Below are 220,323 nucleotides of genomic sequence, written 5' to 3'. Positions count from 1 at the left end.
ACAAGGTGCTGGACGTGGCCGGCGGCACGGGCGACATCGCCTTCCGCATCATCGAGGCCTCCGGCCGGCTGGCGCACGCCACCGTCCTCGACATCAACGGCTCGATGCTCTCCGTCGGCGCCGACCGGGCGGCCAGGAAGGGCCTTTCCGCCAATCTCGATTTCGTCGAGGCCAATGCCGAGGAACTGCCCTTCGAGGCGAACAGCTTCGACGCCTACACGATCGCCTTCGGCATCCGCAACGTGCCGCGCATCGATGTGGCGCTGTCGGAAGCCTACCGGGTCCTGAAGCGCGGCGGGCGCCTCCTCGTGCTGGAATTTTCCGAGGTGGAGATGCCGCTGCTCGACAGGTTCTACGACGCCTGGTCGTTCAAGGCGATCCCGCAGTTCGGCAAGATGATCACGGGCGATGCCGAGCCCTACCAGTATCTCGTGGAATCGATCCGCAAGTTCCCGGGCCAGGAGGACTTCGCCGCGATGATCCGCAAGGCCGGCTTCTCGCGCGTCACCTACACCAACTATACCGGCGGCATCGCAGCGCTGCATTCCGGCTGGAAGCTCTGAATGAGCGTCATCGGCGCCTATTTTCGCCTCGCCCGCGTGGGCTGGGTCCTCGTGCGCGAGGGCGTCGTCTCGGCGCTGCCGGCTGACGGCATGCCGCCGCTCGCCCGCACGGGCAAGGCCGTTGCCGGCCTCTTCGAGCGCCGCAAGGCCGCCCGCGTCGGGCGCGGCGATAACCTTGCCCGCGCCATCGAGCGCCTCGGCCCCTCCTATGTGAAGATGGGCCAGTTCCTGGCGACCCGTCCCGACGTCGTCGGCGCGGAGATCGCCGTCGAGCTTTCGGCGCTGCAGGACCGCATGGCGACCTTCCCGAAGGAGGCCGCGGTGGCGACGGTGGAAGGCTCGCTCGGCCGTCCGCTCGCAGACCTCTACGCCACATTCGGCGATCCGCTCGCCGCCGCCTCCATCGCGCAGGTCCATCCGGCCACCGTGCGCAAGGCCGATGGCGAGCAGCGCGTCGCCGTCAAGGTCATCCGCCCCGGCGTGCGCCAGCGCTTCGGCCACGACCTCGAGGCCATGTATGCGGCCGCGCGCCTGCAGGAGAAGATCCTGCCCAACACCCGCCGGCTGAAGCCGGTGGAGGTGACGCGCACGCTGGAGCAGACGACGAAGGTGGAGATGGACCTGCGGCTGGAGGCCGCCGCCCTTTCCGAGCTCGGCGAGAACACGAAGGACGATCCCGGCTTCCGCGTGCCGACGGTCGACTGGGAGCGCACCGGCCGCGACGTCGTCACCATGGAGTGGATCGACGGCGTCAAGATGTCGGACGTGGACGGCCTTCGCGCCGCCGGCCACGACCTCGACCGGCTCGCCGACACGCTGATCCAGTCGTTCCTGCGCCACACGCTGCGCGACGGCTTCTTCCATGCCGACATGCACCAGGGCAACCTCTTCGTCGATCCCGCGGGCGTCATCGTCGCGGTCGACATGGGCATCGTCGGGCGGCTCGGCAAGAAGGAACGCCGCTTCCTCGCCGAGATCCTCTACGGCTTCATCACGCGTGACTACCAGCGCGTGGCGGACGTGCATTTCGAGGCCGGCTACGTGCCTTCGCACCATGACACGGCGAGCTTCGCCCAGGCGATCCGCGCCATCGGCGAGCCGATCCACGGCCAGCCGGCCGAGACGATCTCCATGGCCAAGCTCCTCACCCTCCTCTTCGAGGTGACGGAGCTCTTCGACATGGAGACGCGCACCGAGCTCGTCATGCTGCAGAAAACCATGGTGGTGGTGGAGGGCGTCGCCCGCACGCTGAACCCGCGCTTCAACATGTGGAAGGCCTCGGAGGGCGTCGTCGGCGACTGGATCCGCGACAATCTCGGCCCCAAGCGCCTCCTCGCCGACCTGCGCGACGGCGCGCATGCCGCCCTCAGGCTGGCGGAAGCCGCCCCGGAGATCGCCGCCAAGGCGGAAAAGTTCTCGCAGGACCTCACCGCTATGGCCGAGAAGGGCCTTCGCTTCGACGCCGAGACGGCGGAAGCGATCGGCCGTTCCGAGGCGCGCCACAGCCGTTCGGGCCGCCTTGCGCTCTGGGTCATCGCGGCGGTGCTGGTCTACATCGCCTGGAAGCTCACCTGAGCTTGACCGGCGCCTTCCCGGCGCTAGTCTCCCCGTCATGACCGACACGCAGCCGAGCGACACCGAACCGCAAACCACCCTCGAACGGCTGCGCCGGCAATTGCGCGGGCTCTATTTCGGCCGCGACCGGCAGGCGATCCGCTTCCAGGTGGCGCTGCTGCTGGTCGATATCGCGATCCTCGCCTTCTTCATCACCGGGCCTTACCTGCGCGCGGGCTCGGCCTATGTGGCGGTCGATCTCGCCATCGCCGCCGTCATCGCCTTCGAGCTTGCCGCACGGGCACTGATCGCGCCGAACCTGCGCTACTGGCTGATGCGGCCGATGACCTGGGTGGACCTCGTCATCCTCGCCACGCTGCTCGTGCCGAGCCACCTGCACAATTTCGCGTTCCTCCGGGTGCTGCGCATCTGGGCGATCAGCCAGAGCAAGCTCGTTACCCTGATGCTCTACCGCACCGGCAACGGCGACAAGGAAGACATCATCGAGGCCTGCGCGAATTTCCTCGTCTTCCTCTTCCTCGTCACCGGCTTCGTCTACAGCAACTTCTTCTACGGCGCGGACGGCTTTGCCGGCTTCGTCGACGCGCTCTATTTCTCCGTCGCCACCGTCACAACCACCGGCTTCGGCGACATCATCCTGCCCGGAACGCTGGGCAAGCTCACCTCCATCGTCACCATGATCATCGGCATCTCGCTCTTCGTGCGCCTCGCGCAGGCGATCGTGCGGCCCTACAAGGTGACCTTCCCCTGCCCGCAATGCGGCCTGTCGCGCCACGAGGCGGACGCGGTGCATTGCAAGGCCTGCGGCCATGTGCTGAACATTCCCGACGAGGGCGCCTGAGCGCTTCTGCCCGAAACGGCTTGGAAAAGCCTTTTCAAAGGGATAGGAGGAAAGACCACCATGCGCCTCACGAGCCCGGGACCCCGCCATGCCGCTTGCAGGAAAACGCATCCTCCTCGTCATCTCCGGCGGCATCGCCGCCTACAAGAGCCTCGACCTCATCCGGCGCCTGCGCGAGCGCGGCGCGGAGGTGCGGCCGGTCATGACCGCCGGGGCGCAGGAATTCGTGACGCCGCTCGCCGTCGGCGCGCTCTCCTCCGGCCATGTCTATACGGACCTCTTTTCCCGCGAGGACGAGCAGGATGTCGGCCATATCCGGCTGGCGCGCGACTGCGACCTCGTCCTCGTCGCACCCGCCACCGCCGACCTGATGGCGAAGATGGCGAACGGCCTTGCCGGCGATCTCGCCTCCGCCGTCCTCATCGCCACCGACCGGCCGGTGCTGCTCGCGCCCGCCATGAACCCGAAGATGTGGGCCAATCCCGCGACCCGCCGCAATGTCGAGACGCTTCGCGCCGACGGCCATGCCTTCATCGGCCCCAATGCCGGCGAGATGGCGGAAGGCGGCGAGGCGGGCACTGGCCGCATGGCCGAGCCGCTGGAGATCGTCGCGGCCGTGGAAGGCCTTCTCGACGGCGGCACAAGGCCGCTTGCCGGGCGCAGGGCCGTCGTCACCTCCGGTCCGACGCACGAGCCGATCGATCCGGTGCGCTATATCGCCAACCGTTCCTCCGGCCGGCAGGGCCATGCCATTGCCGCGGCGCTTGCCCGGCTCGGGGCGGACGTCACGCTCGTTTCCGGTCCCGTCACCCTCCCCGACCCGCCGGGCGTGAGTGTGATCAGGGTAGAGCGGGCCGAGGAGATGCTTCAGACGGTGCTTTCCGCGTTGCCGGCGGACATCGCCGTGATGGTCGCCGCCGTCGCCGACTGGCGCGCGGCGGCGCCGAATGCGGAGAAGATCAAGAAGCAGCCGGGCGAAGGCCCGCCGCCGCTGATGCTGACGGAGAACCCGGACATCCTGAAGACCGTCGGCCACCATGCGGACCGCCCAAAGATCGTCGTCGGCTTTGCCGCCGAGACGCAGGACGTCGAGAAGAACGGCCGAGTGAAACTGAAGAAAAAGGGCGCGGACCTCATCGTCGCCAACGACGTCTCGCCGGAAACCGGCATCATGGGCGGCACACGCAACAGCGTGAAGCTGATCACCGAGGCCGGTATCGAGGCCTGGCCGGACCTTTCCAAGGACGAGGTCGCCGACCGCCTTGCCGGCTGGATCGCCGAGCGGCTTACTTGACGAGGGCGAGTTTCGCTTCCATTCCGCCCGCCGGACGACCGGCGGGCGAGAAGATGCGCACGTCGACGCCGTTTTCCCCGAGCACGACGGCGCTGCCGTCCGGGATCTCCACCCAGGCTTCCACCTCGTCGTTCAACGGCTCGGACACGAGGCAGTAGCCGCCGGTCTCGCCCATCGGCGCGGCATAGAGCGTGGGCGCGGCGAAGTCCGTCGCATAGCGCACGGCATAAAGCTGCCGGCCGTCGGAGAAGGCCGCCGTGAAGCGCACGAGCACGCGGCGCTCCAGATGCGCGGCGAGCCGCTCGACGAAGGCGATCGTCTCGGCCATCGCGCCGAGCGGATCGCGCTCCAGGCCGAATTGCAGGGCGAGCAGGAACAGGAGTTCCGAATCCGTCGAGCCGGTGCGGGAATTGTAGAGGTCGTTGTCGAGCATGGTTTCGAGCGGCCGGCGCAGGTGCTCGAAATCGGCGATCTGGCCGTTGTGCATGAAAGACCAGACGCCGTGGACGAAGGGATGGCAATTGTCGCGCCGCGTGCCGCCGCCGGTCGCAGCCCGCACATGGGCGAGGAAGAGCGGCGAGCGGACCTGCCGGGCGATGCTCCGGAGGTTACAGTCGGACCAGGCCGGCAGGATGTCGCGGTAAAGGCCGGGCTCCGGCCTTTCGCCGTACCAGGCGACACCGAAGCCGTCGCCGTTCGTCGCCGTCTTGGCGCGGGTGGCGCAATGGGATTGCTCGATCAGCGAATGGGCGGGCGAGGACACCAGTTCCTCGAGATAAAGCGGTTCCCCGCGATAGGCTGCCCAACGGCACATGACGCACTTCCCGCTTCAAAGGACCGGCGCGAACCGGCGTTAAACCCGACGCATTAACCATGGCACTGCCCGGATTTTCAACGCAAATGGGTAAAAATGCGTTAACGAATGTAAACGGGGCGAAACCATGCGTGTCATTATGGCGCACGCCGCGCGGCGCGCGGTTTCCCATGGAACAGATGCGGCATTGACGCCGCCGTGCGGATGCCGAAAGATCGCGCCATGGCGAACGGGCATTTCCGGATTCTCAAGACGCGGGTCGACGGCATCGAGGCGGTCTTCGCCGACAGCCGGCTGAGCTTCGCGCGCCATACGCACGAGACCTTCGGTATCGGCTTCATCGAGCGCGGCGCGCAGAAATCGGCAAGCGGGCGCGGCCTCGTCGAGGCGGAGGCCGGCGACGCGATCACCGTCAATCCCGGCGAGGTGCATGACGGCGCGCCGCTCGGCGAGGGGCCGCGCGCCTGGCGCATGCTCTATCTGCGGCCGGATCTCGTCGGGACAGCCGCCGCCGATATTTTCGAGGGACGGCCGCGCGAGGAATTCTACGCGCCGGTGCTGGCGGATGCGCGCATCGCCCGCCTCGTCTCGGCGAGCCTTGCCGCGCTGCTCTCGGGCGATGCCGCGCCCCTTGCCGGCGAGGAACGGCTTCTCCTCCTGCTCGCCGCCGTTCTGAGGGAGCGGGCACCGCCGCAGGAAGCGGCAGCCGCGATCGCCCGCGCCTGCGAGAGGATCGACACGGACCCGGCCGCGGCGGTGACGCTTCATGACCTTGCCGACGCGTGCGGCATCGGCCGTTTCCGCTTGCTGCGCGATTTCGCCCGCCTCACCGGCCTGACGCCGCATGCCTACCAGCTCCAGCGCCGCACCGACCTTGCCCGGCGGATGATCGCCGCCGGCACGCCGCTCGCCGAGGCGGCCATGGCGGCGGGCTTTGCCGACCAGAGCCACATGACGCGCAACTTCACGCGCCGCTACGGCTATACGCCCGGCGCCTATCTTTCCGCCCTCGCCTGATCTTCCCCGCAATTCCGTTCAAGACCGGCGACGGCCCTCCGGTGTTCCCTGCCGCTTTCTCCAGCCACGGGAACTCCCATGACCACCGAATTCCTCATCACCTCGCTCGTCGTCATCCTCCTGCCGGGCACGGGCGTGCTCTATACGCTGGCGCTCGGCATGGGCGGCGGCTTCCGCGCCGGCCTGCTTGCCGCCTTCGGCTGCACGCTCGGCATCGTGCCGCATATCCTTGCCAGCGTCGCCGGCCTTGCCGCGCTGCTCCATGCGAGCGCGCTCGCCTTCGAGACGCTGCGCTATCTCGGCGTCGCCTATCTCCTCTTCATCGCTGGAAGCCTGCTGCGGCAGGACGGGGCGCTGGATGCGGGACCGGCGCAGCCGGCAGGCCGGGCCTTCTCCATCCTGCGCAAGGGCGTCCTCACCAATATCCTCAACCCGAAGCTCTCGCTGTTCTTCCTCGCCTTCCTGCCGCAATTCGTGCCTGCGCAGGCACCCGATGCGACGGTGCGGATGCTCTTCCTCGGCGGCGTCTTCATGGCGCTGACCTTCCTGGTCTTCGCGCTCTATGCCGCGCTTGCCGCGGGGCTGCGCCGGCAGGTGCTGGGCCGGCCGAAGGTCATGCTGTGGACCCAGCGCAGCTTTGCCGCCGCCCTCGGCCTGATGGGCCTGCGGCTGGCGCTCGCCGACCGCTGACGCCTATCGCCAGAGCGCATGGAAATGGTGCAGCGGGCCGTGGCCGGAGCCGACGGAAAGCGCATCCGCCCCGCGCACCGCACCGGCGACGAAGCGCTTCGCCGCCGCCACGGCCTCGGCAAGGGGCCGCCCCTTGCCGAGTTCCGCCGCAAGGGCACTCGACAGCGAGCAGCCGGTGCCGTGCGTGTTGCGCGTCGGCACCCGCACGCCTTCGAGCCAGCGCACGCCCTCCGCCGTCGCCAGCACGTCCGGGCTCTCAGTGCCCGGCAGATGCCCGCCCTTGAGCAGAACCGCCTTCGGGCCGAGCGCAAGCAGGCGCCGCGCCTGATCCTCCATGCCGGCCCGGTCCACGGCTTCCGCCGCCCCGAGAAGCGCGGCGGCTTCCGGCAGGTTGGGCGTCAGTACGCTCGCAAGCGGCAGCAGCCGGCGCGTCAGCACCGAGACGGCCTCCGCCGCCAGCAGCGGGGAGCCGCCCTTGGCGATCATCACCGGATCGAGCACGACGGGAACCGCGCGGTGCGGCGCGAGCGCATCCGCCACGGCTTCGGCGATCTCCGCCGAGGCGATCATGCCGATCTTCACCGCATCGATGCGGATATCGCGGAAGACATCGGCGACCTGCGCCGTAACGAAGGCGGGCGGCACGGGATGGACGGCGGAGACGCCTTGCGTGTTCTGCGCCGTGAGAGCCGTCAGCGCCGCCATGCCGTAGGTGCCGCAGGCCGCGAAGGCCTTGAGGTCGGCCTGGATGCCGGCGCCGCCGGACGGATCGGACCCCGCGATGGAAAGGATGTTGGCAATCGTCTCGGCCATAGCGCCTCCTTCTAGCGGAGGCGGCCTGCGGGCGGCGGGAAACGGCACCCTGCGACTCCCTCCGCCGGCATGATCCGGTTCAGGTTCAAAGGGTGCTTCTCAGCCCGCCTGACGGCGGACGCCCCTGTCCGGGGAGGGTTGTCGCAGATGCGGGCGCGCGTGTCACGGGGAAAGTCGCAGGCGGAAGGTTGCCCCTCACCCTAACCCTCTCCCCGCGAGCGGGGCGAGGGGACGTGCCCCACGAACCGCTATTGCTTTAGGAAAACGGTGCGTCATACCCCTTCGCCCCGCTTGCGGGGAGAAGGTGGCCGGCAGGCCGGATGAGGGGCTAAGCGACGCCCGCCATCTCACGCCTTGCTGACGTGATACTCCTTGATGGCCACCATCTTGATCGCCGGGTAGCGCTCCGCCTCGTAGCGCAACGAGAAGGAATCCTGCGCGAGGAAGACCGGGTCGCCGTCGAGGTCGCGGGCGATGTCGCCGCGGCGCTGGGTGACGAACTTGTCGAGCTCGGCCGCGCTGTCGGACGAGATCCAGCGGCAGACGGAAAAACGCGACATCTCGAAGGAGACCGGCAGGCCGTATTCGGCCGAAAGCCGCTCCTTCAGCACGTCGAGCTGCAGCGCACCGACGACGCCGACGATGGCGGGCGAGCCGTCCTCCGGCGAGAAGAGCTGCACGACGCCCTCCTCAGCCATCTGCTGGAGCGCCTCCTTCAGCTTCTTGGCCTTCATGGCGTCTTCCAGCCGCACACGGCGCAGGATTTCCGGCGCGAAGTTGGGCACGCCCTCGAAGACCAGCGCCTCGCCCTCGGTCAGCGTATCGCCGATGCGGAGCGTCCCGTGGTTGGGAATGCCCACGACGTCGCCGGCATAGGCCGTATCGGCAAGCTGGCGCTGCGAGGCGAAGAAGAACTGCGGCGCCGAAAGGCCGATCGTCTTGCCCGTGCGGGCAAGGCGCACCTTCATGCCGCGCTCCAGCATGCCGGAGCAGACGCGGGCAAAGGCGATGCGGTCGCGGTGGTTCGGGTCCATGTTGGCCTGGATCTTGAAGACGAAGGCCGTCATCCTGTCTTCCGCGGCATGGACCTTGCGCACGTCCGCCATCTGGTCGCGCGGCGGCGGCGCGAAGGCGCCGAGCGCATTGATGAGGTCGCGCACGCCGAAATTCCTGAGCGCCGAGCCGAAGAACACCGGCGTCAGGTGGCCTTCGAGGAAGGCCTCGCGATCGAACGGGCGGCAGGCTTCGCGCGCCAGTTCCATCTCCTCGATGAAGGCCTCGCGCTCGTTTTCCGGCAGGTGCTTCGCGACCTCGGCGGCGTCGTCCATCTTCACCGGCTGGACCTGCGTGTCCGAGCCACGGAAGGTGCGGTCGGCGAGATGATAGGAGCCGCAGAAGGTCTTCGAGCGGCCGACCGGCCAGGTGATGGGGGCCGTGTCGAGCGCCAGCTTCTCCTCCACCTCGTCGAGGATCTCGAACGGGTCGCGGCTCTCGCGGTCCATCTTGTTGACGAAGGTGATGATCGGGATGTCGCGCAGGCGGCAGACCTCGAAGAGCTTCAGCGTGCGTGGCTCGATGCCCTTGGCCGCGTCGATGACCATGACAGCGGCATCCACCGCCGTCAGCGTGCGGTAGGTGTCGTCGGCGAAGTCCTCGTGGCCGGGCGTATCGAGGATGTTGAAGACATTGCCGTCATATTCGAAGGTCATGACGGAAGTGACGACCGAGATGCCGCGCTCGCGTTCGATCTTCATCCAGTCCGAGCGGGTCTGGATGCGGTCCTTCTTCGCCTTGACCTCGCCGGCGAGCTGGATGGCGCCGCCGAAGAGAAGGAGCTTTTCCGTGAGGGTGGTTTTACCGGCGTCCGGGTGCGCGATGATCGCGAAGGTGCGGCGGCGGGAGACCGCCTCGGCAAGGGTTTCGGCCATGTTCAAGCAATATCCTGTGAGTTGCCGCGTCTTTACAGGCTCCGCCCGGAAAGTGCAATTGACGCGCACGCCCGCCCGCCGGCTTATGGGCCGCATGCAGACAAAGCCCGCCCTCCTTCTCATCCGCCTGCCGCACGGCGCGGATATCGCGCTTCCCGCCTACGAGAGCGAAGGCGCGGCCGGCATGGACCTGCGCGCCGCCGTCGAGGCGCCGATGGTGCTGGAACCGGGCAAGCGCGCGCTGGTGCCGACCGGCTTCGTCTTCGAGATCCCGCACGGCTACGAGGGGCAGGTGCGCCCGCGCTCCGGCCTCGCCTTCAAGCACGGCATCACCTGCCTCAACACGCCCGGCACCGTCGACAGCGACTATCGCGGCGAGGTGAAGGTGCTGCTCGTCAATCTCGGCGAGGAGGCGTTCACCGTCGAACGCGGCATGCGCATCGCCCAGATGGTGATCGCCCCCGTGACGCAGGTGGCGGTGAACGAGGCGGCGCAGGCGAGCGAGACGGCGCGCGGGGCCGGCGGCTTCGGCTCCACCGGCGTGCGCTGAGGCCATGCCCGGCCGAAACGGCCTCACCTTCCGGCAGGACTATTTCGGCGACACGGCCGCCTGGCTTGCGCTTGCGGCCCTCCTCGAAGACACATTCGGCATCGACGTGACGATCCTCGACCGGCTCGGCGGACCGGATCCGTCGAGCGTTCCCTTCGCCTTCTTCGATGCGGCCGGCGCCTGCATCGCCAATATCACCGCCTTCTCGCTGCCGCTCGTCGTGGACGGCGTCTTCGTGCGCGCCGCCGGCCTGCAATCGGGCGCGGTGCGGCCGGATTTTCGCGGACGCGGCCTCTACCGCACCGTCGTGCAGGCGGCGCTCGACCATTGCGATGCCGAGGGCTTCGAGGCCGTCGCGCTCCTCACCGACACGCCGGAGCTCTATCGGCGCTACGGCTTTTGCCCGATGGCGCTGCATCGCTTTGTCGGGCCCGTGCCTGCCCAAGGGAAGGCCGGCCCGGTGCGGCGGCTGGATATGGCGAGCGAGGCCGATGTCACGGCGCTCGCCCGCCTGCTGGAGGGCCGGCGGCCCGTCTCGGACCGGTTCGCGCCGCTGCGGCAGAAGGAGATGTTCCTTTTCAATGCGGCGCTCGATACGGACCTGCGGCTCGACCTGATGGAAGAGGCCAACGCCGTCGTCGCCTGGCGGCGTGAGGAAGACGGCAGCTTCGGCCTCGTCGACATCGTCGGTGCGCACATTCCCCGCCTTGCGGATATTCTCGCTAGCCTGCGGGTGACGCCGCCGCATGTCACCGTGCATTTCGCGCCGGATCATCTCGGCTGGGAGGCGCGCGCGGTGCCGCAAACGGGGGAGCTCGCGCTGATGCTGCGCGCGGCGGAAGACCTTCGGCCGGCGCTGCCCTTCGGCCTGCCGCCGACGGCGGAGTTCTGACCCGACCCGCTCATTGCGGCGGGCTTGCAGGCGCGATAAAAGACGATCCGAAGGAGCCTTCCATGACCCTTGCCGTTCTTCTCGCCTATTGCGGCGCGCTGTTCATCGCCGCCGTCATTCCCGGCCCCGGTATCACGGCGATCGTCGCCCGCGCGCTCGGCTCGGGCTTCCGGCCGACCTTCTTCATGGGGCTCGGCCTCATCCTCGGCGACATGCTCTACCTCACCGCGGTCATCCTCGGCCTCGCCTTCATCGCGCAGACCTTCACCACGGCCTTCCTTCTCATCAAGATCGCCGGTGCTCTCTATCTCGGCTATATCGCCTGGAAGCTCTGGACGACCGGCCTGCTGCCCCAGAACATCGAGGCGAAGGGCTCGACGAGCCTTGCCATGTCGTTCCTCTCCGGCCTCTTCGTGACGCTCGGCAATCCCAAGACCATGCTCTTCTACGTGGCGCTGGTGCCGACGCTGGTCGATCTCAATGCGGTCGGGCTCAGGGACTACGGCGTGCTGCTGGCCGCGACCTTCATCGTGCTCCTCGCCGTGCTGGTGCCCTATATCGCGCTTGCCTCGCGGGCGCGGCTCCTCATGCGCCAGCCGAAGGCGCTGCGGCGGCTGAACCGGCTCGCGGCCGGGGTCCTTGCCGGCACGGCCGCCTATATCGCGACGCGCGCGGCATAGGCGGCGCGTCGCCTGCGGCTTTTTGCCGGACGAATCCGGACTCGCCCAAGGCCGCATTCCCTCCTATGGTCTTGCCGGAAGAACCGAGGAGTAATCGATGACCGATACACGAAAGCCCGGCCGCGGCCGCGTCTATGCCTCCATCACCGAGACCGTCGGCAATACGCCGCTCGTCCGGCTCGACAAGTTCGCGAAGGAAAAGGGCGTCGTGGTGACCCTGCTCGCCAAGCTCGAATTCTTCAATCCCATCGCCTCCGTGAAGGACCGCATCGGCGTGGCGATGATCGAGTGGCTGGAAGCCCAGGGCAAGATCACGCCCGGCAAGTCGACCCTCGTCGAGCCGACCTCCGGCAATACCGGCATCGCGCTCGCCTTCGCCGCGGCGGCCAAGGGCTACCGCCTCATCCTCACCATGCCGGAGACCATGTCGGTCGAGCGGCGCAAGATGCTGCTGCTGCTCGGCGCCGAGCTGGTGCTGACCGAGGGGCCGAAGGGCATGAAGGGTGCCATCGCCAAGGCCGAGGAACTGGCCGCCGCCATCCCGGATGCCGTCATCCCCCAGCAGTTCGAGAACCCGGCCAACCCCGACATCCACCGCCGCACGACGGCCGAGGAGATCTGGAACGACACGGAGGGCGCGGCCGACATCCTCGTTTCCGGCATCGGCACCGGCGGCACGATCACCGGCGCCGGCCAGGTGCTGAAGGCCAGGAAGCCCGGCTTCAAGGTCGTCGCCGTCGAGCCGGCGGACAGCCCGATCCTTTCCGGCGGCGCGCCCGGCCCGCACAAGATCCAGGGCCTCGGCGCGGGCTTTGCGCCCGCCGTCCTCGACACGGGCGTCTATGACGAGGTCGTCACCGTCACCAACGACGAAGCCTTCGAGAATGCCCGCCTCGTCGCGCGCCTCGAAGGCGTGCCGGTCGGCATTTCTTCGGGCGCGGCGCTCGCCGCCGCCGCCAAGGTCGGCAGCCGGCCGGAAAATGCCGGCAAGACCATCGTCGTCATCATCCCCTCCTTCGCCGAGCGCTACCTTTCGACCGCGCTCTTCGAGGGCCTCGGGGGCTGAGAGGACGCCCGCCGCGCCATGGGTGCGGCGGGCCTGCCTGTTTCGGCTATGCCGCGGCCAGCCGCTCGCCGGCGATGCGGTAGGAGATCGCCTCGGCCAGATGGATGCGGCCGACGGTCGGTGCCTCGTCGAGATCGGCGAGCGTGCGGGCGACCTTCAGGACCCGGTGATAGCCGCGGGCCGAAAAGCGCATCTTCTCCGCCGCATCGCGCAAAAGCTGGAGGCCGCCCGGATCGGGCTCGGCGACCTTTTCGACGATCGCGGTTGAGGCGCGGGCATTGCTCGTGACCGAGGCCATGCCGAGCCGGGAAAAGCGATCCACCTGCAGCGCCCGGGCGCGCGCGACGCGGCGGGCGACGGCTTCGCTCGCCTCCGCCGTGCCGGGACGCAGGAGATCGGCCGCCGAGACGGCCGGCACGTCGATGCGGATATCGATGCGGTCGAGCAATGGACCGGAGATGCGGGCCTGATAATCGCTGACGCAGCGGGGGCCGCGGGCGCAGGTGCGGCCCGGCTCGCCCGCCATGCCGCAGCGGCAGGGGTTCATCGCCGCGACCAGTTGCACGGCGGCGGGATAGCTGACGCGGTGATTGGCCCTTGCGATGACGCACTCGCCCGTTTCGAGCGGCTGGCGCAGCGCATCGAGCGCCTGCGGCGAGAATTCCGGCAATTCGTCGAGGAAGAGGACGCCGTTATGGGCGAGCGAAGCCTCGCCCGGCCGGGCGCGCGGACCGCCGCCGACGAGCGCGGCCATGGTGGCCGAATGGTGCGGCGTGCGGAACGGCCGCCGGTCGGAAAGCCGCCCGCCGGAAAGCTGGCCGGCGACGGAATGGATCATCGAGACCTCCAGCAACTCGGCCGGCGAGAGCGGCGGCAGGATGGCGGCAAGGCGCGCGGCCAGCATGGATTTCCCCGAACCGGGCGGGCCGACCATCAGGAGATTGTGGTTTCCGGCGGCCGCCACCTCCAGCGCGCGCTTGGCGCTTTCCTGGCCGCGGATATCGGCAAGGTCCGGCATATCGGATGCTGCGGCCCGGATCGCCGGGGTGGGGCGGGAGAGGACCTGGCTTCCCTTGAAATGGTTGACGAGCGCGATCAGGCTGCGCGGGGCAAGGATATCGAGGCCGCCGCCGGCCCAGGCCGCTTCCGCGCCGTTTTCCGCCGGGCAGACGAGGCCCTTGCCGAGCGTATTGGCGGCCATGGCGGCGGGCAGCGCGCCGGCGACGGGCGCGATGGTGCCGTCGAGGTTCAGTTCGCCGATGACGAGATAACCGCCAAGCGCATCGCCCGGCACGGCGCCGAGCGCCGTCATGAGGCCGAGGGCGATGGCAAGGTCGTAGTGGCTGCCTTCCTTGGGAAGATCGGCCGGCGCGAGGTTGACCGTCACCCGCTTGGGCGGAAGCGAAAGGCCGGAGGCATGAAGGGCGGCCTGCACCCGCTCGCGGCTCTCGGCCACCGCCTTGTCCGCAAGGCCGACGATCTGCATGCCCACCTTGCCGGGCGCCACCATGACCTGCACGTCGACGGGCACACCCTCGATGCCCTGGAATGCAATCGTACCGACCCGCGCCACCATGCCTGCCCCCGCCTGCCCCGCAGCGCCGCGCCGTTCATGGCGCATGACGACGCCGCAACACGTTTCTGCCGAAACCCGCGCCCGCAACCGCCTCTGGGTTGCATCTGCAAATCTGGCATGGAACAGGGAATGAAACAAGAACAATTATAGAACCGGCGGGCGATTTTTCCCCGCGCCGGTTGCATGCGGTTGTATTTGCGGAACGAAGGCGGGACGTCCGCGAACGGAACGCCCCGCAGCGCCGTGCGGAAGGCTCAGCGCTTGCGCTCGATGGCGTCCCACAGAAGCGCCGCGATGTCGGCGCCGCCGAAGCGCTTGACTTCGCGAAGGCCGGTCGGGGAGGTCACGTTGATCTCCGTCATGTAGTCGCCGATGACGTCGATGCCGACGAGGAGGAAGCCGCGCTCGCGCAGCGCCGGGCCGATGCGATCGCAGATCTCCTTTTCGCGCGCGGTCAGCTCCGTCGCCTCGGCGCGCCCGCCGACATGCATGTTGGAGCGGCTGTCATGCTCGGCCGGCACGCGGTTGATGGCGCCGACGGGCTCGCCGTCGACGAGCAGGATGCGCTTGTCGCCCTTGCGCACGTCCGGCAGGTATTGCTGGGCGATGAAGGGCTCGCGGAAGAGCTGGCCGAACATTTCGAGCAGCGAGGACAGGTTGCGGTCGTCCCGGGTGGAATGGAAGACGCCGGCCCCGCCGTTGCCGTAGAGGGGCTTCAGGATGATGTCGCCCATCTCCTCGCGGAAGCGGCGGATCTCGCCCGGATCGCGGGTGATGAGGGTTGCCGGCATCAGGTCGGCGAATTCGGTGACGAAGATCTTCTCCGGCGAATTGCGCACCCAGGCCGGATCGTTGACCACCAGCGTCTTCGGGTGGATGCGCTCCAGGAGATGCGTCGAGGTGATGTAGGCCATGTCGAAGGGCGGATCCTGGCGCAGGAGCACCACGTCCATCGTCGCAAGGTCGATGCGCTCGGGCGCGCCGAGCGTGAAGTGGTCGCCCTTGACGTCGCGCAGTTCCATCGGCTGGACGGTCGCATGGACCTTGCCGTCGCGCAGGCTGAGCTGGTCGGGCGTATAGTGGAAGAGCCTGCAGCCGCGGCTTTGCGCCTCGAGGCTCATGGCGAAGGTGGAATCGCCGGCAATGTTGATGGTCGAGACGTGGTCCATCTGAACCGCGACGTTCTTGATCTTGGCCATGAAAAGTCCCCTCAGGAATGCCCGACACATGTAAGGTGCCGCAGGCCCGAAGGCAACGGGCGCTGCAGCTCAGGCGGCAAGCCCCCCGGAGGATCGCCGGATGCCGCGCACGCGGTCGCGCAGCTTCAGCGCCATGTCGATCGGGATGGGGAATTCCTTGCGGCAGAAGGCGACCTTGCGGACATAGCTGTCGATATGCCACGTCGCCCAGCTCTTTGCGGGGAAATAGGCGACGTCGCCGGCCTTCAGCGTGCGCTCGCTGCCGTCCTCGCCGGTCACATGCACCGCGCCGTCGAGGATCACCACCGTCTCGTCCCAGCCGAAATACCAGCGGAAGGTGCCGGCCGTGCAATCCCAGACCGCCGTCCGCGCCAGCCTGTCATAGGCCCGCGAATGCAGCGACACGCGCGCCACGGGGCTGCCCGACAGTATCCAGGCCGGGTCGATGGGCGCCGGCTCCATCTCCATGTCGTCGGGTGCGGCCGCGACCGGCGGGCGCGGCGCCCTGGCTTCCTGCCGGTGCGTGCGGATGGCGGCGGCGGCCATGGTGGCGAGCATGAGTTTCAGGACCATATCATCCCCCTTTGCAATCGGGAGAAGACTAACCTGCACGGGTAACGGCGCGGTTGAGACGATCCGCGGCATTTTAACGATCCGTAACCTTGCTCTTGCGAGCCCTGGCCTTCGATCAGAACGCATCCGGAAAATGTCGTGGAAGCCGCCAGGGCAGAACCGCGACGATATCGTACCGCAACGAGAGGCGATGGGCGTCCGGCTGGCGCGAGAGCCAGATGTCGCCGGCCGCGCGGATGCGCTGCTGTGCGGCCCCGGTGACAGCGAAGACGGCGTCGTCGACGCTCGCGCGCGCCTTCACCTCCACACAGATCACGAGGTCGCCGCGCCGGGCGACGATATCGATCTCGCCGAGCTTGGTGCGGTAGCGGATCGCGCGGATGCGGAAGCCCTTGGCGAGGAGATAGAGCGCGGCAATGTATTCGGAGACATGCCCCCGGCGAAAGGCCTTCTGCCGGCCGGGATCCGCCGTCCTATCCCGCATCGGCGTCCTTCAGGTCGAGGAGGCGCTGGTAGAGCTCCTTGCGCGGCAGGCCCGTCTGGCGGGCCGCCTCGGTCGCCGCCTTGCCGGCCGGCATGTCCCTTGCGAGCGCCGACAGCAGCCGGTCGACATCTGCGGCCTCGGGGGCCGCCGCCGCGCCCGGCGGGCCGACGACGAAGACGATCTCGCCCTTGACGGCATGCCCGCCGCCGTAATGGGCGGCAAGCTCGCCGAGCGTGCCGCGGCGGAACTCCTCGAAGGTCTTGGTGAGCTCCCGGCAGACGCAGGCCGCCCGCCCCTCGCCCAGAACGTCGGCGGCCGCCGTCACCGTCGCGGCGATGCGGTGCGGCGATTCGAAGAAGAGGAGCGTTGCCGGAACGGCGGAAAGCTCGGCGAGCCGGTCGCGGCGCGCCTTGTCCTTGGTGGGCAGGAAGCCGGCGAAGAAGAAGGCATCGTTCGGCAGGCCCGACCCCACGAGCGCGGCGAGCGGCGCGGAGGCGCCCGGAATGGGCACGACGCGGTGGCCGGCGGCGATCGCAAGCAGCGCGAGGCGATAGCCGGGGTCGGAGACGAGCGGCGTGCCGGCATCGGAGACGAGCGCGACGGATTTTCCCGCTTCGAGCGCCGAGATGAGGCGCGGGCCGGCCTCGTCGGCATTGTGCTCGTGATAGGCATAGGGCCGATTGACGATGCCATAGCGGTCGAGCAGCACGCGGGTGACGCGGGTATCCTCGCAGGCGAGCACGTCGGCGCCGGCCAGCGTTTCGAGTGCGCGCAACGTGATGTCGGATAGGTTGCCGATGGGGGTCGCGACGAGGTAGAGCGCCGGCTCCAGCGGCCGGGCCGGGATCACGGCATTGTGGAGACGGAACGTCCTGCCGCCCTCGCCCGTCCCGTTTGCCGCGCCTTCGTCCCGCATCGTCTTTCGCCTTTCCTTTGCCTCCTTATGGGCGAGCGGAGAGCCCCCTGCAAGGTGCGCGGCCTGTGGATCGTGCATCCCGCGCCGTTAGCACTTGCAATCCTCCTTGGACTTCTGCCATTTTGCCCCTCCACATCAGTCCGGCATCCGCCGGAATTCAAGGCAATGCCGCGCCGGTTTCCGGCGTGCCAGCGGTCGAAAGCGGTACAGTTCAATGCGCATTACTCTCGAGCGGTCCAATCTTCTGAAGTCGCTGAATCACGTTCACCGCGTGGTGGAACGGCGCAACACGATCCCGATCCTCTCGAACGTGCTCCTGCGCTCGGACGGCGCGAGCCTCGACATGAAGGCGACCGACCTGGACCTCGAGATCACCGAGGCGACGCCCGCGCAGGTCGAGCAGGCCGGCGCGACGACCGTTCCCGCGCACCTTCTCTACGACATCGTGCGCAAGCTGCCGGACGGCTCGGAAGTGCTGCTCGCCACCAGCGCCGACGGCGCCTCCATGACGGTCGCCTCGGGCCGCTCGAAGTTCTCGCTGCAGTGCCTGCCGCAGTCCGACTTCCCGGACCTGACCGCCGGCAGCTTCTCGCACACGTTCCGCCTCAAGGCGACGGATCTCAAGATGCTGATCGATCGCACCCAGTTCGCGATCTCGACGGAAGAGACCCGCTACTATCTCAACGGCATCTTCATCCACACGATCGAGAGCAAGGGCGACCTGAAGCTGCGCGCCGTCGCCACCGACGGCCATCGCCTCGCCCGCGCCGACGTCGATGCGCCTTCGGGCTCGGAGGGGATGCCCGGCATCATCATCCCGCGCAAGACGGTCGGCGAACTGCAGAAGCTGGTCGACAACCCGGACCTCACCGTCACCGTGGAAGTCTCCGACGCGAAGATCCGCTTCACCATCGGCTCCATCGTGCTGACCTCCAAGCTGATCGACGGCACCTTCCCCGATTACCAGCGCGTGATCCCGACCAACAACGACAAGGAACTGAAGATCGACTGCCAGTCCTTCGCCCAGGCCGTCGATCGCGTCTCCACCATCTCCTCCGAGCGTGGCCGCGCCGTGAAGCTGGCGCTCGCCGAAGGCCAGCTCACGCTGACGGTCAACAATCCGGATTCGGGCAGCGCGACGGAAGAACTCGCCGTCGGCTACGAGAACGATCCGCTCGAAATCGGCTTCAACGCGAAATACCTGCTCGACATCACCGCGCAGCTTTCCGGCACGGAAGCCGTCTTCATGCTGGCCGATCCCGGCTCGCCGACACTGGTGCGCGACCTTGCCGGCGACGACGCGCTCTACGTGCTGATGCCGATGCGCGTATAGCCGCGGCGTGGCACGACAGGAATCGGGGAACCCGCCGGATGCCGGCGGGTTCCTTTTTTAGAGACAAGTGATTGTATGAGACAAAGACGACGCAATCAGACTTGTTTTTGACGCAAACCGCGTCGCATATTCAGCCGTGCCGGCGATTCGCGGGATGAGCCCCGCCGCCGGCCGGAAGAACGCGACCATGGAGGGGACGGCATGACGCTGCGCGTGAAGGTGAAGGAACGGCTCGGCAGGAAATTCGACGAGGAGATCCGCTTCTTCAAGGGCTGGATGAGCAATACGCGGGCGGTCGGAGCGATCATTCCCACCTCATCCATCACCGCGCGCCGCATGGCGGGCGTCGTCAATCCGGCCTCGGGCCTGCCGGTCCTGGAGCTCGGTCCCGGCACCGGCGTCATCACCAAGGCGATCCTGGAAACCGGCCTTCCGCCCGAAAAGCTCTTCGCGGTCGAATTCTCGACGGATTTCTACAATCACCTCGTCGCGCGCTTTTCCGGCGTCAATTTCATCAACGGCGATGCCTTCGACCTCGACAAGACGCTCGGGGAGCTCAGCGATACGACCTTCGACAGCATCGTCTCGGCCGTGCCGCTCCTCAATTTCCCGATGCACAGGCGCGTGGCGCTGATCGAGGACCTCTTGGGCCGCATTCCCGTCGGCCGGCCCGTGGTGCAGATCTCCTACGGCCCGCTCTCGCCCGTCGTCGCCATGCCGGACCGCTACCAGATCAGCCATCTCGACTTCGTCGTGCGCAACATTCCGCCGGCGCAGCTTTGGACCTACCGCCGCACCCACTGAGGCCGCCGGCGGTCTTTTCGCTTTCCCGCTTGCGGACCGCGGCGTGACATGCGACTGGACGGCAATGCAATCTTGGAAGGGGATGTGACCATGTCCGCGCGCGACCGCCTGATCGTTGGCCTCGATGTACCGACCATCGCGGAGGCCGAGAAGGTGGTCAGGACGCTCGGCGAGGCCGCCCTCTTCTACAAGATCGGCTACCAGCTCGTCTTTGCCGGCGGGCTGGAATTCGCCCGCGACCTTGCGAAGGACGGCAAGAAGGTCTTCCTCGACATGAAGTTGCTCGACATCGACAACACGGTGGCCAAGGGCGTCGAGAACATCGTCAAGATGGGCATGTCCATGCTGACGCTGCACGCCTATCCGAAGGCCATGGCCGCCGCCGTCTCCGCGGCGAAGGGCTCGGACCTCTGCCTTCTCGGCGTGACGGTCCTGACCTCGATGGACGCCAAGGACGTGCTCGACGCCGGCTACGAATACGATCCCCACACGCTGGTGCTGCGCCGCGCCGAACAGGCGCGCATCGCCGGCATGGGCGGCGTCGTCTGCTCGGCCGAGGAGGCGAAAGCCGTGCGCAAGATCGTCGGGCCGGACATGGCCATCGTCACGCCCGGCATCCGCCCCGCCGGTGCCGAGCTCGGCGACCAGAAACGCGTGATGACGCCGGCCGATGCGCTGAAGGCCGGCTCCAGCCACCTCGTCGTCGCCCGGCCCATCGTCAAGGCCGACGATCCGCTCGCTGCCGCAAAGGCGATCCTCGCCGAGATGGACGGCGCGCTTGCCGCTTGAAAACAGGGAGAGAACGATGCCCAAGGGCTACTGGATCGCACGGGTCGATGTCCGTGATGCCGAGCGCTACAAGGATTACGTTACGGTCGCCAAGCCGGCCTTCGAGAAATACGGCGCGAACTTCCTTGCCCGCGGCGGCACGTTCGAGCGGCTGGAGGGCGCGGTGCGCGCGCGCAACGTGGTGATCGAGTTTCCCTCGTTCCAGGCGGCCGTCGACTGTTACAACTCGCCGGAATACCAGATCGCCGCCGCCATCCGCCAGGAGGTCGCGGACGCCGAGATGGTGGTCGTCGAGGGCGTCTGACGGCGCCGTCTTGCGCCGGCGCAAGGAAGGCGCGGGAGACGCTTCGCCGCGCTTCACCTTGCCTGCGGTTTGGGCTATGTAGGCCCTAAAGACCGACCATTCTCTTCAGGAGCATCCCATGACCTTGTCCAACCTTCCGCCGCTCGTCACCGTCTTCGGCGGCTCGGGCTTCGTCGGGCGTCATGTGGTGCGCGCGCTGGCACGCCGCGGCTACCGCATCCGCGTCGCCGTGCGCCGGCCGGACCTTGCCGGCTTCCTCCAGCCGATCGGCGGCGTCGGCCAGATCTCCTTCGTGCAGGCGAACCTGCGCTACCGCCAGTCGGTCGACCGCGCCGTCGAAGGCGCCGATCACGTCGTCAATTGCGTCGGCGTTCTCTTCGAGACCGGCCGCAACACCTTCGACGCCGTGCAGGATTTCGGCGCCCGCGCCGTGGCGGAAGCCGCCCGTGCGGCCGGTGCGAAGCTCACCCACATCTCCGCCATCGGCGCGGACGAGAATTCCGGCTCGACCTATGCCCGCACCAAGGCGCGCGGCGAGGCGGCCGTGCGGCGCACGGTTCCCGATGCGGTCATCCTGCGCCCCTCCATCGTCTTCGGCCCCGAGGACGGCTTCTTCAACAAGTTCGCCACCATGGCGCGCTATGCGCCGTTCCTGCCGTTGATCGGCGGCGGCCGCACGAAGCTCCAGCCGGTCTATGTCGGCGACGTCGCCGAAGCCGTCGCCCGCTCGGTGGACGGCGTAATCGAGCGCGGCCGCATCTACGAGCTCGGCGGCCCGGAAGTGCTGACCTTCCGCCAGTGTCTCGAAACCATGCTGCGCATCGTCGACCGCAAGAACCCGCTCGTCTCGCTGCCCTTCGCCGTCGCTTCGCTGATCGGCTCGCTCGCCTCGATGATCCCCTTCGTCAAGCCGCCGCTGACGGCCGACCAGGTGACGCTGCTGCGCGCCGACAACATCGTCTCCGAGGCTGCTCGCGCCGAGGGCCGCACGCTGGAAGCCATCGGCATCGAGCCGGCGCTCGTCGAGGTGATCCTGCCGAGCTATCTCGTGCGCTACCGCACGCAGGGCCAGTTCACCAAGATCGACCGCACGGCCTGATTTTCCCGCATCGAAGCCGGCCGCCACGGACGCGTTCCGCGGCGGCCGCTCCCGTTTTTTCCAAAGCGCTTGGGGTCGGCTGTTGCACTTATGCAGCGGTTAAAAAATGCGTTGCGGCATTTACGCGCGATTCAGCATGTGGCGATATTGATTGTGGCGGGACCTGCGAATAAACACCGCACCCGCCGCGTCATGCAACAGGACAGAAGCGGCGCATTTCAGCACTTGAGAGGCTTCCGGCGCAAATGGGCAAGGCAATTGCAATCTTCTTCGGGTTTTCGGCTCTGATCATCGTGGCCGGATCCTTTGCCGCACCCTCGACGGTCTCCGCCAGCAAGCACGGCTGCTCGCCGGCCTATGGCATCGACCCCTGCACGACCGCCTCGGTCAAGTAAGCCCCGGCCGGCCGGAACGACCGGCCGAAGCCGTTTCCTCATCCCCAGACCAAAAGGCCGACGAGGCCGAGCACGCCCACGACGATGCGCCAGATGGCGAAGAGCGTGAAGCCGCGGCGCGACACATAGTCGAGCAGCGAGCGCACGACGAAGAGGCCGGCGACGAAGGCAGCCGCAAAGCCGACGCCGATGACGAAAAGGTCGTCGGAGGAAAGCGCGTCGCGGTTCTTGTAGAGATCGAGCGCGAAGGCGCCGACCATGGTGGGCATGGCAAGGAAGAACGAGAACTCCGCCGCAGAACGCTTGTCCGTGCCCATCAGCAGCGCGCCGGCAATGGTCGCGCCCGAGCGCGAGGTGCCGGGGATCATGGCGAGGCACTGGCAGAGGCCGATCTTGAAGGCGAGCGACGGCGGATAGGTCATCGCGTCCGTGTAGCGGGGCTTCAGCGGCAGGCGGTCGATCACGTAGAGGATGACGCCGCCGACGATCAGCACCACGCAGATCAGCATGGGCGTCTCGAACAGCACCGACTTGATGAAATCATGCGCGAGCGCGCCGATGACCGCCGCCGGCAGGAAGGCGAGGAGGATGCTGAAGACGAAGCGGCGCGCCTGCGGGCTCGAGGGCAGCGCGAAGGCGATGCGCAGCAGCTTGGCCGCGTAGACGGAGAGGATGGCGAGGATCGCGCCGAGCTGGATCAGCACGGCGAAGGTGTTGCCCGGCGACTTGAAGCCGAGAAAATGGCCGGCAAGCAGGATGTGACCGGTGGAGGAAACCGGGATGAATTCTGTCAGGCCCTCGATGAGACCGAGGATGAGGGCGCTGACGATGGACTGGTCTGCCATGAAAGGTCCTTGAGAGTGGAGGAGGATCGGCACGAATCGAAGCGCATATGCGGCGAAAGGCCCGATTCGCTTGTGTTTGTACCACCAAATTTCTATAGGTTCGTCAAATCAGCCGTGGCCAAATCAGTTCCGCATGAGGCGGCCGGCCCGGCACGCCCCCTTCCGCAATCCGAGTAAAGCAGCGTTCATGCCCACACTCTATCATCACTCCATGTCCTCGGCCTCGCGCTTCGTGCGCCTGATCCTGGCGGAATACGGCTTCCAGACGGAACTGGCCGAGGAACAGCCCTGGGAGAACCGGCGCGACTTCCTCGCCCTCAACCCGGCCGGCACGCTTCCCGTCTATGTCGACGACAGCATGCGCGCGCTCTGCGGCGCATCGATCATCTCCGAATATCTCGACGAGACGCACGGCGTGCTCAAGCGCGACCGGCGGCTTCTGGCCGAGGACCCGTTCCAGCGCGCGGAAATCCGCCGCCTCACCGAATGGTTCCTGCAGAAGATGGAGCAGGACGTCACGCGCCCCCTGGTGCGCGAGCGCATCTTCAAGCTCCAGATGACCTCGGACCAGGGCGGCGGGCCGCCGGACAGCAAGATCCTGCGCAATTCGCGCGCCAATATCCGCCAGCACATGAAATATCTCTCGTGGCTCGCCGGCTCGCGCACCTACCTTGCCGGCGACCGGCTGAGCTACGCCGACCTTGCCGCCGCCGCCTCGCTCTCCGTGCTCGACTATATGGGCGAGATCAACTGGACGGAATCGCCGCAGGCCAAGGACTGGTACCAGCGGCTGAAGTCCCGCCCCTCCTTCCGCCCGCTGCTCGCCGAGCGCGTGCGCGGCGTCACGCCGGTCTCGCATTACGCAGACCTCGATTTCTGAGGACGGGGCCATGCCGGGCGACGACAGGCACCGCCGCCGCCTGACGGATTTCCTCAAGGCCGAGGCCGCCGACAAGGGCTTCGACCTCTGTCGCATCACCGGCCCCGATGCCATTCCGCAGGCGCCCGCGCGGCTCGCCGATTTCCTCGCCGCCGACTATCACGGCACGATGGAGTGGATGGCCGAGACCGAGGCCCGCCGGGCCGATCCGCGCGTCCTGTGGAGCGACGTGCGCTCCGTCGTGCTCTTCGGCATGAACTACGGGCCGGAGCACGATCCCCGCGACGTGCTCGCCATGCCGGACCGCGCAGCGATCTCGGTCTATGCGCAGAACCGCGACTATCACGACCTCATCAAGGGCCGGCTCAAGGAAGTGGCGACGCGCTTTGCCGCGCGCGGCGGGGAGGACGTGAAGGTGTTCGTCGACACCGCGCCCGTCATGGAAAAGCCGCTCGCCGCCGCCGCCGGGCTCGGCTGGCAGGGCAAGCACACCAACCTCGTCAGCCGCACGCACGGTTCCTGGCTCTTCCTCGGCAGCCTCTTCACCACCGCCGATCTCCTGCGCGACGAGCCGGAGCGCGACCATTGCGGCTCCTGCAGGGCCTGCCTCGACGCCTGCCCGACCGACGCCTTTCCCGCGCCCTACAAGCTCGATGCGCGGCGCTGCATCTCCTATCTCACCATCGAGCACAAGGGGCCGATCGAACCGCATTTCCGCGAGAAGATCGGCAACCGCATCTACGGCTGCGACGATTGCCTCGCCGCCTGTCCCTGGAACAAGTTCGCGGCCCTTGCCTCCGAAATGAAGCTCGTCGCGCGCGACGACCTGAAGGCGCCGCGGATCGCCGATCTCCTGACGCTCGACGATCCCACCTTCCGCACGCATTTTTCCGGCTCGCCGGTGAAACGCATCGGCCGCGACCGCTTCGTGCGCAACGTGCTGATCGCCGCCGGCAATTCCGGCGACCGCAGCCTCATCGACCCATGCCTCCGCCTTGCCGACGACACCGCGCCGGTGGTGCGTGGCATGGCCGCCTGGGCGCTCTCCCGCCTGATGGAGGCTTCCGAATTCGAGCGATTTGCGGCAGGAAGGGCGGACGACGCGGACGAGGACGTGCGCGCGGAATATGAGCGAGCGAAGGCGAACGGACAATGAAGCACCTCCTGATCCTCGGCGCCGGCTTTTCCGGCAGGGCCATCGGCGAAACCTTCCGGCAGGCCGGCTTTTCCGTCACCGGCACCACGCGCTCTGCCGAGAAAGCGCAGAGCCTCCGCGCCCTCGGCATCGAGCCTGGCCTTTATGACGGCGGCGCGGTTTCGGATGCGCTTGCCGCGGTGATGGCGCGCGCCACGCACGTCGTCCAGTCGATCGCGCCCGGCAAGGACGGCGATCCCCTGTTCCGCGCCGGCGTGCCTGCCCTTGCCACGCTGATGCCGAAGCTCGAATGGGCCGGCTACCTCTCCACCGTCGGCGTCTACGGCGACCACAAGGGCGGCTGGGTGGACGAGGAAACGAAGCTCAATCCCGTCTCCGTCCGCTCCATCGAGCGCGTCGAGGCGGAGAACCACTGGCTCGCCTTCGGCAAGGCCTCGGGCCTTCCCGTCGCGGTGCTGCGCCTTGCCGGCATCTACGGCCCGGGCCGCAACGCCCTGCGCAACATGGAGGAGGGCACCGCGCGCCGCCTCATAAAGAAGGACCAGGTGTTCAACCGCATCCGCGTCGAGGATATCGGCCGCTCGGCGCTCTTCCTCGCCGAGGGCCATCGCGGCGGCGTCTGGAACATCACCGACGACGAGCCCGGCCCGCCGCAGGACGTGGTGGCGGAGGCGGCCCGGCTGATGGGCCAGCCCGTCCCGCCCGACATTCCTTTCGAGACGGCGGAACTTTCTGCCATGGCACGGTCTTTCTACGCGGAGAACAAGCGCGTCTCGAACGCGAAACTGAAGGCTGCGGGCTTCGAATTCCGCTTCCCGAACTATCGCCTCTCGCTCGGCGAGCTCCATGCTTCCGGACGCTGGCGCGGCTGAGGGAGCGAAGGCCGGAGGCTCGGCTTTTGCGATTTGATGCAACCTATGGGATATTTGCCTCATTTTCGCCGCCGAATTCCTGCGCAGTAATTGCTAATATTGAAAGTTTTTTCCGAAAATTTGCACGAATGCCGGATCGCCATTCCACAAAACAAGTTGATCCAGTTTAACGACTGATTCGGAAGAACTTTTCCGGCCTCGTTAACCAACGTTAAAAATCCATCGCGGGCGATGGACTGTATATCCGCGCGGTCCCGGAACGGGATTGCGGCGGGTTGAGGCACGTTTTCGCCATTTTTGCTTCCTCATAGGGCGACCAACACAGCGGAAGTTCACAACTTGCCCGGAAGGTCATCCGATACATGATGCTCAAGCTCTCCAGCCTCGCTCTTGCCTCCCTCATTGCCGCCTCCTCCTCCTTCGTTACCTTTTCCGATGCACAGGCCGCCGGCTGCGGCCGCGCTTCGTGGTATGCGCTGCACTCGCGCACCGCATCGGGCGAACGGATGAACCCGAACCTGCTGACGGCCGCCCACCGCAGCCTGCGCTTCGGCACGAAGCTGAAGGTCACCAACGCGAACAACGGCAAGAGCGTCGTAGTGCGCATCAACGATCGCGGCCCGTTCGTCCGCGGCCGCGTGCTCGATCTTTCCAAGGCCGCCGCCTCCAACATCGGCATGATCCGCTCCGGCCACGCCAAGATCTGCTACGAAGTCATCGGCTGATCCCGAATCTGCCCGCGCCGGCTTGCTCTTCCCGCATTCCGCCGCTACCACGACGCAAAACGGAGTAGACGGATGCGATTGGGTGGGCGGCTCTCGGGGGCCATCGAGGTTCTGACGGATATCGAGACGCGGCGGCGCCCCGTCGCCGATGCGCTCAAGGACTGGGGCCTCTCCCATCGGTTCGCCGGCTCCGGCGACCGCGCCGCCATCGGCAATATCGTCTACGACGCGCTGCGCATGAAACTGTCGCACGCCTTCCTGATGGACGACGACAGCCCCACGGCTCTCGGCTATGCCGTGCTCCTGCGCCAATGGGGCCTTTCGCCGGAAGCGCTTGCCGGCGAGGTCGACGGCGACCGCTTCGCCCCGCCGCCGCTTTCCGAAGACAGGCTCGCCGCCTTCAACGCCCGCACGCTCGATGCGGCCGCGCCCCATGTGCAGGGCGACATTCCCGAATGGGTGCAGCCTTCCTTCGAAGCCAATTTCGGCGATGACTGGCTTACGGAGGCGAAAGCCCTTGCCGGAAGGCCGACGCTCGACCTTCGCGCCAACACGCTGAAGGCAGGCCGCGACAAGGTGCTGAAGGCGCTGGAGCGCAACGGCGCCGTCGCCTCCGCCATCGCCCGCCAGGGCATCCGCATTCCCGCCGGCGAAGGCCCCTCGCGCCTGCCGAACGTCACGGCGGACCTTGCCTTCCAGAAGGGCTGGTTCGAGGTGCAGGACGAGGGCTCGCAGATCGTCGCCGATCTCGTCGTGCCGCAGGAAGGCGACCAGGTGCTCGACTTCTGCGCGGGCGGCGGCGGCAAGACGCTCGCCATGGCCGCGGCGATGCACAACAAGGGCCAGGTCCATGCCTACGACACGGACCGCAAGCGCCTCGCCCCGATCATCGAGCGGCTGAAGCGCGCCGGCACCCGCAACGTGCAGGTCCACGAGGACCTTTCCAGCCTTTCGCCGCTGGCCGGCCGGTTCGACCGCGTGCTGGTCGATGCGCCCTGCACCGGCACCGGCACCTGGCGGCGCCGGCCGGATACCAAATGGCGCCTCACCGAGAAGAACCTCGAGGAGCGCCTTGCCCAGCAGCAGGAAGCGCTTGCCAATGCCAGCGCCTTCGTGCGGCCCGGCGGCACGCTCTTCTACGTCACCTGTTCCATCCTGCCGCAGGAGAACGAGGAGCAGGTGCACGGCTTCTGCAAGGCCAATCCGGACTTTACCCTCCAGCCCGCCACCGAAACCTGGCGGAAGCTCTTCGGCGACGGCACGCCGCAGCCCCGCTCGCGCGACGGCAGCACCGTGACACTGACGCCCGCCTCGACGGACACGGACGGTTTCTTCTTCTGCGCCATGGCGCGCAAGGCCTGATCCTTGCGCCCGCGGAGCGGGAGACCTTGAAACGGTTCTAAACTATACACTTTGACACCAGTTTTTATTTGGTCCATGACAGGGCGCCTGAATTATCCCGAGCCCGGCGCCTGCCGGGCATCCGGACTGCGGCCTGCCTGACGACGGGTTGCGGCGTCCGGTGTCGGGGGGACACGACAACAGGACACCAGGAGACGTCATGACCACTTCCTTCCTTCGCGCCGCAGTCTTTGCGCTTGCGGCCGCGACATCGAGCCTTGCCGTCGGCTCCGCCCACGCGGCAGCCGATCCGGCGGCCATCGTCAAGCACTATGCCGACATCGCCCATGCCAAGTATTCCGACGCGCTCGACGCCGCCAAGGCGCTGGACGCGGCGGTCGATGCCTTCCTCGCCAAGCCGAACGACGACACGCTGAAGGCGGCGCGCGAGGCGTGGCTGAAGTCGCGCGTTCCCTACCAGCAGACGGAAGCCTACCGCTTCGGCAACCCGATCGTCGACGACTGGGAAGGCAAGGTGAACGCCTGGCCGCTGGACGAAGGCCTGATCGACTATGTCGACCCGAGCTACGGCACGGAAAGCGACGAGAACGCCCTGTTCGTCGGCAATGTCATCGCCAATCCGAAGCTGGAGATCGGCGGCAAGACCATCGACGCCACGACGATCACGCCGGAAGTCCTTCAGGAACTGCATGAGGCGGGCGGCGTGGAGGCGAACGTCGCCACCGGCTACCACGCCATCGAATTCCTGCTGTGGGGCCAGGACCTCAACGGCACCGGCCCGGGCGCCGGCAACCGCCCGGCGAGCGACTACGACACGGCCAATTGCACCAACGGCAATTGCGACCGCCGCGCCGCCTACCTGAAGGCCGCGACCTCGCTGCTCGTCTCCGACCTGCAGGACATGGTGACGACCTGGGCGCCGGACGGGGAAGCCGCCAAGACCGTGACCGCCGATCCGAAGGCCGGCATCACCGCCATGCTGACCGGCATGGGCTCGCTCTCCTACGGCGAGCTGGCCGGCGAGCGCATGAAGCTCGGCCTCCTGCTGCACGATCCGGAAGAAGAGCACGATTGCTTCTCCGACAACACGCACAACTCGCACTACTATGACGTCATGGGCATCCAGACCGTCTATACGGGCGAATATACCCGTCCGGACGGCACCAAGATGACCGGCCCGTCGCTCCACGAACTCGTCGCAGAAAAGAACGCCGCGCTCGACAAGGAGATGACGGAAAAGCTCGACGCCAGCCACGCCGCCTTCAAGGCGCTGGTGGACCGCGCCGAAGGGGGCGAGGCCTACGACCAGATGATCGGCGAAGGCAACGAGGAAGGCAACAAGGTCGTCCAGACCGCCATCGACAGCCTGATCGACCAGACCAAGACCATCGAGCGCGTCATCGCGTCGCTCGACCTCGGCAAGATCGAGCTTGAAGGCTCCGACAGCCTGGATAATCCTAACGCTGTCTTCCAATGATAAAAGGCGGGCCGCTGTCCTTTCCGGACGGCGGCCCGGTTCCTCGATGACCGAACGCCCCGCCCGTCGCCTGCTCGCGGTCTCCGCCGCGCTTGCCGTCGCGGCAGGCGTTCTCGGTCTTAGCGCCGCCCAATCCGCCGGCCGCGGGCGCGACGACCTCTCGCCGAAGGACCTGAAGCGCGTTGCGGCCGTCACGAAGCCGGCGACGGATTTCTCCAAGGCCGAGCAGTACGAGGCGATGTCGGCGGGCGCGGCGACCTCGCTTGCCGAAATCGACGTCAACAGCTTCTCCCACTTTTCCGAAAACATCACCTTCGAGGAGCGCGAGACCTTCAAGCTCGGCAATGCGCTGTTCCAGAAGCTGTGGGTCTCCTCGCCCTCCTCCACGCAGGCCTCCGACGGGCTCGGGCCGCTCTACAATGCGCGCGCCTGCCAGTCCTGCCACGTCCGGGACGGTCGCGGCCATCCGCCGGAGGGCGCGGACGACGCGACCTCGATGTTCCTGCGCCTTGCCCGTGCGGCGAAGACGCCCGCGGAAGAGGCGGCCCTCAAGGACTTCACCGCGATGAGCCTGCCGGACCCGGTCTACGGCCGGCAGCTTCAGGACCAGGCCATTCCCGGCCTCAAGGCCGAGGGGCGCATGGCGATCGAGTACAGCGAGGAGCCGGTGACGCTTGCCGGCGGCGAGGTCGTCACGCTGCGACACCCCACCTATTCCGTCGCCGACCTCGCCTTCGGCGCGCTCGACCCCACGACCACCCTCTCGCCGCGCATCACCCAGCCCATGCACGGTCTCGGCCTGATCGAGGCGATCCATCCGGCCGATATCCTCGCGCTCGCCGACCCGGACGATGCGGACGGCGACGGCATCAGCGGTAAGGCCGCGGTCGCCGTCGACCCGGCGACCGGCCGGCAGGCGCTCGGCCGTTTCGGCTGGAAGGCGCAGGCGGCGAGCGTGCGCCAGCAGAGCGCCGAGGCCTTCGCCTTCGACATCGGCATCTCGACGCCGGACGTGCCCCTGCCGCAGGGCGATTGCACGGCGGCCGAGACGGCCTGCATGGAACGGCCGAACGGCGTGCAGGCCCGCCTCGGCGACGGCGAAGCGCCGCCGCCGGTGATGGACCTCGTCACCTTCTATGCGGAAAATCTCGCCGTGCCGGCGCGGCGCAAGGCGAGCTTTCCCGAAACGCTCGCCGGCAAGCGCATCTTCTACGAGACCGGCTGCATTTCCTGCCACCATCCGAAATTCGTGACGCGGCGCGACGCCGCCAACAAGGCCCAGGCCTTCCAGCTCATCTGGCCCTATTCCGATTTCCTGCTGCACGACATGGGCGAGGGCCTCGCCGACGGGCAGACGGTGGGAGTGGCGAGCGGCCGGGAGTGGCGCACGCCGCCGCTCTGGGGTATCGGCCTTACCAAAACCGTCAACGGCCATACGTTCTTCCTGCACGACGGCCGCGCCCGCAACCTCACCGAAGCCATCCTCTGGCATGGCGGCGAGGGACAGGCGGCGCGCGACCGCTTCGCCGCGCTGGAAAAACACGACCGCGACGCCCTACTCACCTTCCTGGAGAGCCTCTGATGACCCGGCGCCTATCCCTCCTCTGCTTCGTCTCCTCCCTTGCAGCCGGTCTTCGGGACAGTGCTCCCCTGAGGCACCCCCCTCTGCCCTGCCGGGCATCTCCCCCTCAGGGGGGGAGATTGGATGGAGCACTGTCCCACCCCTCTTCGACGTCGCGATTTGAGCAAGGTTCCCGCCGCTTGCCGATCTCCCCCCTTGAGGGGGAGATGCCCGGCAGGGCAGAGGGGGGTAAGCTCCGGGTGCATCGCCTTGCCGCTCTCCTCCTCGCCACCGGCTTCGCCATCCCCGCCTTCGCACAGGAGGCAACCCCGCCGGAGCTGACGGACGCCAATGTCGGCGCCGTGATGGCGCAGGCGGTGGACGACGTCATCCGGCCTGGCTACCGCGCCTTCCACGCCTCCGCCGGGGCGCTCGCCAAGGCGACCGCGGCCTTCTGCAAGGCGCCCTCAAAGGACTCGCGCAAGGTGCTGGACGCGGCCTTCCGGCAGGCTGTCACCGACTGGGGCCGCATCGAGATCGTGCGCATCGGCCCGGTGCTCGACGACAACCGCTTCGAGCGCATCCTCTTCTATCCCGACCGCAAGAGCACGGGCCTCAAGCAGGTGCAGGCGCTGCTGCAGCAACCGGACGAGGCCGATACCGACCCCGCCAACATGGCGGGCAAGAGCGTGGCGATCCAAGGGTTCGGCGCGCTCGAATTCGTGCTCTACGGCACCGGCTCCGAAACGCTGATGTCGGCGCCGGAAAGCTTCCGCTGCCGCTACGGCGCGGCCGTCGCGACCCATATCGAGACGACCGCGGGCCAGCTTGCGGCGGCCTGGGACGCGCCGGACGGCGTGCAGCAGGACTGGAAGCATCCCGGCCCGCAGAACCCCGTCTTCCGCACCGGCAAGGAGGCGATGACGGCCCTGCTCGGCATTCTCGTCCACGGCGCGGAGGCGGTGCGCGACCAGCGCATCGAGACCTTCTACCGCAACGGCGGCACGGCGCGGCCGAAATCGGCCGTCTTCTGGCGCTCCGGCAACACATGGACGTCGATCGACGCCAATTTCGAGGGCCTTCAGACCCTGTTCGACAAATCCGGCATCGCCGAATTCGTCGATCCCGGCCACACCTCTCTCAGCGGCAATGTCGACTTCGTGCTGACGGCGCTGCGCAATGTCGTCCGGACCGCCGATCCCGATATCGAGAAAGCCGTCACGACGCCCGCCGAACAGCAGAAGATCGCCTTCCTGCTCGTCAACACGCGCGACCTGATCGTCAGCCTCAACGGCGATTTCGGCGGCGCCATCGGCCTCGGCGCCGGCTTCTCCTTCGCGGACGGCGACTGATGCGAACGACCGCAACGGCAAGCGCCCTCCTCGACCGCCGCGCGTTCCTGCGCATGGCGGGCGCGGCCTGGCTGGCGACGCTCGGCCCGCGCGCCGCCTTCGCGCTCGCCCGCGCCGATGCGGTCTTCGCCTCGGGCTGCATGGACCATGCGGGTCGGTTCGCCATCGCGGTCCTGTCGGAGGACGGCACGGTGATCGACCGAACGCCGCTGCCGGCCCGCAGCCACGGCATGGCGTATTCGCCCGCGACGAACCATCTCGTCGCCTTCGCGCGGCGGCCGGGCACCTTCGCCCTCGTCATCGACCGCAGCGGCAAGGCCGCGCCCGTCACCATCGCCGCCGCCGAGGACCGGCATTTCTTCGGCCACGGCTGCTTTTCGCCGGACGGGCGGCTGCTCTATGCCAGCGAGAACGATTTCGACGCCAATCGCGGCGTGATCGGCCTTTACGACGCCCGCGACGGCTACCGCCGAATCGGCGAATACTCCACCTACGGCATCGGCACGCACGACCTTTCCGTCAGCGACGACGGCCGGCTGCTGATCGCGGCGAACGGCGGCATCGAGACCCATCCGGATTTCGGCCGCACCAAGCTGAACCTCGACCATATGGAGCCGTCGCTCGCCCTTATCGACGCGGCGACGGGCGGGCTCGTCCAGCGGCACGCGCTGCCGGAAAAGCTGCGCCAGCTCTCCACCCGCCATGTCGACCTCGACGAAAAGGGCCGCGTCTGGTTCGCCTGCCAGTACGAGGGGCCGCGCAACGACCTGCCGCCGCTCGTCGGCCATTTCGCAAAGGGCGAGGACCTGACCTTCCTCTCCCTGCCGGAGGAGACCACCATCGGCCTTGCGAACTACGTCGGGGCCATCGCCGTCAACCGGCGCGAGGGGCTGGTCGGCCTCACCTCGCCGAACGGCGGGCGCTTCGTCGTGCTCGATGCCGAAAGCGGCCGCGTCCTTCGCGAGGAGGACGTGCCGGATGCCGCCGGCATCGCCGCCGCGCCGCACGGTTTTGCCGTCTCGTCCTATGAGGGCCGCTTCGCCGGCCGCCGCGAGGATGTGGCGTGGGACCAGCATATCGCCGGGCTTGCACCGCCGCGCTGAGACCGTCTGGACGATCGCACGCGGCGCCCTACCTCTCCGCCCATGCAGAACAGATCCCTCGTCTATCTCGCCTTCATCATCCTCGTTCTCGGCGGCGGCCTTCTCATCGGCGCCAACAATATCCCCGACGAATGGTACGCATCGCTCGCCAAGCCCGCCTTCAACCCGCCGAACTGGGTGTTCGCGCCGGTCTGGAGCATCCTCTACCTCATCATCGGCGTCGTGGGCGCGCGCACCTGGCTCTCCTTCCGCCGCTCCATGGCGATGCGGCTGTGGTTCGCGCAGCTCGTCTTCAACTTCGCCTGGTCGCCGGCCTTCTTCGGCCTGCACGATCCGGCGGCGGCGCTGATCGTCGTGATCGCTCTCGTCGTCTCGGTCGCCGGCTTCATCGCCGCGTCCTGGCGGCAGGACCGGACGGCCGCGCTGCTGTTCCTGCCCTATCTCGCCTGGACGCTCTTCGCGAGCGCGCTCAACATCGCGATTCTTACCTTGAACTGAGGCAAATCCGTCATCGCTCTTGCAGTGCAACATGGAGCATGCAAACCTCCGCGCATGCAATTGCGGCCCTTCGCCGCGACCATGGAAGCACGATGACGGATTTTCCCCCGCCGGATTTCTCCGGCCGTATCGCCAGGAGCTTCGGCAAGCAGGCGGCCATGCGGCTGATCGGCGCCGAGCTCACCCGCATCGAGCACGGCACGGTGGAGATCGAGCTGCCCTTCGACGAGAAGCTGACGCAGCAGCACGGCTTCCTCCACGCGGGCGTCATCTCCGCCGCGCTCGACACGGCCTGCGGCTATGCGGCCTATTCGGTGATCGACGCGGACGCCTCCATCCTCACCATCGAGTTCAAGGTCAACCTCATGTCGCCGGGGCGCGGCGAGCGCTTCCTCTTCCGCGGCGAGGTCACCAAGCCCGGCAGCAACATCATCGTGGCGGACGGGCGCGGCTATGCCATCTCGGACGGCCCCGCCAAGCTGATCGCCTCCATGACCGGCACGATGATGGTCGTGCGCGGCCGGGAGGATATCGCCGGATGAGCTTCACCCTCAAGACCGTCGCAGACAGGCGCATCCTCTATGTCATGGCGGTGGACGCCGAATACGGCCCGCACCTGAAGGCCCGCATCGCGCCCTTCATGACCGGCGTCGGCCCGGTCGAGGCCGCCGTGCAACTGACGCTCGCCCTCTGCCATCTGGAGGCGGGAGGAAACCTTCCCGATTTCGTCGTCTCGCTCGGCTCCGCCGGCTCCGCCACGCTGGAGCAGACCGGCATCTACCAGGCGATTTCCGTCTCCTACCGCGACATGGACGCCTCGCCCCTCGGCTTCACCCGCGGCGCGACACCCTTCCTCGACCTGCCGGCGGAGGTGCCGCTGCCCTTCACCATACCCGGCATTCCAGCGGCGCGCCTTTCGACGGGCGCCAACATCGTCTCCGGCGCGGCCTATGCGGCGATCGACGCCGACATGGTGGACATGGAGACCTACGGGGCGCTCCGCGCCTGCCAGGCCTTCGGCGTTCCGTTCATCGGCCTGCGCGGCATTTCCGACGGCAAGGCGGAGCTCACCCATATCGGCGGCTGGACGGAATATCTCCACGTCATCGACGAGAAGCTCGCCGCCGCCGTCGACAGGCTGGAGGCGGCCGTCGCGGGCGGCGGCATCGTTTCCAACGGCTGAAAATCCGGCAATCCCCCGTTGCGCGCCGCGCGGATATTCTTTAAAGGCTCGCCATGACCCAGACAGCCCATCCCGACAGCGTTCTCATCATCGATTTCGGCAGCCAGGTGACCCAGCTCATCGGGCGGCGCGTGCGCGAAGCCGGCGTCTATTGCGAGATCATCCCCTTCCAGTCGGCGGAGGAAGCCTTCCACCGCATGAAGCCGAAGGCGGTCATCTTCTCCGGCGGCCCAGCCTCGGTGCTTGATCAGGGCAGCCCCCGCGCGCCGCAAGTCGTCTTCGATTCGGGCCTTCCCATCCTCGGCATCTGCTACGGCCAGCAGACGCTCGCCACCCAGCTCGGCGGCACCGTCGAGGGCGGCCATGCCCGCGAGTTCGGCCGCGCCGACGTCGAGATCCTTAAAAGCAGCCCGCTCTTCGACGGCTTCTGGGAGGTCGGCAAGAAATATCCTGTCTGGATGAGCCACGGCGACCGCGTCACCGTCGCGCCGGAAGGCTTCGAGATCATCGGCGTTTCGGAAAACGCCCCCTTCGCCATCTGCGTCAACGAGGCGAAGCGCTACTACACGACCATGTTCCACCCGGAAGTGGTGCATACGCCGGACGGCGCGAAACTCCTCTCCAACTTCGTGCACAAGATCGCCGGCATCAAGGGCGACTGGTCGATGTCCGCCTATCGCGCGCGCGCCGTGGAAGCCATCCGCGAGCAGGTCGGCGACAAGCGCGTCATCTGCGCCCTTTCGGGCGGGGTCGACAGTTCCGTCGCGGCCCTCCTCATCCATGAGGCGGTAGGCAGCCAGCTCACCTGCATCCTCGTCGACCACGGCCTGATGCGCAAGAACGAGGCGGCCGACGTCGTCGCCATGTTCCGCGAGCACTACAACCTCCACCTCATCCATGTGGACGCCGTCGACCGCTTCGTCGGCGAGCTGGAGGGTGTCTCGGACCCCGAGACCAAGCGCAAGATCATCGGCCGCCTGTTCATCGAGGTCTTCGAGGACGAGGCGAAGAAGCTGGGCGGCGCGGACTTCCTCGCCCAGGGCACGCTCTATCCCGACGTCATCGAGAGCGTCTCCTTCACCGGCGGCCCGTCCGTCACGATCAAGTCGCACCACAATGTCGGTGGCCTTCCCGAGCGCATGAACATGAAGCTCGTCGAGCCGCTGCGCGAGCTCTTCAAGGACGAGGTGCGCGTGCTCGGCCGCGAGCTCGGCCTGCCCGAGAGCTTCATCGGCCGTCATCCCTTCCCGGGGCCGGGCCTTGCCATCCGCTGCCCGGGCGGCATCACCCGCGAAAAGCTGGAGATCCTGCGCGAGGCCGACGCCATCTATCTCGACGAGATCCGCAAGGCCGGCCTCTACGACAAGATCTGGCAGGCCTTCGCCGTGCTGCTGCCCGTCCAGACCGTCGGCGTGATGGGCGACGGGCGCACCTACGAATTCGTCTGCGCGCTGCGCGCCGTCACCTCCGTCGACGGCATGACCGCCGACTTCTACCACTACGACATGAACTTCCTCGGCCGCGCCGCCACCCGCATCATTAACGAGGTGCGCGGCATCAACCGCGTCGTCTACGACGTGACAAGCAAGCCGCCGGGCACGATCGAGTGGGAATGATCCCGCATTCCTGACAGGATGACGGCCGCTATTCCTGATAGCGGCCGTTTCTTTCGATACCGTCGAAAAATTTCCGGTCTCGCGATCCGTTTGCGCCCTGAGGATCGTCCCTGGCATATCCGAAACAGAAGGAAGCATGCCATGTCCGATCCCGTTACCCTCATCAACGTGCTGAAGGTCGAGCCCGCAAGGCAGGAGGCGCTGATCGCGCTCCTGAAGGAGAACACCGAGACGGTGATCCGCACGCTGGCCGGCTGGAAGGCGACCCGGCTGATCGCGGCGCGGGACGGCGCCAGCGTCGTCATCCATTCGGAATGGGAGAGCCCTGCCGCCGTCGCGACGATGCGCGAGGATCCGCGCATGAAGGCCTATTTTCCGAGAATCCGCGAACTCGCCAGCCTGGATTCGGTGATGGGGGCGCCGGTCCTCGACATCCGGCACGAATAATGGAAGGCCGCGGCAGGGAGCGGACATGGACGACTTCGAGGATCGCCTGAAAGCGCTGCGGCCGCGCCTTCACCGTTACTGCGCGCGCATGACGGGCTCGGCCGTCAGCGGCGAGGACGTTCTCCAGGACGCCCTCGTCAAGGCGCTTCATGCGCGAAGCCAGGGGGCGGAAGTAGACAATCTCGACGGCTGGCTGTTCCGCATCGCCCACAATGCGAGCCTCGACTTCCTGCGCGGCAGGGCCCGGGCCACGGTCGTCCCCCTCACCGAGGACATGGAGGCCGCCCCCATGCCCGAGGCGGATATCGTCGCGATCGGCTTCCGGACGTTCCTCCGGCTGCCTGAGCTTCAGCGCTGCGCGGTCATCCTGAAGGATGTCCTCGGCCATTCCGTCGAGGAAATCGCCGGCATTGCGGGATGTTCTCCGGCTGCGGCCAAGTCGGCGCTACAGCGCGGGCGCGCCGGGCTGCGGGAACTGGCCGAGGCGCCCGAGGACACGCGATTGCCGCTGATGTCCGATACGGACCGGCGCAGGATCGCCGCCTATGTCGAGCTCTTCCGCAGCGGCGATTTCGACACGATCCGCGCCATGCTGGCCGACGACGTGAAGCTGGACCTGGTGAACCGGCTCCACCTGCAGGGGCGCGACAGGATCGGCTCCTACTTCACGCGCTATGCGCAGGAAACGAAGTGGCGTTTTTCCCTCGGCGCGGTCGAGGGGCGGCCGGCCATGCTGGTCTTCGATGCCGGCGGCCCGATGGCGGCGCCTGCGCATTTCGTGCTGATCGACTGGTCGCAGGAGCGGATCGCCGCAATCCGCGATTTCCTCTTCGCGCCCTATGTGCTGGAAGCAGCGGACTGGGTGCGGCTCGGCTGACCGGGCACCCCGTCAGGCATTGCCGATGAGGATGCCGGCGGCGAGGACCAGGCTGCCGCCGAGGACGACCTGGAGGACGGCGCGCAGGAACGGCGTTTCCATGTAGCGGTTCTGGATGAAGGCGATGGCCCAGAGCTCCACGAAGACGACCATGACGGCGATGGAGGTCGCCAGCATGAAATTCGGGATGAGGTAGGGCAGCGCGTGGCCGAGGCCGCCGAGCGCCGTCATGATGCCCGAGGCAAGGCCGCGCCTTACCGGCGAGCCGCGGCCGGAGAGCTTGCCGTCGTCGTGGGCGGCTTCCGTGAAGCCCATCGAGATGCCCGCGCCGACCGAGGCCGAGAGGCCGACGAGGAAGGTCTGCCAGGTATCCTGCGTGGCGAAGGCGGCGGCGAAGATCGGCGCGAGCGTGGAGACCGAGCCGTCCATGAGGCCGGCAAGGCCGGGCTGCACGTAGGTCAGCACGAACTGCCGGCGCGCCGTCTCGTCCTCATCCGCCTTCACATCCTGCGGCGTGTGCTTTTCGCCGAGCCGCCGTGCGAGCGATTCATGGGACTTTTCCGCAAGGGCGAGGTCGCCGAGCAGCTTGCGCGTCGCCGCGTCCTGCGTGCGGGCGGCCGCCTCCAGATAGAAGCGGTGGGCGGCCGCCTCCATCGCCTCGGCCTGCGCGCGGATCTTTTCGAGCGGCATGTTGCGGATCAGCCAGTCGGGCTTGCGCTCGGGGAAATCGCGGACATATTCGCGCCGGACGAGCGGGATGCGCTCGCCGAAGCGGGCGACATGCCGGTCGATCAGGAGCTGGCGATGGTGGCTCTCCTCCGCCGCCATCTCCTCGAAGACGCGGGCGGAATGGGGATAGGCCTCCCGCAGCGCATCGGCATAGGCAAGGTAGATGCGCCCGTCGTCCTCCTCCGAGGAAATGGCGAGCGCCAGGATCTCCTGTTCGCTCAGGGATTCGAGGCTGCGTTTGCCGGTGCGGGAGAAACGGAAGAACATCGCGGGCTATCCAGTTTAGAATAATTCTAAATATAGGATGGAGCCGCGCATGGTCAACCTCGACAGCAAGCCTTGCGTGCGGTTAGAGTGGCGGCCGATGGATGCAAGGGACGAGACGTGACCGCAGGACTGAAGCCGCTTTCCGCAAGCCGCGACACGCTGCTCGACCGCCTCGGCCGCCGTCTTGCCGACAAGCTGCAGTCCCAGACCTCCGGCTACGAGCCCTATACGCCCTCCGATCCCGAAACGCTGGCGCGCACGCTCAGGCCCGGCGACGTGCTGCTCATCGAGGGCAACCAGAAGGTCTCGGCGGCGATCAAGTACCTCACGCAGTCGACATGGTCCCATGCCGCGCTCTTCGTGGGCGAAGCCGCGCCGCTGACGCTCGACCAGGCCGCGCTTCCGGCAACCGAGCGCCCGCAGCTCATCGAGGTGAATATCGGCGACGGCTGCATCGCCGTGCCGCTCACCAAGTACCGCACCTACAACACGCGCATCTGCCGGCCCATCGGCCTGACGCCGGAGGACCGCGACGCGCTGCTCTCCTTCATGGTCTCGCGGCTCGGGCTCAAATACGACCTGAAGAACATCACGGACATGCTGCGCTATTTCCTGCCGACGCCGCCCGTTCCGGTGCGCTGGCGCCGCCGCCTGATCGCCTTCGGCTCGGGCGACCCGACGCGGGCAATCTGCTCGACGCTGATCGCCGAGGCCTTCCAGACCATCGGCTATCCCGTCCTGCCGAACATCACCTACGCGCCGGGCCACGCCGCGGCGACCTCGACCTATTCACGCGAGGAGATATTGCATATCCGCCATCATTCGCTCTACACGCCGCGCGACTTCGACCTCTCGCCCTATTTCGAGATCGTCAAGCCGACGCTGAAATACGGGTTCGACTACAAGCGGCTGGAATGGGCCCCCGAGCGCGAGGGCCCGTAGAGGACGGTCAGCCCTGGCGCAGCGGCGAGATGGAGATTTCCACGCGCCGGTTCTGCGCACGGCCCATTTCCGTCGCGTTGGAGGCGATCGGCCGCTCGAGGCCGTAGCCCATGGCGGACATGCGCCGCGGATCGACGCCGCGCGAGGCAAGGTAGTTGGCGACCGAGTTGGCGCGGCGGTTGGACAGGTCCATGTTGTAGCCGGCATTGCCGACGGAATCGGTATGGCCATCGACGTCGATCAGCGTCTTGTCGAACTTGCGCAGCACGATGGCGACGGAATCGAGCGTCGGGTAGAAGGGCGGAATGACCTGGTCCTGGTCCGTCGCGAAGGTGACGTTGGACGGCATGTTGAGGACGATGCGGTCGCCGACGCGCGTGACCGAGACGCCCGTGCCCTGGAGTTGCGCGCGCAGCTCGGCTTCCTGGTTGTCCATGTAGTTGCCGATGGCCCCGCCGGCGAGCGCGCCGACACCGGCGCCGATCAGCGCGGCATTGCGGCGCTGCACGGGGTTGTTGCCGATCAGGAGGCCCGCGACGGCGCCCATGCCGGCGCCGATGGCGGCACCCCCGGCCGTGTTGGAGACCTTCTGCTCACCCGTATAGGGATCGGTCGTCGTGCAGGCGGAAAGATAGGCCGCGGCAACGGCGATAAGCGCGCATTTCTTGTACATGAGTGTCCCCGGATCGTTCGATGATTCTGCTTGAACCTAGCGATTGCGGCAGGAACATGAAAGAGGCCGGCCGCGCCCTAGCTTTCCGCCTGCGTACCGGAGGTGACGCCGGCGCTGGCGGCGACCACCAGCCCCGTGCCGAGCATCTGCAGGGGCGTCATCGGCTGGCCGAGCACGAGGAAGCCGGCAAGCGCGCCGAGCGCCGGCTCGAGGCTCATCAGGATGCCGAAGGCGGACATCGGCATGCGGCGCAGCGCAATCATCTCCAGCGCATAGGGAAAGAGCGGCACGAGCAGGGCAAGGCCCAGCATCATCGAAAGCCCTTCCGGGCTCATCGCCTCGGGCGTGCGCGGCAGGCCGAAGGGCGCGGCGACGACGGCCGCGACGATCAGCGACATGGCGAGGCCCTCCAGCCCCCTGAACGCCTTGCCGGCCTGCTTGACGAGGACGATGTAGGTGCCCCAGCCGACGGCGGCAGCGGCGGCGAAGAGCACGCCGACCGGATCGCCGACCCAGCCCTCGCCGTCATGGGAAAGCAGCAGTACGCCCGCGAAGGCCGCGAACGGCCAGACGAGCCGCCACCCGCCGCCGAGCGAGACGGTCGCCACGGCGAGCGGGCCGAGGAACTCGATGGCCACGGCAAGGCCGAGCGGAATGCGCTCGATGGCCGCGAAGAACGAGAGCGTCATCGCCGCCATGGTGACGCCGAGCGTCAGCGCGCTCTTCCACTGTGCACGGCTATAGGAGCGCACCGGCGGGCGCACGATGAGCGCAAGGATCGCCGCGGCCATGACGAGCCGCAGGAAGGTCGTGGCGAAGGGTCCGTAGAGCGCAATCGCCGTCGCGGAGAAGGCCGAGCCGAACTGTACGCTGGACATGGAGCCGAAGCACAGGAGGATGCCTGTGAGGAACCTCGTGTTTCCCGAGCCCGAAAGCCCGCCGCCGCCCGTCGCCGCCTGTTCGTCCGCCATGGAAAATCCTCCGCCCTGCCGTCCTAGAGGAGGGCCCGCCCGGCGGCAAACGGATAATCGTGACGCCTTGCTTCAGGAAAATTGATGCCCGGCCTCAGCCGGCGATGCCCTTCAGCGTGTTGGCGACGTTGAGGCCGATTTCCTCGACGCCGTAGCCGCCTTCCATGACGGTGAGCACCGGCACGCCGCTCGCCGCGACGGCCTTGCCCATCGTCACATAGTCGGGCGAAGTGAGCTTGAAGAAGGAGATCGGGTCCTTCTCGAAGGTATCGACGCCGAGCGACAGCACGATCGCCTCCGCGCCGAAGGTGGCAATGCGCCTCAGCGCATCGACAAGCGCCGCTTCCCAGACGGAATAGGGCGTGCCGGGCGGCATCGGATAGTTCCGCGTCGTGCCCTCGCCCGCGCCCTTGCCGGTCTCCTCCGCATAGCCGAGGAAATGCGGGAAGGCTTCGGCCGGATCGCCGTGGAGGGAGGCGAAATAGACGTCGCCGCGCTCGTAGAAGATATCCTGCGTGCCGTTGCCGTGGTGGAAGTCGACGTCGAGGATCGCGACCTTCCGTGCACCCCTGTCGAGGAAGCGCTGGGCGGCGACGGCCGCATTGTTGATGAAGCAGTAGCCGCCGAAGCTGTCGATGCCGGCATGGTGGCCCGGCGGGCGGCAGAGCGCGAAGGCGGCCTTCGCTCCGTCCGCGACGATGTCGGCCGCCGTCAGCGCAACCTGCATGGAGGAGACGGCCGCCTCCCATGTGCCGGGCGAGATCGCCGTTTCGGACGCGTTGCAATAATAGCCGAGAAGGCCGTCGATCTGGGTGGGGATGCGCGGCGAGGTGCGGCGGACCGGGAAGGAGGTGGCGATGGCCTCGCCCCTGTAGCCGGCGGCTTCCCACAGGCCCCATGCCTTTTCGAGGAAGGAAAGGTAGCCGGCGTCATGCACCTTCAGCGCGGTCTCGAGGCCGTGGCGCTCGGGCGCCGAGACATCCGTGAAGCCCGCCTCGCGCACGGCCGCGAGAATCCATTCGGCGCGGAACGGCGCCTCGAAAGGCGGGACCAGTTCCCCGCCGAAAAGCTCGCTGCGGGCGTTCCTGAGCTTGTGGTCCTCGGAAAAGATGACGCGCATGAAGGGCTCCCCGTTTTCGCTCCGGCGCGACGGTAGTGCATTTTCCCGGCAAGGGAAATCTTTCCCGCGGGGTAGCGGCGGAGGGTAGTGTCAGCCGTTGATGACCAGCATGCCGCCGACGATGAGGCAGGCGCCCAACGCATAGCGCACAGTCAGGGCCTCCCCGAGAAAGACGCTGGCGAGCAGCGGCACGAAGCAGAAGGTGAGCGCCATGAAGGAATAGCCGATCGTCAGCGGCACCGCCTTCAATACGAAGATCCAGATGATCGTGCCTGTGCCGTAGATGGCGAGCGCGGCCAGCAGCAGCGGATTGAGCATCAGCGCGACAAGGCCCCTGGCACCGAACTCGCCTGTCGTGCCGCTCGTCAGCTTGAAGAGCACCTGGCCCACCGCGATCATCAGCGGCGTACCGATGAGGCCGGCCCAGACACCCGCGCTGTAGTTTCCTAAGGTCACACCTCGGCCTCCGTCCGATCTTCCATGTAGAAGATGTCGCGGCCGATATCGACACAGACATGACGCTCCGGCACCGGATGCACGGCACGCAGGAAGGAATGCGTATAGGGGAAGAAATTGAAGTGCGGATTGAAGCTGTAGCGGTATTCCCGCTCGCGCGGCACGACGATGATGAGCCGCCGGCGGGCGATGCGGCGCAGCTCGGCGATGGCCTGCCGATATTCCAGGACATGCTCGATGACGTGGGTACAGACGACCGTGTCGAACTCACCATCGGCAAAGGGCAGGGATTCGATCATGGCGGCGACATACTCGACGCCGTCGATGCTCGCGGCATCCTCCACGACGAAATCGACCCCCGTCAGGCGCCCGAGGCCCGGATTGCCCGCCTTGACATGGCTGAGCAGCGCGCCCGTGCCGCAGCCGACGTCGCAGACGCTGTCGCCGATGACGGAAGCGACGATACGGTCGATGCAGGCCTGCGAATTGTCCGTGCCGGCATGGACGCGCGGGTGCTCGCGGTAAAGGTCCTCGTATTCGGCGGCGGTGAGGAAGGGTGCGCGCTCGCGGAATTTCGCAAGCTTGGCGATGTGCTTGCCCCAGACAAGGCTCGCGGCCTGCCGGAACAGCGCGGAATCGCGCAGGATCGGCGGCAGCACGTCCTCGATCACGAAGCGGATGCGGTTGGTGGTTTCCCGGTTCATGGCGATCCTGTTCAGGCGGCGAGATGGCGTGTCGTCTTTTCCGGCACCTTGCGGGCGGTACGCATGTGCCGGCCCGCCGGCAGCGTCATGTAGTGGACGCGCAACTGCTCGGCGCGAGCTCGGGCGAGCGAATCGAGGATCATGCCGGCGGAAAAGACGAGGAAGGAGATCATCATCAGCGCCAGCGAGAAGACCCAGGTCGGCATGCGCTCGACGAGGCCGGTGCGGAAATAGGCCGCCAGCACCGGCGCCATGAAGGAAAGGCTCGCCGCCATGAAGGCGCCGCTGATCGCGCCGAAGAAGGCGAAGGGGCGCGTCTCCTTCATCAGCATGGCGAACATCCAGAGAATACGGCCACCGTCGCGGAAGGTGGAGAGCTTGGAATGGGAGCCTTCCGGTCGGCGGCCGTAGTCCAGCTCCAGCTCGGCGACGGGCATGCGCAGCCGCGAGGCGTGCACCGACATCTCCGTCTCGATTTCGAAGCCGCCGGAAACGGCCGGGAAGCTCTTGGCGAAGCGGCGCGAGAACGCGCGGTAGCCGGAGAAGATGTCCGAGAAATCGTTGCCGAACAGCGCGCGGAACAGTGTGTTGAAGATACGGTTGCCGAAGGCGTGGCCCTGGCGGCCGGCATCGGCATGGACGCCGCGGCGGGTGCCCACCACCATGTCGGCGCCCTCGGTGATCAGCGTGCGCACCAGCTCGGGCGCATCGCCCGCCGCATAGGTGCCGTCGCCGTCGGCCATCACGTAGATGTCCGCCTCGATATCGGAGAACATGCGGCGCACGACATTGCCCTTGCCCTGGCGGCGCTCGCGCACCACCGTGGCGCCGGCGAGCGCGGCGCGCAGCGCCGTGGAATCGGTGGAATTGTTGTCGTAGACATAGATGCGCGCGGACGGTAGCGCGGCGCGGAAACCGGCGACGACGTCACCGATCGTCTGCGCCTCGTTGTAGCATGGCAGCAGGACGGCGATGTCGAGGTCTTCCAGCAAGGCTTCCGTCATGGCGGCGCGATCTCCCGTGGGCCAGCCGCTGCGGCCGCCGGTTTTACTATTTCTTGAGAAGGTTAAGGCTAGGTTTCGGCGGACCTGAAACGGCGGACGAAAGGGCAGACCATGTCCAACCCCATGCCCGCGGCGCTGCCGCTTGCCCATCCGCAGACGGCGGAACGCCGGCAGGGCATGACGCCGGGCATCCTCATCCTCTATTCGCTCCTCGCGATCGCCCTCCTGCTTGCGGTCTCGCTGCCCTTTGCGACCGACTATGTCGGCGCCGACAACGACGACACGATGCGGCTCGTCATGGTGCGGGACCTTCTTGCCGGCCAGAGCTGGTTCGACACGACGCAATACCGCCTCGGCCTTGCCGGCGGCACGCTGATGCACTGGTCTCGCTTCGTCGACCTGCCGATTGCCAACCTCATCGACATCTTCTCGCTCTTCACCGGCCGCGAGCGGGCCGAGGCGCTGGCGCTGGCCGTCTGGCCGCTCTCGCTGACTGTGCCGGTGATCTTCGGCATGGGGCTTGCCGGCTTCCGGCTGGGCGGCAAGGGCGCGATGCACGCGACGCTCGTGCTGACCGTGCTGTTCCTCGTCGCGCTCAACCGCTTCCAGCCGGGCGCGATCGATCACCACAACGTCCAGCTCACCCTTGCCGCCTGCATCGCCGCCATGCTGCTCGACCCCTTCATGCGGGCGCGCGACCATGCCATTGCCGGCGCGCTTGCCGGCCTTGCCATCGCCATCGGCGCGGAGACGACGCCGCTGATCGCCGCCGTCTGCCTCGTCGTCTCGCTGCGCTGGGTGTGGCACGGCCCGGCTTTCCGGGACGCTGCCGCTGCCTTCGGGCTAGCGCTCGCCGCGACCGTGACCGTCGCCTTCTTTGCGACCGTCGCGCCGTCCCGCTACGGGCAGGTGACCTGCGACAGCCTTTCCTACGGCTTCTATGCGCTGGCGACCTTCGGCGGCGGCGCGCTCTTCCTGACGGCCTCGCTGGCGAGCGGGCGGTCCCTTGCCGGCCGGTTCGCCGCGCTTGCCGTGGCCGGCGCGGTCATCGGCGCCGCGGTCCTCCTCATCGCCCCCGGCTGCCTTGCCAATCCGCTCGATACGCTCGACCCGCTGCTGAAGACCTTCTGGCTTTCCGGCGTCATCGAGGCGCAGTCGGCGCTGGAGCAGTTCCATCGCGAGCCCGCCTCCATCGGCACCTTCTACATGCCGGGCCTGCTTGCCATCCTCGTCTGCCTCTGGCGCATCCGGCGCAAAGAGGCGCGCGAGGCCCATGGCGTGCTCCTTGCCCTCATCGCCGTCTCCTTCGCCGTCACGCTGATCCAGATCCGCGGGGCGATCTTCTCCAACCTGCTCTCGGCCCTGCCGCTCGGCTTCCTCATCGCGGACCTGCGCAATGCGGCGAACGCCGAGCCGAGGAATATCCGGCGCGCGAGCGCCTTCTTCCTCGTCACGCTCGCCTCAGTTCCGGCTAGCTGGGCGCTTGTCGGTGCAGTCGTGCCCGGCCGCTCGCAGGCCCTGCTTACCGAAGGCCTTTCGGCGAAGGCCGCCGCGCGCGCCTCCTGCACCGACATGGCCTCGATCCGCCCGCTTGCCGACGAGCCTGTCGGTGTCGTCGCCGGCCCGTCCAATATCGGGGCGTCTATCCTGCGCTATACCGGCCACCGCGTCCTTTCCGCTCCCTATCACCGCAACCAGGGCGGCATGCTGACGGAAATGCATATCGGCCTTTCGAACCCGCATCAGGCCGAAGCCTTCCTGCGCGGGGCGCATGTGACGCTGCTCGCCTTCTGCCCGGATGACACCCAGACCCGCGATCTCGCCAAGGCGGAGCCGGAGGGTCTTTATGCCGATCTCCTCAAGGGCAGGGTTCCGGCCTATCTGGAGCCCGTCGCCGGCACCGAAGGCGCGGTGCTGCGGCTCTACCGGGTGAAGCCGCAATAGCCGCACGCATCTGGGGACGCCGCGCCCCGCGCCCTGTCTTCGTCGGCCAAACCGGCTAGACTTGGCGCATGAGCTTCTTTTCCGACAGCGATTCGCCCAGCAACCTTGCCGAATATTCCGTCTCGGAGCTTTCCGGCTCCATCAAGCGCACCGTCGAGCAGGCCTTCGACCAGGTGCGCGTGCGCGGCGAGATCTCCGGCTATCGCGGCCAGCATTCCTCGGGGCACGCCTATTTCTCGCTGAAGGACGAGCGGGCGCGCATCGACGCGGTGATCTGGAAGGGCAGCTTCTCGCGCCTGCGCTTCAAGCCGGAAGAGGGCATGGAGGTGATCGCCACCGGCAAGATCACCACCTTCCCCGGTTCTTCGAAATACCAGATCGTCATCGAGACGCTGGAGCCGGCCGGCGCGGGCGCGCTGATGGCGCTGCTGGAGGAGCGCCGCCGCAAGCTCGCCGCCGAGGGCCTGTTCGATACCGGCCGCAAGAAGCCGCTGCCGTTCTTGCCGAGGGTGATCGGCGTCGTCACCTCGCCGACCGGCGCGGTCATCCGCGATATCCTCCACCGCATCTCCGACCGCTTCCCGGTCCATGTCGTCGTCTGGCCGGTCAAGGTGCAGGGCGAAGGCTCGGGCGAGGAGGTGGCCGCCGCCATTACGGGCTTCAACGCGCTGGAGCCGGGCGGGCCGATTGCGCGGCCCGACGTGCTGATCGTCGCGCGCGGCGGGGGAAGCCTCGAGGACCTGTGGAGCTTCAACGACGAGATCGTCGTGCGCGCGGCAGCGGCCTCGCGCATCCCGCTGATCTCGGCGGTCGGCCACGAGACGGACTGGACGCTGATCGACCACGCCGCCGACCGGCGTGCACCGACGCCGACGGGGGCCGCCGAGATGGCGGTGCCCGTGAAGGCGGACCTTACGGCCGAGGTCGCCTCGCTCGCCGCGCGCCTTTCCGGCGCTACGGCCCGCCAGATGGAAAACCGCCGGCAGGGCGTGCGCGCCCTTGCAAGGGCCCTTCCCTCGCTCGACCAGCTCCTGGCGCTGCCGCGCCGCCGGTTCGACGAGGCGGCGGCCGGGCTCGGCCGGGGCCTGCAGATGAACACCGCGGGCAAACGCCGCGCCTTCGAGCGCACCGCCGCGCATCTGCGGCCCGACATGCTGCTGACCCGCATCGCCGAGCGCCGTCAGCGCGTCGGCGACCGGGTGCTGAGGGCCGAGCGCATCGTCGAGCGAAGGCTCGACCAGTTGCGCGCCCGGCTCTCCGCCTTCGACGTTTCGCTGCGGGCGACACCCGCCCGCGTGAAGGCCCAGACGGAACGCAGCCGCGAGAAGCTGGCGAGCCTGACGCTCCGCGCCGGGAGCGCGCTTGCCGGCGACCTCTCCCGCCGCCGCGCGCTGCTGCTTGCGCAGGACCGCGTGCTGCAATCGCTCTCCTACCGGAATGTGCTGAAGCGCGGCTATGCGCTGGTGCGCGACGAGGAGGGCGTGCCGGTGAAGGGCGCAGCAAGTCTCGGCCCCGGCCGCGCGATCGGCATTGAATTCGCCGACGGCACGGTGGACGCCGTCACCGGCTCGGGTGGTGGGGGCTCGGGCGGTGGCACGCCCCGGAAGAAGGCACCCGCCAAGCCGGAGGCGGAAAAGCCCGCGCCCCGGCAGGGCTCTCTCTTCTGATTACGCCCATTCGCCGGCACGCATGACCGGCACGCGGCTGCCGTCGGCGGCGATGCCATCGATGTCGACCTTGTCGGAGCCGATCATCCAGTCGATGTGGATGAGGCTCTCATTGCCGCCCTGCGCGCGGATCTCTTCCGGCGAAAGGTTCGCCCCGTCGAGGAAGCACTTCGAATAGCACTGGCCGAGCGCGATGTGGCAGGAGGCGTTCTCGTCGAACAGCGTGTTGTAGAAGAGGATGCCGCTCGCCGAGATCGGCGAGGAATGCGGCACCAGCGCCACTTCGCCGAGCCGGCGCGCGCCCTCGTCGGTGTCCAGCACCTTGTTCAGCACGGCCTCGCCCTTGGACGCCTTCGCCTCGACGATGCGGCCGCCCTCGAAGCGCACCTGGATGTTGTCGATCAGCGTGCCCTGGTGGGAGAGCGGCTTGGTGGAGGAGACATGGCCCTCGACGCGCAGCGCATGGGGCGTCGTGAAGACCTCTTCCGTCGGGATGTTCGGGTTGCAGGTGATGCCGTTCTTCGCCGTGGAGGCGCCGCCGTGCCATTCGTGGCCGTCGGCAAGGCCGACCGCCAAATCCGTGCCCGGCCCCTTGAAGTGGAGCGCGGCAAAGCGCTTGCCGTTGAGCCAGGCCGAGCGCTTGGCGAGATTGGCATTGTGCGCCGCCCATGCGGCGACCGGATCGGCGACGTCGACGCGCGAGGCGGCGAAGATGGCATTGGCGAGCTTTTCGACCGCGACGTCCTCGGGATCGTTCGGGAAGACCTGCTTCGCCCAGGAGGGGTTCGGATAGGAGACGATGTTCCAGTTGATGTCGAAATTGGCGATCTTCTCCAGCGCCGGCTTGTAGGCCGTGGAATTGGCCTTGTTGGCGCGGGCGACCTTGGCCGGGTCCTCGCCGGAGAGCAGCATCGGGTTGTCGCCGGAAATGGCAAGGCGCGCCGCGCCACCCGCATAGGCCTTGGCCATGCCCTCGTAGAGCCAGTCCGTCGCGCGGTCGAAGCTCTCGTCCGGCCCGTAGCGGTAGCGGGCGAGCGTCGCCTCCTCGTCGGCATAGAAGGTGCTGACGAGGCCGGCGCCGGCCATATAGGCATACTTGGTGATGAGGCGGACGAGCGGCAGGGCGGCGACCGGCGCGGTCACCACGAGGTCCTGCCCCTTCTGGAGCTGGAGGCCGACGCGCACGGCGACTTCGGCGAGCTTTTCGAGTTTTTGCGGATCGACGGAAGGATGGGTCATGACAGCCTGCTTTCTGAAAATCGATGCGGGAAACGTAGTGCGCCGGACGGGCGAAGAGAAGGTCAGGCGATGACGGGCGCGACGATCGCCTTCAGAGCCGCCGCCGCATCGCGCGGGACAAGCCGCACCTGAAGGCCGCGCTGGCCACCGTTCATGTAGACCGCCTCGTGCGCCAGCGCCGCTTCCTCGATGGCGGTCGGCACCTGTTTTTTCTGCCCGAAGGGGCTGATGCCGCCGACAACGAAACCGGTCAGCCGCTCGGCATCCGCCGGCTTCATCATGCTGGCCGATTTTCCGCCGAAGGCGCTCGCCAGCTTCTTCATACTGACCTCCTCGTCGGAGGGCACGATGACGCAGACCGGCTTGCCGTCTACCTCCGCCATCAGCGTCTTGAGGACGCGCGACGGGTGCTCCCCGATGGCCTCGGCTGCCTGGAGGCCAACGCGCTCGGCGCCGGGATCGTAGTCATAGGTATGGACGGTGAAGGAGACGCCGGCTTTGGAAAGGGCCTGGGTGGCGCGGGTGGTCTTGGACATGGCGGGCCGTCATTGCTGCGAACGTTCGGCCCGCATGGGTGCAGGACCGGACCTTTCCTGTCAATGCGCTTCCTGCCCGCCGACGCGCTTGTAGAACAGCGTCGTGCCGCAATAGCGCCCGTCCGGGTAGAGCGCATAATCCGGGATGACGCCGACGCGCTGCCAGCCGAGGCGTCCGTAGATGCTTTCAGCCGGGCTGCCGGTCGCCGTGTCGAGCACCAGCACCGTCTTGCCGCGCCGGGCCGCCTCCGCCTCCGCCGCCGCCATCAGCGCGCGAGCAAGGCCGCGGCCGCGCTCGTCCGTCCTGACCAGCAGCTTCTTCACGTCCGCCCGGTGCGGCTGGTTCGGCATCTGGCTCATGCCGACCTGCACCGTGCCGGCGATGCGGCCCTCCCGCTCGGCGGCAAAGAGCAGCACCGCGCCCTCCGCCACCGCGGCGACGACGCCCTCCCAGAAGGGCAGCGCATCGGCCGGCCCGAAGGGCGCCATGAAGCCGACGGAAGCGCCGTCCGTCACGCAATCGGCAAGCACCTCGGCCAGTTCCCCGATGCGGGCGCGGGCTTCGTTCGTATCGAACAGGCGTATGTCGCTCATCGGTTCCTCGTTCAGCGTCCGCGGTCCAGCACCACGGCATAGCGGGCCGGCATGTCGCCGGGATTTTCAAAGACATGGCCCTCGGTGATGCTCATGTAGAGGCAATCGCCGGGGCGGAGATCGTGCGCCGTGCCGCCGACCGTCAGGCGCAGCAGGCCGGAGAACAGCCAGACGTGCTGCGTCATGCCGGCTTTCGCCGTTTCCGGCGGATAGGTGATGCGCGCACCGGCCGGGAACTCGACCTCCACCACATCGACGCGCGAGGCGGTGTTCGGCGGCGATACGGCGCGGCGCTGGTAGCCCGTTTCCGGATCGCGCCAGAGCACCTGCGCCTCGCGCCGCGACAAGGGATCGCCGCTCTCCCCGGAAAAGGCGAAAAAGGCCGAGAGCGTCAGGTCCAGCGCCGTGCAGAGCCGTGCCAGAAGCTGCGCCGTCGGGCTCGCCTCGCCGCGCTCGATGCGCGAGATCATCGCCCGGCTGACGCCGGAGGCGGAGGCGAGGTCATCAAGCGTCTGACCGCGCGCCGTGCGCAGCATCCGCACCCGCTCGCCGATGGCGCTTTCCAGAGGTTCCGCTTCATTTTCCATTATCATGGAATAATTATCCCTCATGATGGAGTCAACGCCGCCGCCCCGCCGACCGAAAATAAATTTCCGCCATGCCGCTCCGGCGACAATGCGACACCGCCCGGCCGGATAAGGTGGCGCCGCACGAGGGAGAGGCATGCAGATGACAGGCGAGACGCAGCGGGCATCCTCGCTCTTTTCCATCACCGCCATCGTCGTTTCGATGACGCTCGTCGCCATCGGCAACGGCATCATGCTGGCCTATGTGCCCTATGTGCTCGCCCGCGTCGGCGCGCCGGAATGGACGCCGGGCGCGGCGGTCACGATGATCGCCTTCGGCGGGCTCGTCGGCTGCGTCATCGCCGGCCCCGTCATCCGCCGCGTCGGCCATGCGCGCGCCTTCTCCTGCTCGCTGGCGCTGGTCATCATCGCCGCCTTCCTCGTGGCGCTCGGCATCCACCCGCTGCTGTGGGTCTTCGCGCGCGGGGTCTATGGCGTTGCCGGCAATTTCAACTTCATCATCGCCCAGAGCTGGCTGAACCATGCCAGCGACAACCGCTGGCGCGGCAAGGCCATGTCCTTCTTCTACATGGCCTATGTGCTCGGGCTCGGCGTCGGAGCGTGGCTCTTCGGCCGGATGCCGGCGGATGGCAACCTCGCGCCCCTCGTCACCATCTTCGTCACCACCGTCGCGCTGCTGCCGATCGGCCTCACCCGGCTGCCGACCCCGCCGCCGCCCGCCCGCGTCAATGTCGATTTCGCCATGGCCTGGCGCAATTCGCCGGTGGCGCTGATCGGCGTGCTGGCCGCCGGCGGCCTTTCCATGGTGGTGCAGGGCTTCACGCCGATCTATGCCGCCACCCACGATGTCGGGCAGGCCGACGTGGCGCTGCTGATGTTCGTCATGCAGTTCGGCCTGCTCTTCGTGCAATATCCGCTCGGCACGCTGTCGGACCGCGTGGACCGGCGCGTCGTGCTGATCGGCACCTGCCTCCTGATCGCCGGCACGGCGGTCGCCGCACTCTTCGTCTCCTTCGGCGCCATGGCCGTACTGATGATCGTCTTCGCGCTGTGGGCCGGCGGCGTCGAGAGCGTCTATTCCATCGCCAACGCCCATGCCAACGACCGCACGGATCCCGACGATTTCGTGCCGCTCGCCTCCACCCTCCTCGTCGCCTGGTCGGCCGCCGCAACGCTGGTGCCGCTCGCCGTGACGGCGCTGACGCCCGCCTTCGGCGACAAGACCTTCATCTATGCGGTGATGGCGGTCGCGCTCCTCTATGCGGCCTTCGTCGCCCATCGCCTGCGCCTTCGCGAAACCGTGCCGCCGGAGGCGCGCGAGACCTTCGAGATCCGCAGCGCGCAGGTGCCCAATGCCGGCGCGCTGGTGGAAGGCGCAAAAGCCCCGGAATAGCGGCGCTTGCGGCAAGGAAACCCTTCATTTACCGCTTTGCGGGAATCCGCCCCGCTGCTATATGGCGCGCATGAGCACCAATAATTCGACGCCCCTCGACCATATCCGCAATTTCTCGATCGTGGCCCATATCGACCACGGCAAGTCGACGCTCGCCGACCGGCTGATCCAGTCGACCGGCGGCCTTGCCGACCGCGAGATGAGCGAACAGGTCCTCGACAACATGGAGATCGAGCGCGAGCGCGGCATCACCATCAAGGCCCAGACCGTGCGCCTGCACTACAAGGCGAACGACGGCGAGACCTATGTGCTGAACCTCATCGACACGCCCGGCCACGTCGACTTCGCCTACGAGGTCTCGCGCTCGCTGTCGGCCTGCGAAGGCTCGCTCCTCGTCGTCGACGCCTCGCAAGGCGTGGAAGCCCAGACGCTCGCCAACGTCTACCAGGCGATCGACAACAACCACGAGCTCGTCACCGTCCTCAACAAGATCGACCTGCCGGCCGCCGAGCCCGACCGCATCAGGGAACAGATCGAAGAGGTGATCGGCATCGACGCCTCCGACGCCGTGCTGATCTCGGCCAAGACCGGCCTCGGCATACCGGACGTGCTGGAAGCCATCGTCACCCGCCTGCCCGCGCCGAAGAGCGAGGGCGGCGAGAAGGCGCCGCTGAAGGCGCTGCTCGTCGACAGCTGGTACGACACCTATCTCGGCGTCATGGTTCTCGTGCGCATCATCGAGGGCCGGCTCACCAAGGGCCAGGTCATCCGCATGATGGGCACGGATGCGAAATACACCGTCGAGCGCGTCGGCGTGCTGACGCCGAAGATGGTGGCGATGGATTCGCTCGGCCCCGGCGAGATCGGCTTCATCACCGCCTCGATCAAGGAAGTGGCCGACACCCGCGTCGGCGACACGATCACCGAGGACAGGCGCCCGACCGCTTCTGCCCTCCCCGGCTTCAAGCCGGCCCAGCCGGTGGTGTTCTGCGGCCTCTTCCCGGTCGATGCGGCCGACTTCGAGGAGCTGCGCTCGGCGATGGGCAAGCTGCGCCTCAACGACGCCTCGTTTTCCTTCGAGATGGAAAGCTCCGCAGCCCTCGGCTTCGGCTTCCGCTGCGGCTTCCTCGGCCTGCTGCACCTGGAGATCATCCAGGAGCGCCTGTCGCGCGAATTCGACCTCGACCTGATCGCGACGGCCCCCTCGGTCGTCTACCAGCTCACCATGACGGACGGGACCGAGAAGGAACTGCACAACCCGGCCGACATGCCGGACGTGGTGAAGATCGCCGAATTCCGCGAGCCGTGGATCAAGGCGACGATCCTGACGCCGGACGAGTATCTCGGCGGCATCCTCAAGCTCTGCCAGGACCGGCGCGGCATCCAGACGGAGCTGACCTATGTCGGCAACCGCGCGATGCTGACCTACGAACTGCCGCTCAACGAAGTGGTCTTCGACTTCTACGACCGCCTGAAGTCGATCTCCAAGGGCTACGCCTCCTTCGACTACAATCTCCACGGCTACCGCGAGAGCGACCTCGTCAAGATGTCGATCCTCGTCAATGCCGAGCCGGTCGACGCGCTCTCCATGCTGGTCCACCGCTCGGCGGCGGAAAAGCGCGGCCGCGTCATGTGCGAGAAGCTGAAGGACCTCATCCCGCAGCACATGTTCCAGATCCCCATCCAGGCCGCCATCGGCGGGCGCATCATCGCCCGCGAGACGGTGCGCGCGCTGCGCAAGGACGTGACCGCCAAGTGCTACGGGGGCGATGCCACGCGCAAAAGGAAACTTCTGGACAAGCAGAAGGAAGGCAAGAAGCGCATGCGCCAGTTCGGCAAGGTGGAGATCCCGCAGGAAGCCTTCATCGCCGCGCTCAAGATGGGCGACGAATAGGGTCGCGTCCCTCAACGCCGGCGCGGCCTCCCCGCGCTGGCCCCCCTCTCTCCTCCGTCATGCTCGGGCTTGACCCGAGCATCCATCCGCCGGCGCAGCGTGCATGGTGGATCCTCGGGTCAAGCCCGAGGATGACGATCATGGGGGTAGAGCGGAGCAGGACAAGGCGGCACGGCTGCAACGGCAGCCAAGCGGACGCTCGAACCGAAGCAGCCGAACGGACTTCAAACTCGAAGGGGAGGCATCACCTCCCCTTCTTGCGTCGCATTCACACCGCCTCCCAGCCGTCCTTTTCGCTGGCGCGGTAGATGGCGTCGATGAGCTTCTGATTGGCGGCGGAGCTTTCCAGCGTCACCACCTCCTCCTTCTCGCCCAATGCGGCGCGCGTGAAGGCCTCGACCTCGCGGCGGTACTGGCGCGCGTCCTGGAAGCGGAAGTGCTGGCTTTCGCTGTGGCTCTGGTTGGTCAGCTCGATCTCCTCGGCGCCGTAGCGGTCGGCGTTGAAGGGGGACTTGACCTCGACGAAGCCCTTGTCGCCGTGGAAGACCATGACCTGGCGCTGGGCGAGCTGGGTGGAGATGTAGAAGGACAGTTCGAAATCGCCGAAATCGGCGCGCACGCTCGAATAGATGTCCGTGCCGAATTCCGGGTCGCGGTCGGTGTTCGCCTGCACGCGGAGAGGCTCCTTGCCGGTGGCGAAGCGCGTGGTGATCGTCGGGTAGACGCCGATATCCGGCAGGCCGCCGCCGCCGAGCGCCGGCACGTTGCGCATGTTGCCGGGATCGCGGTTGAAATAGGTGAAGGCGCCCTGCACATGGCGCAGCCGGCCGATCGCCCCTTCGGCGATGAGCGCGCGCACCTTGCGCCAGACGGGGCTGTAGGTGACCATGTAGGCCTCCGAGATCAGCACCCTGTTGCGGTCGCGCGCCGCAATCAGCGCGGAAATCTCGCCGGCATCGAGCGCGATCGGCTTTTCGCACAGCACATGCTTTCCCGCATCGGCCGCCTTGATCGACCATTCGACATGCTGCGAGGTCGGCAGCGGGATGTAGACCGCGTCGATGGTGTCGGAGGCCAGCATCTCCTCGTAGGAGCCGAAGGCATGCGGCACGGAGAAGCGGTCGGCCATGGCGCGGGCCTTGGCGTGGTCGCGGCTGGCGATGGCGGTAACGACGCAGTTCTCCGCATCCTGGATGGCCGGCACGACGAGCTCGCGGCCGATCTTGGCCGTCGACAGGATTCCGAAACGCAACATGATGATCCTCCTTGATTTGCGCGAGAGACTAGCGGCGAGGTACGTTCCTCGCAAGCGCCCGAAATTCCCGCGCGGGCGTCGCAAAGGGCGCGCAGCGCCCTATGTGGAGAGAATATTTCAGCACGAACCCCTTGGAGGATCCCCATGCAGCTCCGCCCCCTCGGCAAGACCGGCCTTTCCATCGCCCCGCTCGTCTTCGGCGGCAACGTGTTCGGCTGGACGGCCGACGAGAAGACCTCGTTCGACCTGCTCGACGCCTTCACCGGCGCCGGTTTCAACGCCATCGACACGGCGGACGCCTATTCCCGCTGGGTGCCGGGCAACGAGGGCGGCGAATCCGAGATGATCATCGGCAAGTGGCTGAAGCGTTCCGGCATCGCCCGCGACAAGGTGGTGATCATCACCAAGGTCGGCTCCGACATGGGCCAGGGGCGGCGGGACCTGCGCAAGGCCCGGATCGTCGAGGAGGTGGAGAACTCGCTGCGTCGGCTCCAGACCGACCATATCGACCTCTACCTCTCGCACTGGCCGGACCCGGAAACGCCTTACGAGGAGACGCTGGAGGCCCATGCCGGCCTCTTGAAGGCGGGCAAGGTGCGCGCCTTCGGCGCCTCCAACCTCGATGCCGGCCAGCTTCAGGCCTCCTTCGAGGCCGCCGACAGGGCGGGCCTGCCGCGCTACGGCGCGCTGCAGCCGGAATACAATCTCTACGACCGGGCGGGCTTCGAGGGTCCGCTGGCGGACCTCTGCCGCAGGGAGGACATCGGCGTCATCACCTATTACAGCCTCGCCTCCGGCTTCCTTTCCGGCAAGTACCGCAGCAAGGCGGATACGCAAGGCAAGGCGCGCGGCGGCGGCGTTGCCCGCTATCTCGACGACAAGGGCCTGCGCATCCTCGCCGCGCTCGACAGCGTTTCGGCCGAGACGGGTGCGGCGCCCGCGGAAATCGCGCTCGCCTGGCTGATGGCCAAGCCCGCCGTGACGGCGCCCATCGCCAGCGCCACCAGCCTTGCGCAGCTCGCCAGCCTGACGAAGGCGGCGGCCCTGACGCTTTCCGCCGACCAGATGGCCGCGCTCGACCGCGCGGGCGCGTGACCATGGCGCTCCTCATCCGCGACGCACGCGAAACCGACGAGGCGGCCTGGAGGACACTCTGGGCCGGCTATCTCGCCTTCTACGGCACCGAGGTATCGGAGGAGGTGACGGCCTTCACCTGGGCGCGCATCCTCGATCCCGCCTCGCGCGTCTCGATGCGCGTCGCCGAGGAGGACGGCAGGCTGCTCGGCTTTGCCATTCACCACTATCACGATTCCACCTGGGACATCGCGCCGGAGGGCTACCTGGAAGACCTCTTCGTGGACGGCGCAGCGCGCGGCAAGGGCGTCGGGCGGGCGCTGATCGACGACCTCGTCGCCATCTCCAGGCGCCACGGCTGGCGCGGCATCTACTGGCATGTCAGCGAGAAGAACGAACGCGCCCGCAGGCTCTACGACAGCTATGTGGAGACCGACGGGCACCTGCGCTACCGCCTTGCGACCTGAGCCTCAGCCCCGGTAGCGGAAGAAATCGACGAAGGCGCGCAGCGCCGGGCGCATCTGCCGGCGCGAAGGATAGTAGATCGAAAAGCCGTCGAAGGCGGGGCACCAGTCCTCCAGCACCGGCACGAGCCGGCCGGCGGCGATGTCCTCGGCAACGCGCTGGTCGAAGACATAGGCAAGGCCCGCCCCGTCGATGGCGGCGGCGCGCATCAGCCGCTGGTCGGAGACGATGAGCGGCCCGTCGACATCGACGGTCACCTGCCGCCCGTCCTTCTCCAGTTCCCAGCGATAGATCCGCCCGCTGGAAAAGCGCCGGCGGACGCAGCGGTGCTGCATGAGATCGCGCGGCTGCAGGGGCTTTTCGTGCCGCTCGAAATAGGCGGGCGCGCCGACGACGAGGCCGCGCCACGGGCCGCTCGCCCGGGCCGCGATCATGTCCGCCTCCAGATGCTCGCCAAGCCGGAGGCCCGCATCGAAGCCCTTCTCGACGATGTCCTCGAAGCGGTCGTCCGTGCGAAGGTCCAGTTCGATCTCCGGATAGGCCGAAAGGAACGCGCCGAGGCGCGGCATGACGATCTCCTCGGCGGCGATCAGCGGCATGGTGACCCGCAGCGGCCCGGCGGGGCGGCCCTGCCGGTCGGCCAAGGCCTCCATGACATTGCCGATATCGGCAAGCGCGGGCGCGAGCGTGTCGAGCAGCAGGCGCCCCTCCTCCGTCGGCGCGACGGAGCGGGTGGTGCGGGCCAGCAGCCGCACGCCGAGGCTCGCCTCCAGCGCCGAGACGGCATGGCTGACGGCCGAGGGCGCGACGGCAAGCTCCGCGGCCGCCTTGCGAAAGGAGCGCGCCTCCGCGACGACGGCCAGCACGGCGAGCTGGGAAAGCTGGGTCCGGTTCATTGTTCGAACAGATAGAACAAGTTGTTGGCTTTTGCAGCAATTTTCAGAAGAGGCGGCAAGCCCTAGATTGAGCCTTGCCGGATGACGGCGGTTTCCCCGCCGCCCGGCCCCCGTTTCCGCCTTCCAGAAGGATTTCGCCATGAAGCACAGACATCTCGGCAGCCTCGACGTTTCCGCCCTCGGCCTCGGCTGCATGGGCATGAGCCACGCCTACGGCGCAACCCATGACGAGGCCGCCGCCATCGCCACGCTGCACCGGGCGGTCGACCTCGGCATCACGCTCTTCGACACGGCCGAGGTCTACGGCCCCTATGCCAACGAGATTCTCGTCGGCAAGGCGCTGAAGCCGGTGCGCGACAAGGTGGCCATCGCCACCAAGTTCGGCTTCCGTATCGACCCGTCCCGGCCGTCCGCCGAGATGATCACCGGCACGGACAGCCGGCCGGAGAACGTCAAGGCCGTCGCCGAGGCCTCGCTGAAGCGGCTCGGCACCGACGTCATCGACCTCTACTACCAGCACCGCGTCGACCCGGCCGTGCCGATCGAGGAGACAATCGGCGCCATGGCCGAGCTCGTACGCGAGGGCAAGGTGAAGGCGCTCGGCCTTTCGGAAGCCGGCGCCGAGACGATCCGACGGGCCCATGCCGTGCACCCGATCGCCGCCGTCCAGAGCGAATATTCCCTCTGGACCCGCGACGTGGAGGAGAACGGCGTGCTGGAAACCTGCCGCAGCCTCGGCATCGGCTTCGTGCCCTTCAGCCCGCTCGGCCGCGGCGTGCTGACGGGCGCGCTCAAGAAGCTCGACGGGCTTTCCGACACGGATTTCCGCCGCTCGCTGCCGCGCTTTGCGGCGGAGAACTTCGACGCCAACCTGGCACTGGTGGCGCTGCTGGAGGAGATGGCCGCGCAAAAGGGCGTCGCCCCGGCCCAGCTCGCACTTGCCTGGGTGCTGGCGCAGGGCGACTTCATCGTGCCGATCCCCGGCGCCAGCAAGGTGACGCATCTGGAGCAGAACGCTGCCGCCGCGGACGTGGCGCTCACGGCCGAAGAGGCTGCTCGCCTCGGCGATCTCCTCTCCCCCGCGAAGGTGGCGGGCGGGCGCTATTCCGAGCGCATGGCGGCGATGGCCAGCAAGTAAACAAAGCAAAAGGCCGCGGAGCGATCCGCGGCCTTTCCGGAATTCCCATGGCCGTATGCCTACTGGCCGACCGAGGACACCATGACGGCGTCGCCGTTCTCGATCGACACCCAGCGGCCGGCGTTGAACGAGGCCTGCCGCTTGAGGTAGCGATAGGGCGTCTCGGTCCACAGCTTCACCTCGTTGTTGAGGTTGTCGAGGATGTAGTCGCCCTCGGTGGTGCGCAGCGTCAGGACCGCATGGCCCTCGCCGTCCGGCTTGCGCACGACGGTGACGAGCAGGTCACCAGCGGCAAAGCCCTGCTGCATCAGCTTGCGGCGCTTGAGGAGCACGAAGTCCTCGCAATCGCCGGCCTTGTCCGGATAGGCCCAGAACTCGTCCTTGCCGTAGAGGTCCTTGTCGGTCATCGGCGCAATGTCGCGGTTGACGCTGGCGTTGATCTTGCGGACGACGGTCCAGCCGAAGGACGTGACCTTGGCGGGCGCCAGGTTGCGCACGCCGGCGCGGCATTCGGACTTGTGGGTCTGACAGAATTCGTAATGGCCGATCGGCTGCGAGGTCACCGCGCCGGTCCGCATGGAAAGCGCCGAAGCCGGCGCCGTGAAGGCCGAGGAAGAAGATACGAGGAGAGCGAGCACCGCTGCAGCCCCGGCCTTTGCACCAGTCATTCGTGCCATGAAACGTCCCCTCATCGTTAACAAAAAGTTAACGGCCAGAAGGACCTTTCGTCAATCATCAGTTTTGGCGATGCCGCATTATGGTTAAGACGCGGCCGGCCGGCGCTTCACGGTGCGCCGGCAAGCGCCTCAGCGGCCTCGAGGATCTTCGCGATATCCTGCGGGCGCGAGAGGCGGTGATCGCCGTCGCGGATCATCGTCAGCACCACGTCGTCGCCGGAAAGATGCTCCATCAAGCGCACCGCATGGGCATAGGGAACGTCCGGATCGGCCATGCCCTGCAGGATATGCACGGGGCAGCCCGTCTCGATGACGCCGTCGAGCACGCGGTTCTGCCGTCCGTCCTCGATGAGCTTCAAGGTATAGATGTTCGGGTCGGGGCCGTAGGACGTCGGTTCCTCGAACTGCCCGCGCTCGGCAAGCGCCGTGCGCTCGGCCTGCGTCAGGTTGGGCTCGATCAGCTCCGAGGTGAAATCCGGCGCGGGGGCGATGAGGACGAGGCCGGCGATCCCGACGCCGTTCCGCCTTGCGAGCTCCTCGACGGCGCGCAGCGCGATCCAGCCGCCCATGGAGGAGCCGACCAGCACGGCGCGGCGCGTGCCGATCGTCTTTACCGCATGATCGACCACGGCGAGGGCTTCCTCGAGCCAGCGCGAGATCGTGCCGTCCGTGAAGGCGCCGCCCGAGGCGCCGTGGCCCGAATAGTCGAAGCGCACGCAGCCGGTGCCGAGGCGCGCGGCAAGGCTGGCAAGCTCCATCGCCTTGGTGCCCGACATGTCGGAACGGTAGCCGCCGAGCCAGACGAAATGGGCAAGGCCGTTGCCGGCTGCGGGACGCTGGAGCGAAACGGCGATCCCGCGCGCATCCCCGCCCGTGCCGACCGTGATGAATTCCACCGCGTCCCCGTTGCCGTTCGCCGTCGCCATGCCTATCTCCCTGTCGTGCGCCGCGGTCGGAAAACCGCCCGGCTCCCGCCTGTCGGCCCCGTCCTAGACCAGATTCGCAACCGCAAGGACAGGTGGTGATTTTTTCCACGTCCCATGCTATTGACTTCGGAAGCGCGATCAACACATTGCCGACAGACGCCGCAGGGCGGCAAGACGGCCCGATCGACGCACGCCATCGTACCAGTCGAAACAGTTCGAGGAGAACACGACCATTCGCAGACCATTCAAAGCGGAAGCCCCCGTCAAGGACGGCCCGCGCTCCAACAGGGAAATCCGGGTTCCCCGGATCCAGCTCATCGATGCCGAAGGCCACAACCACGGCACCGTCCCCACCGATCAGGCGCTCCGCATGGCCGAGGAAGCCGGCCTCGATCTCGTGGAGATCGCACCGAACTCCGAGCCGCCCGTCTGCAAGATCCTTGACCTCGGCAAGCTGAAATACGCCAACCAGAAGAAGGCGGCCGAAGCGCGCAAGAAGCAGAAGATCGTCGAGATCAAGGAAATCAAGATGCGCCCGAACATCGACACCCATGACTATGAGGTGAAGATGAAGGCGATGAACCGCTTCTTCGACGAAGGCGACAAGGTGAAGGTGACGCTGAAGTTCCGCGGCCGCGAAATGGCCCACCAGGAACTCGGCATGAAGCTCCTGCAGCAGGTCAAGGAAGACACCCAGACTATCGCCAAGGTCGAAGCCGAGCCGAAGCTCGAAGGCCGCCAGATGATGATGGTGCTCGCGCCGCGGTAAACCCGCGGGCCTTCCTGCCGAACGGATCAAGCCGCCTTTCGGGGCGGCTTTTCCATTTCCGCCCGCAAAACCGGCCTTTCCACGGAATCCGGTTGCGCTTTTCGGGGACTTCGGTTACAAGCCGCCGTCCGAACGGTCCGGCAGGGCATGCCGTGGCCGTTCTTTACGCTGGAGACGCGCCTCGTCAGCCGTCTCGAATTCAAGAAGAATGGAGTAGCAAAATGCCCAAGATGAAGACGAAGTCGTCTGCCAAGAAGCGGTTCAAGATCACCGCGACCGGCAAGGTCGTCGCTGCCGCCGCCGGCAAGCGCCACGGCATGATCAAGCGTACCAACAAGTTCATTCGCGACGCGCGCGGCACCATGGTGCTGGCCGAGCCCGATGGCAAGAAGGTCATCAAGAACTACCTGCCGAACGGTCTCTGAGACTTCTCGAGCAATTTGATACGTTAAGGAGATCATGACATGGCACGTGTAAAACGCGGCGTAACGTCCCACGCCAAGCACAAGAAGACACTCAAGGCAGCCAAGGGTTTCTACGGCCGCCGCAAGAACACCATCCGCGCCGCCAAGGCAGCGGTTGATCGTTCCAAGCAGTTCGCCTACCGCGACCGCAAGGTCAACAAGCGCAACTTCCGCGCCCTGTGGATCCAGCGCATCAACGCTGCCGTCCGCGAGCATGGCCTGACCTACGGCCGCTTCATCGACGGCCTCAACAAGGCCGGCATCGAAGTCGACCGCAAGGTGCTTTCCGACATGGCGATCCATGAGACCGCAGCTTTCGGCGCGCTCGTCGCAGCCGCCAAGAAGGCGCTGGAATACCTCAAGGAAGCCGGCACGCAGAACGAGTTTGAGGCCGCCGTCAACTAACCGGCGCTCACAACCATTCCTGCTTCGTTGTGAAACCCGCGCCGGGGAACCGGGGCGGGTTTTGTTTTTGATCCGGATGAGGACCATGGACGCAAGGCTCGACGCGCTCGGCGCGATCCCGGAGATGACCGATGCGGACATCCGCACGCTGCTTGCCGCGCTCACCCGCGAGGCGCGCCGCGTCGAGCGCGTGGAGCTTTCCTTCGGCGCGGTCTGGATCAAACGCTACGGCACGGAGCGCCCGCCGGTCTGGACGAAGGCGCAGAACCTGCTGGCCCGCCTGTTCGGCCAGCCGTTCCTGCGCCCTTCCCCCACTCTCGACAGCAAGGGCATGATCGCCCGCGAGATCCGCCGCATCGGGACCTTCGCCGCGGCCGGCGTGCCCGTGCCGAAGGTGCTCTATTCCTCCGGCAGCGCGCTCGTCCTCTCCGACGTCGCGCCGACGGTGACGGCGCGGCTCGATGTGCTGCGCGACAGCGACCCCGCCGCCCATGACGGCCTGCTCGTCGCCTGTGCCGCCCATCTCGGCGCGCTGCACGGCAAGGGCCTCTGCCACGGGCGGCCTCATCCGCGCGACTTCTTCGTGGCCGGCGAACACCGCATCGGCTTCATGGATTTCGAGGAGGAGCCGGAGGCGGCCATGCCGCTCGCGACCGCCCAGGCGCGCGATCTGTGGCTGCTCTTCCTGCAGCTCGTCGACCGTGCGCGCCTCGGCGAGGCGACGGCCGAAAAAGCCTATGCCGCCTGGCGTACCAATGCGCCGCCCGCCGCCGAGGCGGCGCTTGCGGACATGGTGCGGTTCCTCGCCAAGTTTTTGTCCACCACCCGATTGATCGGGCGCGTTCACATGGGTAGTGATCTGCGACGCTTCCTCGCCGCAACCCGCTATCTCTGCGAGGTTCTTCTGCCTCCCCGCCCGGCCGACGCAAGCAAAGCAGGTAAAGATGACTGAACTCGACACACTGGAAGAACAGCTCCTGTCCGACGTTGCCGCGGCCTCCGACGAGGCGGCGATCGAAGCCGTGCGGGTTTCCGCGCTCGGCAAGAAGGGCTCCGTCTCCGAGCTCCTGAAGACGCTCGGCACCATGTCGCCGGAAGAGCGCCAGACGCGCGGCGCGGCGATCAACGCGCTGAAGACGCGCGTGACCGACGCCATCGCCGAGCGCAAGAGCGCGCTGCGCGATGCCGCCATCGCGGCGCGCCTTGCCGCCGAAAAGGTCGATGTCAGCCTGCCCGTCCGCTCCTCGCCGGCCGAGCGCGGGCGCATCCATCCGATCAGCCAGATCGTCGACGAGATCACCGCGATCTTCGGCGACATGGGCTTCTCCATCGCCGAGGGCCCGGACGTCGAGACGGACTACTACAACTTCACGGCGCTGAACTTCCCCGAGGGCCATCCGGCCCGCGAGATGCACGACACGTTCTTCTTCCCCGCCGGCGAGAGCGGCGAGCGCAAGGTGCTGCGCACGCACACCTCGCCCGTGCAGGTGCGCACCATGGAGGCGCAGAAGCCGCCGATCCGCATCATCATCCCCGGCAAGACCTACCGGCAGGACAGTGACGCGACGCACTCGCCGATGTTCCACCAGGTGGAAGGCCTCGTTGTCGACACGAAGGCCAATGTCGCCAACATGCGCTGGGTGCTGGAGGAATTCTGCAAGGCCTTCTTCGAGGTCGACAGCGTCACCATGCGCTTCCGCCCGTCCTTCTTCCCCTTCACCGAGCCGTCCTTCGAGGTCGACATCCAGTGCGACCGCTCGTCCGGCCCGATCGTCAAGTTCGGCGAGGGCACGGACTGGATGGAAATCCTCGGCTGCGGCATGGTCCATCCGAACGTGCTGCGGGCCGGCGGGCTCGATCCCGACGAATACCAGGGCTTTGCCTGGGGCATGGGCCTCGACCGCATCGCCATGCTGAAATACGGCATGCCGGACCTGCGCGACTTCTTCAACGCCGACGTCCGCTGGCTGAGCCACTACGGCTTCCGCCCGCTCGACATGCCGACTTTGTTCGGCGGCCTCAGCGCATAACCGGCATCCAAGGAGAAAGACAATGAAATTCACGCTCTCCTGGCTGAAGGACCATCTCGACACCAACGCCACGCTCGAAGAGATCTGCGACAAGCTGACGGCGATCGGCCTTGAAGTGGAACATGTCGACGACAAGGCGGCGTTCAAGCCCTTCGTCATCGCCAAAGTGGTCTCCGCCGAGCAGCATCCGAATGCCGACAAGCTGCGCGTGCTGATGGTCGATACCGGCAAGGGCGACCCGGTCCAGGTCGTCTGCGGCGCACCGAACGCGCGCGCCGGCCTTGTCGGCGCCTTCGCCGCGCCCGGCACCTATGTGCCCGGCATCGATGTCACGCTTTCCGTGGGCAATATCCGCGGCGTCGAGAGCCGCGGCATGATGTGCTCGGAGAAGGAACTGGAAATCTCCGACAACCATGACGGCATCATCGATCTTCCGGCCGATGCGCCGGTCGGCACGAGCTATGCCGCCTATGCCGGCCTCGACGATCCGGTCATCGAGATCAACCTGACGCCGAACCGTCCGGATTGCACGAGCATCTACGGCATCGCCCGCGATCTTGCCGCCTCCGGCCTCGGTACGCTGAAAACCCCGAAGGCGCCGTCCTTCACGGTGGAAGGCGAGACGCCGGTCAAGGTGAAGCTGGCGCTCGGTGGCGACGATCATCTGTGCCCCGGCTTCGCGCTCCGCCTCGTGCGTGGCGTGAAGAACGGCCCGAGCCCGCGCTGGATGCAGCAGCGGCTTCTCGCCATCGGCCTTCGCCCGATCAACGCGCTCGTCGACATCACCAACTACATGACCTTCGACCAGGGCCGTCCGCTACACGTCTTCGACGCGGCCAAGGTAAAGGGCGACCTCGTCGTGCGCCGCGCGGCGGAAGGCGAAAAGGTGCTGGCGCTCGACACCCGCGAATATACGCTCAACCCGTCCAACATCGTCATTGCCGACGACAACGGCGTCGAATCCATCGGCGGCATCATGGGCGGCGAGCATTCCGGCTGCGACGAGAACACCGTCGACGTGCTGATCGAGTCGGCGCTCTGGGACCCGATGAACGTCGCCAAGACCGGCCGCTCGCACGGCATCATCACCGATGCCCGCTACCGCTTCGAACGCGGCGTGGACCCGGAATACATGGTGCCGGGCCTCGAGCGCGCCACCGAACTGGTGCTGGAGCTCTGCGGCGGCACGGCGGCAAAGGCCGATGTCGTCGGCTACAAGGGCTATACGCCGAAGGTCGTCGATTTCCCGTTCTCGGAAGTCAGGCGCCTGACCGGCCTCGACGTCTCGGAAGCCGAGAGCACCAACATCCTCGCCCGCCTCGGCTTCACCGTGACGGGCGCGGGCGAGCGTGTCTCGGTCGCGGTTCCCTCCTGGCGCCCCGACGTCGACGGCAAGGCGGACCTCGTGGAAGAGGTCATGCGCATCCACGGCGTCGACAACATCCGTCCGGCGCCGCTCGAAAGCCACGGCGCGGTCAACGGCCGTATCCTCACCACGCTGCAGATCCGCTCGCGGCTCGCCCGGCGGGCGCTTGCCGCGCGCGGCATGCTGGAAGCCGTCACATGGTCCTTCATCCCGAAGGCCCATGCCGAGCTCTTCGGCGGCGGCGCGGCCTCGCTGGCCCTGTCGAACCCGATCGCGGCCGACATGTCGGACATGCGCCCCTCGCTGCTGCCGGGCCTGCTTTCGGCCGCCCAGCGCAATGCCGACAAGGGTTACGGCGATGTCGCGCTCTTCGAGGTCTCCGGCACCTACGAGAGCGACCGGCCGGAAGGCCAGCGGCGCGTTGCCGGCGGCATTCGCCGCGGCACGGCCTCGCTTTCGGGCTCCGGCCGCCTCTGGTCGAACGCCGCCAAGGGCGGCGGCAAGCCGGTCGACGTCTACGACGCCAAGGCCGACGCGCTCGCCGTGATCGAGGCCTGCGGCCTGCCGATGGGCAATGTGCAGATCGAGCCCGGCGCGCCCGGCTGGTATCATCCGGGCCGCTCCGGCACGATCAAGATGGGCCCGAAGATCGTTCTCGGCTATTTCGGCGAGTTCCATCCGAAGGCGCTCGGCGCGCTCGATGTCTCCGGCGCGCTCTCAGGCTTCGAGATCTTCGTCGACGCCATGCCCGAGCCGAAGAAGAAGGCGACGCGCACCAAGCCGGCGCTCGACCTCTCGCCCTTCCAGGCCGTCAGGCGCGACTTCGCCTTCGTCGTCGACAAGACGGTGGAAGCGGGCGCGATCGTCCGCGCGGCGAGCGGCGCCGACCGCAAGCTGATCGCCGCCGTCAACGTCTTCGACGTGTTCGAGGGGGCGTCGCTGGGCGAGAGCCGGAAGTCCATCGCCATCGAGGTCGTCATCCAGCCGGTCGACAAGACGCTGACGGACGAGGACTTCGAGGCCCTGACGGCCAAGATCGTCGGCAATGTCGTGAAGACCACCGGCGGGACGCTGCGGGCGTAGCCTCTTCAGAACCCGAAGGATTGCTGCGCCGGCTCCGGCGCAGCAAGGGAGATGCCTTCCAGCGCCAGCATCTTCAGTTTCGACGACGCTCCGCCGGGTGCGGAAAAGCCCCCGACCTTGCCGCCGGCGGCGAGCACCCGATGGCAGGGGATGATGAGGGCGACGGGGTTCTTCGCCATGGCCTGCCCCACCTCGCGGGCGGCCTCCGGCCCGGCGCCGAGTTCCCGGGCGAGCGTGCCGTAGGTCGTCGTCTCGCCCCAGTGGAGGCGGCGCGCGGCCGCATAGACCTTCAGGAAGAAATCGCTCTGGCCGGCAAGATCGAGCGGCACGTCGGAAAAATCCGCCGCTTCTCCGGCGAAATAGCGCGTCGCCCCGGCGACAGCCTTCGCGACGGCCGGCGGCGGCTCGGCCGGCTCCGCCTCGGGCAGATGGCGCAGCAGCAGGCGGCGCGTGGTTTCGGCGCTCTCGCCGGGAAGCTGGAAGCGCAGGACGCCGGCCTCGCTCCAGGCGATGCCGCACGGACCGGCCTCGGTCTCGAAGATCAGATAGTGCGTCTTGTGGGCCATATCCGGCTCCTGTTCCCGTTTTGTCACAAGATCGGGCTTTGCCCGGCGACTTTCAACCCGTTTCTTGCCGGGGCTTGCGCCATGCGCGGGCAATTCGCATAACCCCTCGGCAAACGATTCAGGAGGAGACGACGTGGAACGATCCGAGATCATCATCGGCGGCGATACGGCAGGCATCGAATGGCGCGTGCCGGTCTACCGCTTCAAGGGCAGCGATGCGGCGGCGCCCTCCGTCTATATCCAGGCGGCGCTGCATTCCAACGAGCTGCCCGGCACCGCCCTCCTCCATTTCCTCCTCGAGCGGCTGCGCAAGGCCGATGGCGAAGGTGCGATCCGCGGCGACATCACCGTCGTGCCGCAGGCGAACCCGATCGGGCTTGCCCAGTCGCATTTCGGCGAGATGCAGGGCCGCTTCGACCTCGGCTCGCGCACCAATTTCAACCGCGACTTCCCGCTGGTGGCGCTTGCCGGACGCGACGGCCTGCTCGAAGGCCTGGAGCGCCGCAGCGCCGCCGACCGGCTGAAGCGCACGCTGCTGCACACCGCGCTCGGCGCCGACCTCGTGCTCGACCTGCATTGCGACGACGAATCCCTGCAATATGCCTATATCGATGAGGACTTCTGGCCGGAGGCGGCAGACCTTGCCTCAAGCCTCGACATGCAGGCCGTGTTCCTCTCCGACGGCGAAAGCACCGCCTTCGAGGAGGCCGTCGGCCATGCCTTCAAGCACCAGGGCGGCGACAAGCTGAAAAGCGTTCCCGGCCGGCTCGCAACGACCGTGGAGCTGCGCGGCCGGCGCGACGTCTATCCCGACATGGCAAAGCACGATGCGGACGGGCTGTGGGCCTTCCTTGCCGGCCGCGGCATCGTCGCCGATTCGGCGCATCAGGCAAGAACCTATGCCGGCCCTGCCGTGCCGCTCGACAATATCGAGATGGTGCGTGCGCCCGAGCCGGGCACGATCCTCTTCCACCGCGACATCGGCGAGGAGGTGAAGGCCGGCGACCTCCTGGCAACGCTGATCGTGCGGCCGGGCGAGGCGGACGGCACGCTGGAGGTGACGGCGCGCCACGACGGGCTGGTCGCCACGCGCAGCTCCGCCCGCCATGCCCGGCGCGGCGACGACCTGATGAAGATCGCCTGCCGCGAGGCGACCCGCAAGGACCGCAAGCCCGGCACGCTGGAGGACTGACGGCCGGCGGCGAAAATCTTTCGCCGCTTGCATGTTCCTCCCTCTCGCATTCGGATCGTCCCAGGCAATATATAGAGGCACAACGGCTGCCGGCCTGGGATGATCCGCACGCATCATGTTTGAGACGCTTTCGGCCTACTGGCCCCATATCCTCGTCGTCCTGTCGGTCGCCCTCGGCGTTCCGGCCGCCATCCACGCGACGATGACGAAGGAGGAGGTCCGCGCGGCCATCGGCTGGGTCGGCGTCATCGTGCTCTCGCCCGTCGTCGGACCGCTCATCTACGCCGTCGGCGGGGTCAACCGCATCCGCCGCAAGACGCTCAATCTCGGCCGCGAGGGGCTGCTTGCCGCCGGCTGGCACCATCTCGAGGAATATGACGTCTCAGACACGGAAGTGCAGGCGATCTACGGCGAGGCGCTGGCCGCCATGCAGCGGCTCGGCGATACGGTCGGGCGCTGCAAGCTCACCTCCGGCAACCGCATCGACCTGCTTTCGACCGGCGACGAGGCTTACGCCGCGATGCTCGCCGCGATCGACGCCGCCGAACGCTCCATCCTGCTCGAAACCTATATCTTCGACCGCGACGATGCCGGCGAGCGCTTCGTCGCGGCGCTTTCGGCGGCCGTGGCGCGGGGCGTCGCGGTCCGCGTGCTGATCGACGCGGTCGGCGCCCGCTACTCCATCCCCTCCATCGTCTCGGACCTCAGGCGAGCGAAGGTGCCGGCGGACGTCTTCAACGGCAATATCGTCATGGGGCTGCGCCTGCCCTATGCGAACCTGCGCACCCACCGGAAAATCCTCGTCGTCGACGGCAGCCTCGCCTTTACCGGCGGGCTCAACATCCGCTCGGGCTTCTGCACGGAGTTCTCCGGCGAGGCCGCCGCGCTCGACACGCATTTCCGCCTCACCGGCCCGGTCGTCGGCGACCTTTTCCGCATCGCCTACGAGGACTGGCGCTTTTCCGGCGGCGACGATCTTTCCGGCGAGGCCTGGCAGATCGCCCCGCCGCCGGATGCGCCGGGAAGCGGCATGTTCGCCCGCGCCGTTGCCTCCGGGCCGGACAAGAGCCTTGAGACCAACCACCGCATGCTGATGGGCGCCGTCTCGGTCGCCAAGCGGCATATCCGCATCATGTCGCCCTATTTCCTGCCGGACCGGGAGCTGATCAGCGCCATCGTGACGGCGGCGCGGCGCGGGGTGGCGATCGACATCGTCGTCCCCTCCTCCAACAACCTCAAGCTCGTCGACCTTGCCATGACCGCGCAGTTCGACCAGCTCCTGAAATACGGCTGCCGCATCTGGCGCGCCTCGGGCCCCTTCAACCATTCCAAGCTCACGGTCATCGACGGCGCCTGGTCCTATGTCGGCTCGTCCAACATGGACCCGCGCTCGCTGCGGCTGAACTTCGAGGTGGATATCGAGGTGATCGATGCGGGGTTCGCCGACCTCATCGGCCGACGCATCGCCGCCGCGCTGTGGAGCGCCGAAGAGGTGAGGCTGGAGGACCTGAAGGCCCGGCCCTTCGCCCAGCGCCTCGTCGAGCGCATCACATGGCTCGGCTCGCCGTATCTTTAGGCGCCGCGTTCCGCTCCGAGGCGACCTTGAGGTCGATATGCGCCTTGATCGGCAGGTGATCGGAGGCAAGGCGGGCGAGCGGCGTGTCGTGCACCTCCACGGAGGTGACGAGGTCGTGCGGATGGCCGAGCGCCCGGTCGAGCGCCAGCACGGGAAAGCGCGAGGGAAAGCTCGGCACCGCACCGGAGGCCGGATCGAAGGTCGGCTGGAGGCGGGCGAGCGAGGACCGCCGGCCGACACGCCATTCGTTGAGGTCGCCGACGAGCAGGGTGGGCATTTCCTCTTCCTCCGCCACCGAGGCGAGGATTGCCATTGCCTGCTGCTCGCGCGAGCGCCTGAGGAGCCCGAAATGCGCCGCGACGAGCCGCAGCTTGCCGAGCGGCAGGTCGAGCGTCACGACCAGCGCGCCGCGCGGCTCCACGCCCGGCAGCTTCAATTGCCGCACGCCGCCGACCGCGCCCTTGCGGATCATGATCATGTTGCCGTGCCAGCCGTGGCCGGTCGAGGAGAGCGCGGTGATCGGCACCGGCACGAGGCCGCAGTCGCGCTCCAGCGCTTCGAGGTCCAGAAGGCCGGAACGCTCGCCGAACCGCTTGTCGGCCTCCTGCACGGCGATGATGTCCGCATCGATCTCGGCGATCACGCTTGCCGTGCGCTCGGGATCGAAGCGCCGGTCGACGCCCACGCATTTGTGCACGTTGTAGGACGCGATCACGGTGTCGCCCGGGCGATTGTTCTCCGGCGGCCGATGGCCGCGGCGGTTGCGAATGGCCGTCAGCAGCGCGGCCTGTGCGATCTTGGCATTCCTGTCCAACGGACCTTCCTCATGGCACCCGGTCATCATATGGGGGACGGCTTCCTTCCGGCAACCACCCTGCGACAGGAAGGTTCCGCAAATATCGGGGCAGCGCGTGCCGCCCATGCCCGTCTTCCGCGCAGAACCCGGGGGTGCGACGTTTCTTGCGCGACTAGCGCAATATCCCTGTCGATTTTGCGCGAACTTTGGCCTAAACCGCTTGCAGCACAGACCCCCGCACAGGAATCCCGGCCATGTTCGACGCCCTCGCCCCCCAGCCCGACGACCCGCTGCTCGCCCTCATCGGCCTTTACCGCGCCGATGCCCGGCCCGGCAAAGTGGACCTCGGCGTCGGCGTCTACCGCGACGAGACGGGCGCGACGCCGATCTTCCGTGCGGTGAAGGAAGCCGAGCGCCGCCTCGTCGAGACGCAGCCGACCAAGGCCTATGTCGGCCCGGAAGGCGACCCCGTCTTCCTCGAACGCCTGTGGGACCTGACGGCGGGCGAAGCCGGGCGCGGACGCGCCGTCGCCGGCCTGCAGACGCCGGGCGGCTCGGGTGCGCTGCGCATCGGCGGCGACCTTCTCGTGCGCCTCGGCGTCAAGCGCATCTGGCTCGGCATGCCGACCTGGCCGAACCATGCCAGCATCTTCCAGGCCGCGGGCCTGGAGATCGCCACCTATCCCTTCTTCGACATTCCCTCGCAGAGCGTGCTCTTCGAGCGCATGGTGGAGGCGCTTTCGGGCGCCGCTCCCGGCGACGCCGTGCTGCTGCACGCAAGCTGCCACAACCCGACGGGCGCGAACCTCTCCGCCGAGCAGTGGCGCGCCGTCACCGACCTCATCGCCGCGCGCGGCCTGATGCCGCTCGTCGACATCGCCTACCAGGGCTACGGCCGCGGCCTCGACGAGGATGCCGCGGGCCTGCGCATGCTGCTTGCCGCCGTGCCGGAAATGCTGGTCGCCGTCTCGTGCTCGAAGTCCTTCGGGCTTTACCGCGAGCGCACGGGCGCGGTCTATGCCGCCTGCGGCAATGCCGATGCCGTGCCGGCGCTGCGCAGCAACCTCGCGGCGCTCGCCCGCGTCAACTATTCCATGCCGCCGGACCACGGCTCGGCCATCGTCAGCACGATCCTCGGCGATGAAGCGCTGAAGGCGGACTGGATGGCGGAGATCGAAGCGATGCGCCTGCGCATCACCGCCATCCGCGAGCGCCTTGCCGCCGGACTTTCCCGCCGCTGGCAGGTGGCGACGGCCATCCGCGAGCAGGAAGGCATGTTCTCGCTGCTGCCGCTGGAGGCGGCGGACGTCTTGAAGCTGCGCGCCGAGCAGGCGATCTACATGCCGACCTCCGGCCGCATCAACATCGCCGGCCTGAAGACGGCGGAGGTCGATGCCGTCATCGAGAAGTTCCTGAGCCTTTGAGCGGCAGGGCATGAGGAGAGGCGCATGACCGTCACGATCTACGGCATCAGGAACTGCGACACGATGAAGAAGGCGCGCGCCTGGCTGGACGCCAGGGGCGTCGCCTACCGTTTCCACGACTACAAGGCCGAGGGCATCGACGCGGCGAGCCTGACGCGCTTCGTCGACACGCTCGGCTGGGAAGCCGTGCTGAACCGGGCCGGCACCACCTTCCGCGCCCTGCCCGATGCCGACAAGCAGGACCTCGACGCCGCCAGGGCCATCGCGCTGATGCAGGCCCAGCCCTCGATGATCAAGCGCCCCATCCTCGACCGCGACGGTGCGCTGACGGCCGGCTTCAAGCCGGAAATCTACGAAACCCTCTTCTGACCGGCCCGCACCGGACCCTGCCGCTTCCCCGCGGCGGGGCGCGGAACGGGCTGCGCGCATGCGGCTTTCCCCATCCTTCTTGTCGCCTGCCGGCCCGGCGGGCTTGACGGCGCTTTCGCCAAAGGGCCCACTTAAAACGATTGATAGCGCCGGCGGACAATTGTATTTCTTTTGTCGACAAGAGGATTTTCGATGACCGACACCGATTCCCATTCCCTGCCCGAACGCAAGCGCGGCTCCGGCGTGAAGATGGTCTACGACCTCCTGCGCGACCAGATCCTCGACCTGAAGCTCGCCCCCGGCAGCCCCATCGACGAGGTGCAGCTTGCCGAGCGGTTCAAGATGTCGCGCACGCCGATCCGCGAAGCCTTGGTGCGGCTTGCCGGCGAAGGGCTGATCGAGACCCTGCCGAACCGCTCGACCATGGTGTCGAACATCGATTTCCTCAACCTCCACACCTTCTTCGACGCGCTGGTGCTGATGTACCGGGTGACGACGCGGCTTGCCGCGCAGAACCACCGGCCCGAGGACCTGCCGGTCATCAGGGGCTTCCACGAGGACTATGCGGCGGCGCTGGCCATGCGCGACAACCTCACGATGATCGCCACCAATGCCGCCTTCCACGCCGCCATCGCCGAGGCCGGCCGCAATCCCTATTTCACCAGCCTGTTCCGCCGCCTGCTCGATGAGGGCCGGCGCATCCTGCAGCTCTATTACCAGTCCTACGAGGAGCAGTTCCCGCAGCGCTTCGTGGACGAGCATGCCGCGATCATCGCCGCCATCGAGGCGCGCGACATCGAGGAGGCGGACCGGCTCGGCAAGGCGCATGCAGAGGCGATCGTCGCGCAGGTGCAAAAGCTTTTCAGCCGGAACGACAGGCTCGACATCGCGCTCTGAGCTTTTGTATTTTTCTTGTCGACAAATAAAATACAAGATGTTATATCCATCGTCGAGAGAGGGGGAGGCCTTGCATCGCCGACCGCCCGACCGAACCCGCCATAGGAGATCGACATGAAGGCCAAGATTTTTTCCGGTGTCATTCCCGCCCTGATGACCCCCTGCAAGGACGACCGCACGCCCGACTTCGACGCGCTGGTGCGCAAGGGCAAGGAACTGATCGAAAAGGGCATGTCCGCCGTCGTCTACTGCGGCTCGATGGGTGACTGGCCGTTGCTGAAGGACGAACAGCGCATGGAAGGCGTCGAACGCCTCGTGAAGGCCGGCATCCCGGTCATCGTCGGCACCGGCGCCGTCAACACCGCTTCTGCCGTCGCGCATGCCGCCCACGCCCAGAAGGTCGGCGCGCAGGGCCTCATGGTCATCCCGCGCGTCCTTTCCCGCGGCTCCGTCATCGCCGCCCAGAAGAACCACTTCAAGGCGATCCTCTCGGCCGCCCCCGATCTTCCGGCCGTCATCTACAACAGCCCCTATTACGGCTTCGCCACGCGCGCCGACCTCTTCTTCGCGCTGCGCCAGGACCACAAGAACCTCGTCGGCTTCAAGGAATTCGGCGGCGCTGCCGACATGCGCTATGCGGCCGAGAACATCACCAGCCGCGACGACGACGTCTCGCTGATGATCGGCGTCGACACCTGCGTCTTCCACGGCTTCGTCAATTGCGGCGCCGTCGGCGCGATCACCGGCATCGGCTGCGTGCTGCCGAAGGAAGTCCTCCACATGTGCAACCTCGCCCAGGCGGCCGCCCGGGGCGATGCGGACGCCCGCGCCCGCGCGCTGGAGCTGGAATCGGCCCTCGGCGTGCTCTCCTCGTTCGACGAAGGCCCGGACCTCGTCCTCTACTTCAAGCACATGATGGTGCTGAAGGGCGACAAGGAATACACGCTGCACTTCAATGAGACCGACGCGCTCTCCGACAGCCAGCGCGGCTATGTCGAAAGCCAGCTCAAGCTCTTCGACACCTGGTATGCCGAATGGAGCAAGCTCCCCGGCGCCGTGCAGACCTACAAGGCGTAAATTTACGCGCCTCCCAAGCAAAAGGCCCTCCGCAAGGAGGGCCTTTTTGTTTTGCCTGTGCTCGGTTGCGTTTCCACCGCGCGCTCCGGTACGCGCTCCCCCCGTCTCCTCCGTCATGCTTGGGCTTGACCCGAGCATCCATACGACGGGCGAAGGCGTGCCGTGGGGCGCGGATCCTCGGGTCAGATAACGCCGAGAGCGGGGTGAGGCCGGGCCGCAGTCAGTTGACTGCGTCGAGGCCCCTGTCCAGCAGGCGGTCGAGCTGCTCCACCTCGGCGGCGGTCAGCGTGACGCCCTCGGCTTCCGACTTGCCGCGGGCGGCGAAGCGGCGCTGGGAGGGCAGGCGTGCGCCGCCGCCGACGATGGCCTCGAAGAGAACCTCGGCGCGGGCGAAGGGATCGCCCGGGCGGCCCTTGGCGAAGGCTTCCGGCGACATGGCGATGATGAGCTCGCCGTGGAAGGGGGCGAGCGTCGTCGTGCCGAGATAGTCGAGCACTTCCGGGCTCGTCAGGTCGCCGATCATGATGCCGGCGAGAAGCTCGATCATCGTGCCGATGGCCGAGCCCTTGTGGCCGCCAAAGGGCAGCATGGCGCCGGCAAGCGCTGCTTCCGGATCGGTGGTCGGGTTGCCGTCGGCGTCGATCGCCCAGCCCTCGGGAAGCTGCTTGCCGGCGCGGCGGTGCAGCTCGATCTCGCCGCGCGCGGCGACGGAGGTGGCGAAGTCGAAGACATAGGGCGCGGCCCCCTTGCGCGGCCAGCCGAAGGCGAAGGGATTGGTGCCGAGCAGCGGCTTGCTGCCGCCGGTGGGCGCGACCGTCGCATAGCTCGGGCACATGGCGAGGGCGGCAAGGCCTTCCTTCGTCACCGCCTCCACCTCCGGCCAGAGCGCCGAGAAATGCGTGCAGTCGTTGATGACGAGGGCGGCGATGCCGAGCGTGCGGGCGCGTTCGGCAAGCACCGGAACGCCAAGCTCGAAGGCCGGGTTGGCAAAGCCGCCCGCCGCATCGACCTTGACGATGGCCGAACCTTCGTTGCGGTCGAGCACCGGCACCGCGTCCGGCCTGACCTTGCCGGCCTTGACGGTGCGCAGCGCACCCTCGATACGATAGATCCCGTGAGACTTGCAGGCGTCACGCTCACCGGCGACAATGACGCGGGCAAGCGCTCCGGCCTGCACCGCATTGAGGCCGGCCTTCAGGAAGATCGCTTCGACACGCGCATGAAGGGCGTCAATCGTCAGGGTGGAGCTTTGCGTCATTTTCGTCTCGTCAGGTTGGCCGACCACGGCAGGTTGGCGATTGAACAATTGCATACATAGAGTATACAAGATTTCGACAAGTGCAATTCGCCCGCCTCTCCTGCCGGGCGAATCCCTATCCCCCGAGAAAGGTACGTCAAATGGCTTTCACTCCCAACGGTAAACACCTCGTCGCCGGTCAATGGCTGGACGGCAACGGCACGTTCACCTCCTCTCCCGCCCATGGCCCGGCACATGCCTTCGCCGTCGGCACGGTCGAGCTGGTGAACCGCGCCGCGGAGGCCGCAGAGGAAGCCTTCCTCAGCTACGGCTATTCCTCCCGCGCGACGCGCGCCGCCTTCCTGCGCGCCATCGCCGACGAGATCGAGGCCCGCGCCGAGGCCATCACCGAGATCGGCACGCAGGAGACCGGCCTTCCCGTCGCGCGCCTCCAGGGCGAGCGCGGCCGCACGACCGGCCAGCTCCGCCTCTTCGCCGACCATATCGAGAAGGGCGACTTCCTCGACCGCCGCTTCGACGCCGCCCAGCCGGACCGCCAGCCGGCGCCGCGCCCAGAAATCCGCCTGATCCAGCGGCCGATCGGCCCGGTCGCCGTCTTCGGCGCCTCCAACTTCCCGCTCGCCTTCTCGACGGCCGGCGGCGACACCGCCGCGGCGCTTGCCGCCGGCTGCCCCGTCGTCGTCAAGGGGCATTCCGCCCATCCGGGCACCGGCGAGATCGTCGCCGAGGCGGTCCTTGCCGCCATCGAAAAGACCGGCGTGCATCCGGGCGTCTTCTCGCTGATCCAGGGCGGCAACCGCCAGGTCGGCGAAGCCGTCGTGCAGCATCCGCTGATCAAGGCCGTGGGCTTCACCGGCTCGCTTGCCGGCGGCCGCGCCCTCTTCAACCTGTGCGCCGCCCGTCCGGAACCGATCCCGTTCTTCGGCGAGCTCGGCTCGGTCAACCCGATGTTCCTGCTGCCGGAAGCCATGAAGGCCCGCGCAGAAGGCCTCGGCCAGGGCTGGGCGGGCTCGCTCACCATGGGCGCCGGCCAGTTCTGCACCAATCCGGGCATCGCCGTCGTCACGGACGGCGCGGATGCCGACCGCTTCACGGCCGCCGCCGTGGAGGCGCTCTCCAAGGTCGGCCCGCAGACCATGCTGACCGACGGCATCGCCAAGGCCTATCACGACGGCCAGGCGCGCTTCGAGAGCCGCAACACGGTCAAGCCGCTGCTGACGACGCAGTCCTCAGGCCGCGAGGCGCTGCCGAACCTCTTCGAGATCTCCGGCGAACAGTTCCTCGCCGACCATGCGCTCTCCGAAGAGGTCTTCGGCCCGCTCGGCCTCGTCGTGCGCGTCTCCTCGGTGGACGAGATGGAAAAGCTCGCCCGCAACTTCGAGGGCCAGCTGACGGCGACGATCCACATGGATGCCGGCGACCTCGAGGACGCAAAACGCCTGCGCCCGGTGCTGGAGCGCAAGGCCGGCCGCGTGCTGGTCAACGGCTTCCCGACGGGCGTCGAAGTGGTGGATTCCATGGTTCACGGCGGCCCCTACCCGGCCTCGACCAATTTCGGCGCGACGAGCGTCGGCACCATGTCGATCCGCCGCTTCCTGCGCCCGGTCTCCTACCAGAACATGCCGGAAGGCCTGCTGCCGGAGGATTTCCTCAACTAAGTCAAGGGTCTGTCCCCTGCGGAGCGCGGCCGTCACGGAACGGCCATGCTCCGCACATTTTCTCGCCGCAGCTATATACTTTTTGTATATTACTTGTATTTTAGAGGAGATTTACGCCTCTGGCGCAGGACGGACCTCCGCCCGCGTGGATCGACAGACCAACCCAGGGAGAGAGTTATGAAGAAGACCTCGGTCCTCGCCTTCGGCCTCGTTGCCGCCACCGCTTTGACCAGCCCGGCCAAGGCCGACAAGCTGGACGACATCATCTCGTCCGGCACGCTGCGCTGCGCCGTCGTCCTCGACTTCCCGCCGATGGGCTCGCGCGACGAGAACAACAACCCGATCGGCTTCGACGTCGATTACTGCAACGACCTCGCCAAGGCGCTCGGCGTCACGGCCGAAATCGTCGAAACGCCCTTCCCGGAACGCATCCCGGCCCTGATGTCCGGCCGCGTCGACGTCGGCGTCGCCTCGACCTCCGACACGCTGGAACGCGCCAAGACCGTCGGCATGACGATCCCCTACTTCGCCTTCCAGATGGCCGTCACCGCCAACGACAAGTCGGGCATCAAGTCCTTCGAGGACATGAAGGGCAAGACCGTCGGCGCTACCGCCGGCACGTTCGAGGCCATCGCGCTCGAAAAATCGGTCAAGGAATGGGGCGCCGGGGAATTCCGTCCGTACCAGACCCAGGCCGACGTCTTCCTCGCGCTCAGCCAGGGCCAGATCGACGCCACCGTCTCGACCTCGACGGTTGCCCAGTCCAACGTCAAGAGCGGCAAGTTCGCCGGCATCTCCGTCGTCGGCATGGCTCCTTACGACATCGACTACGTCTCGCTCTTCACCAACCGCGAAGAGTACGGCCTCATCAACTACCTGAACCTCTTCATCAACCAGCAGGTCCGCACCGGCCGCTACGCCGAGCTCTACGAGAAGTGGGTCGGCGGCGACCTCCCGTCCCTGTCCGTCAACGGCGTTTATCGCTAATCTGCCGCTTCCCGGCGGCGCGGGACGATCTCCCGCGCCGCTGATCGTTTCCGAAGGGTGAGACGGCAATGATCAGTTATTCCTTCCACTGGAACCAGGCGTTCAAGGCGCTGCCGCAGATGCTGGACGGCGCTCTGGTCACGCTGCAGATCGCGATCCTGTCCATGGTCGTCGGCCTTGCGGTCGCCCTGGCGCTGACGCTCTTCCGCCTGTCCGGCAACCGAGCCTTGAGCGGCTTCGCCACGGGCTGGGTCGAGATCGCGCGCAACACGCCGGCGCTCTTCCAGATCTACATGGCCCATTTCGGCCTCGGCAATTTCGGCATCCACCTCAGCCCCTATACGGCGCTGCTCGTCGGCATCGCCTTCAACAATGCCGGCTATCTTGCGGAGAACTTCCGCGGCGCGCTGAAGGCAATCCCGGACACGCAGACGCGCGCCGGCCGTTCGCTCGGCATGACGCCGCTGCAGGCCTTCCGCTACATCGTGCTGCCGCAGATGCTGCGCGTCGCCTTCCTGCCGGCCACCAACCAGATGGTCTGGGCGATCCTGATGACCTCGCTCGGCGTCACCGTCGGCATGAACACCGACCTTGCCGGCGTCACGCAGGAGCTGAACGCCCGTTCCTTCCGCACCTTCGAATTCTTCGCGATCGCGGCGGTGATCTACTATCTCATCGCCAAGGCCGTGACGCTCATCGCGCGCCTCTTCGCCGCGCGCATGTTCCGCTACTGAGAGGGGTAAGCCATGTTCGACACCTCCCTCACCCTGGCCGATCTCGGCTTCCTCGCGCAGGGCGCGGCCATGACGCTCGCCGTCACCGCCGTCTCCGTCATCGCGGGCACCATCCTCGGCATCGTCTTCGGCGTCATCCGCAACCAGGCCGGTCCCTACTGGTCGATCCCGCTGACCTTCCTGCTCGACGTCTTCCGCTCCGTGCCGCTGCTCATCCAGCTCGTGCTCGGCAATGCGGCGCAGTCGATCTTCAAGCTCGGCTGGCCGCCCTTCACCACGTCCTGCGTCGTGCTGTCGCTCTATACGGCAGCCTATTGCACCGAGATCGTGCGCGGCGGCATCTCCTCCGTGCCGGCGACGACGCGCCGCGCCGCCCGCTCGCTGGGCCTCACCTGGTGGCAGGACATGCGCTACATCGTGGCCCCGCTCGCCACGCGCGTCTCGCTGCCCGCCTGGATCGGCCTGACGCTCGGCGTCATGAAGGATTCGGCGCTCGTGCTCTGGCTCGGCCTCATCGAGCTGCTGCGCGCCTCGCAGATCCTCGTCACGCGCCTTCAGGAGCCGCTGTTCATCCTCATCATCTGCGGCGCCATCTACTTCATCATCTCCTTCCCAGTCGCCCGGCTTGGCGGGTATCTCGAAAAACGGTGGTCCCCCAATGATTGAGATCGAAAACGTCCGCAAATCCTTCGGCCAGCTCGAAGTCCTCAAGGGGATCAACCTCACCGTGAAGAAGGGCGAGGTGCTGACCATCATCGGCGGCTCGGGCTCGGGCAAGTCGACGCTGCTGACCTGCATCAACGGGCTGGAGACCATCGACGCCGGCCGCATCGTCGTCGACGGCACCGACGTCCATGCCAAGGGCACGGACCTCAACAAGCTGCGCCGCAAGCTCGGCATCGTCTTCCAGCAGTTCAATGCCTTCCCGCACCTGACCGTGCTGGAAAACGTCATGCTGGCGCCGGTCAAGGTGCTCGGCCAGTCGAAGGCCGAGGCCGAGGCGATGGCCGTCAAACAGCTCAGCCATGTCGGGCTCGCCGACAAGCTCAAGGTCTATCCGAGCCGCATGTCCGGCGGCCAGCAGCAGCGCATGGCGATCGCCCGCGCGCTCGCCATGTCGCCGGCCTACATGCTCTTCGACGAGGTGACCTCGGCGCTCGACCCGCAGCTCGTCGGCGAAGTGCTCGACACGCTGCGCATGCTCGCCTCCGAGGGCATGACGATGATCTGCGTGACGCACGAAATGAAGTTCGCCCGCGAGGTCTCCGACCGCGTCGCCTTCTTCCACAAGGGCGTGATGGCCGAGATCGCCCCGCCGGAAGAGCTGTTCGACGCGCCGAAGGACCCCGAGCTCCAGACCTTCCTCGCCGCAACGCACTGAGGCCAACATGAAAACCGAAATCGAACCCGGCGTCGTCGTCATCGGCGCCGGCGTGGTCGGCCTGTCGGCCGCCATCGCGCTTGAGGCGCGCGGCCTTGCCGTCACCGTCCTCGAACGCGAGGCCCCCGCCGCGGGCGCCTCCGCCGGCAATGCCGGCGCCTTCGCCTTCACCGACATCCTGCCGCTCGCCTCGCCCGGCATCCTGAGGAAAGCGCCGAAATGGCTGCTCGACCCGCTCGGGCCGCTCAGCATACCGCCGTCCTATGCCATGCAGATCGCGCCGTGGATGTTCCGCTTCTGGCGCGCCTGCTCGGCAGGCCGCGTCACCCATTCCACCGCCGCGCAGACGGCGCTGATGGACCTTTCCAAGGCCGCGCTCGAACCGTTCCTCACTGAGACCGGCACGGCGTCCATGCTGCGCAAGGAAGGCAATCTCCAGGTCTACGAGAGCCAGGCCGAGCTCGACGCCTCGCTGCCCGGCTGGAAGGCCCGCGCGGAACACGGCATCGAATTCCGCCACATGGACGCCGCCGGGATGGCGGAGATCCAACCCGGCCTCGCGCCGCGCTTCACGCACGGCACCTTCACGCCCGGCTGGTATTCCATCGCCGACCCGAAGCTCTACACGCTGGCGCTCGCCGATCATTTCCGTGCCAGGGGCGGCGTGATCGAGCGCGCCGAGGTCTCCGGCCTGAAAGCCGTCGACGGCGGCGTGGAGATCGCCACCGCGGACGGCCGCGTTCGGCGCGTGGAGCGGGTCGTGCTGGCGGCCGGCGCCTTCTCGCACCTTCTTGCGCGCGGCCTTGGCGAAAACATCCCGCTCGAGACCGAGCGCGGCTACAACACGACGCTGCCGGCGGACGCCTTCGACCTGCGCACGCAGGTCACCTTCGGCGGCCACGGCTTCGTCGTCACCCGGCTTTCGACCGGCATCCGCGTTGGCGGCGCGGTGGAGCTCGGCGGACTGAAGCTACCGCCGAACTTCCGCCGGTCGGAAGCCATGCTGGAGAAGGCGCGGCGCTTCCTGCCCGGCCTGAAGCCGGACGGCGGCGTACAGTGGATGGGCTTCCGCCCCTCCATGCCCGACAGCCTGCCGGCCATCGGCCGCGCCCGCGCGACGGCGAACGTCGTCTACGCCTTCGGTCACGGCCATCTCGGCCTCACTCAGTCGGCCGGCACCGCCCGTCTCGTCGCCGAGCTCCTGACGGGGCAGCCGACGAGCATCGACATCGCCCCCTTCTCCCCGCAACGCTTCTAGGAGCCGTCCCATGGCCGACCTTTCCGCCCGCAGCATCCTCGCCGGCACCGCCGCCGGCCCGATCATCGCGGCGGGAGAGGCGCTGAGCTTCTGGGGCGGGGTCGATCCGGCGACCGGCAAGGTCATCGACGTGCACCATCCGCTGCACGGCAGAACGATCACCGGCGGCATCCTGATGATGCCGTCGAGCCGCGGTTCCTGCACGGGCTCCGGCGTGCTGCTCGACCTCGCGCTGACCGGCCGCGCGCCCGCGGCCCTCATCTTCAGCGAGGCGGAGGACGTGCTGACCCTCGGCGCGCTCATCGCCGCCGAGATGTTCGGCAAGTCGCTGCCGGTGCTGCGCCTCTCCCACGATGCCTTCGACGCGCTCTGTCGGGCGAAGTCGGCAAGGATAGGCGACACGGCCATCGAGGCCGACGGCCTGACGATCCCCGTTTCCCCGCCCGCCACCGCCGCGCTCGACCTCACCGACGACGACCGCGCCATGCTGGAGGGCCGCGACGGCATCGTCGTGCAGCTCGCCATGCGTATCACGACCGCCATGGCCGCCCAGCAGGGCGCAAAAAAGCTCGTCGACGTGGTGCAGGGCCATATCGATGGCTGCATCTATGCCAGCCCCGCCAACCTGACTTTTGCGGAAAAGATGGCGGACATGGGCGCGAAGGTACGCGTGCCGACCACGATGAACGCCATTTCCGTCGACCGCGCCAACTGGGAAAGGCAGGGCGTGCCGCACGACTTCGGCGATCCGGCCGCCCGGCTTGCCGACGCCTATGTGCGCATGGGCTGCCGGCCGACCTTCACCTGCTCGCCCTACCTGCTCGACAGCGCGCCGAAGGCGGGCGAGGCGATCGCCTGGGCCGAATCCAATGCCGTGATCTTCGCCAATACCGTGCTCGGCGCGCGCACGGCCAAGCACCCGGACTTCCTCGACCTCTGCATCGCGCTCACCGGCCGCGGGCCGCTCTCCGGCGTCTATCTTGCCGAACACCGCAAGGCGAGCCGCGTCATCGCGGTGGAGCTCCCCGAGAATGTCGACGACGCCTTCTGGCCGCTGGTCGGCTATCTCGCCGGCCGCGCCGCGCCGGACCGCATCCCCCTCCTCACCGGCCTTGCCGATGCGAAACCGACGCGGGACGACCTCAAGGCCCTTTGCGCCGCCTTCGGCACCACCTCGGCCGCACCGATGCTGCATATCGAGGGCGTGACGCCCGAGGCCGAGGGCGCCGCCGCGCCGGATGCCGACCGTGCGACAATCACCCGCGCCGACATGATCGACGTCTGGACGATGTTCAACGACGGCCCCGAACAGGTCGAGCTCGTCGCCATCGGCAGCCCGCATGCCTCGGCCTCCGAATGCCGCGCCTTCGCCGACGCGCTTGCCGGCCGCAAACGGCACGGGGACGTCACGGTGATCGTCACCGCCGGCCGCGACGTCATGGCCGAAGCCGGCGACGTCCTTGCCCGGCTGCGGGAAAGCGGCGTCGAGGTGCTGCCGGACCTCTGCTGGTGCTCGATCTCCGAGCCCGTCTTCCCGACGAAGACGCGGGCGCTCATCACCAATTCCGGCAAATACGCCCATTACGGCCCGGGCCTTTCCGGCCGCACCGTGCGCTTCGGCAACCTTGCCGACTGCGTGGAGGCGGCGCTGACCGGCCGCGTGCCGCCACGCCTGCCGGCCTGGCTCGCCTGACGGCGGGAATTTCCCCCTTCGTCCCCGCCTTTCCCCTCGATGCTAGAGTCCGCGACATCGCGCAACGTCATCGAGGATCAGGAACATGACAGAAGTTTCGCCGCGCATCGGCCTTGGCTATGTGATGCCATCGCAGGCCCAGAAGCACGTCACCGTCAACGAGAGCCTGCGCCGGCTCGACGCCGTGGTGCAATGCGCGGTGAAGTCCGCGACGACGACCGAGGAACCGGGCACGCCGGCGGAGGGTGACGCCTATATCCTGCCCGCCGGCCGGTCCGGCCCCGCCTGGGACATCCTTGCCGAAACCCATATCGCTGTCTTCCAGGACGGCGCCTTCGCGGCCATCCCGCCGGCCGCCGGCTTCCTTGCCTATGCGATGGATACCGGCCGGTTCCTGCTGTTCGACGGCGCGGCCTGGCGGACGATCCCGCTTTCGGGCGACAACGTGCCCTCCCTCGGCATCAACACCGGCGCGGACGCGAACAACCGGCTGGCCGTCAAGGCGAATGCCGAGCTTCTCAGCCATGACGACGTCACGCCCGGCAGCGGCGACGCCCGCAAGGTCATCAACAAGGCGGGCACCGGCAACACCGCCTCGCTCCTGCTCCAGACCGGCTTTTCCGGCCGCGCCGAGATCGGCCTCGTCGGCGAGGACAATCTCACCGTCAAGGTCTCCTCCGACGGCGGCACCTTTACCGAAGTCATGCGGGCGGACGCGGCGACCGGCAACCTCGGTGTCGGCTTGAGCGCGACGCCGGTCTGCAGGCTCGATGTCGCCGGGCCCGTGCGGGTCGCCGGCTACACGGTCGCCGCCCTGCCGCCCGCCGGCGCCGGGGCGGGGCAGATCATCCACGTCACAGACGCTTCGGGCGGCGCCGTCCTCGCCTTCAGCGACGGCACGAACTGGCGCCGCGTCACCGACCGCGCCGTCGTTTCCTGACGGGGTGCGAAGCGGCCGGATTAGTATTACTAATTGTTCATTTCCTCATGCGATGCTCCGCTTCAAAGACGGGGCATTGGGGAAACGACGTTGCAGCCACGCCGCATTCTATCCGACAGGCAGGGGAATTTCGGGATTCTCACTGCGCTCATCATGGTGCCGCTCCTCGGCTGCGCGGGCATGGCGATCGATTTCACCAATGCCCTGCGCATCCGCTCGCAACTGATGGACGCGGCCGATTCCGCCGCCCTCGGGGCGATCACCGAGCAGTCGAAGGGCGTTGCGGCGGCGATCAAGATGTCGGCGGACGGCGACGTCCCGGTCGCGAACGCCGACGGGCGCGAGCTTTTCCTTTCCCAGAGCAGCGATTCCTTTCTCCAGGCGCCGGTGGACGTTGCCGTCACGGTGAACAAGAAGGGCAACAACCTGTCGTCCGCGGTGCATTTCTCCGCCGCCGTGCCGACGACCTTCCTGCGGATCATCGGCCACGACGCGATCACGGTGAGCGGCACGGCGACGGCCGTCTACCAGACGGAGAGCTTCACCGACTTCTACATGCTGCTCGACAACACGCCCTCGATGGGCGTGGGCGCAACGCCGGGCGACGTCGCCAAGATGGTGGCGGCGACCTCCGACAAGTGCGCCTTCGCCTGCCATATCGTCAACAACGGCGTCGACGACAAGAACAGCTACTACAACCTCGCCCGGAAGATCGGCGCGACCATTCGCATCGACGTGGTGGCGAAGGCGACGGCGGCCCTCATGGACGAGGCCGTCGCCACGCAGAAATACGCCAACCAGTTCCGCATCGCCGCCTACACGTTCGGCGAGGCGGCGACGGACGTGAAGCTCTTCACGGTCTCCAAGCTGACGTCGGACCTCAATACGCTGAAGAAGGCGACGGCGAACATCAAGCTCATGAGCATCCCCAAGCAGGGCTACAACAACGACCAGCAGACCAGTTTCGACGATGCGCTCACCAAGATCGGCGGCGAGATCGACGATCCGGGCGACGGCAGCAGCACGGCGAGCCGGGAAAAGGTCGTCTTCTTCGTCGCCGACGGGGTGGGTGACAGCGAGAAGGCAAAGGGCTGCACGAAGAAGCTGACCGGCAACCGCTGCCAGGAGCCGATCGACACGAAATACTGCGACGCCCTGAAGCAACGCGGCATCCGCATCGCGGTTCTCTATACGACCTACCTGCCGCTCCCCACCAACGATTGGTACAATACCTGGATCTCGCCCTTCCAGAACGAGATCGGCACGAAGATGAAGGAATGCGCCAGCGACGGCCTCTATTTCGAGGTCAGCCCCACCGAGGGCATCGAGGCGGCCATGAAGGCGCTCTTCCTCAAGACAGTAAAATCTCCGCGCCTGTCGAGCTGACGGCCTGCTCTAAAAATCAATGATTTGGGAAGGGATGGCGGACAGAGAGGGATTCGAACCCTCGATAGAGTTTCCCCTATACACGCGTTCCAGGCGTGCGCCTTCAACCACTCGGCCACCTGTCCGTCCGCTCGCTGCCGGCGGTCAGTCCGGCGCGGATCGCTTTCCTGTTTCCATTCCGGCGAGACGGCGCGATATATACCGAGGTTTGCAGCGGGATCAACCGCTTTCTGACAGAAACTTGAAGGATTTCCCGCGCTGCGGCGAAGGATTGCGCAAGGCCGGCCGTCTTCCTATCTATAGGCAGGAAGAAAGCGGGGCGGAATTGCCGCTCGCGGGCTGCGCCGGGAGGGCGCGATGATACGGTTCGTCCTCAAGGCCATCAGCCTTTTCGCCCTCGTCGTCGCCATCATGGCCGGCACGATCGATGCGATCCAGTCGGTCTCGGCTTCCGAGCCGGTGCTGACGCCGCTTGCCGTCGCCTGGAGCACGGCGAGCCCCGATACGATCGCCCTCGTCGCCGACAGCATCATGCGCAACTTTCCCTATGCGTGGGATCCGGCGGCCATGTGGGTGCTTTCGCAGCCGGCCTTCGCCGTGCTGCTTATCGTTTCGCTGTTCTTCTGGGTGATCGCCTACAGGCGGCCGCCCGTCGCGGGCCGCTTCACCGCGTAAAGCCCGTTTCTCCAAGTTCGGCCAGGGAGGCCAGAATGTTCCTGATCGACATGTTCAACAAGAAGACCGCCATGCCCGCGCCCGAGGCAGCCCTGCCCGGCCGCCACGAGCCCATTGCGACATCCGAAACCCATTTCGTGAACGGCCATCCGCTGAAGGGGCCCTATCCGGCGGGCTACCGCACGGTGCTCCTCGGCATGGGCTGCTTCTGGGGCGCCGAGCGGCTGCTCTGGCAGATCCCCGGCGTCTGGGTGACGGCATCGGGCTATTCCGGCGGCTTCACGCCGAACCCCACCTATCACGAGACGACGACGGGGCTCACCGGCCACGCCGAAGTCGTGCTCGTCGTCTACGATCCGGCAAAGGTCTCGCTCGAAACCCTACTGAAGGCCTTCTTCGAGGCGCACGACCCGACGCAGGGCATGCGCCAGGGCAACGATATCGGCACGACCTACCGCTCGGCGATCTATGCCGGGGACGCGGGCGACCTTGAGACGGCGCGCCGCGTGCGCGACGCCTACCAGGCGGCGCTGACGGCGGCCGGGCGCACGGACCGCATCACGACGGAGATCGCCGAGGCCGGTCCGTTCTACTTCGCCGAGGAGGCGCACCAGCAGTATCTCGCCAAGAATCCGGGCGGCTATTGCGGCCTGCGCGGCACGGGCGTTTCCTGCGCCATCGGCTGATAGCGCCGTTATTCCAAGAGGTTATGGCCGCTGCAGCGGAAGGGGAAAACCCTTTGCCCGCAGCGGCCATATTTTTTACCAACTGAAAAATTTCTGGTGAATTTTTCCGGCAGCCGTGCAAGGATGCCGCCAGCCTGACCCGAGGGAAAGGGGTCGGTGGCTCCGTGCGCGCTGTTTCACGCGCCGCCCGGAAGGTCCCTATAAGATCAATAGCGAACAGGGCTGCACAATGAAGAAAACCCTTCTCACCCTTCTTGCCACCGCTGCGATGTCGGCCAGCGCGCTCGCCGCGGACATCAAGCCGGCCATCATCTACGACCTCGGCGGCAAGTTCGACAAGTCGTTCAACGAGGCAGCCTTCAACGGCGCGGAAAAGTTCAAGACCGAGACCGGCATCGAATACCGCGACTTCGAAATCGCCAACGACGCCCAGCGCGAGCAGGCGCTGCGCCGCTTTGCCGGCGACGGCAACAACCCCATCGTGATGGCCGGCTTCTCCTGGTCCGCAGCGCTCGAGAAGGTCGCCGCGGAATATCCGGACACCAAGTTCGCCATCATCGACATGGTGCTCGACAAGCCGAACGTCCGCTCGGTCGTCTTCAAGGAAGAGGAAGGCTCGTGGCTCGCCGGCATCCTCGCCGGCATGGCCTCCAAGACGAAGACCGTCTCCTTCGTCGGCGGCATGGACATTCCGCTGATCCACAAGTTCGCCTGCGGCTATATCGGCGGCGCCAAGTCGCTCGGCCCGGACTATAACGTGCTCGAAGCCTACACGGGCACGACGCCGGACGCCTGGAACGACCCGGTCAAGGGCGGCGAGATCGCCAAGTCGCAGTTCGACCAGGGCTCCGACGTCGTCTACCATGCCGCGGGCGGCACGGGCGTCGGCGTCCTGCAGGCCGCGGCCGACGCGGGCAAGCTCGGCATCGGCGTCGATTCCAACCAGAACGGCCTGCAGCCCGGCAAGGTGCTGACCTCGATGGTCAAGCGCGTCGACGTCGCCGTCTACGACGCCTTCATGTCGGCCAAGAACGACACGTTCAAGCCCGGCATCAACGTGCTCGGCCTCAAGGAAGGCGGCGTCGACGTCGCCATGGACGAGAACAACGCCCCGCTCATCACCCCCGAAATGAAGGCCGCCATCGACAAGGCGCGCGCCGACATCATCGCCGGCACGGTGCAGGTCCACGACTACATGTCGGACGAGACCTGCCCCTACTAAGCGGCATCGGCCAGATCACCGGCCCGTCTGCGCAAGCAGGCGGGCCGATTCCGTCTCATGGCCTCAATAGTGCGGGGGACGGGTGACGGCCGGGGCTTCCAGCGACCCTTCTTCCAGCACGAGGAACCGTTCCGTCAGCCGGTCGAGCTTTGTGCGAAGCTGCTCGACCACGCGCCATTGCTCGGCGAGCTGGTCGGAAAGCTCCTCGATCGTGTTGGCCTGATGGGCGACATGCTCCTCCAGACGGGCGATGCGCTCGGCCTGGGTTTCTTCGGAACGGTCGGGCATGGGCATGGTCCTCCTTGCCGGTCAGAGGCGGCGGCACGAGCTATAGCGGCGCGGGACCCTGCCCGCAATCGGGCTGGACAAGAGCGGCGGAAGCAACAAGACTACGAGCCGATAGGCCGGAAGCGCGGCCCTTCGGCCCCAAATCCCCGTAAGAGCGGATCGTCATGAGCGAATTGGCAATCGAACTGAAGGGCATCGACAAGAGCTTCGGCCTCGTCCACGCCAACCGGAACATCAACCTGAAGGTCCGCAAGGGCACCATTCACGGCATCATCGGCGAGAACGGCGCCGGCAAATCCACCCTCATGTCGATCCTCTACGGCTTTTACCAGGCCGACCACGGCGACATCCTGATCGACGGCAGCAAGGTCGACATCCGCGATCCGAACGCGGCGATCGCCGCCGGCATCGGCATGGTCCACCAGCACTTCATGCTGGTCGAGAACTTCACCGTGCTGGAGAACATCATGCTGGGCGCGGAGGAAAGCCAGATCCTCAATGCCGGCATCACCAAGGCGCGCGCGGAACTGAAGCGGCTCGAAAAGGAATATGCGCTGGAGGTCGATCCGGACGCCGTTATCGAGGAGCTGCCGGTCGGCATCCAGCAGCGCGTGGAGATCCTGAAAGCCCTCTACCGCAAGGCCGATATCCTCATCCTCGACGAGCCGACGGGCGTCCTGACGCCGGCGGAGGCCGATCACCTCTTCCGCATCCTCCAGCAGCTCAAGGAGCAGGGAAAGACCGTCATCCTCATCACCCACAAGCTGCGCGAGATCATGGCGATCACCGACGAGGTCTCCGTCATGCGCCGCGGCGAGATGGTGGCGACGCGCACGACAAAGGAGACCTCGGTGGAGGAGCTGGCCGAGCTGATGGTCGGCCGCCGCGTGCTGCTGCGCGTGGAAAAAGGCGAGGCGAAGCCCGCCGACGTCAAGCTTTCCGTCCGCAACCTCACGGTCCGCGACAGCCGCGGCGTGACGATGGTGGACGACGTCTCCTTCGATATCCGCGCCGGCGAGATCGTCGGCATCGCCGGGGTTGCCGGCAACGGCCAGTCGGAACTGCTGGAGGCGATCTCCGGCATCCGCCGGGCGGCTTCGGGCACCGTGCTGCTTTCCGGCAGCGCAATCGACGTGACGGGCGATGCCGACCCGGCGGCGCTGCGCAAGCGCGGCCTTGCCCATGTGCCGGAGGATCGCCACCATGTCGGCCTCGTCCTGAAGTTCGACGAGAGCGAGAACGCCATCCTCGGCTATCACGACGATCCGAAATACCGGAAGGGCTTCCTGCTCGACGTCGACGCGATCCGCGCCGACGCGGAAGAGAAGATCGCCGCCTACGACATCCGCCCACCGAACCCGCGGCTGAAAACCGCCAACTTCTCCGGCGGCAACCAGCAGAAGATCGTTCTGGCGCGCGAAATGGAGCGCGGCCCCGAGGTGCTGATCATCGGCCAGCCAACGCGCGGCGTCGACGTCGGGGCCATCGAATTCATTCACAAGCGCATCATCGAGATGCGCGACCAGGGCAAGGCGGTGCTGCTCGTCTCGGTGGAGCTCGACGAGATCCGCGCGCTGTCGGACCGCATCCTCGTCATGTTCGCCGGCCGCATCGTCGGCGAGCGCACGCCCGATGCATCCGAAGGTGAACTCGGCCTGCTGATGGCCGGCGTGGAAGGCCCGAAGGAGGCCGCGGAATGAGCGTACCCTATGCGAAACTGCCGGCCTGGGCCGAATACGGCCTGATCCCGCTCGTCAACCTTATCGTTGCCTTCCTGATCTCCGGCCTCGTCGTGCTCATCGTCGGCGAAAGCCCGCTGGAAGCCGCCTACCACATGATCAACGGCGCCTTCGGGCGCGGCGAATATATCGGCTTCACGCTCTACTATACGACGACCTTCATCTTCACCGGCCTTTCCGTCGCGGTCGCCTTCCATTGCGGCCTCTTCAACATCGGCACGGAGGGGCAGGCCTATATCGGCGGCATCGGCGTGGCGCTCGCCTGCCTTGCGTTCGACCGGACGCTGCCCTGGTATCTCGTCTTCCCGATCGCCATCGTCGGCGCCTCGTTCTTCGGCGCGCTCTGGGCGCTCATTCCCGGCTGGCTGCAGGCCAAGCGCGGCAGCCATATCGTCATCACGACGATCATGTTCAACTTCATCGCCGCCAGCCTCATGAACTACCTGCTCAACAAGGTGTTCAAGCCGCTCGGCTCCATGTCGCTCGAAACCCGCACCTTCGATGCGGGCGGGCAGCTTCCCAAGCTCGACTGGCTGATGTCGATCTTCGGCCTTTCCGTCGGCTCGGCGCCGTTCAACATCTCCTTCCTGCTGGCGCTTCTCGTCTCCTTCGGCGTCTGGGTGCTGATCTGGCGCACCAAGCTCGGCTACGAGATGCGCACCATGGGCCACAGCCCCGCCGCCGCCCGCTATGCCGGCATCAAGGAAGCGAAGATCATCATCATCACCATGATGCTCTCCGGCGCGCTCGCCGGCATGATGGCGCTGAACCCGATCATGGGCGAGCAGTTCCGCATGCAGCTCGATTTCGTGCAGGGCGCCGGCTTCGTCGGCATCGCCGTGGCGCTGATGGGCCGCTCGCATCCGGCGGGCATCATCCCGGCCGCCCTCCTCTTCGGCATGCTCTACCAGGGCGGCGCGGAAATCTCCTTCGAGATGCCCTCCATCTCGCGCGACATGATCGTCATCATCCAGGGCCTGGTGATCCTCTTTGCCGGCGCGCTGGAGCACATGTTCCGCCCGGCCATCACGCGCATCGTCCTCGGGCTCTCGCCGAAGACAAGCGACGTCGCCGCCACCAAGGGAGCCTGAACCATGGAACTCTTTCAGGTCTTCATCGAGCTTGCGCAGTCGACCGTCCGCGTCTCGACGCCACTGATCCTCGCCGCCCTCGCCGGCCTCTTCACCGAGCGGGCGGGCGTCTTCGACATCGGCCTCGAGGGAAAGATGCTGGGCGCGGCCTTCGCCGCCGGCGCCGTCGCCTACATCACCCAGTCCGTGATGATGGGGCTGCTTGCCGCCATCCTCATCTCCGTGCTGCTCTCGCTGGTGCACGGCTATGCCTCGATCACCCAGCGCGGCAACCAGATCGTCTCGGGCGTCGCCATCAACTTCGTCGTCGCCGGCGCCACCGTCATCCTCGGGCAGGCCTGGTTCAAGCAGGGCGGGCGCACGCCGGCGCTCTCGGCGGACGGCCGCTTCGGCACGATCAAGCTGCCCTTCGCCGACGGCCTGCGCGACGTGCCGATCCTCGGGCAGGTCTATTCCGACCTCCTCTCCGGTCATTCGCCCCTCACCTATCTCGCCTTCCTGATGGTGCCGGCGAGCTGGTGGATCCTCTACCGCACGCGCTTCGGCCTTCGCCTTCGCGCCGTCGGGGAAAATCCGGGCGCGGTCGATACCGCCGGCATCTCCGTCATCTGGCTGCGCTACCGCGCCGTCATCTGCTGCGGCATCCTGTGCGGCGTGGCGGGCGCCTATCTCTCGCTTGCGGCCAATGCCGGCTTTACCAAGGGCATGACGGCGGGCAAGGGCTATATCGCGCTCGCCGCCCTCATCTTCGCCAAGTGGCGGCCGAAGAACATCCTCTTCGCCTGCCTGCTCTTCGGCTTCCTCGATGCCTTCGCCATCCGCTACCAGGGCTATGCCTTCCCGCTGATCGGCAAGGTGCCGGTACAATTGATGCAGGCGCTGCCCTATATCCTCACGGTGATCCTGCTTGCGGGCTTCATCGGCAAGGCCATTCCGCCGAAGGCCGGCGGCGTGCCCTACGTCAAGGAGCGCTAGAAATGTCCCACGACCTCTTCGAGGCGGCGCGCGCGGCGATGGCCCACGCCTATGCGCCCTATTCGAAATTCCCCGTCGGCGCGGCGATCCGTGCCGAGGACGGGAAAATCTATGCCGGCGCCAATATCGAGAACATCTCCTTTCCGCAGGGCTGGTGCGCCGAACCCACCGCCATCAGCCACATGATCATGGCCGGCGCGACGAAGATCGTCGAGATGGCGGTGATTGCCGAGAAGCTGCCGCTCTGCCCGCCCTGCGGCGGCTGCCGGCAGAAGATCGCCGAATTCGCCTCGGCGAAAACGCAGATCTATCTTTGCGACGAGACCGGCGTGAAGAAGACCATGACGATGGAAGAGCTTCTGCCGCACGGCTTTGCGACGGACGTGATCGGATGAGCGCCACGACGACCGACCTCCTCATATCGCGCCTCGGCGGCGTCGCGCCGCGCCACGGCATCGTGCTCGGCTCCGGCCTCGGCTCGCTGGTGGAAGCGATCACCGATCCGCTGCGCATTTCTTATTCCGACCTGCCGAGCTTTCCGGTCAGCGCCGTTTCGGGCCATGCCGGCGAGCTCGTCATCGGCCATCTGGGCGGCGTCCCCGTCATCGTGCTTTCCGGCCGCGTGCATTACTACGAGAGCGGCGACGCCAATGCCATGCGCACGCCCATCGAGGTGCTGAAGGGGCTCGGCGTCACCTCGCTGATCCTCACCAATTCGGCGGGATCGCTGCGGGACGACATGCCGCCCGGCTCGGTGATGCGTATTTCCGACCACATCAATTTCTCCGGCACCAACCCGCTGATCGGCCTTGCCGGCGACGACCGCTTCGTCGGCATGACCAATGCCTACGATGCCGGGCTCGCCGCAAGCATGGAGCGGGCAGCGGAAAAGCTCGGCATCCCGCTCTCCAGCGGCGTCTACATGTGGTTCTCCGGGCCGAGCTTCGAGACGCCGGCGGAAATCCGCATGGCGCGCGTGCTCGGCGCCGATGCCGTCGGCATGTCGACCGTGCCGGAAGTGCTGATCGCCCGCCATCTCGGCCTCAGGGTCGCCGCCGCCTCGGTCATCACCAATTTCGGCGCCGGCATGACGGGCGGCGAACTCAGCCATCACGAAACCAAGGACATGGCCCCGGTCGGCGGAAAGCGGCTCGCCGCAATCCTCGCCGAGATGATCGCGGGCGGAGACGACGACCATGCATGAGGCCACCGCCAAGAAAGCGCTCTCGCTGCTCGACCTGACCGATCTGACCGACACCTGCGATGCGGCGGCCATCGAAAAGCTCTGCAGGCAGGCGCAGACGCCCTTCGGGCCCACGGCCGCCATCTGCATCTGGCCGCGCTTCGTGGCTCAGGCGCGCGGCATCCTCAGCAAGGGCAATGCGGTGAAGATCGCCACCGTCGTCAACTTCCCCTCGGGCGACATGGCCATTGCGGACGTCGTCGCCGAGACGAAGCAGGCGATTGCCGACGGCGCCGACGAGATCGACCTCGTCATTCCGTACCGCGATTTCATCACCGGCGACGAAGAGGCCGTGACGGAGATGGTGACGGCCGTGAGGGCCGCCTGCCCGCCGCCCGTCACGCTCAAGACCATCCTGGAGACCGGCGAACTCAAGGACCCGGCGCTGATCCGCGAGGCCTCCGACCTTGCCATTGCCGCCGGCACGGATTTCATCAAGACCTCCACCGGCAAGGTTGCCGTCAACGCCACCCTGCAGGCCGCAGAGATCATGCTGAACGCCATCAAGACGAGCGGCAGGCCGGTCGGCTTCAAGCCGGCGGGCGGCGTGCGCACCGTGGCGGATGCCGGCGAATACCTGGCGCTCGCCGCCTCGATCCTCGGCGAAGGCTGGGCGACGCCGAAAACCTTCCGCTTCGGCGCCTCGGGGCTTCTGGGCGACATTCTTTCCGTGCTCGGCGGCCAGCCCGCGCCCGCCGCGCCGGCAAGCTACTGAGATGCTGCCGCAGGAGACGATCCGCCGAAAGCGCAATGGCGAGCCGCTCTTGCCCGAGGAGATTTCCCGCCTCGTTGCCGGCGTGACGGACGGCAGCGTCTCCGAGGGGCAGGTCGCCGCCTTCGCCATGGCGGTCTGGTTCAACGGCATGGCGCGCGAGGAGACCGTGGCGCTGACATTGGCCATGCGCGATTCGGGCGACGTGCTCGACTGGTCGGACCTGGGCCGCCCGGTCGCCGACAAGCATTCGACCGGCGGCGTCGGCGACAATGTCTCGCTGATGCTGGCGCCCATCGCGGCCGCCTGCGGGCTTGCCGTGCCGATGATCTCCGGGCGCGGCCTCGGCCATACCGGCGGCACGCTCGACAAGCTGGAATCGATCCCCGGCTACACGATCATGCCCTCCGCCGACATCTTCCGCCGTACGGTGAAGGACATCGGCTGCGCGATCATCGGCCAGACGGCGGACCTCGCGCCCGCCGACAAGCGCATCTACGCCATCCGCGACGTGACGGCGACGGTCGATTCCGTGCCGCTGATCACCGCCTCGATCCTTTCCAAGAAGCTCGCCGCCGGCCTGCAATCGCTGGTGCTGGACGTGAAGGTCGGCAACGGCGCCTTCATGACGGAGATGGCCGAGGCCGAGACGCTCGCCCGCTCGCTGGTCGAGGTGGCGAACGGGGCGGGCGTGAAGACATCCGCGCTCATCACCGACATGAACCAGCCGCTGGCGGACGCCGCCGGCAACGCGGTGGAGATCGCAAACTGCATCGCCTTCCTCAAGGGCGAGAAGGCCGGCACGCGGCTGGAGCGCATCGTTCTGGCTTTCGCCGCCGAAATGCTGGCGCTGTCCGGGCTGGAGACCGATCCCGCCGCGGCCCTCGCGCAGGCGAGGGGAGCGCTCACGAGCGGCGCCGCGGCGGAGGTCTTCGGGCGCATGGTGCACGCTCTCGGCGGCCCGGCTGATATCGTCGAGCGGGCGGCGGTCTATCTCTCGCCCGCCCCGGTCATCCGCCCGGTCCTTGCGGACGAGGCCGGCTACCTTGCCGCCTGCGACACGCGGGGCATCGGCCTTGCCGTCATCGAGCTTGGCGGCGGGCGCAGCCGGCCGGACGATACCGTCGACCACCGGGTCGGTTTCGACCGCCTGCTGCCGCTCGGCACGAAGGTGGAAAAGGGCATGGAGATCGGCCGCGTCCATGCGGCAAGCACCGATGCCGCCGAGCGCGCGGCGATGCGGCTTGCCGCGCTCTACCGGACCACGCCGGAAGCGCCGGCCGCCGCGCCGGAAATCCTCGAGGCCGTCAGCGCGTGAGCTGCAGCTTGCCGTCCTCGACCTTGTAGGACGAGAGCCCCTTGAGGAAGCTCATGCCGATCAGCGTGCCGGAAAGCGCCTTGTCTTCCAGCACCATGGCGCCGACCTTCTCCATGCGCACCGGGCCGATCTCGACCCTGTCGAGGCGGATATAGGCGGCACGCGCCTTGCCGTTGGCCGTGTCGACCGCGTAGCGGAAATCGAGGTCCGCCTTGTCGATGCCGAGGCGCTGGGCGGTGGAGACGTTGAGGGCGACCATGCTGGCGCCCGTATCGACCATGCCCTCCTCCTTGCGGCCATTGATGGAGAAGAGGCCGGTGAAATGGCCGTCCGCATCGGCCGCGATGACGGCGCTGCGGTTGCCGGTATAGCGCGCCGCATCCTGGCCCGCCGAAACCGAAGCCTTCTCGACCCTTGCGGGCGGCGTGCCGGATGCGGCCGTTTCGAGATAGCGCGTCGCAAGGCCGGGCACGAAGGCGGCCGCGGCCGCGACGGACCCGACGACAAGAACGAGGCTGCGAAGGAACATGGGACGGTCTCCGGAAGGATCTGTCCCGAAATAGCACGCCGCCGGCTAACGGACGGCAAAAGGGGCGCCGCAGGGCGCCCCGGTCCACGATCTTCGAACGGCGTGGTAAACGGCCGGTTAATGCGCGCCGGACATGTCGCCGAGCACGTCCTTGGACTGCACGGTGGAATCGGCGTTGAGCACGTAGACCATCGGCACGCCGGTCGCGAGGTTGAGCTTCAGGATCTCTTCCTTCGAAAGCCGGTCCAGCACCATGACCAGCGAGCGCAGCGAATTGCCGTGGGCGGCGACGAGCACCTTCTCGCCGCGCAGCACGCGGGGCAGGATCTCCGTCAGGTAGTAGGGCCAGACGCGCGCGCCGGTGTCGCGCAGGCTCTCGCCGCCCGGCGGCGGCACGTCGTAGGAGCGGCGCCAGATATGCACCTGCTCCTCGCCCCACTTGGCGCGGGCATCGTCCTTGTTGAGACCGGAGAGATCGCCGTAGTCGCGCTCGTTCAGCGCTTCGTCGCGGATCGTCTCGAGGCCCGGCTGGCCGATCTCGTCGAGAATGATCTTCAGCGTCTTCTGCGCGCGCGACAGCGCCGAGGTGAAGGCGATATCGAACTTGATGCCGGTTTCGGCGAGCGCCTTGCCGCCGGTCGTGGCTTCCTCGATGCCGAGCGCGGTGAGGTCCGGGTCGCGCCAGCCGGTGAAGAGGTTCTTCAGGTTCCATTCGCTCTGGCCGTGGCGAACGAGGACGAGGGTTCCGCTCATGGGATAGGTCTCCGATGTTGGATCAGTTGAGCCCGAGCACGTCGAGCATGGAGTAGAAGCCGGGCTTGCGCTCGCGCGCCCAGAGCGCGGCATGCACCGCGCCGCGGGCGAAGATCGAGCGGTCCGTCGCGCTGTGCGAGAGCGTCAGCAGCTCACCCTCGCCGGCCAGCAAGACCGAATGCTCGCCGATGACCGAGCCGCCGCGCAGCGTGGCAAAGCCGATGGCGCCGGACGGGCGCGGGCCGGTGTGGCCGTCGCGCGTGCGCACGGAATGCTCTGCAAGCGAAATGCCGCGGCCCCGCGCCGCTGCCTCGCCGAGAAGCAGCGCCGTGCCGGAGGGCGCGTCGACCTTGTGCTTGTGGTGCATTTCGAGAATCTCGATGTCCCAGTCGGCCGGGCCGAGCGCACGGGCAGCCGTCTGCGTCAGGACGCCGAGGAGGTTGACGCCGAGACTCATGTTGCCGGACTTGACGATCCGCGCATGGCGGGCGGCAGCGCGGATCTTCTCGTCGTCCGCCGGCGCGCAGCCGGTCGTGCCGACCACATGGACGATGCGCGCCTGCGCCGCGAGGCCGGCGAATTCGACGGTGGCGGCCGGTGCGGTGAAATCGAGCACGCCTTCGGCTTCGAGGAAGGCTTCCAGCGGCTTGTCGGTGACGGGAACGCCAATCGGCCCGAGGCCGGCAAGCTCGCCCGCATCGCGGCCGACGAAGGGCGAGCCCTCGCGCTCGACGGCGGCGAAGACGGCCGCGCCTTCCATGGCGTGGATGGTGCGGATCAGCGTCTGGCCCATGCGGCCGGCGGCGCCGACGACGACCAGCTTCATTGCGGTGCCGCTCATCTCGTTCTTTCCCTGCACTATTTGCCCGCGCTGACGGCGGGCGCCTGAAGATTGTTGAGGCGAGCGTAGAGGCCGTTTTCGCGGGCCGCAAGCTCCTCGTGCGTGCCTTCTTCGATGACGCGGCCGTCCTGCATCGCGACGATCTTGTCGGCCCGCACCACCGTGGAAAGGCGATGGGCGATGACGACGACGGTGCGCCCGCTCATCGCCTCGTCGAGCGCCTTCTGCACGGCCTGCTCGGATTCGGTGTCGAGCGCGGAGGTGGCCTCGTCGAGGAGGAGGATCGGCGCATTGCGCACCAGCGCGCGGGCGATGGAAAGCCGCTGGCGCTGGCCGCCGGAAAGCGTCACGCCGTTCTCGCCGACGGGCGTGTCGTAGCCGAGCGGCTGGGCGAGGATGAAATCGTGCGCATAGGCGTGGCGGGCCGCGGCCTCCACCTCGGCATCGCTCGCCTCCGGCCGGCCGTAGCGGATGTTGTCGCGGATCGTGCCCTCGAAGAGGTAGGGCTGCTGCGAGACATAGGCGATGGCGTTTCTCAGCGACTGCTTGGTGACATGGGCGATGTCCTGCCCGTCGATCAGGATCTCGCCCTCGGCCGGATCGTAGAAGCGCGGGATGAGGCTGATGACGGTGGATTTCCCCGCGCCGGAGGGGCCGACGAGCGCCGTGGTGCGCCCGCCCTCGGCGGTGAAGCTCACGCCCTTGAGGATGGTCTCACCCTCCGAATAGCCGAAGCGGACATTGCGGAAGTCGATCGACGCGTCGGTGATGGCGAGCGGCTTCGCGTCGGCCCGGTCGGCCTGGCGCGGCTTGAGGTCGAGGACCTCGTAGATCATGCGCGCATTGACGGCCGCGCGTTCCAGCGAGACCTGCAGGCGCGCAAGGCGGCGCGCCGGGTCGTAGGCCATCAGGAGCGCGGCGACGAAGGCGAAGAAGGCGCCCGGCATCACGTCGCCGTAGATGGAGCGGTAGGCGGCATAGGCGAGCACGCCGGAAATGGCGAAGCCCGCGAAGGTTTCCGTCATCGGCGCCGTGCGCTCGGTCAGCCGCGCGATGCGGTTGGAGCGGCGCTCCGCCTCGTCGATGATCGCCTCGACCTTGCCGCGAAGCTGGTCCTCCATGGTGAAGGCCTTGACGATGGTGATGCCCTGGATCGTCTCCTGCATGGCGCCGAGCACATGGCTGTTGAGCTCGACCGCCTCGCGCGTCGCGCTGCGCAGGCGCTTGGAGACGTAACGCAGGCCGAGGAGCAGCGGCGGGGCGACGACGAAGACGATGAGCGTCAGCAGCCAGTCCTTGGAGATCATCACGCCGATGAGCGCGACGAGGGTGAGCACGTCGCGGGCGAGCGAGGTCACCGTCATGTTGAGGACGTCGCGGATGCCGGTGACGTTCTGGCTGATCTGGGCGGCGAGATAGGCCGAGCGCGACTCGCTGAAGAAGCCGACGCTGAGCGCCATCAGGTGCGAATAGAGCCGGCGCTGGTAGCGCGCGACGATATTGTTGCCGATCTTGGAGAGGATGACGGCCTCGTAATAGGTCGCAAAGCCGCGCAGCACGAAGGCAACGAAGATCGCGCCGCAGATGATGAGCACGAGGTCGGCGCGCTTGTTGGCGAAGGCCTCGTTGACGACCGATTCCATGATCCAGGCGGTGAAGGCCGTCGTCATCGCGACCACGACGAGGCAGGCGATGGCCGCAAGATAGCCGCGCAGATGCTCGCGGCCGTTTTCGGCGATGACGCGCTTGAGCACGGTCGTAACGGTGTCGGAGCTGACGGGCGGGCGCTCGGTTCGACTTTTATCGGTCAATAAACTGACTTTCCTGCACGGTCTCGACAGCGGCCGGCGGACCGGCCCTAGGGCGCTCTATAGGGGCTGGACCCGGCTTTGGCGAGTCCGCGGAGCGTCGAGACCTTTGCGAAAGGCTCACCTTTTCCAGTGGCGTCCCTCGGTTGCAACACCGAATCGCTCCGGCATGCGCGCGAAGGCGGCAAGGCCCGCCAGCGCCGCCACGGGATGGGTGACCACATAGGTGGGGATGGAGCGGAGGAGCGCGCTGTGCGGCGCCTTGTCCTCGAAGGCGGCGCGGAATTCCGGACCGCGGAGGGCGGGAAGGATCTTCTGCGAGATGCCGCCGGCAAGGAACACGCCGCCCTTGGCCATGAAGATCATCGCCATGTCGCCGGCAACGCGGCCGAGATAGGTGGAGAACAGCGCGACCGTTTCGATGGCCGCGCGGTCCTCCTGCGCGAGCGCCTTCGCCGTCACGTCGGCCGGGGTCTCAAGCGGCGCATCGACGCCGTCGGCGGCGGAGATGGCGTGGTAGATGTTCATGATGCCGCGCCCGCACAGGAGCTGCTCGGCGGAAATGCGGCCCTCGATGGGTTCGAGGAACGGCCATATCTGGTAGTCGCGCTCGCTGCGCGGTCCGACATCGACATGGCCGCCCTCGCCCGGAACCGGGATCCAGCTCTGGCGGGCATGGACGAGGCCGGCGACGCCGAGGCCGGTGCCCGGGCCGAGCACGGTGCGCGAGGCCGAATGACGCTCGATGCCGGGGCCGATCTTCTCGCGGTCCCCGTCACCCAGCGAGGCGACGGCGAGCGCCTGCGCCTCGAAGTCGTTGACGAGCAGCACGTCCTCGAAGCCGAGATTGGCGATCATGTCGCGCGGGCGCACGACCCAGGGGCAATTGGTCAGCGGCACCTCGTCGCCCTCGATGGGGCCGGCGAGCGCCAGGATCGCCGAGCGCGGCTGCACCGACGTCTTGTCGAGGATGCATTGCTGCAGAGCGTCGTCGATGTTCGGATAGTCGGCGGTCTGGATGATGGGAAGCAGCTTCGGCTCGGCGAAGGCATCGACCAGCAGCGCGAAGCGCGCATTGGTGCCGCCGATATCGCCGACGAGGATGGGAAAGGGGAAATGCGTGTCGTTGTCGTTCGGCCTTACCATCGGACTGTCCCGTTCTTTCACATGAATGGACCTGCTTGCGCGCGGCCCCGCCCAAGGTGGCGTCAATCTCCCGCAAAGTCGAGCAGGCTTTCCGCCGTCGCGCGGTTGAGCGCCATCGGAATGTCGTAGACGATGGCAAGGCGCATCAAGGCCTTGACGTCGACGTCGTGCGGCATGGGCGTCAGCGGATCGACGAAGAAGATCAGCAGGTCCACCTCGCCCGTCGCGATCAGCGCGCCGATCTGCTGGTCGCCGCCGAGCGGGCCGCTCTTCAGCCGCGCCACGTCGAGACCGGGGCAGGCCTCCAGCACCCTTCCGCCCGTCGTGCCGGTGGCGACGATGCGGGCTTCGGCGAGAAAGGCTTCATTCTCGGCGGCGAAGGCCGCCATGTCGTCCTTCTTCTCGTCATGGGCGATGAGGGCGATGCATTTGCGGCGCGACATCGGCTTTCCTTGCGGTTTTCCGGGGAATTTAAATCGATTTGAAAGCCTTATACAAAAGCGCCGCCGCCTTGAAAAGCCCCGCTCAACCGCGCTGGCCGCGCAGGAACGCCACCAATGATCGCCCGGCATCGAGGATGTGGTCGCGCGTGAGGAGCGAGGCGAGAGCGGCGTCGCCCTTTTCGCAGGCCGCAAGGATCGCCTCGTGCTCGCGCCCGGCCCGCGGCACGCCGTCGGTGAAGGAAAGCTGGGCGCGCAGGTATCGGTCGATCCTGTCGAGCGAGGCGCGCACGTTCTGCAGGTAATAGGGGCGGCGCGAGGCCTCGTAGAGGCTGTAGTGGAACATCCGGTTGATCTCGCCCCAGCGGTGCGGGTCCGTCTCCCGGTCGAAGGCGTCGCGATAGGCCTGCGCGCGCTCCAGCGCCGCGCGGTCGAGATTGGGAACGGCAAGCCGCATGACCTCCGCCTCGATGAGGGCGCGGAACTGGAAGATCTCCTCGATCTCCTCGATGGAAAGACCGGCGACGACAGCGCCCTTGTAGCGCTGCGTGGTGATAAGGCCGTGCTGCTCCAGCCGCGACAGCGCCTCGCGCACGGGGATGCGGCTGACGTTGAACATCTGCGCGATCTCCTCCTGCCGGAGGTTCTCCCCCTCGGCAAGGTCGCCCTCGATGATCGCCCTGCGCAGCGCCTCATAGACGATGTCGGCCGCCGAAGCGGCCTGCCGAACATCGACGGCAGCAAATTTCATCATGTCCAACCCCTGTGAATGGAGCCATGGTCATAGGTCGAAACCGGCGGCGGGGCAACCGAGCGCCCGGCGGACAAACCGATGAGAAACAGGATTGTATATTGGATCCAATATTTCTATGAATGATCATCCGCGCCGGCGCAGACACCGGCGCACGACATTGGAAAAGCGGAGGAAGCGCCATGCGCAGCAGCAAGGTCATCCACATCGTCACCTGCCACGCCGAGGGCGAGGTGGGCGACGTCATCGTCGGCGGCGTCGCCCCGCCGCCCGGCAAGACGCTGTGGGAACAGCGCAGGTTCATCGCCGAGGACAAGACGCTGCGCAACTTCGTGCTCAACGAGCCGCGCGGCGGCGTCTTCCGTCACATCAACCTTCTCGTGCCGCCGAAGGACCCGCGTGCCGATATGGGCTTCATCATCATGGAGCCGGAGGATACGCCGCCGATGTCCGGCTCCAACTCGATCTGCGTGTCGACCGTGCTGCTCGACAGCGGCATCATCCCGATGGTCGAGCCGGAGACGCGCATGGTGCTGGAAGCGCCGGGCGGCCTCGTGGACGTCGTCGCCACCTGCCGCAACGGCAAGGCCGAGCGCATCACCGTCACCAACGTGCCCTCCTTCGCCGACAGGCTGGACGCCAAGCTGGAGGTGGAAGGCCTCGGCACGCTCACCGTCGACACGGCCTATGGCGGCGACAGCTTCGTCTTGACCGATGCCCGCGCGCTGGGTTTCTCCGTGACGCCCGACGAGGCGCGGGAACTCGCCGAAACCGGCATCCGCATCACGAAAGCGGCCAACGAGCAGCTCGGCTTCACCCATCCGGAAAACCCGGACTGGAACCACATCTCCTTCTGCCAGCTCACGCTGCCGGTCGAGGAGCGCGACGGCGCGCTGCACGGCCGCAATACGGTCGTCATCCAGCCGGCAAAGCTCGACCGCTCGCCGACCGGCACCGGATGCTCGGCCCGCATGGCGGTGCTGCACGCCCGCGGCCAGATCAAGGTCGGACAATCCTTCTCCGGCTATTCGATCCTCGATTCGCGCTTCGACTGCCGCATCGTCGGCGAGACCACGGTCGGCGGCCGCCCCGCCGTCGTGCCGGAAATCTCCGGCCGCGCCTGGGTCACCGGCACGAGCCAGGTCATGCTCGACCCGGACGATCCATGGCCGGCCGGCTACCGCCTCGCCGACACCTGGCCGCGCAAGCAGTAACGCGCCTTCATCGGCCGGACCCGATTCGGTCCGGCCGATTCCGTTTGACGGCGGACACAAAGAAGAATAGTCATAAAGTCATCTGATGACTTTATGACTTGCGCCATGGACCCTCTCAACAGGACGAACCTCGCCGACACCGCCGTCGAAGCCATCCGCGGCGAAATCCTCGCGCATCGCTGGGCGGTCGGCGAGAAGCTGCCGAACGAGGCGAGGCTTTCGGCCATGCTCTCCGTCAGCCGCGGCACGGTGCGCGAGGCCGTGCGCGCGCTCGTCTCGCAGGGTTATCTCGAAACGCGGCAGGGCTCCGGCACCTATGTGGTTTCCGCCGCCGATGCGTTTCGTCCGCTGACCATGGCGCGCCGCGCCGGCCTTCGCGACCAGTACGAGGCGCGCCTTGCGCTCGATGCGCAGGCCGCGCGGCTGGCGGCGCTGCGCCGCACGCCCGGAACGGTCACGCATCTGCGCGCGCTCCTGGCCGAGCGCGGCATCTACGAGGGCGGCGACAGGGCGGGCTTCGTCGCCCGCGACTTCGCCTTTCACCAGGCGGTGATCGCCGCGTCGCAGAATGCCGTTCTCGTCGGCATGTACGATTTCTTCTCCACGCTCATCGCCGAGACGATCGAGGCGAGCCTGAGCGAGGAGCTTCCCGAACCCGACGATGCCGCCCATGCCGCCATCGTCGACGCCATCGAAAGCGGCGATCCGCAGGCGGCAGACACCGCCGTGCGCCGCTTCATGGCCCCCGTCCTTTCCGCCCTCGACCGGATGCTTCTCCCATGACCCTTTCCCCCTCCCCCGAAACCGACCCCGGCGCCATCGACCTCATCGACGCCGAGGCCGACAGCGTGCCCGCTCCCGAACCGCACCTGCCGAAGAGCGCGGCGGCACGGTTCCTGCTCGGCGCAAGCCTCGTTCTCATCGCCTTCAACCTGCGCCCGGTCTTCTCCAGCGCCTCGGCGCTGCTGCCGGAGATCCGCGAAACGCTCGGCCTTTCCGCCACCGGCGCCAGCCTGCTGACGACGCTCCCCGTCGTCTGCCTCGGCCTGTTCTCGCCGCTGGCCGCGCCCGTCGCCCAGCGCATCGGCACGGAACGCACGCTGCTCGCCGTCGTCACGCTGCTGACGCTCGGCACGGCGATGCGCGGCCTGTCCTCCATTCCGCTGCTCTTTCTCGGCACCGCGCTTGCCGGCGCGGCGATCGCGGTCGGCAACGTGCTGCTGCCGGGCCTCGTCAAGCGCGACTTCCCCGACAAGGCGGCGCTGATGACAGGCTGGTACACGATGGCGCTCTGCGCGGGCGCCGCGGGGGCGGCCGGCCTGACGCTGCCCATCGAGCAAGCGCTCGGCGGCTCGCTCGACGGGGCGCTTGCCGCCTGGGCGCTGCCGGCCCTTCTCGTCGGCCTGCTCTGGCTGCCGCAGGTGCTCTCCTCGCGCAACAAGGCCAAGCGCGCCGGCTTCCGCGTCGAAGGGCTGTGGCGCGACCGGCTCGCCTGGCACGTCACGCTCTTCATGGGCCTGCAATCGGCGCTTGCCTATTGCGTCTTCGGCTGGCTGGTGCCGATCCTGCGCGAACGCGGGCTCGACGGCGTCACCGCCGGGGCCATCGTCTCGGTCTCGGTGATGGTGCAGGCAGCCGCCTGCCTCGTCGCCCCGCACCTTGCCGTGCGCGGCAGGGACCAGCGGCTGATCAATGTCGTGCTCTGCGGCTTTGCGACCGTCGCGCTGCTCGGTCTCCTCTTCGCGCCGCTCTGGTCGGTCTGGTTCTGGGCCGTGATCCAGGGCATCGGACAGGGCGGGCTGATCGCCGTCGCGCTCACCGTCATCGTGCTGCGCACGCGCGATCCGCACATGGCGGCGCATCTTTCCGGCATGGCGCAATGCGTCGGCTACCTGCTCGCCGCCATCGGGCCGCTGATCGTCGGCCTCATTCGCGGCTGGACGGGCAGCTTCGCCTGGAGCGCGGTGCTGATCGTGCTGCTCGGCCTCGGCGCGGCGGTGAACGGCTGGTTCGCCGGACGGGCGCTCTACGTCAATGCGCGCACGGTCGAATCCTGAGGCCGGACGGTGCAGGCCTCCGTCACGATCATGTCCATCGGGATGTCGTGCAGCTGCGGATAGATCGTCGCAAGCCGCGCGCTCCTGTAGCCGATGCCGATGACGCGCGGGCGCTCCGCCATCGCCGCCAGCGTTCGGTCGAAGAAGCCGCCGCCATAGCCGAGCCGGTAGCCGGCCGGGTCGTAGCCGACGACGGGCGCGATGACGATATCGGGCCGGCAGGGATTTGCCGCCGCCGGCACGGGAATGTTCCAGACGCCGCGCGACAGCGCCTCGCCCGCCTGCCAGAGATGGAATTCCAGTGGCCGCCCCTTCTCGACGACGACGGGCAGCGCCGTCCGCCCGCCGCGCCGCGCGACCTCCTCCATGAAGGGCCGGAAATCCGGCTCGCCGCGGAAGGGCCAGTAGGCGCTGACGATGCGGCCCTCGACATCGCCGATCTCGGCGAGGACCCGGGCGGCGATGGCCTCGCCGTGGCCCGCCCGCACCTCGGCGGGAATGGCAAGGCGCTCGGCGAGAAGGCGTTCGCGTTCACTCTTGCGCCAGCGGTTCACGTCCCGCCAGGCCTGAAGGTCGAGCGGGCCGGGAAGGCCCGCATAGGCCGGGTCGATCTCGTGCAGGAAACAGGCCGGGGACGCGAAGGTTGCGGGTCTGTCGTCGTCGTCATCCATGTTCATCGGCCTCCCTGCGTGATCCGCAAGGATCGCGCCGTTTTCCTTCCCAGGCAAATGAAATCAGGCCCCCGGCTTCTCGCCGAGAATGCCGGCAAGCACCACCGCCTGGTTCCTCTTCTCGTCGCGCGCGCCGTAGAGCAGCGTCACCGTTCCCGCCGCCGCGCGCCGGCTGAGGTCGTCCAGCAGGGGATTGCCTTCAAGCTCCTGCCGGTAGCGCGCCAGGAACGCTTCCCAGCGCTCCGGCTTGTGGCCGAACCATTGGCGAAGCGCCGGCGACGGCGCGATGTCCTTCATCCATTCGTCAAGATGCGCCTTTTCCTTCGAAAGGCCGCGCGGCCAGAGGCGGTCGACGAGGATGCGCTCGCCGTCCTCCTTTGCCGGCGCCTCATAGACGCGCTTGATCCTGACGGGCATCTATCCCTCCCGGTTTCCCCTGACGGTGCAGTTGAGGTTGGAGAGGAGGCCGTCCTTCAGGCCGTAGACCCAGCCGTGGATTGCGACCTCCCGGCCCTCCTGCCAGGCCGTCTGGATGGTGGGCGTGCGCGCGAGGCGCTCGACCTGCGCAACGACGGAGGCCTCGCAGAGCCGGTCGAGATCGCCTTCACTCCATGTCCCGCACTCGCGGCATTCGAAGTTGCGGTCGGCGACGTCGCGCACCGGCTGGAGCCAATGGTCGATGAGGCCGAAGCGCTCGCCGCTGACGGCCGCACGGATACCGCCGCAGCCGTAGTGCCCGCAGATGATGATATGCTTCACGCCGAGCTGGCGCACGGCATATTCGACGACCGAGAGCATGTTGAGGTCGGTCGGATGGATGAGGTTGGAGACGTTGCGGTGGACGAAGACCTCGCCCGGCTCCAGGCCGGCGATGACATTGGCCGGCACGCGGCTGTCGGAACAGCCGATCCAGAGATATTCCGGCTCCTGCAGCTTGGCCAGACGGTCGAAATAGTCGGCCTTTTCCGCCTTGCGTTCGGCGGACCATGCCCGGTTGTTGGCAAACAGACTCTCGATCATCGGCAAGCACTCCATTCTTAAGGGATAGCCGAGCTATCGACCCTGAACTGGCTTCTGTCAAACCGCCAGTCGGTCGCAGGGCCTTGCGCTTGACTTTACCGCCGCCAGCGGCCCATCATGGGGCATGACGACGACGCTCTCCATCGCCCGATTTCTGAAGCGGCTGTTTCCTCTCGCAGGACACTAGCCCCCGGCCCGGCCGCGTCGCGCCCCGGCCGTGGGGCGAAAGCGGTTCCGTTTCTTCAGGCGAACCGCACCGGACCAGCGCGACACCATCTTCTTTTTCATTCATTGCCCGCATCCCCAGACTGCGGGAGCCCATGAGGTTTTCCATGACCGCCACCAAGACCAGGGCGGGCCGCCTGCCCGCCATCACCATCGCCCGCTCCGAGCATGTGCGGCTCTCCAACCTTGCCGACATGCTGGCCGAGCGCGATCCGCAGGCCGCCGAGCTGCTTGCCGCCGAGCTCGACCGTGCGAAGATCGTCGACGACGCGCGCATGGCGCCGGGCATCGTGCGCATGGGCTCGGTCGCCGAATTCCGCATCGACGACGAGGCGCCGCAGAGCGCCGAGCTCGTCTTCCCGAAGGATGCCGACATTTCCCGCCAGCGCATCTCCGTGCTCACGCCGGTCGGCGCGGCGCTTCTCGGCATGTCCGCCGGCCAGTCGATCGAATGGGCCGCGCGCGACGGCAAGGGCCGGCGCCTCAGCGTGATCGCCGTGCACGAAGCCGCGCCGGATGCGGCCTGCGCCTCCTGAGGCACCGGCCGCCATGAAATTCCTGTCCTTCCCCCAGTCCGGACGCATCGGAGGTTGCCTCGTCGCAGGATCCTGACCCCCTGCGCCGCATCCGCGGCCAGGGGGCGTCTCCATGATGGATGTCGAATGCCCCGCCTCCCGTGCGGGCAGGATGGAGAATGCTATGAGACAGGATCCCGCAACGCTGACGGCAAGGGACGGATATGTACTGGAACGGATGCTGCGCGACTGGTCGCCGCTGACACCGGAATGGCTCACGCTCCTCGAACGGAAACTGACGGCAGGCCGCCTGCCGGCCGAAAGCCGCATCCCCGCCGATCTTGCGACGATCGACGCGCGCGTCACGTTCCGCTGCGCAAGCGGGCTTGCCGATACCCGCACGATCTGCCTTCCCGGCACCTATGCGCCGGGCGGCGTCTTCCTGCCGGTCACCACCTTCTACGGCCTTGCGCTTGTCGGCCTTCGCGAGGGCGAGGCCATGACCTTCGACCGGCCGGAGGGCATTCGCGACTGGGTGGCGCTGGAGAAGGTGCATTTCCAGGCGGGGACCGGCGCTTCCGTTCCGGCCGACGTGCGCCCGGTCTTCAGGCTGATTGCCGGCGGCCTTGACGAGCGCGCCTTCGACCCGGCCAACGAAAACGGCCCCGGACCGGGTCCGGGGCCGTCTGCGGCATGAGGATCGGCAGGTGCGATCAGATGACGCCCTGCGCGCGCATGGCTTCGGCCACGCGGATGAAGCCGGCAATGTTGGCGCCGAGCACGTAATTGCCCTTGGCGCCGTATTCATCGGCGGTCTCGGCGCAACGGTCGTGGATGCCCTGCATGATCTGGCCGAGCCGTTCGCGCGTCTGCTCGAAGCTCCAGCTATCGCGGCTGGCGTTCTGCTGCATTTCGAGCGCCGAGGTGGCGACGCCGCCGGCATTGGCCGCCTTGCCGGGGCCGAAGAGCACGCCGGCGTCCTGGAAGATGCGCACCGCTTCCGGCGTCGACGGCATGTTGGCGCCCTCGGCGACGGCGATCACGCCGTTGGCGATCAGGGTCCTGGCATCCTTGCCGGAGAGCTCGTTCTGCGTGGCGCAGGGCAGCGCCACGTCGCACGGCACATCCCAGATCGAGCCCTTGCCGGCCGGGATGAAATGCACGCCCTTCGCCTTGGCGCGGGCATATTCCGAAAGGCGCTCGCGGCGCACTTCCTTGATCTCCTTGACGAGGGCGAGGTCGATGCCCTCCTCGTCGACGAGATAGCCGCTGCTGTCGGAGCAGGCGACGACCCTGGCGCCGTAGTCGAGCGCCTGCTCGATGGCATAGATCGCCACGTTGCCGGAGCCCGAGACGGTGACGCGCTTGCCCTCGAAATCCGTGCCCTTGGTGGAGAGCATGGCGCGGGTGAAGTAGACCGCGCCGTAGCCGGTCGCTTCCTTGCGCACCAGCGAGCCGCCGTAGCTGAGGCCCTTGCCGGTGAAGACGCCCGCCTCGAAGCGGTTGGTCAGGCGCTTGTACTGGCCGAACATCCAGCCGATCTCGCGCCCGCTGACGCCGATATCGCCGGCCGGAACGTCGGTGTATTCGCCGAGGTGGCGGTGCAGCTCCGTCATGAAGGACTGGCAGAAGCGCATGATCTCGCCGTCCGACTTGCCCTTGGGGTCGAAGTCGGAGCCGCCCTTGCCGCCGCCGATCGGCAGGCCCGTCAGCGCGTTCTTGAAGATCTGCTCGAAGCCGAGGAACTTGATGATGCCGAGATTGACGGAGGGATGGAAGCGAAGGCCGCCCTTGTAGGGGCCGAGCGCCGAATTGAACTGCACGCGGAAGCCGCGGTTGATCTGCACCTGGCCCTTGTCGTCGACCCACGGCACGCGGAAGATGATCTGGCGCTCCGGCTCGCAGATACGCTCGATCAGCGCGTCGGCGAGGTAGTCCGGATGTTTGGAGACGACGAGGCCGAGGCTTTCCAGCACCTCGCGCACGGCCTGATGGAATTCGGGTTCGGCGGGGTTGCGCTTCAGGACCTGGGCAAGCACAGGTTCGAGCTTCTCGTCGACAGTCGCCATTCTAATACTCCTTCATCTTTCATGCTTTCTGGAAAACTTGCAGGGCCGGCCTTTCAGATGCCCTGCCCGTGGCCGGCCATCATGGGTATGGGGCGGATCTCGGAGAGGCTCTTGGCGAGCATCGCCAGAAGGTCGGTCTGGGAAATGATGCCGATGACCCGGTTGTCGTCGTCGGTCACGACGACGGCATGGATCGTTCCGTCCGTCAGGCGCGGCACGAGGCCGATGGCCGGGTCGCCGGCCTTCGCCGTCGCCGCCTGCGAAACCGGCAGGCGGGCATCGGGCGCGGCGGCGGCAAGCTCGCGCAGGCCGACCGTGCCGGCAAGCCGGCCCTCGCCGTCGAGCACGGGCAGGGTGCGGATGTCGTGGGCGAGCAGGAGGCCGCGCACCGTCTCGGCGCTGGCGTCGGGCACGGTCGTCACCACGTCGCGGGACATGACGTCGGCGCAGGTGAGCTCGCCGTGCTGGCGCAGGAGCGATTGCAGCTCCACCTGCCGCAGCAGCGCGTCGAGGTCGGCGCGGCTGATGTCGAGGGTCTCGTTCAGGCTGGCGACGGCCGCATCGATATCGGCCGTGTTGAAGCCGACGCGGAAGGCGGCCGGCGGATCGGCGGTGCGGTGCGCATTGACGGGCGCGACCGTCTGACGGTGCGGATATTGCCGGCGGGAAAGCCGGTGGAACAGCATGCCGACGCCGACGAGAAGCAGCGAGTTGACCGCGACCGGGACGAGCGGGAACCAGAAGCCGGCGCGGGTGACGGCCGCCCCGCCGATGACGGCGGTGAGCGCGGCGGCGCCCCCCGGCGGATGCAGCGAGCGGGTGAGCGACATGGCGAGGATGGCAAGCGCGACGGCAAGGCCGATGGCGAGCGCCGGATCGGTGACGAGCGCGGCGACGGTGACGCCGACCAGGGCGGAAATGGTGTTGCCGCCGACGATGGACCAGGGCTGGGCGAGCGGGCTGGCGGGCACGGCGAAGAGCAGGACGGCAGACGCGCCGACCGGCGCGACGATCAGCGGAAGATGCGGGCCCTCGCCCATGGCGAGGCCGCAGACGAGGCCGGTAAGGCAGATGCCGATCAGCGCGCCCACGCAGCCGATCAGGCGTTCCTTGAGGGTGGCGCCGGCCAGGATGGGGACAAACAGCCGATATTTTGACCAAAAGCCCGTTTTGCGGGCATCTTGCTTCGAGGCGGCCACGATGATCCTGATGAGAAAAGAGGCAGAAAACGTCCCGTGGCTTATGTGCGCATCGCGCGGGCGACGCAAGAGTGCGCCGGAAAGATTCTGTTTCGCCGAAAGCGCGCTGGCAGGAGAATCGCAGGCAACAAAAAAGCCCGGCAAGCCGGGCTTTTTTTGGCAGGTTCCGGAAAGACCGGAACGGAATTTGGTGCCCAGAAGAGGACTCGAACCTCCACACCCTTTCGAGTACCAGCACCTGAAGCTGGCGCGTCTACCAATTCCGCCATCTGGGCGACGGAGACGCATGTAGAAGGAGCGCCCGCCGGTGTCAACAGGCTTTTTGAAGTTTTCGCAACAGCTTGGCGAAAAGCCGCTCAGCGGCTCACCGCCCAGGCACGGATGCGCGAGAGCCCCGCCTCCAGGAGGCGGGCGGCGGCGGCCTCGTCGGCGGCCTCCACGTAGCAGCGCATTTCCGGCGCATTGCCGGACGGGCGGAAATGGATGACGCTCGCGTCTTCCAGCGTCACGCGCAGCCCGTCGATGTCGCTCGTCTTCGCCGGCACGCCGATCGGCGCAAGGAAGGCGGCGAGCGGGCCCGGCCCGGAGCGCAGCTCGGCCATCAGCTCGGCGCTCGCTTCGACCGGGAAATCCTCCAGCCGGTCGCTGGCGGCGGCCGGCAGGGCGAAGCCGCGCGTAATCTGCGAAAGCGGCGCCTTGCCGCCGGCCGCCAGCGAAAGGACGGCAAGGATCGGCATCAGGCTGTCGCGGGTGGGCAGCGGGGCGAGCGTATGTCCGTTGACGGAAAAGGGCGTGGCGGTCAGCGTGCCGCCGTTCGCCTCGAAGCCCGCTACCGCCTTTTCGCCCGCGGCGACCGCCTCGTTCATGGCGGCGATCACGAAGGGCGAGCCGACGCGGGTGCGCAGCACCCTGGCCGTGACGGCCGCCTCGATGCCGGAATTGGAGGTGACCGGGGTGGCCACCGCCTCTGCGCCGAGGAAGCGGGCCGCGATCAGCCCGACGAGGTCGCCGCGAAGGGGCGTGCCCGTCTCGTCGGTAACGAGCGGCCGGTCGCCGTCGCCGTCGGCCGAGACGATCGCATCGAGCCCGTGTTCGAGCACCCAGCCCTGCAGCAGCGCGACGGTCTCGGCAGAGACCGCCTCGGTATCCACCGGAATGAAGGTTTCCGAACGGCCGAGCGCCACGACGTCCGCGCCATAGTGGGTGAGGACCGAGACGAAGAGATCGCGGGCCACCGTGGAATGCTGGTAGACGCCGACCCGCAGGGTCGAAAGGCTGCCTTCCGGCAGGAGCGCGCGGTTGCGGGTCTCGTAAAGATCGGTGGCGGCAGCGCCTAGGTCTTCCGCCGTCTCCTGCGCGGCGATGGGCATGCCCTCGGCGCGGATCGACGCGGCCGCGGCGGTGATCGCGGCCTCATCCGCCTTGTCGATCTCGCCGTCCGGCCGATAGAACTTGATGCCGTTGCGGTCGGCGGGGATGTGCGAGCCCGTCACCATCAGCGCCGCCGCATGGCGCTTCAGGCCGAGCAGGGCGAGCGCGGGCGTCGGCAGGGTGCCGCAGTCGCGCGGGGCAAGGCCGGCCTTGCGGAGCGCGGCGATGGCGATGGCGGAAATGGCCGGGCTCGATGCGCGGAAATCGCGGCCGACCAGAACCTCGTCACCCGGCCGGGCAAGGCCGGACTGCAGGAGGTGCCGGGCGAAGGCGGCCGCATAGAGCGCGGTCGCCGGCCCTTCGAGATCGACCGAAAGCCCCCTGAGGCCGCTGGTTCCGAATTTCAGGCTCATTCGATACCTCTCCTGTCCCTTGCGGGCGCGTGCCGTGCCATGGATCCATGTGCGCGATCACGAATAAAACAAAAAGTGCGCCCGTAATACGCGATAGGGACGTGACAGGGAAATATCCCGCCAGGATAGAGAGGATCAACATGTCGAAGATTCGAAATCTTGTTTTCGGTTGCGCGATGGGGATCGCCTCCGCCGTCGCGCCCATGGGCGCGGCCGAGGCCGTTCCGCTGGCCGTGCCGGACATGAACGTCCAGACGAAGAGCGACGTCACGCAGGCGCAGGTGGAATTCTGCGTCGGCTACGGATGCCGGCCGCGCTACTACCACCGCCGTTACTACCGCCCGCACTACGGCTACGAGCGGCGCTACTATCGCCCCCGCTGGGAGCGGCCGCGCTACTATGGCGGCGGACGCCGGGCGCATGTGAACTGGTGCCTCAACCGCTACCGCACCTACGACCCCGCGACCAACCGTTACCATGCGGGCGGCGGAATCTACCGTGTCTGCCATTCGCCCTATCGGTGAGCGGCAGGCAAGGACGCAAACGGCGGCGGGCTTCGGCCCGCCGTCTTCGTTTCAGCCCTGCGTGTGGTCCGCCCGGTCGGTATGGCCGAGGTCGCGGCCCGGCTCGATGACGTCGCGCACCCGCTGCTTCAGTTCCTTGGGGCCGGGGAAGCCGCCGTCGCGCTTGCGCTCCCAGACGAGCGCCTCGCCGACGCGGATCTCGAAATTGCCGCCGGTTCCGGGGATCAGCGCGACCTCTCCGAGCGCGTCGGAAAAGGTCGACAGAAGCTCCTGCGCCATCCAGCCGGCCCGCAGCAGCCAGTTGCACTGGGTGCAGTAAAGGATCGAGACGCGCGGTTTTTCGTCGGACATGACATCTCTCCATGGTGGGCGGGAAAGCATAAAGCAGGCGGCGCCTTTTGGCACGCGGCTGATTGCGATCCGCTCACGAAAAAGTCAACTTAATTTATCATGTTTTGTCGCCGCCCGTCTTGCCCCCGTCACCGGCCTGCCGGAGAGAGGGCGAACGCAACATTCCGACAGGAGATTCCATGACCGAGATCGCCACCGACCGTCCCCGCCTCATCGTGCCCGCCCTCGGGCGCGTCTATTCGGCGCTGGGCGAATGGGCCGAGACGCTGCTGCGCGTCGCCGCCGGCCTGCTGCTCGCCACGCACGGCTACGGCAAGATCCTCGATCCGTTCGGCGCGAGCGGCATGGTGGAAAGCCTCGGCTTCTATCCGGGCGCATTCTGGTCGCCGCTACTTTCGGCGACCGAGTTCTTCGGCGGCATCCTCATCGCCATCGGCCTTCTCACCCGCCCGGCCGCCTTCGCCGGCATGATCGTGCTCGCCGTCACCGTCTATTTCCACGGCATCGTGCAGGATCAGGGCCTGATGGGCGCAGAGAAATCCATCCTGTGGACGCTGATCCTGTTCTTCTTCGCCGTGCGCGGCGCCAACCGCCATTCGCTCGACGCCAGGCTCGGCCGTCAGTTCTGATCCGTCGTCTCGAGCGGTTGCGGCCTTGGCCGCAGCCGCGCCTTGACGAGGGCGGTCAGCGTCTCCGCCTCGAAGGGTTTCGTAACGACCGGGACGACCTCGAAGCCGGTGACGCCGCCGCGCTGGATCTCCGAAATGGTCGTCAGAAGCAGCGGCACACCCTTGTCGACCAGCCGCCGGATGCGCGCGAGCGTTTCCGCGGTTTCGCCCGGCACGTCGAGCAGGCAGAGATCGACATCGGCAAGCGCCGTCGAATCCCAATGGTCGACCTGTTCGGGCCGCTGCAGGGTGACGCGGCAATCGAATGCCGCCTTGATCAGATATTCCGCATCGAGCGCGATCAGGAATTCGGGCTCGGCGATCAAGATGTGCGGAAGATCGGTCTTCATGGTGCCGCACTCCTATCCATAGCGGACCGCCGCAAATCGCGGCGGTTCGGGAGGCGGACTGTGTGTCCGGGCCATCTTGCTGTCATTTAAAAAAGACATAGCAAGAGCGGAACAAGGACGGTCCCGCGACGTTCCCCCCGCCAGCCGGGGGAAATTGGGAACGGGGCACGATGGCAGGCGAGACGACGCGCGGACACCAGACGAAATGGCAGACGCCCTGCCAGCAATGTCCCCTCAGGAGCCTTCCGACCTTCCGGGATTTTTCAGCGAAGGAACTGGACTTCGTCGCGCAGTTCAAGCGCGGGGAGCTTTCGGTCGAGCGCGGCGCGACCGTGCTCGTGGAGGGCATGCACAGCGCCCATCTCTTCACCCTGCTCTCGGGCTGGGCCTTCCGCTACAAGCTGCTGACGGACGGGCGGCGGCAGATCATGAACTATGTGCTTCCCGGCGACCTCGTGGGGCTCCAGGGCAGCCTGATGGGCGAGATGGACCATTCGGTGGAGGCGCTGACGCCGGTGACGCTCTGCGTCTTCGAGCGCGCCCAGCTCGGCAGGCTCTTCGAGCGCCACGCCTCGCTTGCCTACGACCTCACCTGGATCGCCGCGCAGGAGGAAAGCATCCTCGACGAGCACCTGCTCAGCATCGGCCGGCGCACGGCGCTGGAGCGCACCGCCTATCTCCTGTCCTTCATCCACCAGCGGGCGCGCGCGACGGGCGCGGCCGGCGGGCGGCGCGTCATCCCCATCACCCAGCAGCATATCGCCGACACGCTCGGCCTGTCGCTCGTTCACACGAACAAGACGCTGCGCAAGCTCGCCGACCGCAAGCTGATGCGCTGGCAGGACCGGGGCTGCGAAATCCTCGATGCGGACGGCCTGCTCGCCCTTTCGGGCTGGGAAGGACTGAAGCGCGAGCCCCGCCCCTTCATATAGCGTCAGGCGACGTCCCAATGCAGCGGGAACATCGGGTCGAACACCGTCACCGGCCCCGCGCCCGTCTCGATCCTCGCCGGGAAGGCGACCGGTTCGGCGCGCCGGACGAGGCGGATCGTCTCCTCGTTCGCCGGCAGGCCGTACCAGGCCGGACCGTTCAGCGAGGCGAAGGCCTCCAGCCGCTCAAGCGCACCCTCTTCCTCGAAGACATGGGCAAGGCAGCTCATCGTGTTGATCGAGGTGTAGATGCCGGCGCAGCCGCAGGCGCATTCCTTGAGCGGATCGACATGCGGGGCCGAATCCGTGCCGAGGAAGAAGCGTGTGTCGCCGGACGTGGCGGCAGCGCGCAGCGCCAGCCGGTGCTCCTCGCGCTTGGCGACGGGCAGGCAGTAATAATGCGGCTTGATGCCGCCGACGAGGATGGCGTTGCGGTTGATGATGAGGTGGTGCGTGGTGATCGAGCCGGCAAGGTTCGCGCTCGACGCCTTGATGTAGTCGACGCCGTTCTTCGTCGTGACGTGCTCCATGGTCACGCGCAGCTCCGGCAGGCGCCGGCGCAGCGGGTCGAGCACCGTCTCGATGAACACGGCCTCGCGGTCGAAGATGTCGACCTCCGGCGTCGTCACCTCGCCGTGCACGCAGAGCGTCAGGCCGATCTCCGCCATACGCTCCAGCACGGGCATCGCCTTTTCGATGTCGCGCACGCCGCCGTGCGAATTGGTCGTCGCGCCGGCCGGGTAGAGCTTTACCGCGCGGATCAGGCCGCCACGGAAACCGGCTTCCACGTCGTCCGGGTCGGTGTGCTCGGTGAGGTAGAGCGTCATCAGCGGCTCGAAGCGGTCGCCCTTCGGCAGCGCGGCAAGGATGCGGTCGCGATAGGCGCCGGCATCGGCGGTGGTGACGACCGGCGGCACGAGGTTCGGCATGATGATCGCACGGGCGAAATGGCGGCTGGTATCGCCGATCACGCCTTCCAGCATGGCTCCGTCGCGCAGGTGCAGGTGCCAGTCGTCCGGCCGGCGGATGGTGAGTTCTGTGGTCATGGCGTCACTTCCTATCTTCACGGCTGCGATAGCACCCGTGGCGACGAAGGACAATCGCCTCAGAAAAGGTCGAGATGAAGGTCGGCGGGCCGGGAATTCTCGAGGATGCGCTTTCCGTTCGGCAGGTCGTTGCCGTAGAGCTTCCACTGGATCTCGTCCGCCGGCAACGCATAGCCCAGCCAGCGCTGGCGCAGCCGTTCCTCCAGCACCTTGTAGGGCGGGCCGACGAAGATGGTGAAGTCGAAGACGCCGTCGAGCCTGTCCCACGGCGCATCCCTGAAGAGCAGGTAATTGCCCTCCGCGAGGACGAAGCGGGTTTCCAGCGGGATCGCGCGGGCGGCGTTGACGGCAAGCTCGCGCGAGCGGTCGAAGACCGGCACCAGCACCTCGCCCTCGGCCCGCTTCAGCGCGTTGACGATATCGACGAAGCCGCGCCCGTCGAAGCTCTCCGGCACGCCCTTGCGTTGCAGGAGGCCGCGTTCGGCAAGGATGGCGTTATCCATGTGGAAGCCGTCCATCGGCAGGATCTCGGCGCTCTCGCCGCGGGCGATGAGGTTTTCCCGCAGCGCCTCGGCAAGCGTCGACTTGCCGGCAGCCGGCGGGCCGGCGAGGCCGACGAGGAAGCGGCGCGCGTTCCCCGCGCGCCGCTGGAGTGCATCCACGATCGTGGCAGGCGATATCATGCGGCGACGGCCTCCGAGGGCGCCTTTGCCCCGGTCATGAAGGCGACGGCGTCGGACATGGTGTAGTCCTTCGGATTGATGACCGTCAACCGCCGGCCCAGCCGGTGGATATGGATACGGTCGGCCACCTCGAAGACATGCGGCATGTTGTGCGAGATGAGCACGATGGGGATGCCGCGCCGGCGCACGTCGAGGATGAGTTCCAGGACGCGCCGGCTTTCCTTGACGCCGAGCGCGGCCGTCGGTTCGTCGAGGATGATGACCTTGGAGCCGAAGGCGGCCGCGCGCGCCACCGCCACGCCCTGGCGCTGGCCGCCCGAGAGCGTTTCCACCGCCTGGTTGATGTTCTGGATCGTCATCAGGCCGAGCTCGGAGAGCTTGTCGCGGGCGAATTTCTCCATCGCGCCGCGGTCGAGCTTGCGCAGGACGCTGCCCATGATGCCGGGCTTCCTGATCTCGCGGCCGAGGAACATGTTGTCGGCGATCGACAGCGCCGGCGAGAGCGCGAGGTTCTGGTAGACGGTCTCGATGCCGGCCTTGCGCGCCTCGATGGGCGAGCGGAAGGTGACGGGCCTGCCTTCCAGCCTGATCTCGCCCTCGTCCGGCGTGATGGCGCCGGAGATCGCCTTGATCATGGAGGACTTGCCCGCGCCGTTGTCGCCGATCACGGCGAGGATTTCGCCGGGATAGAGGTCGAAATCCGCATTGTCGAGGGCGGTGACGCGGCCGTAGCGCTTGACGAGGCCGCGGGCGGAGAGAATAGGTTCCTGTGCCATCAGCCTGCTACCTTTCTGATCCACTGGTCGATTGCGACTGCCGAGATGATGAGGACGCCGATCAGGAGATAGGTCCATTGCGGGTCCGTGCCGACGAGGCGAAGGCCGAGCGAGAAGACGCCGACGATGAGCGCGCCGAACAGCATGCCGAGGATGGAGCCGCGCCCGCCGAAGAGCGAGATGCCGCCGATCACCACGGCGGTGATCGATTCGATATTGGCGAACTGGCCGGCGGTCGGGGAGACCGAGCCGATACGGCCGATGAGCGTCCAGCCCGCCAGCGCGCAGATGAGGCCGGAGAGCGTGTAGATCGAGACCAGCATGCGCTTGACGTTGACGCCGGCAAGCTCCGCCGCGTCCGGGTCGTCGCCGACCGCATAGACGTGCCGGCCCCAGGCCGTGTGGTTCAGCACGTACCAGAGCACCGCCACGAGCAGCACCATGGCGACGACGCCGTAGGTGAGGACCGCGTTTCCGAGGCGCAGGTTCTCGCCGAAAAGCTGAAGAAGCGGCGCCTGCGCGGAGATGTCCTGCGAGCGGATCGTCTCGTTGGCCGAATAGAGGAAGTTCGAGGCGAGGACGATCTGCCACATGCCGAGCGTGACGATGAAGGGCGGCAGCTTCATGCGGGCGACGAGGATGCCGTTGATATAGCCGCAGAGCGCCCCGCAGGCAAAGCCGCAGAGCACGGCGAGCGACGGCGGCAGGCCGTAGCGGAAGGTGAACTGGCCCATGACGACCGAGGTCAGCACCATGATCGCGCCGACCGAGAGGTCGATGCCGGCCGTCAGGATCACCAGCGTCTGTGCCGCGCCGACGATGCCGGTAATGGCCACCTGCTGGAGGATGAGCGTCAGCGTGAAGGCGGAGAAGAACTTGCCGCCGAGCAGGACGCCGAACACAGCCACCGAAATGACGAGCACGATGAGCGGCACGGCAGAAGGACTGCCGTGGAGGAAATGCTGGAATTTCTGGATGGGCGTCTTGTCGTGGGTATCGAAGGACGCGACCTGCGTGGAACTGCCGGTCAGCACCTTCTCGAATTCCTGCGCGGGTTGCGAACCCTGCGGGGGCTGCGAGCCCTGCGGGGGCTGCGAGGCCGTCGTTGTCTCGCTCATGATCCTGTTCCTCCCCTTCCGTTTGCCGACCGTCGCGGCATCTGCGGATGAAATGATACACGGACGCATCGCCGGTGCCGCTTTGCGCGCACCCGCCGCGTCATGCGGCCACTCCTCCCCTTGCGGAAGGATGCGGCCCGCCGCCGTCCCCCGCCCTGGAAAGGTGCCCACGTCTATTCGCGATTGTCAAAACAAAGGGGCGTTTGCCGGGCCGTTCGCCCGCGCCACCCGATCCGTCCGTGGCGGATGGCCGGCCCGGTCATGCCGGGCCGGCGCTTCAGGGCATCAGCCCCAGCACTTGTCCTTGCCGGTCTTGGTGTCGATGGATTCGACGCCGGCGGCCGGCTTGTCGGTCACGAGCGCGACGCCCGTGTCGAAGAAGTTCTTGCCTTCGGTGGCCTGCGGCTTCTCGCCGGTGTCGGCGAACTTCTTGATGGCCTCGATGCCGAGCGCCGCCATCATCAGCGGATACTGCTGCGAGGTCGCGCCGATGACGCCGTCGATGACGTTCTGCACGCCCGGGCAACCGCCGTCGACCGACACGATCAGCACGTCCTTCTCCTTGCCGACGGCCTTCAGCGCTTCATAGGCGCCGGCAGCGGCCGGTTCGTTGATGGTGTGCACCACGTTGATGGACGGATCCTTCTGCAGGAGGTTTTCCATGGCGGTGCGCCCGCCTTCCTCGTTGCCGTTGGTCACGTCGTGGCCGACGATGCGCGGATCGTCCTCGTCGCCGATCTTGTTGATGTCCTTCACGTCGATGCCGAAGCCCTTCATGAAGCCCTGGTCGCGCAGGACGTCGACGGTCGGCTGGCTCGGCGTCAGGTCGAGGAAGGCGACCTTGGCGTCCTTGGCGGCGTCGCCCAGCGTGGCGGCGGCCCACTTGCCGATCAGTTCGCCGGCGAGCAGGTTGTCGGTGGCGAAGGTCATGTCGGCGGCGTCGATCGGCTCGAGCGGCGTGTCGAGGGCGATGACGAGCAGGCCCGCGTCACGCGCCTTCTGGACCGTCGGGACGATGCCCTTCGTGTCGGAGGCGGTGATCAGGATACCCTTGGCACCGTCGGCGATGCAGGTCTCGATGGCGGCGACCTGGCTTTCCGAATCGCCGTCGATCTTGCCGGCATAGGCCTTCAGCGTGACGCCGAGTTCCTTGGCTTTCGCCTCGGCGCCTTCCTTCATCTTGACGAAGAAGGGATTGGTATCGGTCTTGGTGATGAGGCAGGCGCTGACATCGGCGGCCGAAGCCGGCGAGGCAAAGGCCACGCCAAGCGCAAGCGCGCCGAGAGCGGCGGAAACGATGGTCTTCTTCATGTGATCCTCCCAAGGACAAAACGGGATGCGCCCCTCTCCTGGGGCCATCCGGTCGCAGGGGCCGCAGGTCTCCTCCTGCCGTCCGTGCTTCCGGGAATAAAAAGAGCACCAAAGGAAATGCCTGTCAATAAATAAATCGAGTTGAATTATTAATTCGATGTGGCATGCTTTCACGAAACAGGGGCGAAAAGCCCGGGCTGTGACGTTTCCGGTGGAAGAGGCGGATGCCAGCCAATAAAAGACCGAAGGGGCGCCGGGCGCCCGGACGGCACGGGAGGAGACGATGACGAAGAATGCCGCGACGGCACCCGCCGCGACGGCCGAAATCCTCGACCCGAGCGGGGGCGCCAACCAGGTGCGCGTGCGCGCCTACAACGAGCGTCTCGTCATGTCGCTGGTGCGCCGGCACGGCAGCCTTTCCAAGGCTGACATCGCCCGGCGCAGCGGCCTTTCCGCCCAGACCGTCACCGTCATCATGCGCGCGCTGGAGGCCGAGGGGCTGCTGACGCGCGGCGAGCCGATGCGCGGCCGGGTCGGCCAGCCCTCCGTGCCGATGCGGCTCAACCCGGATGCCGTCTATTCGCTCGGCCTGAAGATCGGCCGGCGTAGCGCCGACCTCGTCCTCATGGACTTCGTCGGCGGCATCCGCCGGCGGGTGCGCCGCAGCTTCTCCCATCCCATGCCCGGCCCGCTGCTCGCCTTCGTCAAGGAGGGCCTTGCCGAGCTGGAGGCCTCGATCACGCCGGAAGAGCGCGGCCGCATCGCCGGCCTCGGCGTCGCCGCGCCCTTCGAGCTGTGGAGCTGGGCGAGCGAGGTCGGCGCGCCGCAGGCCGAGATGGACCAGTGGCGCGGCTTCGATCTCGAAGCGGAGATCGCCGCGCGCGTGCCCTATCCGGTGGTGCTGCAGAACGATGCGACGAGTGCCTGCGCGGCCGAGCTCGTCTTCGGCCGCGGCCCGCAATATCCCGATTTCCTCTATCTCTTCATCGGCTCCTTCATCGGCGGCGGCGTGGTGCTCAATTCGGCGCTCTTCACCGGCCGCACCGGCACGGCCGGCGCCATCGGCCCGCTGCCCGTGCAGGGCCGCGACGGCCAGACGGTGCAGCTGCTCAAGATCGCCTCGATCTATCGGCTGGAAAACCTCCTGCGCGAGCACGGCATCGATCCCAAGCCGCTCTGGTACTCGCCCGATGACTGGATCGATTTCGGCGCGCCGCTCGAATTGTGGATCGAGGACAGCGCCGCCGCGCTCGCCCAGGCGGTCGTCGCCTCCGCCTCGGTCATCGACTTTTCCGCCGTCGTCATCGACGGCGGCTTTCCCGGCTGGGTGCGCGAGCGCGTCGTCGCGGCGACGCAGGCCGCCATCGCCCGGCTCGACCTGCAGGGCGTCACCCTGCCGGAGGTCGTCGAGGGCGCGGTCGGCAGCAGCGCCCGCTCGATCGGCGGGGCGAGCCTGCCGCTCTTCTCCCGTTATCTTCCGGACCAGAACGTCCTCTTCAAGGAGCTTGCCTGATGCTGAAAGGGATCGATCCCATCCTGAGCCCCGAACTGCTCGCCACGCTGCGCGCCATGGGCCACGGCGACGAGATCGCCATCGTCGACGGCAACTATCCCGGCGTCGAGCACGCCCGTAGGCTCATCCGCCTCGACGGCGTTGCGCTGCTTCCCGTGCTGAACGCCATCCTCTCGGTGATGCCCGTCGACGATTTCGTCGAGGAAGCGATCTTCCGCTCCACCTTCCGCCAGGAGCGTGACCGGCTGGAGCCCGTCCACCGCGAGATGATCGAATGCTGCGCCCGCCACGAGCCGGACCGCAAGGTCGTGCCCCTCGTCGGCGCCGACTTCTACAACCGCGTGCGCGCCGCCCACACGCTGGTGCAGACGAGCGAGCCGCGGCTCTATGCGAACATCATCCTGCGCAAGGGCGTGATCTACCCCTGACGCCAGCGGCGGCGTGCCGTGCCGTGTGGATCCTCGGGTCGAGCAACCGTGGAGTCATTGAGAGAGGGCTGTCTGGGATCGGGCGATTGCATTGAGGATTGTCATGAGCTTTCGAATGGTTGCGACCATTGCGAGCTTGAATGGTTTTCCCCTGCTGCGCAGGCGGTGATAGAAGCCTGCCAGGACAGGGTCCTTTGCCTTGATGGCACTGAGGACCGCCATGTAGGCGATGTCGCGCAGATGTTTTCGGCCACCCGAGCATCGCCCCGACCGATTGGAGGCCCCGGATTGACGCGCATGGGGCGCGACGCCGACAAGCGCGGCGATTGCCTTGGCCGAAACGAAGCCCAGCTCGGGCAGGTCTGCCAGCAGGGTGCTGGCCAGAACCGGGCCGACGCCCTTGACGTCACGAAGCCTGTCATAGCGCTGCCGCAGATGGGTGTGCTCGACGAGGAGCACGCGCACGGCCCTGTCGAGCTGCTCGATATCCCGGGCGATGGCATCCAGCCGTTCCTGGACGAGGGAACGCACCAGCGGCTCGTCCTCGGTGTCGAGCAGGCTGGCAAGTCCGCTTCTTTCTGCCACCAGCCTGCGGCGATGGGCCAGGACGGCGCTGAGCCGCTGGCGGGCGGCATCGGGGCGCCAGGGTGTCAGGTTCTCCTGCGCGACGGCCAGGTAGCGGGCGATCATGGCTGCGTCGATGGCATCGGTCTTGGCCAGCTGGCCGAGCGCACCCGCCAGCTGGCGCACGCGGGCCGGCGCCACGACATACACCGTCATGCCGGCCGCATGGAGCGGTGCGATCAGCTTGCGCTCATAGCCGCCGGAGGCTTCCACCGCGACGGCACACCGCCCGAGGCCGGCCAGGCGCTGCACGAGGGCGCCGATGCCGTCTTGCGAGGCGGGACAGGAAAACCGCGTGCCTGCCGGATGGACAAAGACATCGAAGCGGGTCTTGCACACGTCGATGCCGACGAAGGGGAGATCATGTATCATGGCCTTGCTCCCAGGCTTGTGGTGCGGGCGAAAGCCCGAGCAACCGTTCGGGGTCAAAGGGAGCAGGCAGGGCCTTGCTCGACCGCGGCCTTCAAAGCCAACCCGAGGGAACGGCCACCTGCTTGCATCGGCCGGGATGCGCATCCCGGCCGATGCAAGCCACTAAACCACATCTCATCCACACAAGCCCGAGGATGACGAAAGAGGAAAGGTATGGCGGACGGAAGCAGCGGTTCCGCATGCTGTCGCTTAATGCACGGGCAGCCTCTCCCCCTCTCCGTCATCCTCGGGCTTGACCCGAGGATCCACGCCCCACGGCACACCGCCGCCCTATTCCACCCGGGACACTTGAACGCGGCCGGGTGGCGTGGTTGTCTCGCGCGACGGGCAGAAGGAGAGACGGATGCGGGTTCTGGTGGTGGAAAACGATAGGGTGACGCTGCTCGGGCAGATCGGCATCGCCCTTGACGAAGCGGGCGCCGAACTCGACATCTGCCGCCCCCATGCGGGCGAGGCCCTGCCGGCCGACGATGCCGCCCACGACGCCATCGTCGTCATGGGCGGGCCGCAGAATGCCCGCGACGACGAGCGCCATGCTTACCTGCCGGCGCTCGCCGCGCTGATGCGCCGCTTCGGCGATGCCGACAAGTCGGTGCTCGGCGTCTGCCTCGGCAGCCAGTTGCTGGCCCGGGCCTACGGCGCGGAGAACCTGATCGGCGCGGCGCCGGAATTCGGCTGGTGCAGCGTCGCCCTGACGCCGGACGGCGCGGGCGATCCCGTCCTGTCGGCCGCTGCCGGCGCCTTCCCGATCTTCCAGTGGCACAGCGACACTTTCACCCTGCCCGAGGGCGCCGTGCGTCTTGCCGCGAACCCGGCGGCGGAGAACCAGGCGTTCCGCATCGGCCGCGCCGTCTACGGCACGCAGTTCCATTTCGAGGCGAGCCGCCCGGTGGTCGACGAATGGGCGCGGACCTTCCTCGCCGTAATGGCCGAGACTGCGCCCGGCTGGCTCGACCAGCGCGAAATCCACGCCGCCGAAATGGGCCCGGCCGCCGACGCCACCGGCCTTGCGCTCGCCCGCGCCTGGGTGGCGACCATCGCCGCCGGCAAGGCCCGCCGCGTCGCCTAGACCATTGCGGCGAACCGCGCCGCAGCGGCATGCAGCACCTCCGGCGCAAAGCCGGAAAAGCCGACGACGAGGCCCTGCCGCGCCGGCCCGGTGACCGCCATGGCCGACAGCGCCCGCGCGCCGAGCCCCGCCATCCGCGCCATCTCCACCGCCGCCACGTCGTCGAGCGCGGCGGGCAGGCCGGCGACGAGGTGGAGGCCCTGGTCCGGCACGTCCACCGTGAGGTTTCCCGCCGTCCTGAGCCCTGTCACCAGCGCATCGCGCGCGGCTTCGGCGCGCCGCCGCGCCCGGCGCAGATGGGCGGCGAAATGGCCCTCGCGGAGAAGATCGGCCAGCGCCGCCTCGGGCAGGGTCGGCGGGCCGCGGTCGCTGCGCGCGCGCAGCGCCACGAGCGGTTCGAGCAGCGCATCGGGAACCACGGCATAGCCGAGCCGCAGGCCGGGGAAGAGCACCTTGGAGAAGGTGCCGAGATAGACGACCCGGCCGCTGTCGTCCATGCCCTGCATGGCGGCGAGCGGCGGGCCGGCGAAGCGGAACTCGCTGTCGTAGTCGTCCTCGACGATCCAGCCGCCCGTCTCGCGCGCCCAGTCGATGAGGGCGAGGCGCCGGCGCATGCTCATCGTCACGCCGAGCGGAAACTGGTGGGAGGGCGTGACATAGACGGCGCGCGCGCCGGGCGCCGCCTTCGCGATATCCGCCCCCTCGCCGTCCACGGCAAGGCCCGAGACGGCAAGGCCGCTGCCGGAAAAGGCGGCGCGGGCGCTCGGATAGCAGGGATCCTCGATCATCACCCGGTCGCCGGGGGAAAGCGCCGTGCGGATGAAGAGGTCGATGCCCTGCTGCGTGCCGGTGGTGACGACCACCGAACGCGCCTCGCAGCGCACGCCCCGCGCCTGCCGCAGATAGGCCGCGATCGCCTCGCGCAGGCCCGCGCCGCCGCGCGGGTCGCCATAGGAGAAATGCTCCGGGCCCGGGCGGGCGAGATGGCGCGCCAGCAGCGTGCGGAAGAGGCCGAGCGTGCGCGCATCGGCCATGGCGACGCCGAGCGTGCCCGGCAGCGGCGGCGTCAGTGCCGCGCTTTCCGCCGCGACGGGCGCGGCCGGCTTCAGGCTGGGCACGCGGTCGGCGACGAAGGTGCCGGCGCCGGTGCGCGCGACGGCGTAGCCCTCGGCGATCAGCGTCTCGAAGGCGGCGACGACGCTGCCGCGCGAAACCTTCAGCCGCCGGGCGAGATCGCGCGTCGGCGGCAGCTTGCCGTCGGGCGGCACCGCGCCCGTCTCGATCAGCCGCCGCAGTTCCCGGTAGAGCGCCGGCGTGCGCCGGCCCGCTTCGGGCAGCACGGGCACGAGCGCCGACCAATCCGGTCTATTGGTCCGTATTTTTTCATCATTATTGGTGCTTTTCCAATCCAATGCCATGGCGCACCATGGCGGCACCGTTCGAGAAAGGCAAGCCCCGCATGACCGCCGATACCGTCTACCCCGTCACCCCGCGCAACCGCGTCAAGCGCCTGCACGAGCGCGCCAGCTACGACCGCGCCGCCGTTCACGCCATCCTCGATGCCGCCATGCTCTGCCATGTCGCCTATGTCATCGAAGGCCAGCCCTATGCCACGCCCACGCTGTTCTGGCGCCGGGGCGATACGCTCTACTGGCACGGCTCGTCCGCAAGCCGCATGCTGCGGCATTTGAAAGCCGGCACGCCCGCCTGCCTCACCGTCGCCCATCTCGACGGGCTGGTGCTTGCCCGCTCCGGCTTCAACCATTCGGCCAACTACCGCTCCGCCATGTGCTTCGGCACGGCGCGGCTGGTGGAGGACCCGGAGGAAAAGATCGAGGCGATGCGCGACGTCGTCGACCGTTTTTATCCCGGCCGCAGCGCGCTCCTGCGCCCGCTGACGGCGCAGGAGGCCAAGGCGACGACGATCATCGAAATGCCCATCGAGGAGGCGGCCGCCAAGGTGCGCGCCAAGGGTGTCGGCGACGACGAGGACGATTTCGCCCTGCCGATCTGGGCCGGCGTCATACCGGTGACGACCGTGCTCGGCGCGGCCGAAACCTGTCCGCGGCTCGTCGACGGCGTCGGGAAGCCGCAAACGCTGTCAATCTTCCCCGAGGGCGGGCGGCTCGACGCGGCCTTGCGGGAAGGCCAGCGCCTCTACGAAGAGGCCTGATTACTGGATAGGGCGCGGGATCGGGATCGGCACGATGGCCGGCAGGCCGACCGCCGCGTCCATCGCCATGCCGGCGGCAAGGCCCGCATCGTCCGCCCCGGCGGAGAAGGCGAGCGCCGTCGACGTGCCGCCGTTGCCGCGATAGGTCGCTTCCGCCTCGGACGCGGGCGAATCGCTCGCCAGCACCGCGCTGCACGCCTTCGGCAGGTCGGAGAGCGTGACGAAATGCGGCTTGACGGGCTTGGCGTCCTTCTTCGGCTTGGGCTTCGCCCAGGGCTCCTTGGTGAACCACCAGGCGAGCGAGGCGTCGCAGCCGTCGCCCGGCGGCACCTTGGCCTGCGGCTTGCAGCCGGCCGCCCCCTCCGGGCATTTGATGCGGATGTGGAAATGCTCGTCATGGCCGTAGATCGGCCGCACCTTGCCGAGCGCCGAGCGGTCGCCCTGCCAGGTCTCGCAGAGCTTCTTCTTGATCGCCGGATTGACGAAGACGCGCTCGACCTGAGGGTAGCTCGCCGCCATCATGACGAGGCGCGCGCGGGTCTCGGTCCAGCGGCGCGGATCGACCGTCAGGAACTTGCTCTTGTCGAGCATGGAGGTGAAGGGCAGCGCCTCCCGCTCGGCGGCGGACATGCGATGATCCGGCATCGGCGTGAACCAGATGTCGGCATCGAGCCCGACCTGATGGGAGGCATGGCCGTTCAGCATCGGCCCGCCGCGCGGCTGGGAGATGTCGCCGAGGAGAAGCCCCGGCCAGCCGATCTTGCTGCGCGCATCCTGCGAGAACCGCTCGATGAGCGCGATCATGGCCGGGTGGCCCCAGCGGCGGTTGCGCGAAAGGCGCATCGCCTGCCAGGTCGGCCCGTCCGTGGGGATCGCCACCGCACCGGCGATGCAGCCCCTGGCATAGGAGCCGTAGGGGCTCGTGACCATCTTCGCCGGCAGGCGCTGGGCGCCGAAGAGCTCCCTGGCGGGACGCTCCTCTGCCGCAAGCGGGCTTGCGAGGGTCGCGAGCGCCAGGGCGGCGGCAAGAGAGGTTTTCAGGCGGGAAAGGGGAAGATGCGCAGGCATTGTCCGGTCTCGAAAGTCGCAATCGTTGCGAAAGGTTAAAGGATCATCCTTTCGCAGTCGTGAATCGGCCCCCATAGGCGCGGCAAAAACCGCCGCTTTGATGGCAGGCTGTCAATTGCCCGGATTTTGCCTATTCTCTCGCCCATGCTTCGGCATGGCAACGAAAGGGAACGGGCATATGCAGGCAGCCTTCGCAAGAGTCGTATTCGCGGTCGCCCTCGGGCTTTGCGCCACGGGGGCACAGGGCGCAAGGGCCGAGGATGCGGCGCCCGTCTGGCGGACCGGCATTTCCACGATCGGCGAATTGAAACACCCGGACGGCTTTGCCCATTTCGACTATGTCGATCCCGACGCGCCGAAGGGCGGCGAGCTGAAGCTTTCGGAAACCGGCACCTACGACACGTTCAACCCGGTCCTCGCCAAGGGCGAGGCGGCGACGGGCGTGACCTCCCTCGTCTTCGACACGCTGCTGAAATCGGCCGAGGACGAGATCACCGCCGCCTACGGCCTGCTCGCCGAGGGCGTTTCCTATCCCGACGACATCTCCTCCGCCACCTTCCGCCTCAGGGCGGAAGCGAAATGGGCGGACGGCCAGCCGGTGACGCCCGAGGACGTCGTCTATTCCTTCGACATGGTGAAGGCGCACAATCCGCTCTTCGCCAACTATTACCGCCACGTCGTTTCGGCCGAAAAGACCGGCGAGCGCGACGTCACCTTCCGCTTCGACGAGACGAACAACCACGAACTGCCCAATATCCTCGGCCAGTTCCCGATCATCCCGAAACACTGGTGGGAAGGCACCGACGCCAAGGGCAACAAGCGCGATATCGCCCGCACGACGCTGGAGCCGGTGATGGGCTCCGGGCCGTACAGGATCGCCTCCTTCCAGGCCGGCGGCTCCATCCGCTTCGAGCTGCGCGACGACTACTGGGGCAAGGACCTCAACGTGAATGTCGGCCAGAACAATTTCGGCACGATCACCTATACGTTCTTCGGCGACAAGAACGTGGAGTTCGAGGCCTTCCGCGCCGGAAACGTCGATTTCTACCAGGACAACAGCGCCAGCCACTGGGCGACGGCCTACGACTTCCCCGCCATGCAGGACGGGCGCGTGGTGCGCGAGCAGATCGAGAACCCGCGCCGCGCCACCGGCGTCATGCAGGCCTTCGTGCCGAACCTCCGGCGCGAGCAGTTCAAGGACCAGCGCGTGCGCGAGGCGCTGAACTACGCCTTCGATTTCGAGGACCTCAACCGCAACCTCGCCCACAACGCCTACCAGCGCGTCGACAGCTACTTCTGGGGCACGGAGCTCGCCTCGTCCGGCCTGCCGGAGGGCCGCGAGAAGGAAATCCTCGAAGGGCTGAAGGACAAGGTTCCCGCCGAGGTCTTCACGACGCCCTACACAAACCCCGTCAACGGCGACCCGCAGAAGGTGCGCGAGAACCTGCGCAAGGCGCTCACGCTCTTCAAGGAGGCCGGCTACGAGCTCAAGGGCAACAAGCTGGTGGAGACGAAGACGGGCAAACCCTTCGGCTTCGAGATCCTGCTCTCCAATCCCTCCTTCGAGCGGACGGTGACGCCCTTCGTCAACAGCGTGAAGAAGATCGGCATCGACGCGCGCATCCGCACGGTCGACGCCTCGCAATACACCAACCGCGTGCGCAGCTTCGACTACGACATGATCTACGGCATCTGGGCGCAATCGCTGGTGCCCGGCAACGAGCAGAGCGACTACTGGGGCTCGTCCTCGGTCGGGCAGGAAGGCTCGAAGAACTATGCCGGCATCGCCGATCCGGCCATCGACGAGCTGATCAAGAAGATCGTCTTCGCGCCGAACCGCGACGAGCTGGTGGCGACGACCCGCGCGCTCGACCGCGTGCTCCTCGCCCACCACTACGTCATCCCGCTCTTCTATTCCAAGACGATCAACATCGCCTACTGGAAGCAGCTCGCCCGGCCGCAGGAACTGCCCTATTACGGGCTCGGCTTCCCGGATGTCTGGTGGTCGAAGAACGCCGGCAAATGAGCGGGGTCTTGCGCCGTGCGGCGTCCTCGGCTCCATATGGGCGGGAACGAATCACCGCCGCGCGCGGCGGCAGAACGGAAGGGTTGGGCTTGACCGACAGGACTGGGCCAAGACGGAAAGACCGGCGGCACGCGCCGGCGGGCGGGCGCTGATGGGCGCCTATATCCTGCGCCGCCTGCTGCTGATGATCCCGACGATCTTCGGCATCATGGCGATCTCCTTCGCCATCGTGCAGTTCGCACCGGGCGGCCCCGTCGAGCAGGTCATCGCCGACCTCACCAGCCAGGGCTCCGGCGACCGGCTCTCCGGCGGCACGGACATGACGCAGGAGACCGGAGGCGACGGCGCTTATCGCGGCGCGCGCGGCCTCGACCCGGAATTCATCGCCAAGCTGGAAAAGCAGTTCGGCTTCGACAAGCCGCCGCTCGAGCGCTTCCTGACGATGATGTGGGACTATATGCGCTTCGACTTCGGCGAGAGCTTCTTCCGCAACACGTCGGTGGTCGACCTCATCGCGCAGAAGATGCCGGTCTCCATCTCGCTCGGCGTGTGGATCCTCATCTTCTCCTATGCCATCTCCATTCCGCTCGGCATCAAGAAGGCGGTGAAGGACGGCTCGGCCTTCGACGTGTGGACCTCCGGCATCATCATCGTCGGCTATGCCGTGCCGAGCTTCCTCTTCGGCATCCTTCTGATCGTCCTCTTCGCCGGCGGCTCGTTCCTCGACTGGTTCCCGCTGCGCGGCATCGTCTCGGACAATTTCGACAGCCTCTCCTGGTGGCAGAAGCCGCTCGACTACATGTGGCACATGACGCTGCCGCTGATCACGCTGCTGCTCTCCGCCTTCGCGACGACGACGCTTCTGACGAAGAACTCCTTCATCGACGAGATCAAGAAGCAGTATGTGACGACGGCGCGCGCGAAAGGCCTCACCGAGAGCCAGGTGCTCTACCGCCATGTCTTCCGCAACGCCATGCTGATCATCATCGCCGGTTTTCCGGGCGCCTTCATCTCGGCCTTCTTCACCGGCTCGCTGCTCATCGAATATATCTTCTCGCTCGACGGGCTCGGCCGGCTCGGCTACGATTCCATCGTCCGGCGCGACTATCCGATCGTCTTCGCCACGCTCTTCATCTTCTCGCTGATGGGCCTCGTCGTCTCCCTCGTCTCCGACCTCATCTATACCTGGGTCGACCCGCGCATCGACTTCGAGCGGAGGGACATCTGATGAGCGCCGTCACGGACACGACCCCCGCCGCCCCGCCGAGGAAGGGCCTGCTCTCGCCGACCAACAGGCGGCGCTGGGAGAATTTCCGGGCGAACCGGCGCGGCTACTGGTCGCTGTGGATCTTCCTCGTCATCTTCGTCCTCAGCCTCTTTGCCGAGTTCATCGCCAACGACCGGCCGATCCTCGCCTCCTACAAGGGCGAGCTGCTCTTTCCCGTCGTGATCGACTATCCGGAGGAAAAGTTCGGCGGGTTCCTCGCCGAGACCGACTACCGCTCCGATTTCATCACCGACGAGATCGAGGCGAACGGCTGGATGATCTGGCCGCCGATCCGCTATTCCTACAGCACCACCAATTCCAACATCCCCCATTCCGCACCGACGCCGCCCTTCTGGCTGATGGGCGGAGAAGAGCGTTGCGCCGGCTATCCGAACGGGGCGGCGGATCCCAACTGCAACTGGCACAACCTCAACTGGCTGGGCACCGATGACCAGGCGCGCGACGTTCTCGCCCGCGTCATCTACGGCTTCCGTATCTCGGTGCTCTTCGGCCTGGCGCTGACGATCTGCTCGGCGGTCGTCGGGGTTTCGGCCGGCGCCGTGCAGGGCTATTTCGGCGGCTGGACGGACCTCCTGATGCAGCGCTTCATCGAGATATGGTCCTCGATGCCGGTGCTCTACATCCTCCTCATCATCGCCGCCATCCTGCCGCCCGGCTTCTGGATCCTGCTCGGCATCATGCTGCTCTTCTCCTGGGTCGGCTTCGTCGGCGTGGTGCGCGCGGAATTTTTGCGCGCACGCAACTTCGAATATGTCAGGGCGGCGCGCGCGCTCGGCGTCGGCAATGCGACGATCATGACGCGGCACCTCTTGCCGAACGCGATGGTCGCCACCCTCACCTTCCTGCCCTTCATCCTCTCCGGCTCGATCACCACGCTGACCTCGCTCGATTTCCTCGGCTTCGGCATGCCGCCGGGCTCGCCGTCGCTCGGCGAGCTGATCGCGCAGGGCAAGGAGAACCTCCAGGCGCCGTGGCTCGGCCTTACCGCCTTCGTCGTCATGTCCCTCATGCTGTCGCTGCTGATCTTCGTCGGCGAGGCGACGCGCGACGCCTTCGATCCGAGGAAGACCTTCCGGTGAGCGCTCCCGAAACCATCCTCTCCGTCCGCGACCTCTCCGTCGCCTTCCACCAGGGCGGCAACACGTCGCTCGCCGTCGACCGCGTCTCCTTCGACATCCGGCGCGGCGAGGTCGTGGCGCTGGTCGGCGAATCGGGCTCCGGCAAGTCGGTGACGGCGAACTCGATCCTGAAGCTCCTGCCCTATCCCGCCGCGAGCCATCCCTCCGGCGAGATACACTTCAACGGCAAGGACCTCCTGAAAGCCTCGGATGCGGAGCTGCGCACGGTGCGCGGCAACGACATCACCATGATCTTCCAGGAGCCGATGACCTCGCTCAACCCGCTGCACTCCATCGAGCGGCAGATCGGCGAGATCCTGAAGCTGCACCAGGACATCGAGGGTCCCGCCGCACGCGTGAAAATCCTCGAACTGCTCAACCAGGTCGGCATCCGTGAGCCGGAAAAGCGGCTTGCCGCCTATCCGCACGAGCTGTCCGGCGGCCAGCGCCAGCGCGTGATGATCGCGATGGCGCTCGCCAACCGGCCTGAGCTGCTGATCGCCGACGAGCCGACCACGGCGCTCGACGTCACCGTGCAGGCGCAGATCCTCGAACTCCTGAAGAACCTCAAGGAAGAGCACGGCATGTCCATGCTCTTCATCACCCACGACCTCGGCATCGTGCGCAAGTTCGCCGACCGGGTCTGCGTGATGACCAGGGGGCAGATCGTCGAGACCGGGCCGGTCGAGGAGATCTTCACCAACCCGCAGCACGCCTATACGCGCCACCTGCTCGCCGCCGAGCCGAAGGGCGCGCCGCGGCCCGCCGACGACAGCCAGCCCGTCGTCATCGAGGCGGAGGACGTGAAGGTCTGGTTCCCGATCAAGGCCGGTTTTCTCCGCCGCGTGGTGGACCATGTGAAGGCCGTCGACGGCATCGACCTCAAGCTGCGCGCCGGCCATACGCTCGGCGTCGTCGGCGAATCGGGCTCCGGCAAGACGACGCTCGGCCTTGCGCTGACGCGGCTCATCTCGTCGAAGGGCCGCATCGCCTTCGTCGGGCAGGACATCGCCGGGCGCACCTTCGCCGAGATGCGGCCGCTGCGCCGGCGCATGCAGATCGTCTTCCAGGACCCCTACGGCTCGCTCTCCCCGCGCATGTCCGTCGCCGACATCGTCGCGGAGGGCCTCAAGATCCACGAGCCGTCGCTTTCCGAGGCCGAGCGCGACCATCGCGTCGCCGCCGCGCTGGAGGAGACCGGCCTCGACCCCACGACGCGGTGGCGCTACCCGCACGAATTCTCCGGCGGCCAGCGCCAGCGCATCGCGATCGCCCGCGCCATGGTGCTGAAGCCCGAATTCGTCATGCTGGACGAGCCGACCTCCGCGCTCGACATGAGCGTGCAGGCGCAGGTCGTCGAGCTCCTGCGCGACCTTCAGGCGAAGCATAACCTCGCCTATCTCTTCATCAGCCACGACCTCAAGGTGGTCCGCGCGCTCGCCAACGACATCATCGTCATGCGCAGCGGGCGCGTGGTGGAGAAGGGACCGGCAAACGACATCATCGAGCGGCCGGGCGAAGCCTATACGAAGGCCCTGATGGCCGCCGCCTTCAACCTCGAAGCCGTCCGCAGCGAGACGATCAGCCAATAGCAGCAGGAACCAGCATGCCGACGAAAAGCCCGGTCATCATCGATCTCAAATTCGACCAGGAACAGGTCGCCGCCGCCCTCAAGGGCGCCTTCCCGGACCGCGAGGTGATCAACCTCCTCCATCCGGCAAGCCGCAACCGCGACCTTTCCGGCATCGACTATGCCGTGGTCTGGAAGCCGGGCGCCGACCTCTTCTCCCGGGCGAAGGACCTGAAGGTCGTCTTTTCCGGCGGCGCGGGCGTCGACCATGTGCTGACGCTGCCCGGCCTGCCGGACGTGCCGCTGGTGCGCTTCGTCGATCCCTCCCTGACGACGCGCATGAGCGAGTGGGTCGCCCTGCAATGCCTCCTGCACCTGCGCCAGCACCGGGCCTACGAGGCGCAGCGGCAAAAGCGCGTCTGGCGCGAGCTCGCCCAGCCGGAGGCGAAGGAGTTCACCGTCGGCATCATGGGCTTCGGCGTGCTCGGGCAGGATGCGGCGGCCAAGCTGAAGACGCTCGGCTTCAACGTCATCGGCTGGTCGAAGAGCGGCCGCAAGGTCGAGGGTTTTGAGACCTATGATGAAAACGGGCTCGACGCCTTCCTGGCGAAGACCGACATCCTCGTCGGCCTGCTGCCACTGACGCCGGAAACGAAGGGCATCTTCAACACGGGCATCTTCACCCGCCTTTCCTGCAAGGGCCCCTTCGGCGCGCCGGTCTTCGTCAACGGCGGGCGGGGCGGCAGCCAGGTGGAGGCCGACATCGTCGCGAGCCTCAACGACGGCACGCTGCACGGCGCCTCGCTCGACGTCTTCGAGCAGGAGCCGCTGCCGCTCGAAAGCCCGCTCTGGTCGATGGACAAGGCGTTCCTGACGCCGCATGCCGCGGCCGCCTCCGACGTCGGGGCGCTCTTCCGCCATGTCGGCGAGCAGATCGAGCGGCTGGAAAGCGGCAAGCCGCTGGAATATCTCGTCGACCGCAGCGCGGGTTACTGAGACGTTCAGGGCCGGCGATAGCCCGTCGGCTGCTCGTAGAGCCAGCCGATGCGCGCGATGGCGGCGTCGAGGTTCTCGCGCGCCACGCTCATCGTGTGGCCGTTGGCGTGGACGATGGTCGCCCCGTCCTCCATGATCGCCACATGCCCCTTCCAGAAGACGAGGTCGCCGCGACGCAGCTCGCTCCGTTCGACGGGCGCGCCGAGGCCGGCGGCCTGCATGTCGGAATCGCGCGGCGCCGTGCGGCCCGTCATCATCATGGAAAGCTGCACCAGGGCCGAGCAGTCGATCCCGAAGCCCGAGCGCCCGCCCCACAGATAGGGCGTCTCGATGAAGCGGGAGGCGACGGAGACGTAATCCTCGCTCGCCGGCGCGCCGACCGGCAGGCAATGGCCGGCAACGACCGACCGGCCGCACTCCAGCGTGAGGTAGCGCGTCCCGCGCGTCTCGCTCTCGCCGACGACCGTTAGCCGGCTTCCGATCGACAGGGCGAAGGCGGCGGGGTTGCGCAGGTCCGCACCCGTATAGGCGAAGGTGCGGGGGACGGCGACGACATGGGTCGGCGCGCCCGTCCCGGACGCCAGCGCCGTCTCGCGGACATAGCCGACATAGCCGTCGAAGGCGGATTTCACCCAGGCCCAGCCGTCCGCCCGGTCGAGCACGGTGACGCTCTCGCCGAACAGCACCTGCGTGTCGATGCCGGCCGCCTCGTCCGGCCGGGGCCGCAGCGGCACGACGGGCTCCGAGACCGTTGCCGGCGTGCCGGAGACGTAGCGGGCGGCATCGACGGTGCCGCGCAGGGCCTCCTCGGCGAGGTCGGGGCGGTAGGCATTGAGGCGGCGGTCGGGCAAGGCGGTCATGGTCTTCTCACGGAGCGAGCTTGCGGCCTCCGGCGATGATGAGGTCGCCGAGGCGTTCGAGATAGAGCGCGCCGTCCACGGTGCGCTTGATGACGACGTTGCGCCGGTCGCGCTCGTCGCGCATCCGCGTCACCAGCCCCTGCTCGCCCATCGTGTCAAGCGCGCGGGTGATGACCGGCTTGGTGACGCCGAGCCTGGCGGCCAGCCCCCGCACGGTATGCGGCGGCGGCACGAGGTATATTTCCAGGAGGATGGCAAGCTGGCGCAGCGTCAGGTCGCGCCCGTCCTCGTGGACCTGCTGCAGCGTCACCTCATGCCAGAGGCCGAGCGCCTGCGATGGGGTGAGATCTACCGGCACGGCTCCTCCGGGCAAATGGCTGTCGTTACGCTACCGTATCGTTCGTCCGAAGGAAAGCGTCCCGTCAGGCGGTCGCCTTGCGCAGGTGGTGGTAGAGCGCGCGGATCGCCTGCGCCTCGCCGCCGACCGGCGAATGCGGCCGCTCGGCCTGCGCCCAGGCGTAGATGTCGAAATGCACCCAGCGCCGGTTGCGCGTGACGAAGCGCTTCAAGAACAGCGCCGCGGTGATCGAGCCGGCCATGCCGCCTGCGGGCGCGTTGGTGAGGTCGGCGATGCGGGCGGAGACGTCCTTGTCGTAGCCGGCATAGAGCGGCATGCGCCACATCGGGTCGTCCACCGAAAGGCTCGCCTCGGCAAGGTCGTGCGCAAGGTCGTCGTCGTCGGTGAAGAAGGGCGGCAGGTCCGGGCCGAGCGCGACGCGCGCCGCACCCGTCAGCGTCGCCATGTCGACGATGAGGTCCGCTTCCTCCTCGTCCGCATAGGCGAGCGCGTCGGCAAGGATCAGCCGGCCCTCGGCATCGGTGTTGTCGATCTGCACGGTCAGGCCCTTACGGCTCCGGTAGATGTCGCCGGGGCGGAAGGCGTTCGCCGAGATGGAATTCTCGACGACGGGAACGAGGACCCGCAGGTCCACTTTCAGCTTGGCGTCCATGATCATCAGGGCGAGGCCCATGACGTTCGCCGCCCCGCCCATGTCCTTCTTCATCAGCAGCATGGAAGAGGCGGGCTTGATGTCGAGGCCGCCCGTGTCGAAGGTCACGCCCTTGCCGACGAGCGTCACGCGCTTGTGGCCCTTCTTGCCCCAGCGCAGTTCCAGGAGGCGCGGCGCCTGCGCGGCCGCGCGGCCGACCGTGTGGACGAGCGGAAAATTCTCCTTGAGCAGATCGTCGCCCGCGATGACGGAGACCTTCGCCTTGTAGTGCTCGCCGAGCGCGCGGAAGACGTCTTCCAGCGCATCCGGGCCCATGTCGTTGGTCGGCGTGTTGACGAGGTCGCGGGCAAGGAACACGCCGGCGAGCTGGCGCTTGATGTCGGCGGCGTCCGCGTCCGTCGGGATCAGCAGCGTCGGCGCCTCGGCGGCGGCGGCCTTGTAGCGCTCGAAGCGGTAGCTGCCGAGGCCGTAGCCGAGCGCGAGGCGGTTGGCCGTCAGCGGCGCGGTCTCGATGTGCCAGTCGCCGGCCGGCAGGGTGCGGGCGAGCTTGCCCGTCAGGAACGGCGCGTCGGACGGGTTCTTGCCGAGGCCGAAGAGCGCGCCGCCCAGATGCCCGTCCGCCGTCGGCACCATCAGCAGAGCGCCCGATTCGGCCTTGAAGCCGGCCTTCTTCGCCCAGTCGAGGGCGATCGGATCGATCGACCCGGTCTCGATATGGGCCGGCGTGATCGCGAAGATCGGCAGCGTCTTGCCGCCCTTCGTGTTGAAGGGAGAGGGCCGGTCGATGAACTGGAAGGGGGCCATGGCGGAACCTTTGCAGACGAGCTTGAGAATCAGGCGATTAACACTCTGTTAGGGTTAACAGATTATTGCTGGAGCGGAGATTGCGGCGTGATTCCTTGACCGCCGCGACATGCGGGAAAATCGCTTCGGGGACTGATCATGGCCGCTTGCCCTAAGGGTTCGTCACTTCGTCCGGCGCTCCTTGCGAGCGCGGGCCTCCTCATCGGCCTGTCCCTTGCGGGCTGCGCGGGCAAGAGCAACATGACCACGGGGTCCATCCCGAAGTCCGAGCCGGTGGCCGCCATGAACGCGACGCAGCTTCGCGGGGCCGCCGAGCGGATCGGCGAGGCCTACGAGAAGAACCCCAAGGACCGCAATATCGGCATCCAGTATGCGAGCGTCCTGCGCATGAACGGGCGCAACGACCAGGCGCTCGCCGTCATGCAGCAGGTCGCCATCGCCAATCCGAACGACCGCGAGGTGCTGGCAGCCTACGGCAAGGCGCAGGCCGCCGCCGGCCAGCTCCAGCAGGCGCTCGATACGATCCTGCGCGCCCAGACGCCGGACCGGCCGGACTGGCGGCTGAAGTCGGCCGAAGGGGCGATCCTCGACCAGCTCGGCCGCTCGAGCGAGGCACGCCAGCGCTACCGCGCCGCGCTCGACATCCAGCCGAACGAGCCTTCGGTGCTCTCCAACCTCGGCATGTCCTATCTTCTGGCGCGCGACCTGAAGACGGCCGAGACCTACCTGCGCTCGGCCGCCCAGCAACCCGGCGCCGACAGCAGCGTGCGGCAGAACCTTGCGCTGGCCGTCGGCCTGCAGGGCCGCTTCCAGGAGGCGGAGACCATCGCCCGGCAGGAGCTGACCGCCCAGCAGGCCGAGGCGAACGTCGCCTACCTGCGCGCCATGCTGAGCCAGCAGAACGCCTGGAAGAAGCTCGCCGCCGAGGACAACAACACCAACTGATCTCCAAGCGTCCCTCCCAAGACGCCAACGCCCCGGCCGAAACCTCGGCCGGGGCGTTTTCCGTCATGCCTTATGGGGTTTCGTTCAGAAGCGGTCGGCGACCTGGATGCCGGCGGGGCCGAGGATGACGGCGACGAGCACCGGCAGGAAGAACAGGATCATCGGCACCGTCAGCTTCGGCGGCAGGGCGGCGGCCTTCTTCTCGGCCTCGTTCATGCGCTGGTCGCGGCATTCCTGCGCGAGCACGCGCAGCGCCTGGGCGAGCGGCGTGCCGTAGCGTTCGGCCTGGATGAGGGCCTGCGTCACCGATTTCACCGTGTCGAGGCCGACGCGCGTACCGAGGTTCTCATAGGCCTGCCGGCGCTCCTGCAGGAAGGAGAGTTCGGCCGTGGTCAGCACCAGCTCCTCGGCAAGCTCGGAGGAGGCCATGGCGATCTCGTCGGCGACGCGCTTGAAGGCGACCTCGATGGAGATGCCCGATTCCACGCAGATCAGCATCAGGTCGAGCGCATCCGGCCAGGCGCGGCGGATCGACTTCTGCCGCTTCGTCACCTGGTTGGAGACGAAGATGTTCGGCGAATAAAAGCCGATATAGGCGATGACGACGGTGGCGAGGATGCGCATCGGCAGCGGCTTGTCGCCGAGGAAGCCGAGATAGAAGATGTAGAAGACGGCAAGCGCCAGGAACACGAAGGGCAGCACGAAACGGGCGAAGAGGAAGATGTTCAGCGCGTTCTGCGAACGGTAGCCGGCCTGCCGCAGGCGGTTGACGGTGTTGGCGTCGACCAGCGCCTCGCGCAGGTTCAGCCGCTCGACCACCTGCCGCACGGAGGTGTTGTGCTGGGCGCGCAGCGAGGCCTTGCTCTGGCTCGCCTCGGCATTGAGGCGCGCCCGTTCGCGCGCCCGCATCTGCTCGCGCTCCAGCGCCACCGCCTTCATGCGCTTGTTGAGGTCGCCGCGCTCGAAATAGGGCGCCGCCAGCGTGTAGAAGGTCGCCAGCACCGCGATTATCACGAAGGCGGGCAGCAGGATGGCCGGATTGGTAAGCGTTTCAACCATGGCCGCCCCCTAGATGTCGAAGTTGATCATGTTGCGCATCACCAGGATGCCGATGGACATCCAGATGCCGGAGATGCCGAGGATGAGGTGCCCGCGCGGATCGTGGAAGAGAACCATGATGTATTCCGGCGAGGTCAGGTAGACGAGGAAGGCGACGATGAAGGGCAGCGCGCCGATGATGGCGGCCGAGGCCTTGGCTTCCATCGACAGCGCGTTGACCTTGGCGCGCATCTTGCGCCGCTCGCGCAGCACCCGCGACAGGTTGCCGAGCGCTTCGGAGAGGTTGCCGCCCGCCTGGCTCTGGATGGCGATGACGATGGAGAAGAAGTTGACTTCCTGCAGCGGGATGTTGGTGAACATGCGCGCGCAGGCCTCCGGCACGCTGAGACCGACCTGCTGGGCCTCGACGATGCGGCGGAATTCCGAACGAACCGGCTCCTGTCCCTCGGCGGCGATCAGCCGGAGGGCGTCGGTGAGCGGCAGGCCCGACTTGATGGAGCGGACCATGACGTCGAGCGAGTTGGGGAATTCCTCGAGGAACCTGTTGAGCCGCCGCTTGACGAGGAAGCCGACGACCCAGCGCGGCAGCCCCGCCGCGACGATGAAGGCGGCGCCGAGCGAGACGAGAAGGCCCGCGCCCGCCAGAAGCGTCAGCACGAAGGCGAACAGGCCGAAGATCGCGCTGAAGATGTAGAACTTCGTGACGGTCAGCGACAGGCCGGCCTGCGACAGGCGCGCCTTCATCGTGGTGGCGACGCGCTTGGTCTGCTCGCGCTGCTTCTTTTCGAGGTCCTTCAGCGAATCCTGCACCGACTTGCGGCGCTTGGAGAGTTCCTGCATGCGGTCGCGGGCAGCCTTGGCCTTGCCCTGGTCGGTCTCGGCGGCCTGCACGCGGCGCACGCGGCTTTCCGTCTTCTTCTCCGCCTCGATGCGCGAGAACAGCAGGCCGTAGGCGAGGCCCGCGGTCGAGAGCACCGCCAGCGCGAAGATCGCAACGATGTTGATATCCAGCCCGAACATCCGCGCGCCTATCTGCCCTTACGGCTTTTCCATCGCGTCGAGCGTTGCCGCAAGGCGCTTGTCCTCATTGAAATAGCGGGCGCGATCCCAGAAATGCGGCTTGCCGATGCCGGTGCCCGTGTGCTGGCCGACGATGCGGCCGTTGGCGTCCTCGCCCTGGATCTCGAAGCGCATCAGGTCCTGCGTGACGATGACGTCGCCTTCCATGCCGACCACTTCGGTGATGTGGGTGATGCGGCGCGAACCGTCGCGCAGGCGCGAGGCCTGGATGATGACGTCGATGGAGCCGGCGATGATCTCGCGCACGGTCTTGGCCGGCAGCGTGTAGCCGCCCATGGCGATCATGGACTCCATGCGCGAAAGGCATTCGCGCGGCGTGTTGGCGTGGATCGTGCCCATCGAGCCGTCGTGGCCGGTGTTCATCGCCTGCAGGAGGTCGAAGACCTCCGGTCCGCGCACTTCGCCGACGATGATGCGCTCGGGACGCATGCGCAGGCAGTTCTTGATGAGGTCGCGCATGGTGATCTCGCCCTCGCCCTCGATGTTCGGAGGGCGGGTTTCAAGGCGCACCACATGGGGCTGCTGGAGCTGGAGTTCGGCCGAGTCCTCGCAGGTGATGACCCGCTCGTCCTCGTCGATATAGCGCGTCAGGCAGTTGAGCAGCGTCGTCTTGCCCGAGCCCGTGCCGCCCGAGATGACGAGGTTGCAGCGCACGCGGCCGATGATCTGGAGAAGCGTCGCGCCTTCCGGCGTGATCGAGCCGAAGCGGACGAGCTGGTCGAGGGTCAGCTTGTCCTTCTTGAACTTTCGGATGGTGAGCGCGGTGCCGTCGATGGCGAGCGGCGGGGCGATGACGTTGACGCGCGAGCCGTCGGGCAGGCGCGCGTCGCAGATCGGGCTCGATTCGTCGACGCGGCGGCCGACCTGGCTGACGATGCGCTGGCAGATGGAAAGGAGCTGGGCGTTGTCGCGGAAGCGAATCTCCGATTCCTGCACCTTGCCGGCGACTTCGATATAGGTCTTGCCCGCGCCGTTGACCATGATGTCGGCGATGTCGTCGCGCGCAAGCAGCGGCTCCAGCGGGCCGTAGCCGAGAACGTCGTTGCAGATGTCGTCGAGCAGTTCCTCCTGCTCGGAGATCGACATCGCGAAATTCTTGATCGTGATGATGTCGTTGACGATGTCGCGGATTTCCTCGCGCGCGCTCTCGGTATCGAGCTTGGCGAGCTGCGACAGGTCGATCGTATCGATGAGCGCGGAAAAGACCTGGCTCTTCGTGTCGTAGTAATCCTCGGTGCGGGCCACGCGGCGGCGCGCGGCGGGAGCCGGCGTCGGGGCCGCGACCGGCGCGGGCGCCGGCTCGAAGACGGGCTGCGCCGGCGCGGCGGCGGCCGCCGGCCGCTCCACCGTCATGGTCGGGGCGGACGCGGGCATGGCGACGGGCGCCTGGCCCGCCGTGCCGCTCTTGCCGAAACCTTCATTGCCGCGTTTGCCGAACATGCCGTTTCATCCAGTCTGTTGCATCGCCCCCGGGTTCTCCCGGGACTTACTTGCGGCCGAGGAGGCCCAGCATCTTGCCGAGCCCGGCCTTCTTGGGTTTCTTCACCGTCGCGCGGCCCGTCACCAGATGGGCGATCTGCGAGAAGGTCTCCGCGGTCGGCGACTTCTTGTCCATCTCCGCGATCATGCGGCCGCTGTTGGCCGCCGTGCCGAAGAGCTGCGCGTCGAAGGGAATGATCGCCACCGGCTCCACGCCGAGCGGATCGCAGAAATCGGCGGGCGCGATTTCCGGGCGCTTGGGCATCCCGACCTGGTTGAGGACGAGGTGCGGCGGCTTGTCGTTCGGCCGCAGCTTCTTCAGCGCGTCGAGCATGTTCTTGGCGTTGCGCAGGTTCGCGAGGTCCGGCACGGCGGTGATGATCAGCTCGTCCACCTCGGAAAGCAGCGTGCGCGTCCATTCCGACCAGGCGTGCGGCACGTCGAGGACCGTGACCGGCGCGCTGCGCTGGAGCACTTCGAGGACCGGCTGGAAGGAGCCGCGCTCGAGGTCGTAGGCGCGGTCGAGCATGGAGGGCGCCGCCAGGAGCGACAGGTGCTCGGAGCACTTCGTCAGCAGGCGGTCGAGGAAGACCTCGTCGAGCCGGTCCGGCGCGTAGATCGCCTCGGAAATGCCTTGCGGCGGATCCTGGTCAAAATCGATATTGGCCGTGCCGTAGGGCAGGTCGAGGTCGGCGAGGATCACTTCCGTCTGGAAGAGGCTGGAAATGTCGAAGGCGCAATTGTGCGCGACGGTCGAGGAGCCCGCACCGCCCTTGGCGCCGATGAAGGCGACCGATCGGCCGAGCGGTTCGGCCTCCGGGTCGACGAAGATCGCCGCCATGGCGTTCAGCACCTCGGCCATGCCGACGGGGCCGACCATATATTCGGAAATGCCGTTGCGGATGAGCTCGCGGTAGAGCGGGATGTCGTTGTAGCGACCGACGATGATGACCTTGGTGGAGGGATCGCACACCTCGGCGAGCGGGGCGAGCTCCTCCATGATGCCGCGCGGCTCGGTCGAGGTCTCCAGGATGAGGAGGTTCGGCGTCGGCGCGGAGGCGAACATGTTGGCCGCCGCCGCGATGCTGGCGCTCGATATCTTGAGGCTGACCTTGGCCATGCGCCGGTCCTGCCCGCAGCGCTCCATGGCGCGCAGCATCGCCTCGCTCTCGCAGAAGGCGTGGACGGAGATGCGCGGCAGCGGGCGCACGGATTCGAGGTCGGTCGGGCGCACGGCCTCGTCCGCCGTCTCCTGCGCGGCCTCGCTGGTGAAGGTGTAGTCGACCGTGCTCATGGCGTCACATGTCCTTCAGTTCGGTATAGGCGTCGCGGTAACGCTGCAGCGCATTGCCGCGCTGGGTGGCGTCGGCCGGCGTCATGCGCCGCGGACCGAGGAGGTCGTTGGGATCGGCGATCTGGGCCGCGAGGTTGTTCTGCGTGGCACAGCCGAAATTGTAGTAGTTCTTGTTGGCGGACGTGTTGACCACCAGGTCCTCCGGCCACTGGCCGCAGGCCGGCGTCGAGGCCGTGATCGCGTAGTAGCTGAGGCGGATGGGCGCTGCCTCCGCCGGATCGCCGGCGACATAGCTTTCCATGACGATCTTGCGGGCGGGAACGCCGCGGCGGGCAACCAGCCTGCGGATCTCGCGGCTCGTCACGGCGGTTGCCGCCGCATTGCGCGCGTCGCCCGGAACGAGGATGCGGAAGATGCCGGAGGCGCCCGTCGCATAGCCGTCGACGAAGCCGGCGATCACCTCGCTCTGGCCGCGGGTCAGGCGGGAGGCGCCGGTGGCGATCGGGATGTCGATCGTCTTTTCCTGCTCGCCGACGACGATGGGATGGCGCGTGCGGTAATCGTCCGGCAGCGCGCCCGTCGTCGAGCGGTCGGGGTTCGCGCAGCCTGCGGCGAGCGCGGCAACCACCGCCATCGCCAGGAGCGCGGCGGTGCGGCCGGTCTTGCTGGTGCTGTGCATTTCATTTGCCATTGGCTGGGCCCGTCCCTTCGTCACGTCGCACCCGATCATTTGTAGATGAAGCCCACGCTGCCTTCGTAGCGCTGGGCGGGCAGGTCGCTCTTGCGGCCATAGATCTGATTGACCTGGCCGAGGAAGACGCTCGCCGCGTCGCTGGCCGGGTTGAAATTGTCGTCCGGCCGCGCAAGCGCGTTGCGGTTCACCGGCTTGACGAGATAGGGCGTGGCGATGATCACCAGTTCCGTCTCGTTGCGCTCGATGGACTTCTGGCGGAACAGCGCGCCGAGGATCGGCACCTTCGAGGCGACTGGCGTGCCGTTCATCGACTGCTGCACGTCGTCGCGGATGAGGCCGGCAAGCGCGATGGAGCCGCCGGAGGGCAGCTCGACGACCGTTTCGGCGTCGCGCCGGCGGTATTCCGCCCCGCCCGTCGCCGTGGTCGGCTCGGAGACCTTCGTCTGGATCCTGAGGCTGATGCGGCCGGAGGAGAGAACCGTCGGCGTGAAGCCGAGGGAAATGCCGTACTGGTAGGTGGTCGTCGAATAGCCGCCATTGCCGTCCGAGACGGTATAGAGGCGCTCGCCGCCGGAATTGAAAGTCGCGGACTGACCGGAGACAGCCGTCAGCGTCGGCTCGGCCAGCGTGCGGATCGCCTTGGCCTGTTCGAGCGCACTCAGCGCCATATCGATGCCGAACTTGCCGATATTGCCGGCGACCGAGCCGGTGAGGCCGGCGGAGGCGGCGTTGAAGGTCAGGACGTCGAGATTGGAGCCCGAGGCCCCGGCGACGCGGCTGAAGGTGTTGTCGAAACCGAGCTGCTTGAGGACTTCGCGGCGGATTTCGGCGACCGTCACCTTGAGCGTGACCTGGTCCTCACCCTCGACCTGCAGCATGTTGACGACCTGCGAGCTCTGGCGCGCCTCGCCGAAGATGGCCGCATCGCCGTTGTTGCCCTGCGCCGTGATGTTGCGGGTCGTCGCTTCGCCGCCCTTCAGGAAGATTTCCGCAAGGCTCACCGCCTGCGCGGCATCCTGCGGCGTGCGCACGGAACCGCTGAGCACGATGTTGTCCGAGATGATCTCGACCTGGATGTCGGAATCGGGGATGAAGCGGCGCAGGTTCGCCTGAAGCCCGCTCACGTCGCGTTCCACGTTGAGGTCGATGCTGACGATCTCCTCGCCATTGGGGCCGAAGACGAAGATGTTGGTCTGGCCGACTTCCTTGCCGAAGAGGTAGATGCGCCGCGAGGTGCGGGTGACGGCGTCCGCCTTGACCGGATCGGCGACGAGGATGTCGTGCGCGTCGCTCGGCAGGTCAATGACGAGGGCCTTGTTGAGGCCGAGCCTCAGCGTCTTGCGTGCGCCGGGGCCGCTCTCCTGGATGCGGATGATGGAGCTGGTGGCCGCCTCGGCGACCGAGACGGGGGCGCCGGTGACGATTGCCGCCGGCAGACCGGAAAATGCGAGGCAGAAGCTCGCACCGCCTGCGACAGAAGCCCGAAAAGTCCTTGCGATTCCAAACACGGGGGTCAGCTCCTGATCACTTCTGCGTTGCGGACGTGGCGCCGGTGACGATCTCGCCGGTCTTGATCACCTGCACGACCGGCGAGCCGTCGCCGCCGGAAAGCAGGTAGTCGGCTGCCGTGTTGTCGGGCTCCTGGGCGTCGGCGACGCTGCGTAGCGCCAGCGACAGGCGCTCGGCCATCTGCTGGGCGACGGCCATCACCTTGGTCTGGTCCGGCGTGAGCTCGAGGGTTGCGGTGGTGCCGACGACGGCCTTGGAGCCGTCCGGGTTCTCCTGGATCTGCTGGTCGATCGCCAGAACGCGGACATTGGAGAGCACGGTTTCGGTGAGATAGGCGCCGGTGCCGTTCTTGCGCACCATGGTCACGTCGACACGGTCGTTCGGCAGGATGAAGCCGCCGGCGCCGGTGGCGACGGAGATTTCCGTCGCGACGGCGCGTTTGCCGGCCGGCAGCAGCGAGGACATGATGCGGCTGGAGGAATCGGCGATCTTCTCCTGGCGGATCGGCTCGCCGTTGAAGATCGGCATGCGCGCGATGGCGCCGTTCAGCTTGTCGACGGCATCGGGCCGGTTCTGGTCGGTGATGAAGCCTTCGACGATGGAGCCCTGCGGCCAGGGCGCCCAGGCGACGACATCCGGATTGAGACGCGCGCCGACCGGCAGGCTTTCCTTGGCGACGAGCACGTTGATGGTGGGCTCGCGCTCAACGACCTTCTGCATCTCGATCGACGGCTTGCCGCCGCGCGCGATCTGAAGGGCGAGCAGCCCTGCCACGCCCGCCGAAACGACGGCAACTGCCAGAATGATGATTCGCGCCGGTTTCATGTGGTTTCCCTGAGCTGCGGAGTCTCCTATCCGCCCAGATTGACCGGCAATGGTGTAATTATGGTTAATAAGCGCCTTACGGCTATGGTTAACGCCCGGTTGACGTCAGCCGCCGAGAACGGCGAGCATCAGCGGCGAGGACGGATAGGCCGCAAAGGCCGCAACGCCGATGGCGATGCCGTAGGGCACCTTCTTGGCGGTCAGCAGATGCTGGGGAACCGGCAGGCCGCTCGCCAGGATCGTGTTCGTGTGCGAGCGCAGCGACAGGATGGCGAGCGTCAAGAGGCCGCCGAAGAAGGACACGTAGATCAGGAACTCGACCAGCGAGAAGGTGAGGCCGAACCAGACGGCGCTCGCCGTCAGGAGCTTCGCATCGCCGCCGCCCATGGCGTTGATGGCGAACAGCGCAAAGCAGGCCGCAAAGACCGCGGCCCCCGCCGCAAGGTGCATCGCGATCTCCGTGAGGCCTAGGCCCGCGAGCGGCGCGACGACGAGGAAAGAGGCGATGAGGATAGCCGAGACCCGGTTGGGGATGAGCATCGTCAGGAAGTCCGAGCAGGCGGCAAGCGCAAGGCACAGCGGGAAAACCACGAAGATGATGGCCTGTGTCACGGCAGTCTCCTGTTTTCCAAGATGATGCGCCTGATCGGTTTCGGAATGGATAATGCGCGAAAGACAGAAAGCCGCCTCGCAGGCGGCTTTCCAATGTAAACAGTTGCCTGCTAGCGAATTAGTCCAGCGTGGTCTTGTTCACTTCGGTCGTCATCTTGGTGCCGAGCTTGCTGAACGTCTCGTTCAGCGAGCCGCCGAGTGCGGTGGCGCCGGTGATGAGGGCAACGGAAATCAGGGCGGCGATCAGGCCGTATTCGATGGCGGTTGCGCCAGACTCGTCCTTCATAAGGCGAGCGAAAATCTTGGTCATGGTATTCTCCTAGCTCCACGATGTTGGTTCAGCACGTCCGCCAACTGTTTCCGTTGTTCGGATGGATGCAACCTACAGGCAGGCCATTTCCATCGACTTAAAGAAGTCAGTTAATGGAACCCTAACCGGCAGAGGCCGGATTTATGGTTACCATCCGGTCAATTCGGCCTTATCGGCCCGTTTTTTGCGGCTTTTGCGTATAGCCCGGCTTTTGGCCGCCAATAAGCGTCAGGGTTGAAACGGGAATACGATCCCTTGCTTTAAACCTTCATTCACCATTCCCGGCGATGCTATCGCCAATTCATTGTCGGGATGACTGTTTATGGGACGCCACTGGACATTCGCTGCTGGGGCAGCAACGCTTGCGACAGCCGCACTTGCCCTCCTTTCGGCAACAGGCACGGCCTTCGCCGAGGAACAGTTCATGCGCGTCTATATGGACCATGCGCGCGTCCTCAGGCTCGATCGTCCGGTCAGCAAGGTGATCGTCGGCAATGCCGAGGTCGCCGACGCGACGGTGGCCGATGCGCACACCATCGTGCTGACCGGCCGCAACTTCGGCACCACCAACCTCGTCCTGCTCGATGCCGACGGCAATGCCATCGTCGACGAGCGCGTCCTCGTCTCCATCGACGAAGGCAACACGGTGCGCGTCTTCCGCCAGACGGACCGCTCGGTGCTCTCCTGCACGCCGAATTGCGAGGTCCATGCCAGCAAGACCGCCAACGGCGGTTGAGGCCCGTCCCGCATTCGGCGTCCGGATGCGGGAAACCGTTCAATTCCTCCTTGCCTTGCACACGAAATGTAAAGGGTCTGCCGGCTAATCTCGCCATATCCAGCATTTGGGAATGGATCGCGATGTCGCTCGGTCATGACGCAATTCCTCGCCGCCGGCCTATGAAGGACCTGCGCGAGCGTTTCCTCGCCCGCCGCGACGGTTCGGCGGCCATCGAGTTCGCGCTTCTTGCGCTGCCTTTCTTCATCATGGTCTTCGCCTCCATCGAGACCTTCGTGGCCTTCACCGGCGAGCAGCTCCTGGCGAACGCCACCGACACCATGGCGCGCAAGATCCGCACCGGCGCGATCACCTCCACCATGTCCAAGGAGGATTTCCGCAAGGCCTTCTGCGAGGAGATCAAGATCCTGATGCCCTGCTCGGCGACGGAGGCGGCCAAACCCGACAAGCTGTGGATCGACGTGCGCAGCTTCTCCTCCTATGCGCAGATCCCGAAGGCCGTTCCCATCACCGACGGCGACCTCGACACCACGTCGTTCAAGTTCGAGCCCGGCGGCAAGAAGACGATCAACATCGTGCGCGCCTATTATCGCTGGGACGTGGTGACGGACCTCGTGCGCCCCATGCTCTCCAGCGTCCACTCCGCGGACGGCTCCCGGCAGAACTACCTGATGGTCGCGACGGCCGTCGTCCAGAACGAGGATTACCAGTGATGGGCGCTCCTGCCGAAACCGGACGGACCGGAAAGACGCTGCCCTGTGGCGGCCTTCTCCTGCGGCTTCGCCGCTTCGTCGACGATCGCCGCGGCGTCGGCGCCATCGAGTTCGCCATCGTCGCGCCGATTCTCATCATGGCCTATATCGGCGCCTTCGAGATTTCCGTCGCCGTCGCCACATCGCGCAAGGTCAGCCGGGCGGCAAGCACCGTCTCCGACCTCCTGACGCAGAGCAAGACGACGACGGCGGCGACGCTGGACACGATGAAGGACGTCGTGAAGAACGTGCTCGCGCCCTATGCGATCACCGGCTACTCGCTCAAGATCACCGGCATCGCGGTGGATGCCGACGGCAAGGCGACGGTCGCCTGGTCCCGCGACCAGAAGGCCGGCAAGCCCTACGGCTCGGGCGACGCCGTCACGCTGCCGTCGAACATGGACGCCAAAAGCACCTTCATCGTGCGCACGGAGCTGGTCGTGCCCCATTCCATCCTCCTGATGGCGCCGGGCCTCAGCTCGCAGATCAACGAGGTCAACCTTTCCAAGACGAGCTATTTCCGCCAGCGCGTGGGTGACGCGATCGCCTGCAGCGGCTGCTGAGGCCGACCGGCCGGCGCGGCGATTTTCCTTGAACCCTTCGCAGGGCCTGTGCGATGTCACGCGGATGCGGACAGATGACAGGTGATCCATGGCGCGGGCCTTTCTCTTCGTTCTCGATTCCTTCGGCATCGGCGGTGGGCCGGATGCGGCCGCCTTCGGCGATCTCGGCGCCGATACGCTCGGCCATATCGCGGAATTCTGCGCGGCGGGCGCCGCCGACCGGCCCGGCGTCCGGCAGGGGCCGCTGAAACTGCCCAACATGTCGGCCCTCGGCCTGCTGCACGCCGCGCGCGCCGCAACCGGCCGCTTCCCGCCCGGCATGGACGTGCCGCAGCGCGTCTTCGGCTATCACGGGGCGGCAAGCGAGGTCTCCAACGGCAAGGACACCCCGTCCGGCCACTGGGAGATCGCCGGAACGCCCGTCACCTTCGACTGGGGCTATTTCCCCGCCGAGGGCGACGCCTTCGAGCCCGAGCTGGTGGAGGCGATCGTAAGGCAGGGCAATGTGTCCGGCATCCTCGGCAATTGCCACGCCTCGGGCACGGACATCATCGCCCGCCACGGGCTGGAGCATATCCGCACCGGAAAGCCGATCTGCTACACCTCCTCCGATTCGGTCTTCCAGATCGCCGCGCATGAGACCCATTTCGGCCTCGACCGGCTGCTTTCCTTCTGCGAGACGGTGCGGAAAATCCTCGACGAGCGGCCCGGCGGGCGCATCGGCCGGGTCATCGCGCGGCCCTTCCTCGGCGAGACGCCGCAGACCTTCGAGCGCACCGGCAACCGGCGCGACTATTCCGTGCTGCCGCCCGAGCCGACCCTCCTCGACCGGCTGACGGAAGCCGGCCGCACGGTGCACGCCGTCGGCAAGATCGGCGACATCTTCGCCCATCAGGGCATCGGCACGCTCACCAAGGCGAACGGCAACATGGCGCTCTTCGACGCGACGCTGCGCGTGATGGACGAGGCGAAGGACGGCGACCTCGTCTTCACCAATTTCGTCGATTTCGACATGCTCTACGGCCACCGCCGCGACGTTCCTGGCTATGCCGCGGCTCTCGAAGCCTTCGACCGGCGCCTGCCGGAAGTGGACCGCAAGCTGAAGCCCGGCGACATCGTCATCCTTACCGCCGACCACGGCTGCGATCCCACCTGGCGCGGCACCGACCATACGCGCGAGCGCGTGCCGATCATGAGCTTCGGGCCCGGCATCCGCTCGCGCCTCATCGAGACCCGCACCACCTTCGCCGATATCGGCGAGACCGTCGCCCGCCATCTCGGCATTGCGCCGGGCCCGCACGGAAGGAGCTTCCTGTGACGAAAACCATGCCCAAGGCCGAGCTGCACTGCCATATCGAGGGCGCGACGCCGCCGGCCCTCGCGCTGGCGCAGGCGGCACGCTACGGCGTCGACACCTCCGCCTTCATCCGGGACGGCGAATATGCCTGGCACGACTTCACCAGCTTCGTTCAGAGCTACGACGCGACCGCCAACCTCTTCCGCACGGAGGAGGATTATGCGCTGCTCGCCGAGACCTATCTTGCGGAAATCGCCGAAGCCGGCGCGATCTACAGCGAGCTGATCGTCTCGCCCGACCAGGGCGATGCCGTCGGCATCGGCGCGGACGCCTATGTGCGCGGCCTTGCCGAGGGCGCGGAGCGGGCAAAGGCGAAGACCGGCATCGAAACGCGGCTCCTCATCGTCGGCATCCGCCATTTCGGCCCGGAGCGGGTGGTGAAGGCGGCCGAATATGCCGCACGCCGGCCGCATCCGCTCGTCACCGGCTTCAACCTTGCCGGCGAGGAGCGCATGCACCGCGTTGCCGATTTCGCCCGCGCCTTCGACATCGCCCGCGACGCCGGCCTCGGCATCACCATCCATGCCGGCGAGCTCTCCGGCGCCTTCAGCGTGCGCGACGCGCTCGACCATGTCCGCCCCTCGCGCATCAGCCACGGCGTGCGCGCCATCGAGGACGCCGACCTCGTGAAGCGGCTGGCGGACGCGGGCACGGTGCTGGAGGTCTGCCCCGGCTCGAACGTCGCGCTCAAGGTCTTTGCCGATTTCGAGAGCCATCCCCTGAGGGCGCTCCATGCGGCGGGCGTGCGCGTCACGCTCAATTCGGACGACCCGCCCTTCTTCCACACCTCGCTCGCCCGCGAATACGAGGTCGCCTCCACGCTCATGGGCTTCGGCGACGATGAGATCCTCGGCATGACGCGCACGGCCATCAAGGCGGCCTTCGTCGACGAGCCGACGCGGCAGAGGCTGCTTTCCGCCCTCTAGCTGGGGATGTTGGCGGCGCGGGGCTCTCCTCTCTTGCGGGGGGCCGCCGTTCCGTGGAAAAAGAGGCGTTTACTCAGTTCCGGAAGGTTGGCCATGGACGGCGTTACAGTCATCGATCACCCGCTCGTGCAGCACAAGCTGACCATCATGCGCAAGAAGGAAACGTCGACGGGCAGCTTCCGCCGCCTGCTGCGCGAGATCTCCACGCTCCTCTGCTACGAGGTGACGCGCGACCTTGAATTGACGACCGCGCGCATCGAGACGCCGCTGGAGGAGATCGACGCGCCGGTCCTCGAAGGCAAGAAGCTGGTCTTCGCCTCGATCCTGCGCGCCGGCAACGGCCTGCTCGAAGGCATGCTGGAACTCGTGCCTTCGGCCCGCGTCTCGCATATCGGCGTCTACCGCGACCACGAGACGCTGGAGGCGGTGGAATATTTCTTCAAGGCGCCCGACAGCATCGCCGAGCGCCTCGTCATCGTCGTCGACCCGATGCTGGCCACCGGCAATTCGGCCATCGCCGCCATCGACACGCTGAAGAGCCGCGGCGCGACGAACATCCGCTTCCTCTGCCTGCTCGCCGCGCCGGAAGGCATCAGGAGCTTCCGCGCCCATCACCCGGACGTACCGGTCTACACCGCCTCCATCGACCGCCAGCTCAACGAGAAGGGCTATATCGTGCCCGGCCTCGGGGACGCGGGAGACCGCATGTACGGCACGAAATGACGAAGGCCGGCTTTTGATGGCGCGGCAAGGTCAAGCGCTCCAGCCGGCCACAAGCTGCGGTTAGGCAGACAAAGCCACGGCGTCAGCGCCGGCAGGTATGCGCATCGGCGATGACGGATCGGTCGCCGCACGCCATATTGCCTCGACGACATCGGCCGATCGGGTGCATTCCGCGTGCTGCTGCTGCTCCCATGCGGCGAAGACGCCCGCGACGACCGAGGCATAGGCATCAGGAAAGCCGCCTTGGCGCTGCACGCGGGACCGGGCGGTGTCGCCGAAGCGTGTGTCCGGAGCACGCCCCGGCAGTACAATCCGGACACGCACATTGAATGGTGCGAGTTCCAACGCGACGGATTCCGTGAATGCGTTCACCGCCGCCTTGCTGGCGGTGTATATCGAGAGCAGCGGTAGCGGCTTCAGCGTCACGCTTGAACTGACATTGACAACAACCCCGTCCCCGCGTTCTCTGAATTGAGGCAATACCGCCCGGGTCATCGCGATCGTTCCGAACGTGTTCGTTTCGAAGAGATCGCGCATCGTTTCGATGGACGTCGCTTCGGCTGCGTTCAGCCAACCGATGCCTGCGTTGTTCACCAGCACGTCGATTGGGCCGGCCGCATCGATCGCCTTACGGATGCTCTCGGGATTTTTCACGTCCAATGCGACAATCTTCAGGTTCTCCGAACGCGGCAGGATGCCTTCATCGGGCGTCCGCATCACCGCCACGACTTTCCAGCCGTTCTCGATGAAGAATTTTGCGGTGTCCCGTCCGAACCCGGACGAGCAGCCGGTGATGAAAACAGACTTCATATTCGTTTCCCGTGCCTGAATTGATCGTGTCAGGGTAGACGGGGTGGGCAGCATCTTCCATAATGAAAAATCCAGCATTTATTATCGAGAGTATCGTTTTGAGCGACCCCTTGGCAGAAATCATCGCCCTGTTACAGCCGGGCGCGCCCTATTCCAAGGTCGTCAGCGGCGCAGGCGCGTGGCGCGTCGAGCGTGAGGAGACGGGGCAGCCGTTTTATTGCGTGATCCTGGAAGGGGCCTCGCGTCTTGCGGTGTCGGGCAACGAGGCGCGTCTTCTTCAGCGCGGAGATTTTGTCCTTATTCCCGCAGCCTATTCCTTCAGCATGTCGGGCCTTGAGAAAGAGAGCGAAACAGGTATCGACCCGCTGACCGTCACCATGCTTCCCGCGGAAACGAGACACGGAAATCCAGGCGGCCCCATCAACGCGCGGCTGCTCGTCGGGCACTTCACCTTCGGATCGCCGGACGCGACGTTGCTGGTCTCGCTGATGCCGCAACTCATACATATCCGCGGCGATCAAAGGCTTTCGACCATCGTTCAGCTTCTGACCGACGAAGCCCGCGCCGAGAGGCCCGCGCGGGAGATGATCCTGGCGCGCCTGCTGGAGGTCCTATTGCTGGAAGCCCTGCGCTCGACAGTCGGCGAAACCGCACCGCGCGGAATTCTCCGGGGACTGGGCGACCGCCGTCTGGTGACCGTCATCCGCCTGTTGCATGAAGACCCCGGGAAAGAGTGGACCGTAGAGCAACTGGCCCGTGAGGCGGCGCTTTCCCGCTCGGCCTTCTTCCATCGGTTCCGCCGCGTGATGGGCCTTACGCCGATCGAATACCTGACCTCATGGCGCATGGCTCTCGCCAAAAATCTGCTCGGGCGAGGAAATGCGGGAATGCACGAGATAGCCGAGCAGGTCGGCTACGGTTCCGCCAGCGCCTTCAGCACGGCCTTCACCCGTTTCGTCGGGTTGCCGCCATCGAAATACGCCGAACAACGGGTTGCCGATACCCCCCGGCAACCGGCGTTCTAGCCGCCCTTTCCTTTTCAGGCCTTGCCCGATTCCCAGCCGAGCATCGCGCGCTTGCGCGTGAGGCCCCAGTGGTAGCCGGTCAGCGCGCCGCTCTTGCCGAGCGCGCGGTGGCAGGGCACGACGAAGGAGATGGGGTTGCGGCCGACCGCCGCGCCCACCGCGCGCGAGGCGGTCGGCTGGCCGAGCTTTTCGGCGATGGACGAATAGGTGACGGCGCAGCCCATGGGGATGCGCAGCAGCGCCTCCCAGACGCGGACCTGGAAATCCGAGCCGATCAGCACGACGCGCAGGGGCGCCTTCGGGTCCCAGCGCTTCGGATCGAAGATGCGTTCCGCATAGGCGGCGGTCGCCTCGACGTCCTCGACGTAATGCGCGTTCGGCCAGCGGGAGGCCATGTCCTCGAAGGCATCCATGCCGTCCGACTCGTCGGTGAAGGCAAGGCCGGCAAGGCCGCGGTCGGTGATCATGACGAGCGCGCCGCCGAAGGGCGAGGGGTGCAGGCCGTAGCGGATCGTCAGGCCCGCCCCGCGCGCCTTCCATTCGCCGGGCGACATGGCCTCGTGCGTGACGAAGAGGTCGTGCAGGCGGCCGGGGCCGGAAAGCCCCACCTCGAAGCTCGTCTCCAGGAGCGGCAATTCCTCCTGGCGCAGGAGCCGCTTGGCATGGTCGAGCGTGACGGCCTGCAGGAAGGCCTTCGGCGAGAGGCCGGCCCAGCGGGTGAAGGTCTTCTGGAGCTGTGTCGGCGACTGGCCGAGCCGGCCGGCGATATCGTCCAGCCCCGGCTGCTCGCGATAATCCTCCGTGATCATCTCGATGACCCGGCGGACGGTCGAATAGTCGCCGCCTTCGGGCGTGATGTCGGTTTTCAAGGTCGCGGCAATGTTCATCGGTTTTCTCCTGTGCCGCCAGAAAAGCACGCCGCCAACGCGCCCGCCACCCGTTTCCTGCACGCCTGCTAGTAGCCGCGTTTTACCCGCGCGAGTGCGCCTGAAAAGGCGGAAGCGAAGCGCTCGCGGTCGTCGAGCGGCAGGAAAGTGCCGACATCGGTCTCGTGCCCGCTGCCGCGCACATGCATGGCGGTGATGCCGATCTTCGGCTTGCGCGAGACGAGGAAGCGCGCCCAGAACGGGTTGAAGACGTGCTCCGTCTCCCGGCCGGACGGACTGATCTTGCGGATCGAGATGTTGGTGCGCGAGAGCGAGACGATCTCGCGGGCCTTCGCCGCCCGGTTGTTCAGCCAGAAGGCGCCGAAGAGAATGAGGAAATCCGCGCCGAAGAACAGGACGATCGGCCAGGCGCCGGACAGCAGGAAGACGGCCATGTGCGCGACGCTGAGCGCACCGGCGATGAGGAAGAACACGCGGTGCCCGTTGCGCCCGAGCGAGCGGTAGGGATGCAGCTCGGCGGAGAAGACCGGACGGTCGTTCATCGAGAAGTCGGCGTTGCCTTGCGTCATGACCAATGACTATAGAAGCATCATGGAAAACGGAAAGACCAAAAAGAAAACGCCTGCCGCCGCAAGGCCCCGAAAGGCGCCGGCGCGGCCGAAGAGCCTCTATTCGCAGGATGAGATCAAGGAGATCTTCCGGCGCTTCTCCATCCAGCGACCGGAGCCGAAGGGCGAGCTGGAGCACGTCAATCCGTTCACGCTGGTCGTCGCTGTGGCGCTCTCCGCCCAGGCGACCGATGCCGGCGTCAACAAGGCGACGCGCGCCCTCTTCAAGGTCGCCGACACGCCGGAGAAGATGCTGGCGCTCGGCGAGGAGAAGGTGCGCGACTACATCAAGACGATCGGCCTCTACCGCAACAAGGCCAGGAACGTCATCGCGCTCAGCCGGATGCTCGTGGAGAAATTCGGCGGCGAGGTGCCGCGCACCCGCGAGGAGCTGGTCATGCTGCCGGGCGTCGGCCGCAAGACGGCGAACGTGGTTCTCTCCATGGCCTTCGGCCAGGCGACGCTTGCCGTCGACACCCACATCTTCCGCATCGCCAACCGGCTGCGCCTTGCCCCCGGCAAGACGCCGGACGAGGTGGAGGAGAAGCTGATCCGCATCATCCCGGACGAATATCTCTACCACGCGCACCACTGGCTGATCCTGCACGGGCGCTACTGTTGCAAGGCGCGCCGGCCCGAATGCGAGCACTGTATCATCGCCGACCTCTGCAAGTCGCCGGAGAAGACCTCAGACGTGCCCGCGCCGCTCGTCGAGCTGCCGCCGCAGGCCGTCGGGGCTACGGACTAACGGAGGAGGCCGCAAAACCCGGATCCTTCCGGGAAAGCGCCTTGTGGAGATGCACCATCAGGCCGGCGGCGAAGAGCGGCGTCAGGAGGTTGACGACGGGGATCGCGAGGAAGGCCGCAATCATGAGGCCGGCGAGAAGGACCGTCGCGGCATGCTTGGCGCGGAAGAGGCGCGCTTCTTCCGGCGGGCGGTGGCGTATCGCCGCGAATTCGAAGAATTCCCGGCCGAGCAGGTAGCCGTTGACGACGAAGAAGGCGACGAGGTTCACGCCCGGCACGAACAGCAGGAAAAGCGCAAGAAGGTTGCCGGCGATGACGATGCCGAGGAACTTCACCGAGCCGAGGATTGCCGGGCCGAGCGGCAGCGCCGTGCCGGGCTCGTCGGCCGGATAGTCGCGCTTTTCGATGACCTCGGCGACGTCGTCGAGGAAGAAGCCGGCGATGATCGCCGTCACCGGCGCAAGCAGCAGCGCAAGGCCGAGCGCCAGCCCGATGCTGGCGAGGATGCCGAAAATTAAGGTGAGCCAGCCGGCCCATTGCGGCAGGTCCGGCACGAGCGCGCCCTGGAGCCACGGCCAGGCGAAGGCGATGAAGCTTTCCCGCAGCGCGAACCAGACGATGACGAGGGCAAGCACGGTGAGCCCGAGCACCTTCCAGAAGACGCGCCGCGTCTCGGGGGCGAAGAGATTGGCGAGCGAAAGCCGCGCGGCATCGAGGATCATCGAAAACTCCTGTTCGACCAGCATATGGGATGCGGAAAAGCGGCCGGCAAGGCAGGCGGCGGCAGTCTCCATTAAGCGCGTGTTAAACCGCCGCTTCTAGACTCCCGCGCACACATGCCCGCAACCGCGCGGGCCAAAAATCAGGGAACTGTCATGCGCAATGTCCGGATCAGCAGGCTCCTGCCCGCGCTCTTCCTTCTGATGGTGGTCCTCGGGGGCCTTCAGGGCGTCGTCGCCTTCCGCTCGCTCTCGGCGATGACCGGCTCGATCGAGCGGATCGGCAGCGAACGCATGCCGCAGCTAAGCGGCATTCTGCAGCTCAGCCACGCCTTCTCCGATCTCAACGCCACCTATTCCGAGCACCTGCTGTCGATGGATCCCGACGAGATCGGCCGCATCGAGGCGCGCATCAAGGAACGGGCGGATGCCTTTGCCGGCATGGTCGATTCCTACGCCGCGGCCAATGCCGGCGATGCGGACGCGGCCGCCGAGATCGACGGCATCAAGGCGGCGCTGAAGACCTATCTCGACGAATCCGCAAAGCTGATCCAGTTCTCCGCCATCGCCGCCAAGGGGCCGGCTCTTGAGGTCTACAAGGGCCCGATGCAGGCGAGCGCCGACGCGATCACCGCCTCGCTCAACGACCTCGTCGCCCGCACGCAGAAGGTGACGGAGGAAACGATCCTCGACGCCCGCGCCGAGGAGGGCTCCGCCTTCCTGCTCACCTGGGCTTCGCTCGCCGCCGCCATGGGCATTGCCATCGCCGCGATCTTTCTCGTCAACCGCCGCGTCGTGAAGCCGCTCAACGGCCTTGCCGGCGCCATGAAGCGCCTTGCCGAGGGCGACACCGCCGCCGCCATTCCCCATGCCGACCGCACGGACGAGATCGGCGACATGGCCGGCACCGTCGCCGTCTTCCGGGACAATGCCGCCGAACGCCAGCGCCTGGAGCGCCAGGGCGAGGACGACCGGCGCCGCGCCGACGGCGAGCGCCAGGCCCGCGAGGCCGAGCGCACGCGCGACAGCGGCCGCGTGCAGGAGGCCGTCGCAAGCCTTGCCGAAGCGCTCGGCAAGCTCGCGTCGGGCGACATGACCTGCCGCATCGAAAAGCCGTTCGACGGCGATCTCGACCGCCTGCGCGAAGACTTCAACGCCTCCGTCTCGCGCCTCAGCGATGCGCTGCGCGAGGTCGGCGAGAACGCACGGGCAATCGATGCCGGCGCCAGCCAGATCCGCGCCGCCGCCGACGACCTGTCGCGCCGCACCGAGCAGCAGGCCGCCTCCGTCGAGGAGACCGCCGCCGCGCTCGAGGAGATCACCACGACCGTCAAGGATTCCACCAAGCGGGCGGAAGAGGCCGGCGCCCTCGTCGCCCGCACCCGTTCCGGCGCGGAAAAATCCGGCGAGATCGTGCGCCGCGCCGTCGCGGCCATGCAGGAGATCGAGAAGTCCTCCAGCGAGATCACCAACATCATCGGCGTGATCGACGAGATCGCCTTCCAGACGAACCTGCTGGCCCTCAACGCCGGCGTCGAGGCTGCCCGTGCAGGCGAAGCCGGCAAGGGCTTTGCGGTCGTCGCGCAGGAAGTGCGCGAGCTCGCCCAGCGCTCAGCCCAGGCCGCCAAGGAGATCAAGGCGCTGATCACCACCTCCGGCGAGCAGGTCAAGAGCGGCGTCTCGCTTGTCGGCGACACGGGCCGCGCGCTCCAGACCATCGTGACCGAGGTGCAGGAGATCAACGGCCACGTCCAGGCCATCGTCGAGGCCGCCCGCGAGCAGTCGACGGGCCTTCAGGAGATCAACACCGCCGTCAACACCATGGACCAGGGCACGCAGAAGAACGCCGCCATGGTCGAGGAGACGACGGCGGCAAGCCACGGCCTCGCCTCGGAAGTGCAGGCGCTGAACGCGCTGATCGGCCGCTTCAATGTCGGCGCCGGCGCTGCAGCCGGCCGCACGATGCATGCGCCGCACCTCCACGTCGTGCCCGCCGCCCCGACGCCGCCTGCCATGGCCGCCCCGGAGCCGAAGGTCGCCCGCAAGTCCCCCGGCCAGTGGAACGTCAAGCCCGCCTCGAACACCTCCCGCCCGGTCGGTTCCCCGGCCCTCGCCCTCAGCGAAAAGCTCGCCGGCGCGCTCGGCGTGCGGCAGGAGACGGGTGCGGAAGGGAACTGGGAAGAGTTTTGAGGCTGGTGGAGACGGACGTTTCGTTTGTTTCCTCGGGCACACCTCTCCTTTCGTCATCCTCGGGCTTGACCCGAGGATCCACGAAACACGGCGTGCGGCGGGATGGATGCTCGGGTCAAGCCCGAGCATGACGGCGGAGGCGTTGAGGCCTTCCAAAGGCGGAGCCAGCCGCCCTGCTAGCCCTCTTCCGGCGGATAGACATGCGTCCTGCCGCGGAAATCGCGCAGGCGGAAGCAGCCGTCGTCGGCCTCCTCGACGGCCATGGAATCCGCCCGCACCTTGCCGTGGCCGCCGGGAATGTCGAGGATATAGGCCGGCTGGCAGAGGCCGGAGATACGGCCGCGCAGGCTCTCGACCAGCGCCCTGCCCTCGGCGAGCGTGAGGCGGAAATGCGCGGTGCCGGGCGCAAGGTCCGGATGGTGCAGGTAATAGGGCTTTACCCGGTTCTCGACGAAGGTCCGCATCAGATCGGCGAGCACGGCCGCGTCGTCGTTGACGCCCCTCAGCAGCACCGTCTGGCTGATCATCGCGATGCCGGCATCGACGATGCGGGCGATGGCGGCGCGGGCCTCGGCGGTGAATTCGCGCGGATGGTTGGCATGGAGCGCCAGATAGGTCGCCTTGCCGGAGGCCTTCAGGGCCTCGACCAGCGCGGCGTCGATGCGCGCGGGATCGACCACCGGCACGCGGGTGTGGAAGCGCACGACCTTGACATGCGGGATGGCGGACAGCCGCTCCATGATGGCCCGCAGGCGGCGCGGCGAAAGGACGAGCGGATCGCCGCCCGTCAGGATCACTTCCCAGATTTCCGGCCGCCCGGCGATATAGCCGATGGCCGCGTCGAGCGCCTTTGCCGAGAGCGTGCCGAGCCCTTCCGGCCCGACCATCTCGCGGCGGAAGCAGAAGCGGCAATAGACCGGGCAGACATGCACGGCCTTCAGGAGCACCCGGTCCGGATAGCGGTGCACGATGCCCTCGACCGGACTATGCGCGAGGTCGCCGATCGGATCGGCGCGCTCCTCCGGCAGGGTGGTGAGCTCGGCCGCGTCGGGAATGAACTGGCGGGCGATGGGATCTTCCGGATCGCCGCCGTCGATCAGCGAGACGAGCGCGGGGGTGACGGCGACGGCATAGCGCGCGGCGACGGCGGCCATGCCGGCCTGCTTCTCCTCGGGAACGAGGCCGGCGGCGCTGAGCTCGCCGATCGTCGTCAGGCTGCGCGCGGCGGTCATGGCGCGGTCTCCGCGACAGGCGCCCACAGCACCTGGTCGATGCGCGAGGCGCCGGTCGCCAGCATGACGAGCCGGTCGAAGCCGAGCGCAATGCCGCTCGCCTCGGGCATGGCGGCAAGGGCGGCGAGGAAATCCTCGTCGAGCGGGTAGGTCTCGCCGTAGACACGGGCCTTCTCCGCCATTTCCAGCTCGAAGCGGCGGCGCTGCTCGGCCGCGTCCGTCAGCTCGCCGAAGGCATTTGCCAGTTCCACACCGCAGGCATAGAGCTCGAAACGCTCGGCGACGCGCCGGTCGTGCGCGGCGGGGCGGGCAAGCGCCGCCTCGGCCACGGGATATTCGCAAAGGATAGTGGCGCGGCCGAAGCCGAGCGCCGGTTCCACCTTCTCCACCAGCACGCGGCTGAAGAGGTCGGCCCAGGTATCGTCTTCCGCAACGCGAAGACCCGCCGCCGGCATGGCGGCGGCAAGGCGGCCGCGATCCGTCGCACCGTCCGGCTCCATCGTCGAGAGGAGGTCGATGCCGGCATGGCGACGGAAGGCCTCGGCCACCGTCAGCCGCTCCGGCGGGAGCGCGGGATCGCAGGTTGCGCCGCGCCAGACGAGCATCGGGGCGCCCGCCACCTCGGCGGCAAGCGCGAGGATCAGCGCGCAATCCTCCATCAGCACGTCATAGGCCTCGCCCGCGCGATACCATTCCAGCATGGTGAACTCGGGATGGTGCAGGGGCCCGCGCTCGCGGTTGCGGTAGACATGGGCAAAGCAGGCGATGCGCTTTTCGCCTGCGGCCAGCAGCTTCTTGCAGGCGAATTCCGGCGAGGTGTGGAGATAGAGCGGCGTCTTCGTGCCGGCATGGCCGATGGCGGCCGTCTCGAAGGCGTGCAGGTGCGCCTCGTTGCCGGGCGAGACCTGGAGCGTCGCCGTATCGACCTCGATGAAATCGCGCATGGCGAACCATGCCCTGAGCGCCGCCTGGATGCGGTTCCTTGCAAGCAGGAACGGCCGGCGATCGGCATGGACGTCGGGCGTCCACCAGGGCGAGGGCTTGCGGTTCATGGCTTTTCCGTGACGGTTTCTTCGGCCTTACCGGCGGTAAGTCTGGTCTTTTGCCGGAATATAGGATAGTTGCGGCCCCGAAAACGCTTTTTCCAGCGCTCGGGAAGACGCCTTGCGAGGCTCCTCTACGACGCGATCCATTCAGTTACAAGGAAGACTTATGGTAAAGATCATCGCTTCTTCCGTCCGCAAGGGCAATGTGCTCGACGTCGACGGCAAGCTCTATGTCGTGCTGACGGCGCAGAACTTCCATCCGGGCAAGGGCACGCCGGTCACCCAGATCGACATGCGCCGCATCTCCGACGGCACCAAGGTCTCCGAGCGCTACCGCACGACCGAGCAGGTCGAGCGCGCCTTCGTGGAAGACCGCGAGCACAACTATCTTTACGAAGACGGCGACGGCTACCACTTCATGAACCCGGAGACCTACGACCAGCTCACCATGTCCTCCGAGGACATCGGCGACCTGAAGGTCTATCTCCAGGAAGGCATGACCGTGGTGCTCTCGGTGCACGAGGGCATCGCCATCGCCATCGACCTGCCGCGCCACGTCACGCTCGAGATCGTCGAGACCGAGCCGGTCGTCAAGGGCCAGACGGCCTCCTCCTCCTACAAGCCGGCGATCCTCTCGAACGGCGTTCGCACGCTGGTGCCGCCGCACATCACCGCCGGCACGCGCGTCGTCATCGCGACGGAAGACGGCTCCTACGTGGAACGCGCCAAGGACTGACAAAGCGGTTCAGGCGGCCCCTCATCCGCCTGCCGGCACCTTCTCCCCGCAGGCGGGGCGAAGGAAAGGATGCACGGCTTGTCCACAAATCCCTTCTCCCCGCTTGCGGGGAGAAGGTCGCGGCAGCGGGATGAGGGGCTGCCCCGGTCTCCTCACCTTCCAGGAAGGGAATCCCCCTCATGACGACATTCGACGTGCTGACGGTCGGCAACGCCATCGTCGACATCATCGCGCGCTGCGACGACAGCTTCATTGCGGACAACGGCATCATCAAGGGCGCGATGAACCTCATCGACGCGGAGCGGGCGGAGCTGCTCTATTCACGCATGGGCCCGGCGCTCGAAGCCTCCGGCGGCAGCGCCGGCAATACGGGCGCGGGCGTTGCGAGCTTCGGCGGCAGGGCCGCCTATTTCGGCAAGGTCGCGAGCGACCAGCTCGGCGACATCTTCATCCACGACATCCGCGCGCAGGGCGTCCATTTCGAGACGAAGCCGCTTGCGGGCACCCCGCCGACCGCCCGCTCGATGATCTTCGTGACGCCGGACGGCGAGCGCTCGATGAACACCTATCTCGGCGCCTGCGTGGAGCTCGGCCCGGAGGACGTGGAAGAGAAGGTCGTCGCCGAGGCCAAGGTCACCTATTTCGAAGGGTATCTGTGGGACCCGCCGCGCGCCAAGGACGCGATCCGCGAATGCGCGCGCATCGCCCATGCCCATGGCCGCGAGATGTCGATGACGCTTTCCGACAGTTTCTGCGTCCACCGCTACCGCGGCGAGTTCCTTGACCTCATGCGCTCGGGCACGGTCGACATCGTCTTCGCCAACAAGGCCGAGGCGCTGGCGCTCTACGAGACGGACGATTTCGAGGAGGCGCTGACGCGCATCTCCCAAGACTGCCGTCTGGCCGCCGTGACGATGAGCGAGGAAGGCTCCGTCATCCTCTCGAAGGGCGAGCGCACGAAGGTGGAGGCGATCAGCGTGCCGAGTGTCGTCGACACGACGGGCGCGGGCGACCTCTATGCCGCCGGCTTCCTCTACGGCTATACGGCCGGGCGGTCGCTTGCCGATTGCGGCCGGCTCGGCAGCCTTGCCGCCGGCCTCGTCATCCAGCAGGTCGGCCCCCGCCCGCTGCTGTCGCTTGCGGAAGAGGCCCGCAAGGCCGGCCTTATTTGAAGGCTTCGCCCGGATAGGCGCCCCATATCTCGGCCTGCGCGACCCATCCGCTCGTGCCGTCCACCTCGGCGCGGCACCAGTCGCCGTTGCACTCGCCGACCTTGACGACGACGCCCGGCTGGAGCCTGGCGACGACGGCGCTGTTGGAGGAGGCCTCGCGGCGCATGTTGACGAAGATATCCTCGCCCTTGCCGCGCATCCACGGCGCGGTCAGGGCGGTGCGCTCGCCGGAGAGCAGCGCCTGGTTGACCCAGCCCTCCGTGCCGTCCGCATCGCGGATGCGGCGCCAGTTGTCGTATTCCTGGACGATCTCCACCGGGACGCCGGATTTGAGATAGCGCCAGGCCACCGCATAGTCGACGCTGGGCCCGACGCGCAGGTTGACGCTTTTCGCCTTGAGGCTGACGAAGCGGGGCAGCGGCAGGCCGCTCGGCCCCTTGGCCGCCTGGGCATGGGCGAATTCGATGCCCGCGACGGAAACGAGGATGCCCGCGAGGGCGACGAGGCTGATACGCACGACGAGGTTACGCATGGAAAATCCGCACTAGACTGAAAAGGGCATCAGGCTGCCGGGCCGGTCAGCGGTGGCAAATCGCGGGAACCGCCAAGAGGGCGGATTGTCTTCGCGACCGGGTCTGGTAGAAAATGCCCCTGATGAAGCAATCCTTGCCCAACTTGGTTAAGGACCCGTCAACAGGACGCCGGAACATCCCATGACGCAGAAGAAAAAACCGAAGGTCTACATCACCCGCCGCCTGCCCGAGGTGGTGGAGACCCGGATGCGCGAGCTGTTCGACGCCGAACTCAACATCGACGACACCCCGCGCAGCCAGCCCGAGCTCGTCGCCGCCGTCAAGAGCGCGGACGTGCTGGTGCCGACGCTGACCGACCGCATCGACGCCGCGCTGATCGAGCAGGCCGGCCCGCAACTGAAGCTGATCGCCTGCTTTTCCAACGGCGTCGACAATGTCGACGTGGAGGCGGCGGCGCGAAAGGGCATCACCGTCACCAACACGCCGAACGTGCTGACCGAGGACACGGCCGACATGACCATGGCGCTGATGCTCGCCGTGCCGCGCCGGCTTGCCGAGGGTGCGCGCATCCTCACCGACCGCAAGGGCGAATGGGCCGGCTGGTCGCCGACCTGGATGCTCGGCCGGCGCATCTCGGGCAAGCGGCTCGGCATCGTCGGCATGGGCCGCATCGGCACGGCCGTCGCCAAGCGCGCCAAGGCCTTCGGCCTTTCCATCCACTACCACAACCGCAACCGCGTGCGCCCGGACACCGAGGACGCGCTGGAGGCGACCTACTGGGACAGCCTCGACCAGATGCTCGCCCGCGTCGACATCGTCTCGGTCAACTGCCCCTCGACGCCCGCCACCTTCCACCTGCTCTCGGCCCGGCGGCTGGAGCTGATGCAGCCGACGAGCTACATCGTCAACACGGCGCGCGGCGGCATCATCGACGAGGCGGCGCTGATCAAGTGCCTGCGCGAGGGCCGCATCGCCGGCGCCGGCCTCGACGTGTTCGAGCACGAGCCCTCGGTCAACCCCAAGCTCCTGAAGCTCGCCGCCGAGGGCAAGGTCGTGCTGCTGCCGCATATGAGCTCGGCGACGATCGAGGGGCGCATCGACATGGGCGAGAAGGTGGTGATCAACATCCGCACCTTCTTCGACGGCCACCGCCCGCCGGACCGCGTGCTGCCGGGGCGGGTGTAGAAAAGACCCCTCCCTAAATCCCTCCCCACAAGGGGGAGGGACTTACCGTGCGGTGCCCTTTGCGGGAAAATGGAACGGAAGAGCAAGCCTCCAGCCTTCTCCCCCCTTGTGGGGGAGATGCCGGCAGGCAGAGAGGGCCTCTAGCCCTTCCGCCGCCGGTATTTCAGCGTCTCGAACCGCGCCGCCAGCCCGTCGTAGAGCAGCAGCCGGCCGACCAGCGGCTCGCCGGCGCCCGTGACCAGCTTGATCGCCTCCATCGCCATCAGCGTGCCGATGACACCCGTCAGCGCGCCGACGATGCCGGCTTCGGCGCAGGCGGGCACGACGCCGGGCGGCGGAGCGGACGGGAAGAGGTCGCGGTAGCCGGGGTTCAGCGCACCGTCCGGGCCCGCCTCGTGGGGCTTCAGCACCGTCAGCGAGCCGTCGAAACGGCCGACCGCGCCGGTGACGAGCGGGATGCGCGCGGCCTCGGCCGCGTCCGCCGAGGCATAGCGCGTGTCGAAATTGTCCGAACCGTCGATGAGGAGATCGTAGCCGGCCAGGAGGCGCGGCGCGTTTTCCGCCGTCAGCCGCTCGGGCATGCCGGAAAAGCGCACATGCGGGTTGAGCCGGGCGACGGCGGCCTCGGCGCTATCGATCTTCGCCGTGCCGAGGCCGGCGGTGTCGTGGATCACCTGGCGCTGGAGGTTGGAGAGCGAAACCGTGTCGTCGTCAAGGACGCCGATATGGCCGATGCCGGCGGCGGCGAGATACTGGATGACCGGCGCGCCGAGGCCGCCGGCGCCGACGATCAGCACATTGGCGGCCTTCAGCTTCTGCTGCCCCGCCCCGCCGATCTCGGCGAGCACGATGTGGCGACGGTAGCGGTCGATCTCTTCGGGGCTCAGGGGATCGGTCATGACAGGATGCCTCCGTTCGCGACGGTGAGGAATTGCGCACGCGCGCCGAGCGCATCGAACATCGCCCGATCCGTGCCGGTCATGAAGGCCTGGCCGCCGAGCGCATCCACCCGGTCGAACAGCGCCGCGCGCCGGCCTTCGTCGAGATGGGCGGCGATCTCGTCGAGCAGCAGCACCGGGGCATGGCCCGTCATGCCGGTGACGAGGCCGGCATGGGCCAGGATAAGGCCGACGAGCAGCGCCTTCTGCTCGCCCGTCGAGCAGCGCTCGGCCTCCATGTCCTTCTCGCGGTGGCGGATGAGGAGATCGGCGCGGTGCGGCCCTTCCAGCGTGCGTCCGGCGGCCGCGTCGCGGTAGCGGCCCTCCTGCAGCAGGGCGAGGTAGATCTCCTCGATCTCGTAGGCCGGCCGCTGCCACTCCTCGTCGAGGAAACCGGAAAGGCGCATGGTGGCGGAGGGGAACGGCCCGTCGTCGCGCGCGGCCTCGACGAGGCCGGACAGGAGACCGACGAGCTCGTGGCGGGCATGGGCCATCGCGATGCCGAGCTCGGCCATCTGCCTTTCCAGCGCCGTCAGCCAGGCGGGGTCCGGCCTTCCTTCGGAGAGCAGCCGGTTGCGGCCGCGCATCGCCTTCTCGAAATCCGCCGCCCGGCGCCCGTGGCCCGGATCGAGCGAGAGGACGAGGCGGTCGAGGAAGCGGCGGCGGTCGGCCGAGGGGCCGGTGAAGAGCCCGTCCATCGACGGCGTCAGCCAGAGGACGCGCAGGTGCTCCAGCAATTCGTCGACGGTCCGCGCCGGCGTGCCGTTGAGGCGGAGCTTGCGCGCCTGACCGTCCTCGCCGCCTTCCGTGCCGGTGCCGATATCGACCTCGCCCATCATGCCGTCGACCGTGGCGAAGACGGAAAAACCGCCCTCGCCCCCGGCGCGCGGCACGTCGCCATAGGCGGCGCGGCGCAGGCCCCGGCCGGGCGAGAGGAAGGAGACGGCTTCCATGAGGTTCGTCTTGCCCGCCCCGTTCTGCCCCGTCAGCACGACATGCCGGCCGTCGAGCGCAAGCGACAGGCCCGCATAGTTGCGGAAATCCGTGAGCTTGAGGCGGGAGAGGGAGACCTTGTGCGGCATGGGCTGAGAGCTAGAGTATTCGTGGGGATCGGGCAACAGCAAAGCCGGAACGGCATCGCGCGGACGGGCGGGCGGTTGCCGGCGCGGGCGGGAGGCGGTAAGCGGAGGGCCCGCCCGCGCCTTGCGTCCTCCCCTCCCAGCCAGCAGGTCCTCCGCCTTGTCCTCTTCCCCCCGTCCCGTCTTCGACCACAGCTTCGCCGCCTTCCTCTTCGACATGGACGGCACGATCATCAACTCCATCCCCGCCACCGAGCGGGTGTGGACGCGCTGGGCGCTGAAGCACGGGCTGGACGTCGCCACCTTCCTGCCGACCATGCACGGCGTTCGCGGCATCGACACGATCACGCGGCTCGGCCTGCCCGGCGTCGACCCCGTGACGGAAGCGAAGGAGGTGGAGATGGCCGAACTGGAGGACGTGGACGGCATCGTGCCGATCGACGGCGCGATCGCCTTCCTTTCCGCCCTTCCGGCTGGGCGCTGGGGCATCGTCACCTCCGCGCCGGTGGCGCTTGCCCATCGCCGCCTTGCCGCCGCCGGCATCCCGCTGCCGACCGTCATCGTGACGGCCGACGACATCACGAAGGGCAAGCCCGCGCCGGACGGCTATATCCTCGGCGCCGGAAAGCTCGGCGTCGACCCGGCCGACTGCCTCGTCTTCGAGGACGTGCCGGCCGGCATCCTGGCGGGCGAAGGCGCCGGCGCCCATGTCGCGGTGATGACGGCGACGCACCACCACCCGATCGAGACGAGCCATCCGCGGCTGAAGAGCTACGAGGGCGTCACGACCCGGGTGAACGCCGACGGGACGCTGGTGCTGCTGCAAAGCGGCGACTGACGCCTCAGGGCTTGATGCCGGAGAGCACCGCATCGACCACCGCGTCGATCTCGGCATCGGAAACCTCCAGCCGCTCGGTAAGCAGCCGCCCCCAGGCGAAGCTGGAAAGCAGCTCGGGGACCAGTGTGGGCGGCACGTCCGCCCGCACCTCGCCGCGCGCCTGCGCCTTCTCGACGATCCTGCCGCTCTGTTCGCGCCGCTCCGCCATATAGGCCGAAAGCGCGGCAAGCGCGGCGGGCTCCCCCTGCGCCTTGGCGACGAGGCTGCGGAAGACCTCGCCGCTGCCGCCCTCCCGCCATGTCTGCAACAGGCCGGAGAGATAGGCGCGCAGGTCGTCGCGCACATTGCCCGTGTCGGGGTGGATGAAGTTGATGCGCTTGCGGTTGTGGTAGACGTCAAACAGCAAGGCGGCCTGCGAGGGCCACCAGCGATAGATCGTCGGCTTGCCTGCCCGCGCGCGCCGCGCCACCGCCTCGATGGAGAAGCCGCCGAGCCCGTTTTCCAGAAGCACCGCCTCCGCGGCCGCGAGAATCGCGTCCTGGCTCGCCGGATTGCGCGTTGCGCCGATGGAGCGGCGGGCGGGGCTGATTTCGTCTGTCTCGGTCATGGCCTTTTCCTTTTTTCCGCTTCTAGCATGGAAGGGGCTTGAACGGAACGTTTCGTTTCTATATAAACGAAACGTTCCGTTTTCATAAAGGTTGCTCCCATGACCAATACCGCTCCCCGCAAGCTCTCGAAACTCCACCTCGCGCTCGCCCTGCTCCTGCCGGTCTATCCGTTGATCACCGCGATCCTCTATATCGTGCTGCCGCTCACCGACGGCTGGACGACCTGGCAGCGCACGGCGCTCATCGCACCGATCATGGTCTTCGCGATGGTCTTCGTCATCACGCCCTTCGTGCAGAAGCGCTTTGCGAACTTCATCCTGCGCGCGGCATGAAAAAAGCCGGGGTGCTCTGCACCCCGGCTCCATCTGGAAGACGCGTCCCGAAGGTGTTCACCCCTCGAAGAACTCCTTCATCCGCGCGAAGAAACCGGCGGATTCGGGGTTGTTGTCCTTGGAGGAGATCTCCTCGAATTCCTTCAGAAGCTCGCGCTGGCGCTTGGTGAGCTTCTGCGGCGTCTCGATCTGGATCTGGATATAGAGGTCGCCGACCTGCGCGGAGCGCAGCACCGGCATGCCCTTGCCCTTCAGGCGGAACTGCTTTCCGGCCTGGGTGCCTTCCGGCACCGAGACGCGCGACTTCGTGCCGTCGAGCGTCGCCACGTCGAAGGTGCCGCCGAGGGCCGCCGTCGTCATCGAGATCGGCACGGCGCAGTAGAGGTCCGCCCCGTCGCGCTGGAAGAACTCGTGCGGCTTGACCGACAGGAAGATGTAGAGGTCGCCCGCCGGCCCGCCGCGCAGGCCCGCCTCGCCCTCGCCGGCAAGGCGAATGCGCGTGCCGTCCTCGATGCCGGCCGGGATGTTGACCGACAGCGAGCGCTCTTCCGTGACGCGGCCCTGGCCGTGGCACTTCGTGCAGGGGTCGCTGATCGTCTGGCCGCGGCCGTGGCAGGTCGGGCAGGTGCGCTCGATGGAGAAGAACCCCTGAGCGGCGCGCACGCGGCCGGCGCCGTGGCAGGTGGCGCAGGTCTTGGGGCTGGTGCCGGGCTTTGCGCCCGAGCCGGAACAGACGTCGCAGGTGATCGACGTCGGCACGCGGATCTGCGCGGTCTTGCCGGCATAGGCCTCTTCCAGCGAGATCTCCATGTTGTAGCGAAGATCGCCGCCGCGCTCGCGACCGCCGGAAGAGCGCCGCTGGCGCCCGCCGCCCATCATCTCGCCGAAGATGTCCTCGAAGATGTCGGAAAAGCCGCCACCGCCGAAACCGCCGCCGCCGAAGCCGCCGCCCATGCCGCCCTGCTCGAAGGCCGCATGGCCGTAGCGATCGTAGGCCGCGCGCTTCTGCGGGTCCTTCAGCATCTCGTAGGCTTCGTTGACGTCCTTGAACTTCTGCTCGGCGGAGGCATCGCCCGGATTCTTGTCGGGATGGTATTTCATCGCCATCTTGCGGAAGGCGCTTTTCAGCTCCTTCTCGTCGGCGGTCTTGGAGACACCCAGCGTCTCGTAAAAATCAGCTTTTGCCATTCGGGTCACGTCCGTTTCGCGGGAACGGTCTTGTTATTGCGGAACTGCCTTGCGCTACACATGCGAAAAGGCGGAAGCCGGGGCGAAGGAAAGGCCATGATGTCGCCACCGCGGTAAACGGGAGTGATCATGGTGCCTTGTTTCCCTTCGCGCTGACTTCCGCCTTTTTGCTATCCGTTGCACCGGCCGCGCCATGCGCGGCCGGCAGTTCAGGAGGCTTTAGGCCGACTTCTTGCGGTCGTCGTCGTCCTTGACTTCCTCGTAGTCGGCATCGACGACGTTGTCGCCGGCCTCGTCCGTGGAGGCGCCGGTCTCGGCCTGCTGCGCCTCGTAGATGGCCTGGCCGAGCTTCATGGAGACTTCCATGAGCGTGTTGGTCTTGGCCTTGATGTCCTCGGCGTCGGGCTCGGAAGCCTCGACGGCGGTCTTGAGGGCGGCAATCGCATCCTCGATGGCCTTGCGGTCATCGGCGGAGACCTTGTCGCCATAGTCCTTCAGCGACTTCTCGGACGAGTGGACAAGGCTTTCGGCCTGGTTCTTCGCCTCGACGGCCTCGCGGCGCTTCTTGTCGCTTTCGGCATTGGCCTCGGCGTCCTTCACCATCTTCTCGATGTCGGCGTCGGAGAGGCCGCCGGAGGCCTGGATGCGGATCTGGTGCTCCTTGCCGGTGCCCTTGTCCTTGGCCGAGACCTGCACGATGCCGTTGGCGTCGATGTCGAAGGTGACTTCGATCTGCGGCATGCCGCGCGGGGCCGGGGCGATGCCGACGAGGTCGAACTGGCCGAGCAGCTTGTTGTCCGCGGCCATTTCACGCTCGCCCTGCGAGACGCGGATGGTCACGGCCGACTGGTTGTCCTCGGCGGTCGAGAAGGTCTGGCTCTTCTTCGTCGGGATCGTCGTGTTGCGCTCGATCAGACGGGTGAAGACGCCGCCCAGCGTTTCGATGCCGAGAGACAGCGGGGTCACGTCGAGGAGGAGGACGTCCTTGACGTCGCCCTGCAGGACGCCGGCCTGGATGGCGGCGCCCATGGCGACCACTTCATCCGGGTTCACGCCCTTGTGCGGCTCCTTGCCGAAGAGCTGCTTGACGGTTTCCTGCACCTTCGGCATGCGGCTCATGCCGCCGACGAGGACGACTTCGTCGATCTCGCCCGCCGTAACGCCGGCATCCTTGAGGGCTGCCTTGCAGGGCGCAACGGTGCGCTGGATGAGGTCGTCGACGAGCGCTTCGAACTTGGCGCGGGTCAGCTTCATCGTCAGGTGCTTCGGGCCGGAAGCGTCCGCCGTGATGAACGGCAGGTTGATTTCCGTCTGCTGCGAGGAGGACAGCTCGATCTTGGCCTTTTCGGCAGCTTCCTTGAGGCGCTGCAGGGCGAGCTTGTCGTTCTTCAGGTCGATGCCCTGGTCCTTCTTGAACTCGGCTGCGAGATATTCGACGAGGCGCATGTCGAAGTCTTCACCGCCGAGGAAGGTGTCGCCGTTCGTCGACTTTACTTCGAAGACGCCGTCGCCGATTTCCAGGACCGAGATGTCGAACGTGCCGCCGCCAAGGTCGTAGACGGCGATGGTCTTGCCGTCCTTCTTGTCGAGGCCGTAGGCAAGCGCTGCAGCCGTCGGCTCGTTGATGATGCGCAGCACTTCGAGGCCGGCGATCTTGCCGGCGTCCTTGGTGGCCTGGCGCTGGGCGTCGTTGAAGTAGGCGGGAACCGTGATGACGGCCTGCGTGACCTTCTCGCCGAGATAGGATTCGGCGGTTTCCTTCATCTTCTGAAGGATCATCGCGGAGATCTGCGAGGGGGAATAATCCTTGCCCTGCGCCTCGACCCAGGCGTCGCCGTTGTCGCCCTTGACGATCTTGTAGGGAACGAGGCCCTTGTCCTTCTCGACGGTCTTGTCGTCGTAGCGGCGGCCGATGAGGCGCTTGACCGCGAACAGGGTGTTTTCCGGGTTGGTGACCGCCTGGCGCTTGGCCGGCTGGCCGGTCAGCCGCTCACCGTCGTCGGTGAAGGCGACCATGGAAGGCGTGGTGCGCGCGCCTTCGGCATTTTCGATAACCTTGGCGTCCTTGCCGTCCATGACGGCGACGCAGGAATTGGTGGTCCCGAGGTCGATACCGATTACTTTAGCCATGTCATTCTCTCCTTCAAGCGAACTGCCGGAACCCATTCAGGCATTCGTTCGGCAGCCCCTAATGGTATGGTCTTCCAGAAAGCCGAGGGGCAAACCCTTAGCTTTGCGGCGTATATAAGGAGCCCTCCGGACGACTGCAAGACATCGAAGGGCCGCAAGGCGCGCAAAATCAGCGTTCCGGCCGCGATGCGGCACGCTCCGCCGGCAATGTGGTGGGCTTCCTGACGGGCGTCAAGACGGCGCCGGGCGTCAGCCTCCGAGAAGAACGTCGAGAAGGGTCGTGCGGTGGGTGCCGGTTTGCCGCCGGCCACCGACATCGGCCGGCGGCACGAGCCCGTCGTCCACCGCCACGGCGCCGCCTTCGCCGGTCGCCACCGCCGCGCCGGTGTCGGTCGGGCGCTCCTCGGTGCCGAGCGTGCGCGAGATGATGTCGAAGAGCTGGTCGCCCTCCGGCGCCGGCCTCGTATCTTCGCTCGCGGGCGTCTGGCTGATGCCCGTGCCGAAGAGCGGCGAGGGCGAAAGCCCCTTGTGGGCGGCGATCATGAACTGGCTCCAGGCCCTCGCGGGCAGCCCGCCGCCCGTCACCTGCCGCATCGACTTGCCGTCGTCGTTGCCGAACCACACGCCCGTCGTCAGGTTGGACGTGTAGCCGACGAAGAGCGCGTCGCGGAAGGACTGGGTCGTGCCGGTCTTGCCGGCGGCCTGCCAGCCGGGGATGCGGGCGTTCTTGCCGGTGCCCTCGGTGATGACGCGCTCCATCATGCCGTTCATCATGGAGACGATCTCCGGTGAAAGCACGCGCGGCGGGTTATCGTAGGTGTTCTCGTAGAGCACCTTGCCGTCGGCGGTCGAGATGCGGCGGATGATGTGGGGCGTCGCCTTGTAGCCGCCATTCATGAAGGGGGCGTAGGCGGAGGTCAGCTCCACCAGCGTCACCTCCGAGGTGCCGAGCGCGATGGAGGCGTTCGCCTGCAGCTCCGATTCGATGCCCAGCCGCTTGGCGAGCTTGACCACTTCCGACGGGCCCACCTCCATGACGAGCTGGGCGGCGATGGTGTTCAGCGAATGGGCGAGCGCGTTGGCGAGCGTCACCTCGCCGCGGTATTTCTGGTCGTAGTTCTCCGGCGTCCACTTGCCGATCTTCACCGGCGCGTCGTTGCGCACCGAGAGCGGCGAGCGGCCCTGTTCGAGCGCCGTCGCATAGACGAAGGGCTTGAACGCCGAGCCCGGCTGGCGCTTGGCTTTCGAGGCGCGGTCGAACTGGCTGTCGGCATAGTCGCGCCCACCGACCAGCGCCCGGATCGCGCCCGTGCCGTCGATGGAGACGAGCGCGGCCTGCGAGGCGTTGAGCTTGGCGCCGTCCTTGTCGAGCGTCGCCTTGATGGCCTCGTCGGCCTTCTTCTCGAGGTCGAGGTCGATCGTCGTGTCGATGACGAGGTCCTCGGTGACGTCGCCGATCATGCCGGGCAGCTGCGACATGACCATGTCGGCGGCATAGTGCTCGGCGCCGGACCAGTAGCGCTTCGCCCGCGCCGGCGTCTGCGACATGGCGGTCTTGATCTCGGCGTCGGTGACGTAGCCCTCCTCGCGCATCGCGCCGAGGACGACCTGCGCGCGCGCTTCGGCCGCCTCCGGGTCGCGGGCGGGCGAAAGGCGCGACGGCGCCTTGAGGAGACCGGCGAGAACCGCCGCCTCGCCGAGGTTCACGTCGCGCGCCGACTTGTTGAAATAGCGCCGCGAGGCCGCCTCGACGCCATAGGAATTGGAGCCGAAGAAGACGCGGTTGAGATACATCGCAAGGATCTGGTCCTTGGTGTACTTGTGCTCCAGCCAGAGGGAAAGCAGCACCTCCTGCACCTTGCGCTCCAGCGTGCGCTCGGGCGAGAGGAACATGTTCTTGGCGAGCTGCTGCGTCAGCGTGGAGCCGCCCTGCACCGTGCGGCCCGAGGCGATGTTGGTGATCACCGCGCGGGCAAGGCCGAGCGGATCGATGCCGAAATGCGAATAGAAGCGCCGGTCCTCGATGGCGATGACGGCCTGCGGGATATAGGGCGACATGTCCTCCAGCGAGAGCGCCTCGCCGCCGGTAAGGCCCCGGTTGGCGATGATGGCGCCGTCGACCGCGAGGATCTTGACGTTCGGCGGACGGGCGGGAATGGCCCAGCTCGTGGCGCTCGGCATGCGCGCGCCGTAGTAGAGCACGAGCCCGCCGACGCCGATGGCGCCCCAGATGCCCAGCACGATGCACCAGTAGAAGAGCCTGCGCACGAGGCCGAAGAAGCCGAGGGTGGGTTCGCGCCGGCGGCCGGCGCCGCGCCTTCCGCGGGAGGCCTTCGCCGGCTTGCCCCGCCCCTTGCGCCCGCCCCCGCCGCCGGTCACGCGATCGTCGGCGCCGATGTGGAAATCGTCGTCCTCGCGCCCTTCGCTTTCATGGAAGGACGGTTCGATGCGCTGGGATTTTCGGTTGCCTGCCATAAGCGGTCGGATGAGCCCTCTGGGAATATGCCCGTCCGGTGGACCTTAAATGCGGCGATTTAAGGGGTCGTTAAGAAGCGGTGAACGCGCTCCGGGCGTTTCTAACGGAAGCGGGCGGCCCGAAGGCCGCCCGTATCCTCACCTCAGAAGTAGGGCGAATAGCACTGCTTGCGCGGGCCGTAATTGGGCTGGAACGTGTTGTCGTAGGCCCGGTACGAGCGATAGCGCGCATAGCACCATTCGGTATGGCGCGGGTTGATGCCGGCTTCGCGCGGACGGGAATAGCCGTCGTTGGCGATTGCCCCGCCGATGATCGCGCCGGCGCCGAAGGCGGCCAGCGGATACCACCAGCCGTCCGAATGGCGCCGGTAGCCGTGGCGAGAATGCCGGTAGCCGCGATGGCCGTGATACCAGCCGCCGCGATGGCGATACTGCACGTCCACGACGTCGGACGCGCGCGACGCGTCGACCTTTGCCATCGGCATGGCGAAGGCCGGTGCGGATACGAAGGACGTGGCGAACATGGCAACCGCCACCGCGGTGGAAAGGCCCGTCTTGATCGATATCTTCATGTCGGTCTCCCTTGGGTTGTCGTCTCACACTTGTTCAGACGGTTCATAGCATGAAACCATTCGCCTGAACGCGGAATGAACCGGGAAGGATCCACCCGTTTCAATCTTCGGTTTCACGCGCCCGGGCGAGATAGCGCTGCCGCTCGAAGACGAGGATGACCACCAGCGCCATGACGAAGGGAATGATGAGGTAGAAGAGGCGGAAGACGGCAAGCGCAGCCAGCACCGCCGCCGGGTCCATGTCGGGCAGGCCGGCAATGAAGACGAGCTCCAGGACGCCGATGCCGCCCGGCGCATGCGAGAGCAGGGCGACGGAAAAGGAGGCGAGGAAGATGCCGAGCACGACGAAATAGCCCGGATTGCCCGCCGCCGGCAGCACGAAATAGATGATCGCCGCCGCGCCGATGAGCTCGATGGGCGCGATGATGAGTTGGCGGAAGGCGAGCGAGGGCTTCGGATATTCGAGCTTGAGCCAGCGCGTGTTGATCGGCCGGAAGCCGACGAGGCTGCCGACGACATAGAGCGCGACGAGGGCGAGGATGAAGAGCCCCGTCGAGAAGGCCGCCTCGATGGGCAGGAAATCGGCGAAGCGCTCGACGATCTGCGGCTCGAAGACGAGGACGAGGCCGAACAGCATCAAGGTGCCGAGGACGAAGGTGAAGGAACAGAAGGCGACGAGCAGGCCGACCTCCGAGCCGGCAAGCCCCTTCGACGTATAGGCGCGGTAGCGCACCAGCGCGCCGGAGAAGACCGAGGCGCCGATATTGTGCGACAGCGCATAGGTGGTGAAGGAGGTGACCGTGATGAACCACAGCGAAATGCGGTGGCCGAGATGTTCCAGCGCCAGGTGATCGTAGGCGGCGAGCGCCGCGTAAGCGACGAGCGTGGCGAGGCAGGAAAGCAGCCAGCCCGACAGCGGGATCGCCTGGAGGCTCGCCATGAACGCATCGAGCGAAAGGCCCCTCAGGTCCCGGTAGAGGATATAGACGGAAAGGACGATCGCCGCAGTGCTGACAAGCGGCCAGAAGAGTTTCCCCAGCCGCTTCATTCCATCCTGCCCCCGGTCTTCAATGCCATCGCGTACCGTTCCAATCCGCGGGTTTCGGGCCGGTCGAAGCCGGCCCGGCCCGTCTGTCCGCCCTCAACGGGCGGCAAGCGCCGCAAGAATGCGCACCCAGGAGCGGATGCCCTTCTCGAAGGACCGGAGATCGTATTTCTCGTTCGGCGAATGGATGCGGTCGTCCGACAGCGCGAAGCCGACGAGCAGGGATTCCATGCCGAGCATCTTCTGGAAGTCGCCGACGATCGGGATCGAGCCGCCCATGCCGATGACGACGGCGGGCTTCGGCCATTCGTCGGAGAGCGCGTCCTTCGCCTTGCCGAGCAGGGCCGAATCGTAGGGAAGCTGGATGGCCGGCGAGCCGCCATGGGCGTGGAAGGAGACCGAGCAGTCGGCCGGGATCTTCGCACGCACATAGGCGCGGAAGGCGTCGCGGATCTTCGCCGGATCCTGCTTGCCGACGAGGCGGAAGGAGACCTTTGCGGAGGCTTCCGCCGCGATCACCGTCTTGAAGCCCTCGCCGGTATAGCCGCCGGTGATGCCGTTGACCTCGGCGGTCGGACGCGCCCAGGTGAGCTCCAGCACCGACCGGCCCTTCTCGCCGGACGGAATGGAAAGGCCGATCTCGCCGAGGAAGCTTTCGGCCGAGCTGCCGAGCTTCTCCCAGGCGGCCTTGATCTGCGTCGGCGTTTCCTCGACGCCGTCGTAGAAGCCGGGAAGCGTCACGCGGCCGGTCTCGTCGTGCAGGCCCGCAAGCACGTCGGCGAGGATGTGGATCGGGTTGGCCGCCGCGCCACCGAAATAGCCGGAATGCAGATCCCGGTCAGCCGCCTTGACGACGATCTCCTCGCCGACGAGGCCGCGCAGGCCCGCCGAGATCGCCGGCGTATCGGCGTCCCACATGCTGGTGTCGCAGACGAGGGCGAAGTCGGCCGTCAGCTCGGCGGCATTGGCTTCGAGGAAGGGCTTCAGCGAGGGAGAGCCGGACTCCTCCTCGCCCTCGAAGAGGATGGTGACGCGGCAGGGCAGCGCGCCGACGGTTTCCTTGTAGGCGCGGCAGGCTTCCACGAAGGTGAGGAGCTGGCCCTTGTCGTCGGAGGTGCCGCGGCCGGTGATGATGCGCCGGCCGCCCTCGACCTCGCGCACCGCCGGATCGAAGGGATCGTGGTCCCACAGGTTCAGCGGATCGACCGGCTGCACGTCGTAATGGCCGTAGAAGAGGACATGCGGCGCATCGGCCTTGGCACCCTCGTGATGGGCGACGACCATGGGATGGCCGGGGGTATCGCGCACCGTCGCGTCGAAGCCCAGCGAGCGCAGCTCCTTGACCAGCCATTCGGCCGCCCGGCGGCAATCCGCCTTGAAGGCCGGGTCGGTGGAGATGGACTTGATGCGCACCAGCTCGAACAGGCGTTCGAGGCTGGCCGGGATATCGGCGCTGGCGCGATCGAGGACGGGCAGAATGTTGGTCATGTCGGTATCCTTCAATGCATGCTGCGCGAAGGCGGCCCCGCGGCGGCGGCATGCGGCAAATCAGAATGATTTTCGCGGCGACATTAGACCGATCCCGTCGGCAAGGGCAAATCGTATGACGGCCCTGCGACGGTCAGGGGCGAACGCCGCGTCCGAGATTGGCCAGCACCATGCGCATGTATTCGAGCAGCAGTTCCCGCTCGAAGCGGCGGAAGCCCTGGAAAAGCGCGTCCTCCGTGGCGCTCGCCGCGGCCATCGCGCTCTCGCGCAGCGCCTTGCCGCGCGCCGTCAGGAAAACCAGCTGCGCACGCCTGTCCCGGGGGTGGCGGCGGCGCGAGATGAGCCCGTCGCGCTCCATGCGCGCGAGCGTGTTGGCCATGGTCGCCTGTTCGATGTCGAGCCTGTCGAGGAGTTCGCGCTGGGTGAGGCCGTCGCCGCCCCATAGTTCCAGCAGAACCGGGAACTGGCCGGGCGCAAAGCCGGCACCGTCCGCCCGCGCCTGCAGCGCGCGGGAGGCCCCCTTCGCCAGGAGATTGGCGAGGTAGGCTGCCGAATCCTTCCGGTCAAACTCCATGGCAAGAAGCTATGCCGGTTTTCAGACGATGACAACGATGGATCGCAGGCGATGCAACCCCTCAAACGCGGGAAGCCGCCGACGACAGGAGGCTTGTCGCGGCGGCTTCTTCGCAAATGTTGGACAAAGGCCCGGAGAGGGGGATAAGGCCTTTGTCCTTGTCTGGCGCGGCGGGGGACAGGCCGTTATGCCAGACACGGCTTGATCAGGTGCCGATGAGGAATATCTGTGGGTCCGAATGTGGCTTTTCAAGGGATTCGAAGGCCCGCGAAAATTACAAATCGGTAACGTTCGCGTGAGGCTTCCGGGCACCCTTCGCCCGCAATGAAAGATGGACGCGACAGGCCGCCCGCGCTATCCATTCACCCCATGAAAAAAGGTGATCATCTCTTCCTCGTCGACGGCTCCGGCTTCATCTTCCGCGCCTTCCACGCCATCCCGCCGCTCAACCGAAAGTCGGACGGTTTGCCGGTCAATGCCGTCTCCGGCTTCTGCAACATGCTGTGGAAGCTCCTGAAGGATGCGCGCAACACCGACGTGGGCGTGACGCCGACCCATTTCGCGGTCATCTTCGACTATTCCTCAAAAACCTTCCGCAACGATCTCTACGACCAGTACAAGGCGAACCGCACCGCGCCGCCGGAAGACCTGATCCCGCAGTTCGGCCTCATCCGCCACGCGACCCGCGCCTTCAACCTGCCCTGCATCGAAAAGGAAGGCTTCGAGGCCGATGACCTGATCGCCACCTATGCCCGCCTTGCCGAGCAGGACGGCGCGGACGTCACCATCGTCTCCTCCGACAAGGACCTCATGCAGCTCGTGACCGAGAACGTCTCGATGTATGACGGCATGAAGGACAAGCAGATCTCCATTCCCGAGGTGATCGAGAAATGGGGCGTGCCGCCGGAGAAGATGATCGACCTCCAGTCGCTGACCGGCGATTCGACCGACAACGTGCCGGGCGTCCCCGGCATCGGCCCGAAGACCGCCGCGCAATTGCTGGAGGAATACGGCGACCTCGACACGCTGCTCGCCCGCGCCGAGGAGATCAAGCAGGTCAAGCGCCGCGAGAACATCATCGCCAGCCGCGAGCTCGTGCGGCTCTCGCGCCAGCTCGTCACGCTGAAGACGGACACGCCCCTCGACACGCCGCTGGACGAGCTGATCCTGCATCCGCAGGACGGCCCGAAGCTCATCGCCTTCCTGAAGGCCATGGAGTTCACCACGCTGACGCGGCGCGTGGCGGAAGCGTGCGACTGCGATGCCGGCGCCATCGAGGCGGCCAACGTGCCGGTGGAATGGGGCGCTGCGGCGCACGGCCCGGACCTCGACAAGGGCGAGGCCGCCGGCCCCTCTTCCATCCTCGACGGCACGGAGACGGCGGCGGAAGCCGCCGCGACGCTGCTGCCTGCCGCCGTTGCCGGCGACCTTTCGCCCACAGCGCTGGCAAGGAGCCGCGCGGAGCGTTTTTCAGCGGCGCCGATCGACCATTCCACCTACGAGACGGTGCGCGACCTCGAAGCGCTCGACCGCTGGATCGCCGCCGCGCGCGAGACCGGCCTCGTCGGCTTCGACACGGAGACCACCTCGCTCGACGCCATGCAGGCGGAACTGTGCGGCTTCTCGCTCGCCATCGCCGACAATGCGAAGGACCCTTCCGGCACCGTGATCCGCGCCTGCTACGTGCCGCTCAACCACAAGACGGGCGTCGGCGACCTCCTCGGCGGCGGCATGGCCGATGGGCAGATCCCCATCCGCGCGGCGCTGGAGCGGCTGAAGGGCCTGCTGGAGGACCCGTCGGTCCTCAAGGTCGCGCAGAACCTCAAATACGACTACCTCGTCATACGCCGGCACGGCATCACCGTTCAGGGCTTCGACGACACGATGCTGATGTCCTATGCGCTGGATGCGGGCGCGGGCACGCACGGCATGGACACGCTCTCCGAACGCTGGCTCGGCCACAAGCCGATTTCCTACAAGGAGGTCGCCGGCTCCGGGAAGGGCGCGCAGACCTTCGACATGGTCGACATCTCCCGCGCCACCGCCTATGCGGCCGAGGACGCCGACGTGACGCTGCGCCTCTGGCACGTGCTGAAGCCGCGCCTTGCGGCCGAGCGCATGACGGCCGTCTACGAGCGGCTGGAACGCCCTCTGGTGCCCGTGCTCGCCCGCATGGAGGAACGCGGCATCACCATCGACCGGCAGGTGCTCTCGCGCCTCTCCGGCGAGCTGGCGCAGGGCGCGGCCGGCTTCGAGGAGGAGATCTACGAGCTTGCCGGCGAGCGCTTCAACATCGGTTCGCCCAAGCAGCTCGGCGACATCCTCTTCGGCAAGATGGGCCTTCCCGGCGCCTCCAAGACGAAGACCGGCCAATGGTCGACCTCCGCGCAGGTGCTGGAGGACCTTGCCGCGCAGGGCATTCCGCTGCCGCGCAAGATCGTCGACTGGCGCCAGCTCACCAAGCTGAAATCCACCTATACCGACGCGCTGCCCGGCTTCGTGCATCCCGACACGAAACGCGTGCACACGTCCTACGCGCTCGCCGCGACGACGACCGGCCGCCTTTCCTCCTCCGATCCGAACCTCCAGAACATTCCGGTGCGCACGGCGGAAGGGCGCAAGATCCGCACGGCCTTCATCTCGACGCCCGGGCACAAGCTGGTCTCGGCCGACTACAGCCAGATCGAGCTGCGCGTGCTCGCCCATGTCGCCGACATCCCGCAACTGAAGCAGGCCTTCGCCGACGGCATCGACATCCATGCCATGACGGCCTCCGAGATGTTCGGCGTGCCTGTCGAGGGCATGCCGTCGGAAATCCGCCGCCGGGCCAAGGCGATCAATTTCGGCATCATCTACGGCATCTCCGCCTTCGGCCTTGCCAACCAGCTCTCCATCGAGCGCTCGGAGGCCGGCGAATACATCAAGAAGTATTTCGAGCGCTTCCCGGGCATCAAGGACTACATGGATACGACGAAGGCCTTCGCCCGCGAGAACGGCTATGTGGAGACCATCTTCGGCCGCCGCGCGCATTACCCGGAGATCAAGTCGTCCAACCCCTCGGTGCGCGCCTTCAACGAGCGCGCCTCGATCAACGCGCCGATCCAGGGATCGGCGGCCGACATCATCCGCCGCGCCATGATCAAGATGGAGCCGGCGCTTGCCGCGGCCGGCCTTTCCGCCCGCATGCTGCTGCAGGTGCACGACGAACTGATCTTCGAAGTGGAGGACGGCGAGGTCGAGAAGGCCATCCCCGTCATCGTCGACGTCATGGAGAACGCCTCCATGCCGGCGCTGTCGATGAAGGTACCGCTGAAGGTGGACGCGCGGGCCGCCACCAACTGGGACGAGGCGCACTGACGGCCGGAAATCCGCGATGAGGCCGCCCGGCGGCACGTTCTGCGTTTATGGCTAACGAGGCCTCAACGGGACGGAACCGTCTCGTCGGGGCACAGGCGCCTCCTCGCCGAATGCCCTCGAAAACCGGCATTCTTCGCCCTTTCTTCATGATGTTCCGAAACGGATCGTTCCATCTCGATCCAGCCTGCGGAGGCGCTTCACGAAATCTTATCCATGTCCTTTCAACCGATCTTATCAACCGCCGGTTATGGATGTGCGGAACGATAAGCCGATGGCCTCCCCGGCCGGCAAAGAAAGCGATGGAGAAGAAGATGAAGCAGACGATTCGTGAAATCCTCGGCAAGCACGGCGGTCTTCCGGTCCCGATCGACACGCTCGCGGACGATGCCGATCTCTATGCAGCGGGTCTTTCCTCCTTCGCCTCCGTGCAGGTGATGCTCGGCATCGAGGACGCCTTCGACGTCGAGTTCCCCGACAACCTCCTCAACCGCAAGTCCTTCCAGAGCATCGATGCGATCACGCGGGCGGTCTCCGGCCTTGTCGGCAGCGCGGAGGCCGCCGAATGACCGTCACCGTCGGAAAGGGCCTTGCCGAGCGCGCCGAGCGCGTTTCCGCCGTGGCCGCAGCGCATGCCGACGACGTGGACGCCAGGGCCCGCTTCCCGCGCGAAGCCGTCGACGCGATGATCGCCGAACGGCTGCTCTCCATCCAGATCCCCGCAGCCCTCGGCGGCGAGGACGCCTCCCTTTCCGAGATCGCGGAAGTCTGCTCGCTGATCGGCCAGTCCTGCTCGGCGGCGGCCATGGTCTTCGCCATGCACCATATCAAGCTGTCGAGCCTCGTCTCGCACGGCGCAGGCGATGCCTGGCATTCCGCCTTCATGCGCCGCGTCGCCGGCGAACAGCTCCTGCTTGCCTCTGCAACGACCGAGGGCGGCATCGGCGGGAATCTCCGCAACAGCATCTGCGCCATCGAGATTACCGGCGAGACCTGCCGCCTGACGAAGGACGCGACCGTCATCTCCTACGGCGCCCATGCCGACGCGATCCTCATCACCTCGCGCGCCCACGCCGACGCCGCCTCGACCGACCAGGTCATGACCGTCTTCACAAAGGACCAGTACACGCTGGAGCAGACCCATGTCTGGGATACGCTCGGCATGCGCGGCACCTGCTCGGACGGCTGGCTCTTCAAGGGAGAGGCGCCGAAGGAGCAGATCCTTCCCAAGCCCTTCGCCGAGATCGCGGCGCAGTCGATGCTCGCCACCTCGCATCTCCTGTGGAGCGCGGTCTGGTACGGCATCGCCGTCAACGCCGTTTCCCGCGCGCAGGCCTTCGTGCGCGCCGCCGCCCGCAAGAGCCCCGGCGTGACGCCGCCCGGCGCGCTGCGCCTTGCGGAAGCCGTAAACCTCCTCCAGCTCGTCAAATCCAACACCATTGCCGGCCTCAAGGAATACGAGGCGGCCAAGGCGGATCCCGACCGGCTCTCCTCCATGGGCTTTGCCGTGGCGATGAACAACGTGAAGATCGCTTCCTCCGAAACGATCCTTGCCATCATCAACCAGGCGATGCTGATCTGCGGCATCATGGGCTACAAGAACGGCACGCCCTTCAGCCTCGGCCGGCACCTGCGCGACGCGCATTCCGCCCAGCTGATGATCTCCAACGACCGCATCCTCGGCAACACGTCGAACCTCCTGCTTGTCCACAAGCAGGACACCAGCCTGATCGGGTGACACCATGGACATGCAGACTTCCCTTCTCGACCGGCTCTTCGATTCCGGTCTTCTCATCGACACCGGCGTCGAGGGCCTTTACGGCCGCTCGGGCGCCTTCGAGGACGTCATCGCCCGCTTCGAGCGGCTGATCGACGCCTATGGCGGGGCCGACGGCGCGGAGGCGATGCGCTTTCCGCCGGGCATGAACCGCGCGCATTTCGAGACCTCCGGCTACATGAAGAGCTTCCCGCAGCTTGCCGGCACCGTGCACAGCTTCTGCGGCGGCGAGCTCGACCATATGAGCCTCCTGCAATGCATGGAGGTCGAGGGCGACTGGACGAAGGACCAGAAGGCGACCGACATCGTGCTGACGCCGGCGGCCTGCTACCCGCTCTACCCGACGATCGCCAAACGCGGCCGCCTGCCGGCGGGCGGCGGGCTCTACGACCTGCAGTCCTACTGCTTCCGCCACGAGCCCTCCAACGACCCGGCCCGCCAGCAGCTCTTCCGCATGCGCGAATATGTCTGCATGGGCACGCAGGAGCATGTGACGACCTTCCGCCAGACCTGGATGGACCGGGGCCTCGAAATGATGGCCAAGGTCGGCCTCGACGTGACGATCGATGTGGCCAACGACCCGTTCTTCGGCCGCGCCGGGCGCATGCTCGCCAACAACCAGCGCGACCAGAACCTGAAGTTCGAGCTGCTGATCCCGGTGACGTCCACCGCCAAGCCGACGGCCTGCATGAGCTTCAACTACCATCAGGACGCCTTCGGCGCGAAATGGGGCCTCAACCTCGAGAACGGCGACGTCGCGCATACCGCCTGCGTCGGCTTCGGCCTGGAGCGCATCGCGCTTGCGCTCTTCGCCCGCCACGGCCTCGACATCGCCGCCTGGCCGACGGACGTGCGCAACGTGCTGGGATACCAGGACTGACATGGCTGCCGTCTTCCCCGGGCTCGACCCCGCGACCTACCGGCCGCACGCGCTGCACGACGCCGAGCGCGCGTGGCCGGAGACAAACTGCTATGTCGACCTCTGGATCGAGGTGCTGAACGCCTTCGGCACCCCGCCCGAGGCGATGCTCGGCTTTGCGCTGACCCAGGATTTCGAGGGCGACCAGTTCACCTTCTTCAAGGTGCCGCTGGAAGACCTCGAAGCGCTCTACGGCATCCGCTCGACCGAGCTTGCCATCTTCGACCGGGTGGAGAACCATGTCGAAACGCAGATCGCGCGCGGGCGCCTCTGCCTCGTCGAGATGGACAGCTTCTACATGCCGGACACCCGCGGCGTCGCCTACCGCCAGGAGCACGGCAAGACGACGGTGGCGATCAACCGGCTGGACCTTCAGGCCAAGCGGCTCGACTATTTCCACAATGCCGGCTTCTTCCGGCTGGAGGGCGAGGATTTCGACGGCCTGTTCCACCTGAACGACCGCCCGGAGGACCTGCCCTTCCTGCCCTATACGGAGTTTGCGAAATTTCCGGAGAAGCGGCCCGACGAAGCCCACCTGCGCCGTGAGGCGGGACGCCTCCTCGCCTTCCATTTCGCCCGGCGCCCGGCGGAAAATCCCGTCGCGGCTTTTGCAAAAGTGTTTCCGCAGCAGGTGGAGGCCGTGGCGGACCGGCCGTTCGGCTTCTTCCACAAATACGCCTTCAACACGCTGCGCCAGCTCGGCGCCAATTTCGAGCTGGCCGCAAGCCATCTCGACTGGCTCGGCCTCGATGGCGGGGACGCCGCCCGCAAGATATCGGAGACGGCGAAATCCGTGCAGTTCCAGCTTGCCCGCGCCGTGACCCGCCGCAGGTTCGACCCGCTGGCAACGGCGCTCGACCCGGCCATCGAGGCATGGGATACTCTGATGGCGAGCCTTGCCGCCCGCATCGACTGAAGGAACAAGGCAATGTCCGAGACCGGAAAGGCGCTTTCCACCGGCTGGCGCATGGCCCTGCTGCCTGCCGGCAGCGCGGCCGACCCGTCGGCACTGGACAGCCTTTCCGGCTTCCTCGACGCTCCCGTGCCCGGCACCGTCGCCGGCGCCCTCGAACGCGCCGGCCGTTTCGACCGCACGGCCCCTGAACCGCTCGACCATCTCGACGCCTGGTACGTGCTCGACCTTGCCGGCGAGACGCCCGGCGAGGCCATGCTGCATTTCGACGGCCTCGCAACGGTCGCCGAGGTTTGGTGGAACGGCGCGCTGGCGCTCTCCTCCGACAGCATGTTCGTGCGCCACACCCTGCCGGTCACGCTCACCGGCGGGGACCGCCTCGCCCTCTGCTGCCGCGCGCTGAAGCCGCACCTCGAAAAGCGCGGGCCCCGCGCCCGCTGGCGCCCGCAGATGATCACGCCGCAGGGGCTTCGGCTCGTGCGCACCACCCTCCTCGGCCGCATGCCCGGCTGGTGCCCGGAGGTTCATGCCGGCGGCCCGTGGCGGCCGGTGCGTCTCGCCCGGCCGAAGCCCGCCGTTCCAACGGATATCCGCCTTTCCGCGCGGCTTCACGAGGACGGCAAGGGCCGGCTGGAGATCGGCTTTTCGCTCGACGGCGCGGCAACGCCGACCGTGGAATGCGCGGGCGTCGCCGTCGAGGCGATCCCGAATGGAGAGCGCAGCTTCAGCGCCAGCCTCGTGATCCCCGATGTCGAGGCCTGGTGGCCGCGCACGCACGGCACGCCGGTCCTGCACGGCATTACCCTGACGGTGGACGGAGTGCGCCATTCCCTCGGCCGCACCGGCTTCCGCCGCATCGAGATCGACCGTGGCGCGGAAGGCAGGGATTTCGCGCTCATCGTCAACGGCCGGAAAATCTTCTGCCGCGGCGCCGTCTGGACCAATGCCGATATCGTCGACCTGCCCGGCACGCGGGAGCGCTACGAACCGCTCCTGAAGCTCGCGGCGGACGCCGACATGAACATGCTGCGTATCGGCGGCACGATGGCCTACGAGACACCGGACTTTTTCGCGCTCTGCGACGAGCTCGGCATCCTCGTCTGGCAGGATTTCCAGTTCGCCAATTTCGATTACCCGGCAAACGATCCCGCCTTCATCGAGAGCGTGCGCGCCGAAGTCGCGCAGTTCCTCGACGCCGTTGCCGGCTCACCCTCGCTCGCCGTGCTCTGCGGCGGCAGCGAGATCGACCAGCAGGCGGCAATGCTCGGCCTGCCGGAGACGGCATGGGCCGGGCCTTTGACACGCGATATCCTGCCTATGCTTTGCGCCGCGCACCGGCCGGATGTGCCCTATGTCGAGAATTCGCCGAGCGGCGGGGCCATGCCCTTCTCGCCGAATGCCGGCGTCACGCATTATTACGGCGTCGGCGCCTATTGCCGGCCGCTGGATGACGCGCGCCGCGCCGAGGTGCGCTTTGCCGCCGAAAGCCTCGCCTTCGCCAATGTGCCGGAGCAGGCGACGCTCGATGCGCACCTGCCGGTGCCGGCCGTTCACGATCCGCGCTGGAAGGCCCGTGTCCCAAGAGATCGTGGCGCGTCCTGGGATTTCGAGGACGTGCGCGACCACTATCTCGGCCTTCTCTATGAAATCGATCCGGCGCGTCTTCGCCGCGAGGACCCCGCGCGTTATCTCGACCTTTCCCGCGCCGCCGTCGCCGAGGTGATGGAGGCGACCTTCGCCGAATGGCGCCGGGCGCAATCGACCTGCAACGGCGCCCTCGTCTGGACCTTCCAGGACCTTCTGCCCGGCGCGGGCTGGGGCGTGGTCGATGCGACGGGCCTGCCGAAATCCGCCTGGCACGCGCTGCGCCGCGCCTTCCGCCCGGTGCAGCTTGCGCTTTCCGACGAGGGCACCAACGGCCTCGACGTCCACGCGATCAACGACAGCGCGGAGGAGCGGCGCCTGACGCTGGAACTCTCCTGCCTGCGCCACGGCCGCCAGCCGGTCGTTTCCGGCCGCCGGGAGATGGCGCTTGCACCGCACTCCGCCGAGACGCTGCCGGCAACGAGCCTTTTCGGCGCCTTCTTCGACACGACCTATGCCTTCCGCTTCGGCCCGCCGTCCCATGGCGTGACCGTCGGCCGGCTTCTCGACGAAGAGGGAGCGGTGATTGCGGAAGCCTTCCATTTCCCGCGCGGCCGCACGGCGGCGATGACGCCCGCCAGCTTGTCGGCGACGCTTCGGCAGGATGCGGCAGGCTGGGTGCTCGACCTTTCGGCGGATCGTTTCACCCAGTCCATCGCCATCGAGGCCGAGGGCTTCCTGCCATCGGACAGTTGGTTCCATCTCGCGCCCGGCGGCGTGAAGACGATCCGCCTTGCCTCGCGCGCCGGCACCGATCCGGCCGCAAAGCCCACGGGAGAAATCCGCGGGCCTAGCATCGAGGCCATCGTCTCGTTCTGACGGAACCACAGGAAATCACCGATGATTTCCTGTGGTCGAAGGATTTAGAAGAAAAGGTAGAGCGGCCACTGGATGGGCCGGCGGGAGGCGGAAAGGCGGCTGCCTTCGAGCGGGAGCCTGCCTTCGGTCGCCGTGCCCGGCGCCGTCTCGCGGCGCGCGCCTTCGGTCTTCGGCTGGAAGCCGGGCGGATAGAGGTTGAAGTAGCCGAGCGTCACGCCACCGAGATACATCATGCCATCGCTTTCGTGCTGGTTAAGGGTCCGGTCATCATCATGGCGAAATCGTGGCAGCAGTCAATAGTCCATAAAATTGGTGCACTATTCCGTCCTTGATAGGGCCGGTGCAGAAGAGCTACGAAGGCCCTCGTGTACACGCTGGACCGCACCGAAATCTTCGAGCAGGACATCCGCAAGAGCCGGTTCCTCGCCATTGCCTGCCCCGTCGAGAGCGAGGCGGAGGCGAAGGCGCGGCTGGCGGAAATCTCGGATGCCTCGGCAAGCCACAATTGCTGGGCCTGGCGCATCGGGCAGGCCTATCGCTTCAGCGATGACGGCGAGCCGAGCGGCACGGCGGGCAAGCCCATCCTCCAGGCCATCGACGGGCAGGACCTCGACCGCACGCTGGTCGTCGTCACGCGCTGGTTCGGCGGCATCCTGCTCGGCAGCGGCGGCCTGATGCGCGCCTATGGCGGCACGGCGGCGGCCTGCCTTCGCGCGGCGGCCAGGACGGAATATGTGGAGCGGGCCGCGCTTTCCGTCTCACTCGGCTTTTCGGACCTCGCGCTGGTCAAGGCGCGGCTTTCCGCCTTTGCCGGGCTGGTGATGGACGATGAGGCCTTTCACGAGAGCGGCGCGCGGCTTTCCTTCCGCGTGCCGGCGGAAAAGGCGGAGGAAATCGGCCGATTGGTCGTGGATCTGACCAGCGGACGGGCCGAAATCGGCGATTGAAGGCTGCAATCGAAATAAAATCGCCTTTCCACGCCGCGCCGCCCGGGGAGAACGGTTTGGCGCGGTGGCCGGGACTTGCCGAACGGCATCTTGCCACAAGGGAAAACGGCGCAAAGATGCGCTCTTGCCGCCCCTTGCCCCGGCGGCCCGCCGCTATAGGCAAGCCCGGTTTTTCGTTCTATCTACCCTGCGGACCCATTTTCGCGGGCCTTAGGGCTCGCGACCCGTAAGACAGAGAGGACGATCCCATGAGCCTTCGCATCAACGACACCGCTCCGGACTTCACCGCCGAAACCACCGCCGGCCCGATCAGCTTCCATGACTGGATCGGCGACGGCTGGGCCGTGCTCTTCTCGCACCCGAAGAACTTCACCCCCGTCTGCACCACCGAGCTCGGCGCCATGGCCGGCCTCGACGGCGAGTTCCGCAAGCGCGGCGTCAAGATCATCGGCATTTCCGTCGATCCGGTCGAAAGCCATGTCAAGTGGAAGGCCGACATCCGCACCGCCACCGGCTTCGACGTCGAATATCCGCTGATCGGCGACAAGGACCTCAAGGTCGCAAAGCTCTACGACATGCTGCCGGCCGGCGCCGGCGATACCTCGGAAGGCCGCACGCCCGCCGACAACGCCACGGTGCGCTCCGTCTTCGTCATCGGCCCGGACAAGAAGATCAAGCTGATCCTCACCTATCCCATGTCCACCGGCCGCAACTTCGCGGAAATCCTGCGCGCCATCGATTCCATCCAGCTCACCAGCAAGCACCAGGTCTCCACGCCCGCCAACTGGCAGCAGGGCGACGACGTGATCATCGGCGGCGGCATCTCCAACGAGGACGCCATCGCCCGCTTCGGCTCCTTCGACACGGTGCTGCCGTACCTGCGCAAGACGAAGCAGCCCGCCGCCTGACCGGCCGGTATCCGCGCCGGCGGCGCCGGCGAGAGTGGCCGGAGTGCTGCCCTCTCTTCCGTCATGCTCGGGCTTGACCCGAGCATCCATCCACGTCCGTGGGTGTCGCCTGGATCCTCGGGTCAAGCCCGAGGATGACGACGGAGAGGTGGGCGGAAGGAACAAAGCGAGCGGACGAAACAAAACAGCCCCGGCAAGCCGGGGCTGTTTTCGTTCGGACTACTGGATGAGGATCGCCCGGAAATCGTTGACGTTGGTGCCGGTCGGGCCGGGCACGAAAAGATCGCCGAGCGCGTCGAAGGCGGTCCAGCTATCGTTGCGGGCGAGGTATTCGGCAGCGTCCTTGCCCTTGTCGGCAAGGCGGGCGACGGTGGTGCCGTCGGCGAAGGCGCCGGCGTTGTCCTCCGAGCCGTCGATGCCATCCGTATCGGCGCCAAGCGCATGAAGGCCGTCGAGCCCGTCGGTGGCGCAGGCGAAGGACAGCAGGAACTCGCCGTTGCGCCCGCCCTTGCCCTTGCCTTTGATCGTCACCGTCGTCTCGCCCCCGGAGAGGATGACGATGGGCTTTTGGAACGGCCGGTCGCGGCGCACGACCTCCGCCGCGATGGCGGCGTGGACGCGGCCGACCTCGGAGGCCTCACCCTCGATGGCATCCGACAGGATGACGGCCTCGATGCCGGCCTCCTTGGCGGCGGCGGCGGCGGCCTCCAGCGAGACGGCGGCGGAGGCGACCAGCTTCACCTCGTTGCGGGCGAAGGCCGCGTCGGAGGGCAGCGGCGGCTCGTCCTTGCCGTCCCGGATATGCCGCATCACCGCTTCGGGCAGGTCGAGGCGGTAGCGCTCGATGAGGCGCAGCGCGTCGGCTCTGGTGGTTTCGTCGGCGATGGTCGGGCCGGAGGCGACGAGGGCGGGGTTGTCGCCCGGAATATCGGAAACGACGAGCGAGACGACGCGCGCGGGATAGGCGAGCGCGGCAAGCCGGCCGCCCTTGATGCGCGAGACCTGCTTGCGCACGGCGTTCATGGCGCTGATCGGCGCGCCGGAGGCAAGCAGCGCCTTGTTGACGGCGATCTCGTCGGCGAGCGTCAGGTCGCCGGCGGGCGCGGGCAGCAGGGCCGAGCCGCCGCCGCAGACGAGGGCGACGACGAGGTCGTCCTCCGTCAGGCCCCGGACCGCGGCCATCAGCCGGCCGGAAGCAAGGAGCCCGCTGTCGTCCGGCACGGGATGGGCGGCCTCGAGGATCTCGATGCGCTCGCAGGGCACGGCATAGCCGTAGCGCGTGACGACCACGCCGGTGAGCGGCGCGTCCCACAGGCGCTCGAAGGCGCGGGCCATCTGCGCGGCGCCCTTGCCGGCGCCGATCACCACCGTGCGGCCCTTTGGCTTTTCCGGCAGGTTGGCGGCCAGCACTTTCTCCGGATCGGCGGCGGAAACCGCGGCGGAAAAGAGCGTTTCGAGAAAGGCGCGCGGATCGGCGATGGGCGGCATGCGGTTCCTCCAGGTCTGCGAATGGCTCATATAAACACAGCCCCCCACCCGCGCGCCAGAACCGCCTCCAGTCGGAAACGGCGCAGCCGGGCGAGGGGCTGTGTCTCCTCCTCCAGAAGGGGTGACCGGGCGGGGCTCCCCTCCCCGCCCGGTCAGGCCGTCATGCGACGGCGTGGTTCGCCATGCGCTCCAGCGCCGTGACGAGACCGGAGTGGTCGAGGCCCGCGTCGCCGTGGGCCGCGCACTGATTGAAGAGCTCCTGCGTCAGCGCCGTGTTGGGCAGCGAGACGCCGATCGCCTTGGCGCCCTGAAGCGCGAGGTTGAGGTCCTTCTGGTGCAGCGAGATGCGGAAGCCCGGATCGAAGGTGCGCTTGACCATGCGCTCGCCATGCACTTCGAGGATGCGCGAGGAGGCAAAGCCGCCCATCAGCGCCGAGCGCACGCGGGCCGGATCGGCACCGGCCTTCGACGCGAAGACGAGCGCTTCGGCAACGGCTTCGATGGTCAGCGCCACGATGATCTGGTTGGCGACCTTCGTCACCTGGCCGTCGCCGCAATCGCCGACGAGCGTGATGTTCTTGCCCATGAGCTGGAAGAGCGGAAGCGCCCGGTCGAAGCTTTCCTGCGAGCCGCCGGCCATGATGGAGAGCGAGGCGTTCTTGGCGCCGACCTCGCCGCCCGAGACCGGGCCGTCGACATATTCGGCGCCCGTCGCGCGGATCTTCCTGGCGAATTCCTTGGTGGCGATCGGCGAGATCGAGCTCATGTCGATGACGAGCTTGCCGGCCGAAAGGCCGTAGGAGACGCCGTTCTCGCCGAAGAGAACATCTTCGACTTCCGGGGTATCGGGCAGCATGAGGATGATCGTGTCGACCGTCTCGGCGAGCACCTTCGGGCTGTCGACGATCTTGAGGCCGTTATCGACCAGATCCTTGTGCGGCGGGATGTGGAACTTCGAGGTGATGACCGTGTGGCCGGCGTCCTGCAGGTGGCGCGCCATGGGGGTGCCCATGATGCCGAGGCCGATGAAACCGATATTTGCCATGATTAAACTCCCAGTCCTGAAATTTGTGATGCTCAGCGGCCGACTTCGGCCAGCCAGCCGAGGCCTTCCTCGGTGGTCGTGCGCGGCTTGTACTCGCAGCCGATCCAGCCGTCGTAGCCGAGCGCGTCGAGCGTCTTGAACACGAAGCCGTAGGCGATCTCGCCGGTGCCCGGCTCGTTGCGGCCCGGATTGTCGGCAAGCTGCACGTGGGGGATCTTCGCCTGGTGCTTCTTGAAGGTGCCGATCAGTTCGCCTTCCGTGCGCTGCTGGTGGTAGAGGTCGTACTGGATGAAGAGGTTGTCGGAACCGACTTCCGCGATGATCGAGGCCGCCTGGTCCGGGGTGTTGAGGTAGAAGCCCGGAATGTCGAAATGGTTGATCGGCTCGATCAGCAGCTTGATGCCGTGCTTGCCGAGCTCCGCCGCTGCCAGCTTGAGGTTGGCGACGAAGGTGGTGCGCAGCACCTCGTCCGGCACGCCGGCCGGCGCGATGCCCGACAGGCAGTTGATCTGCCTGCAGCCGAGCGTCGTTGCATAGTCGATGGCCGAGGCCACACCGCGGCGGAATTCGTCGACGCGGTCGGGCAGGACCGCGATGCCGCGCTCGCCGCCGGCCCAGTTGCCGGCCGGCAGGTTGTGCAGGACCTGCGTCAGGCCGTGCCTGTCGAGTTCGGCGCGGATCGCGTCCTTGTCGAAATCGTAGGGGAAGAGATATTCGACCCCTTCGAAGCCGGCCTTGGCGGCCAGCGCGAAGCGCTCCATGAAGGGCGCCTCGTTGAAGAGCATGGTCAGGTTGGCCGCGAATTTCGGCATTTTCGTCTCCCTGGATCAGTCGAGCAACGCAGCCAGCGTTGCGGTCGGGGCATCTTCGCCGCGCTCGGCGAGGTCCTCGAATTCGACGACGGCATTGATGTCGGCACCCATGGCGATGTTGGTGACGCGCTCGAGGATGAACTCGATGACGACCGGAACCTGGTGCTCCTTCATGAGGTCCTGCGCCGTGTTGAAGGCTTCCTGGAACTCGTTCGGGCTGCGCACCCGCAGCGCCTTGCAGCCAAGGCCCTCGGCGACCGCGACATGGTCGACCCCGTAGCCGGCTTCCGCATCGCCATCCGCGTTGATGTTGTCGAAGGCGAGCGAGACTTCAAAGTCCATGTTGAAGCCGCGCTGCGACTGGCGGATGAGGCCGAGATAGGAATTGTTCACGACGACATGCAGGTAGGGCAGCTTGTGCTGGGCGCCGACCGCAAGCTCCTCGATGAGGAACTGGAAGTCGTAGTCGCCGGAAAGGGCGACGATCGGACGGTCCGGATCGGCGGCGCGCACGCCGAGCGCTGCCGGCAGCGTCCAGCCGAGCGGGCCCGCCTGGCCGCAGTTGATCCAGTTGCGCGGCTTGTAGACGTGCAGGAACTGCGCGCCGGCGATCTGGCTGAGGCCGATGGTCGAGACGTAGCAGGTGTCGCGGTCGAAGGCCTTGTTCATTTCCTCGTAGACGCGCTGGGGCTTCAGCGGCGTCTGGTCGAAATGGGTCTTGCGCAGCATGGTGCGCTTGCGCTCACGGCATTCCTCGGCCCAGGCGGACCAGTCGCGCAGCTTGCCGGCGGTCTTCCATTCCGTCGCGACGTCGAGGAAGAGCTTCAGCGCGGCGCCGGCATCCGAGACGATGCCGAAATCGGGGGCGAAGACGCGGCCGATCTGGGTCGGCTCGATGTCGACATGGATGAACTTGCGCCCTTCCGTGTAGGTCGGGACGTTGCCGGTGTGGCGGTTGGCCCAGCGGTTGCCGATGCCGAAGACGAAGTCGGAGGCGAGCAGCGTCGCGTTGCCGTAGCGGTGCGAGGTCTGCAGGCCGCACATGCCGGCCATCAGCGGATGGTCGTCCGGGATCGTGCCCCAGCCCATCAGCGTCGGGATGACCGGAACGCCGACGATCTCGGCGAATTCGACGAGGAGGTCGGAGGCGTCCGCATTGATGATGCCGCCGCCGGCGACGATCAGCGGGCGCTCGGCCTCGTTCAGCATGGCCAGCGCCTTCTCGGCCTGGGCACGCGTCGCGGCCGGCTTGTAGGCGCCGAGCGAGGCATAGGTGTCGATGTCGAACTCGATCTCGGCGAGCTGGACGTCGATCGGCAGGTCGATAAGGACCGGGCCGGGACGGCCGGAGCGCATGACATGGAACGCCTTCTGGAAGACGTAAGGGACAAGCGCCGGCTCCATGACCGTGACGGCCCATTTGGTGACGGGCGCAGCGATCTTGGCGATGTCGACCGCCTGGAAATCCTCCTTGTCGAGGCGGGCGCGGGGCGCCTGGCCGGTGATGCAGAGGATCGGGATCGAATCGGCGGAGGCCGAATAAAGGCCGGTGATCATGTCGGTGCCGGCCGGGCCGGAGGTGCCGATGCACACGCCGATATTGCCGGCGCGGGCACGGGTATAGCCTTCCGCCATGTGGCTTGCGCCCTCGACGTGGCGGGCAAGGATGTGGCGGACCGAGCCGCGCGCCTTCAGCGCCGAATAAAGGGGGTTGATCGCAGCGCCCGGTACGCCGAAGGCACAATCGATGCCTTCCTTCTCCAGAACCAGGACCGCTGCATCGACAGCACGCATTTTAGCCATGGGGTATCCTCCGTCTCTCGATACGGAAGGTAACGCATTCCTCTTTCCGCGCAATCATAAAATGGAAATCAATCCCACCATATGGAAATAAACATTTTCAACGAATCTGGAACAATCCGCCGAGGCGGGCTATGGGATGATGCGGCGACGAGGAAGGAAGCATCATGGCGGAGCATCAGGAAAAGACGCGGGGACGGCCCGGCCGCAAGCCGGCGGAAAACGCCGCGCCCTCCTCCGTGCAGGTGCTGGACCGCAGCCTGAAGCTCCTCGAGCTGGTGGCGCAGGCGGACGGGGCGGCGCTGACCGATCTTGCCGACCAGTCCGGCATGGCGCCCTCCACCGTGCACCGCCTGCTGACCTCGCTTTCCCAGCACGGCATGGTGAGCCACGACGGGGAGACCGGCGCCTGGATCATCGGCGTGAAGGCCTTCGAGATCGGCACCGCCTACCTTCGCTTCCGCAAGCTCGGCACGATCAGCCGGCCCTTCCTGAAACAGTTGATGGAGGGTTGCGGCGAGACCGCCAATATCGCCATCGAGGACAGCGGCGACGTGGTGTTCATCTCCCAGGTGGAAAGCCATGCGCCGATGCGCGCCTTCTTCCGCCCGGGCCGGCGCGGGCCGATCCATGCCTCGGGCATCGGCAAGGCGATCCTCTCGACCTGGCAGGACAGCCGCATCGAGGCGCTGCTTGCCGGCCGCACGCTGCAGCACTTCACCGACAAGACACGCGACACGGTGCCGACGCTGCTGGAGGATATCGCGAGGATCCGCACGCGCGGCTGGTCCATCGACGACGAGGAGCACACGCTCGGCATGCGCTGCGTCGCCGCGCCGATCTTCGACGAATACGGGGAAGCGGTCGCAGGAATCTCGGTCTCCGGCCCGGCCGTGCGCCTGCCCGACGAGAAGGTCGAGGCCTTCGGCCCGGTGATACGGGCGGCGGCGGAAGGCGTGACGAAGGCGATGGGCGGACGGGTGCGGCAAGCGTAAGGCGCAGTCCGTCGCCGCTTCGACGCCCCCTCTCGATCGTCATCCTCGGGCTTGACCCGAGGATCCATCCAACCGGCACACCCTCAGCGTGTGGAGTGGATCCTCGGGTCAAGCCCGAGGATGACGACGGAGAAGATGAGAAAAAAACGGAGGGGGTAATAGGAATGGCGCATCGGCGGGCACCACGCGCCCGCCGCGCAACCCTCAAGCCGTTTCCGGCACGCGCGCCTTTGCGCCCGCCTTCGCCTTCATCGCCTTGCCGGCGACATAGACCTCGGCCACGCAGCGGTCGTCGCCCATGGTCTGCAGGATGAACAGTTCCTGGGCCAGCGAGGTCGCCGTGCGCATGCGGTATTCCATCGCCGGCTTGGCGGAGGAATCGAGTACGACGATGTCCGCGTTCGCCCCGGCATGGAGCGAGCCGATCTGGTCTTCCAGGCCGAGCGCGCGGGCATTGCCCAGCGTCATGCGGTAGAAGGAGTTGAAGGGCGTCAGCTTCTGGCCGCGAAGGTGCAGCACCTTGTAGGCCTCGTCCATCGTCTCCAGCATGGAGAAGCTGGTGCCGGCGCCGACATCGGTGGCGACCGACCAGCGGGCGCCGGCCCTGTCGAAGCGGTCGCGGTCGAAAAGGCCCGAGCCGAGGAAGAGGTTGGAGGTCGGGCAGAAGACGCCGACGCTGCGCGTCTCGGCGAGCACCGCGATCTCCCGGTCGCTGAGATGGATACAGTGGCCGAGCAGCATGCGCTCGTTCAAGAGCCCGTAGCGGGCGTAGATGTCGGTATAGTCCTTCGCCTCCGGATAGAGCGAGGTCGCGAAAGCGATCTCGTCCTTGTTCTCCGAAAGATGGGTCTGGACGTAGCAGGTGGGATGCTCGGCGACGAGCGCCTGGCTCATCTCAAGCTGCTCCGGCGTCGAGGTGATGGCGAAGCGCGGGCTGATGGCGTAGCGCGCGCGGCCGCGGCCGTGCCACTTGGCGATCAGCGCCTTCGTCTCGTCATAGCCCTGTTGCGGCGTGTCGCGCAGCGCGTCCGGCGCGTTGCGGTCCATCATCACCTTGCCGCCGATCATGCCCATGCCCCGCGCCTCGGCGGCCGCGAAATAGGCATCCACGCTCTCGGGATGCACCGAGCAATAGGCGACGGCGGTGGTCGTGCCGTTCGAGATGAGCTCGTCCATGAAGCGGTCGGCGACGGCGGCGGCATGGCCGGTGTCGCAGAACTTCTGCTCCTCGACGAAGATATAGGTGTTCAGCCATTCGAGAAGCTGCGCGCCGTAGGAGGCGATGGCCTGGGTCTGCGGGAAGTGCAGGTGCGTGTCGATGAGGCCCGGCAGGACGAGGTTCGGCCGGTGGTCGGCGACCGCGACATCCGCGCCGGCGCGCCCGCGAACCTCCGCATAATCGCCCGTGGCGACGACCTTGCCGCCGCGCACGAAGACGGCGCCGTCCTCGAAGTAGCGCCAGGCGGCCGTGTCATCGATGCCCTGCGGCTCGGCGACGAAGGTCAGCACCCGCCCGCGGATCAGGAGCTCGCTCATTGCGTCTTCTCTCCGTTCACCGCGCTTTCGTACCAGGCGACGATCAGGCGGCGCTCCTCGTCGGAGATCGCCGTGACGTTGGCGGGCGGCATGGCGTGCGAGCGGCCGGCCTGCAGGTAGATCTCGCGGGCATGGGCGGCGATCTCGCCGTCCGTTTCCAGCATCACGCCCTTGGGCGGCGAGATGATGCCTTCCCAGCCGGGCTCCTTGGCATGGCACATGGAGCAGCGGCCGAGGATGGTGTCGCGCACCTGCGGGAAGGCTTCCGCCGTGACGAAGGGCTGGGCGACGGCCGAGACCTTGTCGGAGGGCTCGCCCGACAGCACCTTCGGCACCGTGGAGAGCCACATGATGGCGACGAAGAGCAGCGCGGTCGCAAGCCAGGTCCAGGTCGGATTGCCCGTATTGGCGTGGCGGGTGTTGAAGTAGTGGCGGATCGTCACGCCCATCAGGAAGACCAGCGAAGCGATGATCCAGTTGTACTGGGTGCCGAAGGCCAGCGGATAGTGGTTCGACAGCATCAGGAACAGGACGGGCAGCGTCAGGTAGTTGTTGTGCGTGGAGCGCTGCTTGGCGATGCGGCCGTACTTCGGATCGGGCTTGCGGCCGGCGATGAGGTCGGCGACGACCACGCGCTGGTTCGGCATGATGATGAAGAACACGTTGGCCGACATGATCGTCGCGGTGAAGGCGCCGAGATGCAGGAAGGCTGCGCGGCCGGTGAAGACCTGCGTATAGCCCCAGGCGACGACGACCAGGATGAAGTAGAGCGCCACCATCAGCCGCGTGTTGTCGTTGCCGAAGGGCGACTTGCAGATGAGGTCGTACATGATCCAGCCGAAGCCGAGCGAGGCCAGCGAGATGGCGATGGCCACCGGCTTGGAGACGTCGAGGACGTTCGGATCGATGAGGAAGAGGTCGGCGCCCGCATAATAGACGAGACAGAGCATGCCGAAGCCCGAAAGCCAGGTGGCATAGCTCTCCCATTTGAACCAGACGAGGTGCTCGGGCATGTGGGCCGGCGCCACCAGGTATTTCTGGATGTGGTAGAAGCCGCCGCCGTGGACCTGCCATTCCTCGCCATAGGCGCCCGGCGGCAGGTCGGGATGCTTCTTCAGGCCCAGGTCGAGGGCGACGAAGTAAAAGGACGAACCGATCCAGGCGATGGCTGTGATGACGTGCAGCCAGCGGACGGCGAACATTACCCAATCCCAGGCAATGGCGTATTCATACATGGGGGACCTCCTCCCGATTTTCGTCTATTTGTTTGCCATCAACTGATTTTCCCGGAAATCCCGGCGAATCCCCAACACTTTCAAAAAAAACTAAAAGATGGCCGCCTACTTTGCTCATTCTGCCAATATGCTAGAAAGAGCGCATGTCCTATCTCGATAATGTACGCGTCTTCGTTCGCGTGGTCGAACTCGGTACTCTTTCGGCGGCGGGGCGCGACCAGCGCGTGACCCCGGCGGTCGCCAGCAATCGCATCAAGGAACTGGAACGCCATCTCGGCGTGCGCCTCTTCAACCGCACGACGCGCAAGCTCTCGCCCACCGAGCACGGCCGCGTCTTCTACGAGGGCGCGGTGAAGATCATCGAGGCGGTGAACGAGGCGGAGGCCGCCATCGCCGACCTCTCGCGCAATCCGAAGGGGTCGCTGAGGATCACCGCACCGCTCGGCATCGGCCGGCGCCTCATCGCCTCGGGCATTCCCGAATTCCACGACAAGTATCCCGATATCGAGGTGCGCGTGCGCCTGTCGGACCACAATGTCGATATCCTCGCCGAAGGCGTCGACGTCGCCTTCAAGCTCGGCGTCCTGGAGGATTCGAACCTTCGCATGCGCGGCATCCTCAATTGCGAGCGCGTGCTCTGCGCCTCCCCAGAATACCTCGCCCGGCGCGGCACGCCCGTAAATGCCGATGCGCTGATCGCCGACAAGCACGATTGCCTGCTGCTGCGCTATCCGGGCTCGAAGGAATATTTCTGGACGCTGGTGACGCCGGAAGGCGCGCGCAAGTTCGAGGTCGCCGGCCCCTATGACAGCGACGACGGGGACGTGCTCACCCAATGGGCGCTCGAAGGGCGCGGCATCATCAACAAGCCGCTCTTCGAGGTGAAGTCGCACCTTTCCGAAGGCCGGCTCGTGGAGATCCTGAAGGATTGCCCGCCCGCTTCCGTGCAGCTCGCCGCGATCTATCCGCACAAGCGCTTCCAGGACCCGAAGGTGCGCCTGATGATCGAGTTCATGGCGGAGCGATGTCAGCGGCTGATCGGCCGCCTTCTCGGGGAAGAGCCCGAAGGCGAGGCCGAAGCCGAAGCGGAAGCCGTCAGCGGCTGACCGCCGGGGCGGCGCCGGCCTTGGCGCCGGCCCACAGGAGCGCGGCGGTCGTGATCTCGGCCGCGGCCAGCGCCGCGATGACCGCAGGGCGCTTGTCCTTCACCGCCGTGCCGCCGATGGGGCAGACGAGGCCGTCGAAAAGCTCCGGCCGGCCGATCTCGCGCGTCAGCCAGTTGCGGAAGGTGGCGCGCTTCGTCTTCGAGCCGATCATGCCGACATAGGCGGCATCCGTGCGCCGCAGCGCCTCGGCGGCGATCAGGAAATCGAGCGCGTGGTCGTGGGTGAGGACGACGAAGCTGCTGCCGGGCGGCGCATCGCGCACCACCGCCTCCGGCATCGCCGTCAGGCAGGTCTCGACGCGCGGCACGGTGGAGGCCATCAATTCATCCTCACGGGTATCCACCAGCACGACGCGCAACGGCGCCAGCGAGAGCGCCATGGCGAGCGCATCGCCGACATGGCCGGCCCCGAAGACGTAGACGTGCGGGCGCGCGGCCATTTCCCGGTCGCTGCGGGCGATGAGGTCGCCCGCAAGCTCCGGATTGAGCGGCGTGAAGGAAAGGCCGACACGCCCGCCGCAGCACTGGCCGATCTCCGGGCCGAGCGGCACGTCCATCGGCGCGGCATCGAGGCCCGAGCGCAGCGCGCGCCGGGCATGGTCGATCGCCATGTATTCCAGTTGCCCGCCGCCGATCGTCGCGAAGATCGCCCGCTGCGAGACCAGCATCCAGGCATCCGTATCGCGCGGCGTGGAGCCCGCCGCGCCCGTCACTTCGACCAGGATCGCCGCCGGTTCGCGGCGCAGGAAATCCCGGATGTCTTCGCGCGCGGCAGGCATTTTCTCACCCCTTTTTCGCCGCCTTGAGGCGTTCGATGGCCATCAGCACGCACTCGGGCGTGGCGGGGGCATCGAGGCGCGGGCAGACCGTGTGGTCAGCGACGCTCGCCACCGCATCCGAAAGGGCGTGCAGCACGGCAAGGCCGAGCGGCAGCGGCGGCTCGCCGACCGCCTTGGAGCGGTGGACCGTCGGCTCGTAGGCCTCCGACCAGTCGGTGAGCGCCACGTTGAAGACCTTCGGCCGGTCCGAGGCGAGCGGGATCTTGTAGGTGGAGGGCGCATGGGTGCGAAGCCGCCCCTTGCCGTCCCACCACAGTTCCTCCGTCGTCAGCCAGCCCATGCCCTGGATGAAGCCGCCCTCGATCTGGCCGATATCGATGATCTTGTTCAGCGAGCGGCCGGTATCGTGCAGGATATCGGTGCGCTCGACGACATATTCGCCGGTCAGGGTGTCGACGGAGACCTCCGAGCAGGCTGCGCCGTAGGCATAGTAGTAGAAGGCGTGGCCGCGGCCCTTCGAACGGTCCCAGTGGATCTTCGGCGTCTTGTAGAAGCCGGCCGCCGAGAGCTGGACGCGCGCCATATAGGCCTGCTTGACCAGTTCGTTGAAGGAAATCTCGGCATTGCCGATGCGCACCCGGTTCGGCAGGAAGACCACCTGGTCGCGCGGCACCTGATGGCTTTCGGCGGCGAAATCGATCAGCCGGTCCTTGATCTGGCGCGCGGCGTTCTGCGCGGCCATGCCGTTGAGGTCGGCGCCGGAGGAGGCCGCCGTCGGCGAGGTGTTCGGCACCTTGCTCGTCGTCGTCGCGGTGATCTTCACCCGGTCGAGGTCGATCTGGAATTCCTCCGCCACGACCTGCGCCACTTTCAGGTGCAGGCCCTGGCCCATTTCCGTGCCGCCGTGGTTCATGTGCACGGAGCCGTCCGTGTAGACATGCACCAGCGCGCCGGCCTGGTTGGATTCCGTCTTGGTGAAGGAGATGCCGAACTTCACCGGCGTCAGCGCGATGCCGCGCTTGACGAAGCGGCTCTTGGCGTTGAACTCGGCGATCGCCTTGCGGCGGCCGGCATAGTCCGCACTTTCTTCCAACTCGGCGACGATGCGCTGGATGATGCAGTCCTCGACCTTCTGGTGGTAGGGGGTGAGGTTGCGACCGCCCTCCACACCCATCGGATCGTAGAAGTTCAGCTTGCGGATCTCGAGCGGGTCCTTGCCGACGGCGAAGGCCACCTCGTCGATGACGCGCTCGGCGCCGACCATGCCTTGCGGGCCGCCGAAGCCGCGGAAGGCCGTGTTCGACACCGTGTTGGTGTAGAGCGGCGCGGATTTCGCATGCACATGCGGGTAGAAATAGGCGTTGTCGCAGTGGAACAGCGCGCGGTCACCGACCGGGCCGGAGAGGTCCGCCGAAAAGCCGGCGCGCAGCGCGAAGGTATAGTCGACCGCGAGGATACGGCCCTCGTCGTCGAAGCCGACCTCGTAGTCGATGGCGAAATCGTGCCGCTTGCCGGTTGCGACCATGTCCTCGTCGCGGTCGAGCCGGATCTTGACGGCGCGCTTCAGCTTGCGGGCGGCGATGGCCGCGATGGCGGCGCACTGGTTGGCCTGGGTCTCCTTGCCGCCGAAGCCTCCGCCCATGCGGCGCACTTCCACGGTGACGGAATGGCTCGCCACGCCGAGCGCATGGGCGATCATGTGCTGCGTCTCGCTCGGCCCTTGGGTCGAGCAGTAGACGGTGACATCGTCGTCCTCGCCGGGAACGGCAAGCGAGATCTGCCCTTCGAGATAGAAATGGTCCTGCCCGCCGAGCCGCATGCGGCCCTTCACGCGCCGCGGGGCGCTCGCAAGGGCGGAGGCCGCATCGCCGCGCTTCAGCGTCAGTGGGGTCACCACCTGGCGATGGGTCTCGACGTCGAGGTCCCAGATGTCGATCTCGGCCGGCAGCTCCTCGTATTCGATCTTCGCGAGCCGCGCGGCCCGGCGGGCCTCCTCGCGGGTCTCGGCGATGACGCAGAAGATCGGCTGGCCGTGGAACTCGACCTTGCCGTCGGCAAGCACCGGATCGTCGTCCATGCCGGAGGGCGAGATGTCGTTGACGCCCGGCACGTCCTCGTGCGTCAGCACGGCGACGACGCCCGGGGCGGCGCGCACCGCCGAAAGATCGACGGATTTCAGGATGCCGTGCGCGACGGTGGAGAGGCCGAGGCCCGCATGCAGCGTGCCTGCCGGCTCGGTGATGTCGTCGATATAGACGGCCGTTCCGGCGACATGCTTGTGGGCGGAATCATGGCGCGCGCTGGAATGGACGCCGCCGGCGATCTTTTCGGCCTTGAGGTCGGGTGTGTGCTTGTTCATGGCTTACGCAGCCTCGTATCTGGACACCTGCACGGGCGCACCGCCGGATGTCGTTTCCATATAGAACCTGAGGAGAAGGTTCCGCGCCACCAGCGCCCGGTATTCGGCCGTCGCGCGCATGTCGGTGAGCGGCGCATAGTCTTCGGCGTATTTCTCCATGGCCGCTTCCACCGTCGCCTCGTTCCAGGGCTGGCCGATGAGCGCCTTCTCGACGGCGGAGGCGCGCTTGGGCGTCGCCGCCATGCCGCCATAGGCGATCGTGATCGCGGCCACCGTACCGTCGGCGGCAAGCGAAAGGCGGAAGGCGCCGAGCGTTGCCGTGATGTCCTCGTCGCGCCGCTTGGTCACCTTGTAGACGGCGAACTTTTCCGAGGCCGCCGGCACCGGCACATGCACGGCCTCGACGAATTCGCCGGGCTGGCGGTCCTGCTTGCCGTAGGCGATGAAGAAGTCCTCAAGCGAAATGGTGCGCCTTTCGGCCCCCTTGCGCAAGGTGAGCGTCGAGCCCAGCGCAATCAGCGCCGGGGGCGTATCGCCGATGGGCGAGCCGTTGGCGATATTGCCGCCGATCGTGCCCATGTTGCGCACCTGCTGGCCGCCGATGCGGGTGATCAGCGGGCCGAGCGCCGGGATATGCTGCGAAAGGGTCTCGAGCGCCTCTGTATAGGTGACGCCGGCGCCGATGGTGATCGTGCCGTCCTTCACCGCAAGGGTTTTCAGCTCGTCGAGCCCGGCGATGAAGACCACCGGGGAGATGTCGCGCATCTGCTTCGTCACCCAGAGGCCGACGTCGGTGGAGCCGGCGACGACCGTGGCCGTCGGGCTTGCCTCCAGCACGGCGGCGAAATCGTCGAGGCTCGCCGGCACGACGAAGCGGTTCTTCCCCTCGCCGATCTCGACGCGGGCGCCGTCGCGCAGCGCCGCAAGGCGGGCGATCATGTCCGCGCGCTCGGCGATGAGCGGATCCTTGTCCGTGCCGGCATAGCCGGAGATGGCGCGGGCGGCGCGCAGGATCGGCTCGTAGCCGGTGCAGCGACAGAGATTGCCCTGCAGCGCGGTCTCGATGTCCTGGTCGCTCGGCGTCGGGTTCTCCATCCACAGCGCATAGAGCGACATGACGAAGCCCGGCGTGCAGAAGCCGCATTGCGAGCCGTGATAGTCCACCAGGGCCTGCTGGACGGGATGGAGCTTCTCCTCGCTGCCGGCCAGATGCTCGACCGTCACCACATGACAGCCGTCGAGCGAGCCGAGGAAGCGGATGCAGGCGTTGACGCCCTCATAGACGAGGCCGCCCGAGGGCGTCAGCCGGCCGACCAGCACCGTGCAGGCGCCGCAGTCGCCTTCCGCGCAGCCTTCCTTGGTGCCCTTGAGCGAGCAGGAAAGGCGCAGCCAGTCGAGCAGCGTCTGGTCGGGCGCAACGTCGCTCAGCGCGACGTCGCGGCCATTGAGGATGAAATGCAATTGCGAGCGGATCGACACGGCCGCCATGGCTTAACTCCCGCGGTAGGTGGAATAGCTGAAGGGCGATACCAGCAAGGGAACATGGTAATGCGCGCCCTCGTCGGCAAGGCCGAAGCGGATCGGGATGATGTCGAGGAACATCGGGCCGTCGCCCGTCCTGCCGAGATAGTCGCCGGCATGGAAGCGCAGTTCGTAGTTCCCGGCCTTCATCGTCTCGCCCGAGAGCAACGGGGCATCGCAGCGCCCGTCGTCGTTCGTCTGCGTGGTCTTGATGTGGTGGAACGTGTCGCCCTCGACGCGGTAAAGGTCGATGCGCAGGCCCTCGGCGGGCTTGCCGCGCGCGGTGTCCAGCACATGGGTCGTGAGCCGGCCGGCTCCTTGCGAATGAGACTGCATGTTTTCCTCCCGAGCATAGCGCTCCTCACTCCACTATCCATCAGGCCCTTTCCCCTGAAAAGCGGCATGATCGTTCGAGACTTTCAAAATTTCCGTAGGGAATGGAACGCACCGTTTTCGGGTTAGACATTGCTGCCGAAAAACGTTTGGAGGAGCGTTCCATGCGATATTGCCGCGACATGTACGGATACGGTCAGACGCCGCCCGCAGCGAAGTGGCCGGGCGATGCGCGCATCGCCGTGCAGTTCGTGCTGAACTACGAGGAGGGCGGGGAGAACTGCGTGCTGCATGGCGATGCGGCATCCGAGGCCTTCCTGTCCGAGATCGTCGGCGCCGCCCAATGGCCGGGCCAGCGCCACTGGAACATGGAATCGATCTACGAATACGGCGCACGCGCCGGCTTCTGGCGCCTCCACCGGCTGCTGACGGAAAAGGCCGTGCCGGTCACGGTCTACGGCGTTGCGACCGCGCTCAGGCGCTCGCCGGCGCAGGTCGCGGCCATGCAGGCCGCCGGCTGGGAGATCGCCTCGCACGGCCTCAAATGGGTCGAGCACAAGGACATGCCGCCGGAAGAGGAGCGCGCAGCCATCGCCGAGGCGATCCGCCTGCACACGCTCGTCACCGGCGAGCGGCCGCGCGGCTGGTATACGGGCCGCTGTTCGGTCAACACCGTCGATCTCGTGACGGAGGCGGGCGGCTTCGACTACATCTCCGACACCTATTCCGACGACCTGCCCTACTGGTACGAGCACGCCGGCAGGCAGCAGCTCATCATCCCCTATACGCTCGACGCCAACGACATGCGCTTCGCCACGCCCCAGGGCTTCAACAGCGGCGACCAGTTCTTCAGCTACCTGAAGGACTCGTTCGATGCGCTCTATGCGGAGGGCGCCAAGGGCAGCCCGAAGATGATGAGCATCGGCCTGCATTGCCGTCTGATCGGCCGGCCGGGCCGCGTCATGGCGCTCGCCCGCTTCATCGACTACGTCAAGAGCCATGAGCAGGTCTGGATCGCACGGCGGGTCGACATCGCCGAGCACTGGGCGAAGACGCATCCGCCGCAGCCCGCCGCCGAGCGGCCCTCGCAGATGCCGGAAGACGCCTTCGTGGAGCGTTTCGGCGGCATCTTCGAGCATTCCGACTGGATCGCGCGCCGCGCCTTCGCCGACGAGCTTTCGCCGGCCAACGACACGGCGACCGGCCTTGCCGCCGCGCTCACCTTCCAGTTCCGCGCGGCGAGCGACGAGGAGCGCCTCGGCGTGCTCGTCGCCCACCCGGACCTTGCCGGAAAGCTCGCCGCGGCCAAGCGCCTGACGGCAAGCTCGACGGAAGAGCAGGCCTCCGCCGGGCTCGACGCGCTGACGGACGAGGAGCGCACGCGCTTCACCGACCTCAACGGCCGCTACGTGGAGAAATTCGGCTTCCCCTTCATCATCGCCGTGCGGGACAACACGAAGGCGAGCATCCTCGCCGCCTTCGAGACGCGTATCGGCAACGACCGGGAAACCGAGCTTGCAACCGCCTGCCGGCAGGTGGAGCGCATCGCGCTCCTCCGGCTCAAGGCCATCCTGCCGGACTGAGGACGGCGCCATGTCGGCCGGTGCGCTGCCCGCCTTCGCGCGCGGAACGATCAACCTTGCCGCGGCGAGCCTCGGGGCAAGGGGCCTTTTTGCGACGGACGAGTTCTTCGGGCCGCTGTCGCGCATGCTGGCGGACGAGCCCGCCGTCTTCCATCCCGGACGCTACGACGAGCACGGCAAATGGATGGACGGCTGGGAAACGCGCCGCCGGCGCGGCCCCGGCCACGATCATGCAGTCGTTGCGCTCGCGACAGCGGGCCATATCCGCGGCTTCGACGTGGACACGGCCTTCTTCACCGGCAATTACCCGACGGCCTGCGCCATCGAGGGCTGCCATGCGCCGGACGGGCCAAACGACGCGACCGTCTGGACGGAGCTGCTGTCGCCGAGCCCGCTCGGCCCGAGCGCCCAGCATTTCTTCGACTGCGCCGCGGACGGGCTCTACAGCCATGTGCGGCTGCGGATCTTTCCCGATGGCGGGGTGGCGCGGCTGCGCGTCTACGGCGTGCCCGCGCTCGACCGGAAGGGCAGCGAGAACGAAGCCTTCGACCTTGCCTCCGCGCTCAGCGGCGGGCAAGTGATCGCGCTTTCGAACGGACATTACGGCCACCAGCGCTTGCTCGCCCCCGGCCGCGGCATCAATATGGGCGACGGCTGGGAGACCAGCCGCCGCCGCGAGCCGGGCCACGAATGGATCGTGGTGAAGCTTGCCGCACGGGCGACGGTGGAAAGCATCGTCGTCGATACCGCCCATTTCAAGGGCAACTACCCGGATGCCTGCTCCGTGCAGGCCGCCGACCTGACGGGCACGACAGGGGACCTCCCCACCCTTGTCACCGCCGCGTCGATGTTCTGGCAGGAGATTCTGCCCGAGCAGAAACTGGCCGCCGACCGTATCCACACGTTCGACGGCCATCTCGTGAAAAGGGCGGATGCGGTGACGCATGTCCGCCTGAACATCCATCCGGACGGCGGCATCAGCCGTCTGCGTGTTTTTGGCCGGCTGGCCGAGGGAGGAAAGACATGAAGACAATCGAGATCAAGCCCCTGACCCGGGAGGCCTTCGCGCCCTTCGGCCAGGTCATCGAGCAGGAGGGCGCGGTGAATTTCCCGATCAATGCGGGAAAATGCACACGCTACCACGACCTTGCCTATATCGAGACGACCGGCGAGAAGGCCCGGCCGATGATCAGCCTCCTGCGCGGCGAGCCCTATCCGCTGCCGCTGGAGCTGAACATGGTGGAACGCCATCCGCTCGGCAGCCAGGCCTTCATTCCGCTCGGCGACAGCACCTTCCTCGTCGTCGTCGCCGAGGAGACGGAGAGCGGTCCTTCCGAGCCGATCGCCTTCCGCACCGCGCCCGGCCAGGGCGTCAATATCGCCCGCAACGTCTGGCACGGCATCCTGACGCCGCTCGACGCGGTGTCGGATTTCGCCGTGGTCGACCGCGGCGGGGAGGGTGTGAACCTGGAAGAGCACTTCTATTCGGAAAGCTTCCTGATCCGCTGATCCGCCACCGGGACAGCGGATTTTGCCGGCCCGCCTCCACGGGCCGGCTTTTTGTTACCCGGCAAACGAAAAGGGCCGCGCCTGAGGCGCGGCCCTTTCCTTGTCGGCTGGTTGTCTTCCTATTCCGCGAAGAAGGCGAAGCGGATGACGAAGAGGGCTGCCACCAGCGCCGTTGCCGGATGGATGTCCTTCCACTTGCCGGTGAAGAGCTTCATGACGACATAGGTGATGAAGCCGAAGGCAAGGCCGTTGGCGATGGAGTAGGTGAAGGGCATGGCGAGCGCGGTGAGCGCGGCGGGTGCCGCTTCCGTCAGGTCTTCCCACTCGACTTCCGTCAGCTCGCGCATCATCAGGCCGGCGACATAGAGCAGGGCCGGCGCCGTCGCATAGCTCGGCACCGAGGCGGCGAGCGGCGAGATGAAGAGCGCGGCGAGGAACAGGACGGCGACGGTGAAGGCCGTGAGGCCCGTGCGGCCGCCCGCCTGGACGCCAGAGGCGCTTTCGACATAGGCCGTGGTGCTGCTGGTGCCCATCAGCGAACCGGCGACGATTGCCGCGCTGTCGGCGAGAAGCGCGCGGCCGAGGCGGCTCTGCTTGCCTTCCTGGATGAGGCCGGCGCGCTTGGCGACGCCGATCAGGGTGCCCGTGGCGTCGAAGACTTCGACGAGCACGAAGACGAGGATGACGTGCAGCAGGCCGCCGTGCAGGGCGCCGACGAGGTCGAGCTGCAGGAAGGTTGGCAGGATCGACGGCGGGGCCGAGACGATGCCGCGGAACTCGCTGACGCCGAGGACCCAGGAGAGCACCGTGACGACGAGGATGCCGATGAGGATCGAGCCCTTGACGCGCATGGCGTCGAGCACGGCGATGATGAAGAAGCCGAGGATCGCCAGCAGCGGGCCGGTCTGCTTGAGATCGCCGAGGCCGACGAGCGTTGCCGGGTTGTCGACGACGATGCCGGAGCTCTTCAGGGCGATAATGCCGAGGAAGAGGCCGATACCGGCGGCAATAGCGCTGCGCAGCGAATGCGGAATGCCCGCGATCAGCCAGGAGCGCACGCCCGTCACCGTCAGGATGACGAAGATCGTGCCGGAGATGAAGACCGCGCCGAGCGCCTGCTGCCAGGTGAAGCCGAGGGCGGCGACGACCGTGAAGGCGAAGAAGGCGTTGAGGCCCATGCCGGGCGCCATGCCGATCGGCCAGTTGGCCACCAGGCCCATGACCATGGAGCCGAGCGCCGCGGCAAGACAGGTCGCGACGAAGACGGCGTCCCGGTCCATGCCCGTCGTCGACAGGATGTCCGGGTTGACGAAGATGATATAGGACATCGTGAGGAAGGTCGTCAGACCCGCGATCACTTCGGTGCGTACCGACGTGCCGTGCTCACTCAGCTTGAAAAGCCGTTCAAACATGTTTTCTCCCCCTGGCGGACGCCTCCGGCGCCGCCGTGCGATAGTTACGGGCCTTGTGCTCCTCCAGCAGCCCGTCCGCGGTTCTTCCGCGCCCGTGCGCAGCGGTCCGCGCAAGCGGGCCACTGACGATCACAGTTCCGTCATATTGCTTTTTCCGCCGCGCCCGCGCCAGCCGGGGATTTCCCCGAATTTTCGCGAAACTCTTTCATGGCGGACCGGGCGAGCGCGGGCCTATTCGCAGACGTCGACCCATTCGCCGGCAACGAGCGCGGCAAGGCGCTGCGGGGGAAGCCGGACCGCCGCGTTCGTCGCCCCGGCCGCGGGCACGACCTCCTCGAACGCCTGAAGCGAGACGTCGCAATAGACCGGCAACGGCGACGGCAGGCCGAAGGGGCAGACCCCGCCGACCGGATGGGACGTCACGGCCAGCACCTGCTCGGCATCGAGCATGCGCGGCTTTGCAGCGAACCGATCCTTGAATTTGCGGTTGCTGAGCCGCGCCGTGCCGGCGGCGACCAGCAGCACGATCTCCTCGCCGACGCGCAGGCAGATCGTCTTGGCGATCTGCTCCGGCGCCACCCCGTGCGCCTCGGCCGCAAGCGCGACCGTCGCCGAGCTCTGCTCGGTGACGAGGACGGCGATATCGGGAGCGTTTTCGGTGAAGAAGGTGCGGACGGATTGAAGAGACATGCCGTTTCATAGCCAATCGGGGACCGGGACTCAATCCGTCCCGAAGACGTCGCGCGTATAGACCTTCTCCCGGACGTCCCCCAGCTCCGGCGCCGCGCGGTTGGTAAGGATGATATTGGCGCGCCGCTTGAAGGCGGAGAGATCGCGCACGACCTCGGAGCGGAAGAACTCCGCCTTCGGATAGTCCGGCTCGTAGACGATGACCGGAATGCCCTTCGCCTTGATGCGTTTCATGATGCCCTGGATCGAGGAGGCACGGGATCTTTTTTGAAGCCGGATGACAGCCCCATTGTTGACGGACGGAAAGAAGGCTGGACGAAAGCCGCCCCGACGCGCTTTAACGGTTCGTCGCAGGACTGCCTGCCGAACCGCGTTGCCGATCGGAAACCGATGCCAATCCACGAACTTGCCGCGCTGGGCGCCGCGACCTGCTGGGCCATGACGGGGCTGATCTCGGCAGGCCCGGCAGGCCATCTCGGCGCGCTTGCCTTCAGCCGGACGCGCCAGGTCTTCGTCACGGGCCTTCTGGCGCTCTACGTGCTCTTCACCGGCGCATGGCGCGACCTCGACATGGCGAGCGCCGGCCCGCTGCTGCTCTCCGGCCTCATCGGCATCTTCATCGGCGATACGCTGCTCTTTGCGTGCCTCAACCGGCTCGGCCCGCGCCGCTCCGGCATCCTCTTCGCCCTCAACGCGCCGATTGCCGCCGTGCTCGGCTGGGTGGCGCTCGGCGAAACCCTGTCGGCCGTCGCGGTGGCGGGGATTGCGCTCACCGCCGTCGGCGTGTTCCTCGCCATCGTGTTCGGCAAGCGCCGCGCGCAGATGCATCAATGGGAAGCGATCAAGGGCCCGCTCTGGGTCGGCGTCCTCTTCGGCATCGGCGCGGCGACCAGCCAGGCCGTCGGCTCCATCGTCGCCCGCCCGGTCATGGCCGGCGGCATCGATCCCTTCCTCGCCTCGATGCTGCGCGTCGGCATTGCCGCCGGTTGCCTCAGCATCCTCATCCAGTTGCCGATCCCGTCCGTGAAGCCGAAGGGCCCGCTGACGCTCAAGGTCGCGGCGGTGACCGCGCTCACCGGCGTCCTCGCCCTTGCCATCGGCATGACGCTGCTGCTCTTTGCGCTTTCCGGCGGAAAGGTCGGCATCGTCTCGACCCTTTCGGCCACCTCGCCGGCCATGATCCTGCCGATGCTGTGGCTGAAGACCGGCGAGCGGCCCGCCGGCGGCGCCTGGGCCGGCGCCGCCCTCGTCATCGTCGGCATGGCGCTGATCTTCATCCGCTGAAAAGCACCGGCGCCGCCCGCCTAGAGCTTGGCCTTCGTCGAGCGCGGCGTCGACAGGAGGATGCTGGTCTCGCTGCCGGTGATGCCGGGCACGAGGCGGATCTTGCGCAGGACCGCGTCGAATTCGGCAAGGCTCGCGGCGCTGAGCTCCACCAAAAGATCCCAGCGGCCATTCGTCGTGTGGATCTGCGAGATCTCCGGGAATCCGCCGAGCGTGCGGATGACGCGGTCGGTGACGTGGCCCTCGATCTCGATCGTCATCACCCCGCGCACGACATCCTCGAGCGCATCGGCGCGCAGCATCACCGTATAGCCGACGATGGTGCCGTCCTGCTCCATCCGCTCGATGCGCGCCCTGACGGTGGCACGCGAGGCGCCGGTTTCCAGTGCAAGGTCCGAAACGCTCCTGCGACCGTTGCCGCGCAGGAGGGTGACGATCTTCCGGTCGAGCTCGTCCATGCCAAAATGGCTCCCTGACTTCCCATTATGGTCAATATGCCATTCCGGGATGCCAAAATTCAATATTCAATCTGCCGCTCCGCGCTTCTACGCTTGGGAAAACCGGATGGGAGTGAACCATGGAATGCACGCTGATCGGCGCCCCCTTGCAAATCGGTGCGGGACAGCTCGGCTGCGAGATGGGCCCGAGCGCCCTTCGCATCGCCGGCCTTCGCACGGCGCTGGAGGAACTCGGGCACGAGGTGAAGGACACGGGCAATATCAGCCCCCGCGCCTTCGAGGAAATGGCCCATCCGAACGCGGCGGTGCACCATCTCGGCGAGACGGTCGCCTGGATCGAGGCCCTTTCGGCCGCCGCCTACGAACACAGCAAAGCCGGCATGCCGATCTTCCTCGGCGGCGACCATGCGATCTCCGCTGGCACCGTGGCGGGCCTTGCCCGCCGGGCCGCCGAGCGCGGCCGGCCGCTCTTCGTGCTCTGGCTGGATGCCCATACCGACTTCCACAGCCTGGAAACGACGGTCAGCGGCAACCTGCACGGCACGCCGGTCGCCTATTATACCGGCCAGCCCGGCTTCGACGGCTATTTCCCGCCGCTCGCCAATCCCGTTCCGGCGGAGAATGTCTGCATGATCGGCATCCGCAGCGTCGATCCCGCCGAGCGGGCCGCGATCGGCAGGACCGGCATCACGGTGCACGACATGCGCGTCATCGACGAGCACGGCGTCGGCGTCCTCGTGCGCAATTTCATCGAGCGGGTCCGGGCCGCCGGCGGCCTCCTGCATGTGAGCTTCGACGTCGACTTCCTTGAACCGGACATCGCGCCGGCCGTCGGCACAACGGTGCCGGGGGGCGCGACCTTCCGCGAGGCGCACCTGATCATGGAAATGCTGCATGACAGCGGTCTCGTGACGAGCCTCGACATCGTCGAGCTGAATCCGTTCCTCGACGAGCGCGGCAAGACCGCCAAGCTCCTCGTCGATCTCGTTTCCAGCCTGATGGGCAAGCGGGTGATGGATCGCCCGACGCTCGCCGGCTGAATGCGGCTGTTCTCTTGTTGGAGGCAAAATGAACACTGATGCGAAACTGAACGTGGTTCCCTTCGTCAGCGTGGACCATATGATGAAGCTGGTCCTCAAGGTCGGCATCGATCGGTTCCTGACGGAACTGGCGGCGACCATCGAGGAGGACTTCCGCCGCTGGCCGGTCTTCGACAAGACCCCGCGCGTCGCCTCCCACTCCAAGGAAGGCGTCATCGAACTGATGCCGACCAGCGACGGCACGCTCTACGGCTTCAAATATGTGAACGGCCATCCGAAGAACACGCGCGACGGCCGCCAGACCGTGACGGCCTTCGGCGTCCTGTCGGATGTCGGCAACGGCTATCCGATGCTGCTTACCGAGATGACGATCCTGACGGCGCTGCGCACTGCCGCGACCTCCGCCGTCGCGGCGAAATTCCTGGCGCGGCCGAATGCCCGCACCATGGCCATCATCGGCAACGGCGCGCAGAGCGAGTTCCAGGCCCGCGCCTTCCGCTCGCTGCTCGGGATCGACAGGCTCCGCCTCTACGACATCGACGCATCGGCCATCGGGAAATGCGCCCGCAACCTTGCCGGCCTTGGCTTCGCCATCGCGGAATGCGCTTCTGTGGAAGAGGCCGTCGAGGGCGCCGATATCATCACCACGGTCACGGCCGACAAGCAGTATGCGACGATCCTCTCGGACAATCATGTCGGTCCCGGCGTCCACATCAACGCGGTCGGCGGCGACTGCCCCGGCAAGACCGAACTCAGCAGGGACATCCTGCTGCGCTCGGACATCTTCGTCGAATATCCGCCGCAGACGCGCATCGAGGGCGAGATCCAGCAGCTGCCGGCCGAGCATCCCGTCATCGAACTCTGGCAGGTCATGACCGGTGAGGCCGAGGGCCGCAGGAGCGCGGACCAGATCACGCTCTTCGACAGCGTGGGCTTCGCCATCGAGGATTTCTCCGCGCTCCGCTATGTGCGGGAGAAGATTGCCGAGCACGGCATGTTCACCGAGCTCGACCTTCTCGCCGACCCCGACGAGCCGCGCGACCTCTACGGCATGCTGCTGCGCTGCGAGAAGAAGCTCAACGCGGCGTGATCCCCGCGGAGAGCCGAAAAGAATGAAAAGAAGCCCGGCCGTTCCGCCGGGCTTCGTTCTCTCAGAACTCGGTCCATTCCTGCGCGACCGCGGCATTGCCCGCCGACGCCATGCGGACGGCCGTCTGGCGCGTGGGCTGGGCCATGCTGCGCGCCACCTGGCGGAGCGCCGCGGCCGGGGCCGTTTCGTTGCCGAGGCGGAACTGGGCGACGAGCTCGCGGAGCTTTGCCGCCTCGTTGGCGAGGGTCGCGGAGGCCGCGTTGGATTCCTCGACCATCGCCGCGTTCTGCTGCGTCGTCTGGTCCATGGCGTTGACCGCCTGGTTGACTTCGGAAAGGCCCGTCGACTGTTCCTTCGCCGAGATGACGATCGCATCCATGTGCGTGTTCATCTCGGCGATGAAGCCGCCGATCGTCCGCAGCGCGCCGCCGGCCTGCCGCACGAGCTCGACGCCGCCGGAGACCTGGTTCGTCGAATTCTGGATGAGCTGCTTGATCTCCTTGGCGGCGTTCGCCGAGCGCTGGGCAAGCTCGCGCACTTCCTGCGCGACGACGGCAAAGCCCTTGCCGGCTTCCCCGGCACGCGCCGCTTCCACGCCGGCATTCAGCGCCAGGAGGTTCGTCTGGAAGGCAATCTCGTCGATCACGCCGATGATGTTGGAGATCTGCTGCGCGCTCTCCTCGATCTTGCGCATCGCGTCCTCGGCCCTGGAGACGACCTCGGAGGATTCCGTTGCCGATACGTTGGCGCGGCTTGCGACCTCGCGGGCCTCTTCCGTCCGCTTGGTGGAATTGACCACGTTGGACGTGATCTCCTCGACGGCGGCCGCAGTCTCCTCGAGCGAGGCGGCCTGCTGTTCGGTGCGGCGCGACAGGTCATCGGCGCCGGCCGCGATCTCGCGGGTGCCCGATTCCATGGCGGAGATGCTGCCGGCGATGGCCGAGAGCGTCGAGCCGAGCTGGGCGACCGAACGGTTGAAGTCGTGGCGCAACGTCTCGAAATCCGCTGCGAAAGCCTCGTCGAGTTGGAAGGAGAGGTCGCCGGAGGCGAGCCGCTGCAGGCCGTCCGCAAGGCCCGACGTCGCGATCCGCAGCCGCTCGGCGGCTTCCGTCTCGGCGCGGTCCTGGGCGGCGAGGCGGTCGGCCTCGGCGCGGCGGCGGTTCTCGTCGGCCTCGGCCTCGAGGCGGCGGTTGGCAAGCGCCGATTCCTTGAAGACCTCCGTCGTTGCAGCGATGCGGCCGATCTCGTCGGTGCCGACATAGACGGTCGGCACGTCGAGATCGCCTTCCGCAAGGCGCTGCATCGTGCCGGCGAGCAGCATCAGCGGGCGGGCGGCATAAAGATGGTTGAGGATGCCGAGCACGACCGCGACGACCGCGACGAGGATGGGCACGATCAGGCTGATCGTCTCGACCGAGGAGAGCGCGGCCTGCTGGTCCGCCGAGGCGACGTCGGCCCGCTTCTGCAGGCTGCCGATCAGTGTCGTCAGCTTGCCGTTGAATTCGCCGACGCGGGTGGTGCCCTCGCCGGTGGCTTCGATGGCGCGGGCAAGCTCGACCGTCATCGGGTCGCGCATCAGGACGATCTGGCGGTTGACGAACTCGTCGCGCCAGGCCGCGGCGATGGCCGCCGTCTCCTTGAGCGCGGCCGCCTGGTCCGGCGCCGTCTTGGCGAATTCCGCCGCAAGCTCGCTCGCCTTGGTGTCGATCTTGGCGCTTTCGCTTTCGTAGAGCGAGACGAAGTCGCGGTTGCCGGTCAGAAGAAAGTTCTTGTAGGCGAGATCGGCTTCCGAGACGGCATCCGACAGATGGCCCGTATCGTCGATCAGGGCGCCGATGGCGAGATTGGCCTCGACCAGATGCGTGGCCGTCGTCGAGCGCATGTAGATCAGGCCGCAGGCGGCCGTCGCGATGATCGTGAGCGTCGCGAAGGCGGCAAAGCCCTTCAGGCTGACGGAGATATTGTTCAACAGGGACATGTCTATGCTCCTCGACACCCTCTGCGCCATACCGCGGCCTTGCGAGGGATTCGGTTGTTCCAGGCCGGGCGGGCGCTCACGCGCCGGTTTCGGCGCGCCGGGCGAGTTCCGTCAGGTTGAGTTCGACCGTCGCCGCGCCGATGGACTTGCCGTCCGTGTCGGTCACGGTGAAGTTCACCTGCCCGCGCCAGACCTTCATCTCGTCGTCGAACTCGGGCTCGTCGATGAAGACGGCGTCGGGGGCGACGTCATAGGTCTTCTGGAACTTGGCTTCGTCGCCCTGCCAGAAGTCGCTGGTGATCGAGCTCTGCCCGACATTGAGGCCGTTCTGGTCCATGATGAAGATCTCGGCATAAAGGCCGAGCGAGCGTCCCTGCATGCGCGAAAGATAGATGGAGAGCGGATTGGAGAGCGTCGCGGCGATCAGCGGCTTGTCCTCGCTCTCGCGCTCCTTGACCCATTGCTTGTCGAGCGTGTCGATCGTCGCCTGGTCGAGCTTCGACAGCCGCTTGTTCTGGGTGGCGATCGAGATGCGGACGATGTCGCTCTCGATCCACGTCCGCATCTGCTTGATGACCTCGGGCGTGACGAGCTTCTGGATATCGGGTTTCGCAGGTTCGGCCGCAGCAACGGCGCCCGAGAGCGCGAGAGCACTGGCGGCGGTGAGAAGCAGTCGGCCAAGCAGCATGATGATCTCCTTATAGTATGACTAAGTGCAGGCCGAACGCTTTAGGAACAGTTAACGCTAAACCCTAAATTAGCGGCCCTAACTTGACTTTCGACAATTCGCATGCAGCGCCCCGGCGCTTTGGAGAGCCGAAACGGGCGGAGGTGATTGTCGATGAACTGATGGAGAGTCGAGGCTTTGTTTCCGGCGCCCGGAACGCAGCAAGCCCCGCGGCTGTTTGGCTGCGGGGCTTGTTGTGAATGTTGGTTGCGGGGGCAGGATTTGAACCTGCGGCCTTCAGGTTATGAGCCTGACGAGCTACCGGGCTGCTCCACCCCGCGTTATGGGTGGTTTTGTGGTTGAGAAGATTTTGATTGCCTTTAGCAGACCTGGCAGCGACCTACTCTCCCGCGTCTTGAGACGAAGTACCATTGGCGCTGGGGCGTTTCACGGCCGTGTTCGGAATGGGAACGGGTGCGGCCACCCCGCCATGACCACCAGGTCGGCTAAGGGCAATCTTTCGAGAAGCTGGTAGAGGAAGGGTTTCTTCCTCGTTTGTCTTTTGTGAACACGTCTTTTTCTTCGGGCTGCGCCTTCGGCCGGGGGGCCGCAAGCGCACGGAAGAGATGGCTCATCGAGTTTGTTGGATGAGCATGAACAATGAGAACGATCAAGCCAATCGAGCGATTAGTAACGGTAAGCTTCATGCATTGCTGCACTTCCACACCCGTCCTATCAACGTGGTCGTCTTCCACGGCTCTCAAGGGAATACTCGTTTTCAGGTGGGTTTCCCGCTTAGATGCCTTCAGCGGTTATCCCTTCCATATATAGCTACCCTGCTATGCCGTTGGCACGACAACAGGTCCACCAGAGATATGTCCATCCCGGTCCTCTCGTACTAGGGACAGATCCTGTCAATATTCCTACACCCACGGCAGATAGGGACCGAACTGTCTCACGACGTTCTGAACCCAGCTCACGTACCGCTTTAATTGGCGAACAGCCAAACCCTTGGGACCTGCTCCAGCCCCAGGATGCGATGAGCCGACATCGAGGTGCCAAACAACCCCGTCGATATGGACTCTTGGGGGTCATCAGCCTGTTATCCCCGGCGTACCTTTTATCCGTTGAGCGATGGCCCTTCCACGCGGGACCACCGGATCACTATGACCGACTTTCGTCTCTGCTCGACTTGTCAGTCTCGCAGTCAGGCGGGCTTATGCCATTGCACTCGACGAGCGATTTCCGACCGCTCTGAGCCCACCATCGCGCGCCTCCGTTACTCTTTCGGAGGCGACCGCCCCAGTCAAACTACCCACCATACACTGTCCCGGACCCGGATGACGGGCCGCGGTTAGACATCCATGACGATAAGGGTGGTATTTCAAGGATGGCTCCACAGGAACTGGCGTCCCTGCTTCAAAGCCTACCACCTATCCTACACATGCCGACACGAATGCCAGTGTAAAGCTATAGTAAAGGTGCACGGGGTCTTTCCGTCTGACCGCAGGAACCCCGCATCTTCACGGGGAATTCAATTTCACTGAGTCTGCGTTGGAGACAGCGGGGAAGTCGTTACGCCATTCGTGCAGGTCGGAACTTACCCGACAAGGAATTTCGCTACCTTAGGACCGTTATAGTTACGGCCGCCGTTTACTGGGGCTTCGATTCAAAGCTTGCACCTCTCCTCTTAACCTTCCAGCACCGGGCAGGCGTCAGACCCTATACGTCGTCTTGCGACTTCGCAGAGCCCTGTGTTTTTGATAAACAGTCGCTACCCCCTGGTCTGTGCCACCCCACCATACTTGCGTACAATGGGGTCACGCTTCTTCCGAAGTTACGCGTGCAATTTGCCGAGTTCCTTCAACGCAGTTCTCTCAAGCGCCTTGGTATACTCTACCTGACCACCTGTGTCGGTTTCGGGTACGGTCTATACGGTGGAGCTATTTCCTGGAACCGCTTCCCTGCACACCCAATCCAATAAGAATGTACAAGTTACGCAATCCGTCACTACCACCAGGCCCACGAATATTAACGTGGTTCCCATCGACTACGCGTGTCCGCCTCGTCTTAGGGGCCGGCTAACCCTGCTCAGATTAACTTTAAGCAGGAACCCTTGGTCTTTCGGCGAGGGGGTCTCTCACCCCCTTTATCGTTACTCATGTCAACATTCGCACTTCCGATACCTCCAGAGGCCCTCACGGGTCCTCCTTCGCAGGCTTACGGAACGCTCCGCTACCACGTATCTTGCGATACATCCTCAGCTTCGGTGCATGGCTTCAGCCCCGTTACATTTTCGGCGCAAAGACCCTTATTTAGACCAGTGAGCTGTTACGCTTTCTTTAAATGATGGCTGCTTCTAAGCCAACATCCTGGTTGTTTTGGGATCCTCACATCCTTTCCCACTTAGCCATGACTTGGGGACCTTAGCTGGAGGTCAGGGTTGTTGCCCTTTTCACGACGGACGTTAGCACCCGCCGTGTGTCTGCCGAGTAGTACTCCACGGTATTCGGAGTTTGGTTAGGATCAGTAAGACGGTGAGTCCCCATAGCCCATCCAGTGCTCTACCCCCGTGGGTATTCGCTCGACGCTCTACCTAAATAGATTTCGCGGAGAACCAGCTATCTCCGAGTTTGATTGGCCTTTCACCCCTAGCCACAAGTCATCCCAATCTATTGCAACAGATGCGGGTTCGGTCCTCCAGTTGGTGTTACCCAACCTTCAACCTGCTCATGGCTAGATCACTCGGTTTCGGGTCTAATGCAACGAACTGAACGCCCTGTTCAGACTCGCTTTCGCTGCGCCTACACCTATCGGCTTAAGCTTGCTCGTTACACTAAGTCGTTGACCCATTATACAAAAGGTACGCCGTCAGGCTTGCGCCCTCCGACTGCTTGTAGGCATCCGGTTTCAGGTTCTATTTCACT

General features: G+C 66.9%; 215 protein-coding genes, 3 tRNA genes, 2 rRNA genes, 1 pseudogene and 1 riboswitch (2 of these 222 only partly in view). Of the genes and pseudogenes, 118 read left to right on the top strand and 103 right to left on the bottom strand.

Features of this window, described 5'->3' with window-relative positions:
- From ubiE to coaBC, 4 genes are all read left to right on the top strand, one after another.
- Positions 1-563: the 3' portion of a bifunctional demethylmenaquinone methyltransferase/2-methoxy-6-polyprenyl-1,4-benzoquinol methylase UbiE gene (gene ubiE / locus ACZ5TO_RS18325; protein ID WP_464799106.1), read on the top strand. It extends 214 nt beyond the left edge of the window; 563 of the gene's 777 nt are visible here — the last part of the coding sequence; the start codon falls outside the window, past its left edge; the stop codon is at positions 561-563.
- A complete protein-coding gene (ubiB, locus tag ACZ5TO_RS18320) occupies positions 564-2,138 on the top strand; it encodes a 2-polyprenylphenol 6-hydroxylase (RefSeq protein ID WP_464799105.1) in 1,575 nt (524 codons plus the stop codon).
- 37 nt (positions 2,139-2,175) lie between these two features.
- Positions 2,176-2,979 (top strand): ion channel, encoded by an 804-nt coding sequence (locus ACZ5TO_RS18315; RefSeq protein WP_464799104.1) that lies wholly within the window; start codon positions 2,176-2,178, stop codon positions 2,977-2,979.
- An 88-nt stretch (positions 2,980-3,067) separates the two neighbouring features.
- Entirely contained in the window at positions 3,068-4,273 is a 1,206-nt protein-coding gene (gene coaBC / locus ACZ5TO_RS18310) for a bifunctional phosphopantothenoylcysteine decarboxylase/phosphopantothenate--cysteine ligase CoaBC (RefSeq protein WP_464799103.1), read from the top strand.
- Here the strand turns inward: coaBC and ACZ5TO_RS18305 are convergent.
- Positions 4,266-5,087, bottom strand: a complete 822-nt coding sequence (locus ACZ5TO_RS18305; protein WP_464799102.1) for a class II glutamine amidotransferase — start codon at positions 5,085-5,087, stop codon at positions 4,266-4,268. The genes coaBC and ACZ5TO_RS18305 overlap by 8 nt on opposite strands.
- A 222-nt stretch (positions 5,088-5,309) precedes the next feature.
- Between ACZ5TO_RS18305 and ACZ5TO_RS18300 the strand changes: the two genes are divergently transcribed.
- Entirely contained in the window at positions 5,310-6,104 is a 795-nt protein-coding gene (locus ACZ5TO_RS18300; RefSeq protein WP_464799101.1) for an AraC family transcriptional regulator, read from the top strand.
- Positions 6,105-6,182: 78 nt separating this feature from the next.
- Positions 6,183-6,794 carry a LysE family translocator gene (locus tag ACZ5TO_RS18295; protein ID WP_464799100.1) on the top strand — a complete coding sequence of 204 codons (612 nt, stop codon included), beginning with the start codon at positions 6,183-6,185 and terminating at the stop codon, positions 6,792-6,794.
- A 3-nt stretch (positions 6,795-6,797) separates the two neighbouring features.
- Here the strand turns inward: ACZ5TO_RS18295 and thiD are convergent, their stop codons facing one another.
- Positions 6,798-7,607, bottom strand: coding sequence for a bifunctional hydroxymethylpyrimidine kinase/phosphomethylpyrimidine kinase (gene thiD, locus ACZ5TO_RS18290; RefSeq protein WP_464799099.1), 810 nt, complete (start codon positions 7,605-7,607; stop codon positions 6,798-6,800).
- Positions 7,608-7,646: 39 nt separating this feature from the next.
- A riboswitch (TPP riboswitch) is annotated at positions 7,647-7,743 on the bottom strand.
- A 211-nt stretch (positions 7,744-7,954) separates the two neighbouring features.
- Positions 7,955-9,535 carry a peptide chain release factor 3 gene (locus ACZ5TO_RS18285; RefSeq protein ID WP_464799098.1) on the bottom strand — a complete coding sequence of 527 codons (1,581 nt, stop codon included), beginning with the start codon at positions 9,533-9,535 and terminating at the stop codon, positions 7,955-7,957.
- An 85-nt stretch (positions 9,536-9,620) separates the two neighbouring features.
- Here ACZ5TO_RS18285 and dut point away from each other — a divergent pair, with 85 nt between their 5' ends.
- From dut to cysK, 4 genes are all read left to right on the top strand, one after another.
- Positions 9,621-10,085, top strand: coding sequence for a dUTP diphosphatase (gene dut, locus ACZ5TO_RS18280; protein WP_464800425.1), 465 nt, complete (start codon positions 9,621-9,623; stop codon positions 10,083-10,085).
- A gap of 4 nt (positions 10,086-10,089) precedes the next feature.
- Positions 10,090-10,977 (top strand): GNAT family N-acetyltransferase, encoded by an 888-nt coding sequence (locus ACZ5TO_RS18275; protein WP_464799097.1) that lies wholly within the window; start codon positions 10,090-10,092, stop codon positions 10,975-10,977.
- A 62-nt stretch (positions 10,978-11,039) separates the two neighbouring features.
- A complete protein-coding gene (locus ACZ5TO_RS18270; protein WP_464799096.1) occupies positions 11,040-11,657 on the top strand; it encodes a LysE family translocator in 618 nt (205 codons plus the stop codon).
- A gap of 97 nt (positions 11,658-11,754) precedes the next feature.
- Complete coding sequence (gene cysK / locus ACZ5TO_RS18265) at positions 11,755-12,723, top strand: cysteine synthase A (RefSeq protein WP_464799095.1); 969 nt, start codon at positions 11,755-11,757, stop codon at positions 12,721-12,723.
- A 46-nt stretch (positions 12,724-12,769) separates the two neighbouring features.
- Here the strand turns inward: cysK and ACZ5TO_RS18260 are convergent, their stop codons facing one another.
- The 5 genes from ACZ5TO_RS18260 to rsmI form a co-directional block, all read right to left on the bottom strand.
- Positions 12,770-14,299, bottom strand: coding sequence for a YifB family Mg chelatase-like AAA ATPase (locus ACZ5TO_RS18260; protein WP_464800424.1), 1,530 nt, complete (start codon positions 14,297-14,299; stop codon positions 12,770-12,772).
- 254 nt (positions 14,300-14,553) lie between these two features.
- Positions 14,554-15,498 (bottom strand): glutathione synthase, encoded by a 945-nt coding sequence (gene gshB / locus ACZ5TO_RS18255; RefSeq protein ID WP_184144521.1) that lies wholly within the window; start codon positions 15,496-15,498, stop codon positions 14,554-14,556.
- A 69-nt stretch (positions 15,499-15,567) separates the two neighbouring features.
- On the bottom strand, positions 15,568-16,071 hold the full coding sequence (locus ACZ5TO_RS18250) for a cupin domain-containing protein (protein ID WP_184144520.1): 504 nt from the start codon (positions 16,069-16,071) through the stop codon (positions 15,568-15,570).
- A 115-nt stretch (positions 16,072-16,186) separates the two neighbouring features.
- Positions 16,187-16,555, bottom strand: a complete 369-nt coding sequence (locus ACZ5TO_RS18245) for a YraN family protein (protein ID WP_464799094.1) — start codon at positions 16,553-16,555, stop codon at positions 16,187-16,189.
- Positions 16,545-17,471, bottom strand: coding sequence for a 16S rRNA (cytidine(1402)-2'-O)-methyltransferase (gene rsmI, locus ACZ5TO_RS18240; RefSeq protein ID WP_464799093.1), 927 nt, complete (start codon positions 17,469-17,471; stop codon positions 16,545-16,547). The genes ACZ5TO_RS18245 and rsmI overlap by 11 nt, the downstream gene beginning before the upstream one ends.
- 214 nt (positions 17,472-17,685) lie before the next feature.
- Between rsmI and dnaN the strand changes: the two genes are divergently transcribed.
- The 6 genes from dnaN to ACZ5TO_RS18210 all read left to right on the top strand — a co-directional run bounded on the left by dnaN (position 17,686) and on the right by ACZ5TO_RS18210 (position 22,195).
- Positions 17,686-18,804: a DNA polymerase III subunit beta gene (gene dnaN / locus ACZ5TO_RS18235; protein WP_184144517.1), complete on the top strand. Its 1,119-nt coding sequence runs from the start codon at positions 17,686-17,688 to the stop codon at positions 18,802-18,804.
- Positions 18,805-19,005: 201 nt separating this feature from the next.
- Positions 19,006-19,608, top strand: coding sequence for a phospholipid N-methyltransferase PmtA (pmtA, locus tag ACZ5TO_RS18230; RefSeq protein ID WP_464799092.1), 603 nt, complete (start codon positions 19,006-19,008; stop codon positions 19,606-19,608).
- A gap of 90 nt (positions 19,609-19,698) precedes the next feature.
- The gene (gene pyrF / locus ACZ5TO_RS18225) at positions 19,699-20,397 is read left to right on the top strand and encodes an orotidine-5'-phosphate decarboxylase (protein WP_464799091.1); all 699 of its coding nucleotides are present in this window, start codon (positions 19,699-19,701) and stop codon (positions 20,395-20,397) included.
- Between the two features lie 16 nt (positions 20,398-20,413).
- Entirely contained in the window at positions 20,414-20,701 is a 288-nt protein-coding gene (locus ACZ5TO_RS18220) for a DUF1330 domain-containing protein (RefSeq protein WP_464799090.1), read from the top strand.
- Positions 20,702-20,819: 118 nt separating this feature from the next.
- The gene (locus ACZ5TO_RS18215; RefSeq protein ID WP_464799089.1) at positions 20,820-21,800 is read left to right on the top strand and encodes a complex I NDUFA9 subunit family protein; all 981 of its coding nucleotides are present in this window, start codon (positions 20,820-20,822) and stop codon (positions 21,798-21,800) included.
- A 245-nt stretch (positions 21,801-22,045) separates the two neighbouring features.
- Entirely contained in the window at positions 22,046-22,195 is a 150-nt protein-coding gene (locus ACZ5TO_RS18210; protein ID WP_380779128.1) for a hypothetical protein, read from the top strand.
- Between the two features lie 38 nt (positions 22,196-22,233).
- Here ACZ5TO_RS18210 and ACZ5TO_RS18205 read toward each other — a convergent pair whose 3' ends face one another.
- Complete coding sequence (locus ACZ5TO_RS18205; protein WP_184144512.1) at positions 22,234-23,040, bottom strand: undecaprenyl-diphosphate phosphatase; 807 nt, start codon at positions 23,038-23,040, stop codon at positions 22,234-22,236.
- 187 nt (positions 23,041-23,227) lie between these two features.
- Between ACZ5TO_RS18205 and ACZ5TO_RS18200 the strand changes: the two genes are divergently transcribed.
- From ACZ5TO_RS18200 to ACZ5TO_RS18170, 7 genes are all read left to right on the top strand, one after another.
- The gene (locus ACZ5TO_RS18200; protein ID WP_184144511.1) at positions 23,228-23,920 is read left to right on the top strand and encodes a glutathione S-transferase family protein; all 693 of its coding nucleotides are present in this window, start codon (positions 23,228-23,230) and stop codon (positions 23,918-23,920) included.
- 10 nt (positions 23,921-23,930) lie between these two features.
- Entirely contained in the window at positions 23,931-25,076 is a 1,146-nt protein-coding gene (queG, locus tag ACZ5TO_RS18195) for a tRNA epoxyqueuosine(34) reductase QueG (protein ID WP_464799088.1), read from the top strand.
- Positions 25,073-25,948, top strand: coding sequence for an SDR family oxidoreductase (locus tag ACZ5TO_RS18190; protein ID WP_464799087.1), 876 nt, complete (start codon positions 25,073-25,075; stop codon positions 25,946-25,948). Before queG ends, ACZ5TO_RS18190 begins: the two co-directional genes overlap by 4 nt.
- A 365-nt stretch (positions 25,949-26,313) precedes the next feature.
- Positions 26,314-26,673, top strand: a complete 360-nt coding sequence (locus tag ACZ5TO_RS18185; RefSeq protein ID WP_184144549.1) for a septal ring lytic transglycosylase RlpA family protein — start codon at positions 26,314-26,316, stop codon at positions 26,671-26,673.
- A 72-nt stretch (positions 26,674-26,745) separates the two neighbouring features.
- A complete protein-coding gene (locus tag ACZ5TO_RS18180) occupies positions 26,746-28,035 on the top strand; it encodes an RsmB/NOP family class I SAM-dependent RNA methyltransferase (RefSeq protein ID WP_464799086.1) in 1,290 nt (429 codons plus the stop codon).
- A gap of 199 nt (positions 28,036-28,234) precedes the next feature.
- Positions 28,235-29,512 (top strand): imelysin family protein, encoded by a 1,278-nt coding sequence (locus tag ACZ5TO_RS18175; protein ID WP_464799085.1) that lies wholly within the window; start codon positions 28,235-28,237, stop codon positions 29,510-29,512.
- A 46-nt stretch (positions 29,513-29,558) separates the two neighbouring features.
- A complete protein-coding gene (locus tag ACZ5TO_RS18170; RefSeq protein ID WP_464799084.1) occupies positions 29,559-31,094 on the top strand; it encodes a di-heme oxidoreductase family protein in 1,536 nt (511 codons plus the stop codon).
- A gap of 75 nt (positions 31,095-31,169) precedes the next feature.
- Here the strand turns inward: ACZ5TO_RS18170 and ACZ5TO_RS18165 are convergent.
- Positions 31,170-31,329 (bottom strand): annotated as a pseudogene (locus ACZ5TO_RS18165) (bifunctional diaminohydroxyphosphoribosylaminopyrimidine deaminase/5-amino-6-(5-phosphoribosylamino)uracil reductase RibD); the annotation flags it as partial.
- Between ACZ5TO_RS18165 and ACZ5TO_RS18160 the strand changes: the two are divergent.
- From ACZ5TO_RS18160 to ACZ5TO_RS18125, 8 genes are all read left to right on the top strand, one after another.
- Positions 31,301-32,425, top strand: coding sequence for an imelysin family protein (locus tag ACZ5TO_RS18160; RefSeq protein ID WP_464799083.1), 1,125 nt, complete (start codon positions 31,301-31,303; stop codon positions 32,423-32,425). The pseudogene ACZ5TO_RS18165 and the gene ACZ5TO_RS18160 overlap by 29 nt on opposite strands.
- Positions 32,425-33,528, top strand: a complete 1,104-nt coding sequence (locus ACZ5TO_RS18155) for a DUF1513 domain-containing protein (protein ID WP_464799082.1) — start codon at positions 32,425-32,427, stop codon at positions 33,526-33,528. The genes ACZ5TO_RS18160 and ACZ5TO_RS18155 overlap by 1 nt, the downstream gene beginning before the upstream one ends.
- Positions 33,529-33,570: 42 nt before the next feature.
- Positions 33,571-34,026: a TspO/MBR family protein gene (locus tag ACZ5TO_RS18150; protein ID WP_464799081.1), complete on the top strand. Its 456-nt coding sequence runs from the start codon at positions 33,571-33,573 to the stop codon at positions 34,024-34,026.
- Positions 34,027-34,118: 92 nt separating this feature from the next.
- Positions 34,119-34,568, top strand: coding sequence for a PaaI family thioesterase (locus tag ACZ5TO_RS18145; RefSeq protein WP_464799080.1), 450 nt, complete (start codon positions 34,119-34,121; stop codon positions 34,566-34,568).
- Complete coding sequence (locus ACZ5TO_RS18140) at positions 34,565-35,209, top strand: 5'-methylthioadenosine/S-adenosylhomocysteine nucleosidase (RefSeq protein WP_464799079.1); 645 nt, start codon at positions 34,565-34,567, stop codon at positions 35,207-35,209. Before ACZ5TO_RS18145 ends, ACZ5TO_RS18140 begins: the two co-directional genes overlap by 4 nt.
- Before the next feature lie 53 nt (positions 35,210-35,262).
- Entirely contained in the window at positions 35,263-36,825 is a 1,563-nt protein-coding gene (gene guaA, locus ACZ5TO_RS18135; RefSeq protein ID WP_464799078.1) for a glutamine-hydrolyzing GMP synthase, read from the top strand.
- Between the two features lie 141 nt (positions 36,826-36,966).
- Positions 36,967-37,272: an antibiotic biosynthesis monooxygenase gene (locus tag ACZ5TO_RS18130; RefSeq protein ID WP_464799077.1), complete on the top strand. Its 306-nt coding sequence runs from the start codon at positions 36,967-36,969 to the stop codon at positions 37,270-37,272.
- Between the two features lie 25 nt (positions 37,273-37,297).
- The gene (locus ACZ5TO_RS18125) at positions 37,298-38,149 is read left to right on the top strand and encodes a sigma-70 family RNA polymerase sigma factor (protein WP_464799076.1); all 852 of its coding nucleotides are present in this window, start codon (positions 37,298-37,300) and stop codon (positions 38,147-38,149) included.
- Between the two features lie 12 nt (positions 38,150-38,161).
- On the opposite strand, the gene mbfA is transcribed toward ACZ5TO_RS18125, so the two are convergent.
- Positions 38,162-39,145 carry an iron exporter MbfA gene (mbfA, locus tag ACZ5TO_RS18120; RefSeq protein ID WP_464799075.1) on the bottom strand — a complete coding sequence of 328 codons (984 nt, stop codon included), beginning with the start codon at positions 39,143-39,145 and terminating at the stop codon, positions 38,162-38,164.
- 117 nt (positions 39,146-39,262) lie between these two features.
- Here mbfA and ACZ5TO_RS18115 point away from each other — a divergent pair, with 117 nt between their 5' ends.
- A complete protein-coding gene (locus tag ACZ5TO_RS18115) occupies positions 39,263-40,087 on the top strand; it encodes a C40 family peptidase (protein WP_464799074.1) in 825 nt (274 codons plus the stop codon).
- Between the two features lie 7 nt (positions 40,088-40,094).
- Here the strand turns inward: ACZ5TO_RS18115 and ACZ5TO_RS18110 are convergent, their stop codons facing one another.
- The 6 genes from ACZ5TO_RS18110 to ACZ5TO_RS18085 form a co-directional block, all read right to left on the bottom strand.
- On the bottom strand, positions 40,095-40,760 hold the full coding sequence (locus tag ACZ5TO_RS18110; RefSeq protein WP_184144496.1) for a YiaD family glycine zipper/OmpA-like lipoprotein: 666 nt from the start codon (positions 40,758-40,760) through the stop codon (positions 40,095-40,097).
- A 77-nt stretch (positions 40,761-40,837) separates the two neighbouring features.
- On the bottom strand, positions 40,838-41,731 hold the full coding sequence (locus ACZ5TO_RS18105; RefSeq protein ID WP_464799073.1) for an EamA family transporter: 894 nt from the start codon (positions 41,729-41,731) through the stop codon (positions 40,838-40,840).
- A 94-nt stretch (positions 41,732-41,825) separates the two neighbouring features.
- Positions 41,826-42,851 (bottom strand): histone deacetylase family protein, encoded by a 1,026-nt coding sequence (locus ACZ5TO_RS18100; RefSeq protein ID WP_464799072.1) that lies wholly within the window; start codon positions 42,849-42,851, stop codon positions 41,826-41,828.
- A gap of 90 nt (positions 42,852-42,941) precedes the next feature.
- Positions 42,942-43,307, bottom strand: coding sequence for a DMT family transporter (locus tag ACZ5TO_RS18095; RefSeq protein ID WP_464799071.1), 366 nt, complete (start codon positions 43,305-43,307; stop codon positions 42,942-42,944).
- Positions 43,304-44,011, bottom strand: coding sequence for a class I SAM-dependent methyltransferase (locus ACZ5TO_RS18090; RefSeq protein ID WP_464799070.1), 708 nt, complete (start codon positions 44,009-44,011; stop codon positions 43,304-43,306). The genes ACZ5TO_RS18095 and ACZ5TO_RS18090 overlap by 4 nt, the downstream gene beginning before the upstream one ends.
- An 11-nt stretch (positions 44,012-44,022) precedes the next feature.
- Entirely contained in the window at positions 44,023-45,015 is a 993-nt protein-coding gene (locus ACZ5TO_RS18085; protein ID WP_464799069.1) for a glycosyltransferase, read from the bottom strand.
- A gap of 123 nt (positions 45,016-45,138) precedes the next feature.
- On the opposite strand from ACZ5TO_RS18085, the gene ACZ5TO_RS18080 reads away from it, so the two are divergent.
- Both ACZ5TO_RS18080 and xseA read left to right on the top strand, forming a co-directional pair.
- Entirely contained in the window at positions 45,139-46,959 is a 1,821-nt protein-coding gene (locus tag ACZ5TO_RS18080) for a hypothetical protein (RefSeq protein WP_464800423.1), read from the top strand.
- A gap of 68 nt (positions 46,960-47,027) precedes the next feature.
- On the top strand, positions 47,028-48,626 hold the full coding sequence (xseA, locus tag ACZ5TO_RS18075; protein ID WP_464799068.1) for an exodeoxyribonuclease VII large subunit: 1,599 nt from the start codon (positions 47,028-47,030) through the stop codon (positions 48,624-48,626).
- On the opposite strand, the gene ACZ5TO_RS18070 is transcribed toward xseA, so the two are convergent.
- The 4 genes from ACZ5TO_RS18070 to ACZ5TO_RS18055 form a co-directional block, all read right to left on the bottom strand.
- Positions 48,627-49,865, bottom strand: a complete 1,239-nt coding sequence (locus ACZ5TO_RS18070; RefSeq protein WP_464799067.1) for an aminopeptidase — start codon at positions 49,863-49,865, stop codon at positions 48,627-48,629.
- Between the two features lie 62 nt (positions 49,866-49,927).
- Positions 49,928-50,401, bottom strand: coding sequence for a Cys-tRNA(Pro) deacylase (ybaK, locus tag ACZ5TO_RS18065; protein WP_464799066.1), 474 nt, complete (start codon positions 50,399-50,401; stop codon positions 49,928-49,930).
- Positions 50,402-50,461: 60 nt separating this feature from the next.
- Positions 50,462-50,995 (bottom strand): GNAT family N-acetyltransferase, encoded by a 534-nt coding sequence (locus ACZ5TO_RS18060; RefSeq protein ID WP_464799065.1) that lies wholly within the window; start codon positions 50,993-50,995, stop codon positions 50,462-50,464.
- Between the two features lie 11 nt (positions 50,996-51,006).
- The gene (locus ACZ5TO_RS18055; protein ID WP_464800422.1) at positions 51,007-51,582 is read right to left on the bottom strand and encodes a helix-turn-helix domain-containing protein; all 576 of its coding nucleotides are present in this window, start codon (positions 51,580-51,582) and stop codon (positions 51,007-51,009) included.
- Between the two features lie 142 nt (positions 51,583-51,724).
- Here ACZ5TO_RS18055 and ACZ5TO_RS18050 point away from each other — a divergent pair, with 142 nt between their 5' ends.
- Entirely contained in the window at positions 51,725-52,975 is a 1,251-nt protein-coding gene (locus ACZ5TO_RS18050) for an MFS transporter (protein ID WP_464800421.1), read from the top strand.
- 61 nt (positions 52,976-53,036) lie between these two features.
- On the top strand, positions 53,037-54,869 hold the full coding sequence (lepA, locus tag ACZ5TO_RS18045; RefSeq protein WP_464799064.1) for a translation elongation factor 4: 1,833 nt from the start codon (positions 53,037-53,039) through the stop codon (positions 54,867-54,869).
- A 268-nt stretch (positions 54,870-55,137) separates the two neighbouring features.
- Here the strand turns inward: lepA and ACZ5TO_RS18040 are convergent, their stop codons facing one another.
- Positions 55,138-56,124: a Gfo/Idh/MocA family protein gene (locus ACZ5TO_RS18040; protein ID WP_464799063.1), complete on the bottom strand. Its 987-nt coding sequence runs from the start codon at positions 56,122-56,124 to the stop codon at positions 55,138-55,140.
- Positions 56,125-56,268: 144 nt separating this feature from the next.
- On the opposite strand from ACZ5TO_RS18040, the gene ACZ5TO_RS18035 reads away from it, so the two are divergent.
- Positions 56,269-57,219, top strand: a complete 951-nt coding sequence (locus ACZ5TO_RS18035) for an aldo/keto reductase (protein WP_464799062.1) — start codon at positions 56,269-56,271, stop codon at positions 57,217-57,219.
- Between the two features lie 2 nt (positions 57,220-57,221).
- On the top strand, positions 57,222-57,665 hold the full coding sequence (locus ACZ5TO_RS18030; protein ID WP_464799061.1) for an N-acetyltransferase family protein: 444 nt from the start codon (positions 57,222-57,224) through the stop codon (positions 57,663-57,665).
- Positions 57,666-57,668: 3 nt separating this feature from the next.
- Here ACZ5TO_RS18030 and ACZ5TO_RS18025 read toward each other — a convergent pair whose 3' ends face one another.
- Positions 57,669-58,559 (bottom strand): LysR family transcriptional regulator, encoded by an 891-nt coding sequence (locus ACZ5TO_RS18025; protein WP_184144481.1) that lies wholly within the window; start codon positions 58,557-58,559, stop codon positions 57,669-57,671.
- Positions 58,560-58,698: 139 nt separating this feature from the next.
- Here ACZ5TO_RS18025 and ACZ5TO_RS18020 point away from each other — a divergent pair, with 139 nt between their 5' ends.
- The gene (locus tag ACZ5TO_RS18020) at positions 58,699-59,697 is read left to right on the top strand and encodes an aldo/keto reductase (RefSeq protein WP_464799060.1); all 999 of its coding nucleotides are present in this window, start codon (positions 58,699-58,701) and stop codon (positions 59,695-59,697) included.
- 59 nt (positions 59,698-59,756) lie between these two features.
- Here the strand turns inward: ACZ5TO_RS18020 and ACZ5TO_RS18015 are convergent, their stop codons facing one another.
- Positions 59,757-60,374, bottom strand: coding sequence for a transglutaminase-like cysteine peptidase (locus ACZ5TO_RS18015; protein ID WP_184144479.1), 618 nt, complete (start codon positions 60,372-60,374; stop codon positions 59,757-59,759).
- 107 nt (positions 60,375-60,481) lie between these two features.
- Positions 60,482-61,300 carry an alpha/beta hydrolase gene (locus tag ACZ5TO_RS18010; protein WP_464799059.1) on the bottom strand — a complete coding sequence of 273 codons (819 nt, stop codon included), beginning with the start codon at positions 61,298-61,300 and terminating at the stop codon, positions 60,482-60,484.
- A 232-nt stretch (positions 61,301-61,532) separates the two neighbouring features.
- On the opposite strand from ACZ5TO_RS18010, the gene infC reads away from it, so the two are divergent.
- The 6 genes from infC to pheT all read left to right on the top strand — a co-directional run bounded on the left by infC (position 61,533) and on the right by pheT (position 67,417).
- Positions 61,533-62,069 carry a translation initiation factor IF-3 gene (gene infC, locus ACZ5TO_RS18005; protein ID WP_184144545.1) on the top strand — a complete coding sequence of 179 codons (537 nt, stop codon included), beginning with the start codon at positions 61,533-61,535 and terminating at the stop codon, positions 62,067-62,069.
- 221 nt (positions 62,070-62,290) lie between these two features.
- Complete coding sequence (gene rpmI, locus ACZ5TO_RS18000; protein ID WP_024270153.1) at positions 62,291-62,494, top strand: 50S ribosomal protein L35; 204 nt, start codon at positions 62,291-62,293, stop codon at positions 62,492-62,494.
- Positions 62,495-62,533: 39 nt separating this feature from the next.
- Positions 62,534-62,938, top strand: a complete 405-nt coding sequence (gene rplT / locus ACZ5TO_RS17995) for a 50S ribosomal protein L20 (RefSeq protein ID WP_184144477.1) — start codon at positions 62,534-62,536, stop codon at positions 62,936-62,938.
- Positions 62,939-63,023: 85 nt separating this feature from the next.
- Positions 63,024-63,890, top strand: a complete 867-nt coding sequence (locus tag ACZ5TO_RS17990) for a BUD32 family EKC/KEOPS complex subunit (RefSeq protein WP_464799058.1) — start codon at positions 63,024-63,026, stop codon at positions 63,888-63,890.
- Positions 63,883-64,968, top strand: a complete 1,086-nt coding sequence (gene pheS, locus ACZ5TO_RS17985; protein WP_464799057.1) for a phenylalanine--tRNA ligase subunit alpha — start codon at positions 63,883-63,885, stop codon at positions 64,966-64,968. The genes ACZ5TO_RS17990 and pheS overlap by 8 nt, the downstream gene beginning before the upstream one ends.
- A gap of 22 nt (positions 64,969-64,990) precedes the next feature.
- A complete protein-coding gene (gene pheT / locus ACZ5TO_RS17980; protein WP_464799056.1) occupies positions 64,991-67,417 on the top strand; it encodes a phenylalanine--tRNA ligase subunit beta in 2,427 nt (808 codons plus the stop codon).
- 5 nt (positions 67,418-67,422) lie between these two features.
- On the opposite strand, the gene ACZ5TO_RS17975 is transcribed toward pheT, so the two are convergent.
- Positions 67,423-67,983, bottom strand: coding sequence for a methylated-DNA--[protein]-cysteine S-methyltransferase (locus ACZ5TO_RS17975; protein WP_464799055.1), 561 nt, complete (start codon positions 67,981-67,983; stop codon positions 67,423-67,425).
- Between the two features lie 133 nt (positions 67,984-68,116).
- Here ACZ5TO_RS17975 and ACZ5TO_RS17970 point away from each other — a divergent pair, with 133 nt between their 5' ends.
- On the top strand, positions 68,117-69,175 hold the full coding sequence (locus tag ACZ5TO_RS17970; RefSeq protein ID WP_464799054.1) for a M14 family metallopeptidase: 1,059 nt from the start codon (positions 68,117-68,119) through the stop codon (positions 69,173-69,175).
- Positions 69,176-69,290: 115 nt separating this feature from the next.
- On the top strand, positions 69,291-70,751 hold the full coding sequence (locus tag ACZ5TO_RS17965; protein WP_464799053.1) for a phospholipase D-like domain-containing protein: 1,461 nt from the start codon (positions 69,291-69,293) through the stop codon (positions 70,749-70,751).
- On the opposite strand, the gene ACZ5TO_RS17960 is transcribed toward ACZ5TO_RS17965, so the two are convergent.
- Positions 70,723-71,565, bottom strand: a complete 843-nt coding sequence (locus tag ACZ5TO_RS17960; RefSeq protein WP_464799052.1) for an endonuclease/exonuclease/phosphatase family protein — start codon at positions 71,563-71,565, stop codon at positions 70,723-70,725. The genes ACZ5TO_RS17965 and ACZ5TO_RS17960 overlap by 29 nt on opposite strands.
- Positions 71,566-71,801: 236 nt before the next feature.
- On the opposite strand from ACZ5TO_RS17960, the gene ACZ5TO_RS17955 reads away from it, so the two are divergent.
- The 4 genes from ACZ5TO_RS17955 (at position 71,802) to ACZ5TO_RS17940 (ending at position 75,314) form a co-directional block, all read left to right on the top strand.
- Positions 71,802-72,971 carry an amino acid aminotransferase gene (locus ACZ5TO_RS17955; protein WP_464799051.1) on the top strand — a complete coding sequence of 390 codons (1,170 nt, stop codon included), beginning with the start codon at positions 71,802-71,804 and terminating at the stop codon, positions 72,969-72,971.
- A 24-nt stretch (positions 72,972-72,995) separates the two neighbouring features.
- Positions 72,996-73,340 carry an ArsC family reductase gene (locus tag ACZ5TO_RS17950; RefSeq protein WP_464799050.1) on the top strand — a complete coding sequence of 115 codons (345 nt, stop codon included), beginning with the start codon at positions 72,996-72,998 and terminating at the stop codon, positions 73,338-73,340.
- Positions 73,341-73,532: 192 nt separating this feature from the next.
- Positions 73,533-74,237, top strand: coding sequence for a GntR family transcriptional regulator (locus ACZ5TO_RS17945; protein WP_184144468.1), 705 nt, complete (start codon positions 73,533-73,535; stop codon positions 74,235-74,237).
- A gap of 114 nt (positions 74,238-74,351) precedes the next feature.
- A complete protein-coding gene (locus ACZ5TO_RS17940) occupies positions 74,352-75,314 on the top strand; it encodes a dihydrodipicolinate synthase family protein (RefSeq protein ID WP_464799049.1) in 963 nt (320 codons plus the stop codon).
- 220 nt (positions 75,315-75,534) lie between these two features.
- On the opposite strand, the gene ACZ5TO_RS17935 is transcribed toward ACZ5TO_RS17940, so the two are convergent.
- Positions 75,535-76,572, bottom strand: coding sequence for an Ldh family oxidoreductase (locus ACZ5TO_RS17935; RefSeq protein WP_464799048.1), 1,038 nt, complete (start codon positions 76,570-76,572; stop codon positions 75,535-75,537).
- A 140-nt stretch (positions 76,573-76,712) separates the two neighbouring features.
- Between ACZ5TO_RS17935 and ACZ5TO_RS17930 the strand changes: the two genes are divergently transcribed.
- From ACZ5TO_RS17930 to ACZ5TO_RS17890, 9 genes are all read left to right on the top strand, one after another.
- The gene (locus ACZ5TO_RS17930) at positions 76,713-78,230 is read left to right on the top strand and encodes an aldehyde dehydrogenase (NADP(+)) (RefSeq protein ID WP_464799047.1); all 1,518 of its coding nucleotides are present in this window, start codon (positions 76,713-76,715) and stop codon (positions 78,228-78,230) included.
- A gap of 177 nt (positions 78,231-78,407) precedes the next feature.
- Complete coding sequence (locus ACZ5TO_RS17925; RefSeq protein ID WP_184144464.1) at positions 78,408-79,217, top strand: ABC transporter substrate-binding protein; 810 nt, start codon at positions 78,408-78,410, stop codon at positions 79,215-79,217.
- Between the two features lie 68 nt (positions 79,218-79,285).
- Positions 79,286-79,951 carry an amino acid ABC transporter permease gene (locus tag ACZ5TO_RS17920; protein WP_184144463.1) on the top strand — a complete coding sequence of 222 codons (666 nt, stop codon included), beginning with the start codon at positions 79,286-79,288 and terminating at the stop codon, positions 79,949-79,951.
- A 12-nt stretch (positions 79,952-79,963) separates the two neighbouring features.
- Positions 79,964-80,617 (top strand): amino acid ABC transporter permease, encoded by a 654-nt coding sequence (locus ACZ5TO_RS17915; protein WP_184144462.1) that lies wholly within the window; start codon positions 79,964-79,966, stop codon positions 80,615-80,617.
- On the top strand, positions 80,610-81,332 hold the full coding sequence (locus tag ACZ5TO_RS17910; RefSeq protein WP_184144461.1) for an amino acid ABC transporter ATP-binding protein: 723 nt from the start codon (positions 80,610-80,612) through the stop codon (positions 81,330-81,332). The genes ACZ5TO_RS17915 and ACZ5TO_RS17910 overlap by 8 nt, the downstream gene beginning before the upstream one ends.
- A gap of 7 nt (positions 81,333-81,339) precedes the next feature.
- The gene (locus ACZ5TO_RS17905) at positions 81,340-82,590 is read left to right on the top strand and encodes an NAD(P)/FAD-dependent oxidoreductase (RefSeq protein WP_464799046.1); all 1,251 of its coding nucleotides are present in this window, start codon (positions 81,340-81,342) and stop codon (positions 82,588-82,590) included.
- A gap of 10 nt (positions 82,591-82,600) precedes the next feature.
- Complete coding sequence (gene lhpI / locus ACZ5TO_RS17900; RefSeq protein WP_464799045.1) at positions 82,601-84,283, top strand: cis-3-hydroxy-L-proline dehydratase; 1,683 nt, start codon at positions 82,601-82,603, stop codon at positions 84,281-84,283.
- Positions 84,284-84,368: 85 nt separating this feature from the next.
- Positions 84,369-85,223, top strand: a complete 855-nt coding sequence (locus tag ACZ5TO_RS17895; protein WP_464799044.1) for a DUF2793 domain-containing protein — start codon at positions 84,369-84,371, stop codon at positions 85,221-85,223.
- A gap of 153 nt (positions 85,224-85,376) precedes the next feature.
- Positions 85,377-86,609 carry a TadE/TadG family type IV pilus assembly protein gene (locus ACZ5TO_RS17890; protein WP_464800420.1) on the top strand — a complete coding sequence of 411 codons (1,233 nt, stop codon included), beginning with the start codon at positions 85,377-85,379 and terminating at the stop codon, positions 86,607-86,609.
- Between the two features lie 35 nt (positions 86,610-86,644).
- Here ACZ5TO_RS17890 and ACZ5TO_RS17885 read toward each other — a convergent pair.
- Positions 86,645-86,734, bottom strand: a tRNA-Ser gene (locus ACZ5TO_RS17885).
- 232 nt (positions 86,735-86,966) lie between these two features.
- On the opposite strand from ACZ5TO_RS17885, the gene ACZ5TO_RS17880 reads away from it, so the two are divergent.
- The 3 genes from ACZ5TO_RS17880 to ACZ5TO_RS17870 all read left to right on the top strand — a co-directional run bounded on the left by ACZ5TO_RS17880 (position 86,967) and on the right by ACZ5TO_RS17870 (position 89,192).
- A complete protein-coding gene (locus tag ACZ5TO_RS17880) occupies positions 86,967-87,284 on the top strand; it encodes a hypothetical protein (RefSeq protein WP_210308749.1) in 318 nt (105 codons plus the stop codon).
- A 35-nt stretch (positions 87,285-87,319) separates the two neighbouring features.
- A complete protein-coding gene (msrA, locus tag ACZ5TO_RS17875) occupies positions 87,320-87,970 on the top strand; it encodes a peptide-methionine (S)-S-oxide reductase MsrA (protein WP_184144457.1) in 651 nt (216 codons plus the stop codon).
- A gap of 229 nt (positions 87,971-88,199) precedes the next feature.
- The gene (locus ACZ5TO_RS17870) at positions 88,200-89,192 is read left to right on the top strand and encodes a BMP family lipoprotein (RefSeq protein ID WP_184144456.1); all 993 of its coding nucleotides are present in this window, start codon (positions 88,200-88,202) and stop codon (positions 89,190-89,192) included.
- Positions 89,193-89,255: 63 nt separating this feature from the next.
- Here the strand turns inward: ACZ5TO_RS17870 and ACZ5TO_RS17865 are convergent, their stop codons facing one another.
- A complete protein-coding gene (locus ACZ5TO_RS17865) occupies positions 89,256-89,480 on the bottom strand; it encodes a SlyX family protein (protein WP_184144455.1) in 225 nt (74 codons plus the stop codon).
- Positions 89,481-89,644: 164 nt separating this feature from the next.
- Between ACZ5TO_RS17865 and ACZ5TO_RS17860 the strand changes: the two genes are divergently transcribed.
- The 7 genes from ACZ5TO_RS17860 to deoA are packed head-to-tail and all read left to right on the top strand — an operon-like array spanning position 89,645 to position 96,558.
- On the top strand, positions 89,645-91,180 hold the full coding sequence (locus ACZ5TO_RS17860) for an ABC transporter ATP-binding protein (RefSeq protein WP_464799043.1): 1,536 nt from the start codon (positions 89,645-89,647) through the stop codon (positions 91,178-91,180).
- On the top strand, positions 91,177-92,310 hold the full coding sequence (locus ACZ5TO_RS17855) for an ABC transporter permease (RefSeq protein WP_464799042.1): 1,134 nt from the start codon (positions 91,177-91,179) through the stop codon (positions 92,308-92,310). Before ACZ5TO_RS17860 ends, ACZ5TO_RS17855 begins: the two co-directional genes overlap by 4 nt.
- 3 nt (positions 92,311-92,313) lie before the next feature.
- Positions 92,314-93,285, top strand: a complete 972-nt coding sequence (locus ACZ5TO_RS17850; protein WP_464799041.1) for an ABC transporter permease — start codon at positions 92,314-92,316, stop codon at positions 93,283-93,285.
- A 2-nt stretch (positions 93,286-93,287) separates the two neighbouring features.
- The gene (locus ACZ5TO_RS17845; protein ID WP_464799040.1) at positions 93,288-93,680 is read left to right on the top strand and encodes a cytidine deaminase; all 393 of its coding nucleotides are present in this window, start codon (positions 93,288-93,290) and stop codon (positions 93,678-93,680) included.
- Positions 93,677-94,489, top strand: a complete 813-nt coding sequence (locus ACZ5TO_RS17840) for a purine-nucleoside phosphorylase (protein ID WP_464799039.1) — start codon at positions 93,677-93,679, stop codon at positions 94,487-94,489. The genes ACZ5TO_RS17845 and ACZ5TO_RS17840 overlap by 4 nt, the downstream gene beginning before the upstream one ends.
- A complete protein-coding gene (gene deoC / locus ACZ5TO_RS17835) occupies positions 94,482-95,243 on the top strand; it encodes a deoxyribose-phosphate aldolase (protein ID WP_464799038.1) in 762 nt (253 codons plus the stop codon). The genes ACZ5TO_RS17840 and deoC overlap by 8 nt, the downstream gene beginning before the upstream one ends.
- Before the next feature lies 1 nt (position 95,244).
- Positions 95,245-96,558: a thymidine phosphorylase gene (gene deoA / locus ACZ5TO_RS17830; RefSeq protein ID WP_184144448.1), complete on the top strand. Its 1,314-nt coding sequence runs from the start codon at positions 95,245-95,247 to the stop codon at positions 96,556-96,558.
- Here deoA and ACZ5TO_RS17825 read toward each other — a convergent pair.
- The 7 genes from ACZ5TO_RS17825 to ACZ5TO_RS17795 form a co-directional block, all read right to left on the bottom strand.
- Complete coding sequence (locus ACZ5TO_RS17825; RefSeq protein ID WP_184144447.1) at positions 96,548-97,087, bottom strand: TIGR02281 family clan AA aspartic protease; 540 nt, start codon at positions 97,085-97,087, stop codon at positions 96,548-96,550. The two genes, deoA and ACZ5TO_RS17825, sit on opposite strands and share 11 nt — an antisense overlap.
- 117 nt (positions 97,088-97,204) lie before the next feature.
- The gene (locus ACZ5TO_RS17820; RefSeq protein ID WP_464799037.1) at positions 97,205-97,840 is read right to left on the bottom strand and encodes a 2,3-bisphosphoglycerate-dependent phosphoglycerate mutase; all 636 of its coding nucleotides are present in this window, start codon (positions 97,838-97,840) and stop codon (positions 97,205-97,207) included.
- Between the two features lie 22 nt (positions 97,841-97,862).
- Positions 97,863-98,681, bottom strand: coding sequence for a 4-hydroxy-tetrahydrodipicolinate reductase (dapB, locus tag ACZ5TO_RS17815; protein ID WP_184144445.1), 819 nt, complete (start codon positions 98,679-98,681; stop codon positions 97,863-97,865).
- A gap of 17 nt (positions 98,682-98,698) precedes the next feature.
- Positions 98,699-100,492 (bottom strand): ABC transporter ATP-binding protein, encoded by a 1,794-nt coding sequence (locus tag ACZ5TO_RS17810; RefSeq protein WP_184144444.1) that lies wholly within the window; start codon positions 100,490-100,492, stop codon positions 98,699-98,701.
- A gap of 117 nt (positions 100,493-100,609) precedes the next feature.
- Positions 100,610-101,635, bottom strand: coding sequence for a glucokinase (locus ACZ5TO_RS17805; protein WP_184144443.1), 1,026 nt, complete (start codon positions 101,633-101,635; stop codon positions 100,610-100,612).
- A gap of 62 nt (positions 101,636-101,697) precedes the next feature.
- The gene (locus ACZ5TO_RS17800; protein ID WP_464799036.1) at positions 101,698-102,078 is read right to left on the bottom strand and encodes a methylglyoxal synthase; all 381 of its coding nucleotides are present in this window, start codon (positions 102,076-102,078) and stop codon (positions 101,698-101,700) included.
- 82 nt (positions 102,079-102,160) lie between these two features.
- Entirely contained in the window at positions 102,161-102,829 is a 669-nt protein-coding gene (locus ACZ5TO_RS17795) for a GntR family transcriptional regulator (RefSeq protein WP_464799035.1), read from the bottom strand.
- A 179-nt stretch (positions 102,830-103,008) separates the two neighbouring features.
- On the opposite strand from ACZ5TO_RS17795, the gene ACZ5TO_RS17790 reads away from it, so the two are divergent.
- The 3 genes from ACZ5TO_RS17790 to ACZ5TO_RS17780 all read left to right on the top strand — a co-directional run bounded on the left by ACZ5TO_RS17790 (position 103,009) and on the right by ACZ5TO_RS17780 (position 106,097).
- A complete protein-coding gene (locus tag ACZ5TO_RS17790; RefSeq protein ID WP_464799034.1) occupies positions 103,009-104,040 on the top strand; it encodes a trans-3-hydroxy-L-proline dehydratase in 1,032 nt (343 codons plus the stop codon).
- A 105-nt stretch (positions 104,041-104,145) separates the two neighbouring features.
- A complete protein-coding gene (locus tag ACZ5TO_RS17785) occupies positions 104,146-104,823 on the top strand; it encodes a FadR/GntR family transcriptional regulator (RefSeq protein ID WP_464799033.1) in 678 nt (225 codons plus the stop codon).
- Positions 104,820-106,097, top strand: coding sequence for a CynX/NimT family MFS transporter (locus ACZ5TO_RS17780; protein ID WP_464799032.1), 1,278 nt, complete (start codon positions 104,820-104,822; stop codon positions 106,095-106,097). The genes ACZ5TO_RS17785 and ACZ5TO_RS17780 overlap by 4 nt, the downstream gene beginning before the upstream one ends.
- Here ACZ5TO_RS17780 and ACZ5TO_RS17775 read toward each other — a convergent pair.
- The 3 genes from ACZ5TO_RS17775 to ACZ5TO_RS17765 form a co-directional block, all read right to left on the bottom strand.
- A complete protein-coding gene (locus ACZ5TO_RS17775; RefSeq protein WP_464799031.1) occupies positions 106,067-106,768 on the bottom strand; it encodes a 5-formyltetrahydrofolate cyclo-ligase in 702 nt (233 codons plus the stop codon). The genes ACZ5TO_RS17780 and ACZ5TO_RS17775 overlap by 31 nt on opposite strands.
- Before the next feature lie 63 nt (positions 106,769-106,831).
- Positions 106,832-107,185, bottom strand: a complete 354-nt coding sequence (locus tag ACZ5TO_RS17770; RefSeq protein ID WP_464799030.1) for a DUF488 domain-containing protein — start codon at positions 107,183-107,185, stop codon at positions 106,832-106,834.
- Positions 107,186-107,788 (bottom strand): carbonic anhydrase, encoded by a 603-nt coding sequence (locus ACZ5TO_RS17765; protein ID WP_464799029.1) that lies wholly within the window; start codon positions 107,786-107,788, stop codon positions 107,186-107,188.
- A gap of 332 nt (positions 107,789-108,120) precedes the next feature.
- On the opposite strand from ACZ5TO_RS17765, the gene rnk reads away from it, so the two are divergent.
- Positions 108,121-108,549: a nucleoside diphosphate kinase regulator gene (gene rnk, locus ACZ5TO_RS17760; protein ID WP_464799028.1), complete on the top strand. Its 429-nt coding sequence runs from the start codon at positions 108,121-108,123 to the stop codon at positions 108,547-108,549.
- 163 nt (positions 108,550-108,712) lie between these two features.
- Entirely contained in the window at positions 108,713-109,225 is a 513-nt protein-coding gene (locus ACZ5TO_RS17755) for a hypothetical protein (RefSeq protein ID WP_464799027.1), read from the top strand.
- Positions 109,226-109,241: 16 nt separating this feature from the next.
- On the opposite strand, the gene gdhA is transcribed toward ACZ5TO_RS17755, so the two are convergent.
- The 4 genes from gdhA to ACZ5TO_RS17735 form a co-directional block, all read right to left on the bottom strand.
- Entirely contained in the window at positions 109,242-110,597 is a 1,356-nt protein-coding gene (gene gdhA / locus ACZ5TO_RS17750; protein WP_184144432.1) for an NADP-specific glutamate dehydrogenase, read from the bottom strand.
- Positions 110,598-110,650: 53 nt separating this feature from the next.
- Positions 110,651-111,802 (bottom strand): HPP family protein, encoded by a 1,152-nt coding sequence (locus tag ACZ5TO_RS17745; protein WP_464800419.1) that lies wholly within the window; start codon positions 111,800-111,802, stop codon positions 110,651-110,653.
- 182 nt (positions 111,803-111,984) lie between these two features.
- Positions 111,985-112,071 (bottom strand) — tRNA-Leu (locus ACZ5TO_RS17740).
- Between the two features lie 81 nt (positions 112,072-112,152).
- Positions 112,153-113,580, bottom strand: a complete 1,428-nt coding sequence (locus ACZ5TO_RS17735; protein WP_464799026.1) for a phosphohexomutase domain-containing protein — start codon at positions 113,578-113,580, stop codon at positions 112,153-112,155.
- Positions 113,581-113,720: 140 nt separating this feature from the next.
- On the opposite strand from ACZ5TO_RS17735, the gene ACZ5TO_RS17730 reads away from it, so the two are divergent.
- Complete coding sequence (locus ACZ5TO_RS17730) at positions 113,721-114,104, top strand: BA14K family protein (RefSeq protein ID WP_184144429.1); 384 nt, start codon at positions 113,721-113,723, stop codon at positions 114,102-114,104.
- 51 nt (positions 114,105-114,155) lie between these two features.
- Here the strand turns inward: ACZ5TO_RS17730 and ACZ5TO_RS17725 are convergent, their stop codons facing one another.
- Positions 114,156-114,455, bottom strand: a complete 300-nt coding sequence (locus tag ACZ5TO_RS17725; RefSeq protein WP_464799025.1) for an Rdx family protein — start codon at positions 114,453-114,455, stop codon at positions 114,156-114,158.
- 179 nt (positions 114,456-114,634) lie between these two features.
- On the opposite strand from ACZ5TO_RS17725, the gene ACZ5TO_RS17720 reads away from it, so the two are divergent.
- Complete coding sequence (locus ACZ5TO_RS17720) at positions 114,635-115,084, top strand: DoxX family protein (protein ID WP_464799024.1); 450 nt, start codon at positions 114,635-114,637, stop codon at positions 115,082-115,084.
- On the opposite strand, the gene ACZ5TO_RS17715 is transcribed toward ACZ5TO_RS17720, so the two are convergent.
- Positions 115,075-115,473, bottom strand: coding sequence for a response regulator transcription factor (locus tag ACZ5TO_RS17715; protein ID WP_464799023.1), 399 nt, complete (start codon positions 115,471-115,473; stop codon positions 115,075-115,077). The genes ACZ5TO_RS17720 and ACZ5TO_RS17715 overlap by 10 nt on opposite strands.
- A 170-nt stretch (positions 115,474-115,643) precedes the next feature.
- On the opposite strand from ACZ5TO_RS17715, the gene ACZ5TO_RS17710 reads away from it, so the two are divergent.
- Positions 115,644-116,405, top strand: a complete 762-nt coding sequence (locus ACZ5TO_RS17710) for a Crp/Fnr family transcriptional regulator (protein WP_184144425.1) — start codon at positions 115,644-115,646, stop codon at positions 116,403-116,405.
- Positions 116,406-116,407: 2 nt separating this feature from the next.
- On the opposite strand, the gene pyrC is transcribed toward ACZ5TO_RS17710, so the two are convergent.
- From pyrC to ACZ5TO_RS17685, 5 genes are all read right to left on the bottom strand, one after another.
- Positions 116,408-117,448, bottom strand: a complete 1,041-nt coding sequence (gene pyrC, locus ACZ5TO_RS17705) for a dihydroorotase (RefSeq protein ID WP_464799022.1) — start codon at positions 117,446-117,448, stop codon at positions 116,408-116,410.
- 59 nt (positions 117,449-117,507) lie between these two features.
- A complete protein-coding gene (locus tag ACZ5TO_RS17700) occupies positions 117,508-118,131 on the bottom strand; it encodes a nucleoside triphosphate hydrolase (RefSeq protein ID WP_464799021.1) in 624 nt (207 codons plus the stop codon).
- The gene (locus ACZ5TO_RS17695) at positions 118,128-118,907 is read right to left on the bottom strand and encodes an ATP-binding cassette domain-containing protein (RefSeq protein ID WP_184144422.1); all 780 of its coding nucleotides are present in this window, start codon (positions 118,905-118,907) and stop codon (positions 118,128-118,130) included. Before ACZ5TO_RS17695 ends, ACZ5TO_RS17700 begins: the two co-directional genes overlap by 4 nt.
- Complete coding sequence (locus tag ACZ5TO_RS17690; protein WP_184144421.1) at positions 118,907-120,025, bottom strand: ABC transporter permease; 1,119 nt, start codon at positions 120,023-120,025, stop codon at positions 118,907-118,909. The genes ACZ5TO_RS17695 and ACZ5TO_RS17690 overlap by 1 nt, the downstream gene beginning before the upstream one ends.
- 285 nt (positions 120,026-120,310) lie before the next feature.
- The gene (locus ACZ5TO_RS17685; RefSeq protein ID WP_464799020.1) at positions 120,311-121,336 is read right to left on the bottom strand and encodes a substrate-binding domain-containing protein; all 1,026 of its coding nucleotides are present in this window, start codon (positions 121,334-121,336) and stop codon (positions 120,311-120,313) included.
- Between the two features lie 283 nt (positions 121,337-121,619).
- Between ACZ5TO_RS17685 and ACZ5TO_RS17680 the strand changes: the two genes are divergently transcribed.
- Both ACZ5TO_RS17680 and ACZ5TO_RS17675 read left to right on the top strand, forming a co-directional pair.
- Complete coding sequence (locus ACZ5TO_RS17680) at positions 121,620-122,849, top strand: ROK family transcriptional regulator (RefSeq protein WP_464799019.1); 1,230 nt, start codon at positions 121,620-121,622, stop codon at positions 122,847-122,849.
- Entirely contained in the window at positions 122,849-123,277 is a 429-nt protein-coding gene (locus tag ACZ5TO_RS17675; RefSeq protein ID WP_464799018.1) for an RbsD/FucU family protein, read from the top strand. The genes ACZ5TO_RS17680 and ACZ5TO_RS17675 overlap by 1 nt, the downstream gene beginning before the upstream one ends.
- 54 nt (positions 123,278-123,331) lie before the next feature.
- Here the strand turns inward: ACZ5TO_RS17675 and ACZ5TO_RS17670 are convergent, their stop codons facing one another.
- The gene (locus ACZ5TO_RS17670) at positions 123,332-124,273 is read right to left on the bottom strand and encodes an IS110 family RNA-guided transposase (RefSeq protein WP_464799017.1); all 942 of its coding nucleotides are present in this window, start codon (positions 124,271-124,273) and stop codon (positions 123,332-123,334) included.
- A 403-nt stretch (positions 124,274-124,676) separates the two neighbouring features.
- Here ACZ5TO_RS17670 and ACZ5TO_RS17665 point away from each other — a divergent pair, with 403 nt between their 5' ends.
- Entirely contained in the window at positions 124,677-125,402 is a 726-nt protein-coding gene (locus ACZ5TO_RS17665; RefSeq protein ID WP_464799016.1) for a type 1 glutamine amidotransferase, read from the top strand.
- Here ACZ5TO_RS17665 and pdxR read toward each other — a convergent pair.
- Positions 125,399-126,748 carry a MocR-like pyridoxine biosynthesis transcription factor PdxR gene (pdxR, locus tag ACZ5TO_RS17660; RefSeq protein ID WP_464799015.1) on the bottom strand — a complete coding sequence of 450 codons (1,350 nt, stop codon included), beginning with the start codon at positions 126,746-126,748 and terminating at the stop codon, positions 125,399-125,401. The two genes, ACZ5TO_RS17665 and pdxR, sit on opposite strands and share 4 nt — an antisense overlap.
- A 113-nt stretch (positions 126,749-126,861) precedes the next feature.
- On the opposite strand from pdxR, the gene ACZ5TO_RS17655 reads away from it, so the two are divergent.
- Complete coding sequence (locus ACZ5TO_RS17655) at positions 126,862-127,575, top strand: pyridoxamine 5'-phosphate oxidase family protein (RefSeq protein ID WP_464799014.1); 714 nt, start codon at positions 126,862-126,864, stop codon at positions 127,573-127,575.
- Here ACZ5TO_RS17655 and mepA read toward each other — a convergent pair whose 3' ends face one another.
- Entirely contained in the window at positions 127,576-128,643 is a 1,068-nt protein-coding gene (mepA, locus tag ACZ5TO_RS17650) for a penicillin-insensitive murein endopeptidase (RefSeq protein WP_464799013.1), read from the bottom strand.
- A gap of 115 nt (positions 128,644-128,758) precedes the next feature.
- Here mepA and ACZ5TO_RS17645 point away from each other — a divergent pair, with 115 nt between their 5' ends.
- The 5 genes from ACZ5TO_RS17645 to ACZ5TO_RS17625 all read left to right on the top strand — a co-directional run bounded on the left by ACZ5TO_RS17645 (position 128,759) and on the right by ACZ5TO_RS17625 (position 135,641).
- Positions 128,759-130,669, top strand: coding sequence for an extracellular solute-binding protein (locus ACZ5TO_RS17645; protein WP_464799012.1), 1,911 nt, complete (start codon positions 128,759-128,761; stop codon positions 130,667-130,669).
- Positions 130,670-130,820: 151 nt separating this feature from the next.
- A complete protein-coding gene (locus ACZ5TO_RS17640) occupies positions 130,821-131,897 on the top strand; it encodes a microcin C ABC transporter permease YejB (RefSeq protein ID WP_464799011.1) in 1,077 nt (358 codons plus the stop codon).
- Positions 131,897-133,036, top strand: a complete 1,140-nt coding sequence (locus ACZ5TO_RS17635) for an ABC transporter permease (protein WP_464799010.1) — start codon at positions 131,897-131,899, stop codon at positions 133,034-133,036. The genes ACZ5TO_RS17640 and ACZ5TO_RS17635 overlap by 1 nt, the downstream gene beginning before the upstream one ends.
- The gene (locus ACZ5TO_RS17630) at positions 133,033-134,667 is read left to right on the top strand and encodes an ABC transporter ATP-binding protein (protein WP_464799009.1); all 1,635 of its coding nucleotides are present in this window, start codon (positions 133,033-133,035) and stop codon (positions 134,665-134,667) included. The genes ACZ5TO_RS17635 and ACZ5TO_RS17630 overlap by 4 nt, the downstream gene beginning before the upstream one ends.
- 14 nt (positions 134,668-134,681) lie before the next feature.
- Positions 134,682-135,641: a 2-hydroxyacid dehydrogenase gene (locus tag ACZ5TO_RS17625; protein WP_464799008.1), complete on the top strand. Its 960-nt coding sequence runs from the start codon at positions 134,682-134,684 to the stop codon at positions 135,639-135,641.
- Positions 135,642-135,646: 5 nt separating this feature from the next.
- Here the strand turns inward: ACZ5TO_RS17625 and ACZ5TO_RS17620 are convergent, their stop codons facing one another.
- From ACZ5TO_RS17620 to ACZ5TO_RS17610, 3 genes are all read right to left on the bottom strand, one after another.
- Positions 135,647-136,501, bottom strand: a complete 855-nt coding sequence (locus tag ACZ5TO_RS17620; protein WP_464799007.1) for a C40 family peptidase — start codon at positions 136,499-136,501, stop codon at positions 135,647-135,649.
- Between the two features lie 7 nt (positions 136,502-136,508).
- Complete coding sequence (locus ACZ5TO_RS17615) at positions 136,509-136,859, bottom strand: MarR family transcriptional regulator (RefSeq protein WP_184144407.1); 351 nt, start codon at positions 136,857-136,859, stop codon at positions 136,509-136,511.
- 64 nt (positions 136,860-136,923) lie between these two features.
- Positions 136,924-138,315 (bottom strand): leucyl aminopeptidase family protein, encoded by a 1,392-nt coding sequence (locus ACZ5TO_RS17610; protein ID WP_184144406.1) that lies wholly within the window; start codon positions 138,313-138,315, stop codon positions 136,924-136,926.
- A 240-nt stretch (positions 138,316-138,555) separates the two neighbouring features.
- Between ACZ5TO_RS17610 and ACZ5TO_RS17605 the strand changes: the two genes are divergently transcribed.
- Positions 138,556-139,260, top strand: a complete 705-nt coding sequence (locus tag ACZ5TO_RS17605; protein ID WP_380779297.1) for a tetratricopeptide repeat protein — start codon at positions 138,556-138,558, stop codon at positions 139,258-139,260.
- Positions 139,261-139,344: 84 nt separating this feature from the next.
- Here the strand turns inward: ACZ5TO_RS17605 and ACZ5TO_RS17600 are convergent, their stop codons facing one another.
- The 9 genes from ACZ5TO_RS17600 to ACZ5TO_RS17560 form a co-directional block, all read right to left on the bottom strand.
- On the bottom strand, positions 139,345-140,319 hold the full coding sequence (locus ACZ5TO_RS17600; RefSeq protein WP_184144404.1) for a type II secretion system F family protein: 975 nt from the start codon (positions 140,317-140,319) through the stop codon (positions 139,345-139,347).
- Between the two features lie 9 nt (positions 140,320-140,328).
- A complete protein-coding gene (locus ACZ5TO_RS17595; RefSeq protein WP_184144403.1) occupies positions 140,329-141,339 on the bottom strand; it encodes a type II secretion system F family protein in 1,011 nt (336 codons plus the stop codon).
- Between the two features lie 18 nt (positions 141,340-141,357).
- Positions 141,358-142,839 (bottom strand): CpaF family protein, encoded by a 1,482-nt coding sequence (locus ACZ5TO_RS17590; protein WP_184144402.1) that lies wholly within the window; start codon positions 142,837-142,839, stop codon positions 141,358-141,360.
- 46 nt (positions 142,840-142,885) lie between these two features.
- A complete protein-coding gene (locus ACZ5TO_RS17585) occupies positions 142,886-144,172 on the bottom strand; it encodes an AAA family ATPase (protein WP_184144401.1) in 1,287 nt (428 codons plus the stop codon).
- Between the two features lie 4 nt (positions 144,173-144,176).
- Complete coding sequence (locus tag ACZ5TO_RS17580) at positions 144,177-144,851, bottom strand: CpaD family pilus assembly protein (RefSeq protein ID WP_246434291.1); 675 nt, start codon at positions 144,849-144,851, stop codon at positions 144,177-144,179.
- Positions 144,852-144,898: 47 nt separating this feature from the next.
- Positions 144,899-146,374: a type II and III secretion system protein family protein gene (locus ACZ5TO_RS17575; protein WP_184144399.1), complete on the bottom strand. Its 1,476-nt coding sequence runs from the start codon at positions 146,372-146,374 to the stop codon at positions 144,899-144,901.
- Between the two features lie 16 nt (positions 146,375-146,390).
- A complete protein-coding gene (gene cpaB, locus ACZ5TO_RS17570; RefSeq protein WP_184144398.1) occupies positions 146,391-147,200 on the bottom strand; it encodes a Flp pilus assembly protein CpaB in 810 nt (269 codons plus the stop codon).
- A gap of 105 nt (positions 147,201-147,305) precedes the next feature.
- Positions 147,306-147,812, bottom strand: coding sequence for a prepilin peptidase (locus ACZ5TO_RS17565; RefSeq protein WP_184144397.1), 507 nt, complete (start codon positions 147,810-147,812; stop codon positions 147,306-147,308).
- Between the two features lie 118 nt (positions 147,813-147,930).
- Positions 147,931-148,122 carry a Flp family type IVb pilin gene (locus tag ACZ5TO_RS17560; protein ID WP_464799006.1) on the bottom strand — a complete coding sequence of 64 codons (192 nt, stop codon included), beginning with the start codon at positions 148,120-148,122 and terminating at the stop codon, positions 147,931-147,933.
- Positions 148,123-148,444: 322 nt separating this feature from the next.
- Here ACZ5TO_RS17560 and ACZ5TO_RS17555 point away from each other — a divergent pair, with 322 nt between their 5' ends.
- The 6 genes from ACZ5TO_RS17555 (at position 148,445) to upp (ending at position 153,179) form a co-directional block, all read left to right on the top strand.
- Positions 148,445-148,858, top strand: coding sequence for a pilus assembly protein N-terminal domain-containing protein (locus ACZ5TO_RS17555; protein ID WP_184144395.1), 414 nt, complete (start codon positions 148,445-148,447; stop codon positions 148,856-148,858).
- Positions 148,859-148,980: 122 nt separating this feature from the next.
- Positions 148,981-149,571, top strand: a complete 591-nt coding sequence (locus tag ACZ5TO_RS17550; protein ID WP_464799005.1) for a TadE/TadG family type IV pilus assembly protein — start codon at positions 148,981-148,983, stop codon at positions 149,569-149,571.
- On the top strand, positions 149,571-150,173 hold the full coding sequence (locus ACZ5TO_RS17545; RefSeq protein WP_464799004.1) for a TadE/TadG family type IV pilus assembly protein: 603 nt from the start codon (positions 149,571-149,573) through the stop codon (positions 150,171-150,173). Before ACZ5TO_RS17550 ends, ACZ5TO_RS17545 begins: the two co-directional genes overlap by 1 nt.
- Positions 150,174-150,261: 88 nt before the next feature.
- On the top strand, positions 150,262-151,491 hold the full coding sequence (locus tag ACZ5TO_RS17540; RefSeq protein WP_464799003.1) for a phosphopentomutase: 1,230 nt from the start codon (positions 150,262-150,264) through the stop codon (positions 151,489-151,491).
- Between the two features lie 8 nt (positions 151,492-151,499).
- Entirely contained in the window at positions 151,500-152,456 is a 957-nt protein-coding gene (locus tag ACZ5TO_RS17535; RefSeq protein ID WP_464800418.1) for an adenosine deaminase, read from the top strand.
- 93 nt (positions 152,457-152,549) lie between these two features.
- Entirely contained in the window at positions 152,550-153,179 is a 630-nt protein-coding gene (gene upp, locus ACZ5TO_RS17530) for a uracil phosphoribosyltransferase (RefSeq protein WP_184144390.1), read from the top strand.
- Positions 153,180-153,239: 60 nt separating this feature from the next.
- On the opposite strand, the gene ACZ5TO_RS17525 is transcribed toward upp, so the two are convergent.
- Positions 153,240-153,989 (bottom strand): SDR family oxidoreductase, encoded by a 750-nt coding sequence (locus tag ACZ5TO_RS17525; protein ID WP_464799002.1) that lies wholly within the window; start codon positions 153,987-153,989, stop codon positions 153,240-153,242.
- A 98-nt stretch (positions 153,990-154,087) separates the two neighbouring features.
- Here ACZ5TO_RS17525 and ACZ5TO_RS17520 point away from each other — a divergent pair, with 98 nt between their 5' ends.
- A complete protein-coding gene (locus tag ACZ5TO_RS17520; protein WP_464800417.1) occupies positions 154,088-155,014 on the top strand; it encodes an AraC family transcriptional regulator in 927 nt (308 codons plus the stop codon).
- Positions 155,015-155,028: 14 nt separating this feature from the next.
- Here ACZ5TO_RS17520 and ACZ5TO_RS17515 read toward each other — a convergent pair whose 3' ends face one another.
- Together ACZ5TO_RS17515 and ACZ5TO_RS17510 are read right to left on the bottom strand one after the other, a co-directional pair.
- Positions 155,029-155,901, bottom strand: a complete 873-nt coding sequence (locus ACZ5TO_RS17515) for a methylated-DNA--[protein]-cysteine S-methyltransferase (protein ID WP_464799001.1) — start codon at positions 155,899-155,901, stop codon at positions 155,029-155,031.
- 68 nt (positions 155,902-155,969) lie between these two features.
- The gene (locus ACZ5TO_RS17510) at positions 155,970-156,470 is read right to left on the bottom strand and encodes a DUF2244 domain-containing protein (RefSeq protein ID WP_184144387.1); all 501 of its coding nucleotides are present in this window, start codon (positions 156,468-156,470) and stop codon (positions 155,970-155,972) included.
- Here ACZ5TO_RS17510 and nth point away from each other — a divergent pair.
- Positions 156,469-157,257: an endonuclease III gene (gene nth, locus ACZ5TO_RS17505; protein WP_464799000.1), complete on the top strand. Its 789-nt coding sequence runs from the start codon at positions 156,469-156,471 to the stop codon at positions 157,255-157,257. The two genes, ACZ5TO_RS17510 and nth, sit on opposite strands and share 2 nt — an antisense overlap.
- Here the strand turns inward: nth and ACZ5TO_RS17500 are convergent.
- Positions 157,247-157,978, bottom strand: a complete 732-nt coding sequence (locus tag ACZ5TO_RS17500; protein ID WP_464800416.1) for a sulfate transporter family protein — start codon at positions 157,976-157,978, stop codon at positions 157,247-157,249. The two genes, nth and ACZ5TO_RS17500, sit on opposite strands and share 11 nt — an antisense overlap.
- A 153-nt stretch (positions 157,979-158,131) precedes the next feature.
- On the opposite strand from ACZ5TO_RS17500, the gene ACZ5TO_RS17495 reads away from it, so the two are divergent.
- Positions 158,132-160,165, top strand: coding sequence for a HAMP domain-containing methyl-accepting chemotaxis protein (locus ACZ5TO_RS17495; RefSeq protein ID WP_464798999.1), 2,034 nt, complete (start codon positions 158,132-158,134; stop codon positions 160,163-160,165).
- Positions 160,166-160,341: 176 nt separating this feature from the next.
- On the opposite strand, the gene ACZ5TO_RS17490 is transcribed toward ACZ5TO_RS17495, so the two are convergent.
- On the bottom strand, positions 160,342-161,397 hold the full coding sequence (locus ACZ5TO_RS17490) for a lysine-2,3-aminomutase-like protein (RefSeq protein ID WP_464798998.1): 1,056 nt from the start codon (positions 161,395-161,397) through the stop codon (positions 160,342-160,344).
- Entirely contained in the window at positions 161,394-162,449 is a 1,056-nt protein-coding gene (gene epmA, locus ACZ5TO_RS17485) for an EF-P lysine aminoacylase EpmA (RefSeq protein ID WP_464798997.1), read from the bottom strand. The genes ACZ5TO_RS17490 and epmA overlap by 4 nt, the downstream gene beginning before the upstream one ends.
- A gap of 160 nt (positions 162,450-162,609) precedes the next feature.
- Here epmA and efp point away from each other — a divergent pair, with 160 nt between their 5' ends.
- Positions 162,610-163,179: an elongation factor P gene (gene efp / locus ACZ5TO_RS17480; RefSeq protein ID WP_184144381.1), complete on the top strand. Its 570-nt coding sequence runs from the start codon at positions 162,610-162,612 to the stop codon at positions 163,177-163,179.
- Between the two features lie 179 nt (positions 163,180-163,358).
- On the top strand, positions 163,359-164,351 hold the full coding sequence (locus ACZ5TO_RS17475; protein WP_464798996.1) for an adenosine kinase: 993 nt from the start codon (positions 163,359-163,361) through the stop codon (positions 164,349-164,351).
- On the opposite strand, the gene ACZ5TO_RS17470 is transcribed toward ACZ5TO_RS17475, so the two are convergent.
- Positions 164,344-164,883 (bottom strand): SH3 domain-containing protein, encoded by a 540-nt coding sequence (locus ACZ5TO_RS17470; protein WP_464798995.1) that lies wholly within the window; start codon positions 164,881-164,883, stop codon positions 164,344-164,346. The two genes, ACZ5TO_RS17475 and ACZ5TO_RS17470, sit on opposite strands and share 8 nt — an antisense overlap.
- Positions 164,884-165,064: 181 nt before the next feature.
- Between ACZ5TO_RS17470 and ACZ5TO_RS17465 the strand changes: the two genes are divergently transcribed.
- A complete protein-coding gene (locus tag ACZ5TO_RS17465; protein WP_184144378.1) occupies positions 165,065-166,069 on the top strand; it encodes a 2-hydroxyacid dehydrogenase in 1,005 nt (334 codons plus the stop codon).
- Between the two features lie 140 nt (positions 166,070-166,209).
- Here the strand turns inward: ACZ5TO_RS17465 and moeB are convergent, their stop codons facing one another.
- Together moeB and recF are read right to left on the bottom strand one after the other, a co-directional pair.
- Entirely contained in the window at positions 166,210-166,968 is a 759-nt protein-coding gene (gene moeB, locus ACZ5TO_RS17460) for a molybdopterin-synthase adenylyltransferase MoeB (protein WP_464798994.1), read from the bottom strand.
- The gene (recF, locus tag ACZ5TO_RS17455) at positions 166,965-168,089 is read right to left on the bottom strand and encodes a DNA replication/repair protein RecF (RefSeq protein ID WP_464798993.1); all 1,125 of its coding nucleotides are present in this window, start codon (positions 168,087-168,089) and stop codon (positions 166,965-166,967) included. Before recF ends, moeB begins: the two co-directional genes overlap by 4 nt.
- A 157-nt stretch (positions 168,090-168,246) precedes the next feature.
- Between recF and ACZ5TO_RS17450 the strand changes: the two genes are divergently transcribed.
- On the top strand, positions 168,247-168,924 hold the full coding sequence (locus tag ACZ5TO_RS17450; protein WP_464798992.1) for an HAD-IA family hydrolase: 678 nt from the start codon (positions 168,247-168,249) through the stop codon (positions 168,922-168,924).
- A 4-nt stretch (positions 168,925-168,928) separates the two neighbouring features.
- On the opposite strand, the gene ACZ5TO_RS17445 is transcribed toward ACZ5TO_RS17450, so the two are convergent.
- Entirely contained in the window at positions 168,929-169,531 is a 603-nt protein-coding gene (locus ACZ5TO_RS17445) for a TetR/AcrR family transcriptional regulator (RefSeq protein ID WP_464798991.1), read from the bottom strand.
- 99 nt (positions 169,532-169,630) lie between these two features.
- On the opposite strand from ACZ5TO_RS17445, the gene ACZ5TO_RS17440 reads away from it, so the two are divergent.
- Entirely contained in the window at positions 169,631-169,864 is a 234-nt protein-coding gene (locus ACZ5TO_RS17440; RefSeq protein ID WP_464798990.1) for a hypothetical protein, read from the top strand.
- Between the two features lie 57 nt (positions 169,865-169,921).
- On the opposite strand, the gene dnaJ is transcribed toward ACZ5TO_RS17440, so the two are convergent.
- The 7 genes from dnaJ to ACZ5TO_RS17405 form a co-directional block, all read right to left on the bottom strand.
- Positions 169,922-171,052, bottom strand: coding sequence for a molecular chaperone DnaJ (gene dnaJ / locus ACZ5TO_RS17435; RefSeq protein ID WP_464798989.1), 1,131 nt, complete (start codon positions 171,050-171,052; stop codon positions 169,922-169,924).
- A gap of 219 nt (positions 171,053-171,271) precedes the next feature.
- Positions 171,272-173,182 (bottom strand): molecular chaperone DnaK, encoded by a 1,911-nt coding sequence (dnaK, locus tag ACZ5TO_RS17430; RefSeq protein ID WP_464798988.1) that lies wholly within the window; start codon positions 173,180-173,182, stop codon positions 171,272-171,274.
- 249 nt (positions 173,183-173,431) lie between these two features.
- Positions 173,432-175,657 (bottom strand): transglycosylase domain-containing protein, encoded by a 2,226-nt coding sequence (locus tag ACZ5TO_RS17425; protein ID WP_464798987.1) that lies wholly within the window; start codon positions 175,655-175,657, stop codon positions 173,432-173,434.
- Between the two features lie 143 nt (positions 175,658-175,800).
- The gene (locus ACZ5TO_RS17420; protein ID WP_184144370.1) at positions 175,801-176,229 is read right to left on the bottom strand and encodes a BA14K family protein; all 429 of its coding nucleotides are present in this window, start codon (positions 176,227-176,229) and stop codon (positions 175,801-175,803) included.
- 100 nt (positions 176,230-176,329) lie between these two features.
- Positions 176,330-177,277 carry a lysylphosphatidylglycerol synthase domain-containing protein gene (locus ACZ5TO_RS17415; RefSeq protein WP_464798986.1) on the bottom strand — a complete coding sequence of 316 codons (948 nt, stop codon included), beginning with the start codon at positions 177,275-177,277 and terminating at the stop codon, positions 176,330-176,332.
- Between the two features lie 93 nt (positions 177,278-177,370).
- Positions 177,371-178,762, bottom strand: a complete 1,392-nt coding sequence (locus ACZ5TO_RS17410; protein ID WP_184144368.1) for a dipeptidase — start codon at positions 178,760-178,762, stop codon at positions 177,371-177,373.
- Positions 178,763-178,895: 133 nt separating this feature from the next.
- Entirely contained in the window at positions 178,896-179,336 is a 441-nt protein-coding gene (locus tag ACZ5TO_RS17405; RefSeq protein ID WP_464798985.1) for a MarR family winged helix-turn-helix transcriptional regulator, read from the bottom strand.
- 369 nt (positions 179,337-179,705) lie between these two features.
- On the opposite strand from ACZ5TO_RS17405, the gene polA reads away from it, so the two are divergent.
- From polA to ACZ5TO_RS17375, 6 genes are all read left to right on the top strand, one after another.
- Positions 179,706-182,693, top strand: a complete 2,988-nt coding sequence (polA, locus tag ACZ5TO_RS17400) for a DNA polymerase I (protein ID WP_464798984.1) — start codon at positions 179,706-179,708, stop codon at positions 182,691-182,693.
- Between the two features lie 311 nt (positions 182,694-183,004).
- Positions 183,005-183,259: an acyl carrier protein gene (locus ACZ5TO_RS17395; RefSeq protein ID WP_464798983.1), complete on the top strand. Its 255-nt coding sequence runs from the start codon at positions 183,005-183,007 to the stop codon at positions 183,257-183,259.
- Positions 183,256-184,428: an acyl-CoA dehydrogenase family protein gene (locus ACZ5TO_RS17390; RefSeq protein ID WP_464798982.1), complete on the top strand. Its 1,173-nt coding sequence runs from the start codon at positions 183,256-183,258 to the stop codon at positions 184,426-184,428. Before ACZ5TO_RS17395 ends, ACZ5TO_RS17390 begins: the two co-directional genes overlap by 4 nt.
- A gap of 4 nt (positions 184,429-184,432) precedes the next feature.
- The gene (locus ACZ5TO_RS17385) at positions 184,433-185,347 is read left to right on the top strand and encodes an amino acid--[acyl-carrier-protein] ligase (protein ID WP_464798981.1); all 915 of its coding nucleotides are present in this window, start codon (positions 184,433-184,435) and stop codon (positions 185,345-185,347) included.
- Between the two features lies 1 nt (position 185,348).
- Positions 185,349-186,302 carry a DUF1839 family protein gene (locus ACZ5TO_RS17380; protein WP_464798980.1) on the top strand — a complete coding sequence of 318 codons (954 nt, stop codon included), beginning with the start codon at positions 185,349-185,351 and terminating at the stop codon, positions 186,300-186,302.
- Between the two features lie 12 nt (positions 186,303-186,314).
- On the top strand, positions 186,315-188,762 hold the full coding sequence (locus ACZ5TO_RS17375) for a glycoside hydrolase family 2 protein (RefSeq protein ID WP_464798979.1): 2,448 nt from the start codon (positions 186,315-186,317) through the stop codon (positions 188,760-188,762).
- A gap of 44 nt (positions 188,763-188,806) precedes the next feature.
- On the opposite strand, the gene ACZ5TO_RS17370 is transcribed toward ACZ5TO_RS17375, so the two are convergent.
- Entirely contained in the window at positions 188,807-188,995 is a 189-nt protein-coding gene (locus ACZ5TO_RS17370; RefSeq protein WP_464798978.1) for a hypothetical protein, read from the bottom strand.
- A gap of 132 nt (positions 188,996-189,127) precedes the next feature.
- Here ACZ5TO_RS17370 and ACZ5TO_RS17365 point away from each other — a divergent pair, with 132 nt between their 5' ends.
- Both ACZ5TO_RS17365 and ACZ5TO_RS17360 read left to right on the top strand, forming a co-directional pair.
- A complete protein-coding gene (locus ACZ5TO_RS17365) occupies positions 189,128-189,709 on the top strand; it encodes an IMPACT family protein (protein ID WP_464798977.1) in 582 nt (193 codons plus the stop codon).
- 248 nt (positions 189,710-189,957) lie between these two features.
- Positions 189,958-190,617, top strand: coding sequence for a peroxiredoxin (locus ACZ5TO_RS17360; protein WP_184144358.1), 660 nt, complete (start codon positions 189,958-189,960; stop codon positions 190,615-190,617).
- A gap of 219 nt (positions 190,618-190,836) precedes the next feature.
- On the opposite strand, the gene ACZ5TO_RS17355 is transcribed toward ACZ5TO_RS17360, so the two are convergent.
- The 4 genes from ACZ5TO_RS17355 to gcl all read right to left on the bottom strand — a co-directional run bounded on the left by ACZ5TO_RS17355 (position 190,837) and on the right by gcl (position 195,765).
- On the bottom strand, positions 190,837-192,105 hold the full coding sequence (locus tag ACZ5TO_RS17355; RefSeq protein WP_464798976.1) for a glycerate kinase type-2 family protein: 1,269 nt from the start codon (positions 192,103-192,105) through the stop codon (positions 190,837-190,839).
- Between the two features lie 160 nt (positions 192,106-192,265).
- Positions 192,266-193,150, bottom strand: a complete 885-nt coding sequence (locus tag ACZ5TO_RS17350; RefSeq protein ID WP_464798975.1) for a 2-hydroxy-3-oxopropionate reductase — start codon at positions 193,148-193,150, stop codon at positions 192,266-192,268.
- 32 nt (positions 193,151-193,182) lie between these two features.
- On the bottom strand, positions 193,183-193,962 hold the full coding sequence (gene hyi / locus ACZ5TO_RS17345) for a hydroxypyruvate isomerase (protein WP_184144355.1): 780 nt from the start codon (positions 193,960-193,962) through the stop codon (positions 193,183-193,185).
- 15 nt (positions 193,963-193,977) lie between these two features.
- Positions 193,978-195,765, bottom strand: a complete 1,788-nt coding sequence (gene gcl, locus ACZ5TO_RS17340; protein ID WP_464798974.1) for a glyoxylate carboligase — start codon at positions 195,763-195,765, stop codon at positions 193,978-193,980.
- A gap of 164 nt (positions 195,766-195,929) precedes the next feature.
- Here gcl and bhcR point away from each other — a divergent pair, with 164 nt between their 5' ends.
- Entirely contained in the window at positions 195,930-196,757 is an 828-nt protein-coding gene (gene bhcR / locus ACZ5TO_RS17335; RefSeq protein WP_184144353.1) for an HTH-type transcriptional regulator BhcR, read from the top strand.
- A gap of 204 nt (positions 196,758-196,961) precedes the next feature.
- Here bhcR and guaD read toward each other — a convergent pair whose 3' ends face one another.
- Both guaD and ACZ5TO_RS17325 read right to left on the bottom strand, forming a co-directional pair.
- Positions 196,962-198,293 (bottom strand): guanine deaminase, encoded by a 1,332-nt coding sequence (gene guaD / locus ACZ5TO_RS17330; RefSeq protein WP_464798973.1) that lies wholly within the window; start codon positions 198,291-198,293, stop codon positions 196,962-196,964.
- The gene (locus ACZ5TO_RS17325) at positions 198,290-199,528 is read right to left on the bottom strand and encodes a urate hydroxylase PuuD (RefSeq protein WP_184144351.1); all 1,239 of its coding nucleotides are present in this window, start codon (positions 199,526-199,528) and stop codon (positions 198,290-198,292) included. The genes guaD and ACZ5TO_RS17325 overlap by 4 nt, the downstream gene beginning before the upstream one ends.
- A gap of 143 nt (positions 199,529-199,671) precedes the next feature.
- Between ACZ5TO_RS17325 and ACZ5TO_RS17320 the strand changes: the two genes are divergently transcribed.
- Entirely contained in the window at positions 199,672-200,634 is a 963-nt protein-coding gene (locus tag ACZ5TO_RS17320; protein ID WP_184144350.1) for a LysR family transcriptional regulator, read from the top strand.
- Here ACZ5TO_RS17320 and xdhC read toward each other — a convergent pair.
- The 4 genes from xdhC to uraH are packed head-to-tail and all read right to left on the bottom strand — an operon-like array spanning position 200,624 to position 205,688.
- A complete protein-coding gene (gene xdhC, locus ACZ5TO_RS17315) occupies positions 200,624-201,472 on the bottom strand; it encodes a xanthine dehydrogenase accessory protein XdhC (RefSeq protein WP_464798972.1) in 849 nt (282 codons plus the stop codon). The two genes, ACZ5TO_RS17320 and xdhC, sit on opposite strands and share 11 nt — an antisense overlap.
- A 4-nt stretch (positions 201,473-201,476) precedes the next feature.
- The gene (xdhB, locus tag ACZ5TO_RS17310; RefSeq protein ID WP_464798971.1) at positions 201,477-203,831 is read right to left on the bottom strand and encodes a xanthine dehydrogenase molybdopterin binding subunit; all 2,355 of its coding nucleotides are present in this window, start codon (positions 203,829-203,831) and stop codon (positions 201,477-201,479) included.
- Positions 203,832-203,834: 3 nt separating this feature from the next.
- Positions 203,835-205,319 carry a xanthine dehydrogenase small subunit gene (gene xdhA / locus ACZ5TO_RS17305; RefSeq protein ID WP_464798970.1) on the bottom strand — a complete coding sequence of 495 codons (1,485 nt, stop codon included), beginning with the start codon at positions 205,317-205,319 and terminating at the stop codon, positions 203,835-203,837.
- Positions 205,320-205,322: 3 nt separating this feature from the next.
- Positions 205,323-205,688, bottom strand: coding sequence for a hydroxyisourate hydrolase (uraH, locus tag ACZ5TO_RS17300; protein ID WP_184144345.1), 366 nt, complete (start codon positions 205,686-205,688; stop codon positions 205,323-205,325).
- Positions 205,689-205,849: 161 nt separating this feature from the next.
- On the opposite strand from uraH, the gene puuE reads away from it, so the two are divergent.
- From puuE to ACZ5TO_RS17285, 3 genes are read left to right on the top strand one after another with little or no spacing between them, the layout of a single operon-like run.
- Positions 205,850-207,268, top strand: a complete 1,419-nt coding sequence (puuE, locus tag ACZ5TO_RS17295; protein ID WP_464798969.1) for an allantoinase PuuE — start codon at positions 205,850-205,852, stop codon at positions 207,266-207,268.
- A gap of 10 nt (positions 207,269-207,278) precedes the next feature.
- Positions 207,279-208,295, top strand: coding sequence for an allantoicase (gene alc / locus ACZ5TO_RS17290; RefSeq protein ID WP_464798968.1), 1,017 nt, complete (start codon positions 207,279-207,281; stop codon positions 208,293-208,295).
- Entirely contained in the window at positions 208,292-208,777 is a 486-nt protein-coding gene (locus ACZ5TO_RS17285) for an ureidoglycolate lyase (protein ID WP_464798967.1), read from the top strand. The genes alc and ACZ5TO_RS17285 overlap by 4 nt, the downstream gene beginning before the upstream one ends.
- A 119-nt stretch (positions 208,778-208,896) precedes the next feature.
- Here ACZ5TO_RS17285 and ACZ5TO_RS17280 read toward each other — a convergent pair whose 3' ends face one another.
- The 3 genes from ACZ5TO_RS17280 to ACZ5TO_RS17270 all read right to left on the bottom strand — a co-directional run bounded on the left by ACZ5TO_RS17280 (position 208,897) and on the right by ACZ5TO_RS17270 (position 211,113).
- A complete protein-coding gene (locus ACZ5TO_RS17280; protein WP_464798966.1) occupies positions 208,897-210,189 on the bottom strand; it encodes an NCS2 family permease in 1,293 nt (430 codons plus the stop codon).
- A gap of 231 nt (positions 210,190-210,420) precedes the next feature.
- On the bottom strand, positions 210,421-210,879 hold the full coding sequence (locus tag ACZ5TO_RS17275; RefSeq protein ID WP_464798965.1) for a YbaK/EbsC family protein: 459 nt from the start codon (positions 210,877-210,879) through the stop codon (positions 210,421-210,423).
- A gap of 30 nt (positions 210,880-210,909) precedes the next feature.
- Complete coding sequence (locus ACZ5TO_RS17270) at positions 210,910-211,113, bottom strand: hypothetical protein (protein ID WP_464798964.1); 204 nt, start codon at positions 211,111-211,113, stop codon at positions 210,910-210,912.
- Between the two features lie 156 nt (positions 211,114-211,269).
- Here ACZ5TO_RS17270 and ACZ5TO_RS17265 point away from each other — a divergent pair, with 156 nt between their 5' ends.
- The gene (locus ACZ5TO_RS17265) at positions 211,270-212,163 is read left to right on the top strand and encodes a DMT family transporter (protein ID WP_464798963.1); all 894 of its coding nucleotides are present in this window, start codon (positions 211,270-211,272) and stop codon (positions 212,161-212,163) included.
- Positions 212,164-212,183: 20 nt separating this feature from the next.
- Here ACZ5TO_RS17265 and ACZ5TO_RS17260 read toward each other — a convergent pair whose 3' ends face one another.
- Positions 212,184-212,621 carry an Lrp/AsnC family transcriptional regulator gene (locus ACZ5TO_RS17260; protein WP_464798962.1) on the bottom strand — a complete coding sequence of 146 codons (438 nt, stop codon included), beginning with the start codon at positions 212,619-212,621 and terminating at the stop codon, positions 212,184-212,186.
- A 119-nt stretch (positions 212,622-212,740) separates the two neighbouring features.
- Between ACZ5TO_RS17260 and rocF the strand changes: the two genes are divergently transcribed.
- Both rocF and ACZ5TO_RS17250 read left to right on the top strand, forming a co-directional pair.
- Positions 212,741-213,661, top strand: coding sequence for an arginase (gene rocF / locus ACZ5TO_RS17255; RefSeq protein ID WP_464798961.1), 921 nt, complete (start codon positions 212,741-212,743; stop codon positions 213,659-213,661).
- 28 nt (positions 213,662-213,689) lie between these two features.
- Complete coding sequence (locus ACZ5TO_RS17250; RefSeq protein ID WP_464798960.1) at positions 213,690-214,751, top strand: ornithine cyclodeaminase; 1,062 nt, start codon at positions 213,690-213,692, stop codon at positions 214,749-214,751.
- A gap of 61 nt (positions 214,752-214,812) precedes the next feature.
- Here ACZ5TO_RS17250 and ACZ5TO_RS17245 read toward each other — a convergent pair whose 3' ends face one another.
- The 5 genes from ACZ5TO_RS17245 to ACZ5TO_RS17225 form a co-directional block, all read right to left on the bottom strand.
- Positions 214,813-216,723 (bottom strand): methyl-accepting chemotaxis protein, encoded by a 1,911-nt coding sequence (locus ACZ5TO_RS17245; RefSeq protein ID WP_464800415.1) that lies wholly within the window; start codon positions 216,721-216,723, stop codon positions 214,813-214,815.
- An 82-nt stretch (positions 216,724-216,805) separates the two neighbouring features.
- Positions 216,806-217,417 carry a hypothetical protein gene (locus ACZ5TO_RS17240; RefSeq protein WP_464798959.1) on the bottom strand — a complete coding sequence of 204 codons (612 nt, stop codon included), beginning with the start codon at positions 217,415-217,417 and terminating at the stop codon, positions 216,806-216,808.
- A 243-nt stretch (positions 217,418-217,660) separates the two neighbouring features.
- Positions 217,661-217,737, bottom strand: a tRNA-Met gene (locus tag ACZ5TO_RS17235).
- 46 nt (positions 217,738-217,783) lie between these two features.
- A 5S ribosomal RNA gene (rrf, locus tag ACZ5TO_RS17230) occupies positions 217,784-217,898 on the bottom strand.
- A gap of 164 nt (positions 217,899-218,062) precedes the next feature.
- A 23S ribosomal RNA gene (locus ACZ5TO_RS17225) occupies positions 218,063-220,323 on the bottom strand; it runs 535 nt beyond the window's last position.

The organism is Shinella sp. Sh6 (assembly GCF_055392685.1).
This window is presented reverse-complemented; position numbering and strand designations above follow the sequence as displayed.

Bases quoted from the DNA above. Each gene is read 5' to 3' on its own strand.
- ACZ5TO_RS17700 (WP_464799021.1), bottom strand. From the start codon at position 118,131: ATGATATCGCCTGCCACGATCGTGGATGCACTCCAGCGGCGCGCGGGG.
- ubiB (WP_464799105.1), top strand. From the start codon at position 564: ATGAGCGTCATCGGCGCCTATTTTCGCCTCGCCCGCGTGGGCTGGGTC.
- ACZ5TO_RS17510 (WP_184144387.1), bottom strand. From the start codon at position 156,470: ATGACGCAAGGCAACGCCGACTTCTCGATGAACGACCGTCCGGTCTTC.
- lepA (WP_464799064.1), top strand. From the start codon at position 53,037: ATGGCGCGCATGAGCACCAATAATTCGACGCCCCTCGACCATATCCGC.
- ACZ5TO_RS17890 (WP_464800420.1), top strand. From the start codon at position 85,377: ATGGTGCCGCTCCTCGGCTGCGCGGGCATGGCGATCGATTTCACCAAT.
- ACZ5TO_RS18215 (WP_464799089.1), top strand. From the start codon at position 20,820: ATGACCTTGTCCAACCTTCCGCCGCTCGTCACCGTCTTCGGCGGCTCG.
- ACZ5TO_RS18080 (WP_464800423.1), top strand. From the start codon at position 45,139: ATGCCCGCGGCGCTGCCGCTTGCCCATCCGCAGACGGCGGAACGCCGG.
- dnaK (WP_464798988.1), bottom strand. From the start codon at position 173,182: ATGGCTAAAGTAATCGGTATCGACCTCGGGACCACCAATTCCTGCGTC.
- moeB (WP_464798994.1), bottom strand. From the start codon at position 166,968: ATGACCGATCCCCTGAGCCCCGAAGAGATCGACCGCTACCGTCGCCAC.
- ACZ5TO_RS17440 (WP_464798990.1), top strand. From the start codon at position 169,631: ATGACCAATACCGCTCCCCGCAAGCTCTCGAAACTCCACCTCGCGCTC.
- ACZ5TO_RS17380 (WP_464798980.1), top strand. From the start codon at position 185,349: ATGGCTGCCGTCTTCCCCGGGCTCGACCCCGCGACCTACCGGCCGCAC.
- ACZ5TO_RS17860 (WP_464799043.1), top strand. From the start codon at position 89,645: ATGAGCGAATTGGCAATCGAACTGAAGGGCATCGACAAGAGCTTCGGC.
- bhcR (WP_184144353.1), top strand. From the start codon at position 195,930: ATGGCGGAGCATCAGGAAAAGACGCGGGGACGGCCCGGCCGCAAGCCG.
- ACZ5TO_RS17590 (WP_184144402.1), bottom strand. From the start codon at position 142,839: ATGTTCGGCAAACGCGGCAATGAAGGTTTCGGCAAGAGCGGCACGGCG.
- ACZ5TO_RS17915 (WP_184144462.1), top strand. From the start codon at position 79,964: ATGTTCGACACCTCCCTCACCCTGGCCGATCTCGGCTTCCTCGCGCAG.
- uraH (WP_184144345.1), bottom strand. From the start codon at position 205,688: ATGCAGTCTCATTCGCAAGGAGCCGGCCGGCTCACGACCCATGTGCTG.
- ACZ5TO_RS17350 (WP_464798975.1), bottom strand. From the start codon at position 193,150: ATGGCAAATATCGGTTTCATCGGCCTCGGCATCATGGGCACCCCCATG.
- ACZ5TO_RS18090 (WP_464799070.1), bottom strand. From the start codon at position 44,011: ATGAACCGGGAAACCACCAACCGCATCCGCTTCGTGATCGAGGACGTG.
- deoC (WP_464799038.1), top strand. From the start codon at position 94,482: ATGCATGAGGCCACCGCCAAGAAAGCGCTCTCGCTGCTCGACCTGACC.
- ACZ5TO_RS17840 (WP_464799039.1), top strand. From the start codon at position 93,677: ATGAGCGCCACGACGACCGACCTCCTCATATCGCGCCTCGGCGGCGTC.
- ACZ5TO_RS17545 (WP_464799004.1), top strand. From the start codon at position 149,571: ATGGGCGCTCCTGCCGAAACCGGACGGACCGGAAAGACGCTGCCCTGT.
- dapB (WP_184144445.1), bottom strand. From the start codon at position 98,681: ATGAGCGGCACCGCAATGAAGCTGGTCGTCGTCGGCGCCGCCGGCCGC.
- gshB (WP_184144521.1), bottom strand. From the start codon at position 15,498: ATGGCCAAGATCAAGAACGTCGCGGTTCAGATGGACCACGTCTCGACC.
- ACZ5TO_RS17410 (WP_184144368.1), bottom strand. From the start codon at position 178,762: ATGACCAACATTCTGCCCGTCCTCGATCGCGCCAGCGCCGATATCCCG.
- rpmI (WP_024270153.1), top strand. From the start codon at position 62,291: ATGCCCAAGATGAAGACGAAGTCGTCTGCCAAGAAGCGGTTCAAGATC.
- ACZ5TO_RS18270 (WP_464799096.1), top strand. From the start codon at position 11,040: ATGACCCTTGCCGTTCTTCTCGCCTATTGCGGCGCGCTGTTCATCGCC.
- ACZ5TO_RS17275 (WP_464798965.1), bottom strand. From the start codon at position 210,879: ATGTCTCTTCAATCCGTCCGCACCTTCTTCACCGAAAACGCTCCCGAT.
- ACZ5TO_RS17470 (WP_464798995.1), bottom strand. From the start codon at position 164,883: ATGCGTAACCTCGTCGTGCGTATCAGCCTCGTCGCCCTCGCGGGCATC.
- ACZ5TO_RS17260 (WP_464798962.1), bottom strand. From the start codon at position 212,621: ATGGACGAGCTCGACCGGAAGATCGTCACCCTCCTGCGCGGCAACGGT.
- rsmI (WP_464799093.1), bottom strand. From the start codon at position 17,471: ATGCGGGACGAAGGCGCGGCAAACGGGACGGGCGAGGGCGGCAGGACG.
- ACZ5TO_RS17765 (WP_464799029.1), bottom strand. From the start codon at position 107,788: ATGATCGAGAGTCTGTTTGCCAACAACCGGGCATGGTCCGCCGAACGC.
- ACZ5TO_RS18275 (WP_464799097.1), top strand. From the start codon at position 10,090: ATGCCCGGCCGAAACGGCCTCACCTTCCGGCAGGACTATTTCGGCGAC.
- ACZ5TO_RS18315 (WP_464799104.1), top strand. From the start codon at position 2,176: ATGACCGACACGCAGCCGAGCGACACCGAACCGCAAACCACCCTCGAA.
- ACZ5TO_RS17475 (WP_464798996.1), top strand. From the start codon at position 163,359: ATGACGACATTCGACGTGCTGACGGTCGGCAACGCCATCGTCGACATC.
- ACZ5TO_RS18180 (WP_464799086.1), top strand. From the start codon at position 26,746: ATGCGATTGGGTGGGCGGCTCTCGGGGGCCATCGAGGTTCTGACGGAT.
- ACZ5TO_RS17405 (WP_464798985.1), bottom strand. From the start codon at position 179,336: ATGGAGTTTGACCGGAAGGATTCGGCAGCCTACCTCGCCAATCTCCTG.
- pmtA (WP_464799092.1), top strand. From the start codon at position 19,006: ATGACGCTGCGCGTGAAGGTGAAGGAACGGCTCGGCAGGAAATTCGAC.
- ACZ5TO_RS17955 (WP_464799051.1), top strand. From the start codon at position 71,802: ATGTTCGACGCCCTCGCCCCCCAGCCCGACGACCCGCTGCTCGCCCTC.
- ACZ5TO_RS17395 (WP_464798983.1), top strand. From the start codon at position 183,005: ATGAAGCAGACGATTCGTGAAATCCTCGGCAAGCACGGCGGTCTTCCG.
- ACZ5TO_RS17250 (WP_464798960.1), top strand. From the start codon at position 213,690: ATGAACACTGATGCGAAACTGAACGTGGTTCCCTTCGTCAGCGTGGAC.
- ACZ5TO_RS17855 (WP_464799042.1), top strand. From the start codon at position 91,177: ATGAGCGTACCCTATGCGAAACTGCCGGCCTGGGCCGAATACGGCCTG.
- ACZ5TO_RS18155 (WP_464799082.1), top strand. From the start codon at position 32,425: ATGCGAACGACCGCAACGGCAAGCGCCCTCCTCGACCGCCGCGCGTTC.
- queG (WP_464799088.1), top strand. From the start codon at position 23,931: ATGCCGGGCGACGACAGGCACCGCCGCCGCCTGACGGATTTCCTCAAG.
- thiD (WP_464799099.1), bottom strand. From the start codon at position 7,607: ATGGCCGAGACGATTGCCAACATCCTTTCCATCGCGGGGTCCGATCCG.
- ACZ5TO_RS17625 (WP_464799008.1), top strand. From the start codon at position 134,682: ATGCCGACGAAAAGCCCGGTCATCATCGATCTCAAATTCGACCAGGAA.
- ACZ5TO_RS17515 (WP_464799001.1), bottom strand. From the start codon at position 155,901: ATGAACATTGCCGCGACCTTGAAAACCGACATCACGCCCGAAGGCGGC.
- ACZ5TO_RS18300 (WP_464799101.1), top strand. From the start codon at position 5,310: ATGGCGAACGGGCATTTCCGGATTCTCAAGACGCGGGTCGACGGCATC.
- ACZ5TO_RS18200 (WP_184144511.1), top strand. From the start codon at position 23,228: ATGCCCACACTCTATCATCACTCCATGTCCTCGGCCTCGCGCTTCGTG.
- ACZ5TO_RS18110 (WP_184144496.1), bottom strand. From the start codon at position 40,760: ATGTACAAGAAATGCGCGCTTATCGCCGTTGCCGCGGCCTATCTTTCC.
- ACZ5TO_RS18190 (WP_464799087.1), top strand. From the start codon at position 25,073: ATGAAGCACCTCCTGATCCTCGGCGCCGGCTTTTCCGGCAGGGCCATC.
- guaD (WP_464798973.1), bottom strand. From the start codon at position 198,293: ATGAGCGAGCTCCTGATCCGCGGGCGGGTGCTGACCTTCGTCGCCGAG.
- ACZ5TO_RS17425 (WP_464798987.1), bottom strand. From the start codon at position 175,657: ATGGCAGGCAACCGAAAATCCCAGCGCATCGAACCGTCCTTCCATGAA.
- ACZ5TO_RS17420 (WP_184144370.1), bottom strand. From the start codon at position 176,229: ATGAAGATATCGATCAAGACGGGCCTTTCCACCGCGGTGGCGGTTGCC.
- ACZ5TO_RS18050 (WP_464800421.1), top strand. From the start codon at position 51,725: ATGACAGGCGAGACGCAGCGGGCATCCTCGCTCTTTTCCATCACCGCC.
- ACZ5TO_RS18205 (WP_184144512.1), bottom strand. From the start codon at position 23,040: ATGGCAGACCAGTCCATCGTCAGCGCCCTCATCCTCGGTCTCATCGAG.
- ACZ5TO_RS18020 (WP_464799060.1), top strand. From the start codon at position 58,699: ATGAAGCACAGACATCTCGGCAGCCTCGACGTTTCCGCCCTCGGCCTC.
- ACZ5TO_RS17945 (WP_184144468.1), top strand. From the start codon at position 73,533: ATGACCGACACCGATTCCCATTCCCTGCCCGAACGCAAGCGCGGCTCC.
- dnaN (WP_184144517.1), top strand. From the start codon at position 17,686: ATGCGCATTACTCTCGAGCGGTCCAATCTTCTGAAGTCGCTGAATCAC.
- ACZ5TO_RS17550 (WP_464799005.1), top strand. From the start codon at position 148,981: ATGTCGCTCGGTCATGACGCAATTCCTCGCCGCCGGCCTATGAAGGAC.
- ACZ5TO_RS17785 (WP_464799033.1), top strand. From the start codon at position 104,146: ATGGACCCTCTCAACAGGACGAACCTCGCCGACACCGCCGTCGAAGCC.
- mepA (WP_464799013.1), bottom strand. From the start codon at position 128,643: ATGCCTGCGCATCTTCCCCTTTCCCGCCTGAAAACCTCTCTTGCCGCC.
- ACZ5TO_RS17725 (WP_464799025.1), bottom strand. From the start codon at position 114,455: ATGTCCGACGAAAAACCGCGCGTCTCGATCCTTTACTGCACCCAGTGC.
- alc (WP_464798968.1), top strand. From the start codon at position 207,279: ATGTCGGCCGGTGCGCTGCCCGCCTTCGCGCGCGGAACGATCAACCTT.
- ACZ5TO_RS17910 (WP_184144461.1), top strand. From the start codon at position 80,610: ATGATTGAGATCGAAAACGTCCGCAAATCCTTCGGCCAGCTCGAAGTC.
- upp (WP_184144390.1), top strand. From the start codon at position 152,550: ATGGACGGCGTTACAGTCATCGATCACCCGCTCGTGCAGCACAAGCTG.
- rplT (WP_184144477.1), top strand. From the start codon at position 62,534: ATGGCACGTGTAAAACGCGGCGTAACGTCCCACGCCAAGCACAAGAAG.
- pheS (WP_464799057.1), top strand. From the start codon at position 63,883: ATGACTGAACTCGACACACTGGAAGAACAGCTCCTGTCCGACGTTGCC.
- xdhB (WP_464798971.1), bottom strand. From the start codon at position 203,831: ATGAACAAGCACACACCCGACCTCAAGGCCGAAAAGATCGCCGGCGGC.
- ACZ5TO_RS17325 (WP_184144351.1), bottom strand. From the start codon at position 199,528: ATGTATGAATACGCCATTGCCTGGGATTGGGTAATGTTCGCCGTCCGC.
- ACZ5TO_RS17385 (WP_464798981.1), top strand. From the start codon at position 184,433: ATGGACATGCAGACTTCCCTTCTCGACCGGCTCTTCGATTCCGGTCTT.
- ACZ5TO_RS18015 (WP_184144479.1), bottom strand. From the start codon at position 60,374: ATGGCACGAATGACTGGTGCAAAGGCCGGGGCTGCAGCGGTGCTCGCT.
- ACZ5TO_RS18125 (WP_464799076.1), top strand. From the start codon at position 37,298: ATGGACGACTTCGAGGATCGCCTGAAAGCGCTGCGGCCGCGCCTTCAC.
- ACZ5TO_RS17730 (WP_184144429.1), top strand. From the start codon at position 113,721: ATGTCGAAGATTCGAAATCTTGTTTTCGGTTGCGCGATGGGGATCGCC.
- ACZ5TO_RS17710 (WP_184144425.1), top strand. From the start codon at position 115,644: ATGGCAGGCGAGACGACGCGCGGACACCAGACGAAATGGCAGACGCCC.
- ACZ5TO_RS17690 (WP_184144421.1), bottom strand. From the start codon at position 120,025: ATGAGCGAGACAACGACGGCCTCGCAGCCCCCGCAGGGCTCGCAGCCC.
- ACZ5TO_RS17735 (WP_464799026.1), bottom strand. From the start codon at position 113,580: ATGAGCCTGAAATTCGGAACCAGCGGCCTCAGGGGGCTTTCGGTCGAT.
- deoA (WP_184144448.1), top strand. From the start codon at position 95,245: ATGCTGCCGCAGGAGACGATCCGCCGAAAGCGCAATGGCGAGCCGCTC.
- ACZ5TO_RS17975 (WP_464799055.1), bottom strand. From the start codon at position 67,983: ATGGCCCACAAGACGCACTATCTGATCTTCGAGACCGAGGCCGGTCCG.
- ACZ5TO_RS17775 (WP_464799031.1), bottom strand. From the start codon at position 106,768: ATGGATGACGACGACGACAGACCCGCAACCTTCGCGTCCCCGGCCTGT.
- ACZ5TO_RS17950 (WP_464799050.1), top strand. From the start codon at position 72,996: ATGACCGTCACGATCTACGGCATCAGGAACTGCGACACGATGAAGAAG.
- ACZ5TO_RS17620 (WP_464799007.1), bottom strand. From the start codon at position 136,501: ATGACCGCCTTGCCCGACCGCCGCCTCAATGCCTACCGCCCCGACCTC.
- ACZ5TO_RS18285 (WP_464799098.1), bottom strand. From the start codon at position 9,535: ATGGCCGAAACCCTTGCCGAGGCGGTCTCCCGCCGCCGCACCTTCGCG.
- pyrF (WP_464799091.1), top strand. From the start codon at position 19,699: ATGTCCGCGCGCGACCGCCTGATCGTTGGCCTCGATGTACCGACCATC.
- ACZ5TO_RS18040 (WP_464799063.1), bottom strand. From the start codon at position 56,124: ATGTTGCGTTTCGGAATCCTGTCGACGGCCAAGATCGGCCGCGAGCTC.
- ACZ5TO_RS17695 (WP_184144422.1), bottom strand. From the start codon at position 118,907: ATGGCACAGGAACCTATTCTCTCCGCCCGCGGCCTCGTCAAGCGCTAC.
- ACZ5TO_RS18245 (WP_464799094.1), bottom strand. From the start codon at position 16,555: ATGCGGGATAGGACGGCGGATCCCGGCCGGCAGAAGGCCTTTCGCCGG.
- ACZ5TO_RS17665 (WP_464799016.1), top strand. From the start codon at position 124,677: ATGCGGGTTCTGGTGGTGGAAAACGATAGGGTGACGCTGCTCGGGCAG.
- ACZ5TO_RS17640 (WP_464799011.1), top strand. From the start codon at position 130,821: ATGGGCGCCTATATCCTGCGCCGCCTGCTGCTGATGATCCCGACGATC.
- ACZ5TO_RS17600 (WP_184144404.1), bottom strand. From the start codon at position 140,319: ATGGTTGAAACGCTTACCAATCCGGCCATCCTGCTGCCCGCCTTCGTG.
- ACZ5TO_RS18250 (WP_184144520.1), bottom strand. From the start codon at position 16,071: ATGGTCCTGAAACTCATGCTCGCCACCATGGCCGCCGCCGCCATCCGC.
- ACZ5TO_RS17580 (WP_246434291.1), bottom strand. From the start codon at position 144,851: ATGCACAGCACCAGCAAGACCGGCCGCACCGCCGCGCTCCTGGCGATG.
- ACZ5TO_RS17415 (WP_464798986.1), bottom strand. From the start codon at position 177,277: ATGAAGCGGCTGGGGAAACTCTTCTGGCCGCTTGTCAGCACTGCGGCG.
- xdhC (WP_464798972.1), bottom strand. From the start codon at position 201,472: ATGCCTGCCGCGCGCGAAGACATCCGGGATTTCCTGCGCCGCGAACCG.
- puuE (WP_464798969.1), top strand. From the start codon at position 205,850: ATGCGATATTGCCGCGACATGTACGGATACGGTCAGACGCCGCCCGCA.
- gcl (WP_464798974.1), bottom strand. From the start codon at position 195,765: ATGGCTAAAATGCGTGCTGTCGATGCAGCGGTCCTGGTTCTGGAGAAG.
- ACZ5TO_RS18060 (WP_464799065.1), bottom strand. From the start codon at position 50,995: ATGAGCGACATACGCCTGTTCGATACGAACGAAGCCCGCGCCCGCATC.
- ACZ5TO_RS18010 (WP_464799059.1), bottom strand. From the start codon at position 61,300: ATGGCGACGGCGAACGGCAACGGGGACGCGGTGGAATTCATCACGGTC.
- ACZ5TO_RS18145 (WP_464799080.1), top strand. From the start codon at position 34,119: ATGACGGATTTTCCCCCGCCGGATTTCTCCGGCCGTATCGCCAGGAGC.
- ACZ5TO_RS18140 (WP_464799079.1), top strand. From the start codon at position 34,565: ATGAGCTTCACCCTCAAGACCGTCGCAGACAGGCGCATCCTCTATGTC.
- ACZ5TO_RS17355 (WP_464798976.1), bottom strand. From the start codon at position 192,105: ATGCCGCCCATCGCCGATCCGCGCGCCTTTCTCGAAACGCTCTTTTCC.
- cpaB (WP_184144398.1), bottom strand. From the start codon at position 147,200: ATGAAACCGGCGCGAATCATCATTCTGGCAGTTGCCGTCGTTTCGGCG.
- ACZ5TO_RS18055 (WP_464800422.1), bottom strand. From the start codon at position 51,582: ATGGAAAATGAAGCGGAACCTCTGGAAAGCGCCATCGGCGAGCGGGTG.
- ACZ5TO_RS17850 (WP_464799041.1), top strand. From the start codon at position 92,314: ATGGAACTCTTTCAGGTCTTCATCGAGCTTGCGCAGTCGACCGTCCGC.
- ACZ5TO_RS17715 (WP_464799023.1), bottom strand. From the start codon at position 115,473: ATGAAGACCGATCTTCCGCACATCTTGATCGCCGAGCCCGAATTCCTG.
- ACZ5TO_RS17685 (WP_464799020.1), bottom strand. From the start codon at position 121,336: ATGAAGAAGACCATCGTTTCCGCCGCTCTCGGCGCGCTTGCGCTTGGC.
- ACZ5TO_RS17265 (WP_464798963.1), top strand. From the start codon at position 211,270: ATGCCAATCCACGAACTTGCCGCGCTGGGCGCCGCGACCTGCTGGGCC.
- ACZ5TO_RS18175 (WP_464799085.1), top strand. From the start codon at position 28,235: ATGACCACTTCCTTCCTTCGCGCCGCAGTCTTTGCGCTTGCGGCCGCG.
- ACZ5TO_RS17895 (WP_464799044.1), top strand. From the start codon at position 84,369: ATGACAGAAGTTTCGCCGCGCATCGGCCTTGGCTATGTGATGCCATCG.
- ACZ5TO_RS17280 (WP_464798966.1), bottom strand. From the start codon at position 210,189: ATGTTTGAACGGCTTTTCAAGCTGAGTGAGCACGGCACGTCGGTACGC.
- rnk (WP_464799028.1), top strand. From the start codon at position 108,121: ATGACCGCCACCAAGACCAGGGCGGGCCGCCTGCCCGCCATCACCATC.
- ACZ5TO_RS17990 (WP_464799058.1), top strand. From the start codon at position 63,024: ATGGACGCAAGGCTCGACGCGCTCGGCGCGATCCCGGAGATGACCGAT.
- ACZ5TO_RS17920 (WP_184144463.1), top strand. From the start codon at position 79,286: ATGATCAGTTATTCCTTCCACTGGAACCAGGCGTTCAAGGCGCTGCCG.
- msrA (WP_184144457.1), top strand. From the start codon at position 87,320: ATGTTCCTGATCGACATGTTCAACAAGAAGACCGCCATGCCCGCGCCC.
- ACZ5TO_RS17935 (WP_464799048.1), bottom strand. From the start codon at position 76,572: ATGACGCAAAGCTCCACCCTGACGATTGACGCCCTTCATGCGCGTGTC.
- ACZ5TO_RS17930 (WP_464799047.1), top strand. From the start codon at position 76,713: ATGGCTTTCACTCCCAACGGTAAACACCTCGTCGCCGGTCAATGGCTG.
- ACZ5TO_RS17795 (WP_464799035.1), bottom strand. From the start codon at position 102,829: ATGATGAAATTTGCTGCCGTCGATGTTCGGCAGGCCGCTTCGGCGGCC.
- ACZ5TO_RS17635 (WP_464799010.1), top strand. From the start codon at position 131,897: ATGAGCGCCGTCACGGACACGACCCCCGCCGCCCCGCCGAGGAAGGGC.
- ACZ5TO_RS17610 (WP_184144406.1), bottom strand. From the start codon at position 138,315: ATGGCCCCCTTCCAGTTCATCGACCGGCCCTCTCCCTTCAACACGAAG.
- ACZ5TO_RS18160 (WP_464799083.1), top strand. From the start codon at position 31,301: ATGCCCGGCAGGGCAGAGGGGGGTAAGCTCCGGGTGCATCGCCTTGCC.
- ACZ5TO_RS18035 (WP_464799062.1), top strand. From the start codon at position 56,269: ATGCAGCTCCGCCCCCTCGGCAAGACCGGCCTTTCCATCGCCCCGCTC.
- ACZ5TO_RS17445 (WP_464798991.1), bottom strand. From the start codon at position 169,531: ATGACCGAGACAGACGAAATCAGCCCCGCCCGCCGCTCCATCGGCGCA.
- ACZ5TO_RS17800 (WP_464799036.1), bottom strand. From the start codon at position 102,078: ATGTCGCGCCGCAAATGCATCGCCCTCATCGCCCATGACGAGAAGAAG.
- ACZ5TO_RS17585 (WP_184144401.1), bottom strand. From the start codon at position 144,172: ATGAGCACGGTCGACTACACCTTCACCAGCGAGGCCGCGCAGGAGACG.
- ACZ5TO_RS17525 (WP_464799002.1), bottom strand. From the start codon at position 153,989: ATGAAGTCTGTTTTCATCACCGGCTGCTCGTCCGGGTTCGGACGGGAC.
- ACZ5TO_RS17770 (WP_464799030.1), bottom strand. From the start codon at position 107,185: ATGCCCGTCAGGATCAAGCGCGTCTATGAGGCGCCGGCAAAGGAGGAC.
- nth (WP_464799000.1), top strand. From the start codon at position 156,469: ATGACCAATGACTATAGAAGCATCATGGAAAACGGAAAGACCAAAAAG.
- ACZ5TO_RS18025 (WP_184144481.1), bottom strand. From the start codon at position 58,559: ATGAACCGGACCCAGCTTTCCCAGCTCGCCGTGCTGGCCGTCGTCGCG.
- ACZ5TO_RS18085 (WP_464799069.1), bottom strand. From the start codon at position 45,015: ATGACGGAAGCCTTGCTGGAAGACCTCGACATCGCCGTCCTGCTGCCA.
- efp (WP_184144381.1), top strand. From the start codon at position 162,610: ATGGTAAAGATCATCGCTTCTTCCGTCCGCAAGGGCAATGTGCTCGAC.
- ACZ5TO_RS17720 (WP_464799024.1), top strand. From the start codon at position 114,635: ATGACCGAGATCGCCACCGACCGTCCCCGCCTCATCGTGCCCGCCCTC.
- ACZ5TO_RS17655 (WP_464799014.1), top strand. From the start codon at position 126,862: ATGACCGCCGATACCGTCTACCCCGTCACCCCGCGCAACCGCGTCAAG.
- coaBC (WP_464799103.1), top strand. From the start codon at position 3,068: ATGCCGCTTGCAGGAAAACGCATCCTCCTCGTCATCTCCGGCGGCATC.
- ACZ5TO_RS17535 (WP_464800418.1), top strand. From the start codon at position 151,500: ATGCCCAAGGCCGAGCTGCACTGCCATATCGAGGGCGCGACGCCGCCG.
- ACZ5TO_RS17865 (WP_184144455.1), bottom strand. From the start codon at position 89,480: ATGCCCGACCGTTCCGAAGAAACCCAGGCCGAGCGCATCGCCCGTCTG.
- ACZ5TO_RS17790 (WP_464799034.1), top strand. From the start codon at position 103,009: ATGCGCAGCAGCAAGGTCATCCACATCGTCACCTGCCACGCCGAGGGC.
- ACZ5TO_RS17360 (WP_184144358.1), top strand. From the start codon at position 189,958: ATGAGCCTTCGCATCAACGACACCGCTCCGGACTTCACCGCCGAAACC.
- ACZ5TO_RS17390 (WP_464798982.1), top strand. From the start codon at position 183,256: ATGACCGTCACCGTCGGAAAGGGCCTTGCCGAGCGCGCCGAGCGCGTT.
- ACZ5TO_RS18150 (WP_464799081.1), top strand. From the start codon at position 33,571: ATGCAGAACAGATCCCTCGTCTATCTCGCCTTCATCATCCTCGTTCTC.
- ACZ5TO_RS17870 (WP_184144456.1), top strand. From the start codon at position 88,200: ATGAAGAAAACCCTTCTCACCCTTCTTGCCACCGCTGCGATGTCGGCC.
- ACZ5TO_RS17925 (WP_184144464.1), top strand. From the start codon at position 78,408: ATGAAGAAGACCTCGGTCCTCGCCTTCGGCCTCGTTGCCGCCACCGCT.
- ACZ5TO_RS17500 (WP_464800416.1), bottom strand. From the start codon at position 157,978: ATGATCCTCGATGCCGCGCGGCTTTCGCTCGCCAATCTCTTCGCCCCC.
- ACZ5TO_RS17370 (WP_464798978.1), bottom strand. From the start codon at position 188,995: ATGATGTATCTCGGTGGCGTGACGCTCGGCTACTTCAACCTCTATCCG.
- xdhA (WP_464798970.1), bottom strand. From the start codon at position 205,319: ATGGCGGCCGTGTCGATCCGCTCGCAATTGCATTTCATCCTCAATGGC.
- ACZ5TO_RS17240 (WP_464798959.1), bottom strand. From the start codon at position 217,417: ATGCTGCTTGGCCGACTGCTTCTCACCGCCGCCAGTGCTCTCGCGCTC.
- ACZ5TO_RS18295 (WP_464799100.1), top strand. From the start codon at position 6,183: ATGACCACCGAATTCCTCATCACCTCGCTCGTCGTCATCCTCCTGCCG.
- ACZ5TO_RS18070 (WP_464799067.1), bottom strand. From the start codon at position 49,865: ATGACCCATCCTTCCGTCGATCCGCAAAAACTCGAAAAGCTCGCCGAA.
- pyrC (WP_464799022.1), bottom strand. From the start codon at position 117,448: ATGACCACAGAACTCACCATCCGCCGGCCGGACGACTGGCACCTGCAC.
- gdhA (WP_184144432.1), bottom strand. From the start codon at position 110,597: ATGGCGACTGTCGACGAGAAGCTCGAACCTGTGCTTGCCCAGGTCCTG.
- ACZ5TO_RS17965 (WP_464799053.1), top strand. From the start codon at position 69,291: ATGTTTGAGACGCTTTCGGCCTACTGGCCCCATATCCTCGTCGTCCTG.
- ACZ5TO_RS17605 (WP_380779297.1), top strand. From the start codon at position 138,556: ATGACCACGGGGTCCATCCCGAAGTCCGAGCCGGTGGCCGCCATGAAC.
- ACZ5TO_RS18260 (WP_464800424.1), bottom strand. From the start codon at position 14,299: ATGGTGGCGCGGGTCGGTACGATTGCATTCCAGGGCATCGAGGGTGTG.
- ACZ5TO_RS18185 (WP_184144549.1), top strand. From the start codon at position 26,314: ATGCTCAAGCTCTCCAGCCTCGCTCTTGCCTCCCTCATTGCCGCCTCC.
- ACZ5TO_RS18105 (WP_464799073.1), bottom strand. From the start codon at position 41,731: ATGGCGGACGAACAGGCGGCGACGGGCGGCGGCGGGCTTTCGGGCTCG.
- cysK (WP_464799095.1), top strand. From the start codon at position 11,755: ATGACCGATACACGAAAGCCCGGCCGCGGCCGCGTCTATGCCTCCATC.
- ACZ5TO_RS18305 (WP_464799102.1), bottom strand. From the start codon at position 5,087: ATGTGCCGTTGGGCAGCCTATCGCGGGGAACCGCTTTATCTCGAGGAA.
- ACZ5TO_RS17755 (WP_464799027.1), top strand. From the start codon at position 108,713: ATGAGACAGGATCCCGCAACGCTGACGGCAAGGGACGGATATGTACTG.
- ACZ5TO_RS17320 (WP_184144350.1), top strand. From the start codon at position 199,672: ATGTCCTATCTCGATAATGTACGCGTCTTCGTTCGCGTGGTCGAACTC.
- ACZ5TO_RS17375 (WP_464798979.1), top strand. From the start codon at position 186,315: ATGTCCGAGACCGGAAAGGCGCTTTCCACCGGCTGGCGCATGGCCCTG.
- ybaK (WP_464799066.1), bottom strand. From the start codon at position 50,401: ATGTCCAAGACCACCCGCGCCACCCAGGCCCTTTCCAAAGCCGGCGTC.
- ACZ5TO_RS18170 (WP_464799084.1), top strand. From the start codon at position 29,559: ATGACCGAACGCCCCGCCCGTCGCCTGCTCGCGGTCTCCGCCGCGCTT.
- guaA (WP_464799078.1), top strand. From the start codon at position 35,263: ATGACCCAGACAGCCCATCCCGACAGCGTTCTCATCATCGATTTCGGC.
- ACZ5TO_RS17820 (WP_464799037.1), bottom strand. From the start codon at position 97,840: ATGAGCGGAACCCTCGTCCTCGTTCGCCACGGCCAGAGCGAATGGAAC.
- lhpI (WP_464799045.1), top strand. From the start codon at position 82,601: ATGGCCGACCTTTCCGCCCGCAGCATCCTCGCCGGCACCGCCGCCGGC.
- ACZ5TO_RS18130 (WP_464799077.1), top strand. From the start codon at position 36,967: ATGTCCGATCCCGTTACCCTCATCAACGTGCTGAAGGTCGAGCCCGCA.
- dut (WP_464800425.1), top strand. From the start codon at position 9,621: ATGGGCCGCATGCAGACAAAGCCCGCCCTCCTTCTCATCCGCCTGCCG.
- polA (WP_464798984.1), top strand. From the start codon at position 179,706: ATGAAAAAAGGTGATCATCTCTTCCTCGTCGACGGCTCCGGCTTCATC.
- ACZ5TO_RS18220 (WP_464799090.1), top strand. From the start codon at position 20,414: ATGCCCAAGGGCTACTGGATCGCACGGGTCGATGTCCGTGATGCCGAG.
- ACZ5TO_RS17595 (WP_184144403.1), bottom strand. From the start codon at position 141,339: ATGTTCGGGCTGGATATCAACATCGTTGCGATCTTCGCGCTGGCGGTG.
- ACZ5TO_RS17780 (WP_464799032.1), top strand. From the start codon at position 104,820: ATGACCCTTTCCCCCTCCCCCGAAACCGACCCCGGCGCCATCGACCTC.
- ACZ5TO_RS17465 (WP_184144378.1), top strand. From the start codon at position 165,065: ATGACGCAGAAGAAAAAACCGAAGGTCTACATCACCCGCCGCCTGCCC.
- ACZ5TO_RS17905 (WP_464799046.1), top strand. From the start codon at position 81,340: ATGAAAACCGAAATCGAACCCGGCGTCGTCGTCATCGGCGCCGGCGTG.
- pheT (WP_464799056.1), top strand. From the start codon at position 64,991: ATGAAATTCACGCTCTCCTGGCTGAAGGACCATCTCGACACCAACGCC.
- ACZ5TO_RS17845 (WP_464799040.1), top strand. From the start codon at position 93,288: ATGTCCCACGACCTCTTCGAGGCGGCGCGCGCGGCGATGGCCCACGCC.
- ACZ5TO_RS17560 (WP_464799006.1), bottom strand. From the start codon at position 148,122: ATGACCAAGATTTTCGCTCGCCTTATGAAGGACGAGTCTGGCGCAACC.
- ACZ5TO_RS18100 (WP_464799072.1), bottom strand. From the start codon at position 42,851: ATGCGCGTCATCTTTTCCGAGGACCACAAGCTCAGGAACGCCCGCAGC.
- ACZ5TO_RS17940 (WP_464799049.1), top strand. From the start codon at position 74,352: ATGAAGGCCAAGATTTTTTCCGGTGTCATTCCCGCCCTGATGACCCCC.
- recF (WP_464798993.1), bottom strand. From the start codon at position 168,089: ATGCCGCACAAGGTCTCCCTCTCCCGCCTCAAGCTCACGGATTTCCGC.
- ACZ5TO_RS17555 (WP_184144395.1), top strand. From the start codon at position 148,445: ATGGGACGCCACTGGACATTCGCTGCTGGGGCAGCAACGCTTGCGACA.
- epmA (WP_464798997.1), bottom strand. From the start codon at position 162,449: ATGAACCGCAAGCCCTCGCCCTGGTGGACGCCCGACGTCCATGCCGAT.
- ACZ5TO_RS18210 (WP_380779128.1), top strand. From the start codon at position 22,046: ATGGGCAAGGCAATTGCAATCTTCTTCGGGTTTTCGGCTCTGATCATC.
- ACZ5TO_RS17805 (WP_184144443.1), bottom strand. From the start codon at position 101,635: ATGGTAAGGCCGAACGACAACGACACGCATTTCCCCTTTCCCATCCTC.
- ACZ5TO_RS17285 (WP_464798967.1), top strand. From the start codon at position 208,292: ATGAAGACAATCGAGATCAAGCCCCTGACCCGGGAGGCCTTCGCGCCC.
- ACZ5TO_RS17880 (WP_210308749.1), top strand. From the start codon at position 86,967: ATGATACGGTTCGTCCTCAAGGCCATCAGCCTTTTCGCCCTCGTCGTC.
- ACZ5TO_RS17825 (WP_184144447.1), bottom strand. From the start codon at position 97,087: ATGTTCCTTCGCAGCCTCGTTCTTGTCGTCGGGTCCGTCGCGGCCGCG.
- xseA (WP_464799068.1), top strand. From the start codon at position 47,028: ATGAGCTTCTTTTCCGACAGCGATTCGCCCAGCAACCTTGCCGAATAT.
- hyi (WP_184144355.1), bottom strand. From the start codon at position 193,962: ATGCCGAAATTCGCGGCCAACCTGACCATGCTCTTCAACGAGGCGCCC.
- mbfA (WP_464799075.1), bottom strand. From the start codon at position 39,145: ATGTTCTTCCGTTTCTCCCGCACCGGCAAACGCAGCCTCGAATCCCTG.
- dnaJ (WP_464798989.1), bottom strand. From the start codon at position 171,052: ATGGCAAAAGCTGATTTTTACGAGACGCTGGGTGTCTCCAAGACCGCC.
- ACZ5TO_RS17540 (WP_464799003.1), top strand. From the start codon at position 150,262: ATGGCGCGGGCCTTTCTCTTCGTTCTCGATTCCTTCGGCATCGGCGGT.
- ACZ5TO_RS17495 (WP_464798999.1), top strand. From the start codon at position 158,132: ATGCGCAATGTCCGGATCAGCAGGCTCCTGCCCGCGCTCTTCCTTCTG.
- ACZ5TO_RS17490 (WP_464798998.1), bottom strand. From the start codon at position 161,397: ATGACCGCCGCGCGCAGCCTGACGACGATCGGCGAGCTCAGCGCCGCC.
- rocF (WP_464798961.1), top strand. From the start codon at position 212,741: ATGGAATGCACGCTGATCGGCGCCCCCTTGCAAATCGGTGCGGGACAG.
- ACZ5TO_RS18030 (WP_464799061.1), top strand. From the start codon at position 57,222: ATGGCGCTCCTCATCCGCGACGCACGCGAAACCGACGAGGCGGCCTGG.
- ACZ5TO_RS17270 (WP_464798964.1), bottom strand. From the start codon at position 211,113: ATGAAACGCATCAAGGCGAAGGGCATTCCGGTCATCGTCTACGAGCCG.
- ACZ5TO_RS17675 (WP_464799018.1), top strand. From the start codon at position 122,849: ATGCTGAAAGGGATCGATCCCATCCTGAGCCCCGAACTGCTCGCCACG.
- ACZ5TO_RS17680 (WP_464799019.1), top strand. From the start codon at position 121,620: ATGACGAAGAATGCCGCGACGGCACCCGCCGCGACGGCCGAAATCCTC.
- ACZ5TO_RS17670 (WP_464799017.1), bottom strand. From the start codon at position 124,273: ATGATACATGATCTCCCCTTCGTCGGCATCGACGTGTGCAAGACCCGC.